This window comes from Frigoribacterium sp. RIT-PI-h (genome assembly GCF_001297205.1).
Classification (GTDB): Bacteria; Actinomycetota; Actinomycetes; order Actinomycetales; family Microbacteriaceae; genus Frigoribacterium.
Genome location: NZ_LHOZ01000065.1, coordinates 1 through 230,686, shown reverse-complemented (window position 1 = coordinate 230,686; position 230,686 = coordinate 1). Strand labels below are relative to the sequence as shown.

Here is a 230,686-nt window from a genome sequence, read left to right as displayed (position 1 = left end):
TCGGGAAGACACCTCGCGATTCTAGGTGGCGGCGTCTGGGAGGCCGGTCGTCGTCGGCCACTGCCCGGCCCCGGCGGGCCGAGGGCTCAGGGGCCGACCGCGGTGTAGGCCACGATGCCGCGACGGACGGCGTCGAGCGCCTGCCGTGCCGTCGGGCCGACCGGCAGGTCCCCCACGACCGACAGCTGGTCGAGCAGGTCGATCGTCTGTTTCGTCCAGCGCACGAAGTCGCCCGCTGCGAGGTCGGCGTCGTCGAGCACCGAGTCGAGGGCGGCACCTCGGGCCCAACGGTGCATCGCCAGGGCGAGACCCGGTGCCGGGGGCTGGCTGCCGGGCAGGCGGTGTTCGTGCTCGAGGTCGTCGAGCTCGGCCCAGAGCAGCTGGGTGGCGTCGAGGGCGGCACGGAACTCGCCCCGGGGCAGGAACCGCTCGGAGAGCTGGCCCTCGTCCCGCCGGGGCTCGTACACGAGCGTGGCGGCCATGGCGGCCATCGACGGCACGTCGAGCATGTTCCACAGGCCGAGGCGGAGGCGCCCGGCCGCGAGCAGGTCGCGATCGCCGTAGATGCGGCGCAACGTGCGGCCGGTCGGGGCGACGGTGACCTCGGCGTCCCGGGGAACGCGACCCGCGCCTCCGGCGTTCGTGCCCGTCGGGAGGAGGTAGCCGCGGTCGAGCAGCACGTCGGTGACGCGGTCGAAGACCTTGGCCACGGCGCCGGTCCGGCTGCGGATCTGCGCCGACAGCTGGTCGGTCTGCTTCTTGAGCTTGAACCAGCGCTCCGACCAGCGGGCGTGCTGCTCGCGATCGGGGCAGGCGTGGCACGGATGCTGCCGGACCTGCCGTCGGAGTTCGACGATGCGTCGTTGACGTTTGTCGCGTTCGGCCCGCGACTGCGAGTCGGCACGAGCCGCCCCTTGCTTCTCGAGGTCGCCCACCTCTCGACGCAGCATCGTGTACTCACCGAAGTCGCCCAGATGGCAGGCCATCGACGCGGCGTAGCCGTCGAGCGACTGCTGCTGCGACCGCACCTTGCGTGCCAGGTCGACGACCGAGCGGTCGGCCTGGAACTGGGCGAAGGAGGTCTCGAGCACCTCGCGGGTACGGGATCGACCGAACTGCTCGATGAGGTTCACGGCCATGTTGTACGTCGGCCGGAAGCTGCTGTTCATCGGGTAGGTGCGTCGCGAGGCCAGTGAGGCTACGGCCTGCGGGTCGAGGCCCTGCTGCCACTGGATCAGAGAGTGGCCCTCGACGTCGATGCCTCGACGACCGGCGCGACCGGTCAGCTGGGTGTACTCACCGGGCGTGATGGGCACCCGGGCCTCTCCGTTGAACTTCTCGAGCTTCTCGAGCACGACGGTGCGGGCGGGCATGTTGATGCCCAGCGCGAGCGTCTCGGTCGCGAACACGACCTTGACGAGCTTCTTCTGGAACAGCTCCTCGACGACCTCTTTGAACGCCGGCAGCAGGCCGGCGTGGTGGGCGGCCACGCCCCGTTCGAGCCCGTCGAGCCAGCGCCAGTAGCCGAGCACCGCGAGGTCTTCGTCGCGCAGGGTGCGGCAGCGGGCCTCGACGATCTCGCGGATCTCTCGACGCTGGTCGGCGGTCGTCAGGCGGATGCCCGACCTCAGCACCTGGGACACGGCCTGGTCGCAGCCCACTCGGCTGAAGACGAAGAAGATGGCGGGAAGCAGGTTCTGGTCGTCGAGCATCTCGACGATCTTCCAGCGGTCAAGGCGTCCGGGGCCACCCTGCGTGGGCGGGACGACGTGGCCCCGGGGACCCGTCCGTCCGGCGGAACGGGAGTCCCGCCGTCCGCCGCTGCGACCACCACGCCGCCCGAGCGAGGTGGCCCGGAGGAGTTCGGGGTTCACCCGGTTCGTCGCCGCCTGCCCCGAGGAGTCGAACAGGTCGAGGAACTTGCCCCCGACGAGGACGTGCTGGTCCAGGGGCACGGGGCGGTCCTCGGAGACGATGACCTCGGTGCTGCCGCGGACCGTCTGCAACCAGTCACCGAACTCTTCGGCGTTGGACACCGTCGCGCTGAGCGAGATGAGCCGGACGTCGAGGGGCAGGTGGATGATGACCTCTTCCCACACCGCGCCCCGGAACCGGTCGGCGAGGAAGTGGACCTCGTCGAGGACGACGTAGCGCAGGTCGGTCAACATCTCGGACCCTGCGTAGATCATGTTGCGGAGGACCTCTGTCGTCATCACGACGATGCGAGCCCGCGAATTCACGTTCGTGTCGCCGGTCAGCAGCCCGACCTCGGACGCGCCGTACTCGGCCACCAGCTCTTGGAACTTCTGGTTGCTCAGGGCCTTCATCGGGGCGGTGTAGAAGACCTTGGCCCGAGGGTCTTGCATGGCGAGGTGGATGGCGTACTCGGCCACCAGCGTCTTGCCGGCGCCCGTGGGAGCCGCGACGAGGACGCTGTCGCCTTCTTCGAGGGCGGCGCAGGCGGCGATCTGGAACGGGTCGAGGGTGAAGCCCAGGCGGGACCGGAAGGCCTGGAGCTTGGGGGTCTTCACGCGTGTCTTCGCCGCGGCGAAGCGCTCCGCCGGGCTGAGGTCGGGGCTCATCGGGTCACCCCGCCGCCAACTCGGCGTCGAGGTCCGCGGCGCGCTTGGCGGCCCGACGATCGTGCAGCCAGGCCACTCCGGCTGCGAGGAAGAACAGGATGATCATCGGGATCGCCAGCAGGAACATCGAGAAGATGTCGGCGGACGGCGTCGCGATGGCGGTGAACAAGACGATGACGAGGATGGCCACGCGCCATCCCTTGACGATCGCGGCAGCCGAGACGACGCCCACGAAGTTCAACAGCACGAGGAACACCGGCATAACGAAGGCGATGCCCACGGCGAGGACCAGCTTGAGGACGAAATCGTAGTAGACCTTCGACTCGATGATCGTGGCGTCCTGGGTGTCGACGAAGCCGGTCATGACCTCGACGATGTGGGGAAGGACGTACCAGCCCGCCAGGCAGCCGCCCAGGAAGAGGGGGATGGCGGTGCCGATAAAGCCGACCGCATAGAGCTTCTCTCTGCGCACGAGAGCCGGGACGATGAAGGCCCAGACCTGGTAGAGCCACACGGGGCTCGAGATGACGACGCCCACGGTGACCGCGATCTGCAGTTTGAGGTCGAACGCGCCGGTGATGTTCGAGTAGTTGAGGGTGGTCTCACCCGTCCGCGCCGCGGCGATGGCCTCGACCGGTGACCTCAGGGCGTCGAGGACGAAGGGCGCGAGGAACCAGCCGGCGACAGCGGCCAGGATGAGGGCCAGGGCGGAGATGAAGAGGCGCTTGCGCAACTCGAGCAGGTGCTGGCCGAGCGACATCTTGCCGTCGCGGCCACGACTGCGGCCGGTGCCCCTCCCCCGGGTGCTGTCGCCACGAGTCGTCGTCGTGGCCACGCGTCAGGACTTCGGCGGGACGTCGCGATTCGGCGACGGGTAGCCGTCGTCGGAGCGGCGAGCGGTCGACCCGTCGGTGTACCGGGCGGACGAGTCGTCGGAGCGACGGACCGGACGGTCGTCGAAGTCGTCGTCGACCGCCGACTCTTTCTTGTCGCTGTTGACCTCGTTCTTGAAGATGCGCATCGACTGCGCGATGCTCTTCGCGAGGGCGGGGAGCTTCGGCGCACCGAAGAGGAGCAGGACGATCGCCAGGATGATGATCAGGTGCCAGCCTGAGAGTGCGTTTCCGAACATGATGGGGTCTCCTTGCGGGGCAGGGTGACGATCAGTCTATCGTGCGGGGTCGTCCGCGACGGGCGCGGCGCAGACGATCCACAGCGCGGGTGGGGTCGGAGAGCCTAGGAGGCGCGGGGCGGGTCGGCGTCGTACCGCTCGATCGCCCGACGGGCCCAGTCCGCCACGGCCGAGCGCGCCGACTCGGGCGCGACGACCTCGGGGCGACCCGGCAGCCCCGCCACGAGACGGCAGAGCGTGCCGAGACGGTTGACGCGCAGTCGGAGTCGGACGCGGTCGTTCTCGAGGGGCTCGGGTTCGTCGGGGCCGTAGTCCGCGAGGAGTGGTGCCGCGGCCGCGTCGAGATCGATCACCACGACGAGGTCGTCCGGAGACCCCTCGAAGAGCGTCTCGGGGAGGGCGACGTCGTCGGCCCGGTGAGCGATGGGCGTCGAGGTGAGCGCCGGTGCGGCGATGCGGTCGAGTCGGAACGTGCGGGGGGCCTCGCGCAGGTGGTCCCAGGCCCTGAGGTACCAGTCGGCGTCGACCGATTCGACCCGAAGCGGGTCGACCCGGCGGCGTTCGGCGACGCCGCGGGTGCCGCGGTAGTCGAACTCGAGCTGGACGCCGGCTTCGACCGCCCGTCCGACGAGCCCCAGGACCTCGTTTGTCTCGGACTGGTCGACGGCGACCTGGCTCGGTTCGCTGGACGCCCCTCGGGAGAGCTTGCTCATCAGGGTGGCGATGGCCGCGCGATCGGCGTTCTCGGGCAACGACGACAGGTACTGCAACCCCGCGATGAGCGCGGCCGCTTCACGAGCCGAGAACCGGGGCGAATCGTCGATGGCGACGAGGTTGGTCAGCACGATGACGTCGTTCTGTTCGAAGTCGTCCCAGGCGATGTCGAAGAGGTCGCCGTGCTGGTACTGGGTGGTCTCGCCGGGGATGCCCGAGACGGCGATCAGTTCGACCGCACGGCGGATCTCGGTCACGCTCACGCCGAAGTGCGCAGCGGCCTCGGCCACGCTGACGCGTTCGTGGTCCATGAGCCAGGGGACGAGCGAGAGCAGGAAGGCCAGCTTGTCGGCGGCGTGGAGGGCACCTCGGGATTCAGCCACGGACGCCTCCGTCGACGGTGTCCGTGTGGGCGGCGAGGACGTTCGCGAGGCGGTGCCGTACGAGGAGGCGCAGGCTCTCGGGCTCGTCGACCGTCACCTCGGGTCCGAAGGAGGCCAGCTCGTCGGCGAGCAGGTGTTCGTCCGTCCAGTGGACGGTGAGGGTGACCGGATCGACACGCGTGGTGCCGCGACGTTTGCCGAGTCGGGTCTCGGCGTCGGACATCGGTTCGACGCGGAGGGTCGCGGTGCGGTCGCGCCAGACCTGCTCGAGGTCGGCCAGCGCACGGTCGGCCGTGGCGTCGTCGGGGCGCGTGAACGGGGTGGACGTCAGCTGGACGGGACCGACCACCCTGGACAGCAGGAACGTCTTGAGCGTCCCCGTGCCGACCTCGACTGCGGACACCAGCCACCGACCGTGGTGCTGGACCAAGGCGGCCGGGGCGACCTCGCGCCGACGGGCGGACTCGTCGCCGGGCTTGAGGTAGTCGAACCGGATGACGACGCCGCGGTCGAGCGCGGTGCGCAGCGGCTCGAACGCCGCGTCGCGAGAACGGAGTCGAGGGGCGTACTCGAGCTCGGGGACGCTCGCTGCGCCGCCCAGTGACCGGAGCTTGAGGAGGGCCCGTCGGGACTCGTGCGAGAGGGACCCCTCGCGCCAGACCATCGCGGCCAGGGTGAGGAGAGCGGTCTCTTCGGAGGAGAACGAGATGTCTTCGGGCAGTTCGTACGCCCCGCGCGGGATGCGGTAGCGCAGGGCCTGGTTGTTGCCCGCCGCCGAGGGGTCGTCGATCGTCTCGAGAGGGACGCCGAGTTCACGGATGTCGTCCTTGTCCCGCTCGAACTGCCGCTCGAGAGCGGCGTTGTCGCCGGCACGTGAGTACTTCTGGCGGTAGCCCTGGACGGTCGACAGGATCTCGGTCTTGCTCAGCCCGGAATCCGTCGCGAGCAGGGCCAGCACGAGGCTGAACAGGCGCTCTTCGACGGGGACGCGGGGGGTGCGGGCAGCGGGCACGGCGACCGGCTCAGCAGGGCCGCGTCATCGGATCGCCCCGAGCACGTCGAAGACGTAGACGTAGGCGGATCCGCCGCTCTCGGCGGACGCGGGGAGCACGACCATGACCTGCGAGCCGACCTGCTGCCCCACCAGGGCCGAGCGGATGTCGTCGGGGATCTGCTCGTCGCCGAGGTCGACCGGCGTCGCCGATCCGCCGTTCGTCCAGGTCGAACCGGCGACGGTGGACGGCTGGCTCCAGGTGACGGCCGTGAACTGCACCACGGCCGTGTCGTCGGCGGTCAGCGTCGTGCCGTGGCCCTTGCGGACGAGGTGCACGACCTCGTCCGCCGGTGCGTCGCCCGCGGGGATGGTGATGCCCGGTGCGCCGTCGGGGGCGGTGACGACGGCCGGGAGGCCGTTCGCGCCGAGCTGGAGGGCGCCGTCGGCCTTCGCGAGGAACGCCCGCTTGACGTCGACCACGGCGACGTAGGCGGCGTCGGGGTCGTCGTTCGGGGTCGCCGCGGCACCGTTGATCGATGCGGAGAGGTCGCTCGCCTTGACGGCGACCGCCACGCGCGAACCCACCGTGGAGCACTCGAGCGCGTCGACGAGCGGGGCGAGGGTCTGGCCGCCGACGGTCAACGGGACGTTCGTCGACCCGTCGTAGCCGCTGTCCTCGAGTTCTTGCCCTGTGGAGCCGTCGAAGAGGGTGTAGTCGATGACGACCGGGGTGCCGTCGACGAGTCGCTGGCCGTCGCCCTGGATGAGCGTCGAGACCTCGGTCTTCTTCGTCACGATGGGGGTCGGCACGTCGACGTCGGGCTTCGCACCGAAGTCACCGGTCGCCGTGACGACCGAGGCGGCGTCGCCCGTGGGGGGGCAGCCGGTCGAGCCGGGGCCGGCCGTGGTCGAGCAGGCCGTCATCGAGGCGAGCAGGCCGACCGTCACGACGAGGGCGGGGATCTTGCGCACGGGGACTCATTTCGTGGAGGCGACCGGGGGTCGAGTGGAGCTGCCGGTCGGGTCGTTCGGATGCGGGGACAGCTTAGCGGGGGCGATCAGGGCCCCCGATGACGCTCAGGCCGGTGCGGAATCGGTCGACGTGCCGTCGGTGGTGCCGGCCTCGACGGCTCCGGTCGCCGCGATGGCGGCGTCGGCCGCCGACCGGGCCTGGCGGGCGGTCTTGCGCAGCTTCTTGTCGCTGGCCGACCGATCGCCGAGGGCCCCGGGGGTCCAGGCCTCGACGTCGGCGTCGCTGTAGTCGGACTTCGAGGGGCGCCGTTTGAGCTGCGGAAGCACCGCGCCGGGTGCGAGGCGGCGTGCGGTGAGGAGGAATCCCGTGTGCCCGATCATGCGGTGGTCGGGGCGCACGGCGAGGCCTTCGACGTGCCAGCCGCGGACGAGGGTCTCGGACGCGTCGGGTTCGGTGAAGGACCCCGAGGCGCGCAGGGCCTCGGCCGTCCGCGAGAGCTGGGTGGCCGTGGCGACGTAGCAGATCACCAGGCCGCCCGGCTTGAGCGCGTCGGCCGTGACCTCGACGTTCTCCCACGGAGCGAGCATGTCGAGGACCACCCGGTCGACCGTCCCGTCGGGCATCGCCGCCGGGAGTTCGTCGGCCAGGTCGCCGACCGTGACCGACCAGTTCTCGGGCTCGGCGCCGAAGAAGCTCGCGACGTTGCCCTCGGCCACGTCGGCGAACTCCTGACGGCGCTCGAAGGACGCCAGGCGTCCCTCGGGGCCGACGGCGCGCAGCAGCCAGAGCGACAGCGCACCCGAACCCACGCCCGCTTCGACGACGGTCGCGCCGGGGAAGATGTCGGCGAACGCCACGATCTGTGCGGCGTCCTTCGGGTAGACGATGGCCGCGCCCCGGGGCATGGACATCACGAAGTCGCTCAGCAGCGGACGGAGCGCGAGGTACTCGTCGCCGGTCGTGCTCGGGACGACCGACCCGTCGGGCAGGCCGACGACGTCGTCGTGCGCGATCATGCCGCGGTGCGTGTGGAACACGGCACCCGGGGTCAGCACGATGGTGTTCATCTTGCCCTTGGGGCCCGTGAGCTGGACCTTGTCGCCTTCGACGAAGGGGCCGGACTGGCGGCGGAACGCGGTCATGCGGGGGTGCTGCTTTCGATCGGGTCGCACCCCGAGGGGCGCAGGAGGCGCGGCGTGGGCACCGGGGTCAGGAATCGGAGGTCGCCTGGTCGCGGACGGCGCGCCCGGCTCGGTGCAGCTCGCGGAGGTCGCCGACCGTCGTGCCGACGAGCGTGTCGCGTCGGATGTACGGGCCGTCGTCGGCGAGCGGCGCGTGGTGCTCGACGCCGATCGCGACGGTGCCGGCGGCCACGGCCGAGGCGAGGCCGGGCGTGCTGTCCTCGATGGCGATGCAGTCGGCGGGGTCGACGCCCAGCAGTGCGGCGCCCCGGAGGTAGGCCTCGGGGTGCGGCTTGGCGTGCTCGACGTCGTCGCCGGCGACGATCGCGTCGAAGGCCTCGAACTCGATGGCGTCGACCATGAACTGGGCCATGCGGCGGATCGACATGGTGACCAGGGCGGTCGGGACTCCCTCGCGGCGGAGCTCGGCGAGGAGCTCCCTCGCGCCGGGACGCCAGGGGATCTCGACCGCGGCACGCTCGAGGACCGCGGTGGTCAGGCGGTCGATGATCTCGTCCTCGGACAGGTCGACGCCGTGGGACTGCAGGACGCGCGCGGACTGCCACAGGCCGCTGCCGATCATGGCGTCGCCGTCCTCGCGGCTCCAGGTGCCGCCGAACGACTCGACCAGTTCGACCTGGCAGAGGAACCAGTACGGCTCGGTGTCGACGAGGGTTCCGTCCATGTCCCACAGGACGGCGGCAGGCAGGGTTTCGGTCACGGCGGACGAGTCTACCGGGCGTGACCGGCGTGGCCTCCCGGCCCGCGCCTCCTGGTGGCGGTCACGGTCTATCGTGGAGGGTCAAGCGCCGGACGCCCTTCCGGCACGGTGAGGACTCAGGTTGACGAACACGTCGGATTTCGCTGCGGGACGCCTGCTGGTGGTGGCCTTCGAAGGCTGGAACGACGCCGGTGAGGCCGCCAGCGGCGTCGCGCGCAGCCTGGTCGAGACGCTCTCGCTCGAACCGGTGGCCGAGCTCGACGGCGAACGGTACATCGACTACCAGTTCAACCGTCCGCAGGTGGGGCTCGACGACGACGGGGTGCGGACCCTCGTGTGGCCCCGCATCCAGCTGCACGCGGCGGCCGACGCCGCGACGGTCCTCCCCCGCGACCCCGCGTCGCCGGCCACCGAGGTGCTCGTGCTGCTGGGTGCCGAACCGTCACGCAGCTGGCGGGGCTTCGCCGCCGAGATCGTCGACCTGATCGACGTGCACGACGTCACGGGCGTGGTGTTCCTCGGGGCCATGCTCGCCGACGTCCCCCACACGCGGCCCATCTCGGTCTTCGTCAGCAGCGAGAACGAGGCCGTCCGCGACGAGTACACCCTCGAGCGCAGCACCTACGAGGGGCCGGTGGGCATCTTGTCGGTCCTCGCCGACGCCGTCGAGGCCGCCGGCGTGCCGACCCTGTCGATCTGGGCCTCGGTGCCGCACTACGTCCACAACGCGCCGTCGCCCAAGGCGACGCTCGCACTCATCGAGAAGCTCGACGAGCTCTCGGGCGTGACGATCCCCCGAGGTGAGCTCGCCGCCGAGTCGACGGCCTGGGAGTCCGGCATCGACGCCCTCGCGGCCGACGACGAGGACATGGCCGGCTACATCGAACAGCTCGAGCAGGCCCGCGACACGGTGGACAGCCCCGAGGCGAGCGGGGAGGCCATCGCGCAGGAGTTCGAACGGTACCTGCGGCGGCGCGACGGCAAAGGCGGGGACGGCCGACCGGACGACCCGCGGTATCCCCCGGTCCCCTGAACCACCATGCCGTGACCCCGTGGGGCGGGGCACGGTGGCCTGGCCTCGACGACCTCGCTCAGGTGGCGGGCTCACCCGGGACGGCGACGCCGTTCTCGTAGGCGAACACCACGGCCGCCGTCCGGTCACGGAGGCCGAGCTTGCCGAGCACGTTGGAGACGTGCGTCTTGACCGTGGCCTCGCCGAGGAACAGACGACGGGCTATCTCGGCGTTCGAGGCACCGGAGGCGAGCCGGTCGAGGACCTCGCGTTCACGTTCGGTGAGGGTCGCCAGGGCCGGACTGGGGACGACGACCCGTGACGCGGCCGGGTCGCCCACGGCGCGTTCGACGACGGCACGGGTGAGCTGGGGCGAGAGCAGGGCGTCGCCGCGGTGCACGACGGCGATCGCCTCGATGAGGTCTTCTGGTGTGGCCGTCTTGAGCAGGAAGCCGCTCGCCCCCGCCTGGAGGGCCCGGAAGACGTAGTCGTCTCGGCCGAAGGTCGTGAGGACGAGGACCGCCGGCCCGGCATCAGGAGACTGCGCGAGGATGCGGCGCGTCGCCTCGAGCCCGTCGAGGACGGGCATCTCGATGTCCATCACGACGACGTCGGGGCGGAGTCGCCGGACGAGGTCGACGGCCTCAAGCCCGTCGCAGGCCTCGCCCACGACGCGGACGTCGGGCGCGGTGTCGAGGATGATGCGGAAACCCGTGCGGACGAGGTCCTGGTCGTCGACGAGCAGGACGGTGACGGGATCGGTCGTGTCGGTCATGATCTCCCGGAGGGGTCGGTGGCGACGTGGTCGCGGGGGCGGGCGTCGGCGCAGGCGCTCACGGGCAGGACGGCGTGCACCCGGTAGCCCCCGCGCGGTCGGGGGCCGAGCCGGAGCTCACCGCCGTGCAGGTCGACCCGTTCGCGCATGCCCCGTTGGCCCAGTCCGGCGCCGGACGCGGCCAGGCCCTGTGGCAGGCCTGCCCCGGGGTAGGGCGTGGGGCCGGGACGGCCGTCGTCGACGACCTCGACCTCGATGGTGCGGTCTCCGTAGCGGAGCTGCACCTCGGCGAGCGAGGCGTTGCCGTGCTTGAGGGTGTTGGTGAGCGCCTCTTGGGTGATGCGGTAGAGCGTGACCCCGATGCTCTCGGGGACGTCGTGGGCGTCGCCGTGAACCGAGAACCGGACCTCGAGACCGAGGGCGCGCGTGTCGGCCATGAGTTCCGGCAGGGCCCGAGGCCCGCGGGGGCGGACCCGGCCGCGCCGTCGCGCGACCGCAGCACGGACGGCTGGCGGGCGGGCTCGTCGAGGGTCGTGCGCGCCGTGCCCTCGCCGGCCGAGCGGGCCCCCCGGGCGATCTCGGGCCGGTCGAGGGTCCGCCGGGCCGCGCCCGCCTGGATGCCGATCACGGCGACGTGGTGGGCGACCACGTCGTGCAACTCGCGGGCGAGGCGCGTTCGCTCCTCGTTGATGGCCCGGTCGGCGACGAGTTCGTGTGCGGCCCGCAGCTCGACGCCCGTGCGCTCGAGCGCGTGCAGCCTGGTGGCCGACACGCGGGCCGCTCGGCCGAAGGCGATGGCCGTGACGAGGACGATGCCGTTCGACACGAGCGTGTAGGCGATCGAGGCGAGGGTCACGGGGTCGGGGGTCTCGGCGTCGGACACGTAGACCGAGCGCAGCCACACCCCGAGCCAGACGAACATGATCGCGGTCACGACGACGCTGACGACGAGCGCACGGGCGCGTCGGGCGGCCCAGGCGTTCGCGGTGAAGATGGCCACGAACTCGACGATCGACGGCGTCAGCGTGTCGGGATAGCCCCTCAGCTGGGCGGCCAAGAACACGGCCGACACCACGACGAGGACGGCCACGGGCCGCTGTCGACGGAAGGCGAGCGGCGCGCAGAGGCCCACGAGCCACAGCACGCTCTCGACGATCGACGGTGAAGCCGCCCCGTCGGTGTCCGCGACGATGACGGCACTGAGCCACAGCGTGGCGAGGCCGAGCACGGCGGTGAGGGCCGCGATCCAGAGATCGACGCGCGTGTCTCGTCTGGTCAGTGGTCGGCGGGCGTCGCTCGGTGTCGCGGCCGGGGCCGGAGCGGTGATCGACGGTTCCACGCCGACCATCGTAGGGCAGACGTTCGTGCTGATTGAGGAACACTCATGCGTATGCATGGAGAACGGGGTGGACGACCTGTTTCTCGAAGGTCGTCCCGGGTGGTGGGGCACGTGCGTGCTCCCGGATGGGCTCAGGCGCGCAGGTCGATGCCCAGCAGCGCCTGGACGGCGTCGACGTCGACCTCGGACGGGGCCGCTTCCCGGGCCACGACGGCGTCGACGGCGTCGAGGGCAGACGGCGTGTCGAGGTCGTCCGCGAGGGAGGAACGCAGGGCGACGACCAAGGGGGTGGGGGCCGTGACCGGCACCGCGCCTCCTTCGCTCGTGGCCGCCCAGGCGAGCCAGCGGCCGAGGCGCTGCTCGGCGGCGACGAGGTCGGCGTCGAACCACTCCCGGTCGGAGCGGTAGTGGTGCGCCAGGAGGGCGAGCCGGACGGCGCGCGGGTCGTGGCCCGCGGCGACGAGCTCGCTGACCTTCACGAGGTTGCCGAGCGACTTGCTCATCTTCTCGCCCTGGTACGCGACCATGCCGGTGTGCGTGTGGTGCACGGCATAGGGGCGGCCGGTGAGGGCCGTGCCGTGCGCCGTGCTCATCTCGTGGTGCGGGAACACCAGGTCGCTGCCGCCGCCGTTGACCGTGATCGGCACGTCGAGGTGCTGTTGGGCGATGACCGTGCACTCGATGTGCCAGCCCGGGCGGCCCGCCCCCAGCGTGGTCGGCCAGGACGGCTCGTCGTCGCGGGCCGCGCGCCAGAGCAGCGGATCGAGCGGGTCGCGCTTCCCGGGGCGGTCGGGGTCCCCACCGCGCTCGGCGAAGAACCGGGCCATCGTCTCGGCGTCGTACCGGCTCTCGAGGCCCAGGTGCCAGTCGGTGTCGCGCTCGGCGGCCCGGACGTCGAAGTACAGGTCGTCGCCGACACAGGAGGCGTCGGTTGGCACGGGGTACGCGAGGCCCCGGTCGAGGAGGTGCGCCACGGCGTCGGCGACGTCGGTCACCACCTCGGTCACGGCGACGTAGTGCGTCGGCGGCACGACGGCCAGGTGCTGCATGTCGCTGCGGAAGAGGTCGGTCTGGCCGTCGGCGAGTTCGCGCCAGTCGACGCCCGTGGCCGTCGCCCGCTCGAGCAGCGGGTCGTCGACGTCGGTCGTGTTCTGCGCGTAGACCACCTCGACCCCGGCGTCGCGCCAGACGCGCAGCAGGGTGTCGAAGGCCAGGTAGGTCGACGCGTGACCCAGGTGGGTGGCGTCGTAGGGAGTGATGCCGCACACGTACAGGCCGGCCCGCGAACCGTCGACCTCGGTCGGGTGCACCGTGCCGGTCGACGTGTCGTGGAGCGCAGGGAGGTCGCCGAGGCCGGGGAGGCGCGGGACGACGGGTTCGGCCCAGGACCTCATGCGGCCACCACGCCCGTGCCGAGCAGGACGAGCAGGACGACGCCGAGCACGATGCGGTAGGCCACGAACGGGGCGAAGCTGCGGCGCGAGATGTAGTTCATGAAGAACGCGATGACGACGAAGCCGACGACGAAGGCGACGACCGTGGCGGCCAGGGTCTCGCCCAGCGAATAGGGCCCGGGGTCGCTGAAGCTCTGGACGAGTTCGTAGAGACCGCTGCCGAACACGGCGGGCACGGCCAGCAGGAACGAGAACCGCGCGGCGGCGGGCCGCGTGTAGCCGAGGGCGAGCGCCGTGGTCGTGGTGGCACCCGACCGCGAGACGCCGGGGAAGAGCGCCAGCACCTGGGCGACGCCGACGGCGATGCCGTGGCCGTAACGCATGTCCTCGAAGCGCTCGGTCTTCTTGCCGAATCGGTCGGCCAGGCCGAGCAGCACGCCGAACACAATCAACACGATCGCCACGATCCAGAGCGAGCGGAACACCGTGCGGATGTACTCCTGCGCGAAGTACCCCACGAGCACGATCGGGACGGTGCCGATGATCACGAGCCAGCCCATGCGGACGTCGGGGTCGGTCCGAGGGATCTTGCCGGTCACGCCCGCGAACCAGCGCGAGACGATGCGGGTGATGTCGCGCCGGAAGTAGATGACGACGGCGAGTTCCGTGCCGAGCTGCGTGATGGCGGTGAAGGTGGCGCCCGGGGCGAACTCGGCCGCCGCTCCGGGATCGCTGAAGAACAGTCCGACGAGCCGCAGGTGGGCGCTCGACGAGACGGGGAGGAACTCCGTGAGGCCCTGGACGAGGCCGAGCAGGAGTGCCTGGAGGAGATGCTCCACGCGGGTGACCCTTCTGGTGCGGGGGTTGCTAGTACGTCGACAACAAGTCCCGCAGGACGCGACTGCCAAAGGATAGTGCGTCGAGCGGCACCCGTTCGTCGACGCCGTGGAACATGGCCGGGAAGTCCATGCCCTCGTCGAGCCGGAGCGGGGCGAAGCCGTAGCCGGCGATGCCGAGGAGGCTGAGGGCCTTGTTGTCGGTGCCGCCCGAGAGGAGGTACGGCAGGACGGGTGCCCCCGGGTCGTGGCGGTCGAGGGTGGCGGTGATCGCGTCGACCAGCGGGCCCGAGAACGGCGTCTCGAGCCCGATGTCGGTGTGCATCGTCTCGATCTCGACGTCGTCGCCGATCAGCGACTGGACCTCGGCCAGCACGGCCTGTTCTTGCCCCGGCATGCATCGGATGTCGACCAGGGCCTCGGCCGTGTCGGGCACGACGTTGTGCTTGTAGCCGGCCGTCAGCATCGTGGGGTTGGTCGTCGTTCGCAGCGACCCGCGGATGAAGCCCTTGGCGGTGCCGGTGCGCAGGACCAGTTCGTCGGGGGCGACCTCGTGCACGTCGACGTCGAGGATGCGTGCCACCTCGCCCAGGAGAGCGGTCGTCGTGTCCGTCAACACGATCGGCCACTGCTGGCGGCCGAGGACGGCCACGGCCTCGGCCAGGCGCGTCACGGCGTTGGCCTCGATCATCTGGGAGCCGTGGCCGGCGGTGCCCCGGGCCGTGAGCTTGACCCAGATCAGGGCCTTCTCGCCCGTCTGCAGCAGGTACGAACGGCGTCCGTCGATGAAGGTCGAGTAGCCGCCGACCTCGCTGATCGCCTCGGTGGCGCCGTCGAACAACCCGGGGTGCTCCTTGACGAGGAAGTGCGAGCCGAGGACTCCCCCGGCCTCCTCGTCGGCGAGGAACCCCAGCACCAGGTCGCGGGCCGGTCGTCCGCCCGCCCGCAGGATGTCGCCCCCGGCCGTCAACATCATGGCGTCCATGTTCTTCATGTCGACGGCCCCGCGCCCCCAGAGCATGCCGTCCTGGACGACCCCGCCGAACGGATCGACCGACCAGTTCGCCGGGTCGGCCGGCACGACGTCGAGGTGGCCGTGCACCACCAGGCCGGGCTTCGCCGGCTCGGCTCCCTCGACCCGGGCGACCACGCTGACCCGGCCGGGTTCGGATTCGAACAGCTGCGGCTCGAGGCCGAGCTCGCGGAGGGCCGCCTCGACGTATTCGGCCGCGTCGGCTTCTCCGTTCGACCCCCCACCGCCGTAGTTCGACGTGTCGAACCGGATGGGGTCGCGGGCGATGCGGGCCGTCTCGTCGAGTTCGGACTCGGTCGGGCCGGTGCTCGTGGGGGTCGTCGTCATGCGTCCCACGCTACCTGCCGTGCCCCTCGCACCGACGGACGTGGCGGTGGGCACGAGGGCCCCCCGAGCCGTGCTAATCTTTCGTGTCGGCTTCGGTCGGCACCATCCAGTCCGGGTGGCGGAAATGGCAGACGCGCTAGCTTGAGGTGCTAGTGCCCGTATAGGGCGTGGGGGTTCAAGTCCCCCCTCGGACACTCGAGACATCCTCTTCGAAAGATGTTTCACCAGGTCTGTGTTGAGACAGATGCTTGTTCGCAAGCGACGGAAGGCCCGAACACCCCAGGTGTCCGGGCCTTCCTTGGTTTCCGGCCTCGCACCCTCCGGGAGCGTGTGCGTAGGGTCGTGACATGTCGCTTACGATGGCCGCCACGCGTGTCCTGCTGCGCTTCCGTACCCGCTCGACCGAGACCGAGGACTCCCTCGTCCGCTCCATCGCCCGTCAGGGCTCCGCGGCCCCGGTCTCGCGGGCGGTGCGCCGGGTCGCGACCGTCGAGGAGGCGCGGGTCGGCGAGGTCCGCGTCGTCACCCTCCGGCCGCGTCGGGCCCCGAGCGGCGGCCACGTCGTCTACCTCCACGGTGGCGCCTACGTCCACCCCGTCCTGACCATGCACTGGAATCTCCTCGCCCGACTCGTCCGCGCCTCCGGGGCCGTCGTGACGGTGCCGCTCTACGGGCTCGCCCCGGCCCACGACGTGGACGAGGCGCTGCCGCTGCTGGACGCCGTCCTCGAGGACGTGCGCCGCGCCTCCCCGTCCCGGGTCGTCGTGGCCGGTGACTCGGCGGGCGGGGCGCTCGCCCTCGTCGCGGCGATGCGGGAACGCGACGCCGGTCGGCCCGTGCCGGACGCCCTCGTGCTCTTCTCGCCGTGGGTGGACGCCCTGCTCGACTCCCCCGCGGTCCACGAGGTCGCACCGCTCGACCCCATGCTGGGGCGCGACGGCCTCGTCGCCGCGGGGCGGTGGTGGGCCGGTGACCGCGACCCGGCCTCGCCCGAGGTCAGCCCGGTGCGGGGTGATCTCTCGGGTCTGCCGCCCGTGTCCGCCTACGCCGGCGACCGCGACCTGCTCACGCCCGACGTGAAGCGGCTGGTCCGCGGCGTGACCGCTGCGGCTGGACGCGCCGAGCTGCGGCTGTACCGCGGGGCGCTCCCCGTCCTCGGCGGCGCGCCCTGGACCCCGGGGGCGCGGCGTGCGCGCCGTCACGCCGCCTCGGTCGTCCGCGGCGACGCGTCGATCGGGGGTCGGGCCGCGCCGCCCCGCGCGTAAGGCCGCGGGCGGCGCGGCCGCCGGTGCCCCGCCCCACGACGAGAGGGATCACACATGGAGTACGCACGACTGGGCACGAGCGGTCTGACCGTCTCGGCGGTGACCCTCGGCTGCATGAGCTACGGCGTGCCCGACCGAGGCACGCACGAGTGGAGCCTGCCCGAGGACGAGAGCCGCCCGTTCATTGCTCGAGCGCTCGAGCTCGGCATCACGACCTTCGACACCGCCGACGTCTACTCGGACGGCACCAGCGAGGAGATCGTCGGCCGGGCGCTGCGCGACTTCGCCACCCGCGAGGAGGGCGTGCTGGCGACCAAGGTGCACGGCCGCATGCGTCCCGGCCCGAACGGCGCCGGGCTCGGCCGTGGCCACGTGATGAGCGCGATTGACGACAGCCTGCGCCGACTCGGCACCGACTACGTCGACCTGTACCAGATCCACCGCTTCGACCCCGAGGTGCCGGTGGAGGAGACGATGGAGGCGCTGCACGACGTCGTCAAGGCCGGGAAGGCCCGCTACATCGGTGCCTCGAGCATGTGGGCATGGCAGTTCGCCACGATGCAGCACGCGGCCGACCTCGGCGGCTGGACGCGCTTCGTCTCGATGCAGGACCAGTACAGCCTGATCCAGCGAGAGGAAGAACGTGAGATGCACCCCTACTGCCTCGACCAGGGCGTGGGCGTGCTGCCCTGGTCGCCCCTGGCCCGCGGGAAGCTGACCCGCGACTGGGACGCCACCACGGCCCGGACCGAGACCGACCGCTTCGGTCAGACGCTCTACAAGCAACGCGAGGACGGCGACCGGGCCGTCGCGCAGGCCGTCGCCGACGTCGCGGAGGCGCGGGGCGTCTCGCGCGCGCAGGTCGCGTTGGCCTGGGTGCGGCAGCAGGACGCGGTCACGTCGCCCATCGTCGGCGCCACGAAGATGCAGCACCTCGACGACGCCGTGGCCTCGGTCGACCTGTGGCTCACCGACGACGAGCTGGACGCGCTCGAGTCGCCCTACGTGACGCGCGAGAACGAGGGGTTCTGACGGGATCGCTCCGCCCGGTCGACCGTGGCGGCGCCGGTCTAGGGTGAGCGGCACGGACGGCGAGGACGCCGGCCGACCTCGACGAAAGGCAGCACCCATGGGCAGCGACGTCAACAACCACGAGCACGACCGGTCGAGCACGGGCGGACCCACCTCCGGTGAGGACGGCTCGTACGTGGACGACGACCTCGAGGGCGGTGCCCGCACCCGCGGGCCGCACGACGGCGAGGCCGACGGCACCTACACCGAGGAGGCCGGCACGAGCGAGGGAGACGGCTCGTACGTCGACGCCCAGGTGCCGGACGAGCCCGCGGCGGACGGCGGACCCCACGACGGCGAGCCCGACGGGTCGTTCACGCAGAGCGACGTCGACGGCGGCCGCTGACCCCACCGTCCACCGGCGCCCGGCCCGGCCCCCCGCGGGTGCCGGGCCGTTCGGCGCGTGGCGTCCCGTCGACCGGCCCCGGGGGTACGGTCGTCTGAGGGAGGAACACATACATGACCAAGCGAATCGTAATTCTCGGCGGCGGTTCCGCCGGGCTCACCACTGCACTCGAACTGCAGAAGCGACACCCACCCCAGGCGGCGAGCATCACCCTCGTCGACCAGGCCCCGTACTTCACCTACCAGCCGTTCTTGCCCGAGGTCGCCGGTGGCCACATCGCCGCGCGCGACGTCACCGTGCCGCTGCGCAAGACGCTCAAGCGCACGAAGGTCGTCGAGGCGTCCGTCACCGGGCTCGACAGCGAGGCCAAGAAGGTCACCGTCACCAGTGCGGACGGCGAGTCGAGCGACATCGCCTACGACCAGCTGGTCGTCGCCCTCGGTGCGGTCACCCGCACCTTCCCGACCCCGGGACTCGCCGAGAACGGCGTCGGCTTCAAGAGCGTCGAAGAGGCGCAGTACGTGCGTGACCGCATCCTCGGCAACATCGCCGAGGCGGCCAGCGTCAAGGACCCCGCCGTCCGTCGCAAGCTCCTGACCGTCGTCTTCGTCGGTGGCGGCTACACCGGCGTCGAGGCCCTCGCCGAGCTGTCCGACGCCGCGAACTCGGCCGTCGACACGTTCCCGAACCTGTCGCGCGACGAACTGCGCTTCGTGCTGGTCGAGGCCCTCGACCGCGTCGCCCCCGAGGTCGGCCCCGAGCTCTCGAAGTGGACCCTCGGCCAGCTGCGCGGTCGCGGCATCGACATCCGCCTCAAGACGACGATGCCCTCGTGCATCGACGGCGACGTCGTGCTGAGCGATGGCGAGACCATCCCCGCGGGCACGATCGTCTGGACGGCCGGCGTCAAGCCGAACCCGGTCCTGGGCGACATGGGTCTGCCCCTCGGCCCCAAGGGGCACGTCAACGTCAGCGCGACGCTGCAGGTCCAGACCGAGGACGGCCAGAAGCTCGACGGCGTCTGGGCCCTCGGCGACGGCGCGCAGGTTCCCGACCTCCTGGCCGAGAAGCAGCCCGCGTACTACCCGCCGAACGCGCAGAACGCCGTGCGCCAGGCGGTCACCGTGGCCGACAACGTCATCGCCACCCTCTCGGGCGAGCCCGTCAAGGAGTACCGCCACGAGTCGCTCGGCACCGTGGCGAGCTACGGCATCGGCAAGGGCGCGGCGAGCATGTTCGGCCTGCAGCTCAAGAACGTGCCGGCCTGGATGGCCCACCGCGGCTACCACCTGTACGCGATGCCGACGCTCAACCGCAAGTTCCGCATCCTGTCCGGCTGGGTGACGAACTTCGTCGGCGGCCGCGACACGACTCCGCTGGTCGGCCTCGGCGACCCGCGCGCGGGCTTCCTCAAGGTCACCCCGAAGGTCGACGCGAAGAAGTAGACGCGACCGACCGTGTGAAGGAGGCGCGTCCCGGGTGACCGGGGCGCGCCTCCTTCGTCGTCGGTCCGGTCGGGTGCCCCGGGTCCGTCTCAGGCGGTGGTGAGGCGCCGCACGGCCTCGCGCACGATCTCGCGCTGCAGGGCGGGGTCGAGGACCACACCGGGGTGCGCCTCGCCGAGACCGGGCAGGTTCTGCCAGGCGCGGGCGAGTGACATGACGAGGGCGAAGATGTCGTCGCTGCTCCAGGACACCGTCACGGCCGGGTCGTCGCGCAGGCGGTCGAGCTGCGACAGGGCGGCGTCCTGGACAGCGCGCAGGGTGGGGACCGAGGCCTCCCAGTCGTGCTCGCCCTCGAGTCGGGCCCAGGCGATCAGCCGGCTGTGGTCGGGGTGGGCCTGCATGTGGTCGAAGACGGCGAGGGCGAACTCCTCGATGCTCACGGCGGGGCGCGAGGCCGCGTCACCCATCGTCTCGAAGGTGCCGTTCAGGACGGTCGTGAAGAGCGACCGCTTGTCGCCGAAGTTCGCGTAGAGGCGCTCCTTGCTGCAGCCGGCCTCGGCCGCGATGCGGTCCACACGCGACCCGGCCAGCCCGTGTCGCGAGAACTCCGCGGTGGCGGCCTCGAGGATGGCTCGACGGGTCTCGGCGGCATCGGTTCGCATCGGATCACCGTAGCCGACCCACGGACCAACCAACTAGTAGGTAGGGTGATCTGTCGTCCCCTCAGAGAAACAGGTACCGCAGTGACCACCGTCGCCCCCGCTCCCACCGAGACGCGCTCGTCGCGCCGCTGGTGGGTGCTCGTCATCGTCGCCCTCGCGCAACTCGTCGTCGTCCTCGACGGCACCATCGTCAACATCGCCCTGCCCGACGCCCAGGCCGACCTCGGCCTCAGCGACGAGAACCGTCAGTGGGTCGTCACGGCCTACGCGCTCGCCTTCGGCGCCCTGCTGCTGCTCGGCGGTCGCATCGCCGACTTCTGGGGCCGCAAGCGCACCTTCATCGTCGGCATGGTCGGCTTCGGGGCCGCCTCGGCGTTCGGCGGCCTCGTGCAAACCGGGGGCGAGCTGATCCTCGCCCGCGGGCTCCAGGGCGTGTTCGCCGCCTTGCTCGCCCCCGCGGCCCTCGCCGTGCTCACCACGACCTTCGCGTCGGGCCGTGACCGGAACACCGCCTTCGCCGTCTTCGGCGCCATCTCGGGCGCGGGTGCCGCTGTCGGACTCGTGCTCGGCGGGGTGCTGACCGAGTTCGTCAGCTGGCGCTGGTGCCTGCTCGTCAACGTGCCCATCGTGCTCGTCGCCATCGGCGCCGCCGCCTTCGTGGGGAGCGTGAGCCGGGCCGGGGGGCGCAACCGCCTCGACGTCGTCGGGACGATCGTCGTCGCCGCCGGCCTCGCGAGCCTCGTCTACGGCTTCACCCGGGCCGAGGACGGCTGGGGGTCGGCCCTCGTCATCGGGTTCATCGCCCTGGGGGCCGGCCTGCTCGCCCTCTTCGTCGTCGTCGAGCGGCGGAGCGACCACCCGCTGCTGCCGATGCGTGTCCTCGCCGACCGCGTCCGGGGCGGGGCCTTCCTGGTGCAGTTGATCGTCGGGAGCGTCATGATCGGCGCCCTGCTCTACCTGACCTTCCACCTGCAGATCGTGCTCGGCTTCGGTCCGCTCGAGGCGGGGCTCGCCAGCCTGCCGATGACGCTCGTCATCATGGTCTGCGCTCCCCTGCTGACCAAGCTGCTGCCGGTCGTCGGCCCTCGCCCGATGATGATCGTCGGGCCGCTCGTCGCCGGGGCGGGGCTGCTCTGGCTCGCCACGCAGATCACGGCCGACGGCTCGTACGCGGTGCGGGTGCTGCCCGCCCTGCTCGTCATGGGCGTCGGCCTCGCCGGGGTCTTCGTGCCCATGCAGAACCTGGCGCTCAGCCGGGTCGCGCCGCACGACGCCGGTGCCGCCAGCGCGACCTCGAACGCCATGATGCAGATCGGAGGATCGATCGGTCTCGCCGTGTTCACGAACCTCTACGCCGGGGCCGTCGCGTCCTCGACATCGACGGTGGGCGGGCCGCTCGGTGCGCTGGTGGACGGCTACTCGGTGGCGTTCCTGGCCGCCGCGATCGCCATGCTGCTCGCGGCGCCGATCTCGTTCTTCCTGATCCGCGGCCGCAAGGAGGACCTGCTGCCCACCGAGGCGCCCGTGCACCTCGGCTGATCAGGCGGGGGTCGGCGTGGCGGCGGGGGGCCGGGGCAGACGCACCGCCGCCCCGGCGGCCACCGCCAGCACGACGGCCGCCACGCCGAACGCCGCGGGGTACGAGGCCGGGTCGACCAGCAGCCGGGCGACGAGCGGCCGGGCGATCGCCCCGACGTCGGAGCACAGCGAGAAGACCGCGCCCGGACGACCGCCCCGGGCGCCCGCGGCATCGCCCACCAGCGCCGCCGGCGCGGTGCCCATGAACGCCGTCGCCACGCCGTAGACGCAGAGCAGGGCGCCGAGGGTCCAGACGTCCGGAGCGAGGGACACCGCGAACAGGGTCACGGCGGCCACCGCGAACGCACCGATCACGGCCGGTCGACGGCCGACCGTGTCGACGAAGCGCGCGGCCGGTGCCAGCGCGATGGTCTGGGCCACCGCCGACGCGGCGAAGAGCAGGCCCGTCCACGCCGTCGGTCCGCGCAGGACCTCGACCACGAGGACGGGGACGAGGGCGCTGCGCACCCCCAGTGAGGACCAACCCTGCGCGAAGTTGGCGACGCACGCGGTCCGGAACCGCACGTCTCGTAGCACGACCCCGAGGGGCACCGGAGGCGCGGTGACGGTCGTCGAGGAGTGCTGCGGTGCCCGGCGCAACAGCACGACGCCCACCAGGCCGGCCACGGCGAGCGTGCCCGCATAGAAGAAGAACGGCGCCGTCAAGGAGATCGGGGCGAGGAGTCCGCCGAGTGCCGGACCCGCCATGCCGCCGACGAGGAACCCGCCCTGGTAGAAGCCGACGGCCCGGGCCCGGAGCGACGGGTCGGTCGCGCCGAGCAGCAGCGTCATCGCCGCGATGCTGAACATGGCCGAGCCGATGCCGCCCGCACCCCGGAGCAGCAGCAGCTGCGGGTAGGTCTGGGCGAGCCCGGCGAGCCCGCTCGAGAGCGCCACGATGCCGATACCCACTGAGAGCACGACCCGCTCGCCCATCAGGTCGATGAGTCGTCCCACGAACGGGCTCGCCACGAGGCGCATGAGGGCGAAGGCCGAGAGGACGGCGCCCACCAGGGCGTGGTCGACGCCGAAGCTGCGGGCGTAGACCGGCAGGACGGGGACGACCACGCCGAAGCCGACCATGACGAAAAAGGCGATCACGCCGAGGACGTAGACGTCGCGGGTGAGACGGGGGCGGTCGACGTCGGCGACGCGGGGGCGGAACGGGAGCACCGACACAGGCTACGGGGCGTGGAGTGTGACGTCGTGTGTCAGCACGGACGACAGCACGAGCCCGGGTCGTGAGGATGGCCTCATGACTCGACGAATCCGGTTCAACGCCTTCGACATGAACTGCGTGGGGCACCAGTCCCCCGGTCTCTGGCGGCACCCCGACGACCGCTCGGCCGACTACACGAAGCTGAGCTACTGGACCTCCCTCGCGCGCCTCCTCGAGAAGGGCGTCTTCGACGGCCTCTTCATCGCCGACGTGCTGGGCACCTACGACGTCTACGGCGGCAACCACGACGCGGCCCTGCGCAACGGCACCCAGACACCGGTCGGCGACCCGGTCCTGCTCGTCTCGGCCATGGCCGCCGCGACCGAGCACCTCGGCTTCGGCATCACGGCCGGTACGGCCTACGAGCACCCCTACCCGTTCGCGCGGCGCATGTCCACGCTCGACCACCTGACCGAGGGGCGGGTCGGCTGGAACGTCGTCACCGGCTACCTGCCGAGCGCCGCCCGCAACATGGGGGCCGACGACCAGCTCGACCACGACACCCGCTACGACCAGGCGGACGAGTACCTCGAGGTCCTCTACAAGTTGTGGGAGGGGTCGTGGGAGGACGACGCCGTCGTGCGCGATCGTGAGTCGGGCGTCTTCACGGACCCGACGAAGGTCCACGAGATCGGCCACGACGGCACGTACTACAAGGTGCCCGGCATCCACATCGCCGAGCCCAGCCCACAACGCACGCCCGTGATCTACCAGGCCGGTGCCTCGCCGCGGGGCATCCGCTTCGCCGCCGGCAACGCCGAGTCGATCTTCGTGGCCGCCCCGACCAAGGAACGCCTGGCCGCGACGGTCGGGAAGATCCGGGACGCCCTCGAGGCCGCGGGTCGGGACCGGTACTCGGCGCGCATCTACACGTTGCTGACAATCATCACCGACGCCACCCCCGAGGCGGCCCGGGCCAAGCACGACGAGTACCGGCGTTACGCCTCGCACGAGGGAGCCTTGACGCTGATGTCGGGCTGGATGGGCGTCGACCTGTCGACCTACTCGCTCGACGACCCCGTGGGTGACGTCGAGAGCAACGCCATCCAGTCGGCACTCGCGAACTTCCAGGCGCAGGAGGGCGACACGGGCAAGGAGTGGACGATCCGCGACATCGCCGAAGCGGCGGGGATCGGCGGTCTCGGGCCCCGCATCGTCGGGTCCGGCGAGGAGATCGCGGACCAGTTGCAGGAGTGGGTCGACGAGACCGACGTGGACGGCTTCAACCTGGCCTACGCGATCACGCCCGGCACGTTCGAGGACGTCGTCGAGCACGTGATCCCCGTGCTCCAGGCCCGGGGCGTCTACCCCACCGAGTACGAACCGGGCACCCTGCGGCAGAAGCTGTTCGGGCGCGGGGACCGGCTGCCGGACGAGCACCACGGCGCGCGGTACAAGGTCTCGACCGGGTTGTCGGCGACCTGAGGGAGGACCTCGAGGCGAGAATCTGAGGATCGTTACAACGGCGTGCCGGTGGAAGCCGACACGCCGTCCTCATCTGCTCTTTTCGGGGCTCGTTCGGATAACGGTGGTCAGCTGCGGGGTCCCGTGGGGGGTGGTCGACGACATGACGCGGTGCCGGGGCCGTGGTTAGTGTGGACGCCGGTCGCCCTCCGAGGAGCGACCGTTCGGATCGATGGTCGTTGCCGGTGATGGGGAGATGGTCTGCGTGGCGTGGGATTTCGTGGTGGACCGGTGGAGCCAGATCTGGTTCGCCTCCTGGCAGCACCTGTCCCTCGTGGTGCAGTGCCTCGTCCTGGCCGTGCTCATCTCGGTCGGCCTCGCCGCCCTCGTGCACCGCAGCCCCAGGCTCTACGCCCTGGCGAACGGCGTCTCCGCCGTCGGGCTGACCCTCCCGTCGTTCGCGCTCGTCGGCCTCCTGATCCCCTTCGCGGGCTTCGGCGTCGCACCGTCGGTCATCGTCGTGACGTTCTTCGCCGCCCTGCCGATCCTGCGCAACGCCGTCGTCGGACTCCACGAGGTCGACGGCTCCATCGTCGAGTCGGCGCGGGGCATCGGCATGGGCCGGTTCCGCACCCTCGCGACCGTTCAGATGCCCCTCGCGTGGCCGATCATCCTCACGGGCATCCGCGTGAGCGCGCAGATGGTCATGGGCATCGCCGCGGTGGCGGCCTACGCGCTGGGGCCCGGCCTCGGCGGCTTCATCTTCTCGGGCCTGTCCCGACTCGGCGGGGCGAACGCGCTCGCCTCCGTGGTCACGGGCGTGGTGGGCGTCGTCCTGCTCGCCCTCGTCCTCGACCTCCTCCTCGTCGGCCTCGGCCGCCTGACCGTCTCGAGAGGCATCCGTGTCCAGAACTGACCCCACCCGCGCCTCCTCGTCCCCCTCGGACGAGGTCTCGGGTCGCAGCATCACCCTCGACCAGGTCACGAAGCGGTACCCCGGCCAGGCGAAGCCGGCCGTGGACGGCATCACCCTCGAGATCCCCGCCGGGAAGATCGTCATGCTCGTCGGGCCCTCGGGTTGCGGCAAGACCACGACGCTGAAGATGATCAACCGGCTGATCGAGCCCTCCGAGGGGCGCATCGTCCTGGGCGACGACGACGTCACCTCCATCGACGGCGACGAGCTGCGCCGTCGCATCGGCTACGTGATCCAGGCCGGCGGCCTGTTCCCGCACATGAGCGTCGCGGCGAACATCGCCATCGTGCCGAAGATGCTCGGCTGGTCGAAGGAGCGCATCGCGGCCCGCGTCGACGAGCTGCTCGAACTCGTGTCGCTCGATCCGGCCACGTACCGCGACCGGTACCCGCGCGAGCTCTCCGGCGGTCAGCAACAGCGCGTCGGAGTCGCTCGCGCACTCGCGGCCGACCCGCCCGTGCTGCTGATGGACGAGCCCTTCGGTGCCGTCGACCCGATCACCCGCCAGCGCCTGCAAGACGAGCTGATCAACATCCAGCACGAGCTGCAGAAGACCATCGTCATCGTCACCCACGACTTCGACGAGGCCGTCAAGCTGGGCGACTGGATCGTCATCTTCTCCGAGGGCGCGCACATCGTCCAGTACGACACCCCCGAACGCATCCTCGCCGAACCGGCGAACGAGTTCGTCGAGAACTTCATCGGGTCGGGCGCCGGCCTCAAGCAGCTGACGTTGACGCGCGTGCGCGACGTCGACCTCGCCGAGGCCGTCGTCGCCCGCTCGGGCGAATCCGCCGCCGACGTCCTCGCCCGGGTCGAGGCGGCCGGCCACGGTCACGCGGTCGTCGTCGACGATCGGGAACGACCCGTCGCGTGGCCCTCGCGCCGACAGCTCGGCCGTCTCGGCGTGCTGGGCTCGACACCCGACGCCGACCTGCCCGTCATCGGCAGCGGTGCCACGCTGAACGACGCACTCGACACCATGCTGGTCTCGAGTGCGGGTGCCGCGCTCGTCACGGGCCGACGCGACGCCTTCATCGGCGTCATCACGGTCGAGGTCGTGATGGAGGCCATCACCCGCGCGCGCGCGTCGGCGGCGGAGGCCCAGCACGACGCGCCGGTGGGTACCAACACGGGCTCCTTCGACGTCGTGCCGGGGGCCCCCGCGGACGACGAGGACGCGGCGTGACCGCCTCGGCCGCTCCGGCCTCGGTCGACGGGCGCTCGTCCGGTCGGCGCGGGCCCCGCCCGGCGTGGCTCGGACTGCTCGTGCAACCCGTGGCCGTGCTCGCCGTGTTCGCGGCGTTCGTCGTCTGGCTGACCACGGCCGACCTGACGACGGCCGAACGCACCACCCTCAACCCCTCCGACCTGCTGGCCTACACGGGCGAGCACCTCGCCCTGACGTTCGTGTCGGCGGCGATCGTGCTCGTGCTGGCCATCCCCCTCGGGGTGCTGCTCACCCGGCGCCCGTTCGTCCGCATCAGCGGCCCCGTGCTGGTCGTCGCGAACTTCGGGCAGGCCGCACCGGCCATCGGTCTGATCGTGCTGCTCGCGTTCTGGCTCGGCTTCACCTTCTGGGCGGCCGTCGTCGCGCTCGTGCTGTACGCGGTGCTGCCGGTGCTGCGCAACACCATGATCGGCCTCCAGAGCGTCGACGCCCGCCTCGTCGAAGCCGGTCGAGGCATGGGCATGAGCGCGTCGTCGGTCCTGCTCAAGGTCGAGCTTCCGCTGGCCGTCCCCGTGATGCTCTCGGGCATCCGCACGGCCCTCGTGCTGCTCGTCGGGTCGGCGGCCCTGGCCACGTTCATCGGCGCCGGCGGCCTGGGCCTTCTCATCACCACCGGGGTCAACCTCTTCCTGCCCCGGGTCCTCGTCTCCGGGGCTCTGCTCATCGCCCTGCTCGCCCTCATGATCGACTGGCTGGGTCGTGTCGTCGAGTACGTCGCCCGTCCGAAGGGACTCCGCGCATGACCACCTCCCGCCTCCCCCGCCAGCTGCGCCGCGCCTCCTCGTCCCTCGTTGTCGTCGCCGCGGCGACGGTCGCGCTGACCGGATGCGGCCTGCAACCGGCGACAGCGTTCGTGCCCGCGGTGGCACCAGGCTCGATCCGAGCCATCGAAGGGCTGCCCGACGACGCGGCCATCACCGTGACGGCGAAGAACTTCACCGAGCAGCTGATCCTCGGCAAGATCGCGGTGCTCGCCGCCCAGGCCGCGGGCTTCGAGGTGACCGACATGACGAACGTGCCGGGGTCGGTGGCGGTACGACAGCTGATGCTCGACGGCACGGCCGACATGACCTACGAGTACACCGGCACCGCCTGGCTGACCTACCTCGCCGAGGCCGAGGGCATCCCCGACCAGCAAGAGCAGTACGAGGCCGTCCGCGACGCGGACGCCGACAACGGACTGACCTGGCTCGAGCCGGCGCCCCTCAACAACACCTACGCCATGGCCGTCCGGGCGGAGGCCGTGCCCGAGCTGGGCGACATCACGTCGCTCTCGCAGATCGCCGACCTGCCCGTCGACCAGCGCACCTTCTGCGTCGAGGCCGAGTTCAACTCGCGGGCCGACGGCTTCGCCCCGATGCTCGCCGCCTACGGGCTCGAACTCGGGGCCGCGGACGGCGTGCCGACGAGCAACGTCAGCATCCTCGACACGGGCACGGTGTACACCGCGACCGACCGGGGCAGCTGCAACTTCGGCGAGGTGTTCACGACCGACGGTCGGATCGACTCTCTCGACCTCGACGTGCTAGAGGACGACCGTGGGTTCTTCCCCGCCTACAACGCGGCACCGGTGCTCTCGACGGCCACGCTCGAGGAGTACCCCCAGCTGGCCGAGGTGTACGACGAGATCTCGCCAGCCCTCACCGACACCGAGATGCGCCGCCTCAACCTGGCGGTCGACGTCGAGGGCGAGGAGCCGGCCGACGTGGCCTTTGACTGGATGGTCGAGCAGGGATTCGTCACCCGTCCGTGACACGCGGACGAGGGTGATTGTGACGGGTGATGCGCCCCTCGACCGATCGGTCGGGGGGCGTTCTCCGTCTGTACCCCATCGGTGACCGCCAGGACGGGGACGAGGCGAGATGAACGACACCTGTCGGGATGGTGAACGCCGTCCACGTGGGCGTGTCGGGCTTCGATCCGTGAGCGCGTACCGGTGCCTGACCAGGCATTTCGCCGAAACCGCGGTGGTCTCTGCGTCCTGCCCGCGAAGGGACACGCCGCGCCGGCGCGTTTCACGGCTCCTTGTCACCCCCGCACGGGTGACACGACAGGGGTCGGGAGTCACCCGTTCGGGTGTCGGCAACAGGGGGGACACGGCCGCCCCCGAACGGGGGGTCTTGATAGGCTCTTGTGTCGGGTGCCCCCCGAACTAGAGTCACAGCATCCTCCTGGTCGACCCGAAATCACCAGGAACCGAGAAACCCGACCCTCTCCCCGGGAGCATCTGCTCCCGCATCACCGCACCGACCCGAATCGTGCGCCGAGCAGACCCGCTGCCCGGCGCGCCCGCCGCCGCCCCGGCGGCCGCCCCGCCCCCCCGTGACGTCCGGGCCCGGGCGCGCCGCGGGGGGGGGCGAGCGACCCCGATTCGGGCCCGCCCGCCCGCCACCGCCCCGTCGTCACCACCGACGTGGGCGCGCCGTCTCCTACCCGAACCCGAGACCCGATGTCCAGCACGCAGAGCGAACTCCGCGCAGTCCTGGTCGGACCGTCGTCACCCCGACGGATCGACCCCCCGTTCGGCCCGACCGAGGCGGAGGGGCCCCCCGCCCCCCGGCCGCGACCCCCGCGCCGCGCCCGGCGCGGCGGGGGCCCGCCGCTACCGGCGCCGCCTCCGCCTCGTCGACACCGTCGTCCTGACCCTGAGCATCGTCGGTGCCGTCGCGGTCGACGCCGCGCGGGCCATCGCAGCCGGTCGGGGCTCGGACGCGACCACCCTCCTCGAGTCGGTCGGCTCGCCCGTGCTGCCCGTCGTCGTGGGGCTGGTCTGGACCCTCTGCCTGACGCTGCACCGCACCCGCGACCTCGCGGTCGTGGGCAGCGGCGTCGTCGAGTACAAGCGCCTCCTCACGGCCAGCGTCTGGGCCTTCGCCGTCGTAGCGATCGGGTTCGCGTCGGTCGGTCACATCGGCGGTGAGGGCTATTTCCTGGTGGCGTTGCCCGTCGGCGGGGCCGGCCTGGTCGTCGGGCGGTGGACGATGCGGCGCTGGCTCGAGCGCCAACGTGCGAAGGGGCACTACCTCTCGAGGGCGGTCATCGTGGGATCGCGCGACGACATCGCCGACGTCGTCCGTCGCATCGACAAGACGAGCGGTGCCGTGTACGACGTCGTCGGGGCCGCCGTCCCGGACGCCGACCCGCGGGGCATCGTCGTCGGGGGCCGTGTCGTCCCCGTGGTGGCCGACCTCGACGGGGTCCCCCGTGCCGTCTGGCGTCTGGGCGCCGAGAGCGTGATCGTCGCCGGCGAACCCGGTCGTGGCCGCGAGTACCTCCGCGACCTCGGATGGTCGCTCGAAGGACGCGCGACGGAGCTCGTCATCGCCTCGCGACTGACGAACGTCGCCGGGCCGCGCATCCACTACCGTCCGGTCGAGGGTCTTCCCCTGATGCACGTCGAGCTGCCGCAGTTCGACGGCCCGAGGCACGCCCTCAAGCGGCTGTCCGACCTGGTGCTGGCGTCCGCCGCCCTCGTCGTCCTCGCGCCGGTGTTCGCCGTGGTCGCCCTCGCGGTGCGTCTCGACGGCCCGGGCCCGGTGCTGTTCCGTCAGCGACGGGTCGGCCGGGACGGGCGCACCTTCGAGATGTTGAAGTTCCGGTCGATGGTGGTCGACGCCGAGAGCCGCCTCGCCGACCTGACGCAGGCCGACGAGGGCGCCGGCCTGCTCTTCAAGATGAAGTCCGACCCCCGGGTCACCCGCGTCGGCGGTGTCCTCCGCCGATGGTCGCTCGACGAGCTCCCCCAGCTGTGGAACATCGTCCGGGGGGAGATGGGCGTCGTCGGCCCCCGCCCGCCCCTCCCGCGCGAGGTCGAGGGGTACGAGGACCACGTCCACCGACGTCTCTACATCAAGCCCGGTCTCACCGGCATGTGGCAGGTGAACGGGCGCAGCGACCTCAGCTGGGAGGAGAGCGTCCGCCTCGACCTCTACTACGTCGAGAACTGGTCGCTGACGGTCGACTTCGTCATCATGTGGCGCACCGTCCGCGTGCTCTTCGAACACCGGGGAGCGTATTGAGCCCCTCCAGCAGCATCCGAGACCACCACGGGCCGTTCACGGGCCCGGACCACGCTCACGACGACAGGGGAGAGAGCATGTCCGTCGACATCAGGCACTACCGGGACCGCGAGTCCGCACCGGCGGCGACCGCCGCACCGGCCACGCGGGAGGACGCCCGCCCGGGCGTCGACCTGCCCGAACTCCCCCGCCGCCGGAGGGGATCGCGTCGCAGCCGGGTGCTGCTGGTGCACTCGTCCGATGAGATGTACGGCTCGGACCGGATCGTCCTCGAGGTGGTCGGCGAGCTCGCTGCCCGCGACGACCTCGACGTCACGGTCTGGCTGCCCTCCGACGTCGCGGTCGGGCCCCTGGGCCCGAGGCTGCGCGAGCTCGGGGCGCGCGTCGAGCGGACGCCCCTGCCGATCCTGCGCCGGACCCGGCTCGGGCCGCTCGGACTCGTCCGCCTGGCCCGCGACGCGGCTCGCACGGCGCTCCGCTTGTCGGGACGCCACTTCGACCTCGTCTACTGCGCGACGAGTGCCTGTCTCGTCGTCGCTCCCGTCGCCCGGGTCATGGGTGTCCGCCGCGTAGTGGGACACCTGCAGGAGCCCTGGAGCGACGGTGACCGTCGTGGCCTCCGTCCCATGGCCCGCGCCTGCACCTCGCTGGTCGCCGTGTCGCGCTCGGTGCTCGACTCGTCCGGCCTCTCGGAGGACTCGCGCGCCGTCGTGGTCCACAACGGCGTCTCGGACCGGTCGATCGCCGCGGTCGAGCGAGCCGAGGGTCGTGTGCCCCAGTACGTGGGGGCGAGCCGATGGACCGGCCACAAGGGCCACGCGACTCTGCTCACCGCCTGGAACGCGGCGGGCTGCCCCGGCCAGCTCGTCGTCCTGGGCGGCCCCCCGGCCGTCGGCTCCTCCGTCGACGTGCCCGGTCTCGTCGCGGCAATCGTCTCGCGGCCCGAGACGGTCACCGTCGTGGGAGAGGTCGACGACGCGTCGCCCTACCTGCGCGACGCCGACGCGGTCATCCTGCCGACCGACACCCTCGAGGGGTTCGGACTCGTGACGCTCGCGGCGTTCAGCCAGGGGCGTCCCGTCATCGCCAGCCGCTCCGGCGGTCCCGAGGAGGTCGTCGACGAGGGCCGCCCGGGCTGGCTCTTCGACCGTCGCGACGTCGACGGCCTGACGACGATCCTCGCCTCGATGGACGTCGCCACCCTGGCCGTCGCCGGGCGCAACGCCCGCGAGGCCTACCTGCAGCGGTTCACGCCGGAACGCATGCGCCGCCGCATCGGTGCCGTCGTCACGCGCGAACTGCACACGGCCGACGTCGACTCGCTGGCGGTGGCTTCGTGAGCGACACCACCACGACCGCCGAGGCGGCCTCGCCCGGCCCCGCCGTGCCCCGTGCCGTGCGGCCCGCCCTCGCCGCCCTCGCGTCGGCCCAGGAGCCGTCGACGGGTGCGCCCGCGTGCTCCCGCTTCGGCAACCGCCGCCTCGGTCGCTGGGCCGCCGCGGTGGCCTACACGCTGGGTGCGACGCCGAACCAGGTCACCGCATTGAGTGCCGCGTGCACCTTCGCGGGCATCGCCGTCCTCGCCCTCGCGCCGTCCGGCATCGGCACGGCCCTGGCCGTCGTCCTGCTCCTCGTCGTGGGATACGCGCTCGACTCGGCGGACGGGCAGGTCGCCCGCCTCCGCGGTGGCGGCAGCCCCGCCGGTGAATGGCTCGACCACGTCATCGACGCGACCAAGATCGCGGTGCTGCACCTGGCCGTCTTCGCGTCGTGGTTGCGTGAACCGGACGGTCGCGAGGCCCTGTTGGCCGCGCCGCTCGTTTACCAGGTCGTGGCGACGGTGGCCTTCTTCGCCATCGTCCTGACCGACCAGCTCCGCCGCGCCGAGGCGGCCCGGACCGGCGTCGCCGCGCCCGTGGGACGACGCACGGGATTGCTCTACTCCCTGGCGGTCGTCCCGACGGACTACGGCCTGATGTGCCTCGCGTTCGTCCTGTTGGCCTGGCCGCCCGCGTTCACCGTGGTCTACCTGGCCCTCCTCGTCGCCAACGCCGGCTATCTCGTCCTCGCCTTGCCGAAATGGTTCCGCGAGCTGAAGTCCGTGACGCCCCCGTCGATCGGGTCGAGGCCGTGAGTCGCGAGGGCACCCCGACCCGACGTGCCCTCGTCGGCGGTCTCGGTCGGGCCGTGTCACGCCACGCCGCGCTCGTCGGCGTGGCGGCCCTGCTCGGGGTGGCCGCCGGTGCCGGCGCGTCGCAGCTCGCTCCGGTGGGATGGCGCGCCGAGGCGACCGTCCTGGTCCGCGTCGAGTCCCCGGGATCGGGCCTGGCGGCCCGCGGGCAGTTCGCGCAGCAGCGTGTGTCGTCCTACGCCGAGCTGGGCACGAGCCCCGAGGTCCTCGGGCCGGTCGCGGCCGACCTCGGCGTCCCCGTCGACGAACTCGCCGAACGGGTCTCGGTGGTCAACCCGGGCGGCACCGCCGTCCTCCGCGTGCAGACGACGGCCGGCACGGCCGACGGGGCGGCCTCGTTGGCCGACGACGTCGCCGAGAGCCTCTCGGCGGTCGTGGACCGCGTCGAGTCGCAGGCCGGGTCGGACGGTCAGACCGTCGCACTCGACCTGACCTCCCCGGCGGCCGTGCCGTCGACGCCCGACGAACCGGGCCTCGCTCTGACGATCCTCTCGGGACTCCTGGCCGGCCTGGCGGTCGGTCTCGCGGGTGCGATCGTCCTGTCCCGTGCCCGACCGACGGTCGACACGGTCGAGGACGTCCGCCGGATCACGGGGCTTCCGGTCGTGGGACAGCTCCCGGGGGCCCTCCGACACGGCGACGATCCGGTCACCGGGGTCTCGTCCGCCCGGACCCGCACGGCCCTGCGCGAGGTCGTCCAGAACACGCGGGCACTGCGCGGTGGCGCGCTGCCCGCCACGCTCCTGTTGGCGCGGACGGATTCCGTCCGCGAGGCGGTAGGCGTCGACGGCGGCCTCGCGCGCGCCGTCGTCGAGCTCGGCGCCACCTGCGCCCTCGTCCAGTCCGACTTCGACACCCGCACCCTCTCGCGCCCGTCGACGGTGCCCGTCGGTGCCGTGCCCGAGGAGGTCGAGGCCGATCGGCACGGGTACGACCGCGTGCCGGTGCCCGACGGGGTCGTCGCGTCGTCCCGTCACCTGGTCCGCTCCGGGACCCACGCCTTCTTCGCCGCTCTTCGGGAGGACTACGACGTCTCCGTCGTCCAGGCCTCGAGCGACTCCCACCCGCTCGCGTTGCGCAGCGTGACCGAGGAGGTCGACGGCGTGCTGCTCGTCGTCCGCTCCGGCGTCACGACCGTGGAGTCCCTCCGGAGCCTGAGCGCCGAGCTGCTCAGCTTGGACGTCCGGCCCGTGGGCGTCGTGCTGACCGGCGTGCCTCCGTGGCGTCGGGTCCTGGTGCGCGCCACGTGGCTCGACGACGACGTCCGTCACCCCGTCGAGGAACCCGCGCCCTCGTTCAGCATCGCCGACCTGGTAGACCACGCGGGCGGGTCGCGTCCGCTCCAGGACCTCCCCCGCCTCCGACGTCGGCCCGGTGCCCTGTCGTGACCGCATCCGAGCAGCACCCCGACGAGAGGACCACACCCGTGGACGTCATCCCCACCCCCGCAACCGACCTCGCCCTCGACCCCGTCGAGGTCGGGAACGGACGAGGAGGCGCGGGCCGGGTCGGCTACGCGGCCGGTGCCTTCGACCTGTTCCACATCGGCCACCTGAACCTGCTGCGGCACGCGTCCGCGCAGTGCGACCACCTCATCGCCGGGGTCGTGTCCGACGAGATGCTCCAGGTCACGAAGGGGATCTCGCCCGTCGTCCCCCTCGCCGAACGACTCGAGATCGTCCGTCACATCGACGTCGTGGACGGCGTCCACGCCGAGACCGTGCCCGACAAGATGGACGTCTGGCGCGAGCTGCGCTTCGACGTGTTCTTCAAGGGCGACGACTGGCGGGGCACCGAGAAGGGCCTCCGACTCGAACGCGAGTTCGCCGCGGTCGGGGTCGAGGTCGTCTACTTCCCGTACACGATGAGCACGTCCAGCACGGTCCTCCGCCGGGCGCTCCGGGCCCTCTCCGGTGCACCGGGCCACGGCGCCGAACCGGTCACCGTCGGCGACTCCGTCCGGCTCCAGGGCTGACCGGTCCTCCCCAGCCCGGCACCGACCGTCGTCGACGGGTGCGGCTGGGGAGAACCACCCGAGCGTGGTGGCGGCCCGAGATGCTCGACCCATGACACTCACCTCGGTCCTCGACACCACCCTCGACCGCCCTCCTGCCGACGCGATCAGTGCCCGCGACGCGTCCGAACCGGCACGGGTCGCCGATCCGCACGCGCCCGTCCGCGACGTCGACGACCTCGTCCGGCACGTCGACGCCATCGTCCCGGTGGCGGTGCGTCGTCAGCTCTGGACGTTGTTCTTCGACGACGACGACGTCCCCCTGCCCCTCATGGTGCCGCTCGAGGGCATCCCCGAGGTGCCCGACACCTCCGCCCTGGACCACTACGGTGATGCCCTGGCAGCCGTCGCCACGGAGTTCGGCGCCGCGACCGTGGCGTTCGTCCTCGAGAGGGTCGGGGCCGCGTCGCCCCGTCCCTCGGACCGTCGGTGGGCCGAGGGGCTCCAGGCGCTCGGTCGAGGACGACCGTTCGAGGTCCGACCGGTGCTCCTGTGCGGCGACGACGGCGTGTCCCTGCTCGACGCGGGCAGCGGAACCGACGGCCACGCAGCCCGGGATGCCGTCCCTCAGGCGTCCTCGAGCCCCGTCCGCTTGGTCGACATCGTCCGCCTGCCCTGACCCCGCTCGCGGTCGACGAGTCGCCACCAGGCGGTCTCGGCGAGATCCGGGGACGTGTAGACGCCCAGCCGGGCCGGCTCGGCGTCGGTCGGACTCCACCGGCTCAACCGGTACCCGCCGCCGAAGCGCTCGACGACCGCCTCGGGTGCAGCCTCGGGGTCGGCACGCACGGTCCACCGGTCGGGGACGTTCTCGTCGAGCATCGGTCGATCGTACCCGGGTCAGGCGCGCTGGCCGAGGCGACCGCGCAGCACGTCGATGCGCTTCTGGATCTGCTCGGTGCTGGCCTGGGCGACCGACGGGCCCCCGCTGATGCGCCTGAGGTCGGCGTGGATCAGCCCGTGCGGCTCGTTCGAGTGACGCGACCAGATCGACACCAGCCGGCTGAGCTCCTGCCGCTGCTCTTTGATCGTCTGGTAGAGAGGTCGGGCCTCGTCGACCGGAGTCGTCGTGGGCAACCCGGTCTTCGGAGCCCGTCGGGCCTGGGTGGCCTGGCGTTGTCGCAGCAGGTCGCGCACCTGATCGGGCTCGAGCAGACCGGGGATCCCGATGAAGTCGAGTTCTTCGAGGCTGCCGATCTCGCCTCCGGTGCCGAACTCGCCACCGTCGTAGAGCACCCGGTCGAACGAGGCCTGCGAGTCGAGAGCCTCGAAGGGTTGCTGCTCGAGGAGGCTCGACGCCTTCTCGTCGCGGTTGGCCGCGGCCATCATGTCTTCTTCGGGCGCGAACAGCCCGTCGTCGGCGTCGGTGGGCCGGTCGAGCGCGTGGTCGCGTTGCAGTTCGAGCTGGTTGGCCAGGGCCATCAGGCTGGGCACGCTCGGCAGGAAGATCGACGCGGTCTCACCCCGCCGCCGGGCCCGGACGAACCGACCCACGACCTGGGCGAAGAAGAGCGGCGTCGAGGCCGAGGTGGCGTACACGCCGACGGCGAGGCGTGGGACGTCGACGCCCTCGGACACCATGCGGACGGCGACCATCCAGCGGCTGTCACCGTCGGAGAAGGCCTGGATGCGGTCGGAGGCGGCCTTCTCGTCGCTCAGGACGACGGTCGGGCGCTCGCCCGTGAGCTTCTGGAGCACGGCCGCGTACTGCCGAGCCGCGGTGTGGTCGGTGGCGATGACGAGACCGCCGGCGTCGGGAACGCCACGGCGCACCTCGGTGAGACGCTTGTCGGCCGCCGAGAGGACGGCAGGGATCCAGTCGCCCTGGGGCGACAGCGCCGTGCGCCAGGCCTGAGCCGTGATGTCCTTCGTCACGGCTTCGCCGAGGGACGCGCTCATCTCGTCGCCCATCCGGGTGCGCCAGCGCATCTGCCCGGCGTACGCCATGAAGAGGACGGGGCGCACGACGCCGTCGGCGAGGGCGCGACCGTAGCCGTAGGAGTAGTCGGCCCTCGAGGTGCGGATGCCGTGCTCGTCGGGGGCGTACTGCACGAACGGGATCGGCGCCGTGTCGGACCGGAACGGGGTGCCCGTCAACGAGAGGCGGCGGGTCGCGCCGGTGTAGGCCTCGCGGATGCCGTCGCCCCAGCTCAGTGCGTCGCCGCCGTGGTGCACCTCGTCGAGGATCACGAGGGTGCGACCGGCCGTCGTGATGGCCTTGTGCACCTCGGGCTTCATTCCGACCTGGGCGTAGGTGACGGCGATGCCGTGGTAGTGGCGCCCGAAGGTGCCGTCGGCGTTCTTGAACATCGGGTCGAGGCGGAGGTTGACCCGATCGGCGGCGTCCGCCCACTGGCGTTTGAGGTGCTCGGTGGGGGCGACGACGACGACGCGGTCGACCTCGCCGCGGGACAGGAGCTCGGTGGCGAGGCGGAGGGCGAAGGTCGTCTTGCCGGCGCCCGGAGTGGCCGCCGCGAGGAAGTCCCTCGGCATCGTCGAGAAGTAGAGCTCGAGGGCGTCGGCCTGCCAGGCGCGCAACTTGCTGGCGGTGCCCCAGGCGGCCCGCTCGGGGAACGCGGGCGAGAGGTGTTCGGCGGCCGAGTTGCCTGCCGAGACGCCGACGTCGAGCGGGTCGGACGACGTGCCGTCGAGGTGCTGCTCACCCCCGGCGGGGTCGGATGCGTTGGCGGTGCTCACTCGAACCGAGTTTACCCTCGACCGGCGTCGTCCACGGACGCGGCGCCCGCGTCCCGACCCGACGCGCCGGGCCGACGTCGCGAGGCGCCGAGCAGCGAGGCCGGCGTCAGCATGGCCGACCCGAACTTGGCCCTGAGGGCGTCCATGGTCGATTCCGCCTCGCGCCAGTCGGCGTCGTCGTCCCACAGGCCGAGCGAGTCGCCGCCCGTCCCCTCGCTGAGCTGTTCGACGCGCACGCCGACGAGCCGGATGCGTTCGTGCTGCTTGCCCGTGGCCTCGTACAGGGAGACGACCTCGTCGTAGATGCGGCGACCGAGGTCGGTCGGATCGGCGAGTGTGCGTGACCGTGTGATGGTCACGAAGTCGGTCGTCCTCAGCTTGAGCACGACCGTGCGGCCGCTCACGCCGGCGGCCCGCAGGCGGGTGCCGACCTTGTCACTCAGGCGGAGGAGTTCGCGACGGACGACGACCGGGTCGACGACGTCGGTGCCGAAGGTGTTCTCGTTGCCGACGCTCTTCTCGGCCGTCTCGGTGTGGACGCTGCGCGGGTCGCGGCCCCACGCCAGGTCGTGCAGCTTCGCGCCGGCCGCCGGCCCGACCGCGTGGACGAGCATGTCGAGGGGGGCGGCGGCGACGTCGCCGACCGTTCGCAGGCCCCGGTCGAGCAGCACCTGCCCGGTCTTGCCGCCCACGCCCCAGAGGGCGCTGATCGGCCGCGGGTGCAGGAAGGCCAGGGTGTGGCGGTGCGGCACGAGCAGGAGCCCGTCGGGCTTGGCGACGCTCGAGGCGAGCTTGGCGACGAACTTGGTGGACGCGGCACCGATGCTGCAGTGCAGGCCGGTCTCGGCGTGCACCCGTCGACGCAGCGCCGTGGCGATCTCGAACGGGGAGCCCATCAGGCGGATCGATCCGCTGACGTCGAGGAACGCCTCGTCGATGCCGAGGCGCTCGACCAGAGGCGTGACGTCGTCGAACATCGACATGACGCGCGAGGACCAGTGCTGGTACTTCTCGAAGTGCGGTTCGAGCACGATCGCCTGCGGGCAGCGACGCAACGCGATCGCCATGGGCATCGCCGAGTTGACCCCGTACTTTCTTGCCTCGTAGGTGGCGGCCGTGACGACCGACCGGTCGGAGCGGTGCCCGATGACCACGGGCCGGCCCCGCAACTCGGGGTGGTCGAGCAGTTCGACGGAGGCGAAGAAGGCGTCCATGTCGACATGGAAGATCGGCGCGGTCGCGTCATCGGTCGGCACCGTGGTGACGAGTCGCCCGCTGCCGTCTTGTTTGCTCACCGGAGCATCCTCACATGCGCCACCGACATCGACGTCGCCCGGGCCGCGGCGCCCTCGGTCGACCGGGAGAACGACCCCGTCAGGCCCCCGGTCCGAGCAGTGCCGCCGCGATCGTCGCGTGTGCCGAGTCGGTGCTCGACGGGTGGAAGCGTCCGGCGAGGACGTCGCGTTGCAGGCGCCCGAGCTCGGAGGACGACCGGTACGACGAACCCCCGGCGACGGTGACCGCCTGCTCGACCACCGCGCGGGCCGTCTCGGTGGCCCGCGTCTTCAGCCCGACCACGAGCCTCGGCCAGTCGGCTCCGTGGTCGACGAGCGCGTCGACGTCCCGGGCGACCTGGTCCACCTGGGGTTCGAGCCCGTCGACCGCCAGCCCGGCGTCGGCGACGCGCCACCGCACGACCGGGTCGAGCGCCCGGGCCGCTCCTCCGGCGCGCCGCGAGGTCGTCCCGAGTGCCGACTCGACGGCGAGCTCGAGGGCCCGGCGGGCGATGCCCCGGTACACGGCGGCGACGGTCGTCTCGAAGACGGCGAAGACGGCGAAGACGAACGGGTCGGCGCTCGGGCCCACGGGCAGTCGGCGGACGATGCGCGCAGCGGGTACCTCGACCGCGGTGAGTCGGGTCGTGTGGCTCTGTGTCGCGCGCATGCCGATCGTGTCCCAGTCCCCCAGCGAGGTGTGGCCCGGCTGGTCGCGGTGCACGAACCCGTGGACGAGGGTCGGCGCGTCCTGGTCGGAGTCGTCCCGTCCGAAGACGCCGAGGCGCGTCCAGACCGGCGAGAGCGAGGTGGAGACCTTCGTGCCGGTGAACCGGTAGCCGCCGTCACCCGTGGGGTCGGCCGAGGTCGTCGAGTCGGACAGGACGAGGTCGTTGCCGGGCTCGCTCACGCCGAAGGCGAAGACCTCGTCGTGCGCGGCGTCCTCCAGGACGAGGTCCAGCGAGTCGTCGCCCCGGGCCCGCAGTACGGCCGCGCACCCGGTCCAGACCAGGTGCATGTTGACCGCCAACGCCGTCGCCGGCGCCGCGGTCGCGAGGCGCGACTGCAGGGACGCGACCTGCTCGAGTCCGAGACCCGCGCCTCCTCGGTCGGTCGGGACGAAGGCCCGCAGGTAACCGCGCTCGCGCAGCTCGGCGAGGTCGTCGTGGGGGAACGTGTTCTCGTGGTCGTGGCCCGCGGCCCGCCCTCGGAAGCGTTCGAGCAGCCCGTCGGGCAGCAGCTCGTCGGGCGACCAGGAGGCGCGGGTCGGGTCGGACGCGGAGGCGGGCTTCGGTGCGGGCACGCGTCGAGAGGAGTTTGGTCGCATGAGTCAGCAACACCCGTGGTCCCGTTACGTCGCCCTCGGCGACTCGTTCACCGAGGGGATCGGCGACCCCGAGGAGCGCTCCCCCGGGGGCCACCGGGGGTGGGCCGACCGAGTCGCCGAGGTGCTCGGCGCCTCGACCGAGGACTTCGCCTACGCGAACCTGGCCGTCCGGGGCCGACTGCTGAAGCAGATCGACGACGAGCAGTCCGGGGCCGCGCTCGCCCTGCGACCGGACCTCATCTCGGTCTCGGCCGGGGGCAACGACATCATCCGCCCCGGCACCGACCCGGACGAGGTCGCCGCGCGCTTCGAGGGGCTGGTCGAACGGCTGCGGTCGGACGGTGCCACGGTCGTGGTCTTCACCGGCCCCGACATCGGCCTGACCCCCGTCCTCGGTCGCCTCCGCGGCAAGGTCGCGATCTACAACGAGCACGTCCACGCCATCGCGCTGCGGCACGACGCCGTGGTGGCGGACATGTGGGCGCTGCGTCAGCTCGTCGACCCACGGATGTGGGCACCCGACCGGCTGCACTTCAGTCCCCTCGGCCACCACACGATCGCCCGGATGGTCCTCCAGGCCCTCGCGGTCGAGAACGACCTCGCCCCCTACGAGCCCGAGCCGCTCGAGCGTCGACCGTGGCGCAGCGCCCGGGCCGACGACATGGGCTGGGCCCGCGAGTACCTCGTGCCCTGGGTCGTGCGCCGCATCCGGCACCAGTCGTCGGGCGACTTCGTCCAGGCCAAGCGGCCGGACGCCGTCACGATGGTCTATCGCGACGACGTCTGACCGGTCGGCGTCCGAGCCGGTCGCCGTCCGAGCCGTCGCCTCAGAGCACCTCGTCGGGATGCGTCAGCCGCCACCACGCCCCGGGCTCGCCGATGGTCGCGTCGAGCTCGAGGGGCACGACGTGCCGTTCTCCGTCGACGGTGAAGATGACGTCACCGACGCGGGTGCCGGCCGGGGCCGCCCCCACGTCGTCGGTCTCGACCGAGGCCGCGACGGTCTCGTCGCCCCAGACGAGCACGCTGGCGTCCTCCGCGGCGACCGCGCGGGCGGCGTCGCCCCAGGGCAGGTCGTAGTCGGCGAAGGCGTCGCCGCGGGTGGTCAGCGTGACGGTCCGGAAGCGGTCGGCGACGCTGGCGAGCAGGGCCTGCACGTCGCGGTCCAGCTGGTCGTGGTCCACTCCACCGAGCATGGCGCCCACGACCGTGACCTGCTGACCCCCGATCGTGTAGTCGGCCGCGAACAACAGGCAGGCCCCGGCCTCGTCGAGGGTGCCCGTCTTGATGCCGACGACGCCGGCCAGCCCGAGCAGTTCGTTGCTGTTGCTGATCTCACCGATGCCGGGCACGGTCGTCGTCGTCGTGCCGACCGTGCGGGCGACGTCGGGGTCGGCCAGGGCCAGCCGGCCGAGTTCGATCAGGTCGGTCGAGGTGCTCGTGTTCTGCGGTGACAGCCCGGTCGGCTCGACGAGCGTGGTCGAGGTGAGGCCGTGGTCGGCGAGCCAGGCCGCCGCGGCGTCGACGAACGCCTGGTCGCTGCCGAACGCCCACCGGGCCAGCACCTCGGCGTAGTTGTTCGCCGACTCGATCAGCATCACCTCGAGCACCTGGCGTTCGGTGAGGGCCTGACCGGCCGCCATCGGCGCCACCTTGCCATTCTGCGCCCGGTACGCGTCGACCAGGGCCGCCTCGGCCGGGCCGAAGGTCAGGGTCGGACCGTCGCCTCCGTCGGGCGGCTTCTCGTCGAGGACGACGAGGGCCGTGACGACCTTGCTGATGCTCGCGATGGGGCGGGGTCGTTCGTCGCCGCTCGTCGTCAGGCTGTCGTCCCAGCCGATCGCCTCGACCGCCGTCGCGCCGTACGCGGGGAAGGTCAGGTCGGGGCTCGCCTCGGCCGGCGCGGGGTAGGCGGCGACGTCCGCCGCGGCGGGCGCCAACGGGCCGAGCAGCGCGGGGGGGCCGTACCCGCCGACGGCGACGACCAGGGCGGGCAGCGTGATCACGCCCACGCGCCTCCGGACGACACCCGGGCGACGACGCCCGTCGACGCCGGTCACGCGACCGCCTCCGACCCGCCCGTCGGCACGCGCAGGGCCCAGAGGGCCACGGCCGAGGCGGCGGCCACGTTGAGGCTGTCGACACCGTGCAGCATCGGGATGGTGACGACGGTGTCGGCGGCCTGCAGGGCGGCACGGCTGAGCCCGTCGCCCTCGGTGCCGAGCAGCAGGGCGACGCGGTCCGGAGGCGCGGCCGCGTAGGCGTCGAGGGTCACCGCGTCGTCGCTCAGCGCGAGGGCGGCCACCTCGAACCCCGCGTCGCGCAGCAGCCCGGCACCGGCCGGCCACTCGGGGAGGCGCGTCCACGGCACCTGCAGGACGGTGCCCATGCTGACGCGGACGCTGCGACGGTACAGCGGGTCGGCGCAGCGCGGGGTGATCAGCACGGCGTCCGCCCCCAGGCCCGCGACGGCGCGGAAGATGGCGCCCACGTTCGTGTGGTCGACGATGTCCTCGAGCACGACGACGCGCCGGGCGCCGTCGAGCACCGACCCGACCGAGGGCAGCTCGGGACGGTGCATGGCGGCGAGGGCGCCACGGTGCAGGTGGTAGCCGGTGAGGGTCTCGAGCAGGGCCGCGTCGCCGACGAAGATCTCGCCCTCGTGGTCGGCCACGAGGGGCTCGATGTCGGGCAGCCAGCGGTCGGTCATCAGCACCGACCGGGGCACGTGGCCCGCCCGCAACGCCCGCTCGATGACCTTGGTCGACTCGGCGATGTAGAGCCCGCCCTCGGGCTCGGACACGCGTCGCAGGGCGACGTCGGTGAGCCGGTTGTAGTCGGCGAGGGCCTCGTGGTCGAGGTCGGTGATGCGGGTGACGTGCACGGTGCTCCACGGGGGACGGCCCCGGCGGACGGGCGACCGCTGGAATCGATTCGGAGGGGGACGCGTTTAGGCTAGCGTCACCGCACCCGAAGGAGCCCCACCCGTGTCGAACGACCCCGCGGTCCCCACCGACGAGCAGGCCCTCGAGGCGGCCGTCGAGGCCCTCCGCGGGCGCCGCGTCGCCGTGCTCACCGGGGCCGGGGTCAGCACCGACTCGGGCATCCCCGACTACCGGGGCGAGGGTGCTCCCCCGCGCAACCCGATGACATTCCAGCAGTTCCTCTCGAGTGAGGGCTACCGCAAGCGCTACTGGGCCGGCAGCCACCTCGGCTGGAAGTCCTTCCGCGCCGCCGGGCCGAACGAGGGGCACCGGGCGCTGGCCCGGCTCGAGGCCGCCGGCGTGACGAACGGCGTGATCACCCAGAACGTCGACAACCTGCACGTCCGCGCCGGGTCGCGCCGGGTGGTCGACCTGCACGGCACCGTCGACCGCGTGGTCTGCCTCACCTGCGGCCAGGCGTTCGCCCGCGACATGGTCGCGGCGCGCCTCGCGGCCGAGAACCCGTGGATCGACGAGCCCGACCAGGTGCGACTCGCCCCGGACGGCGACGTCGAGGTGCACGACATCGATGCGTTCGTCGTGCCGACCTGCACGGTCTGCGGTGGCCTGCTCAAGCCCGACGTCGTGTTCTTCGGCGAATTCGTGCCCACCGAGCGGTTCGCCGAGGCGCGGTCGATGGTCGTCGGTGCCGAGGCGCTGCTCGTCGCCGGCTCGTCGCTGGTCGTCAACAGCGGCATCCGCCTGCTCGACCAGGCGACGCGTCGCAAGCTGCCCGTGGTCGTCCTGAACCGGGGCGTCACCAAGGGTGACTCGCGGGCCACGGTTAAGCTGGACGCCGGCACGTCGGAGACCCTGGCGGCCCTGGCCGAGCACCTGGTCGCGTGACCCCCGGGGCCGTGCCCACCGGAGGAACGATGACGCTCTTGTACCTGGTCCGCCACGGCGAGACCGACTGGAACCGCGCCCGACGCATCCAGGGCTCCACCGACATCCCCCTGAACGACCTCGGTCGCTCGCAGGCCCGAGAGACCGGCGACCTCCTCGCCCGCCGCCGGTTCGACGCCGTCGTCGCCAGCCCTCTCTCGCGGGCGGCCGAGACCGGGTCGATCATCGCCGAGCGCCTGGGGCTGGCCGCGCCCGAGCTCGCCCCCGAGGTCGCCGAGCGCCGCTACGGCGATGCCGAGGGCCTGACCGGCGAGCAGGTCGAGGCACGGTTCCCCACGGGCACCCCGGTGCCCGGTCGCGAGAGCCGCGGGGCCCTCGTCGCACGGGTGCTGCCCGCCCTCGCCGCGATCGCCGCCCGGTACGGCGACGGCGCGTCCGTGGTCGTCGCGACGCACGGCGCGGTCATCCGGGCGGTGGTGAACCACGTCTCCCCCGACACCGACGCGCACCTCGGCGTGCCCATCCGCAACGGGTCGATCCACTCCTTCGAAGTCACCGGAGACACCCTGACCTTGCGTGAGTTCGACGACCCCATCGAGGTCGAGTCCGAACGCGCCGGCACCTACGCCTTCGAGTACCAGAACGCGCTCGAGCGCGACACGGCCGACCCGGCCTGAGTCCCCCGCCCGAGCGCCCTGCCCGTCAGCGTCCCGAGCGCCGGTGCCGGTGGCTACCCGCCGCGGCGACGTCGGCCAGCAGGCGCAGCAGCACGTCGGCCGAGTCAGCCCAGCTGAACCGGGCGGCCTGCTCGACCGACGCGGCCGAGCGCGCCTCCCACTCGCCCTCGAGCCGGCGGACGGCGGCGGCGATCGACGCGGGCGACGACGGGTCGACGTAGAGCGCCGCGTCACCACCGATCTCGCGGAAGATCGGTATGTCACTGACCACGGCCGGCGTGCCGAGCGCCATGCCCGCGACGAGCGGGATGCCGAACCCCTCGGCGCGCGAGGCCGTCACGACGGCGGTCGCACCGAGCAGGGTCTCGCGGTACTCGTCGTCGCTCGCCCCGTCGTGGAAGACCAGCGACCCGACCGGCGCCAGAGCCGTCAAGGAGGCGCGCTCGGCCTCGGACACCCGGCTCATCAGGTGCAGTCGGTACCCGTCGAGCAACGGCAGTGCCCTGACCAGCGCGGTCACGTTCTTGTACGGCATGAACGACCCCATGTAGACGAGGTCGCGCCGCGCGGGTGCGGTGCGCGGCTCGACCGCGTCGACCGGATCGACCGGATCGGCCGCGTTGTACACGACCGTCACGGGACGCCGGGTCAACCGGTGGCGACGCATCTCGTCCCGCGTCGTGCGGCTCACCGTGACGACCGCGTCGGCCCGGTTCAGCAGCACCCGCTGCGGCCACCAGGCCAGGTGGTACAGCCGCCACAGCAGCTTGATCGGCAGGGCGAACTCGGGCGGTGGCGTGCGGTTCGTGTAGTAGATCAGGTCGTGCAGCGTCAGCACGAGCGGGTACCGGCGCCCGGCCGAGCCCATGGTCTGCATGGGCGACCAGACGACGTCGGGGCGCAGCCGGTTCACCTGCCGGGCCACGAGGGGTTCGAGGACGCTGGTGGGCGCGCTGACGAGCACGTGCGGCTGGTCGGGCAGCTTGTCGAGCTGGCGTGGGTCGCTGACGAGCATCGTCACCTCGTGGCGCTCGGCCAGGGCCGACACGACGCCGGCGCTGAACCGGCTGATGCCGTCGTGGCGTCCGACGCGGACGTACCGGCAGTCGACGACGACCCTCATCGGACGAACGCCTCGATCGCGGCGGCGGCCTCGCGCGGCTTCTCGTAGTGGATCAGGTGGCCGACCCCGTCGATGACGTCGAGCGTCGCGTCGGGGAAGAGCGCCTGCAGCCGGTGCTGCGCCGGCAGGGCCGTGATGTCGTCGCGGTCGGCGGCGATCAGCAGGGTGGGCACGGTGACGCGGGCGGCGTACGTGCTCACGTCGCTCGAGACCGAGGCGCGGAACGCGTCGAGCACCACGCGACGGTCCGAGAACCGTGAGAAGAAGCTGTCGTGCTGGTCGTGGATCCACCGGCGCAGGGCCCGGTCGTGCGTCTTGACCATCGCGAGGCTCGTCATCCGCGTGACGGCGGCGTTCTGCAGCACCTGCTGCCCGGCGCGCTCCGGCAGGGCGGCGCCGGCCCAGTAGTAGAAGACGGCCAGGCGGGTCACCACGCCGCGCGGGCCCTGCAGGGCGGGGGCGGCGATCGGGTTGACCAGGATCAACCGGGAGGCGCGGAGTCCGTCGGCCACCGCGGCCGACGTGACGATCGAGCCGAACGAGTGCCCCAGCACCACGACGTCGTCACCGAGCGAGAGGGTCGCCACGAACGCGGTCAGCCAGCGCGCGTACGCCGCGACGCTGTGCTCTCCGTCCAACGGGGTCGACTCGCCGAAGCCCGGCAGGTCGGGCATGACCACCCGCACGTGGTCGAGGTGCGCCACGACGGGTTCGAGACCGTGGTGGTCGCCCCGGAAGCCGTGCACCGCGACGACGGTGACCCGCGCCTCCTGCCCCTCGGGTGGTTCGTACGTCCAGTAGCGGGTGAGGCTGCCGGCGACCTCGACGGCGTCGTCGCGCACCGGTCGGGCGTCGAGGCGGGCACGGTACGGCGACTTCACGCGCGGGGGTCGGACGATCACGCGCCCGAGTCTACGAGCGACGCGCTGGGCGGAGTGCGCGCCCCGGGGCGCGCGCCCGTAGGGTGGGCGGGTGAGCTTCACTGCCCCGATCCAGCAGCCCGGACTGACCCTCGACCCCAACTGGCACCGCCGGGCGGTGTTCTACGAGGTGATGGTGCGGTCGTTCGTCGACAGCAACGGTGACGGGGCGGGTGACCTGCAAGGTCTGCTCACCCGCCTGGACTACCTGCAGTGGCTCGGCGTCGACGCCCTCTGGCTGCCGCCGTTCTTCCAGTCGCCCCTGCGCGACGGCGGCTACGACATCCAGGACTACAAGGCGATCCTGCCCGAGTTCGGCACGCTCGACGAGTTCCGCGACCTCGTGACCAAGTCGCACGAGCGCAACATGCGCATCGTCATCGACATGGTGCTGAACCACACGAGCGACCAGCACGAGTGGTTCCAGCAGAGCCGCGAAGACCCCGAGGGTCCCTACGGCGACTTCTACGTCTGGCGCGACACCGACGAGGAGTACTCGAACATCCGGGTCATCTTCGTCGACACCGAAGAGTCCAACTGGACGTTCGACCCGGTTCGCCGCCAGTTCTTCTTCCACCGCTTCTTCTCGCACCAGCCCGACCTCAACTTCGAGAACCCCGCCGTCCAGGAGGCCGTGTTCGACGTCGTCCGTCACTGGCTGTCGATGGGCGTCGACGGCCTCCGACTCGACGCGATCCCCTACCTCTTCGAGACCGAAGAGGGAAACGGCGAGGGCGAGCCGGCCACGCACGACCTGATCAAGCGCCTGCGTGCGATGGTCGACGAAGAGTTCCCCGGACGCGTGCTCATCGCCGAGGCCAACCAGTGGCCGGCCGAGACAGCGGCGTTCTTCGGCACCGAGGACGAGCCCGAGTGCCACATGGCCTTCGACTTCCCGGTCATGCCCCGCATCTTCTACTCGCTCCGCGCCCAGAGCGCCGACGAGCTCAAGCGCATCCTCTCGGAGACCACCGAGGTGCCACCGGGGGCCGCCTGGGCGGTGTTCCTCCGCAACCACGACGAGCTCACCCTCGAGATGGTCAGCGAGGAGTACCGGCAGGCGATGTACGGCTGGTACGCCTACGACCCGCGCATGCGGTCCAACATCGGCATCCGCCGCCGTCTCGCCCCGCTGCTCGACAACTCGCGCGCCGAACTCGAACTCGTGCACGCTCTGCTGTTCTCGCTGCCCGGCAGCCCGTTCCTGTACTACGGCGACGAGATCGGGATGGGCGACAACATCTGGCTGCCGGACCGCGACTCGTCCCGCACGCCCATGCAGTGGACGCCCGACCGCAACGCCGGCTTCTCGACCGCCGACCCGGGCAAGCTCTTCCTGCCGGTCGTCCAGTCGCTCGTCTACAACTACAACCTGGTGAACGTCGAGAGCCAGCTGGCCCAGTCACGGTCGCTGCTGCACTGGGTGCGCAACGTCATCCACGTGCGCAAGGCCCACCCGACCTTCGGCCTCGGCACCCTCGAGGTGCTCGAGACCGACCAGGAGTCCGTCCTGTCGTTCGTCCGCTCGTACGAAGGGGCGGGGACGCAGTTCGGCGACTCGGCCGAGGACATCCTCTGCGTCTTCTCGTTCGGTCACAACCCGACCTCGGTCGACATCGTGGCCCCGCAGTTCGCCGGGCGCACGTTGTTCGACCTGTTCGGTGGAGCGCAGTTCCCCTCGTTCGACGACGAGGGAAAGGTGACGCTGACCCTCGGGACGCAGGCGTTCTTCTGGTTGCACGTCGGCGACGTGCCCGCCGCGGCGGCACCCGCTGTCGGTGGCGCCTCCTAAACTCGCAGGGTGACTGACACCGAGACGCCCGGCACCGCTCCCGACCTCGCGGCCGTGGGCGAGCCGCCGGCCGTCTGGTGGCAGGCCCTCGGCGTCTTCGACCTCGAGACCACCGGCATCGACGTCGAGACGGCCCGCATCGTGACCGCCCACGTCGGCCTGATCGACGCCACCGGGGCCACCGTCGCCCATGGCGAATGGTTGGCAGACCCCGGTGTCGAGATCCCCGAGCAGGCCAGTGCCGTGCACGGCATCTCCACCGAGCGGGCCCGCGCCGAGGGGCGTCCGGCCGCCGAGGTCGTGGCCGAGATCGTCGCGGCCATCCGGGCCGTCTTCGCTCGCGGCGTGCCGCTGGTCGTCTACAACGCGCCGTACGACCTCACCCTGCTCGACCGCGAGGCCCGCCGCCACGGCGTCGAGCCGTTGGGTGAGGTCGGCGAGATCGGTTGCGTCGTCGACCCCCTCGTCATCGACAAGGCCGTCGACACCTATCGCAAGGGCAAGCGCACCCTCGAGGTCGCCGCCGCGGTCTACGGCGTGTCGCTCGACGACGCGCACGACGCCGGGGCCGACGCGATCGCCGCGGGTCGCGTGGCCCAGGCGATGGCCAAGCGGTACCCCGACCGGCTCGACGTGCCCGTCACCGAGCTGCACGATCTCCAGGTCGGCTGGTGCTCGACCCAGGCCGAGAGCTTCCAGCAGTACATGCGCCGGGCGAAGGACCCCACCTTCACGGCGCACGGCGACTGGCCGCACCGCCCTCTCCCGTTCGCCTGAGCGGGGTCGCGCCCCGCGCCTCCTCGGGTCGCGCGGGCCTCTCGCGCTTTCCACGTGGCCTGACGTCGGGCACCCAGCCGAGGCGTGTCGCCCGGGTACGCGAAAGAGGCGGCCCACCGAAGTGGACCGCCTCTGACAGGGCTGCGGGCTGAGGCCTACTTGCCGAAGTTCTTGTAGCGCGAGTTGAACTTCTCGACGCGGCCGGCCGAGTCGAGGATGCGCTGCTTGCCCGTGTAGAACGGGTGCGACTCGGACGAGATCTCGACGTCGATGACCGGGTAGGTCTCACCGTCGAGCTCGATGGTCTTGTCGCTCGTCGTGGTGGAGCGCGTGAGGAACGTGGCGCCCGATGCGAGGTCCCGGAAGACGATCTGCTTGTACTCGGGGTGGATGTCGGTCTTCATGATTGTCCTAGGTCTAGCGAACGAGTGATGATGGTGAGTTCAGGAGGCACGCGCAGCGACGCTGCGGACCAGCTGTCAACGATACCAGACCGACAGCCCGGATCGTAGGAGGCGCGGGTCAGCCGGCTGCGCGGGCCGAGTACCGGCCCCCGTCGGACTCGACCCGCAGCTCGACGCCGAAGGTGGCGCCGAGGGTCTCGGCCGTGATGACCTCGTCGAGCGGACCGGCCGCGACGACGGAGCCGTGGTCGAGCAGCAGGGCGTGCGTGAAGCCCCGGGGGATCTCTTCGACGTGGTGGGTCACCATGACGATGGCCGGAGCGCCCTCGGACGAGGCGTAGCCCGACAGCATCTGCAGCAGCTCTTCGCGGGCGCCGAGGTCGAGGCTCGCGGCCGGCTCGTCGAGGAGCAGCAGCTCGGGGTCGGTCATGACCGAGCGGGCGATCTGGACGCGCTTCTGCTCGCCGTCGCTCAGCTCGCCGAACGTGCGGTCCGAGAGGTGGTCGAGCTTCCACTCGTCGAGAACGCGGTGCGCCCGACGGACGTCGACGCCCTCGTACTCTTCGTTCCAGCGACCGGTGACCGAGTAGGCGGCCGTCAGGACGACGTCGACGACCTTCTCTTTGGCGGGGATGCGACGGGCGATGGCCGTCGAGGCGAAGCCGATGCGCGGCCGCAGGTCGAACAGGTCGACCGAGCCGAGGTCGGAGCCGAGGATGCTTGCCTCGCCCGACGAGGGGTGACTCTGCGCGGCGGCCACCTGGAGCAGGCTGGTCTTGCCGGCACCGTTCGGCCCGAGCACGACCCAGCGCTCGTCGGAGTCGACCGTCCAGGTCAGCTTGTCGACGACGGCGGTGCCGCCTCGGACGATCGAGACATCGGTCAGCTGCAGGACGGTAGGCATGCTGCTCAGCCTAGTTGAGCAGGCCCTCGTAGATCCCCAAGGTCTGCTCGGCGATCCGTGACCACGAGAACTCTTCTTCGGCCCGCATGCGGCCGGCCCGCCCCATGAGGCGTGCGAGGGCCGGGTCGGAGACGACCTCGGTGAGCGTGGCCGCCAGGTCGGCGACGAAGCGGTCGGGGTCGACCGGGGTGCCGGTGCCGTCCTGCACCTGCTCGAGGGGCACGATGCGGCCGGTCAGGCCGTCCGCGACGACCTCGGGGATGCCACCCGTGTCGGACCCCACGACGGGCACGCCGCAGGCCATCGCCTCGAGGTTGACGATGCCCAGGGGCTCGTAGACCGAAGGGCAGACGAAGGTGGTGGCCTGGCTCAGCACGGCGCTGAGCTGGTGCCGGGGCAGCACGGTGTCGATCCAGACGACCCCGGTGCGCTCTTCCTGGAGCTCGCGGACCAGGCCCGTGACCTCGGCCATGATCTCGGGGGTGTCGGGCGCACCGGCGCAGAGCACGAGCTGCACGTCGGCGGGCAGCAGCTTCGCCGCGCGCAGCAGGTACGGGAGGCCCTTCTGACGGGTGATGCGACCGACGAAGACGACCGACGGGCGGTCGGGGTCGATGCCCAGGCCCCGGACCAGCTCGGCGTCGTCGACGCGTTGCCACCCCTCGAGGTCGATGCCGTTGTACACGACCTGGACCTTCGACTCGTCGATCGACGGGTAGGAGCGCAGGATGTCACGGCGCATGCCGTCGCTGACGGCGATCACGCGATCGGCGGTCTCGTAGGCCTGGCGCTCGATCCAGCTCGAGACGCGGTAGCCGCCACCGAGCTGTTCGGCCTTCCAGGGGCGCAGCGGTTCGAGGCTGTGGGCCGTCAGGACGTGAGGGACGCCGTGCAGCATCTGGGCCAGCTGGCCGGCCGCGTTCGCGTACCAGGTGTGGCTGTGGACGACGTCGGCTCCGGCGACGTCCTGGGCCATGGTGACATCCACACCGAGGGTGCGCAGGGTGGCGTTCGCCTGGTCGAGCTGGGGCAGGTCGGGGTACCCGGTCGTGTCGGGTTCGGGGTCGACCTCGCCGAACGCCCGCACCTGCACCTCGACGCCCTGACGCAGGGCCTTGACGAGTTCGACGACGTGGACGCCCGCGCCCCCGTAGACGTTGGGCGGGTATTCCTTGGTGATGACATCGACTCGCACGTGGTTCACCGTAGTCGTGCGACCGCGAATCGTGCCATTCTGGCCCCATGGCATCAAAGAAGATCTTCGGCATCGTCCTGGCTGGTGGCGAGGGCAAACGCCTGATGCCGCTGACCGCCGACCGCGCGAAACCCGCTGTCCCGTTCGGTGGCAACTACCGTCTCATCGACTTCGCCCTGTCGAACCTGATCAACTCGGGTCTGCGGCAGATCGTCGTGTTGACCCAGTACAAGTCGCACAGCCTCGACCGCCACGTCTCGCAGACCTGGAGCATCGAGGGCCTGCTCGGGGCGTACGTCGCCTCGGTCCCGGCCCAGCAGCGACTCGGCAAGCGCTGGTTCGCCGGCAGCGCCGACGCCATCCTGCAGAGCCTCAACCTGCTGCGTGACGAGAAACCCGACATCGTCGTGGTGGTGGGTGCCGACCACGTCTACCGCATGGACTTCTCCCAGATGATCGAGGCGCACATCGCCTCGGGTGCCGGGGTCACCGTGGCCGCCATCCGTCAGCCCATCTCCCTCGCCGACCAGTTCGGCGTCATCGAGGTCGACTCGGACGACCCGACGCGCATCGGCCGGTTCCTCGAGAAGCCCACGGACGCCACGGGCCTCCCGGACTCCCCCGACGAGATCCTCGCGTCCATGGGCAACTACGTGTTCGACGCGGACGTCCTGATCGACGCCGTCCTGCGCGACGGCGAGAAGCCCGACTCGAACCACGACATGGGCGGCGACATCGTGCCCGACTTCGTCTCCCGTGGCGACGCGGCCGTCTACGACCTCAACCGCAACGAGGTGCCCGGGTCGACCGAGCGCGATCGTTACTACTGGCGCGACGTCGGCACCATCGACTCGTTCTACGACGCGCACCGAGACCTGATCTCGGCCCTGCCGATCTTCAACCTCTACAACACCGACTGGCCGATCTTCAGCCAGCAGCTCAACTCGCCCCCCGCGAAGTTCGTCCGGGACGGCCACGGCAACCTCGGCACGACGATCGACTCGATCGTGTCGCTGGGTTCGCTGCTCTCGGGTGCGCACGTGGAACGCAGCGTCCTGGGTCCCTGGTGCACCCTCGACAGCGGTTCACGCGTCGTCGACTCGGTCGTCTTCGAGCGGGCGCACGTCGGCCCGAACGCCGTCGTCAACCGGGCGATCCTCGACAAGGACGTCGTCATCGCGGCCGGGGCCTCCGTCGGCGTCGATCCCGAGGCCGACCGGGCCCGCGGCTTCACCGTCACGCCGTCCGGCATCACGGTGGTCGGCAAGGGGGTCCGGGTCGACCAGTAGTCGTCCGGGGTCACACGAGAGGCGCGGTGCGCCGACGGCCCTAGGCTGTCGGCGTGCCGCGTTTCCTCATCGTCCTCGACGTCGACTCCACCCTGATCGAGGACGAGGTGATCGAGCTGCTGGCCGACGCCGCCGGTTCGCGAGATCGCGTCGAGGACGTCACGTCCCGGGCGATGGCGGGTGAGCTCGACTTCGCCGCGAGTCTCGCCGAGCGCGTCGCGACCCTCGAGGGGTTGCCCGAGTCCGTCTTCGCCGAGGTGCGTTCGCGCCTCACGCCGACCCGCGGCGTCCGTGACCTCCTCGACGTCGTCCACGCCGCGGGTGGCCTCGTCGGCGTCGTGTCGGGCGGGTTCCACGAGACCCTCGACCCGCTGGCCGACGACCTGGGTCTGGACTTCCGCCGGGCCAACCGTCTCGAGGTGCGGGACGGCCGGCTGACCGGACGGGTCTCCGGTCCGGTGATCGACGCGCACGCCAAGGCCGCCGCCCTGCGGCAATGGGCCGAGGAGGCGCGGGTCGGCCTCGCGCAGACCGTCGCCGTCGGTGACGGGGCCAACGATCTCGAGATGATGGCCGTCGCGGGACTCTCGGTCGCGTTCAACGCCAAGCCGCGGGTCCGTGAGCGAGCCGACGTGGTCGTCGGGACGAACGACCTGTCCCAGCTGCTGCCCCTGCTCGGACTGCGCGGCTGACCCGCGGCGGGAGGCGGGCGCCCCTCGAGGGGACGACCCGCGCCTCCTGCGTGGTCGGACCTAGTGGCCCATTCCGAGGCCGCCGTCGACCGGGATCACGGCCCCCGAGATGTAGGCGGCGTCGTCGCCCGCGAGCCACGTGATCGTCTTCGCGACCTCTGCCGTGGTGCCGTACCGGCCGGCGGGGGTGCTCTTCTTGTACTCCGCCTGCTGCGCCTCGGGCCGGACGGCGGGCATGTCGGTCTCGACGCAGCCGGGGGCCCCCACGTTGGCGGGGATGCCGCGGGCTCCGAGCTCGCGGGTCAGCGAGCGGGCGAAGCCGACCAGGCCCGCCTTCGAGGCGGCGTAGTTGGCCTGGCCCGGGCCGCCGTAGAGGCCGACGACGCTCGACACGAGGACGATGCGTCCGAAGCGGGCCTTGAGCATGCCCTTGGACGCCCGCTTGACGACGCGGAAGGCGCCGCCGAGGTTGGTGTCGACGACCGAGGTGAAGTCGTCCTCGGTCATGCGCATGAGCAGACCGTCCTTCGTGATGCCGGCGTTGGCGACGACGACCTCGACCGGCCCGAGCTCGGCCTCGACGGTGCTGAAGGCCGCGTCGATCGACGCGGCGTCGGTGACGTCGGCGACGACGGTGAGCGTGCCCTCGGGGCCCTGCCCGCTGCGGGCCGTGACGGCGACGCGGTGACCCTGGGCGACGAACTCTTCGGCGATGGCGAAGCCGATGCCTCGGTTGCCGCCGGTGACGAGGACGGTGCGGGGCGTGGTCATGGGTTGTCTCCTCGTGAGCGATCTCGACGGTGGCCGCGAGGTCGCGGCGCGGATCGGCGAACCTGTGATCGGCAGGCCGCTGACCAGCCTACTGTCGGACCCGGGTCTTAGGATCGAGGCGGTCCCCCGGGCGTCCCGCCCCCGAGATCCGTCCGGCACCCGTCCGTGGTGCGTCCGCCCTCTTCCCGACATCGAGGTGTGCCCCGTGAAGGCCTCGAACACGATCACGTCCCTTCCGCCCTCCCCCACCGACGACCGGCACTCCCGCATGGTCAAGTACCTGGTGGCGATGGGCATCAGGTTGGTCTGCATCGCCCTCTGCTTCGTCTTCCCTCTCGGCTGGTGGACCCTGTTGCCCGTCATCGGTGCCGTCGTCATCCCCTACATCGCCGTCGTCTTCGCGAACGTGGGCCACGAGGCGGGCGACGCGGTCGAGAGCCCGGGCGGCATCGAGCTCTACCGCGAGCCGCAGGCGCCGTTCCGGCCGACCGTGGTCGACGGCGACTCAGGTCCTGCCGGCCCCGCCGCCTCGTCCGACGACGTGCCCGGCGAGGCGGATCACGATCGGCGGAGCGCCTGATGCTCGGCCTCGATCCCGTCGGCGTGCAGTGCTCTCGCGCCTCCTGTCGAGCCGAGGCACGGCATAATGTGCACTGGCGCAATCCCAAGATCCACGGCATCGACCGGGTCAAGGTGTGGTCGGCATGCGACGAGCACGTCGACTTCCTGCGCGAGTTCCTCGAGGCACGTGACTTCCCGGTCGTCGTGACGGGGGTGTCAGAGGTCGTCGAACAGGTCGGAACGGAGGCGCGGTGACGAACATCCGCTTCGCCCTCTCGCGCAGATGGCTGGGCTACCTCGCCGTCGCCGTCGTCTTCGCGATCATCTGCGTGTTCCTCGCCCACTGGCAGTGGTCGCGGCACGACGAGAAGCTCGCGGTCGTGCGCCAGCTCGAGCAGACCTACGACGCCGACCCGGTCCCCCTGCAGCAGGCGTTGCCCGAGCTGTCGTCCTACGACGCCGCGCAAGAGTGGCAGCCGGTCGAGATGACCGGGCGCTACCTCGCCGACGACGAGTTGCTGGTGCGCAACCGCCCGCTCAACGGGCAGCCCGGCTTCGAGGTCCTCGTGCCGTTCCGCACGACGCAGGGCCAGATCTTCGTCGTCGACCGCGGCTGGGTGCCGACCGGCAACGCCCAGGACTCCCCCGACGTCGTGCCCGCGCCTCCGTCGGGCGACGTCACGGTGGTCGCACGCCTGAAACCGGGTGAACCGGCTCTGGGCGACCGGACGGGCGTTCCCGGGACGAACCAGATCGCGACCATCCAGCTCAGCGAGGTCGAGTCCCGCGTCGGGCAGCCCGTCTACTCGAGTGCCTACGGGCTCGTCGTCAGCGAGAGCCCCGCGCCAGCCACGGCACCCGTGCCGTCCTCGAAGCCCGAGATCGACACGGGCCTCAACCTGTCGTACTTCGTCCAGTGGTTGATGTTCGCGGTCGGAGCCTTCGGTTTCCTGTTCTACGTCTTCCGACAGGAGTACCGCAACCAGAACGCCGACGACGACGAACTCGTCGAGCGTGAGGCCGAACGGCAGCGTCGTCGCGACGCCCGGCCCCGCCATGACAACGACGTCGAGGACGAGATCCTCGACGGCGCGCGCCGCTGACCACGGCGCCGTACACCGCTGACCATGGCGCCGACCGGGGCTGCGGCTGCGGCTGCGGCTGCGGACCTGGTCAGGCCGGGGTGATCACGCCAAGTTGATCAAGTCGGAGTAGTCCGGGGTCCAGTGGTCCTCGGTGCCCTCGGGCATGATCAGCACTCGCTCGGGGTTCAGGGCCTCGACGGCGCCCTCGTCGTGGCTCACCAGGACGACGGCACCCTCGTAGTTGCTCAGGGCGTCGAGGATCTCGAGGCGGCTCGCGGGGTCGAGGTTGTTGGTGGGCTCGTCGAGCAGCAGGACGTTCGCCCCCGAGACGACGATCATCGCCAGAGCCAGCCGTGTCTTCTCGCCGCCGGACAGCACACCGGCCGGCTTGGCCGAGTCGTCGCCCGTGAAGAGGAACGAGCCCAACACTCGCCGCGCCTCCATCTCGGTGATGTTCGGCGAGGACGACACCATGTTCTCGAGCACGCTGCGCTTGACGTCGATCGTCTCGTGCTCCTGGGCGTAGTAGCCGACCCGCAGCCCGTGGCCCGGCTCGAGCTGCCCGGTGTCGGGCTCGTCGACCCCGGCGAGGATGCGCAACAGGGTGGTCTTGCCGGCACCGTTCAGGCCCAGGATGACGACCTTCGAGCCACGGTCGATGGCGAGGTCGACGGCGGTGAAGATCTCGAGCGAGCCGTAGCTCTTCGACAGGTTCGAGGCCATGAGGGGCGTCTTTCCGCACGCCACCGGCGTCGGGAAGCGCAGCTTGGCCACGCGGTCGACCGCGCGGACCTCGTCGAGGCCGGAGAGGAGCTTCTCGGCTCGTGCCACCATCTGGTGGGCCGCAGCGGCCTTCGACGCCTTCGCGCCGAACCGGGCCGCCTGCTTCTGCAGGGCCGAGGCCTGCTTCTCGGCGTTCGAGCGCTCCTTCTTGCGGCGCTCCTCGTCGGCAGCACGCTGCCGCTGGTAGTTGCGCCACCCCATGTTGTAGACGTCGATGGCCTGGCGGTTGGCGTCGAGGTAGAAGACGCGGTTGACGACTTCCTCGACGAGTTCGATGTCGTGGCTGATGACGATGACGCCGCCCTGGTAGGTCTTCAGGTACTCGCGGAGCCAGACGACCGAGTCGGCGTCGAGGTGGTTCGTGGGCTCGTCGAGGATCATCGTGTCGGCCGCCGAGAACAGGATGCGGGCCAGCTCGATGCGTCGGCGCTGACCACCCGACAACGTCGACAGGGGCTGGTCGAGGATGCGGTCCGGCAGGCTGAGGTTGCTAGCGATGGAGGCGGCCTCGGCCTCGGCTGCGTACCCGCCGAGGGCGTTGAACTGGTCGTCGAGGTCGCCGTAGCGTTTCATGGCGCGCGCGGCGACGTCAGGATCGGGGTCGCCCATGGCGAGGGTCGCTTCCTGGATGCCGAGCAGCAGCTGGCCGAGACCTCGGGCGTCGAGGATGCGCGTCCGGGCGAGGTCTTCGGGGTTGCCGCTGCGAGGGTCCTGCGGCAGGTAGCCGATCTCGCCGGAGCGCTCGATCTTGCCGCCCGTCGGGAGGGTCTCACCGGCGAGCGTCTTGGTCATGGTCGTCTTGCCGGCGCCGTTGCGGCCGACGAGGCCGATCTTGTCGCCCCGGTCGACCCGGAACGAGACGTCGGCCATGAGGAGGCGCGCGCCGACGCGGATCTCGAGATCGTGCACGGAGAGCACAGCAGATGTCCAATCGATTGGTGAGGAGTCCACAACGGGGCCCGGAAGGGGGCCGCCCATAGGATGGGGACGTCGTGTGGAGAGGGTCGCAGCACTGCGCTGCCGACCAGCCGCTCGGCCGATCAACCTACCCATTCTAGGAGTCCCCATGACGAACACTGCCGCATCGACCTCACGGCCGGTCCTCGCCGACCGTCTGGTGGCCCGGGGCGCCACCACCGACGTGGCCCTCGTCCTCGGTGGGGTCGCCGTCGTCTCGGCCCTCGCGCAGGTGCAGGTGCCGCTCTGGCCGGTGCCCGTCACCGGACAGACGCTCGGTGTGATGCTCGTCGGCGCCTCCCTCGGCGCCCGTCGCGGCGCGCTTTCCCTGGCCACCTACCTGGTGCTGGGCGTCGCCGGACTGCCGATCTTCGCCGAGTTCTCGGGCGGCCCCCTCAGCGTCTTCAAGCCGAGCTTCGGCTTCGTGATCGGCTTCGTCGTGGCGGCGGCCGTCATCGGCTGGCTGTCCGAGCGGGACTGGGACAAGAAGTGGTGGCGCTCGGCGGCCGCCTTCTTCCTGGCGAGCCTCATCCCCTTCGCCGTGGGCCTTCCCTATCTGGCGGTCGTGCTCGGTTCGTTGGGTCTGCCGAACGACCTTCCGAGTGTCCTCGCGGCCGGCCTGTACCCGTTCATCGTCGGCGGCATCGCCAAGTGGCTGATCGCGGCGGCGGCCCTGCCCCTCGCTTGGCGTGCGCTGAAGCACATCGGTGACTAGCGCCTCCTGCTCCCCGGCGTGATCGTCGAGGACGCATGACGAAGCCCCGCCCCTCTCGGAGGGGCGGGGCTTCGTCGTCGTGCCGACGGGCCGGATTCAGATGGAGAACCCGATGGCGCGCATCATGTCGCGACCGTCGTCAGTGATGCGATCGGGACCCCACGGCGGCATCCACACCCAGTTGATGCGGAAGGCGTCGACGACACCGTCGAGGGCGTTCGCGGTGTCTCCCTCGATGACATCCGTCAACGGGCAACCCGCACTCGTCAGCGTCATGCTGATGATGAGGGCGTTCTCGTGCTCTTCGTCCATCGCGAGGTCGTAGATGAGCCCCAGATCGACGATGTTGACGCCCAGCTCGGGGTCGACGACCTCTTTCAGTGCCTCGATGGTCTGATCGAACTTCTCGGGGCTGAGTGCGACGGCCACGGTCAGACCGCCGAGGTCGCAGCGGCCTCGGCGGCAGCCGTGACGTACCGGTCGTAGCCCTCGTTCTCGAGACGGTCGGCCAGCTCGGGGCCACCCTCGTCGGCGACGTGGCCGTCGACGAACACGTGGACGAAGTCGGGCTTGATGTAGCGCAGGATGCGCGTGTAGTGCGTGATGAGCAACAGACCGAGACCGGTGTTGGCCTTGGCACGGTTGACGCCCTCGGAGACGATCTTCAGCGCGTCGACGTCGAGACCGGAGTCGGTCTCGTCGAGGACGGCGAACTTCGGCTTGAGGAGCTCGAGCTGCATGATCTCGTGTCGCTTCTTCTCGCCACCCGAGAAGCCTTCGTTGACGTTGCGCTCGGCGAAGGCCGAGTCCATCTTGAGGGCGTTCATCGACTCGCGGAGGTCCTTGATCCAGCCGCGGATGGCCGGGGCCTCGCCGTCGAGGGCCGTCTTGGCCGTGCGGAGGAAGTTCGAGACCGTGACGCCGGGGATCTCGACGGGGTACTGCATGGCGAGGAAGAGCCCCGCCTTGGCGCGCTCGTCGACGCTCATCTCGAGCACCTCGCGACCGTCGAGCAGGATGGAGCCCCCGTCGACGTTGTAGCGGGGGTGGCCGGCGATCGTGTAGGCGAGGGTCGACTTGCCCGAGCCGTTGGGGCCCATGACGGCGTGGATCTCGCCCTCGTTGATGGTGAGGTCGACGCCCTTGAGGATGGGCTTGGGGCCGGCGTCGGTGTCGATGCTGACCTTGAGGTCGCGGATCTCGAGAGTGGACATGCGTTCTGTTCCTTTACTGTGCGGCGCCGGTGGAGGTCGAGGTGGTGTCGACGTACACCTCGCCGTCGATGACGGAGACCGAGAAGACCGGTACGGGTTCGTAGGCGGGCAGCGTGAGCGGCTTGCCGGTGGTGAGCTCGAACTTCGAGCCGTGGGCCCAGCACTCGAGGGTGTCGTCCTCGACGAAGCCCTCGGAGAGCGAGATGTCGCCGTGGGTGCAGGTGTCACCGATCGCGTGGATCGTGCCGGCACTGTCTTTCACGACCGCGATCGCGACACCGTCGACGACGACGCGGTGCGCCTGGGAGGGGCTGACGTCGTCGACGCCGCAGACCTTCGTCGCCATCAGGCGACCGTCTCGGTCGACGTCGCCTCGCCCGCGGCGAGTTCGGCCTCGATGGCGTCCACGAGGCGGGCCTGCAGGTCGGCGTCGCCGATCTTCTGGATGACCTCGACGAGGAAGCCGAGCACCACCAGGCGGCGTGCCTCGTGCTCGGAGATGCCACGCGACTGCAGGTAGAAGAGGTGCTCGTCGTCGAAGCGACCGGTCGCGCTGGCGTGACCGGCGCCCTCGATGTCACCGGTCTCGATCTCGAGGTTCGGGATCGAGTCGGCGCGCGTGCCCTCGCTCAGCACCAGGTTGCGGTTCTGCTCGTAGCTGTCGGTTCCGGGAGCCGTCCGTCCGATGAGAACGTCACCGATCCACACCGTCCGGGCACCGGCACCCTGGAGGGCACCCTTGTAGTTCACGCGGCTCCGCGTCTTGGGGGCGTCGTGGTTGACGTAGACCTGCTGCTCGAGGTGCTGGCCGGCGTCGGCGAAGTAGACGCCGTAGAGTTCGGCGTCGGCACCCTGCTCTGCCAGGTGGGCCGACGGGTTGACCCGGACGACCGATCCGCCGAGGCTGACGACGAAGTGCTTGAGCTGGGCGTCGCGACCGATGCGGGCGTGGTGGCTCGCGAGGTGCACCGCGTCGTCGTCCCACTCCTGCAGGGTGACGACGGTGAGGTGCGCACCCTCGTCGACGAGGATCTCGACGTTCTCGACCAGCTGCGCCGACCCGGTGTTGCGGAGGACGACCATGGCGTGGCTGTTCGCCTTGGCGTGGATCAGGGTGTGACCGGCCCGTGGCTCGCGATCGAGACCCGAGCGTCCGACGGTGATCGCCGACGGCTCGTCGCCCGTGAGCGTCACGGCCAGAACCTTCTCGGCACTCGACCACGCGTTCGCCGCCGCTTTGTCTTCGGGCGTTCCGGCCGTGCCGACCCGAGAGTCGCTGCGGTCGATCCATTCGACGGTGGCACCGGGCGTCTCTCGAGCCAGGTAGGCATAGGGCGAGCCGTCGAGGTCACCGTCGATCAACGGACGGAGGCGCGACACCGGGCTGAGCTTCCAGTCCACCTCGCGACCGGTCACGTCGGGGAACGCCGCGGGGTCGACCGAGGTGAACCGCTCGGAACGCGTCTGCACGGGCACGAGGCCCCAGCCGCCGTCGCTGTGGGCACCGGCGCCGTGCTGGACGCCCGGCGTGGGGGTGGACTCTGGTGTGGGGGTGGGTGCTGCGGCGGACATCTAGCCGACTGATCCTTCCATGCTCATCTCGATGAGCTTGTTGAGTTCGAGCGCGTACTCCATCGGGAGCTCGCGGGCGATGGGCTCGATGAAGCCACGGACGATCATGGCCATCGCTTCGTCTTCGGCCATGCCGCGCGACATGAGGTAGAAGAGCTGCTCTTCGCTGACCCGCGACACGGTTGCCTCGTGACCCAGTTGGACGTCGTCGACCCGGATGTCGATGGCGGGGTACGTGTCGGACCGGGAGATCGTGTCGACCAGCAGGGCGTCACAACGGACCGTGTTGGCCGCGTGGTGGGCCGCTTCGTCGACACGCACCTCGCCACGGTAACCCGCGCGACCGCCGCCTCGGGCGATCGACTTCGAGACGATCGAGGACGTCGTGTAGGGCGCCATGTGGATCATCTTCGCGCCGGCGTCCTGGTGCTGACCGGGGCCCGCGAAGGCGACGGACAGGGTCTCGCCCTTGGCGTGCTCGCCGACCAGGTAGATCGACGGGTACTTCATCGTCACCTTCGATCCGATGTTGCCGTCGATCCACTCCATGGTCGCGCCCTCGTGGGCGATCGCCCGCTTGGTGACCAGGTTGTACACGTTGTTGGACCAGTTCTGGATCGTCGTGTAGCGAACGCGGGCGTTCTTCTTCACGATGATCTCGACCACGGCCGAGTGCAGGGAGTCGGACTTGTAGATCGGAGCCGTGCAGCCCTCGATGTAGTGGACGTAGCTGCCCTCGTCGGCGATGATGAGCGTCCGCTCGAACTGACCCATGTTCTCGGTGTTGATGCGGAAGTACGCCTGCAGCGGGATCTCGACGTGGACGCCCTTCGGAACGTACACGAACGAGCCGCCCGACCAGACGGCCGTGTTCAACGCGGCGAACTTGTTGTCGCCGGCCGGGATGACGGTGCCGAAGTATTCCTGGAAGAGCTCGGGGTGCTCGCGCAGCGCCGTGTCGGTGTCCATGAAGATGACACCCTGCTGCTCGAGGTCCTCGCGGATCTGGTGGTAGACCACCTCGGACTCGTACTGGGCGGCGACGCCCGCCACGAGGCGGTTGCGCTCGGCCTCGGGGATGCCGAGCTTCTCGTAGGGGGTCTTGATGTCGTCCGGCAGCTCGTCCCAGGGGGTCGCCTGCTTCTCGGGCGAGCGCACGAAGTACTTGATGTTGTCGAAGTCGATGCCCGACAGGTCGGCGCCCCACGTCGGCATGGGCTTGCGCTCGAACAGCGTCAGGCCCTTGAGCCGGTTCTTGAGCATCCACTCGGGTTCGCTCTTCAGGTTCGAGATGTCGGTGACGACCTCGGGTGACACCCCTCGGCGCGCCGAGGCGCCCGCGGTGTCGGAGTCGGACCAGCCGAACTCGTACTGCCCCAGGCTCGCGAGCTCGGGTCGATCGATCAACACGTCTGACATGACTACCTCTTTCTCTGCCGGACCGAACACGGGTCGGCCGAACGGCATTCCCCGGGTGGTGGAGCGGCCCGGTTGCTCGCCCTGCGAGTCGAACACACCGGCTGTCGCCGCCTCGCCGGTCGACGCTCGACGTGATCGAGTCGTCAGGTGGCGTTGCTTAGACTGGTGGTGAAGGCCGTGCACCGCTTCTGCGGATCTCACGGTCTTCGGATGTCTCCGTCGACACCCTGCCGGGTCGTGTTCCTGAACCCGTTGATTCTACAGGGCCGACCGCCGAAAGTGACGAAAGGCAGCAAGTCGTGAGCAACGCACAGGTGGGCGCCACCGGAGTCCTGACCCGAGCCTGGTCGTGGCTCCCCACGACCGTCGATCGTCGGGTCCGTTTCATCGCCTGGGCGTCGTTCGTCTGTCAGGCGCTGCTGATCGGCACGGGAGGCGCGGCGCGGCTCACGGGATCGGGCCTCGGCTGCCCCACCTGGCCCCGCTGCACGGCCGACTCGTTCGTCAGCACGCCGGAGATGGGCATCCACGGCGTCATCGAGTTCGGCAACCGTCTGCTCACCTTCGTGCTCACCCTGGTGGTCATCCTCGCGTTCCTCTTCGTGCTGCGGATGCGCACGGTCCGTCGCGACTTCTTCTGGCTCACCCTCCTGCAGGGTCTGAGCATCCCCTTCCAGGCCGTGCTCGGGGGCATCACCGTCCTCACGGGCTTGAACCCCTACATCGTCGGAGCCCACTTCGTCGTCTCGATCGTCCTCGTCGCGCTGACCACCACGTTGCTCTGGCGGGTGTACCGCGGGCCCCGGGGGCACCACGCGGCGACTCCGCGGGGCTACGCGCGGCTCGTCCACGTGGCCGCGGCCGTCGTCGGCGTCACGGTGGTCGTCGGCGTCCTCACGACCGGCTCCGGCCCGCACGCCGGTGACGCGGCCACGCCCCGCAACGGTCTCGACCCGGCGATCATGGACCACGTCCACAGCTGGCCGGCCTACGCCACCCTCGCCCTCACCCTGGCCGTCGTCGTCTGGACGATCCGGGCAGGCCTCCCCCGACGGTTCCCCCTCGCCCTGCTCGGTGTCGAGCTCGTGCAGATCGCGGTCGGCATCACTCAGGCGCGCACCGGACTTCCGCCCCTGCTCGTCGGTGGACACATGGTGCTCGCAGCGCTGCTCGTGGCCGCGACGACCGCCGTCGTGCTCTCCCTGCGCAACGACCAGGCACCGGACGAGGTCGAGCCGATCGTCGAGGCGGCCGCCGTCCGCGCTTGATCGACGCGACCGTGGGGTCTAGTCGCGGCGCATGACGGTGTCGACGTCGTCCTGGTCGACGACGACGAATCCCGTGCGCTCGTAGAGCGACACGGCACGACTGCCGGTGAGCACGTCGAGGGTGATCGACCCCGTGGTGACCGAGCCGATCGCCTCGGCGAGCAGGGCGGTTCCGATGCCGCGACCTCGCGCCTCCTCGACCAGGTAGAAGTGACGGAGCCAGGTCGTGTCGCCGTCCGGGTGCAGCGCCATGCAGCCGAGGAGGCGCTGGTCGCCCTCGACGACCCGCGTCTCGTCGGCGGCGAACTCGCGCACGAAACGAGCACGGTGGCGGGGCGGGTTCCAGATGCCGAGACGCTCGAACTCGGGCCTCAGGACGACGAGCTTCAGATCGGTCAGTGGTCCGACGTCGTCCGGGCGCGCCGGACGGACCGTCCAGTCGGAGGGGCTCACGAGGCTAGAACGGGAGCAGGGGGTCGACGCCGACGGCGACGAACAGCAGCGTGAGGTACGTGATCGAGCTGTGGAAGACGCGCATCGGCCGGACCTCGGCGACGTGCTGGATGGCCCGGCTGTAGAGGCGGTGGGACTCCCAGACGAACCAGGCGCCGCTGGCGAGGGCCACGACCGTGTAGAGCACGCCCATGCCGGCGACGGGGACGAGGATCAACGAGCAGACCACGGTGGCCCAGGCGTAGAGGATGACCTGCAAGCCGACGATGGACCGGCCGCGCACCACGGCGAGCATCGGGACGTCGGCCGCGGCGTAGTCGTCGCGGTACTTCATCGACAACGGCCAGTAGTGCGGCGGCGTCCAGAGGAAGATCACCATGAAGAGGATGACGGCCGACCACGAGAGGTCGTTCGTGACGGCGGCCCAACCGATGAGCACGGGCATGCACCCGGCGATCCCGCCCCACACGATGTTCTGCGGCGTGCGGCGTTTGAGCCAGAGCGTGTAGACGACGACGTAGAAGAGGATGGCCCCGAGCGAGAGCGCCGCCGAGAGCAGGTTCACCGTCAGGGCGAGCCAGACGATCGACGCGACGCCGACCACGTACGAGAAGACCAGCGCCTCGCGGTCGCTGACGTCACCCGTGACAAGCGGCCGACCCTGGGTGCGCTTCATGATGCGGTCGATGTCGCGATCGATGTAGCAGTTGAAGGCCGAGGCCGAGCCGGCGCTCAGGGCGCCGCCGATCAGCGTCGCCGCGACGAGCCACAGGTTGGGGATGCCGCCCTGGGCCAAGAACATCGTCGGCGCCGTGGTGACGAGCAGGAGCTCCATCACGCGGGGCTTCGTGAGGGCGACGTACGCCCGAGCCTTGCGACGGAAGCCCCGGGGTGACGTGTCGGGGCGGATGTCTACGGCTGCGGTCATGAGTCCTCTAACGAGACGAACGGTTTGCCCGAGGAGTCTAGGCGATGAACGTCGACGCTGACGGCGAGCCCCCGGCCGGATGCGGACGGGCGGAGGGGGTTCGTCCCTATACTTGCAGGTGCTTGCCAGTCGCACGCCCTCTCGGTCCCGAGTCACCGGACGAACCGTCCCGATCCCCGCCCCCAGCGTGTGTGCGACCCAGCCGACGACGTCTCGGCAGGCGCACGTCAGCGCGGGAGCGAATCGACCCCGCGCAGTTCGCATCAAGAAGGGTCAACTTCCAGTGGCAGATCTGCAATGGGAATCCATTGACAACAAAGCAGTAGACACGGTCCGCGTCCTCGCGGCCGACGCGGTCGAGAAGGTCGGCAACGGCCACCCGGGCACCGCGATGAGCCTGGCGCCCGCCGCCTACCTGCTCTTCCAGAAGGTCATGCGTCGTGACCCGAGCGACAGCACCTGGATCGGTCGCGACCGCTTCATCCTGTCCGTCGGCCACAGCTCGCTGACGCAGTACATCCAGTTCTACCTGGGTGGCTACGGTCTCGAGCTCGACGATCTCGAGGCCCTCCGCACCTGGGGCTCGAAGACCCCTGGCCACCCCGAGTACGGCCACACCGACGGCATCGAGATCACGACCGGTCCGTTGGGTCAGGGCTTCGCCAGCTCGGTGGGCTTCGCCTACGCCGCCCGCTTCGAGCGTGGCCTGTTCGACCCCGACGCCGCGCCCGGCACGAGCCCGTTCGACCACTTCGTCTACGTCATCGCCGGTGACGGCGACATGCAAGAGGGCGTCACGAGCGAGGCCGCGTCGCTGGCCGGCCACCAGAAGCTCGGCAACCTCGTCGCCATCTACGACTCGAACCAGATCTCGATCGAGGACGACACCAACATCGCCTTCACCGAGGACGTCCACAAGCGCTTCGAGTCCTACGACTGGGACGTCCAGGTCGTCGACTGGAAGAAGACGGGTGAATACGTCGAGGACGTCGCCGAACTGCACGACGCCATCGAGAAGGCCAAGGCCGTCACCGACAAGCCCTCGCTGATCATCCTCAAGACGATCATCGGCTGGCCTTCGCCCAAGAAGCAGAACTCCGGCAAGATCCACGGCTCGGCACTGGGTGCCGACGAGGTCGCCGGCCTGAAGTCGGTCCTCGGCTTCGACCCCGAGAAGTCGTTCGACGTCGACCCCGCCGTCCTCGAGCACACCCGCAAGGCCGTCGAGCGCGGCCAGGCCCAGCACGCCGAATGGGACGAGAAGCTCGCCGCCTGGGCGTCGGCCAACCCTGACAAGAAGGTCATGCTCGACCGCATCCTCGCGAACGAGCTGCCCGAAGGCATCGAAGAGGCTCTCCCCGTCTTCGAGGCAGGCAAGGACGTCTCGACCCGCGCCGCATCGGGCAAGGTCATCAACGCCCTCGCCGGCGTCGTCCCCGAGCTCTGGGGCGGCTCGGCCGACCTGGCCGAGTCGAACCTCACGACGATCACGGGCTCGAAGTCGTTCGTGCCGACCGAGTGGTCGACCGACGAGTGGAGCGGCGACCCGTACGGTCGCGTGCTGCACTTCGGCATCCGCGAGCACGCGATGGGCGCCATCCTCAACGGCATCACGCTGCACGGCAACACGCGCCCGTTCGGTGGCACCTTCCTCATCTTCAGCGACTACATGCGCCCCGCGGTCCGTCTCGCGGCACTGATGAAGTCGCCCGCGATCTACGTCTGGACCCACGACTCCGTGGCCCTCGGCGAGGACGGGCCGACCCACCAGCCGATCGAGCAGCTCGCGTCGCTGCGGGCGATCCCCGACCTGGACGTCGTGCGTCCGGCCGACGCGAACGAGACGGCCTGGGCCTGGGCGACGATCCTGGAGCGCCACCACGGCCCCGCCGGCATCGCGCTCAGCCGCCAGAACCTGCCCGTCTTCGAGCGCGGTACCGGTGACGCCGAGGGCGACACCTTCGCGTCGGCGAAGAACGTCGCCAAGGGCGCCTACGTCCTGGCCGAGGCGCCGGGCGGCACGCCCGACGTGATCTTCGTCGCGACCGGCTCCGAGGTGCAGATCGCCGTCGAGGCCCGTGAGGTCCTGCGCGGCGAGGGCATCAACGCCCGCGTCGTCTCAGCTCCGAGCATCGAGTGGTTCGACGAGCAGAGCGACGAGTACAAAGAGGCCGTCCTGCCGGCCGCCGTCAAGGCCCGCGTCTCGATCGAGGCCGGTGTGGCCATGCCGTGGCGCGGCATCGTCGGCGACGCCGGTCGCAGCGTGTCGATCGAGCACTTCGGCGCCTCGGCCGACTACAAGACGCTGTTCAAGCAGTTCGGCATGACGACCGAAGCCGCCGTCGCCGCCGCCAAGGACTCGATCGCCGCTCTCTGAGCGTCGACAAAGGAAGAAGAAGAACATGACTGATTCGAACACCGCACAGCTCTCCGCCGCCGGCGTGAGCATCTGGCTCGACGACCTCTCGCGCGAGCGCATCAACGCGGGCGGCCTGCAGAAGCTGATCGCCGAGCGCAACGTCGTCGGCGTCACCACCAACCCCACGATCTTCGCCTCGGCTCTGGCCAAGGGCGAGGCCTACGACGACCAGGTCGCCCTGCTCGCCAAGACCGGTGTCAGCGTCACCGACGCCGTCTTCGAGATCACGACCGACGACGTCACCCGTGCCTGCGACATCTTCCGCGAGGTCTACGACACGACCGACGGCTTCGACGGCCGCGTGTCGATCGAGGTCGAGCCGGGTCTGGCGCACGACGCCCAGGGCACCATCGACCAGGCGGTCAAGCTGGCCGCCAAGGTCGGTCGCCCCAACGCCCTCATCAAGATCCCGGCTACCGTCGAGGGTCTCGAGGCCATCACCGCGGTCATCGCCCAGGGCATCAGCGTCAACGTGACGTTGATCTTCAGCCTCGAGCGCTACCGCGCCGTCATCAACGCGTACCTCACGGGCCTCGAGCAGGCCAAGGCCGCCGGCATCGACATCACCGAGATCCACTCGGTCGCCTCGTTCTTCGTCTCGCGTGTCGACACCGAGATCGACAAGCGCCTCGACGCCGTCGGAACGGACGAGGCCAAGGCACTCAAGGGCAAGGCCGGCGTGGCCAACGCCCAGCTCGCCTACGAGGTCTACCAGCAGGCCTTCGACACGGAGCGGGCCAAGGGCCTCCTCGCTGCCGGTGCCAACAAGCAGCGTCCCCTCTGGGCCTCGACCGGAGTCAAGGACCCCGCCGTCCTCGACACCACCTACGTGGTCGAGCTCGTCGCCCAGGACGTCGTCAACACGATGCCCGAGAAGACTCTCGAGGCGACCTTCGACCACGGTGAGATCCGTGGCGACACGATCAGCGCCTCCTACGCGTCGGCCAACGAGACCATGGACGCGATCGCCGCGCAGGGCGTCTCGTACGACGACGTGACCGAGACCCTCGAGAAAGAGGGCGTCGAGAAGTTCATCGTGTCGTGGAACGAACTGCTCGACACGGTCACGGCGGCCCTCGAGGCAGCCAAGCCCGCCGGGGAGTCCAAGTGACCATCACCATCGCTGCCAGCGGAGACGCGGCACAGGCGGTCGAGACGGTCGTCCCGCAGCTCGTGAGCGACCTCGTCGCTTCGGGCATCACGGCTCAGAACCCCACCCTGTGGGGCCCTGACGCCGAGGACGAGTCGGCCAAGCGTCTCGGTTGGACCGAGGCCGTCGTGGTCTCGACTCCGCTCCTCGACGAGATCGACTCGTTGCGCAACGAGCTCGCCGCCAAGGGCGTCGACCACGTCGTGCTCGCGGGCATGGGCGGTTCGTCGCTCGCGCCCGAGGTCATCACCCGCACCTACGGTGTCGAGCTCACCGTGCTCGACGCGACGGAGCCCGGTCAGGTCCTCACGGCCCTCGCCGACCGTCTCGAGCGCACCGTGCTGGTCGTGTCGTCGAAGTCGGGTTCGACCGTCGAGACGGCCAGCCAGCGCAAGACGTTCGAGAAGGCGTTCACCGACGCGGGCATCGACCCCGTCGAGCGCATCGTCGTGGTCACCGACCCGGGTTCGCCCCTCGACGGGCAGGCTCGTGAGGCCGGTTACCGCGTCTTCAACGCCGACCCCAACATCGGCGGGCGTTACTCGGCCCTCTCGGCGTTCGGCCTCGTGCCGTCCGGCCTGGCCGGTGCCGACATCCGCGAGCTGCTCGCCGAGGCCGACGCCGTCACGGTCGAGTTGGCGCAGGACCGTGCCGACAACCCCGGCCTCGTGCTGGGCGCCGTGCTGGCGGGCACCTCCCCGCTGCGTGACAAGATCGCGATCGTCGCCGACGGCACCCACATCGTCGGGTTCCCGGACTGGGCCGAACAGCTCATCGCCGAGTCGACCGGCAAGCAAGGTCGTGGACTGCTCCCCGTGGTGATCGGGACCTCCGCCCCCGAGATCACGGCGGGTCTGCACGACGTGCAGGTCGTCCGTCTCGTGGCGAACGCCGACGAGACCCGCGAGGTCGCGCCCGGCGAGGTCGAGATCTCGGGTTCGCTCGGCGGCCAGATCATGGTCTGGGAGTACGCCGTCGCGGTAGCCGGGCGTCTGCTCGACATCAACCCGTTCGACCAGCCGGACGTCGAGTCGGCGAAGATCGCGACGCGTGCGCTGCTCGACGACCGTCCCGAGCCCACTCCCCCGGCCTTCACGGCCGAGGGCGTCGAGGTACGCGAGGTCGGAGGCGTCGAACTGGGCGACACGCTCGAGTCGGCGGTGGCCGCGCTGCTCTCGCACCTGAGCGACGACGGCTACCTCTCGATCCAGGCGTACGTGGACCGCGTGGCGAACCCGCAGCTTGAAGAGATCCGTGACCTCCTCGCGGCTCGCACGCAGCGTCCCGTCACCTTCGGGTGGGGGCCGCGCTTCCTGCACTCGACGGGTCAGTACCACAAGGGGGGCCCCGCCAACGGTGTCTTCCTGCAGATCACGCAGGTGCCCGCGACCGATCTCGAGATCCCGGACAGCCCGTTCACGTTCGGGCAGCTCGTGCAGGCACAGGCCGCCGGTGACGCGAAGGTCCTGGCGGAGCACGGTCGTCCCGTACTCACGCTGACCGTGACCGACGTGGCGGCCGCACTGCCGGTCATCACCGCCGCACTCCGCTGAGCCGAAAGGGCCGGCGTCCTCACGGGCGCCGGCCCTTTCGTCTTGCCCCCGGGTGGTCTCCGCAGGTCTCGCCCGTCCTCGACCGGATCACCCCTCGAACCACAGAACGGAACCCCATGTCACCGGTGCCGATCACGCCGGAGTCCAACCCGCTGAGGTTGCCCTCCGACCGACGTCTCAACCGCATCGCCGGCCCGAGCGGCCTGATCATCTTCGGTGTGACGGGCGACCTCTCCCGCAAGAAGCTCATGCCCGCCGTCTACGACCTCGCCAACCGTGGCCTGTTGCCGCCCGGCTTCGCGCTCGTCGGTTTCGCCCGTCGTGAGTTCGAGGGCCAGGACTTCGAGCAGGTCGTCTACCAGGCCGTCAAGGACCACGCCCGCACGCCGTTCGACGAAGACGTCTGGCGTCAGCTCAAAGAGGGCTTCCGTTTCGTCCAGGGAGTCTTCGACGACGCCGACGCGTTCGCTCGGCTCAAGGACACCATCGAAGAACTCGATCGCGAGCGCGGCACGATGGGGAACCACGCGTTCTACCTCTCGATCCCGCCCAAGGCCTTCCCCATGGTCACCGAGCAACTCCGCAACTCCGGGCTCGCCGAGGAGAAGGACGGTGCGTGGCGTCGCGTCGTCATCGAGAAGCCCTTCGGCAGCGACCTCAAGACGGCCCGCGAACTCAACGCCGTCGTCGAGACGGTCTTCGAGCCCGACAGCGTGTTCCGCATCGACCACTACCTCGGCAAAGAGACGGTGCAGAACCTGCTCACGCTGCGGTTCGCGAACCAGATGTACGAACCCCTCTGGAACTCCAACTACGTCGACCACGTCCAGATCACCATGGCCGAGGACATCGGAGTGGGCGGCCGGGCCGGCTATTACGACGGCATCGGTGCCGCCCGCGACGTCATCCAGAACCACCTCCTCCAACTGCTCGCCCTGACGGCGATGGAAGAGCCGGTCACGTTCGCCGCACGCGATCTCCGGGCCGAGAAGGAGAAGATCCTCTCGGCCGTCCGCCTGCCCGCCGACCTCGCCACCGGCACTGCACGAGGCCAGTACGCCGGCGGGTGGCAGGGCGGCGAGAAGGTCCTCGGCTTCCTCGACGAAGAGGGCATGGACCCCGAGAGCACGACGGAGACCTTCGCCGCCATCAAGCTCGAGATCGCCACCCGACGCTGGGCGGGCGTGCCCTTCTACCTCCGCGCCGGGAAGCGTCTCGGGCGTCGCGTGACCGAGATCGCGGTCGTCTTCAAGCAGGTGCCCGAGAACATCTTCGGCACCCAGACGTCCCTGGGGCAGAACGCTCTCGTGATCCGGGTCCAGCCCGACGAGGGAGTCACCCTGCGGTTCGGGTCCAAGGTGCCCGGCATCGGCACGCAGGTCCGCGACGTCACCATGGACTTCGGCTACGGTCACGCCTTCACCGAGGCCAGCCCCGAAGCCTACGAACGTCTGATCCTCGACGTCCTCCTCGGCGATCCTCCCTTGTTCCCCCGGCACGAAGAGGTCGAGCTCTCGTGGAAGATCCTCGACCCGATCGAGGAGTTCTGGGCCACCCAGGGCCAGCCCGAACAGTACCGACCCGGCACGTGGGGCCCCGCCTCGGCCGATGAACTCATGGCCCGTGACGGCCGTACCTGGAGGCGTCCGTGATCGTCGACCTGCCCGACAGCACCATCAGCCGCGTCCAGAAGACGCTGGTCAAGATCAGGGAAGAAGGAGGCGCGGTCGCGTTGGGGCGCGTCCTCACCTTGATCATCTCCACGCGTCTCGGTGACGAGGAAGAAGCCATCGAGGCAGCGAACGACGCCTCCCGCGAGCACCCCATGAGGGTCATCGTCGTATCCACCTCGGCCGGCGTCGACGACGGCGAGGGACGACTCGACGCTCAGATCCGCGTGGGGGGCGACGCCGGTGCCAGCGAGGTCATCCTGCTCCGGGCCTACGGTGAGACCGCGAGCGACGAAGAGGGGCTCGTCACCGGGCTCCTGCTCCCCGACGCTCCCGTCGTGGCGTGGTGGCCCAAGACCGCTCCCCCCGTCGTCTCGGAGTCCCCACTGGGGCGCATCGCGCAACGGCGCATCACCGACGCCGCGAGTCAGTCCAACCCGCGCCAGTCGATCATCGACCTCGCTCGCAGCTACGCTCCCGGTGACACCGACTTCGCCTGGACCCGGCTCACCCTGTGGCGGGCACAGCTCGCCGCGGTGCTCGACCAGCCGCCCTACGAGTCGGTGACCGAGGTCGGTGTCTCCGGGGCGCCCGACTCCCCCTCGACGCTCCTCCTTGCCGCCTGGCTGCGTCTGCAGCTCCAGGTGCCCGTCGACGGAGAGTTGACGACCCGGGCGACCGGCTCGAGCGGCATCCACGGGGTCCAACTCGTCCGCGCCTCCGGGTCCATCGTCCTCGAACGTTCCCTCGACGACGTCGCGACACTGACCCAACCGGGCCAGCCCACTCACGACCTCGCGCTGCCACGCCGCTCGCTTCGCGACTGCCTGGCCGAGGAACTCCGTAGACTCGACCCCGACGACCTGTTCGGGAACGTCGTGAGACACGGGGTCGGCCAATTGAGCGAACCCGTCCAGAGCAACTAGAGCAGATAGAGAACCGTGACGAACGAACGCCGGGTGCTGGTCCACCCCGACAAAGAATCGCTGGGTGCGTCCGTGGCCGCCCGCTTCATCACCAAGATCATCGACGTGCTCGAAGAGCAGAACTATGCGTCGGTCGTCGTGAGCGGCGGGTCGGTGAGCACGCTCGTGCTGGCGGCCATCAACGCGTCACCGGCCCGCGACAGCGTCGACTGGTCCAAGGTCTCGATCTGGTGGGCCGACGAACGGTGGGTTCCCGCCGGAGACTCCGACCGCAACGACACACAGGCCGGCATCGACCTGCTCGACCACATCGGGTTGCTGCCCGAGAACGTCCACCGTTTCGGTGCTGTCGGCGACTACGCCGACGTCGAGGCAGCGGCCGTCGCTTACCGCGACGAGCTCCGCCAGCACGCACAGGCCGACGACGAGGCCCCCCGCTTCGACATCACGCTTCTCGGCGTCGGTCCCGACGGTCACGTGGCCTCGTTGTTCCCCGACAAGGCGCAGATCCGTCAGCTCGAGCCGACCGTGCTCACGATCGACGACTCCCCCAAGCCGCCGCCGGTGCGCCTGACGCTGAGCTTGCCGGTGATCAACAACTCGCAGCGCGTCTGGATGATCCTCGCCGGGGCCGAGAAGGCCTCGTCTCTGGGGCTCGCCCTCGCGGGTGCCGGTGCGGACCAGGTGCCGGTGGCCGGGGTCAAGGGGCGCAAGCGCACCGTCTTCTTCGTCGACCAGGACGCAGCCGCCGAGGTCCCCGAGAACCTGATCGCCTCCACGTACTGAGTCCCGGCCCGGACCGAGCGTTCGTGGCACGACGAAGGGCCCCGCAGCTGATGGCTGCGGGGCCCTTCGTCGTGGTCGGCGTCGAGACACCAGGAGGTGCGCTCGACTTGGCTCAGGCCTTGCCGCGTCGGACGCGCAACTGCTGAAGGGCCTCTTCGAGCAATTGCTCGGCCTCTTCTTCGGTCCGGCGCTCTTTCACGTACGCGAGGTGAGTCTTGTAGGGCTCGAGCTTGGCGACCGTCGGTGGGTTCGCCTTGTCGCGACCTGCCGGCAGCCCGCTCGAGGGCGAATCGACGGTCTCGGGGATCTCTTCGTCGGGCACGTTGGCCGCGAAGTGGCGTACGACCTCGTTGCCGAGGGCGTCCCAGTACGAGATGGTGATCCGCTCGGCGTGGAAGCCACGGTCTTGTTCGCCCATGGGGCCCGCGCCGACGCGCGAACCGCGGATTGCACTACCGCCCGAGGCCATCAGCTGACCGCCGCGAACTTGGTGATGAGGCCAAGGACCACGATGCAGGTGATCCAGACGAGACCCAGGAAGACCGTGATTCGGTTGAGGTTGCGCTCGGCGACGCCGGACGCCCCGAGGTTGCTCGTGACACCACCGCCGAACATGTCGGACAGACCGCCGCCGCGACCGCGGTGGAGCAGGATGAGGAGGGTCAGCAGGAGGCTCGTGATGCCGAGCAACACCTGCAGGATGACCTGGAGAATTTCCACGTGGGACCTTTCGATGCGGTGAGACCGCTGAACAGTATAACCGCGAGAGGCCGTCACCCCGGCAGCACGAGCCGGAAGGGCACCGACGGGCGGCGCCCCGATCGGCTCAGACGCCGACGTGCGCCTGGAAACGGACGATGCTGGCGAACTCCGACACGTCGAGGCTCGCCCCACCGACGAGGGCTCCGTCGACGTTGGGCTCACGCATGAAGGACGCGATGTTGGTGGACTTGACCGATCCGCCGTAGAGGACACGGGTCGCGGCGGCGGCGTCAGAACCGACGATGTCGACCAGGGCCACCCGCAGCGCGGCGCAGACCTGCTCGGCCTGCTCGGCCGTGGCCGCTTGCCCGGACCCGATCGCCCAGACGGGCTCGTAGGCCACGACGATCTCGGCGGACGCGGGCACCTGGGCGAGCGCCGCACGGAGTTGAGCCACCGGCACCGCGCTCGGTCCGTGCTGCTCGAGGTCGTCGGCCGTCTCGCCGACGCAGATCACGGGGACGAGGCCCGACCGATGAGCCGCAGCGACCTTCGTCGCCACGACCTCGTCGTCCTCGGCGTGGAGCGTCCGGCGCTCCGAGTGCCCGACCAGGACGTAGCGGACGTCGAGCTTGGCGAGGAACGGCCCCGAGACCTCGCCCGTGTAGGCACCGGAATCGTGGGCGGAGAGGTCCTGGGCTCCGAGCGCCAGCTCGAGCTTGTCGGCGTCGAGCAGGGTCTGCACGCTGCGGATGTCGGTGAACGGCGGGAACACCGCGGTCTCGACCGAGTCGAAGTCGTGCTTGGCGTCCTTGAGGGACCAGGCGAGCTTCTGGACGAACGCGATCGCCTGCAGGTGATCGAGGTTCATCTTCCAGTTGCCGGCGATGAGGGGGGTGCGCGTGGTCACCATCCGAGGACCTCCAGTCCGGGGAGTCGTTTGCCCTCGAGGAATTCGAGGCTGGCTCCACCACCGGTGGAGATGTGGCCGAACTGGTCGTCCGTGAAGCCCAGGGCACGAACGGCCGCGGCCGAGTCGCCACCGCCGACGACACCGAGACCCGAGACATGGGTGAGAGACTCGGCGACCGCCTTGGTGCCGTGTGCGAAGGCCGGGAATTCGAAGACTCCCATCGGTCCGTTCCAGAAGACCGTGGACGACGTCTGGACGGTCTCGGCGAAGCGGGCCGCCGTCTCGGGGCCGATGTCCAACCCGAGGGCATCCGCACCCAGAGGAGAGGACTCGATGCCGTCCGAGGCGACCACGGTGTGGTCGGCATCGGCGCTGAACGACGAAGCGACCACCACGTCGACGGGGAGGACGAGATTGACGCCCCGACGCGCGGCTTCGTCGACGTAGCCCCGGACCCGGTCGAGCTGGTCCTTCTCGAGCAGGCTCTTGCCGACGGGGAGCCCCTGGGCGGCGAGGAAGGTGAAGAGCATGCCGCCACCGATGAGCAGGTTGTCGACCCGCGGGAGCAGGTGCTCGATGACGCCGAGCTTGTCGGACACCTTCGAACCTCCGAGGACCACGGTGTAGGGCCGTGTGGGGTTCTCGGTCAGCTTGTCGAGGACCTCGAGCTCGCGGGAGATCAGCGTGCCGGCTGCGCTCGGGAGGAGCGCGGGGAGCTCGTACACGCTCGCCTGCTTGCGGTGCACGACGCCGAAGCCGTCGGAGACGAACACGTCGCCGAGTTCGGCCAGGCGACGGGCGAACTCCTGACGCTCCGACTCGTCCTTCGACGTCTCGGCAGCGTTGTAGCGGAGGTTCTCGAGCACCATGATCTGGCCGTCGGTCAGACCGGCCACCGCTGCGGTGGTCTCGTCGCCGACGGTGCTCGCCCCGAAGCCGACGCTCTTGCCGAGGAGTTCGCTGAGTCGTTGCGCGACCGGTCGCAGGCTGTACTCGGCCTTGGCCTCGCCGTCGGGGCGACCGAGGTGCGAGATGACGACGACCCTGGCCCCCTGGTTGATGAGTAGGTCGAGGGTCTCGAGGGAGGCACGGATGCGTCCGTCGTCGGTGATCTCGCCGTCCTTCAGCGGGACGTTGAGGTCGCATCGGACGATGACGCGCTTGCCCGACAAGGGACCGAGGGAATCGAGGGTTCGCAGGCTCATGGGTTCGTTTCGGGTTCGGAGGACGATGCCCCGGCCCGCGAGGGCCGGGGCACCGGGGTCGGACTAGAGGCGGTCGGCCCCGTACTTCGTCAGGGCGACGAGGCGGGTCGAGTAGCCCCCCTCGTTGTCGTACCACGAGGGGATCTTGACCAGGTTGCCGATGACCTTGGTGAGCCCCGAGTCGTAGATCGACGAGTGCGGGTCGGTCGTGATGTCGGTGGACACCAGCGGGTCTTCGGAGTAGGCGAGGATGCCCTTGAGCTCGCCCTCGGCTGCGGCCTTGTACGCGGCGTTAATCTGCTCGACCGTCACCGGGGTGCTGGTCTCGAGGGTCACGTCGGTGATCGAGCCGGTGGGGACGGGAACGCGCAGGGCGTAGCCGTCGAGCTTGCCGGCGAGCTCGGGGATCACGAGGCCGATGGCCTTGGCTGCACCGGTCGACGTCGGGACGATGTTGAGCGCGGCGGCACGGGCACGGCGGGGGTCCTTGTGCGGGCCGTCCTGCAGGTTCTGGTCGGCCGTGTACGCGTGGACCGTCGTCATGAGACCGCGCTCGACGCCGAAGTTGTCGAGGAACACCTTCATCAGGGGCGCGAGGCTGTTCGTCGTGCACGACGCGTTCGAGATGATGTGGTGGTTGGCGGGGTCGTAGATGCCCTCGTTCACGCCCAGCACGATGGTGGCGTCGTCACCGGTGGCGGGAGCCGAGATGAGGACCTTCTTCGCACCGGCGGTGATGTGCTTGCGTGCGTCTTCGGCCTTCGTGAAGAAACCGGTCGACTCGACGACGATGTCGACGCCCAGCTCGCCCCAGGGCAGGTTGGCGGGGTCGCGCTCGGCGAGCACCTTGATCGGCTTGCCGTCGACGACGATCGAGTCGCCGTCGAGCTCGACGGTGGCGTCGAGACGACCCGTGATCGAGTCGAACTTGAGGAGGTGTGCGAGGGCAGCGTTGTCGGTCAGGTCGTTGACGGCGACGATCTCGATGTCGGTTCCCTTGGCGAGCGCCGCGCGGAAGTAGTTACGGCCGATGCGACCGAAGCCGTTGATGCCGATCTTGACGGTCAATGAAACTCCTGATGATCAGGCGTCGTGGGGACGCGTGGAGGGTGTGGGCGACCAGGCCCGTGGCGACGCCCGAACTCTCGATGACCTCGGGTCGGACACCGCTTACGACAGTAGCAGTCGCCCTCTGGGATTCGCCGTCCCGTGACGTCATGGGACCCCCTCCGTCGACCTCAGTCGAGGTCGAGGTCGCTCGGGAGATTGGCGTCCGTACCCGGCAGGCCCAGGTCACTGGCTTTCTTGTCGGCCATGGCGAGCAGGCGGCGGATGCGTCCCGCCACGGCGTCCTTGGTCATCGGGGGGTCGGCATGGTGGCCGAGTTCGTCCAAGCTGGCGTCGCGGTGGGCCAGTCGCAGTTCGCCCGCGTACTTGAGGTGGTCGGGAATGTCGTCGCCGAGGAGCTCCATCGCCCGGTCGACCCGGGCGCAGGCGGCGACGGCGGCCTGGGCGGAACGTCGCAGGTTGGCGTCGTCGAAGTTGACGAGTCGGTTGGCGGTCGCGCGCACCTCCCGGCGCTGGCGCATCTCTTCCCAGTCGGTCACGCTCTTCTCGGCACCCATCACCTTGAGCATGGTGCCGATCGCCTCGCCGTCGCGGATGATCACGCGGTGCACGCCCCGGACCTCGCGGGCCTTCGCCGCGACGCCCAGTCGCCCGGCGGCCCCGACGAGCGCCATGGCGGTCTCGTTGCCGGGGCACACGACCTCGAGCGAGGCGGAACGACCGGGGTCGGTCAGGGAACCCTGGGCGAGGAAGGCACCGCGCCAGATCGCGGCGAGATCGTCACGCGAGCCGGTCGTGAGTCGGTTCGGCAAGCCACGCACCGGTCGTCGGCGGGCGTCCATGAGCCCGGTCTGACGGGCCAGCGTCTCGCCGGCCTCGTGGACCCGCACGAGGAACCCGGGGGTGCGTCGTGTGCCGGAGGGAGCCGTCATGGCGACGTCGCTCCGGGCCCCGTACAGCTCGGCCAGGTCTTTGCGGACCCGTCGGGCGATGAGGGCCGAGTCCAGTTCTGCCTCGACCGCGATGCGACCGGAGATGAGGTGCAGTCCCCCGGCGAAGCGGAGAACGGTGGCGAGCTCGGCGGCCCGGATCGTCGTCCTGCTCACCTCGACGCGGGCGAGTTCTTCTTTGACGTCGGCAGTCTGGGCCACTCCGGTTGTTCCTTTTCGTCAGGTCGACTTGTCGTCGGTACACGGGCGTGCTGAACGACCTCGGTGGGTCATTCTCGGCCAAGGTCGCGGTGTTTCACGCTGACCGCCACGCCGGGGAGTCCACGCAGACGCGCCGCCAGTTCACCCACGAGGGTGACCGATCGATGTTTGCCCCCGGTGCAGCCAATGGCGATCGTAGCGTGTCTCTTGTTCTCACGCTGATAGCCCGACAACACGGGGACGAGCGAGGCGGCGAAGGCGTCGACGAACTCTCGTGCCCCGTCCTGCTGCATGACGTACGTCGTGACCGGCTCGTCGAGCCCCGACTGCTGCCGGAGCGCGGGCACCCAGAACGGATTGGGGAGGAACCGCGCGTCACCCACCATGTCGGCGTCGGGGGGCAGGCCGTACTTGAACCCGAAGCTGAGGACGGTCACCTGCACCCCGGCGCGATCGGACTCGGCGAACTTCTCGGAGATCGTCGTGGCCAGCTGGTGGATGTTGAGTTCTGACGTGTCGATGATCACGTCGCTGGTCTCGCGGAGCTCTTCCATGCGCGCACGCTCGGCCAGGATGCCGTCCAGCAAGGTGCCGTCACCCTGCAGCGGGTGCGGCCGCCGGACCTGCTCGAAACGGCGGACCAACGCCGCGTCGGTCGCGTCGAGGAAGAGGACGCGCACCTTGCTGGGCATGCTCGCTCGGAGGGTCCGGACGGCCTCCTGTGCCTCGCTGAAGAGGCGACCCCCGCGGACGTCGACCACGGCGGCGATCTTGGGGAGCGAATCCCCCGCGCGCTCGGCCAGGTCGAGCAACGGTCGCAGCATCTGCGCGGGCAGGTTGTCGACCACGTACCAGTCGAGGTCCTCGAGGGCGTTGCCGACCGTCGACCGCCCGGCACCGGACATGCCCGTCACGATCAGGACCTCTTGTTGTTCGCTGACGTCGCTCATGTCGGTGGTGTCCTCCGGGTCGGCGGGCGGTGCATCGAGTCTAGGCGGGGCTCGTGGGGGGCACGGCGTCGTCGGCCGTCACGTCCTCGGCTCCGCGGAGCCGTTCGACGACGGCCGCGGCGAGGGTCGGTCCGATGCCGCGGATCGCCGAGATGTCGGCGACGTCTGCGTCTTTCAGCCGCTTGACCGAGCCGAAGTGCTTCAGGAGGACGGCCACCCGCGAGGGGCCCAACCCGGGGATCTCGGCCAGTTGCGTCGAGATGTCGCGTTTGCGTCGCTGCCGCTGGTGTGTGATCGCGAACCGGTGCGCCTCGTCCCTGATGCGCTGGATCAGGAACAACGCGTCGCTGTTGCGCGGCAGGATGACCGGGAAGTCGTCGTCGGGCAGCCAGATCTCCTCGAGCCGCTTGGCGATGCCGCACAGGGCGATGTCGGTGACGCCGGCATCGTCGAGAGCTCGTCGCGCCGCCGCCACCTGGGGCTGTCCGCCGTCGACGATGAGGAGGTTGGGGCGGTACGCGAACCGTTTGCGTTGCTCACCCACCTCTTCGACGGGGGCGAGTTCGTCGTCGAGGCGCGAGAGACGGCGGCTGAGGGTCTGGTAGATCGACTCGGTGTCATCAGTCGACTGAGGGATGTTGAAGCGCCGGTACTGGTCCTTCCGCGGCAGACCGTCCTCGAAGACCACCATCGAGGCGACGATGTTCGTGCCCGAGAGGTGGGAGACGTCGTAGCACTCCATGCGCAAGGGCGCGTCGCTCATGCCGAGGGCCTCCTGGATGTCGGCCAGGGCGGTCGACCGGGTGGCGAAGTCGGCGCTGCGACGGGTCTTGTAGAGCATGAGCGACTGCTGCGCGTTGAGGGTCGCCGTCTGCATCAGGTTCGCCTTCTCACCCCGCTGTGCCGTGTGGATCTGCACCCGCCCGCGCCCGCGGAGGGAACTCAGCACGCTCTCGAGGGCGTCGTTGTCGTCCGGCGTCTCGGTCACGACGATCTCGCGGGGAAGCTCGGCGCCGGCGGTGTAGATGCCCTGCAGGACCTGCTCGACGAGGTCGCCGGTCGAGATGTCGATCTCTTTGTCGACGACCCATCCGCGGGAACCACGGATGCGACCGCCCCTCACCGTGAAGAGCTGGACGGCGGCCGCCAGCTCGTCCTCGGCGAGGGCGTAGAGGTCGAGGTCGACGTTGTCGCGGAGGACGACCGCCGACTTGTCGAGCACGGCCTCGAGGGCCTGCACCTGGTCCCTGTAGGCCGCCGCGTCCTCGAAGCGCTGCTCGACGGCGGCCGTCTTCATGGACCGTTGCAGGTCGGCGATCACCTTCTTGTCGTAGCTGCCCATGAACCTGACGAACTCGTCGACGATGGCCCGGTGCTCGTCGATCGACACCTTGTGGGAGCAGGGCCCGCCGCAACGACCGATCTGCCCTGGGAAGCAGGGCTTGCCCGTCTGCATGGCCTTCTTGTAGCTGCTGTCGGAGCACGTGCGGATCGGGAAGACCTTGATCATCAGGTCGATGGTGTCGTGGACCGCCCAGATCTTCGGGTAAGGCCCGAAGTACTTCGCCCCCTTGATGCGCGGGTTCCGCGTGACCATCACCCGGGGCGCCTCGTCGGCCAGGGTGACGGCCATGAAGGGGTAGGTCTTGTCGTCGCGGAACTTGACGTTGAACGGAGGGTCGAACTCTTTGATCCACGTGTACTCGAGCTGCAGGGCCTCGATGTCGCTGCCCACGACGGTCCATTCGACCGACCTCGCCGTCAGGACCATCCGTCGGGTTCGTTCGTGCAAGGAAGGCAGCGGGGCGAAGTAGTTGCTCAGCCGGGCCCGGAGGTTCTTGGCCTTGCCGACGTACAAGACCCGGCCCCGCTCGTCACGCCAGCGGTAGACGCCGGGGTCGGTCGGGATCTCGCCCGCCTTCGGGCGCCAGGAGACGGTGTTGCTCATCGTGCTTCGACGGCCTCCCGACGTCGCGTCGGCGTGGCCTTCTTCTTCTGGACGCGCGGCACGGTGTGACCCGACTCGAGGATCTCCCTGAGGAAGACGCCCGTGTGGCTCTCGGGCACGGTGGCGAGGTGTTCGGGCGTGCCGGTGGCGATGACGGTACCGCCACCCGCGCCTCCTTCGGGGCCCATGTCGATCAGCCAGTCGGCGGACTTGATGACGTCGAGGTTGTGCTCGATCGTGATGACGGTGTTGCCCTTCTCGACGAGGCCGTTCAGCACGAGCAGGAGCTTGCGCACGTCCTCGAAGTGCAGACCCGTGGTCGGCTCGTCGAGAACGTAGACGCTGCGCCCGTTGGAGCGCTTCTGCAGCTCGGTCGCGAGCTTCACGCGCTGAGCCTCGCCACCGCTCAACGTGGTGGCGCTCTGGCCGAGTCGCACGTAGCCGAGGCCGACGTCGACCAGCGTCGACATGAACCGCGAGATCGCCGAGATGGGGGCGAAGAACTCGGCTGCTTCGCTGATCGGCATCTCGAGGACCTCGGAGATGTTCTTTCCCTTGTAGCGCACCGCCAGGGTGTCGCGGTTGTAGCGCGCACCACCGCACACCTCGCAGGCGACGTAGACGTCGGGCAGGAAGTTCATCTCGATCTTGATGGTGCCGTCACCCGCGCAGTTCTCGCAGCGACCGCCCTTGACGTTGAAGCTGAAGCGTCCCGGCAGGTAGCCGCGGGCCTTTGCATCGGTCGTCTCGGCGAAGAGGGTGCGGATGCGGTCGAAGACTCCCGTGTAGGTCGCGGGGTTCGAGCGCGGGGTGCGACCGATCGGTGCCTGGTCCACGTGGACGACCTTGTCGAGGGCGTCGAGCCCCGTGACACGCGTGTGCTTGCCGGGGATCTGACGGGCTCCGTTGAGCTGGTTCGCCAGGACCTTGTACAGGATGTCGTTCACGAGCGAGGACTTGCCCGAACCGCTGACACCCGTCACCGCGACGAAGGTGCCCAGAGGGAAATCGACGGTGACGTCGCGCAGGTTGTTGGCCTTGGCGCCCACGACCGACATCATGCGCTTCTTGTCGACGGGACGACGGCTGGTGGGCGTCTCGATCGAGCGCCGCCCGGCGAGGTAGTCACCCGTGTACGAGTCGGTGTTCGCGACGAGGTCCTCGTAGCTGCCCGAGTGCACGACCGTGCCGCCGTTGACGCCGGCACCCGGACCGATGTCGACGACCCAGTCAGCCGTCTTGATGGTGTCCTCGTCGTGCTCGACGACGATCAGCGTGTTGCCGAGGTTCTTGAGTTTGACCAGCGTGTCGATCAGTCGGCGGTTGTCCCGCTGGTGCAGGCCGATGCTCGGTTCGTCGAGGACGTAGAGCACCCCCGTCAGGCCCGAGCCGATCTGGGTCGCGAGGCGGATGCGCTGGGCCTCGCCACCCGAGAGGGACCCGGCGGCGCGGGCCAGCGAGAGGTACGTGAGACCCACCTCGAGCAGGAACTCGAGCCGGACCCGGATCTCACGAAGGACCTGGGCGGCGATGCGCGCCTCGCGGGTCGTGAGAGTGAGGCTGTTCATGAACTCGAAGGCGTCGGCGAGGCTGAGTTCGGACACGGTCGCGATGTCGTTCCCGTCGACCAGGACGGCGAGGACCTCGGGCTTGAGCCGCTTGCCCTTGCAGACGACGCACGGGATCTCACGGAGGTAGGACGCGTAACGCTGGCGCTGAGTGTCGGTCTCGGCCTCGGCGTACTTGCGCTCGATGTAGGGCATCACACCCTCGAAACCCGTCGAGTACGTCATCTCACGCCCGAAGCGGTTACGCCATTTGACCGTGACCTCGAAGTCGTTGCCCTGCAGGACGGCCTGCTGGACCTTCTCGGACAGGTCGTGCCACGGAGTCTTGAGGCTGAAGCCGAGATCGCCGGCCAGGCCCTCGAGGAGCTTCTGGAAGTAGTTGTAGAGGCCCTTGCCCGACTGGGTCCACGGGAGGATGACGCCGTCGGCGAGGCTCAGCTCGGGATCGCCCAGGAGCAGGTCGGAGTCGACCGACATCTTGGTGCCGAGACCCGAGCACTCGGGGCAGGCACCGAAGGGGGCGTTGAACGAGAACGTGCGGGGTTCGATCTCGGTGAGCTGGACCGGGTGGTTGTTCGGGCACGAGAGCTTCTCGGAGAACGTCCGGTACTTGCCGGCCGCGCCCTCGTCGGTGTCGACGAAGTCGATGGTGACCAGGCCGTCGGTCAGGCGGAGGGCGGTCTCGAGCGAGTCGGTCAGACGGGTCAGCGCCTGATCGGAGGCGACGAGGCGGTCGACCACGACCGAGATGTCGTGCTTGATCTGCTTCTTCAGCTTGGGCGGCGAACTGAGCTGGATCTGCTCACCGTCGACGATGGCCCGGGAGTACCCCGTGGACGCGAGCTCGGCGAACAGGTCGACGAACTCGCCCTTCTTCTGCGAGACCACGGGGCTCAGCACCTGGTAACGGGTGCCCGTCTCGAGGGTCATGAGCTGGTCGGCGATCTGCTGCACGCTCTGCTTGCTGATCTTCTCGCCGCAGACGGCGCAGTGCGGCACGCCGATCCGTGCCCATAGGAGGCGCATGTAGTCGTAGATCTCGGTGATCGTGCCGACCGTGGATCGCGGGTTGCGGTTCGTGGACTTCTGATCGATGGAGACGGCCGGGCTGAGGCCCTCGATGAAGTCGACGTCGGGCCGGTCGACCTGGCCCAGGAACTGCCGCGCGTAGGCGGACAGCGATTCGACGTACCGTCTCTGCCCTTCGGCGAAGATCGTGTCGAAGGCGAGGGACGACTTGCCGGAGCCGGACAACCCGGTGAAGACGACCAACGAGTCACGCGGGATCTCGAGGTCGACGTTGTTCAGGTTGTGCACGCGGGCACCCCGGACGCTCAGCGTGGAGGAACCTTCTACAGGTGAGATGGACACTCTTACCATTCTGTCGATGTGGACGACGCTCGTCGTCGTGGCGGGCAGGCCCGCGGGAGATGCAGCCGGCGGCGCAGGGTCAGGGGGCCGGGGACGAGATGACCGGTTGGACGCCCGTCAGGCCGGCCGACACCTGCCAGAGACGGGATGCGACCGACTCGTCGCGGGTATGACGTTTGGCGGGCACGCGAGCCGGGGCGCCGGTCAGCTGGAACCACCCGGCCGGACCCCAGTATTCCCCGCCGACGACGTCTTCGCCCACGAGGGCGTGGACGAGGGGCTCTGCTCCGACCTCTTTGCCCTGGGAGAACGTGTGCATCGTCGAGGTGAGGACGGCCGGAGGACGGTGGGGCTCGACGACGGGCGGGCGTGGGTCGCTGAGGGACTCCCACGAGAACCCGGGGTGGGCGACGACGCTCGAGATCGACGATCCGGCCGCCCGGAGTCGCCGATCGAGGTCGAACCCGAAGGTCATGACCGCGAGCTTGGATCGCGCGTAGGCGACGGCCCCCGAATAGCTCGAGACCATCATGGGATCGTCGAGGTCGAGTCGCACCCACCGGTGGCTGATGCTGCCGAGGTGCACGACTCGCGCCGTCCCGGCCGACTCGAGCGCCGGAAGGAGGTGCGAGACCAGCGCGAAGTGGCCGAGGTGGTTGGTGCCGAACTGGAGCTCGAAGCCGTCGGTCGTCGTCTGGCGACGACGCGAACCGACGACGCCTGCGTTGGCCAGCAGGCCGTCGACCGGCCCACCGGCGGCGATGGCGGACGCACCCGAGCGGACCGACGCGAGATCGGCGAGGTCGAGCGCGACGGTGTCGACGTCCGCCCCGGGCACGCGGCTGCGCAGGAGATCGGCGGCCCGGACGGCTCGCTCTGCGTCGCGGGCCGCGAGGACGACCTGATGACCGGCCGTGACGAGCCGCTCGGCGGAGTAGTAGCCGAGACCCGCGGTCGCACCCGTGACGACGACACGGCGACGATCACCGGGCATGGCCGGCCGCCTCCATCTGGCGCAGGTCTTTCTTCAGGTCGGCGACCTCGTCACGGAGTCGACCGGCCAATTCGAACTTGAGCTCGGCCGAGGCCTGCAGCATCTGCTCGTTGAGGTCCGCGATGATGGCTTCGAGACCGTTCGCCGCGCTGGCCGCCTTGCCCTCGCGGCGGAGGTTCGGCGTGGGGGCGCGCTTGCCGCCCTGGCGATCCGCGAGGAGGCGAGCGGTGTCGGCGCCCTCTCGGGCCAGGACCTCGGTGATGTCGGCGATCTTCTTCCGCAACGGCTGGGGATCGATGCCGCGCTCGAGGTTGTAGGCGACCTGCTTCTCGCGACGACGATCGGTTTCTTCGAGTGCTTGTTTCATCGAATCGGTCATCACGTCGGCGTACATGTGCACCTGACCCGACACGTTGCGGGCCGCACGACCGATGGTCTGGATGAGGGACGTCGACGAGCGGAGGAAGCCTTCTTTGTCGGCGTCGAGGATGGCGACGAGCGACACCTCGGGGAGGTCGAGGCCCTCCCGGAGCAGGTTGATGCCGACGAGCACGTCGTAGACCCCCTGGCGCAGTTCGGTCAGCAGCTCGACCCGTCGGAGCGTGTCGACGTCGGAGTGCAGATACCGCACCCGCACGCCGGCCTCGGTGAGGAAGTCGGTGAGCTCTTCGGCCATCTTCTTGGTCAAGGTGGTGACCAGGACGCGTTCGTCGATCTCGACCCGTGTGCGGATCTCTTCGAGCAGGTCGTCGATCTGGCCCGCGGACGGCTTGACCACGATCTCGGGATCGATGAGCCCGGTGGGTCGGATGATCTGCTCGACCACGCTGTCGGTGATCCCCAGCTCGTACTTGCCGGGTGTCGCCGAGAGGTAGACCTTCTGGCCGACCCGGTCGAGGAACTCCTCGAACTTGAGCGGCCTGTTGTCGAGGGCACTCGGCAGCCGGAAGCCGTGGTCGACGAGGGTGCGTTTGCGCGAGGCGTCGCCCTCGTACATGGCACCGATCTGGGGCACGGTCACGTGCGACTCGTCGATCACCACGAGCAGGTCGTCGGGGAAGTAGTCGAGCAGGCAGTGGGGCGCCTCGCCGGGCGATCGACCGTCGATGTGCGCCGAGTAGTTCTCGATGCCGTTGCAGAAGCCGATCTGTTCCATCATCTCGAGATCGAAGGTCGTACGCATGCGCAGACGTTGGGACTCGAGGAGCTTGCCCTGCTTGTCGAGCTCGTCGAGACGGGTGGCGAGTTCGTCCTTGATGGTCCCGATCGCCCGGTGCATGACGTCGGTACCCGCGACGTAGTGGGACCCCGGGAAGACCGACACCGCGTCCATGGTCTTGACGACGTCGCCCGTGAGCGGGTGGAGGGCGTACAGGGCCTCGACCTCGTCGCCGAACATCTCGATGCGTATGGCCAGTTCTTCGTACATGGGAATGATCTCGATGGTGTCACCCCGCACACGGAAGTTGCCACGCGAGAAGTCGATGTCGTTGCGCTGGTACTGCATCGAGACGAAGCGGCGGATCAGCGTCTCGCGATCGATCCGCATGCCGACCTGGAGGGCGATCATGGCTTCCATGTAGCCCTCGGGAGTGCCGAGACCGTAGATGCAGGACACCGTCGAGACGACGATGACGTCGCGCCGGCTCAGCAGGGAGTTCGTCGTCGAGTGCCGCAGGCGCTCGACCTCGGCGTTGACGGAGCTGTCCTTCTCGATGAAGGTGTCGGTCTGCGGGACGTAGGCCTCGGGCTGGTAGTAGTCGTAGTACGACACGAAGTACTCGACGGCGTTGTTCGGGAAGAGCGACCGGAACTCGTTCGCCAACTGGGCCGCGAGCGTCTTGTTGTGGGCCAGGACGAGCGTGGGGCGCTGCACCTGTTCGACGAGCCAGGCCGTGGTCGCCGACTTGCCCGTTCCGGTGGCGCCCAGCAGGACGACGTCGGTCTCGCCCGCGTTGATGCGCCCCGCCAACTCGGCGATGGCAGCCGGCTGGTCGCCGCTGGGTTCGAACTCACTGATGACTTCGAACGGGCGGACACTGCGGGTCGGTTCCATGGATTCCAGTTTACGAGGGACCACCGACACTCGCGTCCGGGGAGGCTGCCTGCTTCGCCGCTGACAGCGAACGCAGCCGGTCGTAGAGGTCGTCCGTCTGTTCCAGCGTGTGCTCGAGCGACCCGGACGAGTCGACGACGACGTCCGCGACGGCGAGCCGTGTCCGGTCGTCGGCCTGCGCGTCCACGCGGCGCCGCGCCTCCTCATCGCTCATCCCCCGCAGCTCGACGAGCCTCCGCAGGCGTACCTCACGGGGGGCGTGCACGACGACGACCACGTCGAAGCCGGCGGTCCCCCGCGACTCGACGAGGAGCGGCACGTCGTAGACCACGACGCGTTCCGGGTCGTCGGCGACGGCATCGGCCATGCGACGGGCCGAGAGAGCGTGCACGGCCGGGTGCGTGATCCCCTCGAGATCACGGCGAGCGGCAGGGTCGGCGAAGACGACGGTTCCGAGGGCGGCCCGGTCGAGGGAGCCGTCGGACCGCAGCACCTCGGACCCGAAGCGGGCGACCACGGCCTCGAGTCCCGCCGACCCGGGCTCGACCACCTCACGGGCGAGGGCGTCGGCGTCGACGTGCGCCGCCCCCCGTTCGGCGAGTCGACGGGCCACGACCGACTTGCCGGCGGCGATGCCACCGGTCAATCCACAGACGAACACGACGTCGAGACTACGCCGCGAACGCCGGAAGGCGGCTCCCCCGTGGGGGAACCGCCTTCTGGTCGAGACCGGAGGGACTCAGTTGTTGTTCGACAGCTTCTCGCGCAGAGCGGCGAGCGACTCGTCGTCGGCGAGGGTGCCGGCGCCCGAAGGGGACTCGGCCGAGAACGACGATCCCGTGGGAGCGTCGAACGACGTCGTCTCTTCGACGAGCGAGGCAGCGACCTGCTTCTTGTGGGCTTCCCAGCGCGCCTGGGCGGCAGCGTAGTCCTGCTCCCACTTCTCGCGCTGCGAGTCGAAGCCCTCGCGCCACTCGTTCGTCTCGGGGTCGAAGCCCTCGGGGTACTTGTAGTTGCCCTGGTCGTCGTACTCGGTGAGCATGCCGTAGAGCGCCGGGTCGAACTCGGTGCCCTCGGGGTCGACACCCTCGTTGGCCTGCTTGAGGCTCAGCGAGATGCGACGGCGGTCGAGGTCGATGTCGATGACCTTGACGAACACCTCGTCGCCGACGGCGACGACCTGCTCGGCCAGCTCGACGTGCTTCGCCGACAGCTCGGAGATGTGCACGAGACCCTCGATGCCGTCGGCCACGCGGACGAACGCACCGAAGGGGACGAGCTTGGTGACCTTGCCCGGAGCGACCTGGCCGATCGCGTGCGTACGGGCGAACACCTGCCACGGGTCTTCCTGGGTGGCCTTGAGCGAGAGCGACACGCGCTCACGGTCGAGGTCGACCTCGAGGATCTCGACGGTGACCTCCTGGCCCACCTCGACGACCTCGCTGGCGTGCTCGATGTGCTTCCAGCTGAGCTCGGAGACGTGCACGAGGCCGTCCACGCCGCCCAGGTCGACGAACGCACCGAAGTTGACGATCGACGAGACGACGCCCTTGCGGACCTGACCCTTGTGGAGGTTGTTCAGGAAGGTCGTACGGCTCTCGGACTGCGTCTGTTCGAGCAGGGCACGGCGCGACAGGACCACGTTGTTGCGGTTCTTGTCGAGCTCGAGGATCTTGGCCTCGATCTCTTGGCCCAGGTAGGGCGTGAGGTCGCGGACGCGACGCAGCTCGATGAGCGAGGCGGGGAGGAAGCCACGGAGGCCGATGTCGACGATGAGGCCACCCTTGACGACCTCGATGACCGTACCGGTGACGACGCCGTCGGCGTCCTTGATCTTCTCCACGTCGCCCCAGGCACGCTCGTACTGAGCGCGCTTCTTGGACAGGATCAGGCGGCCTTCTTTGTCTTCCTTCTGGAGGACGAGGGCTTCGACCGTGTCGCCGACCTCGACGACCTCGGTGGGGTCGACGTCGTGCTTGATCGAGAGTTCGCGCGAGGGGATGACACCCTCGGTCTTGTAGCCGACGTCGAGGAGGACCTCGTCGCGGTCGATCTTCACGACGGTGCCTTCGATGAGGTCGCCGTCGTTGAAGAACTTCAGGGTCTTCTCGACCGCGGCCAGGAAGTCATCAGCGGATCCGATGTCGTTGATGGCGACCTGCTTGGGTGCCTTGGTCGTTACGGTTGTCATGTAGTTAGTGCTCCAGTACGGGCATGAATCGGGCCGTGTTCGCCCCTCGAACGGTGTTCGGGAGGATGTGTCGAACGCGGCGTGCGGAAAGATCGACGCAGATAGCGCTCGATGATCTTAGCGCGGTGCCGCAGCTGTAGGCAACGGCGTGTCGGGCGCCGGGACGACTCACTCCAGCAGGGCCCGCCGCAGCGTGTCGAGCCCGACCCCTCCCAGCCGCAGGGCGTCCCGGTGGAAGGCCTTGACGTCGAACGCGTCGCCGTCACGCCGCGCGCGTTCGGCGCGGAGGTCCTCCCAGATGCGCTGACCGACCTTGTACGACGGCGCCTGTCCCGGCCAGCCGAGGTACCTGTCGACCTCGAAGCGCACGAACCCGGTGTCCATGTTGACGTTCTCGGACATGAAGCCGAATGCGTTCGACGCGTCCCAGGACCCGCCGCCGCCAGGGAAGGGCTTGCCCAGGTGGACGCCGATGTCGAGCACGACGCGCGCCGCGCGCATGCGTTGCCCGTCGAGCATGCCCAACCGGTCACCCGGGTCGCCGAGCCAGCCGAGCTCGTCCATCAACCGCTCCGCGTAGAGCGCCCAACCCTCGGCGTGCCCCGAGGTCCCCGCGAGCTGTCGACGCCAGGTGTTCAACGTGGCCCGGTTGTGGACCGCCTGGCCGAGTTGCAGGTGGTGGCCCGGGACGCCCTCGTGGAAGACCGTCGTCGTCTCACGCCAGGTGCCGAAGCGGGTGACGCCCTCGGGCACCGACCACCACATGCGACCGGGTCGCGAGAAGTCGTCACTGGGGCTCGTGTAGTAGATGCCGCCGTCCTTCGTCGGTGCGATGCGGCACTCCAGCCGGCGGACAGGCTCGGGGATGTCGAACTGGTCGCGCCCCAACTCGGCGACGGCCCGGTCGCTGAGCTCTTGCATCCAGGCGCGGAGGGCGTCGGTGCCCACGAGCTGGCGTGCGGGGTCGGCGTCGAGCAGCTCGATGGCCCGGGAGACCGACGCCCCGGGTTCGATCTGACGTGCGACGGCCTCTTGTTCACTCGTCATCCGGGCCAGCTCGTCGATCCCCCATTCGTAGGTCTCGTCGAGGTCGACCGTCGCTCCCAGGAACCGTCGCGAGTGCAGGGCGTAGGCGTCGCGTCCGACGGCGTCCACGGTGGTGGCGGCGGGGAGCAGCTCGTCGAGCAGGAACCGTCGCAGGTCGACGTAGGCCTCTGCGGCGGACGAGGCGCCCGACGCGAGGTCCCGAGCCAGCGCCGCGCCGGGTTCGCTGCCGTCGCCGAGCCGGGCTCCGCCGACGAACTCGGTGAAGAAGCCGTCGGCGGCACCGATGCGGGCGCACTGCTCGGCCACCTTCTCGACCTGGCGGCGGGCGGGGGTCACTCCCCCGGCGATGCCGGCACGCAACGTCTCGACGTACTGGTCGACGGCGGTCCGAACCCGACCGAGGCGGGACGCGACGTCGACCCAGTCTCCCTCGGACGTGGTCGGCATCAGGTCGAACACCTCGCGGATGCCCTGTGCCGGCGACGCGATGACGCTCAGGTCGCGCAGTTCGAGTCGCTGCTCGGCGTACTCGAGGTCGAGCTGGAGCTCGCTTGTCAGGTCGTCCCGGGTGACGCGGTCGACGTCGTCCACGGGGGCGGTGCTCCGCAGTTCGGCGAGAGCGGCCCGGACGGCCTCGACGCGGCGTGCGTGACCCTCGGGCGAGTAGTCGCCGTACTCGCCGGTGCGGCCCTCACGGCCGATCCAGGTCGCGGTGGTGGGGTCGAGTTCGCACAGGGTGTCCACCCAGCGTTCGGCAACCCCGTCGACGGGGGTCGGTGTGCGCGGGGTCGGCGTCGTCGCGGGATCGGTCATGCCGACGAGCCTAGTGACGCAGGAGGCGCGGTGCCGGAGGGCCCGCACCGCGCCTCCTCGGGTCCCACGACGAACGGGGCGCCCACCGACTCTCGTCGGCGGGCGCCCCGTCTCGGTGCTGGTACCTACTCTTTGTCGAGGTCGGTCGCGAGGAGCGCGACGAGCTCGTCGAGGGCGGCCTCGGCGTTGTCGCCCTCGGTCGCGACGACGACCTCTTCACCGTGGCCGATGCCCAACGAGAGCACGCCGAGGATGCTGGCGGCGTTGACGCTCTTGCCGGCCGCGGAGGTCAGCGTGACCTTGGCGCCGGTCTTGCCGGCGGCCTGGCTGAACAACGAGGCGGGACGGGCGTGCAGCCCGACGCTCGAGGCGATGGTGACGGAACGTTCTGGCATGTCTTCTCCTCTGGAGGGGGTGGGGGTCAGTCGTCGTCGTCGGTCGACGCGAGCAGCTCGTAGACCTCGGCGGTCGTGGTCGAGCCGCGCAGGGCAGCGGCCTTGTCGGGGTCCATCAGGATGCTGGCCAGCTGGCTGAGGATCGCGATGTGGCCGTTGCCCTTGGCGGCGATGCCGACCGTGACCGAGACCTCGTTGCCGTCCCAGTCGACCGGGACCGGGAACCGCAGGACGACGAGGGCGTCCTCTTTGACCGAGTCCTTGCCGGCGAGGGTGCCGTGCGGGATCGCCACACCCTCGCCGACGTAGGTGGACACCGAGTTCTCACGCTCGAACATCGCGTCGACGTACGACTCGTCGATCGCGCCCGCGTCGATGAGCGCCTGACCCGTCTTGCGGATGGCCTCGTCACGCGAGGCGGCGACCTCGTCGAGTCGGATGGACGACTCGGCGAGGAGCGCCGAGAGCTCGGGTGCCTGCTGGTCGGTCATCGTCAGACCTCGACCGTCGAGCCGTCCTGGATCGCCTTGACGACCTTGGCGACGTTGGGGTCTCCCATGAACAGCTGGAACGGCACGACGGGCACGTTCGGCACGACACCGCGGGCCCGCTCGGCCAGGTTGTTCTGGGTGACGACGACGTCGGCATCCGACGGGATCGACGCGACGGGCGAGTGCTCGACGGTGACACCGCTCTTCTTCAGCTGCTTCTTGAGCGTGGACGCCAGCATGACGCTGCTGCCCATGCCCGCGTCGCACGCGACGATGAGTTTCTTGATGCTGGAACCGTCGAGGGTTGCCATGACCTTCTCCTTGTGTGGTGGTGGTGCTGACTGGTGGTGCGGGCGGGCTAGGCGGTGGGTGCCGCGGTGCCCTTGCTGGTGGCCTTGTTGGCCGCGGTGGCGGCCTGGGCGTCGGCGAGAGCCTGCTCCTGCGCGGCGGCGTCCTCGGCACGGGCCTCGCGGTTCTCCTTGCGGCCGAAGCCCATCAGGAGGGACGAGACGACGAACGAGACGGCCGCCGAGAGCAGGATACCCAGGTAGATCGGGAGAAGGTCCCCGCGGGCGGCGACGAGCGTGTAGGCGATGATGCTGCCGGGCGAGGCGGGACCGACGAGGCCGACGTTGAAGAGCGCGAAGGTCGCGATGCCGGTCGCGCCACCGAGGACGGCGGCGACGAGCAGGATCGGCTTCATGAGCACGTACGGGAAGTAGATCTCGTGGATGCCGCCGAAGAAGTGGACGATGATCGCGGCCGGGGCCGAGGGGCGGATGGCGCGCGGACCGAAGAAGAGGTACGCGAGGAGGATGCCGAGGCCCGGGCCGGGGTTCGACTCGAGCATGAAGAGGATCGACTTGCCGGCCTCTTGCACCTGCGTGCCACCGAGCGGGGTCAGGATGCCCTGGTTGATGGCGTTGTTGAGGAACAGCACCTTGGCGGGCTCGATGATGATCGACGCCAGGGGCAGCAGGCCGCGGTCGACGAGGAACCCGACGGCGCCACCGAAGACGTTCGTGATCGCCGTGGTGACGGGGGCGAGGCCGAAGAAGGCCAGGACGCCCATGGCGCCACCGATGATGCCGAGCGAGAAGTTGTTGACGAGCATCTCGAAGCCGGACTTGATGCGGCCGTCGACGAGCTTGTCGAACTGCTTCAGGACCCAGGCGGCGAGCGGGCCGACGATCATCGCGCCGAGGAACTGCGGCACGTCGGTGGCGACGATGACGCCCATGACGGCGACGGCACCGATGACGGCACCGCGCTGACCGTGGACCATGCGACCACCCGTGTAGGCGATCAGGATCGGCAGGAGGTACTTGATGATCGGGCCGACGAGACCGGGCCACGGCGTGCCGTCCGACATCTCGCCGAATCCGCCGAGCTGGGGAACCGGCGTCCAACCGGTCTGGATGAAGAGGGCCGTGATGAGGCCCCAGGCGATGAAGGCGCCGATGTTCGGCATGATCATGCCGGCCAGGAAGCCACCGAAGCGCTGGACGCGCGCTCGGGCTCCCGTACCGGTGACGGTGGGGGTGAATTCGGACATGGTGAGGACTTCTCCTTGTTGCTCTCAGCGACGAGAGGGATGTGGGGTGGTGGAGGTGGTGTGGGGTGCTGTGGTGCGTCGGGGTGGTACGAAGGTGGCCGGTCGGACTCGCGTCATGCGATCACGACCCGGGGGCCGGCCTGCTCGACGTCGTCGGCCAGCTCGGCGTCAACGCCGGAGTCGGTGATGACGGTGTCGACGTCGGTGAGCGGCGCGACCTTGGCGAAGTCCTCGCGACCGAACTTGGTGTGGTCGGCGAGGACGACGGTGCGTCGCGACGCGGCGATGAGCGCGCGCTTGACCCGCGCCTCCGCCAGATCGGGGGTGCTGATTCCGCGCTCCACCGACACGCCGTTCGTGCCGATGAACGCGACGTCGGCGAAGACGTCGGCGATCTGCGCCCGCGTCCAGTCCCCCACGGCCGAGTACGTGCGGGTGCGGATGAGACCGCCGAGCAGGTGCAGCGTGACGTTCGGTCGGCTGATCAGGATGGTGGCGACGGCGAGGGAGTGCGTGACCACGGTCAGCTCGCGGTCGAGGGGCAGCAGTTCGGCGAGGCGGATGGTCGAGGTGCCGGCGTCGACGATGATGGAGCCGCCGTCGGGCAGTTCGTCGAGAGCTGCGCGGGCGATGCGCTCCTTCTCGGACGCGGCCGTCCCCTCGCGGTCGACCACGGGGGGCTCGATGCCGAGCCGCTCCATGGCGATGGCGCCCCCGTGCACGCGGCGCAGGACGCCCCGGCGCTCGAGGGCAGTCAAGTCACGGCGCACGGTCTCGGGCGCGACGGAGAGCTCTCGCGCGAGACCGGCGACCTCGACCCGGCCCCGGGACAGGGCGGTGTCGAGGATCTGCTGGTGACGCTCCGGTGCGTACATGGGAGACCTCGTCGTCGGACTGCACGGTCGCCTCGAGGGCTCACCGGTGGTGCGGAAGTGCGGAAGGAGTTCAACTGCTGTTGATCTGCGCTTATATAAGTCCGTTTGTGTGGCCCGGTCAAGTCTGTGCCGCGTGTCGTGTCCGTTTGTGCCCGGGTCCGAGGCGTTTCGCTGCCCGATGGGCAGAGAGATGCCCGATGAGTGGGCATCGGGTGCCCGAGCGAGGCATCCGGGCCCAGGTCTGTGCCTGCCAGGGACGAGGAGGCGCGGGTTCGGAACTGCAGAAGTATCCGACCCGGCGGCATCCGTCGCCGCTCGAGCGCGGGCCGGGCCCGGGCCCGCGCCCGCGCCCGGGTGAGCGTCGGCACGGGGCCTCCGAGTCGTGGGCTCAGTGGGCGGCTGCGTCCCAGCTCTCGCCGAGGCCCACGCTGACGTCGAGCGGCACGCGCAGGTCGGCAGCGCCGCTCATGCGACGGCGGACGATCTCGCGCACGTCGTCGACCTCGCCCGGTGCGACTTCGACGATGAGTTCGTCGTGCACCTGGAGCAGCACCCGCGAGCCCATCTCGCGCTCGTCGAGTTCGGATCGGACGCCGAGCATGGCGATCTTCATGATGTCGGCCGCCGAGCCCTGGATGGGCGCGTTCAACGCGGCCCGCTCGGCGTTCTCGCGCAGGACGCGGTTCGGGGACTTGAGGTCGGCGAAGGGGCGGCGACGACCGTAGATGGTCTCGGTGTAACCGTCTTCCCTTGCCTGCTCGACGACGTTGCGGAGGTACTCGCGCACGGCACCGAACCGGGCGAAGTAGTCGGTCATGAGCTGGCGGGCCTCGGCCGTCTCGACGCGCAGCTGCTTCGACAGGCCGAAGGCGCTGAGACCGTAGGCGAGGCCGTAGGACATGGCCTTGACCTTGGTGCGCATGGCAGGGGTGACGTCGGCGGGTTCCACCCCGAAGATGCGGGCACCGACGAAGCGGTGCAGGTCTTCGCCCTCGTTGAACGCCTGGATCAGCCCCTCGTCACCTGAGAGGTGCGCCATGATGCGCATCTCGATCTGCGAGTAGTCGGCCGTGAGGAGCGTCTCGTAGTCGGGGCCGTGCACGAACGCCGCGCGGATCTCGCGACCGACGGCGGCCTTGACCGGGATGTTCTGGAGGTTGGGGTCGACGGACGAGATGCGCCCGGTCGTCGTGCCCGTCTGGTCGTAGGTCGTGTGGATGCGGGAGTCGTCGGCTATCGACTTCTCGAGGGTCTCGATGATCTGGCGCAGCTTCGTCGCATCGCGGTGCTTCAACAACAGGTCGAGGAAGGGGTGAGGGTGCTTCTCCTGGAGATCGGCCAGGGAGGCGGCGTCGGTCGAGTAGCCCGTCTTGGTCGCCCGGGTCTTGGGCATCTCGAGTTGCTCGAAGAGCACCTCTTGGAGTTGCTTGGGCGAGCCGAGGTTGACCTCTCGTCCGATCTCGGCGAAGGCGGCCGACGCCAACTCGCCGGCCTGCTCGCCCAACCGCAGCGAGAGCGCCTTGAGCGTGTCGCGGTCGGCGGCGACACCCGTGAGCTCCATGTCGCCGAGCACCGGGACGAGCGGAAGCTCGATCTCGGTGAGCACCCGTCGTGAGCCTTCGTCGAGGGCTGTCACCAGCGACTCGGACAGTCGGAGGACGTACCAGGCCTCGGAGGCCACGTTGACGTCGTCGTCGGCCGACACGAGCTGGTTGGGGTCGCCGACGGGCAGGGTCTCGCCCAGCTGTTCGTAGACGAGGTCGGAGAGCGCGAAGGAGGTGCGGCCCGGGCGCAGCAGCCAGGCGGCGACCCGGGGGTCGCCGACGATGCCCGTCAAGGTCAGGCCTGCGCGGGAGAGGGCCTTGTAAGCCCGCTTAGCGTCGTGGACCACCTTGGGCGTGGCGTCGTCGAGCCAGGCCTCGAGCGCGACGTAGTCTCCGCGACCCGCGGCCCAGGGTACGTACGCCGACTCGTCGAGGGACGAGATGCCGAGCCCGACGATGCCGTCCGCGCCGTACTCGACCGTCAGGCCGACGGGCTTCTCGGGATCGGACGCGTGTTTCTTCAGCCAGAAGGCGAGTTCTTCGTCGATGAGGGTGCGGACGACCGGGAGGCCCTCGGGTGCCGCCGTCACGGCCGGCTCGCCCGAGTTGGCGGCAGACGGGTCGGTCGATTCCGACAGGGCCAGGACGCGCTCGAGCAGGGTGCGGAACTGCAGCTTGTCGAACAGCTCGCGGACGGCGGCCTCGTCGATGCCCCGGCGTTCGAGGTCGCCGGGGCCCACCGGGAGCTCGACGTCGGTGACGAGGCGGTTCAGTCGGCGGTTGCGGACGGCGTTCTCTTTCTGTTCGCGCAGCTTCTGCCCGACGACACCCTTGATCTCGTCTGCCCGCGCGAGGATCTCGTCGAGACCGCCGTAGAGGTTGATCCACTTGACGGCGGTCTTCTCCCCCACCTTGTCGATGCCGATGAGGTTGTCGCTCGTCTCGCCGACCAGTGCGGCGACCTCGGGGTACTGGTGGGGCTCGATGCCGTACCGCTCGAAGACCTTGTCGCGGTCGTATCGGGTGAGCTCGCTGACGCCTCGGGCCGAGGGGTAGAGGAGGGTGACGTCGTCGTTGACCATCTGGATGGCGTCGCGGTCGCCGGACACCACCAACACTCGGTACCCGTCGTCGCGACCGCGGGTGGCGAGCGTCGCGAGGATGTCGTCGGCCTCGAAGTCCTCTTTCGTGATGGTCGTGATGCCCATGGCGTGCAGCGCCTCTTGCAGGAGGGGGATCTGGCCGACGAACTCGGGAGGGGTCTCGGACCGGGTGCCCTTGTACTCGGGATATTCACGCGTGCGGAAGGAGAATCGCGAGATGTCGAACGCGACGGCCAGATGCGTCGGCTTCTCGGCCTTGAGCAGGCTGAGCAGCATCGAGATGAAGCCGTGGATGGCGTTGGTGTGTTGGCCTTCGCGGTTCACGAAACTGTCGACCGGGAGGGCGTAGAAGGCCCGGAAAGCGAGGGAATGGCCGTCGATGACCAGGAGGGTAGGCTTCGTGTCGTCCGTCACCACGTCAGCCTAGCGGGCACCCCCGACACCGTCGCCGGGCGCCTCGGTCCGATCACCCGGAGAACCATGAGCAGTCCGTCCGCCGTCCCGAACGACGCCGAGAGGACCGTCTCGTCGGAGGCGTCCCTGAGCGCCGCCGCCGTCGAGCTGTTCCGCCGTCGGGGTGTCGGCGCTCTCGCCGAGAAGATGGGCATCGTCATCGACGAGATGAGCGCCGAGCGGGCCGTGGGTCGGATGCCCGTGGAGGGGAACACGCAGCCGGTCGGCATCCTGCACGGTGGCGCGCACGTCGTCCTGGCCGAGACCCTCGGGTCGGTCGCGGCGAACGTCCACGCCGGGGCCGGCCGCGTCGCCATGGGCATCGAACTCAACGCCAGTCACAGTCGGTCGGCTGCGACCGGCTGGGTGACGGGCACTTGCACGGCCCTGCACCTCGGCTCCACCCTGACCACGCACCAGGTCGTCATGACCGACGACCGCGGCCGCCTCCTGTCGACGGTCCGCATCACCAACTACCTCACGGACGCCCGAGACTAGGCCGCCGACGCGAGAAGGCCCGCCCCGATCGTCGGGGCGGGCCTTCTGTCGTCGCGAACGACTACTTCTTGGCGCTGAGCTGTTCGATGATCGCCTGGGCCACGTCGTGCATCGTCAGACGGCGGTCCATGGAAGCCTTCTGGATCCACCGGAAGGCCTCGGGCTCGGTGAGCCCCATCTTCTCGTTCAGCAGGCCTTTCGCACGGTCGACGAGCTTGCGGGTCTCGAACCGTTCGACCAGGTCGGCGACCTCGGCCTCGAGCGTGATGATCTGCGCGTACCGCGAGAGGGCGATCTCGATCGCGGGCAGCAGATCGTTGGGCGTGAAGGGCTTCACGACGTATGCGAGAGCACCGGCCTCGCTCGCCCGCTCGACGAGCTCTTTCTGGCTGAACGCGGTCAACAGGACGACCGGCGCGATGTGCGCCTTCGAGAGCCGCTCGGCGGCGGAGATGCCGTCAAGCTGCGGCATCTTGACGTCCATGATGACGAGGTCGGGGCGCAGCTCGGTCGCGAGGGCGACGGCGGTCTCGCCGTCTCCGGCTTCGCCCACCACCTCGAAACCGTTGTCGCGGAGGATCTCGACGATGTCGAGGCGGATGAGGGACTCATCTTCGGCCACGACGACGCGACGGGGTGCTGCTGGGGTTGCTTCCTGGTCACTCACGACGTGAAGCCTACGGTATTGTCGACCTGGTTGTTGTGCGCCGGATTGGCGGAATGGCAGACGCGGAGCACTCAAAATGCTCTGTCCGTGAGGGCGTGTGGGTTCGAGTCCCACATCCGGCACCAGCCCCCCTAGGCGAACGAACGACAGCCTCGTCGTGGCCATGCCGACGAGATGTGGATCTCCTTGCCTCGTGCGGTCATCGGGCCGACACGCCGAGACGAGTTCTGCTCAGAGGGTGTGCCCGCGGGCCTCCGTGCACTACGCTGATGGAACTGGTTGTTGTGTTACGCATTTGTATCTCGCGACGTGCCGAAGGCCTCCTCTCACCGAGAGGGGTTCCGACGGTGGCGTCGTTCTCAGAGGGAGCGGACAAAAAGGCACCGCGACGAGCGATCTCGAAATCGAGATCGACAACTCTGATTGAAGGAAATAGAAAAATGGCAACAGGCACCGTTAAGTGGTTCAACTCCGAAAAGGGCTTCGGCTTCATCACCCCCGACGACGGAACCACTGACGTCTTCGCGCACTTCTCCGCGATCGCCGGCGACGGCTACCGCAACCTGGAAGAGAACCAGAAGGTCGAGTTCGACACGGCTCAGGGCAACAAGGGCCTCCAGGCCGAGAACATCCGCGTCATCTGACTCGGTGGCGTCCTCGTGACGCCGTCAGTCGGCGGGTTCGCCCGCCACTGAATCGAGAGCCCCGATCCGCTTCTGCGGATCGGGGCTTTCTCCGTCCTCGGCCCCGACCCGCGGGGCCCGACCGGCGGGCTCGTGCCCTCAGGGCAACGTGAAGCCGAGGAGGCGCGCCACCGGTTCGTAGTCCCGGCTCGCCGTCCGATAGGCGGTCTCCCACTCGGCGATCCGGGCTCCGGCCTCCCCGGGGTCCGTGAAGCGGTCGTCCTCGCCTCCACCGGCGACCAATGCCTCCCTCGCTTCGCGATATCGGCTGGTCAGGGTCGACCAGAGGACGAGTTCGTCCCCGGTCGAGTCCTCGGGAGCGGCACGGGCCACGTCCCAGGGAACCTCGCCCGCCGGCCGGCGCCCCCCCGGCGGGCGCGGGGCAGAGACCTCAGCCGCCGGGCCCGCCTCCCCCTCTCGGAAGATGGTCCGGGCACCGACGGCGAGCGCGGCCCCGAGGGCGCCCCGGGCGACGAAGATCAGCGCCGGAGCCCAGGGGCCGTCAACCCGCCACACGGTCGCGGCCACTCCCCCGAGGAACGAGCCGCCCACGAGCGCGCCGAGGGCCGCCCACCGGCCCGGACTCGCGCCTCCTCGGTCCGTCTCCTGGATCTCGGGACCGAGGCTGCGTCGAGTCTCGGCCACGCCGTGACCGCTCCACGACGGCACGACGTACAAGCGGGCCTCGAACTCGAAGCACGAGGGGTGTCGGGCGTCCACGGACATGCGGTGAGCGTACGCCCCGCGGACACGACGAAGCCGGGACGATCCGGTGGGATCGCCCCGGCTTCGCCAGGAATCTCGCGGTGTGTCAGGGCTGCGACGCGTACGCCGGGGCGGCCTCGCCGTGGGCGTCGCCCACACGGTGCACCCGGAGGTCGTTGGTCGAGCCCGCGATCCCGGGGGGGGACCCGGCGATCACGATGACCTTGTCGCCCGACTCGGCGAGGTCGTTGCCGAGCAGGATGTCGTCGACCTGCGCGAACATCGCGTCGGTGTGCGTGACGGTCTCGACCAGGTAGGACTGCACGCCCCAGCTGATCGCCATGCGGCGACGGATGGCCTCGTTGGGAGTGAAGGCCAGGATGGGGATCGAGTGGCGCAGACGCGACATGCGACGGACCGAGTCACCCGACTCGGTGAAGACGCAGAGGAACTTCGCCTGGACGAACTCGGCGACGTCGGCCGCGGCCAGAGTGATGGCGCCACCCTGGGTGCGAGGACGGGTACCCAGCGGGGGGATGCGCTCGAGACCGTGCTCTTCGGTGGAGGCGACGATGCGCGCCATGGTCTGCACCGTGATGACGGGGTACTCACCGACGCTCGTCTCGCCCGAGAGCATGACCGCGTCGGTGCCGTCGAGGACGGCGTTGGCGACGTCGGAGGTCTCGGCGCGCGTGGGGATCGGGCTCGAGATCATCGATTCGAGCATCTGCGTGGCAACGATGACCGGCTTGGCCATGCGACGAGACAGCTCGACCGCGTGCTTCTGCACGATGGGCACGGCCTCGAGGGGCAGCTCGACGCCGAGGTCGCCGCGGGCGACCATGATGCCGTCGAACGCGTCGATGATCGCCTCGAGGTTGTCGACGGCCTGGGGCTTCTCGATCTTCGCGTAGACGGGGACCTTGCGGCCCTCTTCTGCCATGATCTCGTGCACGCGCACGACGTCGTCCGCGTCCCGCACGAACGAGAGGGCGATCAGGTCGGCACCCAGCTGGAGGCCCCAGCGCAGGTCGGCCTCGTCTTTGTCGGAGAGGGCGGGGACGTTGACCGCCACGCCCGGGAGGTTGATGCCCTTGTTGTTCGAGACGGTGCCGGCGACGACGACCTCGGTCGTCACGACGGTGCCGTCGGTCTCGAGGACGCGGAGCTTGACGCGACCGTCGTCGATCAGGAGCGGGTCGCCCGCCTTGACGTCGTCGGGAAGCCCCTTGAACGTCGTGCCGCAGATCTCTCTAGAGCCCAGGATCTCGTCGGTGGTGATCTTGAAGACGTCGCCGACCTCGAGGTCGTGGGGGCCGTCTGCGAACTTGCCGAGACGGATCTTGGGGCCCTGCAGGTCGACGAGGACCGCGACGGCGCGGCCCGAGTCGGCGGACGCCTGGCGGACGTTCGCGTAGACGCCCTCGTGGACGTCGTAGCTGCCGTGGCTGAGGTTCATGCGGGCGACGTCGACGCCGGCGTCGATGATCGCCCGGATGTCGTCGTAGCTCGACGTCGCCGGCCCGAGGGTGGCGACGATCTTTGCGCGTCTCATGTGTTCCGTTCGTGTGGGGGGAAAGGGGGTGGGACGACTACAGCCCGACTCCCACCCTATTCCCGTCGGAAGGCCGGATCAGACCGAGATCGACCGATCGGTGGGCTTCACCGGGAAGGGCAGCACGGTCTCGCCCTCGAGGTAGGCGTCGACGGCCGAGGCCGTGGCCCGACCCTCGGCGATCGCCCAGACGATGAGCGACTGCCCGCGGCCGGCGTCACCGGTCACGAAGACGCCGGGCTCGCCGGTCTCGTACGTGGCACCGCGCTCGAGGGATCCGTGACCGTCGAAGGTGAGCCGCAGCTGCTCCTCGATCGTGTCGCGCTCGGGCCCGGTGAAACCGAGGGCGAGGAGGACGAGGTCGGCGGGGACCTCGCGTTCGGTGCCGGCCTTGGGGACCCGCCGCCCGTCGACGTACTCGGTCTCGGCGACGCGGATGGCCCGCACCTCTCCGACCTCGTTCGTCAGGAACTCGACCGTCGAGGCCAGGTAGACCCGCTCGCCGCCCTCTTCGTGGGCGCTGGACACCTCGAACAGCGTGGGGAACATCGGCCACGGCTGGGCCTCGGGGCGTTCTTCGGGCGGCTGTTGGCCGATCGCGAGGTTGGTCACCGAGAGAGCACCCTGACGGTGCGCGGTGCCGATGCAGTCCGCACCGGTGTCCCCGCCCCCCAGGACGACGACGTGCTTGCCCTCGGCCGTGATCTGGTCGGACACCGCGTCGCCCGCGCCGGCCTTGTTCTGCTGCACGAGGTAGTCCATGGCGAAGTGGATGCCGGACAGGTCGCGCCCCGGGATCGGCAGGTCGCGGGGAACCGTGGCCCCCGTCGCGACGACGACGGCGTCGTAGCGGGCCCGGAGGTCGTCCCAGGCGATGTCGCGGCCGATCTCGACCCGGGCGCGGAAGCGCGTGCCCTCGGCCTGCATCTGGGCGATGCGCTGCTCGAGTTGCTTCTTCTCCATCTTGAAGTCGGGGATGCCGTAGCGCAGCAGTCCGCCGATGCGGTCCTCGCGCTCGTACACGGCGACCGTGTGGCCCGCGCGGGTGAGCTGCTGGGCAGCCGCGAGTCCGGCGGGGCCCGAACCGACCACCGCGACGGTCTTGCCGGTCAGGCGCTCGGGCGGGTGCGGGGTGACCCAGCCGTTGGCGAAGGCCTGGTCGATGATCGAGACCTCGACCTGCTTGATCGTCACCGGGGGCTGGTTGATCCCCAGCACGCAGGAGGACTCGCACGGCGCGGGGCAGAGACGACCCGTGAACTCGGGGAAGTTGTTGGTCGCGTGCAATCGCTCGATGGCCTGACGGCCCTCGCCGCGCCACATGAGGTCGTTCCACTCGGGGATCAGGTTGCCCAGCGGGCAGCCCTGGTGGCAGAACGGAACACCACAGTCCATGCAGCGGCCCGCCTGACGACGCAGTTCACCGCTCTCTTGTTGCTCGTAGACCTCTTTCCAGTCCATGAGCCGGACCGACACGGGTCGGCGCTTGGGCAGCTCGCGGGACTGCGTCTTCAGGAAGCCTTTGGGGTCAGCCACCGGTCACCTCCAGGATTCTCTTCCATGTCTCGTCGCCATCGGGGTCGAGACCCTCGTCGACGGCCGTCTGCCGGGTGGCGAGGACGGCGGCGTAGTCGCGGGGCAGCACCTTGACGAACTCGGCCATGGTGGCGTCGAGGTCGTCGAGCATGCGCTGGGCCACGGGCGATCCGGTCTCGGTCAGGTGCCGCTGCAGCAGATCGGTGAGGATCTCGACGTCGGCGCTGCCGAGCGGGTGGAGTTCGAGTTCACCCGACGCGAGCGCCTCGGCGTTGACCCGTTCGGGCTTGAGCCGGTGCACGTAGGCCGTGCCTCCCGACATGCCCGCACCCAGGTTGCGGCCCGTGTCGCCCAGGATGACGGCGAGGCCGCCCGTCATGTACTCGAGCGCGTGGTCGCCCACGCCCTCGGCGACCGCGCTGGCCCCGGAGTTGCGGACCAGGAAGCGCTCCCCCACGATGCCGCGCAGGAACATGCTGCCCTGGGTGGCACCGTAGCCGATGACGTTGCCGGCGATGACGTTCTCCTCGGCGGCGAACGCGCTGCCGCGGGGCGGGCGCACGACGACGTTGCCGCCGGAGAGGCCCTTGCCCACGTAGTCGTTGCTGTCGCCCTCGAGTCGCAGCGTGATGCCGGAGGGCAGGAAGGCGCCGAGCGACTGACCGGCCGAACCGCTGAGGTTGATCTCGATGCTGCCGTCGGGCAGCCCGTGCTCGCCGTGTCGCAGGGTGACCTCGTGCCCGAGCATGGTGCCGACCGCGCGCTCGGTGTTGCGGATGGGCAGGGTGATCTCGACGTGTCCGCCGTTCTCGAGCACATCGGCGCTGCGCTCGATCAACTGGACGTCGAAGTGCTCGTCGAGGCCGTGGTCCTGCGTGGTGTGGTTGCGGCGGGGCTCGTCGTCGGCGAAGGTCGGCCCGACCAGCACCGGGGCGAGGTCGAGACCCGAGGCCTTCCAGTGGTCGACGGCGCGGTCGACGTCGAGGACGTCCGTCCGGCCGATGGCCTCGTCGAGGCTGCGGAACCCCAGGGCGGCCAGGTACTCACGCACCTCCTGGGCGAGGAACTCGAAGAAGTTGACGACGAACTCGGGCTTGCCCGAGAACCGGGCACGGAGCTCGGGGTTCTGCGTCGCCACGCCCACCGGGCAGGTGTCGAGGTGGCAGACCCTCATCATGATGCAGCCCTCGACGATGAGCGGCGCGGTCGCGAAGCCGAACTCCTCGCCGCCGAGCAGGGCGGCGATGAGGACGTCGCGACCGGTCTTCATCTGACCGTCGACCTGCACGACGACACGGTCGCGCATCCCGTTCAGCATCAGGGTCTGCTGGGTCTCGGCCAAGCCGATCTCCCAGGGCGTGCCCGCGTGCTTCAGCGAGTTCAGCGGACTGGCGCCGGTGCCCCCGTCGTGACCGGACACGAGCACGACGTCGGCCAGGGCCTTCGTGACCCCCGCCGCGACGGCACCGATGCCCGACTGGCTCACGAGCTTGACGTGGACGCGGGCCTTGGGGTTGGCACGCTTGACGTCGAAGATGAGCTGCTTCAGGTCTTCGATCGAGTAGATGTCGTGGTGCGGCGGCGGCGAGATGAGGCCCACGCCCGCCGTGGCGTGGCGGGGGCGCGCGGCCCCGGGGGAGACCTTGGTCGGCGGCAGCTGACCGCCCTCGCCGGGCTTGGCGCCCTGCGCCATCTTCAGCTGGATGTCGGTGGCGTGCGTCAGGTACATGCTCGTGACGCCGAACCGGCCGGAGGCCACCTGCTTGACGGCACTGCGGCGCTCGGGGTCGAGCAGACGGTCGACGTCCTCACCGCCCTCGCCGGTGTTGGACTTCCCGCCGAGGCGGTTCATCGCGATCGCGAGCGTTTCGTGGGCTTCTTGCGAGATCGAGCCGTAGCTCATCGCCCCTGTCGAGAACCGCTTGACGATCGCCTCGATGGGCTCGACCTCGTCGAGCGGTACGGGCGGCCGCACGCCGTGCTTGAGCCGGAACAGCCCGCGCAGCGTCATCAGCTGCTCGGCCTGGTCGTCGACCAGCTTGGTGTACTCACGGAAGATGTCGTAGCGGCGCGTGCGCGTGGCGTGCTGCAGCCGGAACACGGTGTCGGGGTTGAAGAGGTGACGAGGGCCCTCGCGGCGCCACTGGTACTCGCCGCCCGTGGCCAGCCGCTCGTGGGCGATGACGGAGCCGTCGCTGGGGTAGGCGCTCGTGTGACGCTGCTTGTTCTCGGCCGCGATGACGTCGATGCCGACGCCGCCGAGCATCGACGAGGTTCCGGTGAAGTAGGTGTCGACGAACTCCTGGCTGAGGCCCACGGCCTCGAACGCCTGTGCCGCGGCGTAGCTCGACACCGTCGAGATGCCCATCTTCGACATGATCTTCAGCACACCCTTGCCGAGCGCCTTGATGAGGTTGTGCACGGCGTCCTCGGGGCTCAACCCCGTGATCATGCCCGCGCGCACGAGGTTCTCGCAGGTCTCCATCGCGAGGTACGGGTTGACCGCGGACGCGCCGTAGCCGATCAGGGTGGCCACGTGGTGCACCTCGCGCACGTCGCCGGCCTCGACGATCAGGCCGACCTTCATGCGGTTCTCGGTGCGGATCAGGTGATGGTGAACCGCGGCGATCATGAGGAGCGACGGTACGGGGGCGAAGTCGGCGTTCGAGTCGCGGTCGGAGAGCACGATGAACTCGGCGCCGGCCTCGATGGCGTCGTCCACCTCGTTGCACATGGCGGCGATGCGCTTCTCGAGCGCCCGCGGACCCTTGTCCGCCCGGTAGAGCCCACGGATGGTCGACGTCTTGCGGGACCCGGGGCTCGGGTCGATGTGCTGGATCTTCGCGAGCTCGTCGTTGTCGATGACCGGGAAGTCCAGGATCACCTGACGGGCGTGCTCTGGAGTCGCGGCGAGCAGGTTCCGCTCGGGGCCGAGGCCCAGCTTGAGCGACGTGACCACCGACTCGCGGATCGAGTCGAGAGGCGGGTTCGTCACCTGGGCGAACTGCTGCGTGAAGTAGTCGAACAGGAGGCGCGGGCGCTCTGACAGGACGGCGATCGGCGTGTCGCTTCCCATGGCCCCCAGGGGCTCCGCACCGGTCTTCGCCATCGGGGTCAGCAGGATGCGGACCTCTTCTTCGGTGTACCCGAAGGTGCGCTGACGGCGGGTGACCGACGCGGGGGTGTGCACGATGTGCTCACGCTCGGGCAGCTCGGAGAGGTGGATGCGTCCCTCGGCGAGCCACTCGCCGTACGGCGCCGCCGTGGCGAGATCGCGCTTGATCTCGTCGTCCTCGATGATGCGCCCGGCCTCGGTGTCGACCAGGAACATCTTGCCGGGGCGGAGCCGACCCTTGCGGACCACCTTGGCGGGATCGACGTCGATGACGCCGATCTCGCTCGCGAGGACCACGAGGCCGTCGTCGGTGACGAGGTAGCGGCCCGGGCGCAGACCGTTCCGGTCGAGGGTGGCACCGACGTGCGTGCCGTCGGTGAACGTGATGGCCGCCGGGCCGTCCCACGCCTCCATGAGCATGGAGTGGTACTCGTAGAAGTCGCGCAGGGTGGGGTCGATGTCGACCTGGTTCTCCCACGCCTCGGGCACCATCATCATGACCGCGTGCGGCAGCGACCGGCCGGTCAGGCTGAGCAGTTCGACGACCTCGTCGAACGACGCCGAGTCGCTCGCCCCCGGGCTGACGATCGGGAGGATGGGCTTGAGGTCGCCGATCAGCTCGTTCTCGAGCTGGGACTGACGGGCGCGCATCCAGTTGCGGTTGCCCCGCACCGTGTTGATCTCGCCGTTGTGCGCGATCATGCGGAACGGTTGCGCCAGCGGCCAGGACGGGAACGTGTTCGTCGAGTAGCGAGAGTGCACGATGGCGAGCTTGGACGCGAAGCGCTCGTCGCTCAGGTCGGGGTAGAACGGCTCCAGCTGCAACGTGGTGACCATGCCCTTGTAGACCATGGTCCGGCTGCCCAGCGAGGTGAAGTAGGCCGAGAGTTTGCGCTCGGCACGCTTGCGAAGCCGGAACGCCTGGCGGTCCAGCGCGACTCCGGCGAGCGGGACGCCGTCGGCGTCGTGGTGCCTGCTGGCGAGGAAGAGCTGCTCGAAGGCGGGCATGGCGTTCCGCGCGAGAGTGCCCAGCTCTTCGGGTCGGACGGGGACCTCGCGCCAGCCGAGCACGTCGAGGTGCTCGAGGTCGGCGATGCGCTCGATGCCCGTCTTCAGCTCGGAGCGCTCCTGCTCGTCGAGAGGCAGGTAGGCGATGCCCACCGCGTACTGACCTGCCGGCGGCAGGTCGAAGTCGACCTCGTGGCGGAGGAACTCGTCCGGCACCTGGCAGAGGATGCCCGCACCGTCGCCGGTGCCGGCGTCGGAGCCGACGGCGCCTCGGTGCTCGAGGTTCCGAAGGGCGCGGAGGGCGGTGTCGACGATGTCGTGGCCAGGGGTTCCGCGGAGGGTCGCGACCATGGCGAGGCCGCAGGCGTCCTTCTCGTTGCGCGGGTCGTACAGGCCGCTGGCCTCCGGGACCGTGCTGAACTGCTGGTGTGCTGGCGTGAGAGCCATGGAATCCGTCCTCACGAAGAGATCCGACAGGGGGCGGGACGACGTCGGCCCGAGGTGCCTCACGGGGCCGCGGTCTGTGGGCGGCCCCGACTCGGCGGGAGAGGTCGGCTCGTGGCGACCGTGGGCGTGCACGCCGGCAGGAGGGGCCGACTGCGCTCGATCTTACGAGGCGCGGGTGCGTGCACAGAACCGTGTCGCGGGCGGATCGTTCGCACCGGGATGGGGTGGAGAGGATCGGGCGCCACGACGGTGGGGCGCCGGGCCCGCGGTCGTCGTGGAGTGGACGACCTAGGGACGCGGTGAGCGATCGGTGTTGTCGTCCGATGCGCCGACGGTGACCAACTCGGGTTCGTCGTTCTCCGTGTACGTGTCGTCGGAGTCTACAGCAGACGCCCGCTCGCTCGGTGCGCGACCGGGCACGTAGGGGCCGGGAACGGTGCCGGTGTGACGACGTGCGGCGACGACGAAGAGGACGATGCCGAGGACGACGGCGAAGAAGCTCATCCAGACGTTCGTCCGGATGCCGAAGAACAGGAGGCTGGGATCGGTGCGGATCGACTCGAACCAGGCGCGGCCGATGCCGTACCAGATCAGGTAGAAGGCGAGCGACCGACCCCACTGCATCGGGGCCTTCTTCTCGAGGAGCAACAGGATCGCGACCCCGGCGAGCATCCAGACGATCTCGTACAGGAACGTGGGGTGGAAGAGCGTGCCCTCGGGCAGGCCGGTCGGGTAGGCGGCGTTCGTCGACTCGATCTCGAGGCCCCAGGGCAGGTCGGTCGGCATGCCGAAGAGCTCGTGGTTGAACCAGTTGCCGAGGCGTCCGAAGGCCTGCGCGACGAGCAGTCCGGGGGCGAGGGCGTCGGCGAACACCGTGAACCGCAGACCGGTGAAGCGGCAGCCGAGCCAGACGCCCACGGCGCCCAACAGGAGAGCTCCGTAGATGGCGAGGCCGCCCTCCCACACGAACAGGACGTGGATGTACTGGTCGGGCGACGAGAAGTAGTCCGCCGGGTGGGTGATGACGTGGAAGAGGCGTCCCCCCGCGATGCCGAAGACCACGGCCCAGATGGCCACGTCGATGACGATGCCCTTCTCGGCCCCCTGCCGGTTGAGGCGGTGGTTCGTGATGACGACCGCCGCGACGATGCCGACGAGGATGCAGAGGGCGTAGGCGTGGATGCGCAGCGAGCCGGGCAGCGAAGCCCCGAAGGTCGAATTCAACCAGGCGGTGACGTCGAAGTACTGCCAGGCGGCCGACGGGCTCGGGATGCTCAGGGGAACGAACACGGGCGTGGTGCCTTTCGGAGGGGTGCGGGGCGTCGGTCACCCGACGGATGACGACTCTAGCGCCAGGGCGTCGGCCCCGAGAAGGTCAGGAAGCGGACGGGGCCGCGCCGGACGAGAGGCCGGCGGAGACCTCGGCGAGGCGTTCGACCCCGCCGTCGGCGAGGGCGCGCACGAAGGCCGAACCGATGATGGCGCCGTCGGCGTATTCGAGCACTTCTCGGACCTGCTGGGCGGTGGAGATGCCGAGGCCGACACAGGCGTTCTCGACGCCCACCTCGCGGAGTCGGGCGACGAGCGTGCTGGCCGCTGCGTCGACGTCGGTGCGGGCACCCGTGATGCCCATCGTCGAGACGGTGTAGACGAAGCCGCGACTGCTCGCGACGGCCTGTCGGAGGCGCGATTCGCTGGACGACGGAGCGGCCAGGAAGACGCGGTCGAGATCGGCGGCCAGGGCGGCGGACATCCATGCGTCGGCTTCGTCGGGGATCAGGTCGGGGGTGATGAGCCCGGCACCGCCCGCGGCCGCGAGATCGTCGGCGAAGCGCTGGACGCCGTACTGCTCGACCGGGTTCCAGTAGGTCATGGGGATGACGGGGGCGTCGACGCGCGAGGTGATCTCGCGGATCGCCGTGAAGACGTCGCGCACGCGGAACCCTTCGGCGAGGGACCGCTGCGTCGCAGCCTGGATCACCGGCCCGTCCATCACCGGGTCGGAGTACGGGATGCCCAGTTCGATGACGTCGATGCCGTTCTCGGCCATCGCCACCGCGGCGTCGATGCTCGTGTCGAGGTCGGGGAACCCGACGGGCAGGTACCCCACGACGGCACCGCTCCCGGCATCTCGCCGAGCCCGGATCGCGTCGCCGACCTTGCTGGCGCCCGGCGCGGTCACAGCTGCTGCGCCTTCTCGTCGAGGACGCCGAAGTACCGGCTCGCGGTCGAGACGTCCTTGTCGCCACGCCCGCTGAGAGAGACCAGGATCGTCCAGTCGGGGTGCTCGAGGCCGAGCTTGATCGTGCCCGCCAGGGCGTGTGCCGACTCGATGGCCGGCATGATGCCCTCGGTCTGCGAGAGCAGACGGAAAGCCTGCATGGCCTCGTCGTCGGTGATCGGCTGGTACTCGGCCCGACCCGACTCGGACAGCCAGGCGTGCTCCGGGCCGACGCTCGGGTAGTCGAGACCTGCCGAGATGGAGTGGCTCTCGAGGGTCTGACCGTCCTCGTCTTGCATGAGGTAGGACTTGGTGCCCTGCAGGTTGCCGATGCGGCCGAGCGTGATCGAGGCCGCGTGGCGGCCCGTCTCGACGCCGTCGCCGCCGGCCTCGAAGCCGAAGAGCCGGACCGAGGGATCGTCGAGGAACGCATGGAAGATGCCCATCGCGTTCGAGCCGCCGCCGACGCAGGCCGTGACGGCGTCGGGCAGCGCACCGGTCAGGTCGAGGACCTGCTGGCGGGCCTCTTCGCCGATGATCTTGTGGAAGTCGCGCACCATGGCGGGGAAGGGGTGCGGGCCGGCGACGGTGCCCAGCACGTAGTGCGTGGTGTCGACGCTGGCGACCCAGTCGCGCATGGCGTCGTTGATGGCGTCCTTGAGGGTGCGGGAGCCGGTCGTGACCGAGACCACCTCGGCCCCGAGCAGGCGCATCCGCGCGACGTTGAGCGCCTGGCGCTCGGTGTCGACCTGCCCCATGTAGACGACGCACTCCATGCCGAAGAGGGCGGCCGCGGTGGCCGTGGCGACGCCGTGTTGACCCGCACCGGTCTCGGCGATCAGACGGGTCTTGCCGAGTTTGCGGGCCAGCAGGGCCTGCCCGAGCACGTTGTTGATCTTGTGCGAGCCCGTGTGGTTGAGGTCTTCACGCTTCAGGATGATGCGGGCGCCGCCTGCGTGCTGGGCGAACCGCGGCACCTCGGTGATGATCGACGGCCGACCCGTGTAGGTGGCGTGCAGAGCCGTCAACTCGGCGGCGAACTCGGGGTCGACGGCTGCGGCCTTGTAGGCCGCGTCGAGCTCGTCGAGAGCGGCCACGAGGGACTCGGGCACGAAGCGCCCACCGAACGAACCGAAGTACGGGCCCGTCTCGTCGCGTAATGCCATGGTCAGACCTCCAGGAAGCGGGTGATGGCGTCGGCGGGGTCGCCGTGGGTCACGAGGGCCTCGCCCACGAGAACGACGTCGGCACCCGAGCGACGGTAGTGGGCGACGTCGTCGGGAGACGAGACGGCCGACTCGGCGACGCGGGTGACGCCCGACGGGATCGAGTCGGACAGGCGACCGAACAGGTCACGGTCTAGTTCGAAGGTCGTCAGGTCGCGCGCGTTGACGCCGAGGACGGTGGCGCCGGCATCGAGGCCTCGTGACACCTCGTCGGCGGAGTGCGCCTCGATCAGGGCCGTCATGCCGAGCTGCCGCACGAGGTCGTGCAACTCGACGAGACGGGGCTGCTCGAGCCCGGCCACGATCAGCAGGACGAGGTCGGCACCGGCCGCCCTGGCCTCGAAGACCTGGTACGCGTCGGCGATGAAGTCCTTGCGGAGGACGGGGACGTCGACGGCGGCGCGGACCGCTTCGAGATCGGCGAGGGAGCCCTTGAACTTGCGGCCCTCGGTGAGCACGCTGATCGCGCTCGCTCCCCCGGCCGCGTAGGAGACGGCCAATGACGCCGGGTCGGCGATGGTCGAGAGGTGGCCGCGAGACGGGCTCGCACGCTTGACCTCGGCGATGACCTTGACGCGGTCGGCCGGGGCGAGGGCGGCGCGGGCGTCGAGGGCGGGGTCGCGCGACAGAGCCGCCGCCTCGACGGCGGCGAACGGAAGGGACTCACGGCGTGCTGCGGCGTCGGCCACCGCACCCGCGTACAGGTCGTCGAGCACCTAGTTGTGGGCCTTCGGAACGTAGCGGTGGCCGCCCACTCCGTAACCGGCCTTCTTGAGCACCAGACCCACGATCAGTCCGACGACGACCAGGCCGGCGGAGGCCCAGACGATCCACGGGACGTCGAGGAAGAACGCCAGGGTGCCGATGGCGAAGCCGACCAGCATGATGACCACGGCGGTCCAGGCCGCGGGCGAGTTGCCGTGCCCGAGGTCGTCGGCCGTCTCGGTGTCGCGGCCCTTCGAGCCGGAGTCGACCTTCGCCGGGGCGTTCTTCAGGGGCGCGTCGCCACCGGAGGGGGTGCTCGTCGTGTTCGTGCTCACAGTGCTCCTTGGATCAGGTCGGTACGGGGGCCGAGTCTACCGGGTACGGCCCGGCTCGGTGGGGCTCGACCCGCCCTCGTCGGGGCGCGAGGGGGCGTCGGTCGGGTCGTCGCCGCCCGAGAGCGCGTCCCAGGCGGCCGCGGGATCGGCCGCAGGATCTGCTGCGACGAGTCGCGTCGCGGAGTACTTCCGGGTGGCCTGGGGCCAGGCGCCCGCGAGGAGCACGGTGGCGACGCCGAGGAGTGCGGCCAGCACGCCGGCCACGAGCCCGAGCCAGGGCCAGGCCGTCGGCTCGACCGACGAGACGATGCCCCGGATCGAGTCGGTGCCGTCGACGCCCGTGGCGGTCGTCACGGCGCTGCCCGACGCGCGCACGGGGTCGGCCAGGGCCGTCGCCGTCGTGACGACGACGCTGACTCCCAGCGCCACCTGCAGCACCCCCAGGACGACGCGGAACACCCGACCGGCGATCGTGAGCGCCCCGAAGAGTGCCAGGCTGGCCAGCGAGAGGGCGGACAACGGCGCACCGGCGACGTCGCCGGCGATGTCGAGGGGCAGGTCTCCACCCTGGGGTGACGCGACGACGACGTGGAACCAGTCCTGCGTCCAGGACAGCAGGGCGAGCCCCGCGAGCAGGATGCCTGCCGAGATCGTCATGAGCTTGAGGCGACGAGCGGGCATCAGCGGAGCCGTGTCATGGCGTTGGCGACCGCGACGGCACGCAAGGGGGCCGCGGCCTTGTTGCGCGCCTCCTGGTTCTCGGCGACCGGGTCGCTGTCGGCGACGAGTCCGGCGCCCGCCTGGACGCGGGCCACGCCGTCCTGCAGGAGGACGGTGCGGATCGCGATCGCGACGTCGGCAGAGCCGGCGAAGTCGAAGTAACCGACCACTCCCCCGTAGACGCCGCGCTGGGCCGGCTCGAGCTCGTCGATGATCTCGAGGGCCCGCGGCTTGGGGGCACCCGACAGCGTCCCGGCCGGGAAGGTGGCCCGGAACGCGTCGATGGCGTCCTTGCCGGGGGCCAGGTCGCCCTCGACGCTGGACACGAGGTGCATGATGTGGCTGAACCGTTCGACCTGCATGAACTCGGTGACCTCGACGGTGCCGGGCGTGCACACCTTGAGCAGGTCGTTGCGGGCCAAGTCGACCAGCATGAGGTGCTCGGCGCGTTCTTTCTCGTCCGAGGCGAGCTCGTCGGCGTAGCGCTGGTCCTCGTCGGGCGACCCGCCCCGGGGCTTCGACCCGGCGATGGGATGCGTGTAGGCCCGGCGGCCGTCGACCTTGACCAGCGCCTCGGGCGACGAGCCGACGATGGTGTACGGACGGCCCTGCACGTCGTCGAGCGTCACCAGGTACATGTACGGGCTGGGGTTGAGCGTCCGCAGCACCCGGTAGACGTCGAGCGGTTCGGCCGTGACCTCGTGGTCGAAGCGCTGGGAGATGACGACCTGGAAGACGTCGCCGTCGTGGATGAACTGCTTCGACCGCTGGATGGCGTGCGCGTACTCGTCGTCGGTCGAGCGTCGAGTGGGCGTGGCCTCGATGGTCAGGTCGACGTCGGACAGGAAGGCCTCGCTCGGGGCCGCGAGGCGGGACTGCAGGTCGTCGAGTCGCGACTGCGCGTCGGCCCACAGGTCGTCGGGGTCGTCGGTGCCGTCGTTCAACGCGGTCGCGACGAGCAGGACGGCACCCGTGCGGTGGTCGAGGGCCACGAGCTCGGAGACGAAGCTGAGCGCCTGAGAGGGCACCGTGAACTCGGCAGGCGGCCCGTCGGGCAGGTGCTCGAGCTCTCGTACGGCCTCCCAGCCGATGAAACCGACCAGGCCGCCGGTGAGGGGCGGCATCCCGTCGATGCGCGGGGTGGCCCACCGGTGGTGCAGGGCGGAGAGCACCTCGAGCGGGCGGCCCGTGGCGTCACCCAGGGCCCGCTCGCGGTCGATGCCGTAGTCGATCCACCGAGCTTCGCCGTGGTCGGCTGTGAGGACGCCGAAGGACGAGACGCCCACGAAGGACCACCGGGACCAGATGCCGCCCTGGGCCGCCGACTCGAGCAGGAAGCTGCCGGGCCGGCCGTCCGCCAGCTTGCGGTACACCCCGACCGGGGTCTCGCCGTCGGCGAAGAGGTCGCGCACGACCGGGACGACCCGGTGGCCGGCCAGCCGCGCGTCGAACTGGGCCCGGGTCGTCGAGGTGCGGATCGGGGCGTCAGCCACGGAGGCCTCCGGTGGGGTCGGTGTCGCCGGACGGCAGGGACGAGGAGGCGGTGGCCGGCTCGAGCGGGTCGACCTCGAAACAGGAATGGGAACCCGTGTGACAGGCCGCACCGATCTGCTCGACGGTGACGAGCAGCACGTCGTCGTCGCAGTCGAGGGCGGCGGCGCGGACGAACTGGGCGTGACCGGACGTGTCGCCCTTCCGCCAGTACTCCTGACGAGACCGGGACCAGAAGGTGACGCGCCCCTCGGTGAGCGTGCGGCGGAGCGCCTCGGCGTCCATCCAACCCATCATGAGCACGTCCTTCGTGCCCTCCTGCTGGATGATGGCGGGCAGCAGGCCCGACGCGTCGAACCGGGCACGGGCGACGACGGGCTCGACCGTCTCACGCGTCAGCTGGTCGGTCATGGTGTGCTCCTCGGTGCGATGCGGTGGTGCGGTGCGGTGCGGTGTCGCGTGGTCGGGTGCGGTTTCCGAGGAATGACGGCCCGCTTCAGCGGACGATCGCCCCGGATCGAGCCAGCTCGTCCTTGACCTGGCCGACGGTGAGTTCGCCGTTGTGGAAGACCGAGGCCGCGAGCGCGGCGTCGGCCCCCGCCTCGATGGCGGGGGCGAAGTGCTCGGGCCGACCCGCGCCTCCGGACGCGATGACCGGCACCCGACTGAGGTCGCGCATGGCACGGACGAGTTCGAGGTCGAAGCCCTGTTTGGTGCCGTCGGCGTCGATCGAGTTGACGAGCAATTCGCCCGCCCCGCGTTCGATGGCCTCACGGGCCCAGGTGAGCGCGTCGAGGGTCGTCTCGGTGCGGCCGCCGTGGGTCGTGACGACGAAGCCCGACGGGGTGCCGGTGGACCGCTTGACGTCGAGCGAGAGGACGACCGCCTGTGCTCCGAACCGGTCGGCGATCTCGCCGATGAGGTCGGGTCGGGCGATGGCGGCGCTGTTCACGCCGATCTTGTCCGCCCCGGCCGCCTGCAGCCGCGCGACGTCGTCTGTGGTGCGAACGCCGCCACCGACCGTCAACGGGATGAAGACCTGCTCGGCGGTCGCCCGGACGACGTCGTAGGTGGTCGACCGTTCGTCGACCGTGGCCGTGACGTCGAGGAAGGTGATCTCGTCGGCACCCTGCTCGTAGTAGGTGCGGGCCAGCTCGACCGGGTCGCCCGCGTCTCGCAGGTCGAGGAAGTTGACGCCCTTGACCACGCGGCCTGCGGCCACGTCGAGGCACGGGATGACGCGGACGGCGAGGGACGCGTCCGCAGCGACCGCGCCGGTGGCGACCGCGTCGTCGGCGGGCACGGCTACAGCCTCGCGGCGTGGATCGGGCTGACCAGGATGGCCCGGGCACCGAGGTCGTAGAGGGCGTCCATGACCTGGTTCGTGTCGGACCGCGGGACCATCACACGGACGGCGGCCCAGTCGCGATCGTGCAGCGGGGAGACGGTCGGCGACTCCATGCCGCCGGCCACGGCGGTCGCGGCGTCGAGCTTGGCGACCGGGACGTCGTAGTCCATCAGGACGTACTGCCGGGCGACGAGCACGCCCTGCAGGCGACGGTGGAGGACCGCGAGGCCGTCGACCTCGGCATCGGACGAGATGAGGACGGCGGTCGACTCGAGGATGACCGGCCCGAAGATCTCGAGCCCCGCCGCACGCAGGGTGGCGCCGGTCGAGACGACGTCGGCCACGGCGTCGGCGACGCCCAGCTGCACCGCGCTCTCGACGGCGCCGTCGAGCGGTACGAGCGTCGCCGTGACTCCGTGACTCTCGAGGAACGAGCCGACGAGGCCGGCGTAGCTGGTGGCGACCCGGGTGCCCTGGAGCTGGCGGAGATCGGCGAAACGGCCGGGAGGGCCCGCGAAGCGGAAGGTCGAGCCACCGAAGTCGAGGGGGGCGACCTCGTGGGCCGGCGAGTGCGAGTCGAGCAGCAGGTCGCGGCCCGTGATGCCGACGTCGAGGGCACCCGACCCCACGTAGGTCGCGATGTCGCGCGGACGGAGGTAGAAGAACTCGACGCCGTTGCGCGGGTCTTCGACGTGGAGGGTCTTGGGGTCTCGGCGACCGGTGTAGCCGGCCTCGGCGAGCATGGCGGAGGCGGTCTCGCTGAGCGATCCCTTGTTGGGCACTGCGACGCGGAGCATGGGGTTCTCTGTCTGCTGGGGTGCCGCGCGAGCGGCGTGACGAACGGGGGTGACGGAGGCCGACTCAGAGATGTCGGTAGACGTCGGCCGGGGTGATGCCCTTGGCGATCATCATGACCTGCAGGTGGTAGAGCAGCTGGGAGATCTCTTCGGCGGTCGCGACGTCACCCTCGTACTCGGCGGCCATCCAGACCTCGGCGGCCTCTTCGACGATCTTCTTGCCGATCTGGTGCACGCCGGCGTCGAGTTCGGCCACGGTGCCCGACCCCTCGGGCCGGTCGCGGGCCTTGTCGCTGAGCTCGAGGTACAGGTCGTCGAAGGATTTCACGACGTCAAGGCTACCGTCGCGGCGGCCGCCCGGAGTGCAGCGATGTTGTCGACGGGCGACCCGCCGTAGACGGCGGACCCGGCGACCACCGTGTCGGCACCGTTCTCGACGGCGGTGACGATCGTCTCGGTCGTGATGCCGCCGTCGACCTCGAGCCAGACGTCGAGCCCGGAGGCGCGCACGGCGTCGCGGGCGCGCGCCAGCTTGGTCATCGTCTCGGACATGAAGGACTGCCCACCGAAGCCCGGCTCGACGGTCATGACGAGGATCATGTCGTACGCGTCGAGGGTCTGGAGATAGGGCTCGAGGTCGGTGCCCGGCTTGACCGCGACGGAGGCACGTGCCCCGTTGCTGCGGATGGCGCGCGCCGTCGACACGGGGTCGGTCGCGGCCTCGGCGGAGAAGGTCACCGAGAAGGCACCCGTCTCGGCGTAGCGAGGCGCCCAGTGGTCGGCGTCGTCGATCATGAGGTGCAGGTCGAGCGGCACCGGGCTGACCTCGCCGAGACGCTGCACGACGGGCAGACCGAGGGTGAGGTTGGGCACGAAGTGGCCGTCCATGACGTCGACGTGCACGAGGTCGGCGGTCGAGATGCGCTGCAGGTCGCGTTCGAGGTTGGCGAAGTCGGCCGAGAGGATGCTGGGGCTGATGCGGATCGACACGGGACGAGCCTACCGTCCGGCGCGTTTCTCGATCAGGGCCACGAACATGGCGTCGGTGCCGTGACGGTGCGGCCAGAGCTGGACGAACGGTGCCGACGCGAGGTCGACGGACCGTCCGGCGATGCGCTCGACGCCCGCCGTCGCGTCGAGCAGCACGAGGTCGTCGTCACGGCCCCGGAGCCCCGCCTCGACGACGCCGCGGGTCTCGGCCGTGTGTGGCGAGCAGGTCACGTAAGCCAGGACTCCCCCGGGTGCGAGAGCGTCCAGTGCGCTGGCGAACAGGCGCGTCTGCAGGGCCGTGAGCTGTCCGACGTCGGCCGGCTGCTTGCGCCACCGGGCCTCGGGCCGTCGCCGCAGGGCCCCGAGACCGGTGCAGGGCGCGTCGAGCAGGATGCGGTCGAAGCCCCCGGGCTGTTCCGCCCCGAACCGGGTGGCGTCACCCTCGAGCACCTCGACGTCGCCGGGGACGGCCTCGAGGGCCTGTCGGACGAGACCGGCCCGGGCCGGGACGAGCTCGTTGGCGACGAGGTGGGCGCCTGCCCGAGCGGCCTCGGCGCCCAGCAGGGCGGCCTTGCCGCCGGGGCCCGCACACATGTCGAGCCAGCGTTCTCCGGGCCCGGCGGGCCGGTGACGGCTGAGCAGCAGTGCCGCGAGTTGTGATCCTTCGTCCTGCACGCGGGCGCGCCCCTCGCGGACGGCCGTCAGTTGCGCCGGGTCTCCCCCACCGCTCGTCGCGGCGAGCGGCGGGAGACGGCCGCCCGGGGCGCCGAGCTCGGAGACCTCGGCGAGCCCGGGCAGGGCGACGAGACTGACCTTCGGAGCGTCGTTGTCGGCCGACAGCAGGGCGACGAGTTCGTCCTCACGGCCCTCGGCGGCCAGCGAGCGGCGGAACGCGCGCACGACCCACGCGGGGTGCGACCACTCCGCCGCCAGACGGTCGTCGTCACCGGTCGTGCCGGCCAGGACGCGCTCGCGCCACTCGTCGGGCGTCGACCGCGAGATGGTGCGGAGCACCCCGTTCACGAAGCCCGTACCCGACCGGCTGCCCACCTGACGCGCGAGCTCGACGCTCTCGTCGACGGCTGCATGGACCGCCACCCGCGTCGAGAGCAGCTGGTGCGTGCCGAGTCTCAGGACGTCGAGGAGCGCCGGGTCGATCGCGTCGGTGCCTCGGCGGGCGGCCAGCGCGATCACGCGGTCGTAGTAGCCCCGGAGGCGCAGGGTGCCGTAGGTGAGTTCGGTCGCGAGCCCCGCGTCCTGTGCTCCTAGACGGGCCCGGACGATGCGTTGCGGCAGCAGGAGGTTCGCGTAGGCGTCGTCCTGCTCGACGGCCCGGAGGACGTCGAGGGCGACCTGGCGGGCGGGCTGGACTCGGCTCATGAGGCGCTCTTCGTGTCGGTGTCGGTGTCGGCCCGGGCGGCCGCGGTGGACGGGGTCACGCGGCGGTCGACCCCGCCGGGCAGCCCTCGCCACCAGTCGGCTGCCGACATCTCTTTCTTGCCCGCCGGTTGCACCCGGACGAGCTCGACGGGCGAGGAGGCGGTGCCCAGCAGCACACGGCGGCCCCGGGACTCGAGGCGACCGGCCTCGAGAGGGGGCTCGTCGACCGACGTCACCCGCGCCTCCGTGATCTTGAGGACCGTGCCGTCGAGGTCGACGCGGGCACCGGGCTCGGGCGTCACACCGCGGAAACGGTCGATCAGCTCGGCCGCCGGACGCGAGACGTCGAGGACGCCGTCGGCGAGGGTCAGCTTGGGGGCGAGCGTGACCTCGCCGGTCTGGGCCCTCGACACGGCCGTGCCGTCGGCGAGGCGGGCGACGACGTCGACCAGCAGGGCGGACCCGGACCGTGCGAGTTCGGCGAGGAGCACCCCCGCGGCCTCGGTGCCGTCGCGGCGGCGTTCGCGGGGGCCGTAGACGTCCCCCGCGGCGAGTTCGGGGACGGGCTGGACACCGCCGCGCCCGACCCGGCGCCGCCCGCCATGAGCGACCGCTGGACGGGGGCCGCACCGCGCCAGGCGGGCAGCAGGGAGAAGTGCAGGTTGACCCAGCCGAGGCGGGGCGCACCGAGCAGGGGCTCACGCAGCAGGGCACCGTAGGCCACGACGACGCCGAGGGCGGGATCGAGCGCCGAGAGCGCGGCCGGGACCGCGGGTGTGATGCGTCGGGCCTTCACGACGCGGAGACCGGGGCGGTCGGCCGCGACGGCGACGGGCGTGGGGGTCAGGACGCGTCGGCGTCCCTGGGGGGTGTCGTCGCGGGTCAGCACGGCGACGACCTCGTGAGGGCCGTCGGCGAGGGCGGTGAGCGAGGGCACGGCAGCGGCGGGGCTGCCGGCGAAGACGAGGCGCATGGGGTTCCTGGCGGGTCAGTCGGCGAACGGCTCGACGTCGTCGAACCGCACTCTGAGTGTAGGGACGGCGCGTGCGCGCTTCTGACCGAGCGCCTTGCGCCGGTCCGTCGCCGCACGGATGACCTGGGAGCGGAGGGCCTGGGCCACGTCGTGACCCCGCGAGTAGTCGAAGCGGACGATCGCACGGACCCCGGCGGACTCGACGTCCACCGGGCCGAGGGTCTCGGAACGGACTTCGTCGGGCAGGTCGTCGAGTGCCCGCGCGACGGTGTCGACCGTGCCGGTCACGGTGGCCACGCGGACGGCCGGCGGGAAGCGCAGGACGCGGCGATCGGCGAGCTCGGCGGAGACGAACCGGGCGAGCTCCCCCGTGGCCAGGGCGGCGGCGATGGCGCCGCCCACCCCGACCAGCACGACCGGGGCCCGTCGTGCCGCCAGGGCCGTGGCGTTGGCCCACCAGCGGAGGCAGTCCTCGGCGACGCGGAGGCTCTCGCGCGCGAGCATGCGTTCGCCGTCGAGCAGCAGGACGGCCCGGTAGCCACCCGGGGCGACCGGCTCGGCCCCGCGGGTCGCGACGACGATGGCCGGGTCGGCGTCGACGTGGGTCAGGGCCCGGGTGCCGTCCGAGACGATGATGCGGACCCCGGGGAACGCCTTGCCGAGCTCGTCGGCCGTCCGCGAGGCACCGGTGCCGACGGCCCGCATGCGCGTGCCCTCACAGGTGCGGCAGTGCCACGAGACGGCCAGGGCGCCGCACCAGCCGCAGGCCGGGGTCACCCCGCGTTCGCGCTGCTGGAGGGGGCCGTTGCAGCGCAGGCAGCGCGCCGTGTCGCCGCAGTCGACGCAGGCCAGACGAGGCGAGTAGCCCGGAGAGGCGACCTGGATCAGCACGGGCCCGTGCTCGGCCGCGGCCCGCGCCCCGGCATAGGCCGGCGAGGGGAGGCGAGCCTGCGCCGCGAAGCCGTCCGGGGCCGCCGGACGCACGGGCGGCACGACCCGGGGCTGGTAGCGCGGGTCGGGACGCACCTCGGCCAGGAAGCCGAGCGCGACGAGGCGCTGGACGGCGGTGCTGCGCGAGTGGCCGAGGAACACCAGGGCCGTGTCTTGCTGCGCCTGTCGGAGCAGGGCGGTGTCGCGGGCGTGCACGTAGGGGGCGAGCGGCTCGCCGAAGGACGGGTCGCCGTCGTCGAACACCACGACGACCCCGAGCCTGGCCGAGGGCGCGAGCAGGACGGACCTGTTGCCGACGACGACCACGGGCTCGTCGCCCCGGGCACGGAGCAGCGCGCGGTACCGGTCGGCGTTGGACTGCCGTGAGTCGAGCCGCACGACGCGGGCGGGCGGGAGGACGGCCGTGAGGGCCTGGAGGACGTGCTCTTCGTCGCGGTAGTCGGGGACCGCGACCACGGCGTTCGCGCCTGCGGCGACAGCGACCGCGGCGAGTTGGGCGGCCGTCAGCGCCCAGTGACCCACCCAGGCTCCGTCGGGCAACTCGACCAGCAGGGGCACGGCGTCGACCGCCGCGCGACCACGGGCAGCGACGAGTCCGGCGAGGTCGGTCGAGCGGTAGCCCACGACGACCGGGACGGGATCGTCGTCCCGGACGGGCGGCGCGGCGTCCGCGGGTGTGGGCGCGGCGTCCGCGGGTGACGGCGTCGGGTCGGCGGGTTCCGGTGTCGGCGAGGACGGGCTCTCGGCGGCCGCCAGGTACGCCTTCTCCACTCGGACCTGACGCGGAGGGACCGCGAGCCGCACGACGTCGCTGGCCGACCCGCCGGCCCGGTCGGCCACGGCACGCGCCAGGCGCCACACCTCGGGTGCCAGGACCGACACGGTCGACACGACGTCCTCGATCTCGGACAGGTCACCACCGTGCTCGGACGACGACGCGACCTCGACGACGAATCCGTCGGCGATGCGTCCGGCCGAGCGGAGGGGGAACTTGACGCGGATGCCCGGGGCGACCTGGTCGCGCAGCCGCTCGGGCGCGGCGTAGTCGAACAACCGGTCGGGCGGCGGCAGGGGCGATTCGCCCAGCGCCCGGACGACGCGCGGGCCGCCCTCGGCGAGGGCCGCGGGGGCCGCCGCCACGGTCAGAGCCCGGCGGCGGCCCGGAGGGCGTCGACGCGGTCGAGCGCCTCCCAGGTGAAGTCGGGCAGGTCGCGACCGAAGTGGCCGTAGGTCGACGTCGCCGAGTAGATCGGCCGGAGCAGGTCGAGGTCGCGGATGATCGCCGCCGGGCGGAGGTCGAACACCGTCTCGATGGCGGCCGTGATGACGTCGTCGCCGACGTGCCCCGTGCCGAAGGTCTCGACGTAGAGACCGACGGGTGCGGCCCGCCCGATCGCGTAGGCCACCTGGAGTTCGAGCCGGTCGGCGAGACCGGCGGCGACGGCGTTCTTGGCCACCCAGCGCATGGCGTACGCGGCGGAGCGGTCGACCTTCGAGGGGTCCTTGCCCGAGAACGCGCCCCCGCCGTGACGGCTCGCGCCGCCATAGGTGTCGACGATGATCTTGCGGCCGGTGAGGCCGGCGTCGCCCTGTGGGCCCCCGATCTCGAACCTGCCGGTCGGGTTGATGATGAACCGCGTGTCGGCGGACGAGAGCCCGGCCTCGCCGAGGACGGGGCGGATGACGTGCTCGATGACGTCGGACTCGAGCTGTTCGCTCGAGACCGCGGGTGAGTGCTGCGTCGACAGGACGACCGTGTCGACCGTCTTGGGTACGACACCGTCGTAACCGACCGTCACCTGGGTCTTGCCGTCGGGCCGGAGGTAGTCGAGGGTGCCCGACTTGCGCACGGCCGCGAGACGCTCGGCCAGCCGGTGGGCGAGCCAGACCGGGAGAGGCATGAACTGGGGCGTCTCGTTGGTGGCGTAGCCGAACATGATGCCTTGGTCGCCCGCCCCCTGACGGTTGAGCAGATCGTCATCGCCGCCACGCGCCTCCAGGGCGGTGTCGACGCCCTGGGCGATGTCGGGAGACTGCGATCCGATCGAGACCTCGACGCCGCAGGTGCGACCGTCGAAGCTCACGGCGGACGAGTCGTAGCCGATGCCCACGATGAGGTCGCGCACGATCGTCGGGATGTCGACGTAGCCCTTGGTCGTGACCTCGCCGGCGACGTGCACGAGCCCCGTGGTGACCATTGTCTCGACCGCGACCCTGCTGGCGGGGTCGACCGCGAGCAGCGCGTCGAGGATGCCGTCCGAGATCTGGTCGCAGATCTTGTCGGGGTGGCCCTCGGTGACCGACTCGGACGTGAACAGTCGCAGGGAGGTCGATGCCGTCGTGGCGGGGTCGGTCGTCGTGTCGGTCAGGCTCACGGTGTTCCTCTGGGTGTCGATCGGGGTGCGGACGCGATGAGGCCCCGCGGGATGGACTCCCGGGGGCCTCGTCAGATGATAGGACCGACCACCGTCAGAGAGGCTGGTCGTGTCGTCGAGCTACTCGGCCGGAGCCGCGAGCGGCTTCACCTCGAGCTTGTCCTCGTTGATCTCGTGCATGGCGACCGACAGGGGCTTGTCGTCGATCGAGCTGTCGACGAGGGGGCCGACGTTGTCGAAGAGGCTGCCCTCGTGCAGGTCGGCGTAGTAGTCGTTGATCTGACGCGCGCGCTTGGAGGCGAAGATGACGAGTGCGTACTTCGACTCGACCTTCGACAGCAGCTCGTCGATGGGGGGATCGATGATGCCCTGGTTCTTGTCGGCCATTGGTTGCTCCTCGTGTCGATGGGGGTCGGTGCCGCCACCGCTCGGGACGAGCGTGGGCACCAAGATCGGGGCGCGGGTCACGCGCGGGTACGGCCCGGTTCGGGCGCAGTCATCAATTCTACGACCTCGCGGGCCGCTTCGGCCACGTCGTGGTTCACGACACGCGCGTCGAACTCGTCCTGGGCGGCCAGCTCGACCTTCGCGGTCTCGAGTCGGCGCTGCTGTTCGGCGGCGTCCTCGGTGCCTCGACCGATGAGTCGACGGACTAGTTCGTCCCAGGTCGGGGGCAGGAGGAAGACGAGCACGGCCTCGGGCATCGCGGCCCGGACGAGACGGGCGCCCTGCAGGTCGATCTCGAGCAGCACGCTGCGACCCTCGTTCAACGCGGCGTCCAGCGGGGGGCGGGGCGTGCCGTAGCGGTAGGAGTTGTGGACCGTGGCGTACTCGAGCAGTTCGCGGTCGCGGATCATGCGGTCGAACTCGGCGTCGTCCACGAAGTAGTAATGGACCCCGTCGACCTCGCCGGGTCGCGGGGCACGGGTCGTCGCGGACACGCTGAGGTGCACGTCGGGGTAGTTCTCGCGGATGTACGTCGAGACGGTGCCCTTGCCCACGGCCGTGGGACCGGCCAGGACGACCAGCCGGGACCGGAGGCGTCCCTTGGCCTCGCGGACGGCGAGCCAGTCGCCGAGGATGCGGCGTTGCCTGACCCCGAGCCCGCCGACCCGTTTCGACTCGGCGATGCCGAGTTCGGTCATGATGCGGGCGACGCGGGTCGGGCCGATCCCCGGGATGCTGGTGAGCAGCTCGCGGACCCTGAGCGACCCCTCGGGGCTCGTGGGTTCACCGGCCCAGGCGGCCTCGGCGACGTCGAGGGCGCTCCGGGTCCGCGAGGCGACGGCGTTCTTGACGGCGGCGCGCCCACGTCGTGCGGCCACCGCGGCGCGGGCCGCCGCGGCCCGGGCGTCGGGGGGCGGGGTCAGACGAGGCACGAACGCACCTCGTCGGCGTCACGACGGACCGCGTCGGCGAACCCCGCCGGACCCGCCGAGAGGAGGGCACGGGAGGCGGAGACCAGCACGGCGCCGGCGGCAGGGCCGAAGAGTCGAGGGAGGTCGGCATAGGACGCGCCCTGGTGGCCGAACCCCGGGGCGAGCACCGGCGTCGTCGTCAGCCGCGTGGTGTCGATGCCGTAGTCGTCGAGGTCGACGGTCGCGCCGAGCACGAGGCCGACGCTGCCGAACGGGGCGTCGCCCGCCGTCTGGTTGTCATGGAGCACGTCGTCGACGATACCGCTCGCGACGGTGCCCTCCGCGCCGTGGGCGTCGGTCCGCACGGCCGTCTGGGTCGCCAGCGCCTCGACGTTGGACGTCGCGGCCAACACGAACACACCTGCGCCGACGGCCCGTGCCCGCGTCACCAGCCCGGTCATGGAATCGAAGCCGAGATAGGGCGAGACGGTCAGGGCGTCGACCCGCAACGCCGACGACTCGTCGAACCACGCGTCACCGTAGCCGTCCATCGTCGAGCCGATGTCGCCCCGCTTGGCGTCACCGATCTGCAGCAGGCCCCGCTCGCGACCGGCCTCGAGGACGTCCTCGAGGGCTGCGAACCCCGCGGAGCCCCAGCGTTCGAAGAACGCGACCTGCGGCTTGACGATCGATGCCGAGCCGACCAGGCCGTCGACGACGCGCAGGCCGAACTCACGCACGCCCGAGGCGTCGGACGAGAGACCCCACTGGTCCAGGAGGTAGGGGTGGGGGTCGATGCCGACGCAGAGCGGACCGGTCGCGGCGAACGCCGCCGCGAGCCGGTCGCCGAACGACGAGCTCACCGTCGGGCCGCCCGGGCGAGACCGTAGTCCTGCAGGCTCGTGACCTCGAGGTCGCTCTGCACGGCCTCGATCGAGGCGACGGCCGCTCCGAGCTGCGCGATGGTCGTGAAGAGGGCCTTGTCGGCCGCCACGGTCGCCGCGCGGATCTCGTACCCGTCGGCTCGGGCGCTCGACCCGCTCGGGGTGTTGATCACGATGTCGACCTCGTCGGCGTTGATCAGGTCGACGACCGAGTGGCCCCCGGCGCTGAACTTGTCGACGGTGTCGGCGTGGATGCCGTTGCGCACGAGGACGGTGGCCGTCCCCTCGGTCGCGAGGATGCGGAACCCGAGTTGCTGGAGGCGCAGGACCGGCAACACGATCGCCCGCTTGTCGCGGTCCGCGACGCTGACGAAGACGGTGCCCGACGTCGGGAGCCCACCGTAGGCGGCCGTCTGGCTCTTCGCGAACGCCCGGGGGAAGTCGCGGTCGATGCCCATGACCTCGCCGGTCGAGCGCATCTCGGGGCTGAGGACGCTGTCGACGACCTGCCCCTCTTTCGTTCGGAACCGCTTGAAGGGCAGCACGGCCTCCTTCACCGAGATCGGCGAGTCGAGGGGGACGTCCGAGCCGTCCTGCTCGGGCAGCAGACCGCTTTCCACGAGGTCGCGCACGCTGTGCCCCACCATGATCAGCGAGGCCGCCTTGGCCAGCGGGATGCCGAGCGCCTTCGAGACGAACGGCACCGTCCGGCTCGCCCGGGGGTTGGCCTCGATGACGTAGAGCACGCCGGCCGCGATCGCGAACTGCACGTTGAGCAGACCGGACACGCCGATGCCCTTCGCGATGGCGAGGGTCGCGTCGCGGACGCGGTCGATCTCGCCCTTCCCGAGCGTGACGGGCGGCAGGGTGCAGCTCGAGTCGCCGGAGTGGATGCCGGCCTCCTCGATGTGCTCCATGATGCCGCCGACGTAGAGCTCGGTGCCGTCGTAGAGCGCGTCGACGTCGATCTCGACGGCGTCGTCCAGGAAGCGGTCGACCAGCAAGGGCGCGTCGGGGCCGATGATGGCCTGGTCCGCGACCCGTTCGAAGTAGTCGGCGAGCGAGGGGCTGTCGTAGACGATCTCCATGCCGCGTCCGCCGAGCACGTACGACGGTCGCACCAGCACCGGGTAGCCGATCTCTTCGGCGACGGCGACCGCGCTGTCGTAGTCGGTCGCCGTGCCGTTGCGCGGTGCGAGCAGGCCGGCGGCGTCGAGGATGCCCTGGAAGAGGCCCCGTTCTTCGGCCGAGTCGATCGCGTCGGGTGTCGTGCCGAGGATGGGCACGCCGGCCGCTTCGAGTCCCTTCGACAGGCCGAGAGCCGTCTGGCCGCCGAGCTGCACGACGACACCGACGAGCTCGCCGCTGGCGCTCTCGGCGTGGACGACCTCGAGGACGTCCTCGAGGGTGAGCGGCTCGAAGTACAACCGGTCGCTCGTGTCGTAGTCGGTCGAGACCGTCTCGGGGTTGCAGTTGATCATGATCGTCTCTAAGCCGGCGTCGCTCAGGGCGAAGCTCGCGTGGACGCACGAGTAGTCGAACTCGACGCCCTGCCCGATGCGGTTCGGACCCGAGCCGAGGATGATCACCTTGCGGCGGTCGCTGGCCACGACCTCGGTCTCGGTGTCGTAGCTCGAGTAGTGGTACGGCGTCAGGGCGGGGAACTCCCCCGCGCAGGTGTCGACGGTCTTGAAGACGGGGCGCACGTCGAGGGCGTGGCGGTGATCGCGCACCTGCTGCTCGGAGAGCTCGCGCAACTGGCCGATCTGGTCGTCGCTGAAGCCGTGGTCCTTGGCGAGCACGAGGGTGTCCGCGTCGAGCTCGGCGGCCGAGGCGACCTGCTCGGCGATCTCGTTGATCAAGACGATCTGGTCGATGAACCAGGGGTCGATCTTCGTGGCGTCGAAGACCTGCTCGGCGGTGGCACCGGCCCGCAGGGCCTGCTGCACGGTGACGATGCGGCCGTCGGTGGGCGTCGACGACAACGCGAGCAGCGCCTCCTGGTCTCCGGGCTCTCCCTGCCAGTGGAAGCTCGACCCGCGCTTCTCGAGCGACCGGAGCGACTTCTGCAGCGCCTGGGTGAAGTTGCGGCCGAGGGCCATCGCCTCGCCCACGCTCTTCATCGTCGTGGTGAGCGTCGTGTCGGCCGCCGGGAACTTCTCGAACGCGAACCGGGGCACCTTGACGACGACGTAGTCGAGCGTCGGTTCGAAGGAGGCGGGGGTCACCTTCGTGATGTCGTTCGGGATCTCGTCGAGGCGGTATCCGAGGGCCAGCTTGGCCGCGATCTTGGCGATCGGGAAGCCGGTCGCCTTGGACGCGAGGGCGCTGGAGCGCGACACGCGGGGGTTCATCTCGATGACGATGACGCGGCCGTCCGCCGGGTCCACCGCGAACTGGATGTTGCAGCCACCGGTGTCGACCCCGACACGGCGGATGATGTCGATGCTGATGTCGCGCAGGTTCTGGTACTCGCGGTCGGTCAGGGTCAACGCCGGCGCGACGGTGATCGAGTCACCGGTGTGGACGCCCACCGGGTCGACGTTCTCGATCGAGCAGACCACGACCGTGTTGTCGGCCGTGTCGCGCATCATCTCGAGCTCGTACTCTTTCCAGCCGAGGATGCTCTCCTCGAGCAGGACCTCGGTGGTGGGGCTCTGGTGGAGGCCGTCCGTGACCATGCGGATCAGCTCGTCGCGGGTGTAAGCGAAGCCCGACCCGAGCCCGCCCATGGTGAACGAGGGACGGATGACCAGGGGGTACCCGAGGTCTTCGGCGTACTCCACGGCCTGGTCGACGGTCGTGGCGATGTACGACTTGGCGACGTCGGCACCCGACTCGAGCACGAGCTTCTTGAAGAGCTGGCGGTCCTCGCCCTTCTGGATGGCCTCGACCTTGGCGCCGATCAACTCGACGCCGTGCTTGGCGAGGATGCCCTCCTCGTCGAGGGCGATGGCGGCGTTGAGGGCCGTCTGCCCGCCGAGGGTCGGCAGGATCGCGTCGGGGCGCTCCTTCACGATGATGGCCTCGAGCACCTCGGACGTGATGGGCTCGATGTACGTCGCGTCGGCGAAGTCGGGGTCGGTCATGATCGTGGCCGGGTTCGGGTTCACGAGGATGACCCGGACTCCCTCTTCGCGCAGCACGCGGCAGGCCTGGGTGCCCGAGTAGTCGAACTCGGCCGCCTGGCCGATGACGATCGGCCCGGAGCCGATCACGAGGACGGAGTTGATGTCGTCACGCTTGGGCATCAGTTGCTGCTTTCGATGTCGGAGCCGAAGTCGACGGCCTGGCCGTTCGTGCGGGCGACGACCGCCTCACGGAAGCGGTCGAAGAGGTGGTTGCTGTCGTGGGGGCCCGCGGCGGCCTCGGGGTGGTATTGCACCGAGAACGCGGGGATGTCGAGGGCGCGGAGGCCCTCGACGACCTGGTCGTTCAGGCTGTAGTGGCTCACCTCCACCCGGCCGAAGCCGGCCGGCGAGTCGAGGACGCCGTCGATCGGCGCGTCGACCGCGAACCCGTGGTTCTGGCTGGTGATCTCGACCTTGTTCGTGGTCTTGTCGAGCACCGGCTGGTTGATGCCGCGGTGGCCGAAGGGCAGCTTGTACGTGCCGAAGCCCAGTGCCCGGCCGAACAGCTGGTTGCCGAAGCAGATGCCGAAGTACGGCAGACCGTCGCGGAGGGCGCCCTGGAGCAGCTCGACCTGCGAATCGCTCGCCGCCGGGTCACCGGGGCCGTTCGAGTAGAAGAGGGCGTCGGGGGCGAGGGTGCGGAGCTCGTCGATGGTCGTGGACTCCGGCAGCACGTGGACCTCGAAGCCGCGCTGCGCGAGGTAGCGCAGCGTCGAGGTCTTCACGCCCAGGTCGAGGACGGCGACGGATCCGATGCGGTCGCCCTCGGCCTGCAGCACGTACGGCTCGACCGTCGACACCCGACTCGAGAGGTTGAGGCCGCGCATGTCGGACCCGGCGGTGACGAGGGCGAGCTGCTCGTCGGGGTCGAGCCCGGCGTCGGGCCCGCTGAAGACCCCGCCCTTCATCGAGCCCACCTCGCGCAGACGGCGGGTCACGGCGCGGGTGTCGATGCCGCGGATGCCGACGATGCCGTCGGCGACGAGCTGGTCGTCGAGGCTGCCCTGCGCGCGGTGGTTCGAGACCACGCGGCTCGCGTCCCGGACGACGTACCCGGCGACCCAGATGCGGCGCGACTCGGGGTCGGTGTCGTTCACGCCCGTGTTGCCGATGTGCGGGGCGGTCATGACGACGATCTGACCGGCGTACGAGGGGTCGGTGAGGGTCTCTTGGTAGCCGGTCATGCCGGTCGCGAAGACGACCTCGCCGAGGGTGCGTCCGACGGCGCCGTAGGCGCGACCCGTGTACCGGGTGCCGTCGGCGAGGACCAGCACGGCCCTGTCGGTGGTGGAGGCGTCAGTCAATGGTCTTCTCCTTGGTGGTGCCGGCCCCGGGGGCCGTGGGGACGAGGGTGCGGATCGCCGCGACGACGGGGGTCGGGTCGTCGGTGAAGCGCAGGTAGGTGTCGAGGTCGACGTCGCCGAGGCGCCAGCCGACGAGCACGAGCCCGTCGCGCTCGACGACGCGGTCGATGGTCCAGGTCGCGCGGTCGACGCCCCGCATCGAGGAGGCGCGGATCAGCACGGCGGGTTCGCCCGCGATCTCGAGGCGCACGCCCTCGGCGTGGACGGACACGACCGCCCGACCGCGGAACCCGAGGCCGTGGACGACGACGCGGTCGAGCGGGTCGCCGCCTCGTGACGTCGCGACGTAGAGGGCGTCGACCGCCACGACGGGGTCCGACAGGTCGTCGGGCGCCCGGTCGGGTGCGGGGATGTCGGACTGACGGCGCCCGCGTGCCCGCCAGGACCGGGCCATCAGGCCGATCAGCAGCCCGACGCCGACGAGGATCAGGGCAGCGATGATCCACTGGCTCATCGGGCCGGCGTCCCCTCGGTGGCGGCGAGGGCGGCGGCGCTGTCGACGAGTCGAGCCGAACGGGCGACGACCTCGCTGTCGACGACGTGGCCGTCGACCACGGTCGCGTATCCCTGGTGGAAGGTCGCCCGCACCTGACCGGGCAGGACGCGACCGAGGTAGGGCGAGTTGCGGCTCTTGCCCGCGAGGTGCTCGGTCGAGAACGTACGGGTCACCCCACGATCGTAGAGCGTGAGTTCGGCGGGCTCGCCCACGGCGAGGGGGCGCCCGTGCCCGGCCACCTGGCCGAGGGCGGCCGGGGTGATCGACATCACCCGGGCCACGTCGGCCCAGCCGATCAGACCCGTGTCCACCATGGTGTGGTGCACGACCGAGAGGGCGGATTCGAGACCGACCATGCCGTTGGCGGCGGCGTCCCACTCGCAGCACTTCGCCTCGGAGGTGTGCGGGGCGTGGTCGGTGGCCACGATGTCGATCGTGCCGTCGGCCAGGGCGGCACGCAGCGCGTCCACGTCTTCCGAGCGTCGCAGCGGTGGATTGACCTTGTACCGCGAGTCGTAGCCCGACACGAGGTCCTCGGTCAGCAGCAGGTGGTGCGGAGTGACCTCGGCCGTGACCTCGATGCCGCGCGACTTGGCCCAGCGGATGACCTCGACGCTGCCCGCGGTCGAGACGTGGCAGACGTGCAGTCGGGCGCCGACGTGGTCGGCGAGCAGCACGTCGCGGGCGATGATCGCCTCTTCGGCGACCGCGGGCCAGCCGCCCAGGCCGAGCTCGGCCGACAGGGCGCCCTCGTTCATCTGGGCACCCTCGGTGAGCCGGGGCTCTTGGGCGTGCTGGGCGAGGACTCCCCCGAAGCCCTTGATGTACTCGAGGGCCCGACGCATCAGCAGCGGGTCCGCCACGCAGGACCCGTCGTCGGAGAAGACCCGGACGGCGGCACGGGAGCGGGCCATGGCGCCGATCTCGGAGAGGTGGGTGCCCTTCAACCCCTGGCTGACGGCACCGATCGGTCGGACGGTCACGAAGCCGGCGCGCTCCCCCAACGCCTGCACCTGTTCGACGACCCCCGCGGGGTCGGCCACGGGCGACGAGTTCGCCATGGCGTTGACGGCGGTGTACCCGCCGGCGGCCGCTGCGCGCGACCCGGTCAGGACGGTCTCGCTGCCCTCGCCGCCGGGCTCGCGCAGGTGGGTGTGCAGGTCGACGAGGCCGGGCAGCAGGAGCAGGCCGTCGGCGTCGGTGATCATCGCGCCGGCGGCGGTCAGACCGGTGCCGAGCTCGACGACGACGCCGTCGCGGACGACGACGTCCGTCCGGCTGCCGTCGACGGTCTCGGCGCCCCGGATGAGGTGGGTGGTGGTCACGATGCGTCCTCTCGGTCGCCGGCGAGGGTGAGGTAGAGCACGGCCATGCGGACGGCCACGCCGTTGGTGACCTGCTCGCGGACGGTCGAGCGCGGCGAGTCGGCGGCCTCGTCGCTGATCTCGAGGCCGCGGTTCATCGGGCCGGGGTGCATGACGAGCGTCGACTCGGGCAGCGACCGGAACCGCATCGCGCCCAGGCCCCAGGACCGGGCGTACTCGCGTGGGTTGGGGAAGAACGCGTCGTTCATGCGCTCCTGCTGGATGCGGAGCATCATGACGACGTCCGGTCGCACCTCGGCCAGGGCCTCGTCGAGGTCGTAGCGGACGTCGACGCCGAAGCGGCTGACGTCCACCGGGATCAACGTGGGAGGCGCGACCACCGTCACGTGGGCGCCGAGCGTCCGCAACAGCCACGCGTTGGATCGGGCGACCCGGGAGTGCAGGATGTCGCCGACGATCATCACCTCGACACCGTCGAGATCGCGCCCTCGGCTTGCCGACCCGTGGACGCGACGACGGATCGTGAAGGCGTCGAGCAACGCCTGCGTGGGGTGCTCGTGGGTGCCGTCACCCGCGTTGACGATGCCGGCGTCGACCCAGCCGCTGTCGGCGAGCACGCGTGGGGCACCGCTCGACGGATGGCGGATCACGATGCCGTCCGCCCCCATGGCGGCGAGGGTCTGGGCCGTGTCCTTCAGGGACTCGCCCTTCGAGACGCTCGATCCCTTCGCCGCGAAGTTGATGACGTCCGCACTGAGACGCTTGGCGGCGGCCTCGAACGAGATGCGCGTGCGGGTGCTGTCCTCGTAGAACAGGTTGACGACCGTGATGCCGCGGAGCGTCGGGAGCTTGCGCACCTCGCGGGTGGCGACGTCGGCCATGTCCTCCGCCACGTCGAGGACGCGGATCGACTCGTCGCGCGAGAGATCGGCGGTGCTGAGCAGGTGCCTCATCGGTTCGCCCCCGGGGTGGCGACGGGCGCCGGGTCGGAACCCGCGCCTCCTGCGGTCGTGCCGTCGTCGATGGCGACGAGCTCGTCGTCGTCGACGCCGTGCAGTCGCACGAAGATGCGCTCGACGGTCGAGGTGGGCAGGTTCTTGCCCACGAAGTCCGCGCGGATCGGGAGCTCTCGATGCCCGCGATCGACGAGGACGGCGAGGCGGACCGCCCGGGGCCGACCGATCGAGCTCAGGGCGTCCAGCGCGGCACGGATGGTCCGGCCCGAGTAGAGGACGTCGTCGACGAGGACGACGGTCTTGCCGTCGATGCCACCGGAGGGCACCGAGGTGGGGCGGGGCGACCGGGTGGGCTGGCGCCGGAGATCGTCGCGGTACATCGTCACGTCGACCGACCCGACGGGCACGGTGCTGCCCGAGATGGACGAGAGGGTCGCGGCGAGACGGTCGGCGAGCACGACGCCGCGCGGGGGGATGCCCAGGACGACCAGGTCGGCGGCGCCCTTGTTGGACTCGAGGATCTCGTGCGAGATGCGCGTGAGGGCACGCGTGATGTCAGCCTGACTCAGCACGGTACGGGTGCTCAATCGGACCTCCTTCCCCGCCTCTCGGGACGGAATTTAAAGGATGTCGGTGTGGGTGGATCGAGCCTATCGGTTCGTCGTACGGCCGACGAGTCGACCGGTGACGATCGGTCGGTGGTGATCTGTCGTCGACCGTCAGTCGGCGGTCGCGATGCGGCCGAGCAGTCCGTTGACGAACGAGGCCGAGTCGTCGGTGCTGAGAGTCTGGGCGAGTTCGACGGCCTCGCTGATGGCCACGGCGTCGGGGATCTCGTCGTTGTGGCGGAGCTCCCAGATGCCGATGCGGATGATTCCGCGGTCGAGGGTAGGCATGCGCGCGAGGGACCAACCCTGCGAGTACGTCTCGATCAGTTCGTCGATCTCGTCGCGGTGGTCGATGACACCCTGGACGATGTCGCGAGCGTAACCCCAGCTCGACCCGCGCTCGGGCTGGTCGAGTGCCCGTTGGGTCTCGGTGACCAGAGCGTCCGTCATGCTGATCTGACGGATGTCGGCGACGTACAAGACGTCGAGGGCGCGTTTCCGCGCCTTGGTGCGTGCGCTCACCGACTAGTCGTTGACGCGGCCGAGGTAGCCGCCGTCGCGCGTGTCGACCTTGACCTTGGTGCCGGTCTCGAGGAACAGCGGCACCTGGATCTCGTAGCCGGTCTCGACGGTGGCGGGCTTCGTGCCGCCGGTCGACCGGTCGCCCTGGAGGCCGGGCTCGGTGTAGGTGACCTCGAGGATGACCGAGGCGGGCAGCTCGATGTACAGCGGGTCGCCGTCGTGCAGGGCCATCTGCACGTTCTGGTTCTCGAGCATGAAATTCTTCGCGTCGCCGACGATCGTGGCGGGCACGTTGATCTGGTCGTAGTCGCTCGTGTCCATGAACACGTAGCCGTCGGCTTCGGCGTAGAGGTACGTGTACTCGCGACGGTCGACGTTGGCGAAGTCGATCTTGGTGCCGGCGTTGAACGTCTTGTCGACGACCTTGCCCGACATCACGTTCTTCATCTTCGTGCGGACGAACGCTCCACCCTTGCCCGGCTTGACGTGCTGGAACTCGATGACGTTCCAGAGTTGACCGTCGAGGTTGAGGACGGCACCGTTCTTGATGTCGTTGGTAGTCGCCATGCGCGGATGATCCGTTCGGGGTGGTGGGAGGTCGGCCGGAATCGGCCATCGTCGAGTGTAGCGGACGCCCTGACGGGTCGGAGGGCTACGAACCGATCTCTTGGTAGGCCGCGAACAGCAGGCTCTGGTCGGGCCCCTGCAGCACGGTCGGCCGGCCGATCTCGTCGAGGACGATGAAGCGCAACAGGCCCGCGCGGGCCTTCTTGTCACGCTGCATCGTCGCAAGAAGGGTGTTCCAACGCCCCAGGGGGTACGAGACCGGCAGGGTCAGCGACTCGAGGATGCGCCGGTGACGGTCGACCGCCTCGTCGGACAAGCGTCCGGTCAGACGGGCCAGCTCGGCGGCGAAGACCATGCCCACCGAGACCGCGGCCCCGTGGCGCCACTGGTAGCGCTCGGCGTGCTCGACGGCGTGGCCGAGGGTGTGGCCGTAGTTCAGGATCTCGCGGAGACCCTGCTCGGTGAGGTCTTCGCCGACGACGCGGGCCTTGAGCCCGCTCGCCAGCTCGACGACCCGACGGAACTCGGGCGTCGCGGGGTCGGTCGCCCGGTCGCCGTCGGCCTCGACGACGTCGAGGATCTCGGGTTCGGCGATGACCCCGCCCTTCACGCCCGCGGCGAAGCCGGCGAGGATCTCGTTCTACGACAAGGTGGCGGGGTGGTCGGGGCCGGCCGGCACCGCCACAGGCGGGGGGGAGACACCGACGAGGGGCTCGCCCCCGGCGGGGGGGTCGCCGGTCTGGCCGCCGCCGCCGCGGCGACGCGCCCGAGCACGCTGGTCGGCATCTGGACGAGCGGGACGCCCCGGAGCCAGGTGCCCGCGACGAAGCCGGCCAGGTCGGTGATGGCCCCGCCGCCGAGACCGATGACGGCGTCGGTGCGGGTGAAGTCGGCCTGGCCCAGCACCTGCCAGCAGAAGGCGGCGACCTCGACGCGCTTGGCGTCCTCGGCGTCGGGCACCTCGGCGATGAGAGCCTCGTAGCCGGCCGCCACCAAGGAGTCGCGCACCTCGCCCGCCTTGCGGCCCAGCGTGGGCGCGTGGACGATCAGCACCTTCTTCGTCTGCGGGTGCAGGACGCCCGGCAGGTGGCCGGTGAGTCCCCGACCGATCAGCACGTCGTAGGGGGCGTCTCCCTCGACGTGGATGGTCGTGGTGTCGGTCGCGTCGGTCATGCGGTGCCTCTCTCGGAGTCGAGCCAGGTCTCGATGTCGTCGACGACGGTCGAGACGGGCCGGTGGGACGTGTCGAACACGACGGACGCCAGTGCTCGGTAGACGGGATCGCGCTCGGCGGCGATGGCGCGCCAGGCCTCGATGCCCCCTCGCTGCAGCAGTGGCCGGGCACTGCCGGCCAACCGCGATTCGACGGCCTCGGCCGTCACGGTGAGCAGGACGACGGGGAACCCTGACAAGGAGGCGCGGGTGCGGTCGTCGAGGACGGCTCCCCCACCCAGCGACACCACCCCGTCACCGGCCAGGGCCTCGACCACGGCCTCGTGTTCGAGCGCCCGGAAGTGTGCCTCGCCGTGACGTTCGAACAGCTCGGCGATGGGCCCGTGCCGTCGGACGACGAGGCGGTCGCTGTCGACGAACGGGACGTCGAGGCGGCGCGAGAGCTTCTTGCCGATGCTCGTCTTGCCCGCCCCCATGGGGCCGATCAGGACGACCGGCCGCGTGGTCGTCACTCGGCGGCGGACGCCGGCTGAGTCCGCAGGTTCTCGGGGATGGCGTCGAGGTAGCCCCGCAGGTTGCGAGCCGTCTCGCCCAGCGAGTCGCCGCCGAACTTCTCGAGGATCGAGTTCGCCAGGACGAGGGCGACCATCGACTCGGCGACGACGCCGGCGGCCGGGACCGCACAGACGTCGGAACGCTGGTGGTGCGCCTTGCTCTCTTCGCCGCTCGTGACGTCGACCGTGGCCAGTGCCCGCGGAACGGTCGCGATCGGCTTCATGCCGGCACGCACGCGGAGGACGGTGCCCGTGCTCATGCCCCCTTCGGTCCCCCCGGCGCGATCGGTGTCGCGTGAGATGACCCCGCCCGTGCGGTGGAGCTCGTCGTGGGCGACCGACCCGCGCCTGCGGGTCGTCTCGAAGCCGTCCCCGACCTCGACGCCCTTGATCGCCTGGATGCCCATCAACGCGGCGGCCAGCTGCGAGTCGAGACGACGGTCCCACTGGACGTGCGAGCCGAGCCCCGGCGGCACGCCGTAGGCGAGCACCTCGACGACGCCCCCGAGGGTGTCGCCGTCTTTCTTGGCGGCCTCGACCTCGTCGACCATGAGGGCGCTGGTCGCCTGGTCGAAGCAGCGCAGCGGATCGTCGTCGAGACGGTCGACGTCCGACGGGACGGGCACCGGGCTGCCGTCGGGCACGCGCACGGGGCCGATGGACAGGGTGTGGCTGACGAGCTCGATGCCGAGCTCGGCGAGGAAGGACCGAGCGACGGCACCGAGGGCGACGCGGGCCGCCGTCTCGCGTGCGCTCGCACGCTCGAGGATCGGCCGGGCCTCGTCGAAGTCGTACTTCTGCATGCCGACGAGGTCGGCGTGGCCGGGTCGGGGTCGCGTGAGTGGCGCGCTTCGACCCCGTGAGGCGTCGCTCACGTCGACGGGCTCGGGGCTCATCACCTCGACCCACTTCGGCCACTCGGTGTTGCCGATGCGCAGGGCGACGGGGCTGCCCATCGTCAGGCCGTGGCGGACGCCGCCCGAGATGTTCAGCTCGTCCTGCTCGAACTTCATGCGGGAGCCGCGACCGTAGCCCAGCTTGCGGCGGGCGAGGTCGGCACGGATCGCGTCGAGCGACACCGGCACGCCGGCCGGCAGCCCCTCGAGGACGGCGACGAGCTCGGGCCCGTGAGATTCTCCAGCGGTCAACCAACGAAGCATGGTGTCGATCTTCCCACAGAGAGAGGGGCCGACCGACCGTGTGACGGTCGGTCGGCCCCTCAGGACGGGCGTGAGTGTTCGACGGCCGACCGTCGGTCGGTCACTGGTACTCGGGGTGCTCGCGCATCCAGGCCTGCCATTGCTTCACCGCGGCCTGGTGCTCGGCGTACGTGGTCGAGAAGGCCGTCTCGCCCGTGTCGAGGTTGACCGTGACGAAGAACAGCCAGGTACCGTCGGCCGGTTTCAGGGCGGCGTTCAGGGCGAGGTCGCCCGGGTTCGAGATCGGTCCGACCGGCAGTCCCTCGTGGACGTAGGTGTTGTAGGCGTTGTTCGCGTCGCCGCGTTCTTCGTCGGTCGTCGTGACCCGGTGGGTGTTCCCCGTTCCGTAGGCGACCGTGGCGTCCGACTGCAGGAGCATGCCCTGGTCGAGACGGTTCTGGAAGACCCGCGCGACCTTGGGATAGTCGTCGGCGAGACCGGCTTCTTTCTGGATCAGCGACGCGAAGACGATCGTCTTCTGGTAGTCGGCGGGCTGCGCACCGGCGGACTGCAGGTGCTGGGTCATGGTCGTCACCATGTCTTGGAGGTAGTCGTGGGCCGTCTTGCCCGGGTCGAGCTCGTAGGTCGCCGGGAAGAGCCAACCCTCGAGGCTCGTGGCCTCGGCGGGCAGACCGAACGTCGTGTAGTCCGCGGCGGCGGCCTGGACGTCGGCGATCGGGATCGACGTCGCGGAGGCGAGGAGCTCGTAGACGTCCGCCGCCACGGTTCCCTCGGGGATGACGACCTTGTTGGTGATGCGGTTCGCACTGTCCTGGAGCGCGTCGAGGGCCGACTGGGCGCTCATCTGCTGTTGCAGGGTGTAGGTGCCCGGCTGGAAGGTCATCGACGGGTCGGACAGCAGGAGCGAGTAGGCCGACTCGTAGCTCTGCGTGACGCCGGCGTCCGCCAGGTTCTGCGCGATGTCGGAGCCGACCTGGCCCGAGACGATGGCGAAGTCGACGGGCGTGCCGTTGCCGCTGCCGGCGTAGTCGGCCGGCTCGTCGTCACCCGTGAACTTGGCGATCAGCGGCTGGACCTGCCCCCAGGCGGCGGCGACGCCGGCGGTGCCCCCGGCCAGGACGAGCACGAGGATCGAGGCGAGGACGATCGGGCCCTTCTTCGACCGTCGTTCGCGCGGTTCCCGCGTCGCGCGCGCGCGTGCGCGATCGCCGTCGCCGTCGGAGGGCGGAACGACGACGGGCTCGGCCCGTCGTTCGCGCTCCCGCTGTTCACGGCGGGACAGAGCGGGGACCTCGACGTGCGTGCTGCGCCGGAGGGGTGCGCCGTCGCCGTCATCCTGCAGGTGGTCGACCGACTCGCCTCGGCGGCGTCCGGAGCTGTCGGCAGGGCGGTCGTTCTGGGGTTGGGACGCGAAGATGTCGTCCCAATCGGGTTCGTCGGCCACGAATCACTGTCTTTCGTCGGTGGCGGGGGCGGCCACGGCGCCGCCCGTCTCTCGGGTCACCTCGGCCGCCCGCCCGGGCGGCGGACCGCGCGAGCGCTCGAGGTCGAGCGCGTGCTGGACGATGATAACAGCGGCCACTTGGTCGATCACGGACCGTTGTCTCTTGCCCTTCCGGCCCGAGGCCCGGAGGGCACCCTGGGCGCTGACCGTCGAGAGACGCTCGTCGACGAGACGGACGGGCACCGTGACGGCCTGCGCGATGGCCGCCGCGAAGTCCCGCGCGTCCTGCGTCGACGCCGTGTCGCGACCCGAGAGGGCGATGGGCAGGCCGCCGACCACCTCGAGCGCATCGAGTTCGGCGACCAGGTCGCGGACGGCACCGACGTCGGCCACACCGTCGGCGGAACGCGCGAGCGTCTCGACCGGGGTGGCGAGCAGACCGTCGGGGTCGGTGCGAGCGACTCCGACCCGGGCCTTGCCCACGTCGATGCCGACGCGGACGCCTCGGCGCACGGCCGTCCTCAGGCCCCGAGTTCGGCGACGATGCCGGCCAGCGCGGTGGGAATCGCCGAGACGTCGGATCCGCCGCCCTGTGCGAGGTCGTCCTTGCCGCCGCCGCCGCCACCGAGGGCCGAGGCGGCACCCTTGGCGAGACGGCCGGCCTTGACTCCGGCCCGGCGCGCGCCGTCGGTGGTGGCCACGATCACGGCGGGCTTGCCCCCGGCGTCTGCTGCCAGGGCGACGACCGCCGCGCGGCGGCGGCGGGGCGGTCGCGCCCCGACGGGGCGCGCGGCCGCAGGGCGTCGGTCGAGCCGGGCGACCCGACCGATTCGGCGGCGCCGGTGAGGTCGCCGATCGAGGTCGCCGTCCCGGCCAACGCCGGGACGCGTGTGGCGAGGCGGGGGGGGCCGACCGCGGCGGCCTTCTCTCGGCCGCGCGGAGGCTCGTGACGAGGTCACCGACGCGGTCGGCCAGCTGATCGCGCGGGGTCTTGAGCGACGAGGTCAGTTGGGACACGAGGGCACGCTCGGCGGCGAACTCACGGAACGCGTCCATGCCGACGAGCGACTCCACGCGCCGGTTGGTCGACCCCACCGAGGTCTCGCTGACGAGGTTGATGAGGCCGACCTGCGAGCTGGTCGAGACGTGGGTGCCCGCGCAGAGCTCGCGGGACCAGGGACCACCGATGTCGACCATGCGGACGGTCTCGCCGTACTTCTCGCCGAACAGTGCCATGGCACCCAGGGCGCGGGCGTCGTCGAGGGGCATCTCGCGGGTGACGACGTGCAGGTCGTCGCGGATCGCGTTGTTGGCGATCTCCTCGATCTCGGACCGCGTCTGCGGGCTCAGTGCCTGGTTCCAGTTGAAGTCGAGCCGCATGTAGCCGGCCTTGTTGTAGGACCCGGCCTGGTGCGCCTCGGGGCCGAGCACTTCTCGGAGGGCGGCGTGGATCAGGTGCGTCGCGGAGTGCGCCTGTGTCGCGCCCCGGCGGTAGGCGGGGTCGACCACGCTGGTCGCCGTGTCGCCGACCCCCACCTCGCCGGAGGTGACCTGGACGCGGTGGCTGATGAGACCCTTGACCGGCTTCTGCACGTCGAGGACCTCGAGGTCGAAGCCCACGCCGACGATGCGGCCCGAGTCGGCCTCCTGGCCGCCGGACTCGGCGTACAGCGAGGTCTCGGCGAGGATCACCTCGGCGATGTCGCCCGCCACGGCGCGGTCGACGTCGGCCCCGTCGACGATCAGGCCGAGCACGCGGGTCTCGGTGTCGAGCTCGTCGTAGCCCGTGAAGACCGTCTCGCCCTGGGCGCGGAACGCGCTGTAGACGCTCAGGTCGGCCAGGGCCACCTTCCGAGACTTGGCGTCGGCCTTCGCCCGGGCGCGTTGCTCGGACATCAGCCGGTCGAACGCCTCGCGGTCGCCCGTCAGGCCGCTCTCTTCCGCGATCTCGAGGGTGAGGTCGATCGGGACCCCGAAGGTGTCGTGCAACAGGAATGCCGTGTCGCCCTGCAGCTGCGGGGTCGTGCCCGCCGAGGCGCGCTGCTTCGTGTCGTCGACGGCGATGTCGAGGATGTTCGTGCCGGCGGCCAGGGTGCGGAGGAAGGTCTCCTCCTCGGCGTAGGCCAGCCGCGAGATGCGTTCGTAGTCGGTCTCGACCTCGGGGTAGGCGGCCTTCATCGCGTCGCGGGACTCCGGGAAGAGCGCGGGGAAGGTGGGGTCGTCGACGCCGAGCAGACGCATCGAACGCACCGTGCGTCGCAGGAGACGGCGGAGGATGTAGCCGCGGCCCTCGTTGGACGGGCGCACCCCGTCGGACATCAGCATGAGCGAGCTGCGGACGTGGTCGGCGATGACCCGCATGCGGACGTCGTCGTCGTGGACCGCGCCGTAGCGCCGCCCCGACAGCTCGGCGGCCTTGTCGAGGACCGGGCGCACCTGGTCGATCTCGTACATGTTGTCGACGCCCTGCTTGAGGAAGGCGACGCGTTCGAGACCCATGCCGGTGTCGATGTTCTTGTTCGGCAGCTCGCGCACGATGTCGAAGTCGACCTTCGAGCGGACGTTCTCGATCTGGTACTGCATGAACACGAGGTTCCAGATCTCGACGTAGCGGTCGTCGTCGGTCGCCGGACCACCGTCGGCCCCGTAGGCGGGACCACGGTCGAAGAAGATCTCGGAGCACGGCCCCGCAGGCCCGGGCTGACCGGTGTGCCAGTAGTTGGAGTCCTTGCCGAGGCGCTGGATGCGCTCGTCGGGCAGGCCGGCGACCTTCTTCCAGAGGGCGATGGCCTCGTCGTCCTCTTCGTACACCGTCACCCACAGGTCGTCGGGCGAGAACGCGAGGCCACCGTCGGCCTCGCTCGAGGTCAAGAGCTCCCAGGCGTAGCCGATCGCTTCTTCTTTGAAGTAGTCGCCGAACGAGAAGTTGCCGTTCATCTGGAAGAACGTGCCGTGTCTCGGCGTCTTGCCGACCTCTTCGATGTCGTTGGTGCGGATGCACTTCTGGACGCTCGTGGCGCGGGGGTACGGCGTGGGGACGAGCCCGGTGAGGTACGGGATGAACGGGACCATGCCCGCGACCGTGAAGAGGAGGCTCGGGTCGTCACTGACCAGGGACGCGGACGGGACGACGGTGTGGCCCCGATCGCCGAAGTAGTCGAGCCAACGGCGGCGGATTTCGGCGGTCTGCATGGTTCTCCCGAGGGTGGGTTGGTCGAGTGTCAGGACGAGGGGGCGCGGCAGGGCGCTCAGGACTCGTCGCGGTCGGTGCGCAGTTCGGCCTCACGGGCCTTGTAGCCGTCGACCACGGCGGCGCGGAACGACTTCACGTTGCCGTCGAGGCCGCCGAAGAACTGCTGACCCCGAGGTGTCTTGTTGAACTGGTGGGCGACGGCGAAGCCGCCGACGACACCGACGGCGAGCAGGAACAGGCTCTTCACGGGGACTCCTCTTGGGGCTGGTGCCGCGACGTGCGAGCGCGACGACACATCAGCTTACCCGGCCCCGGGAACGCGAAAGGAGCGGGCCACGACCGTGGCCCGCTCCTGACGGGGTGACGAGTTCTAGCGCGCGGCGTAGTACTCGACGACGAGCTGGACCTCGCAGGTCACCGGGACCTCGACGCGCTTCGGGCGGCGCACGAGGCGGGCCTGCAGCTTGTCGATCTCGACCTCGAGGTAGCCGGGCACCTTGGGCAGCAGGTCGACGTGACCGCCGGCCGCGGCGACCTGGAAGGGCTCGGTCTTCTCGCTGCGCTCTTTCACGTGGATCATCTGACCCGGCTTGACGCGGAACGAGGGGCGGTCGACGAGCTTGCCGTCGACGAGGATGTGACGGTGCACGACCATCTGACGGGCCTGAGCCGTCGTGCGGGCGAAGCCGGCACGCAGGACGAGGGCGTCGAGACGGGTCTCGAGGAGCTCGACCAGGTTCTCACCGGTCAGGCCCGAGGCCTTGCGCGCCTCGTTGAAGACGATCTTGAGCTGGGCCTCGCGGATGCCGTACTGGGCGCGCAGGCGCTGCTTCTCACGCAGGCGGACGGCGTAGTCGCTGTCGGTCTTGCGCTTGGTGCGACCGTGCTCACCGGGCGCGTAGGGGCGCTTCTCGAGGTAGCGAGCGGCCTTCGGGGTCAGCGCGATGCCGAGGGCACGCGAGAGACGGGTCTTGCTGCGGGTACGTGACTTGGTGGACACTTGTTCCTTTTTCTTGTCGGTGGTTCGTCAGGGACCGCCCCAGCGCGCGAGCGCCGAGCGGCGTAACAAGAGGGGTGAGTGCCGCGGTGGCGACCGGCTACAGGTCGTCGCACCTTGATCGGGTCGTCGTCAGCAGCCGCGCGTCGACGCCCGAGAACAGGCAACCACCCGAGCATACAGGAGCCCGGGCGCGGATGCGAGCAGCGGGTCGATCGTGCCGTCAGTACCCCCGCGTGATGCGGCGCAGCTTCTCGAGGCGCGCCGCCACGTCGCGCTCGTTGCCGTTGGCGGTGGGGTCGTAGTACTCGTGTCCGACGAGTTCGTCCGGGAGGTACTGCTGCTCGACCACGCCGAACTCGGAGTCGTGGGCGTAACGGTAGCCCTTCCCGTGGCCGAGGCGCCTGGCCCCGGGGTAATGGGCGTCGCGCAGGTGTTTGGGCACGCGGCCCGCCTTGCCGGCCCGGACGTCGGCGATGGCGGCGTCGAGCGCGGAGTAGGACCGGTTCGACTTGGGCGCGGTCGCCAGGTAGACGACGGCCTCGGCCATGGGGATCCGGCCCTCGGGCATGCCGATCATCTGCACGGCGGTCGCGGCCGAGACCGCCACGGTCAGCGCGTTCGGGTCCGCCATGCCGATGTCCTCGCCCGCCGACACGATGATCCGTCGGCAGATGAAGCGCGGGTCCTCGCCCGCCTCGATCATCCGGGCGAGGTAGTGGAGCGCCGCGTCGACGTCGGACCCCCGGATCGACTTGATGAAGGCGCTGATGACGTCGTAGTGCTCGTCCCCGTTCCGGTCGTACCGCAGCAGGGCCCGGTCGACCGACTGGGCGACGATCTCGGACGTGATCGCGGGGCGGTCGTCGTCGGGATCGGTCTCGTCGTACTCGGCGTCGGGGTCGAAGTCGGCGTCGGCCGCGTCGTCGGGCGAGGAGGACGGCACCGCCTCGGCCTCGAGCTTCGTGGCCCACGCCGACTGGGCGGATGCCTCGAGCGCCGTGAGCGCACGGCGTGCATCGCCCGAGGCCAGCCGGACGATCGTGGCCAGGGCCTCGTCGTCGAGCCGGACGGCTCCGTCGAGACCGCGGGGGTCGACGACCGCTCGTTGCACCAGCTGGGCCAGGTCGTCGTCGCTGAGCTGTTCGAGCGTCAGCAGCAGCGAGCGGGACAGCAACGGCGTGATGACCGAGAACGAGGGGTTCTCGGTCGTGGCGGCGATGAGGATGACCCAACCGTTCTCGACGCCCGGCAGCAGAGCGTCTTGCTGCGCCTTCGTGAAGCGATGGATCTCGTCGAGGAACAGCACCGTCGTCGTGCCGTACAGGTCTCGGTTCGACAGCGCCTTCTCCATCACCTGTCGGACGTCCTTGACGCCCGCGGTCACGGCGGACAGCTCGATGAACTGTCGCCCCGAGCTGCGTGCGATGGCTTGCGCGAGAGTGGTCTTGCCCGTCCCCGGCGGACCCCAGAGGATGACGGAGACCGCACCTTGGTCGGCACCCGTGTCGGACGCCAGGGTGACCAGAGGTGACCCGGGCCGCAGCAGGTGCCGTTGGCCGGCGACCTCGTCGAGGGTGGTGGGACGCATGCGGACCGCGAGAGGGGTCGAGCTCTGCGGGAGCGGGCTCATGGTGACCCATGCTAGACCGGCCCTCCGATACAGTGCAGGCTGGACATCACCGAGCTGGAGGACCCGTGGCACCGAGCAAGAACCCGGACCGTGAGAACAGAGACCGGCTCCGCAGGTACACCGCTCGTCAGCAGGTGCACGCCACGCAGGTCGCCCGGCGTCGTCGGGACAACGTCCTCGCCGTGACCGCCGTCGTGGTCGTGGTCGGACTGGCGGCCGTGTCGCAGGTCTTCTGGTCGACGAGTGGCCCCGGTGCCCCCGTGGCGACTCCTTCGGACGTCCCCAGCGCCTCCTCGACGCCCGCCGCGGGCGCGAACGTCGGCGACGTGCCCAACGAGTCGATCGCCGAGGGCCGCACCTGGACCGGCGGGCTGACGCTCAACGACGGCGTCGACCTCGGGATCGAACTGGACGGGGCGAAGGCCCCCCAGGCGGCCAGCGTCGTCATCGATCTGATCCAGAAGGGTTTCTACACGGGCACGACCTGCCACCGCATGAGCGATGCCGCGACGGCGAAGTTCATCCAGTGCGGCTCGGCCAACGGCGACGGGACGGGTGACGCCGGCTTCACGTTCGGCCCGCTCGAGAACGTCCCCCCGGACGGCGTGTACCCGACCGGGACGATCGCCATGGCTCGCAGCACCGACCCGTACTCGCAGTCGACGCAGTTCTTCATCACCTACGGCGACACGACCCTCGACGGCTCGACGGGCGGCTACACCGTGGTCGGACAGGTCACGAGCGGACTCGACCAGCTCGAGGCCCAGATCGCGGACGCGGGCCTCACGCCCGGCTCGAGCGAGCCCGACGGTGCCCCCGTCGGGGCGGCCACGATCACACGAGCCACCATCGAGTAGTCCGCCGCGGCCCGCCGTGCAATAGGCTGGGCACCCATCGCGGCGGCCTGTCCTGGTTCCGCGACGAGCACTTTCAGCAAGGGATAAAAGTGGCTACTGACGATCAGGCACCCTGGGGCCGCGTCGACGACGACGGCACGGTCTACGTCCGCGAGGGCGACGGCGAACGCGCCGTGGGGCAGTACCCGGACGCGACGCCTGCCGAGGCTCTCGCGTACTACGAGCGCAAGTTCACCGAACTCGCCGGGCAGGTGACGTTGCTCGAGCAGCGGATCAAGCGCGGCGCATCGGCGGGCGACGTCGTCAAGACCGTCACCCACCTGCGTGAGCAACTCGTCGAACCGAGCGCGGTCGGTGACCTCGAGGCCCTCCGTGCTCGTGTCTCGGCACTCGACTCGACGGTCGACGAGCTCACGCAGCAGCAGAGCGCCGAGGCGCAGAAGGCCCTGACCGAAGCGGTCGCCTACCGCACCGCCCTCGTCGCCGAGGCCGAGACCCTCGCCGCCCAGGACCCCGCCCGCGTGCAGTGGAAGCAGGTGACGGCCAGCATCGACGACATCTTCGCCCGCTGGCAGAAGCACCAGCAGGACGGTCCCCGCATCCCGAAGGGCGAGGGCAACGACCTCTGGAAGCGCTTCCGTGCCGCGCGCACGACGATCGACCAGCACCGCAAGGCCTTCTACGCCGACCTCGACGCCACGCACCGTGACGCCCGTCAGCGCAAACAGGCCCTCGTCGAGTCGGCCGAGGCCCTCGCGCCGAAGGGCGTGGACGGCATCCCCGCCTACCGGGGGCTGCTCGACGACTGGAAGCGCGCCGGTCGCGCCGGCAAGAAGTACGACGACGCCCTGTGGGCGAAGTTCAAGCGGGCAGGCGACGTGCTCTACGCCGCCAAGTCCGAGGTCGTCGCCCAGGACGCTGCCGAATACGAAGGCAACCTCGAGCTGAAGCTCGAGTTGCTCACCGAGGCCGAGAAGATCCTGACGGTCACGGATCGGGTCCCGGCCCGAGAGGCCCTCACCTCGATCCAGCTGCGGTGGGACGAGATCGGTCGCGTACCCCGTGAGCAGGTCCGGGTCGTCGAGGACCGCCTCCGCAAGGTCGAATCCCACGTGCGCCAGCTCGACGAGCAGTTCTGGGAGAAGAACAACCCCGAGCGTCAGGCACGGTCCCAGGGGCTCGCGAGCCAGCTGCACGATGCCATCGGCAAGCTCGAGGACGAGCTCGCGACGGCCGAGGCGAGCGGCGACGCGCGTCGGGTGAAAGAGGCTCGTGAAGCCCTCGACGCCCGGAAGGTCTGGCTCGACGCCATCGGTTGACCGCCACGGGCCCGTCGCCCACCGTCGTCATGAACCGTCCGATTCTCCACAGGGAGGGTCGGGCGGTTCGTCGTCTCGGGCGGGGTCGGCCAGGGTGGGCACATGCCTGTGCGACTCCCCCTGGTCCTGACGGACGACGACCTGCCCGAAACCGAACTCCGGGCGGCAGCGCTGGACGGCCAGGTCTACGCCGTCGGTGATTCGTGGCGCAGCATCGCCGAGATCGACGACCACGTCGGTCGAGCCATCGCGGTGGGGTCCGCCCTCGGGGCCGGAGTCGTCGCCGCCGAGCGGACGGCCGCCTGGGTCTGGGGCGCGCGAGGGCCGGCGCCACTCCCCCACTCCGGTCTGGTGGTGTCGCCGGCCAGAGTGAAACATCGAGGCCGGGGGTCGGTGATCCGACAGGTCGTCATCGACGACGACGAGATCGTCACCGCCCGCGGTGTGGCGGCCGCGACCCCGGCCCGGACCGGGGGCGCCCGGGCCCGCCGCGACAACTGGACGCCACAGGACGAGACGGCCGCAGGGGACGTGTCGACTCAGCAGGGCGTCACATCCGCCGAGGCGGTGGCCGTCCTCGATCGCCGCGGGCGGCTCCCCCCCCGAGCGCGGGCAGTCCACCGCCTCGTCCACGTCTGTGCGGGCGATGCTCCCACTCAGGTGGGTGTCGAATCGCCTCGAGACGACGCACATCCGCCCCGTCGGGCGGCGGCGATCGGGATTCAGCCGGCGCTGACCCGGTAGACGTCGTACACGGCGTCGATGCGTCGGACCGCGTTCAGGACGCGGTCGAGGTGCGTGGTGTCACCCATCTCGAACACGAACCGACTGAGAGCGAGCCGTTCGGTCGAGGTGGAGACCGTCGCGGAGAGGATGTTCACGTGGTGCTCCGAGAGCACGCGTGTGACGTCCGAGAGCAATCCGCTGCGATCGAGGGCCTCGATCTGGATCTGCACCATGAACACGCTCTTCGACGACGGGGCCCACTCGACCTCGATCATCCGCTCGGGCTCTTTCAGCAGCCCCTGGACGTTGTGGCAGTTGGCCTGGTGGACGCTGACGCCCTGACCCCGGGTCACGAAGCCGACGATCTGGTCGCCGGGCACCGGCGTACAGCACTTGGCGAGCTTCACCAGAATGTCGGGCGCCCCACGGACCAGCACGCCCGAGTCGCTGTTGCGCAGGGGTCGTGCCCGACCCTGACTGGGGAACTCGAACTCGCCCTCGTCGACCTCGGTCTGCGTGTGGACCGCCGCGAGGATCTTCTCGATGACGGACTGGGTGGAGATGTGGCCCTCGCCGACGGCGGCGTAGAGGCTCGACACGTCGTCGTATCGCATGGTGGCGGCGACTTCGGCGATGCTGTCCTGCGTCATCAGCTTCTGGAGCGGCAGGTTCTGCTTCCGCATGGCCCGGGCGATGGCGTCCTTGCCCTGCTCCATGGCCTCGTCGCGGCGCTCTTTCGTGAACCACTGACGGATCTTGTTCCGGGCGCGGGGGCTCTTGACGAAGGCGAGCCAGTCCTGACTCGGCCCCGAGTCGGGGTTCTTGGAGGTGAAGACCTCGACGACGTCACCGCTCGACAGGACGCTCTCGAGCGGCACGAGTCGTCCGTTGACCTTCGCGCCCATGGTGCGGTGGCCGACCTCCGTGTGCACGGCGTAGGCGAAGTCGACCGGGGTGGCACCCGACGGAAGGCCGATCACCTTGCCCTGGGGCGTGAAGACGTAGACCTCTTTGGCGCCGATCTCGAACCGGAGGCTGTCGAGGAACTCGCTGGGATCGGCGGTCTCGGCCTGCCAGTCCGAGATGTGTGCGAGCCAGGCCATGTCGGTCTCGGTCTTGGCGCCGCCCTGGTCGTCACGCCCACCGTTCATGCGCTGCTTGTACTTCCAGTGGGCGGCCACGCCGAACTCGGCCCGCTGGTGCATCTCGTGGGTCCGGATCTGGATCTCGACGGGTCGCCCCTTGGGGCCGATCACGGTCGTGTGCAACGACTGGTACAGGTTGAACTTCGGCGTCGCGATGTAGTCCTTGAAACGGCCAGGGATGGGGTTCCACCGGGCATGGATCGACCCCAGCACGGCGTAGCAGTCGCGGAGCGAGTTGACGAGGATGCGGATGCCGACGAGGTCGTAGATCTCGTCGAACTCGCGACCCCGGACGATCATCTTCTGGTAGATCGAGTAATACTGCTTGGGTCGACCCATGACGTCGCCCCTGATCTTCGTCGACTTGAGGTCGGATTTGACAGCGTTGATGACGTTCTGGACGAACTGCTCGCGCTGCGGCGTGCGCTGCTTCACCAGGTTGTCGATCTCGACGTAGAGCTTGGGGTGGAGAACGGCGAACGAGAGGTCCTCGAGCTCCCACTTGATGGTCTGGATGCCGAGTCGGTGGGCCAGGGGGGCGTAGATCTCGAGGGTCTCGGTGGCCTTGCGGGTGGCCGACGCCGACTCGACGAAGCCCCAGGTGCGCGCGTTGTGGAGCCTGTCGGCCAACTTGATGACGAGCACCCGGATGTCTTTCGACATGGCGACGACCATCTTGCGGACGGTCTCGGCCTGCGCGCTGTCGCCGTATTTGAGCTTGTCGAGTTTGGTGACCCCGTCGACCAGCATCGCGATCTCGTCACCGAAGTCGCGCTGCAGCATGGCCAGCGTGTAGTCGGTGTCCTCGACGGTGTCGTGGAGGAGCGCGGCCGCGATGGTCTTGGAACCGATGCCCAGATCGGCGAGGATCTGTGCCACCGCGACCGGGTGGGTGATGTAGGGCTCGCCGCTCTTGCGGAGCTGACCCGTGTGGGCCTTCTCGGCGACGGAGTACGCCCGCTCGATGAGGACGACGTCGGCCTTGGGATGGTGCATGCGCACCGTCTTGATCAACCGGTCGACGGCGCCCGCCGGCTGGCTCCGTGAGAAGAGACGGGGCAGGAGCGTCCGCAACGAGGCCGTGTTCTGACCACCGGGCACCTCGGACGGTGCGGAGTTGTTCCGTGTCGTGATCTCGGTCACGGCAGCACCTCGTTCTCTCGGGTCGGAGTGACACCACCGGCCGTCAGGGCCGGTCGGGGACTCCGTGCGGTCAAGGGTACCCGCCGGCAGTCAGTCGGCCGACGACACGGGGTGTTCGTCCCCGGCCACGACCACACCGCCGGCGTCACGCCAGGCGAGCATCCCCCCGACGACGTTCCGGGCGTCCACACCGATGCCGCGGAGGGCATCCGTCGCACGGGCCGAGCGCATGCCCGAGTGGCAGACGACGAGGACGGGGCGATCGGTGGGGACCTCGTCGACCCGATCGTTCAGCTCGGAGAGCGGGATCAGCGTCGCGCCGGGCGCGTGCGCTTCGTCCCACTCGTGCTGCTCTCGGACGTCGAGCAGGTACTCGCCCGCGGTCAGGGCCTCGATGGCCGCGTCGGCCCCGATCTCGGGTCGACGGTCGCCGCCGCTCATGCGCCCACCGTCTCGTCGACGGTGAGCGGTTCGGTCTTCTGTGCCTCGAGCTTCCGGGCGTCGCGTTTGGCGATGTCGGGCTCACGCAGGCGCAGGGTGGCGTAGAGCGGCGAGGCGATGAAGATCGTCGAATAGGTACCGACCAGGATGCCGATGAACAGGGCCAGAGAGATGTCGCGGAGGGTGCCGGCTCCGAGGACGAATGCGCCGATGAAGAGGATGGCCGCGACGGGGAGGAGCGCCACCACCGACGTGTTGATCGACCGGACGAGCGTCTGGTTGACCGCCAGGTTCACCGATTGCCCGAACGTGCGTCGTGAACCCTCGCCGTCGTCGGTCGTGTTCTCCCGGATCTTGTCGAACACCACCACGGTGTCGTAGAGCGAGTAGCCGAGGATCGTCAGGAAGCCGATGACCGCAGCCGGAGTGACCTCGAAGCCGACGATGCCGTAGATGCCCGCGGTCAGGACGAGGTCGTGAAGCAGGGCGGCCATGGCCGCCAGCGACATCTTCCAGGTGCGGAAGTAGAGGGTCATGCCGATCGCGGCGAGGATCAGGAAGATCACGAGCCCCTTGATCGCCTGGCTCGTGATGTCGGCACCCCATGAGGCACCGATGAAGGACGAGGTGACCCGGTCGTCGGGGACGTCGTACGCCGTGGCCAAGGCTGCCGCCACGTCGTTCGTCTGGGCGGCCTCGAGCTGCGAGGTCTGCACGCGGATCGTGTCGGTGCCCACCTGGGTGACCCGGGGGTTCGACCCCGGCGCGACCTCGTCCACGGTCGCCGAGGCGACGTCCTGGTCGAGCTCCGCCGGCTGAGCGATCTGGAACTCCGAACCGCCCGTGAACTCGATGCCGAAGTGGAAGCCTCCACGGAGGAACGGGACGGTGACCGAGATGAGGATGACGAGGGCCGCGATCCAGTACCAGCGGCGGCGGTGACCGACGATGTCGTACGACCGAGCACCGGTGTAGAGGTCGTTGCCGAATTTCGAAAAACTGGCCATCAGGAGTCCTTCTTCCCTTCACCGGCGGTCGACGTGTCGACGCGCTCGGTGTTCTTCTCGGCGGCTTTCCGCTCGGCGATGGTCTGACGCTTGACGGCTTCGCGGCCGCCCGCTCCCTTGCGGCCGGCGACGGCCGGGGTGCGGAACTGCGCCCGCCCACGGTAGACGGCGCCGAGGGCACGGGGGTCGAGCCCGCTGAACGAGTGCCCCTCACCGAAGAACCGCGTCCGGGCGATCAGTTGGAGCATGGGGTGCGTGAACAGCGAGACGACGATGAGGTCGATCACCGTGGTGATGCCCAGGGTGAGCGCGAAGCCCTTGACGTTGCCGACGGCGAGGATGAAGAGCGTGATGGCCGCCAGGAAGTTGACCGTGTCGGAGGCGACGATGGTGCGGATGGCGCGCTTCCAGCCCGATTCGACGGCGCTCTCGAGAATGCGGCCGTCGCGCAGTTCGTCGCGGATGCGTTCGAAGTAGACGATGAAGGAGTCGGCCGTGATGCCGATCGCCACGATCAGACCTGTCACCCCTGCGAGCGAGAGACGGTACCCCTCGCGCCAGGACAGGATGGCGATCACGAGGTAGGTGAGGACAGCGGCGATGACGAGCGACAGCACCGTCACGAAGGCGAGGGCCCGGTACTGGATGAGCGAGTAGATGACGACCAGGATCAGACCGATGAGCCCGGCGATGAGACCGCTGACCAGCTGGGTCTGCCCCAGGGTCGCGGTGATCGTCTCGTTGCTCTGGACCGAGAAGCTCAACGGCAGGGCGCCGAACTTCAGCTGGTCGGCGAGGGTCTTCGAGGAGTCCTGCGTGAACTGGCCCGTGATCTGGGCCCGGCCGTCGGTGATGGCGGCGTTGGCGGAGGGAGCGGTGATGACCTGGTTGTCGAGGGTCACGGCGAACTGGTTCTGCGGCGCCTGCAATGAGACGAGGCGCGAGGTGACCTCGGAGAACCGGTCGGTGCCCTGACCGTCGAACTCGAGGTTGACCGCCCAGGTGTTCGTCGAGTTGCCCTGCGAGTCGGCGGCGAGACCGTTCGTGGCGTCGCTGATGTCCGAGCCCTGCACCTCGACCGGACCGAGGATGTACTTGGCCGTGCCGTCGGTGGAGCAGGTCACGAGCGGCTCGTCGTCACGGGCGGTGGCCAGGTCGTTCTCGGCCGCGCAGTCGTAGTTCTGGTAGAGGTCGGCGAGCTGAGGAGTGATCCAGGACAGGTCGGACGCGTTCGTCGGGGACGCCGTCGGCGTGCTCTCGAGGTCGGGGTTGGGGGTGTAAGGCGTGGCGGTCGGGCTGGCCGTGGCACCGTCGCCTTCTCCGCCGACCGCGGCGTTCGACACGGCCTCGGTGTAGAGCACGGGGCGGAAGGTCAGCTTGGCCGACGCCTCGATGCGCTCGAGGGTCGCGTTGTCGGGTCGCCCCGGGATGGAGACGACGATGTTCTGCGTGCCCTGCTTGGTGATCTCGGATTCCGAGACGCCGGCCGAGTCGATGCGCTGCCGGATGATCGTGACCGCCTGGTCGAGTTGCTGGGACGACACCGTCTCGCCGCTCTGGAGTTGGGCCGCGAGGGTGATCTGCGTCCCGCCTTGCAGGTCGAGGGCGAGCTCGGGCACCCAGCTGGCCCCGTCCCACCAGCCGTCACGACCGGAGTCGTTGAGGAACGTGGCCGTGCCGTTCAGGGCCGTGAGGCCGGCGATGATGACCAACAACCAGGTCAGGGATCGTATTGCTTTCTTCACCGGCGTCGAGCGTGCCACGGAGGAACTCTGCTTTCTCATGGGAGCGCGCGCCCACCCGGAGCGCGCGCCGTGGATCGGGCCCGACCGCGCCAGGCGGTCGGGACGGTCGTCAGGTCAGGCCTTGTTGTCGGTGTCTTTGGTGACGGTCGAGTCCACCGGTGCGGACGTGGCGCGCTCACCGAACTCGGGCGCGTCGCCGATGACGCGGTCGTGCTCGGTGCTGCCCTTGGTCAGCGAGTCGGCGTCGTCGGTGACGGGCTCGTCGATGACCGGCTCGACGACACGACCCAGGGTCTGACGGTGGACCTTCAGGACCGTGCCGGGCGAGACCTCGACCTCGGCCACGTTGTTCTCGTCGTCGATGGAGACGACGGTGCCGTAAACGCCGAACGACAGCATGACCTCGACGCCGGGGACCAGCTTGTTCTGCAGTTCGGCCTGCTGACGGTCGCGCTTCTTCTTGTTGCGGAACATGAAGAACACGAGGACCACCAGGAGGAGGACCATGATGAGGGTTGCGGGATCCATGCGGAACTCCCTTTCGCTGTTGGGGGTGTGGGCCGAGCGGGACTCGCTTCAGCGAGCGACGGCCTCGGACCTGGAGGAATTATAGGTCATCGCCGAAGAGCGCCCCTGAGGCGTGCGCCAGACCGAAGTGCCGCCAGGCCTCGGGAGTCGCGATGCGGCCCCGAGGCGTGCGGGTGAGCAGGCCGACGCGGACCAGGAACGGCTCGACGACGGACTCGATCGTGTCGGCCTCTTCGCCCACCGAGACCGCGAGCGTGTTCAGGCCGACGGGCCCGCCGCCGAAACGGGTCAACACCGTCTGGACGACCTCGCGGTCGAGGCGGTCGAGCCCGAGCGAATCGACGTCGTAGAGGTCGAGTGCCTCGCGCACGGTCGTCAGGTCGGCGTCCCGCCCGTGGACGAGCGCGTAATCGCGCACGCGCCGGAGCAGGCGGTTCGCGATGCGGGGCGTGCCGCGGCAGCGGCCGGCGATCTCGGCCAGGGCGGCACTGTCGATGACGATGTCGAGCAGCGAAGCCGCCCGACGGAGGACCTCGGTCAGTTCGGCCTCGTCGTAGAACTCGAGGTGCGCCGTGAAGCCGAATCGGTCGCGCAGGGGGTTCGGCAGCAGTCCGCTGCGGGTGGTCGCGCCGACGAGCGTGAAGGGCGACAGCTCGAGCGGGATGCTGGTCGCGCCCGCTCCCTTGCCCACCATGATGTCGATGCGGTAGTCCTCCATCGCGAGGTACAGCATCTCTTCGGCCGGCCGCGCCATGCGGTGGATCTCGTCGATGAAGAGCACCTCGCCCGGCACGAGTGCGGAGAGGACGGCGGCCAGGTCGCCCGCGTGCTGGATCGCCGGACCCGACGACATGCGCAACGGCCGTGACCCCTCGTGGGCCACGATCATGGCCAGGGTCGTCTTGCCGAGCCCGGGCGGCCCCGCGAGGAGGATGTGGTCGGGGGTGCGGCCCTGCATCGTCGCAGCCTTGAGCAGCAGCTCGAGCTGGCCCCGCACCTTGGTCTGGCCGACGAACTCGCCGAGCGAGGTGGGCCGCAGCGCCCCCTCGAAGGCCAACTCGGCCTCGGATTCGAGCGTGGGGCGGGTCAGGTCGTCGTCGCTCACGAGCGGGCCCCGGCGGATTTCTGCGGACCCAGGTGGCCGAGCGACGCACGCAGCAGCTGCGGCACGGCGACCGCGACGGCATCACCCCGGTCGGCCACGACGGCGTCGATGGCGGCCTGGGCCTCGCGCTCGGACCAGCCGAGCCCGACCAATGCGACGAGCACGTCGGCGGCGGTCGTGGACGCGGCCGTGACGGTCGGTGCACTCGGTGCCACGTCGAGCTTGCCGGCCAACGACAGGACGATCAGTTTGGCCGTCTTGGGGCCGATGCCCGAGACGCGGCGGAAGGCTGCGTCGTCGTCGTCCGCCACGGCGGTGGCGACCTGATGGGGCGTGAGAGTCGACAGGACGCCCTGGGCCGACTTCGGCCCGACTCCGGTGACGCTGCGCAGCAGGTCGAAGACCTCGAGTTCTTCACGCTCGGCGAACCCGAAGAGCGAGAGGTCGTCCTCGCGGACTATCAACGCCGTGTGCACGAGCGCCTGTTCTCCGACGCGAACCGTCAACGCGAGGTGTGGCGTGACCGACACCCGGAGGCCCACCCCGCCGACCTCGACCACGACCGACGTGCCGGACGCGGACAGGACGGTACCGCGGACACTCGAGATCATGCCCCCAGCCTAGGAGTGCGCACCGACTTCTCGGCGTCGCGCCACGCTCGCTGGGCCGGTGTGAGCGACCCCGAGGAGGCGCGGGCCGCGACGGGCGCGCCCCGCCAGGCATGGCAGATGGCCAGGGCCAGGGCGTCTGCGGCGTCCGCCGGTCGGGGCGCCTCGGCGAGCCCGAGCAACCGGGCGACCATCGTGCCGACCTGCTTCTTGTCGGCCGACCCGTACCCGGTCACGGCCGCCTTGACCTCGGACGGTGTGTGCAGCGTGACGGGGATGTCGCGCTCGGCCGCGGCACGAAGGGCGAGACCGCTGACCTGCGCGACGCCCATGACGCTGCGGACGTTCTGCTGGGCGAAGACCCGCTCGATCGCCACGGCGTCCGGTCGGTGTTCGTCGATGAGTGCGTCGAGACCACGACCGAGGGCGAGGAGACGCAGTTCGAGGGCGAGGTCGGGGGCCGTGCGGATGACCTGCACGTCGACGAGGGTCGCGCGTCGCTGGGCGTCGACCTCGACGACCCCCACCCCGCACCGGGTGAGCCCGGGGTCGATGCCGAGCACCCGGAGCGTCACCGCGGCGACCTATTCTTCGTCGTCGAGCGCGGCCTGCACGTCGGCGGGGACGTCGTGGTTCGCGTAGACGTTCTGCACGTCGTCGTCGTCGTCGAGGGCATCGATGAGCCGGAAGACCTTGCGGGCCGTCTCGAGGTCGACCTCGATCTTGAGCCCGGGGACGAATTCGATGTCGGCCGAGTCGTAGTCGATGCCGGCGTCCTGCAGGGCCGAGCGGGCCGGGACGAGGTCGGAGGCCTCGGTCACGATCTCGAAGCCCTCACCGCGGTCGGTGACCTCTTCGGCCCCGGCGTCGAGGACGGCCGTGAGGACGTCGTCCTCGGTGAGGTCGCCAGTCTTCATGACGGCGATGACGCCCTTGCGGCTGAAGTTGTAGGCCACGCTGCCGGGGTCGGCCATGGTGCCAGCGTTGCGGGACATCACGGTGCGGACGTTGGCGGCCGCGCGGTTCTTGTTGTCGGTGAGGCACTCGATCAACAGGGCGACGCCGTTCGGGCCGTAGCCCTCGTACATGATGGTCTGGTAGTCGACGCTCTCGCCGCTGAGACCGGCGCCGCGCTTGATGGCGCGGTCGATGTTGTCGTTGGGGACCGAGGTCTTCTTGGCCTTCTGGACGGCGTCGACCAGCGTGGGGTTGCCGGACATGTCGGCACCGCCCTGCTTGGCCGCGACCTCGATGTTCTTGATGAGCTTGGCGAACGACTTGGCACGGCGGCTGTCGATGACGGCCTTCTTGTGCTTGGTCGTTGCCCACTTGGAATGCCCGGACACGGTGCTCCTTCAGATGCTGACGTGGATCGCGACGAGTCTACCGCGACGCCCGCGCACGGGCCTTGTCGAGGAACCGCGCGTGGAACCGGAGGTCGTCGGTGACCTCGGGGTGGAACGAGGTGCCCATCAGAGGGCCCTGCTCGACGGCGACGACCCGGCCGTCCTCGAGGACGCCGATGGCCGTCGCGGCCGGCCCGACCTCGTCGACCACCGGGGCCCGGATGAACACCGCGTGCACCGGCGGACCGTCGAGCACGGGGACGTCGACGTCGGTCTCGAACGATTCGGTCTGCGAGCCGAAGGCGTTGCGCCGCACCGAGACGTCCAGGCCGCCGAGGCTCCGCTGCCCCGGGATGCCGTCGACGATGCGGTCGGCGAGCATGATGAGCCCGGCACACGTGCCGTAGACAGGTAACCCTGACCCGATGGCTCGTCGGAGGGTTTCGTCGAGGTCGAACATGCGCGACAGCTTGTCCATGACACTGGACTCGCCACCTGGGATGACCAGGCCGTCGATGTCGTCGAGTTCGGACGCACGGCGGACGGGGACGGTCTCGGCCCCCAACGAGGTGAGGACGGTCAGGTGCTCACGGAAGTCGCCCTGCAGGGCCAGGACCCCGACGCGAGGTGTTGGTTCGGTGGTCACCGACGATCGACCCCGGGGGTCACCAGCCGCGCTCGGCGAGGCGGTGGGGCGCGGGGAGGTCGGGCACGTTGATGCCCACCATGGCCTCGCCGAGACCGCGTGAGGCGTCGGCCACGACCTGGGGGTCGTCGAAGAAGGTCGTGGCCTTGACGATGGCCTTGGCGCGATCGGCCGGGTTGCCCGACTTGAAGATGCCCGAACCGACGAAGACGCCGTCGGCACCGAGCTGCATCATGAGCGCCGCGTCCGCAGGCGTGGCGACTCCCCCGGCGGTGAAGAGGACGACGGGCAGCTTGCCGGTCTCGGCGATCTCCCTCACGAGCTCGAAGGGCGCCTGCAGCTCTTTCGCGGCGACGTAGAGCTCGTCGGCCTTGAGGCCCTGCAGCTGGGCGATCTCTTTCGAGATCGTGCGGATGTGCTTGGTGGCCTCGGACACGTCACCCGTGCCGGCCTCGCCCTTGGAACGGATCATGGCCGCGCCCTCGGTGATGCGGCGCAGCGCCTCGCCCAGGTTGGTGGCCCCGCAGACGAACGGGACGGTGAAGTTCCACTTGTCGATGTGGTTGACGTAGTCGGCCGGGCTGAGGACCTCGGACTCGTCGATGTAGTCGACGCCGAGCGTCTGCAGGATCTGCGCCTCGACGAAGTGGCCGATGCGGGCCTTGGCCATGACGGGGATCGACACGGCGGCGACGATCTCGTCGATCATGTCGGGGTCGCTCATGCGGGCGACCCCACCCTGCGAGCGGATGTCGGCGGGGACGCGCTCGAGGGCCATGACGGCGACGGCCCCGGCGTCTTCGGCGATCTTCGCCTGCTCGACGTTGACGACGTCCATGATGACGCCGCCCTTGAGCATCTCGGCGAGGCCGCGCTTGACGCGGCTGGAACCGGTGGTGGAGGACTGGCTGGAGGCAGGGGTCGTGTCGCTCATGATGGCCCCCATCTTAGGCCCGATCAGCGGACGGGTGACGCCGCCGGGACAGGACCGGCGCCTCCGGTCGGCCAGGCCTCGGCGACCGCGACGCGGACGTCGCCGAGCAACTGCGTGACGGCCTTCGTCTGCGCGATGATCGGGAAGAAGTTCGAGTCGCCGCCGTAGCGTGGCACCACGTGCTGGTGCAGGTGGGCGGCGATGCCGGCTCCGCCGACCTGTCCCTGGTTCATGCCGATGTTGAAACCCTGCGCGTGCGACACCAGGGTGAGGACCCGCATGGCGGTCTGGGTCAGCGACGCGATCTCGGCCACCTCGTCGGTGGTCGCGAGATCGTAGGTCGAGACGTGCCGGTACGGGCAGACCAACAGGTGGCCGGGGTTGTAGGGGTACAGGTTGAGCAACACGTAGGCGTGTTCGCCCCGCGCCACGATGAGGGCCTCGTCGTCGGACCTCGACGGCGCACGGCAGAACGGGCAGGAGTCGTCGTGGGCGTCCTGGCCCGCCTCGACGTAGACGGCGCGGTGGGGCGTCCAGAGTCGCTGGAAGGCGTCCGGGACCGCGGCGAAGTCGGAGGAGGACTCGGCCGTGGTCCCGTCGGCGCCCACGTTCAGACCTGTGCCTTGGTCTCGATGGCCGCGACGATCTTCGCGATCGCCTCGTCGAGCGGCACGCCGTTCTCCTGCGAGCCGTCGCGGTAGCGGAAGCTCACGGCACCGGCCGCACGGTCGTCCTCGCCGGCGATCAGCTGGAACGGCACCTTGGCCTTGGTGTGCGTGCGGATCTTCTTCGGCATGCGGTCGTCGCTGTGGTCGACCTGGGCCCGGACGCCGACCTCGCGGAGGCGTGCCACGACCTCGTCGAGGTAGTCGCCGTACTCGTCGGCGACGGGGATCGCCACGACCTGGACGGGTGCCAGCCAGACCGGGAACGCACCCGCGTAGTGCTCGGTGAGCACGCCGAAGAAGCGCTCGATCGAGCCGAACAGCGCACGGTGGATCATCACCGGTCGCTGACGCGACCCGTCGGCCGCCGTGTACTCGAGGTCGAAGCGCTCGGGCAGGTTGAAGTCGAGCTGGACCGTCGACATCTGCCAGGTGCGCCCGATCGCGTCGCGCGCCTGGACCGAGATCTTCGGCCCGTAGAACGCCGCCCCGGCCGGGTCGGGCACGAGTTCGAGGCCGGTCTCTTCCGCGACCTGTCGCAGGGTCGCCGTCGCCTCGTCCCAGGTGGCGTCGTCGCCCACGTACTTCTCGGGGTCCTTCGTGGAGAGCTCGAGGTAGAAGTCGTCGAGGCCGTAGTCGCGCAGCAGGCTGAGGACGAAGTCGAGCGTGCCCTTGAGCTCGGCCGCCATGTCGTCCCGGGTGGTGAAGATGTGCGCGTCGTCCTGGGTCATGCCGCGCACGCGGGTGAGGCCGTGGATGACGCCCGACTTCTCGTTGCGGTACACCGTCCCGAACTCGAACAGGCGCTGCGGCAGGTCGCGGTACGACTTGGCCGACGAGCGGTACGCCAGGATGTGCATCGGGCAGTTCATCGGCTTGAGGTAGTAGTCCGCGCCCTGACGGGTGATCTCGCCCTCGTCGTTGCGAGCCTCGTCGAGATGCATCGCCGGGAACATGCCGTCCTTGTACCAACCCAGGTGGCCCGAGGTCTCGAACAGGGCGGCCTTGGTGATGTGCGGGGTGTAGACGAACTCGTAGCCGGCCTTCTCGTGGCGCTCGCGCGAGTAGTCCTCCATCTGGCGACGGATGATGCCGCCCTTGGGGTGGAAGATCGCGAGGCCCGAGCCGATCTCGTCGGGGAACGAGAAGAGGTCGAGCTCGGCGCCGAGCTTGCGGTGGTCGCGCTTGGCGGCTTCCTCGAGCCGGGCCTGGTAGGCGCGCAGGTCGTCCTTGGTGGGCCAGGCCGTGCCGTAGATCCGCTGCAGTTGGGGGTTCTTCTCGGACCCGCGCCAGTAGGCGGCCGCGACGCGCATCAGCTTCGTGGCGTTGCCGAGGAGGCGCGTGCTGGGCACGTGGGGACCGCGGCAGAGGTCGAACCACACGACGTCGCCGGTCTTCGGGTCGAGGTTGTCGTAGATCGTGAGTTCGGCCCCGCCGACCTCGACCGACTCCCCGTCGGCGCCGAGCTCGTCGGCCGACCCGCCCTTGAGCCCGATCAGCTCGAGCTTGAACGGCTCGTGGGCGAGCAGTTCACGGGCCTCGTCGTCGCTGACGACGCGGCGACGGAAGCGCTGGCCCTGGCGGATGATGCGCTCCATGCCCTTCTCGATCGCTTTGAGGTCGTCGGGGGTGAAGGGCTCGGCCACGTCGAAGTCGTAGTAGAAGCCGTCGGTGACGGGCGGCCCGATGCCGAGCTTCGCCTCGGGGTTGATCTGCTGCACGGCCTGGGCCATGACGTGCGCCGCCGAGTGCCGCAGGATCGCCAGGCCGTCGGGCGAGTCGATCGTGACCGGCTCGGCGACGTCGCCCGGCTGCAGCTCGGTCGCCAGGTCGCGCAGCTCGCCGGCCACGCGGACGGCCACGACCGCCTTGTCGGTGAACAGGTCGAAGCCGGTCGTCGTCTCGGTGGCCTCGACGGCCGAGAGGCCGGACGGGGCTGGGGAGGCGGTCGGGTCGAGGTCGGTCTGGTCGGACACGGCGGTGGTTCCTATCGTCGAGGGGCGGTGACCACTTTAGCCGTCGGCGAAGCGCCGCCCGGCCGGGGCCACCCCGACGGACGGCGCGGCCGCGGACGGGTCAGGCGGCGCGCAGCTCGGTCGAACAGGCCTCGGCCGCGACCCAGGCGAGCATGCCGCACTTCACCCTCATGACGAACTTCGAGACCCCGTGGAACACGACGGCGTCGCCGAGGACCTCGTCGTCGGGCTCACCGGCGCCCCGGGACCGCATCATCTCGCGGAACTCCGCGACGAGCGCGTCGAGCTCGGCCAGCGTGCGACCCGGGGCCAGCTGCGCCAGCACCGAGGCCGAGGCCATCGAGATGCTGCAGCCCGCGCCCTGCCAGCGCAGGTCGGCGATGCGGTCGGTGCCGGGCTCGAGGGTGACGCGGACGGTGATCTCGTCACCGCAGGTCGGGTTCCGTTCGTGGTGCTGCGCGTCGGCCCCGGGCAGCTCGCCGTCGCCGTGCCGAGCCTTGGCGTGATCGAGGATGACCTGCTGGTACAGGCCGTCGAGGGCGGCGCTCACCGCGCCTCCTCGGCCTTCTCGTCGGAGGCCGTGTGGCTCGCGACGCCGAAGTAGTCGCGGACCTCGGCGACACCGGCGACCAACCGGTCGACCTCGTCGCTCGACGAGTACAGGTAGGTGCTGGCCCGCGTCGTGGCCGTCACCCCGAGACGCCGGTGCAGCGGTTGGGCGCAGTGGTGGCCGACGCGCACGGCGATGCCCCGGGCGTCGAGGAACTGGCCGACGTCGTGGGCGTGCACCCCGTCGACGACGAAGCTGGCGAGTCCCGACCGGGGCACCCCGGCCGGCGGTCCCACGACGGTGACGCCGTCGATCGCGTCGAGACCGCGGACGAGCAGGTCGGCGAGGGCCTCTTCGTGCTCGCGCACGCGGTCCATGCCGACGGCGTCGAGGTAGCGCACGGCCTCGGCGAGGGCCACGGCCTGCGACACGGGCTGCGTGCCGGCCTCGAAGCGCTGCGGGGCGCGGAGGTAGTCCGCGCCCTCCATCGTGACCGTCGTGATCATCGAGCCGCCGGTGCGGAACGGCGGCAGGGCGTTCAACAGCTCGGCCCGACCGTAGAGCACGCCGATGCCCGTGGGCCCCAGCATCTTGTGACCCGAGAAGGCGGCGAAGTCGACGTCGAGGCCGTGCAGGTCGACGGGACGGTGCGGCGCCGACTGGCAGGCGTCGAGGACGACGAGGGCACCGACGGCGTGCGCCAGCGCCACGAGTTCGGCGACGGGCGCGACGAAGCCGGTGACGTTCGAGACGTGGGCGAAGGCGAGGAGGCGCGTGCGGGGTCCGATCACGGACGCCGCGTCGGCGACCGTCCAGGTGCCGTCGTCCCGGACGGGCACGAACCGCAGCGTGGCGCCCGTCGTCGCGGCGAGTTCCTGCCACGGGACGAGGTTCGCGTGGTGCTCGGCCTCGGTGACGACGATCTCGTCACCGGGCGCGAGGGCGAAGCGTCGCGCGGTCTCACCGCCCCGGCCGTGCGTGGCGTTCGCGACGCCGTACGCCACGAGGTTGAGCGCGTCGGTCGCGTTGGAGGTCCAGACGATCTCGTCGACGTCGGCACCGACGAAGCGGGCGACCGTCTCGCGCGCCTCTTCGTAGGCCTCGGTCGACAGGGCGGCGAGCGTGTGCGCGCCCCGGTGAACGGCCGAGTTGGTCGTCTCGAGGAAGCGGCGCTCGGCGTCGAGCACGGCGGTCGGTCGCTGTGCGGTCGCCCCCGAGTCGAGGTAGGCGAGCGGCTCGCCGTTGACGTCCTGCCGCAGCAGCGGGAAGTCGGCGCGCAGACGGCGGGCGTCGTCGTCGGACAGCCCCGGACGGGCGGTGGATGGTGCGGAGGAGGTGGTGGTCACGATGTCCCTTCCCGTCGATCGTAGCGAGGCACCCCGAAGGGGCCGGCGTCGGCCGACACAGGACGCAACGGTGGCCGACCGCCCGGTGTTCCCGACCGCCCGGTGTTCCCGAGCCGGCGGCTGTGACGCCCCGTGTCGCGCACGTCGCCCCCGGCGGGGGTCGAGGGCCAGAGTGGTGGCGACGAACGGAGCACCCCATGACGACCACCCCCGGCCGCATCGAGACCACCCACGCGGGAAGCCTGCCGCGCACGCCCGAGTTGATCGCCGCGAACGACGCGCGCGCCCTCGGCGAGGACGGCTTCACCCTCGAACGCACCCCCGAGTTCGATGCCCTGCTGACCGACGCCGTCGTCGATCTCGTCCGGCGCCAGGACGATCTCGGCATCACGATCGTCGGCGACGGCGAGTACGGCAAGGCGATGACGAGCGCCGTCGACTACGGCGCCTGGTGGTCGTACTCGTTCCAACGCGTGAGCGGGCTCTCGCTGACCGGGTCGGACATCTTCAGCCAGCCGGCCGTGCGGTCCTCCCCCGGCGACGTGCGGCTGACGTCGTTCCCCGACCGCCGCGACTGGCAGACGTTCCACGACGCGTACACCGACCCGACCTCGGGCATCGGCACGGGCTCGGGCGCCACGCCGTTCCCGAGCACGACGGGCCCGTTGGCGTACGTCGGCCAGGCCGCCATCGCCTCGGACATCACCAACCTGAAGGCCGGCCTCGAGGCGAGCGGTTCGCCCTCGGGCTTCGTCACCTCGCTGTCACCGGGCAGCGGAGCCCGCATCGCGAACGACTTCTACGCCACCGAGGAGGAGCACATCTGGGCCTGGGCCGAGGTGCTGCGCGAGGAGTACACCGCGATCGTCGAGGCCGGCCTGACCGTGCAGATCGACGACCCCTCGATCGCCGAGAACTGGGACCAGATCAACCCCGAGCCGAGCGTCGAGGACTACCGTGCCTTCACGCGCATCCGGGTCGAGGCGCTCAACCACGCCCTCCGCGGCCTGCCGCCCGAGCAGGTGCGGTTCCACCTCTGTTGGGGCTCGTGGCACGGCCCGCACACGACCGACGTCGAGTTCCGCCACATCGTCGACCTCATGCTCGAGATCGACGCGGGCTCGTACTCGTTCGAGGCGGCCAACGTCCGCCACGACCACGAGTGGAAGCTCTGGCGCGACGTCGAGCTGCCCGCGGGCAAGAAGATCGTGCCGGGCGTCGTCAGCCACGCCACGAACGTGGTCGAGCACCCCGAGCTCGTGGCGGACCGCATCGAACGGTTCGCGTCGCTGGTCGGCCCCGAGAACGTCGTCGCGTCGACCGACTGCGGCCTGGGTGGTCGCATCCACCCGCAGATCGCCGTGGCCAAGCTGGCCTCGCTCGGCGAGGGCGCGCGCATCGCGTCGCACCGCCTGTTCGGCTGATCGCACGCCGGAGAGACGACCCGCGCCTCCTGGTCCGGTGGACGAGGAGGCGCGGGTCGACTCGCGAGCGGACGCCCGTCAGTCGTCGAGCGGTTTGAGCACCCGCCGCAGGAACTGCTGCGTGCGCGCCTCGCGCGGGCGGGACAGCACGTCGGCAGGACGTCCCCGCTCGACGACGACACCGGCGTCCATGAAGATCAGCTCGTCGGCCACCCGGCGGGCGAACTCGAGCTCGTGGGTGACGACGATCATCGTCCAGCCCTCGTCGGCGAGTTCTTTCACGACGGTGAGCACGTCACCGACCAGTTCGGGGTCGAGGGCCGAGGTCGGCTCGTCGAAGAGCAGCAGTTCGGGCCGCAGCGCGAGTGCTCGCACGATGCCGACGCGCTGCTGCTGGCCGCCCGAGAGCTCGGACGGGTAGGCGTCGGCCTTCTCGGCGAGGCCCACCCGCGCGAGGAGCGCCTCGGCCTCGGCCCGCGCCTCCTTCGGATCGCGTCCCTGGACGCGCACCGGGCCCTCGACGACGTTCTGCAGCACCGTGAGGTGCGGGAACAGGTTGAAGTGCTGGAAGACCATCGACGACCGGTCGCGCAGGGCGAGCAGGTCGCGCTTGCCGACCTTGGCCCCGAAGTCGATCGACCGACCGTCGGAGAGCGTGACGACTCCCCCGTCGGGCACCTCGAGGCTGTTGAGCGACCGCAGCACGGTCGTCTTGCCCGACCCCGAGGGGCCGATGATCGCGACGACGCGTCCACGCCGCACCTCGAGGTCGATGCCGCGCAGCACCTCGTTCGCGCCGAACGCCTTGTGCAGGCCGCGGACGGTCAGCACGGGGGCGCCGGTCGCGCCGGAGGGCCGGGGCGGGGTGACGTCAGCGGGCAACGTGGCGGTCCAATCTCCTCTCGAGGGCGTCTTGCCCGAACGACAGGATCAGGCAGATCACCCAGTAGACCAGGGCGGCCTCGAGGTAGATGAGCAGGAACTGGTTCGAGACCGTCGCGATCTGCTGCGCCTGACGGAAGAGCTCGACGACGAGGATGACGCTCGCCAACGAGGTGTCCTTGACCAGGCTGATGAAGGTGTTCGACAGCGGCGGCACCGAGACGCGGGCCGCCTGCGGCAGGCTGACCCGCCGCAGGGCGAGCCCCCGCGACATGCCGATCGTGTGGGCGGCCTCCCATTGCCCCTGGGGCACCGAGAGGATCGCGGCCCGGATGACCTCGGCGGCGTACCCGCCGACGTTCAGCGAGAACGCGATGATCGCGCTCGGCCAGGGATCGAGTCTCACGCCGATCGACGGCAGGCCGTAGAAGACGACGAACAGCTGCACCAGCAGGGGCGTGCCCCGGATGATCGAGATGTACACCCGGGCGATGCCCGCGAGCACGGCCTTGCCCGACAGGCGCATGAGCGCGATGACGACGGCGATGACCAGGCCGATCGCCATCGAGGCGAAGGCGAGCGGGATCGACGCCACGAGCGCCCCCGACACGATCGGCCAGAGCGACCGCAGGAAGAGGTCGAGGGAGGACTGCACGCCTACTCGCTGACGTCCTGGCCGAAGTACTTCTCGCTGATGGTCGCCAGCGTGCCGTCGGCCTTCAGCTCGGCGAGGGCGTCGTCGATCGCCGTCACGAGGTCGTCGCTGCCCTTGGTGGTGACCAGGGCCGAGCGCGACACGTCGTCGGTGGTCGCCGCGATCTTGATGCCGGCGGCCTGGTCCGGGTTGGTCTTGACGTAGTCGAGGAAGGTCAGCTCGTCGTTGACCGTCGCGTCGATGCGGCCCTGCTCGAGGAGTGCGACCGACTGGGCCCAGCCCTCGACGACCTGCACGTCGGCGCCCGCGTCCTTGGCGATCGTGTAGAAGTTGCTCGACTGCGACTGGGCCGTCGTCTTGCCCGCCAGGTCGGCGAGCGAGGTGATGTCGGTGTTGTCGGCGGGCGTGATCACGACACCGCGGCTGACCGTGTAGGGCGTCGAGAAGTCGTACGTCGCCTCGCGCTCGTCCGTGATCGAGATCTGGTTCGCGACGAGGTCGAAGCGGCCGGCGGTGAGCCCGGCGAGCAGGGCGTCGAACTGCGTCTCTTCGAAGGTCGGCGTGACGCCGAGCTTCTCGGCGACGGCCGTGGCGACGTCGACGTCGTAGCCGGTCAGCGCGCCGGCCCCGCCCTCGTGGTAGGTGAAGGGCTGGTAGGTGCCCTCGGTGCCGATGACGATCTCGCCGGCCGCCTGGATGTCGGACAGGCTCTTCGCCGCGCTCGTGTCGGCGGTCGCGCTGCCGGTGGACTGGACGACCCCGTCGGTGGAGGCGGGCGCGCAGGCGGCCAGGGCCACGGCGGCGGCGGCGATGACGCCGACGGAGGCGAGGCGACGGACGGTGCGGACGGCGGGGATCTTCACGAGGGTTCCTTTGCTGCGGCTCGGGGGTCGGACGAGCCTCCCGACACTAACGCCGCGGGGGCGGGCGTGATTCCCGATGACTTCGCGTGACGTGACGGCCCCGGTCCGGCGTCGCCACGCGCCCGTCAGCGCCGGGCGATCGCCTCCGCGACCGAAGGGGCGCCGTCGAGACGCACGTGCCGGTGGGCCACGTCGTCGGCCGAGACGGCGACGGTGCTGAGCGACAGCGAGTGGAAGAGGTGCCCGTCGACGAGGTCGGCCCGCACGAGCGCGTCGTCGTCGCCCGTCGGCAGGGCGCTGCTCTCGCGCAGCAGGTCGAGCCACGGCGTCCAGCTGCCCTCGCCCTCGGCCGCCGTCGGCAGCGGACCGGTCGGAGGCGCGACGTCGCGGAATCGAGGCAGCCAGCGGTCGACACGGGGCACGGACCGGTCGTCGGGGGCGGCGTGCGTCAGCAGGTGCACGCCGGGGGCGAGGCGGGCCGTCTCGGTGGCGGCACCGTCCCATACGGAGTGCACCGCGCCTCCTGCGTCCGCGGTGAGCAGGTTGAAGGTGCGGGTCGTCTGCGGCCCGTCGGGCAGGACGCCGTCGGCGGCCGCCCTCAGAGGCAGGGCACCGCGGGTGGTCCATCCGCCGGGCGGCGGTACGGGCGCCTCGTGACGGTTCAGCACGACGCTCGCGCGACTCGGCCCCCGGGCGGTCGCCAACCACGCGCCGCCCGCCTCGCGGTCGTGCACCCCGGACACCCGCTCGCCGAGGTCGGGCCACCAGGGGCCCGGCTCGTCCCAGGGGCGGTCGGGCGACTCGTCACGGAGTCCCAGGAAGACGACGGGCCAGGGCGCGCCCGGCTGGACGGCGACGACGACGGTGCACATGGGGTCCTCACGGTGGGGGCTCGTCGGGTCGGGGCCGACGCTCGGCCGCGGGATGCGGCATCGTGGGGGGCAACGCTACCGACCCGGCACCGGGTCGGCCGACCGACGCATCGATCGACGAGGCCCACCGTGACGCACGACCACCCCCGCTCCTCCCCCGCCGACGCCCCGCGTCGCCTGTCCGTCGTCGTCGGCGTCTCGGGCGGCATCGCGGCGTACAAGGCCGTCGGGGTCGTCCGCGGCCTCGTGCTTCGTGGACACGACGTGCACGTCGCCCCGACCGAGGCCGCACTGCGCTTCGTCGGGGCGCCGACCTGGGAGGCCACGAGCCGCAACCCCGTGCACACGTCCGTCTTCGACGACGTCGCCGAGGTGCGGCACGTGGCCCTGGGGCAACGGGCCGACCTGATCGGCGTGGCGCCGGCGACCGCGCACACCCTGGCGAAGATCGCGCACGGGCGGTCCGACGCCCTCCTCGGCACGACCATCCTCGCGAGCACCGCACCGCTCGTCGTCGCACCCGCCATGCACACCGAGATGTGGCTGAACCCGGCCACGGTCGCGAACGTCGACCTGCTGAGGTCGCGCGGGGTCACCGTCGTCGGGCCCGACGACGGGCCGCTGACCGGGGGCGACGTGGGGCCCGGCCGGCTCAGCGAGCCCGACGAGATCGTCGCCGCGGCCCTCGCCCGCGTGACCGGCCCGGCCGGCCTCGACGCCTCTCGCGCCTCCGTCCCCCGTGCCCGGCACGAGGACGCGCGGGCTCAGGAGGCGCGGGTCGGCGACCTGGACGGCCTGCGGCTGGTCGTCTCGGCCGGTGGCACCCGCGAGCCCCTCGATCCGGTCCGGTTCGTCGGCAACCGGTCGAGCGGCACCCAGGGAGCGGCGCTCGCCCTCGGCGCGGCCCGACGCGGGGCCCGCGTCACCGTGGTGGCCGCCGCGCTCGACGGAGCCGTGCGGCAGACGCTCGACACCGACGCCGGGGTCGACCTCGTCGAGGTCGGCACCGCGCTCGAGCTCGAGGCCGCGATGGCCGAGCACGCCCCCGCGGCGGACGTCGTCATCATGGCGGCCGCGGTCGCCGACTACCGGCCCCTCTCGGTGGCGGACGGCAAGATCCGCAAGGACGACTCGGGCGACGAACTGGTCGTCCGCCTCGTCCGGACCCCGGACGTCCTGGCCGGACTCGTCGTCCGTCGTCCCGTGGGGCAGGTGGTCGTCGGCTTCGCGGCCGAGACGGCGGCCGACCGCGACGAACTGCTGTCGCTCGGGCGCGCCAAGCAGCGACGGAAGGGGGCGGACCTCCTCGTGCTCAACTCCGTGGGGTGGACGACCGGTTTCGGCAGCGACGACACGGCTGTCGTCGTGATCGACGCCGACGGTGACGTGGTGTCCGAGGCCGAGGGATCGAAGGCCACCGTGGCGGAGACCGTGCTCGACGCGGTCGCCTCACGTCTCGCGAAGAGTCGCGGGTCGGGTGGCGGCACCGCTCCGACGCTCCCCGACGCCTCGACGGGAGCCGGCGCATGAGCCCGCGCGAGCAGGCCGACCCCCGCCTCGGCACGACCGTCGGCGGTCGCCACCGTCTCGACGCGATCGTCGGGCGCGGAGGCATGGGGGCCGTCTACCGGGCGAACGACCTCGAGCTCGGCCGGGACGTCGCCGTCAAGCTCTTCTCGTCGGACGGGCACGACGTGCACGACCTCAGCCGACAGGTCAGCGAGGTGCGCCTCCTCGCCTCTCTGAACCACCCGGGACTCGTGACGCTCTACGACGCCCGCGTCGAGGGCGACGGCCACGACGCCGACGCCTACCTCGTGCTGGAGTACGTCGCCGGCCCGGCCCTGCAGACCGTGCGCGCCGCCGGGCCGCTGTCGCACGCCGAGGCCGCGGCGCTGCTCGGCGACGGCGCGGACGGCCTGGCGGCGGTCCACCGCGCCGGCGTCGTCCATCGGGACGTCAAGCCCGCGAACATCCTGCTCGCGGCGCCGCACCCCGAGGGCGACCCCCGCCGGGCCAAGCTCGCAGACTTCGGCATCGCCTCCCTGATCGACTCGACGCGGGTGCCGGCCACGGGCGCCCTGATGGGCACCGCCGCCTTCGTCAGCCCGGAGCAGGCCGAGGGGCGACCGCCGGCCCCCGCGTCCGACGTCTACTCACTCGGACTGGTCCTGGTCGAGGCACTGACCGGGCAGCGCGTCTTCACGGGTTCGGTCGTCGAGTCGGTCATGGCCCGTCTGACCCGCGACCCCGAGATCCCGGCCTCGATCGGTTCGGGGTGGGCGGAGCTGCTGACGCGCATGACCTCGCGCGCACCGGAGGACCGTCCCGCCGCCGCCGAGGTGGCACGGGCCGCCCGCACGTTGGCCGTCGAGGGTGCCGGGTCGACCGATGCCGTCACGCGGGTCATGGCCGCTCCCGACGTGCCGACGGCCGCCCTGCCCGGCGGTGACACGCCCACTCGCGTCCTGCCCCGGGACGACGCTCGCACGCAGGTGCTCGGAGCCGGGGCGGCGTCCGGGGCGGATGCCGCGGACCTCGTCGCCGACGTCGAGCCCGACGACGGAACTCGGAAGCGCCGGCGCTGGCCCCTCGTGCTGGCGGCGGTCGTCGTCGCCGCGTTGCTGGCGGTGGGCATCGGCTGGGCCGCCACGCGCGACGGCGACGTCGTCGGTCCGACCGAGAGCGCGAGCCCGAGTGTCGACACGGAACCGTCGACGACGCCCTCCGAGTCGTCGGACGACGAGTCGTCGTCGCCGTCGGAGGACTCCACCGACGAGTCACCGGCGGATCCGACGCCCTCGGACGAGGTCAGCCCGTCCGAGGAGGCGCCGGTCGAGCCGACGACGCAGCCCACGGTCGACCCCGTGACGCCCCCGACGGTCGAGGTCCCGGGTGTCGACGTCCCGGGTGGGAACAGCGGGCCCGGCAACAGCGGGAACGGCAACGGGAACAGCGGGCCCGGCACCAGCGGGAAGGGGAACGGCCGCGGCAACGGAATCGGTCTCGGGACCGGCACCCCCTAGAGAGAAGCCGCGAGATGTCATGACGTGCCGCTCACCTCTCGGGGCGAGCGGCACGTCGTGACTTCTGGGCAGGACGTGAGCGTGGGAGCCCTGACATGACGAAAGCCCCGGCCGAGGCCGGGGCTTTCTGTGTGTGAGCGATACTGGGATCGAACCAGCGACCTCTTCCGTGTCAGGGAAGCGCGCTACCGCTGCGCCAATCGCTCATGTCTCAACGATGCGAGAGTGACCCCTCGAACCGCACTATTCAATTGCAACATCGATTCTAGACCTAGGTCTGGATCGAATGGAGGTGGAGACGGGATTTGAACCCGCGTGAACGGCTTTGCAGGCCGGTGCCTCGCCTCTCGGCCACTCCACCATACGAGTAGCCCCCAGAGGGAGGCCACCAGTCGGTGGACCACCCTCTGGTGAGCATTACACTCGAGCGGATGACGAGATTCGAACTCGCGACCCTCACCTTGGCAAGGTGATGCGCTACCGCTGCGCCACATCCGCATTTCGCTTTGCATTTCTGCGTGCAAAAGAACAATACCCACACCCTGGGGCAGAAACCAAATCGAGGGAAGTTCGTGTCTTGACCGGTCGTGGGGCAGCTCACGACGGGGGCCTCGCCGACGGACCGAATGGCGTTCGAGCCCCGCGATGCACTAGCATCGTCGAGTCCCACACGGGCGATTGGCGCAGTTGGTAGCGCGCTTCCTTCACACGGAAGAGGTCATCGGTTCGAGCCCGGTATCGCCCACGACCATCACCGAAAGGCCCTGCATCCGCAGGGCCTTTCGTCGTTCCCGGACCGAGATCCCCGGCCCGGCGCCGCCGTCGAGGCATCGACGTCGCTCGCTCCCGAGACGTGGCATCCTCACCCCATGACCGACTCCCCCGCCTCCCGTGCGCCCACGACCCACCCGACGACCGTCCCCGACGCCGACTGGTGGCGCCAGGCCGTCGTCTACCAGGTGTATCCGCGCAGCTTCGCCGATGCGAACGGCGACGGGATCGGCGACCTGCCCGGCGTGACCTCACGGGTGCCGTACCTGCAGCGGCTCGGGGTCGACGCCGTCTGGCTGAGCCCGTTCTATCCGTCCCCGCTCGCCGACGGCGGCTACGACGTCGCCGACTACCGTGCCGCCGACCCCCGCCTGGGCACCCTCGACGACTTCGACGAGATGGTCGCCGCCCTCCACGCGGCCGGGCTGAAAGTCGTCGTCGACATCGTCCCCAACCACACCTCGAGCGACCACGAGTGGTTCCGCGAGGCCGTCGCGTCCCAACCCGGCAGCGCCGCCCGGGCCCGTTACGTCTTCCGGGACGGCCTCGGCGACGGCGGTGCCACTCCTCCGTCCACTTGGGTGTCGAACTTCGGCGGAGGCGCGTGGACCCGTCTGACGCGCCCCGACGGCACACCCGAGCAGTGGTACCTGCACCTCTTCGCCCCCGAGCAGCCCGACCTCGACTGGAGCAACCCCGAGGTCCGCGCCGACTTCGAGCGGACGTTGCGGTTCTGGTCGGACCGTGGCGTCGACGGCTTCCGGGTCGACGTCGCCCACGGGCTCGCGAAGGACCTCACCGAACCTCTCCGCGACGCCGCGGAACGAGAGGTCCTGCCGGTCGACGGCAGCGACCCGCTCTACGACCGCGACGAGGTGCACGCGATCTTCGAAGGCTGGCGCCGTGTCCTCGACGAGTACGACCCGCCCCGCAGCGCGGTGGCCGAGGCCTGGGTGCAGCCGGAGCGCGTCCCGCTCTACGCCCGCCCCACCGAGCTCGGGCAGGCCTTCAGCTTCGCCCTCACCCGGGCCGACTTCGACGCCGACCAGTACCGCGCGATCATCGCGTCGACCCTCGAGCAGGCGGCGGTGAGCGGGGCGACGAGCACCTGGGTGCTCTCGAACCACGACGTCGTCCGTCACGCCACGCGCTACGGCCTGCCGAAGGGGCAGGACCTCGACGCCTTCGTGCTGAGCGACGGACGACGCCCGACCCTGAACCCCGACGCGGGACTCCGACGGGCTCGTGCGGCGACGTTGCTGATGCTCGCCCTGCCGGGCTCGGCCTACGTCTACCAAGGCGAGGAGCTCGGCCTGTTCGAGGTGGCCGACCTGCGCCCCGACCAGTTGCAGGACCCGGTCTGGACGCGCACGGGCCACCGGCGCAAGGGCCGTGACGGCAGCCGGGTGCCGCTGCCCTGGGACACGAGCGAGCCCGCCCTGGGTTTCGGCGACCACGCCCCGCACCTGCCGCAGCCCGAGTGGTTCGAGGACCTCGCCGTCTCGGTGCAGGACGACGAGGACGAGTCCACGCTGTCGATCTACCGGCGCGCCCTGGCGCTCCGTCGTGAGTTGCAGCGGGGTGAGGAGCTCGCCTGGATCGACGACGCGTCGGACGAGGTCGTCCACGTCGCCCGTCACGACGGCTGGCACGCGCTGACGAACTTCGGCGGCGGCCCGGTGGACCTGCCCTCCGGCGCTCGTGTGCTCGCGTCCAGCGAGCCGCTGCAGGACACGCTCGCCGGCGTCACCGAGGTGCCGGGCGAGACCACGGTCTGGTTCTCCCTGGTCTGAGGGCGACCAGGAGGGGCGAAGGGCCCGGTCGCACGACGCGGTGACCGCAGGAGGCGCGGTGCGAGGGGTCTCGCACCGCGCCTCCTGCGCTCTGCCGCGGTCCACGGGGCCGGCACGTGGAACGGCCCCGGCCAGAGGACCGGGGCCGTTCGTCGGGCGTGGTGGGTCAGGCGCGCCCGTTCTCGAGGACGTAGCCCTCTTCGCCGTGCAGGGCGAGGTCGATGCCGGCCACCTCGTCCTCGTTCTTGACACGGAAGCCGATCGTCTTCTCGATCACGAAGCCGATGACGAAGGCCAGGACGAACGAGTAGAGCATGACGGCGACGGCCGAGAGGGCCTGGATGCCGAGCTGCGTGAAGGTGTGCGAGAAGATCAGGCCGGTGTCGTTGGCGAAGATGCCGAGGTACAGCGTCCCGATGAGGCCACCGACGAGGTGGATGCCCACGACGTCGAGGGAGTCGTCGAAGCCGAGCTTGAACTTGAGGTCGATGGCCAGGGCGCAGACGGCACCCGCGACGACGCCGAGGACGACGGCCCACCCCGGGGTGAGGGCGGCGCAGGCCGGGGTGATGGCGACGAGACCGGCGACGGCACCCGAGGCGGCACCGACCGAGGTGGCTTTGCCGTCCTTCAGCTTCTCGACGACGAGCCAGCCGAGCACGGCGGCGGCGGGAGCGGCGATGGTGTTGAGGAACGCCAGGGCGGCGACGCCGTCGGCGGCGAGCTCGGAGCCCGCGTTGAAGCCGAACCAGCCGAACCAGAGCAGACCGGCACCCAGCAGGACGAAGGGCGGGTTGTGGGGCTTGTCGGCACCTTTGGCGAAGCCGACGCGCTTGCCGAGGACGAGCGCCAGGGCGAGGGCTGCGGCACCGGCGTTGATGTGGACGGCCGTGCCGCCGGCGAAGTCGATGACGCCCATGGCGGCGATCCAGCCACCGACCGTGTTGCCGTCGGCGTCCTTGGTGAAGTTGAAGACCCAGCTGGCGACCGGGAAGTAGACGACCGTGGCCCAGACGCCCGCGAAGATCATCCACGCGCCGAACTTGGCGCGGTCGGCGATGGCACCGGAGATGAGGGCGACCGTGATAATCGCGAAGGTGGCCTGGAACGCGGCGAAGGCGATCGTCGGGTAGGCGCCGGTGGGGTCGAGGCTGTCCTCGAAGGCGGCACCGAGGCCGAGGTTCGCGACGTCGAGGCCGAACAAGCCCTGGACGCCCACGAAGCTCTCGCTGCCACCGGGGATGGAGGTCGGGTTGCCGAAGGCGATCGCGTAGCCGAAGAGCACCCAGAGGACGCCGATGAGGCCCATCGCACCAAAGCTCAGCATCATCATGCTGATGACGCTCTTGGCCTTGACGAGGCCGCCGTAGAAGAAGGCCAGGCCGGGGGTCATGAGCAGCACGAGTGCTGCACAGATCAACATGAAGGCGGTGTTGCCTTGGTCCATGGGTGGGTCACCTCTCGAGTTTCTGAGCCAGGGAGGCACCGACGTCGAGGTCGACCGCGCGGGTTCGCGGGCTGTGGTGACGAACGCTCTCGTCCGGTGCGCCCCCAGTGTCGCGGGGCGAGGTTTCCAGCCGTGTGCGGGATTGTTTCCCCGATGTAACACGATTCGGGCGCAGGTAAACAACGTGTTTCGGCTCACCCCGTACCGGGTGGGGATGTCCTCAGAGCGAGGTGAGCGCCACCAGGCGCGAGACGGCCCGCAGGTACTTCTTGCGGTAGCCGCCGGCCAACATCTCGTCCGAGAAGACCTGGTCGAGGGGCGTGCCCGACGCGACGACCCGGATCTGCGCGTCGTAGAGACGGTCGACGAAGGCCACGAGTCGCAACGCGTCGACCTGGCTGGTGAGGACGTGGACGTCACGCAGCCCCACCGCGTCGAGGTCGTCGACGAGCTTGACGTACTTGCTGGGGTGGACCGTCGCGAGGTGCGCGACGACGCCGTCGAAGTCGTCGAGCGACACGGTGCCGCCGAGGGACGCCGCCGCCGCGTCGACGTCGTCGACCACGTGTGCCCGGGCCTCGACCTCTCGACGCCGGTAGTCGTTCCCGTCGATGCGCAGGGTGAGGAACTTGTCGCTCAGCCCCTGGATCTCGCGGAGGAAGTCCGCCGCGGCGAACCGGCCCTCGCCGAGGGCGTTGGGCGGCGTGTTCGAGGTGGCGGCGATGCGGGTGCCGTCGTCGGCCAGGTCGCCGAGCAGCCGGGTCATCATCATCGTGTCGCCCGGGTCGTCGAGCTCGAACTCGTCGATGCACACCAGGGCGGCGCCCTTGAGCTGCGCGGCGGCACCGGCGTAGCCGACGGCGCCGACCAGCGCGGTGTACTCGATGAACGTGCCGAAGTAACGCCGTCCGGGCGTGCGGTTCCAGAGGGCGGCGAGCAGGTGGGTCTTGCCCACGCCGAACCCGCCGTCGAGGTAGAGGCCGGGACGCACGGCCGGGGCGGCCGGCTTCTTGCGGAACAGGCCCCTCCGCGGGGCGTCGGCACCCGCGCCTCCGAACGCCGTCACGGCGGCGACCGCCTCGGCCTGCGAGGCGAAGTCCGGGTCGGGTCGGTAGTTCTCGAGCGAGGCCTCGGCGAACTGACGAGGAGGCACGAGTTGCGTCACGATCTCGGCCCCCGTGATCGTCGGCGTGCGGTCGGTCAACGAGACGAGGGTGCTGACGGATTCGGGGGGCATGGGCGCGGCCTCGCAACGGTGTGGGCGGGGATCTGTGTCAGAGTCGTACGGTTCCCGGGCGACGGTCACGCGGCATGCGTAACCTCGACGGGGCCGACCAGAGGCGATCCTACGCCGCCGGGCGTCACCCGTCGCCCGACGTCGGCTCCATCCCGACACCCGCACAAGGAGACACCATGGCCGTCGAGCACGACACGTCCGCCCGCTTCGGCGAGTACGCCCACCCCGAGCGTCTCGTCAGCACCGAGTGGTTGCAGCAGCACCTCGGCACCCCCGGGCTCGTCGTCGTCGAGTCCGACGAGGACGTCCTGTTGTACGAGACCGGCCACATCGCCGGGGCCGTCAAGATCGACTGGCACCTCGACCTCAACGACCCCGTGCAGCGCGACTACGTCGACGGCGAGGGCTTCGCCGCGTTGATGGCCCGCAGCGGCATCTCGCGCGACAGCACCGTCGTCATCTACGGCGACAAGAACAACTGGTGGGCCGCCTACGCGCTCTGGGTGTTCTCGCTGTTCGGGCACGAGGACGTCCGCCTGCTCGACGGCGGGCGGGCGAAGTGGGAGGCCGAGGGCCGCGACTACACGACCGACGCCCCCACGGTCGAAGCCACCGACTACCCCGTCGTCGAGCGAGACGACAGCGTCATCCGCGCCTACAAGGACGACGTGCTGGCCCACCTCGGCAAGCCCCTGATCGACGTGCGCTCCCCCGAGGAGTTCTCGGGTCAGCGCACCACGGCTCCGGCCTACCCCGACGAGGGGGCCCTCCGCGCCGGTCACATCCCGAGCGCGCAGAACGTGCCGTGGGGCAAGGCCGCGGCCGACGACGGCACCTTCCGGCCGCTCGCCGAGCTCGACGCCATCTATCGCGACGGCGCGGGCCTCTCCGACGGCGACCAGGTCGTCGCCTACTGCCGCATCGGCGAGCGGTCGAGCCACACCTGGTTCGTGCTCAAGCACCTCATGGGCTTCGAGGACGTGCGCAACTACGACGGCTCCTGGACCGAGTGGGGCAGCGCCGTCCGCGTGCCGATCGTGCAGGGCACCGAGCCCGGCGAGGTGCCGGCCCGGTGACCGACGTCGCCCTGCCCGAGCCGCTCGTCGAGATCCGCGAGGAGTTCCTCGCCCTGGACGTGCGGAACCGTCTGCAGCTGCTGCTCGAGTTCTCGAACGAGCTGCCCGAACTGCCGGCCCGGTACGCCGACCACCCCGACCTGCTCGAGCGGGTGGTCGAGTGCCAGTCCCCCGTGTTCCTGTTCGTCGAGGTGACCGACGGTCGGGTACACCTGCACGCGACGGCACCGCGCGAAGCACCCACGACCCGTGGCTTCGCGTCGATCCTCGCCCAAGGGCTCGACGGGCTCACCGTCGCCCAGGTCCTCGACGACGTCCCCGACGACTACCCGCAGACGATCGGTCTGACCGAGGCGGTGAGCCCGTTGCGGATCCGTGGCATGACCGCCCTGCTCGGTCGCGCCAAGCGCCAGATCCGCGATCGGACCGCCGGCGCGTGACGCTCCGGGTGCTGCACGCCCTCGAGCGTCCAGGCGACGTCGGGCTGGAGCTCGACATCGACGAGGACTCGACCCCTGCCCGGATCCGCGAGCTGTACGCCCCACCCCGCGAGACCTGGCTACGACTCAACCTGATCGCCGCGGTCAGTGGTGACGCCGCGGGCTCCGACGGCACCTCCGAGACGCTGAGCAACGCCACCGACCGCACGATCCTGGCGGCCATCCGCTCGCTGGCCGACGGCGTCCTCGTGGGTGCGGCCAGCGTGCGGGCCGAGGGCTACCGGGTGCCGAAGTCCTCACGACTCGTCGTCGTCACGTCGTCGGGCGACCTCTCGGGCCATCGCATGGACCCGTCGGAGGCCGGTCGGGTCGTCGTCGTGTGCCCCGGATCCGCCCGGGACCGGGTCCGTGAGACCCTCGGCGACGAGATCTGGGCGGTCGCCACCGTGCTGACCGCACCGGACGCCGACGGACGGTTGGAGCCCGCCGCGATCCTGCGTTGCCTGCGCGAGCAGCGCCTCCGTTCGCTCGTCTGCGAGGGCGGCCCCTCGCTCGCCGGTCAGTTCCTGCGGGACGGCCTGGTCGACGAGCTGTGCCTGTCGACCTCGCCCGTCGTGATCGGCAGCGGCCTGCCCGTCTTCGGTCGCGAACGCTTCGACCCCGCGTCGCTCGTGCTCGGTCAGTTGCTGGTCGACGAGCAGAGCACGCTCTACGCGCGGTGGTCGGTCGACGGCGGCCCCGCGAGTCGGTGACGACCGACCCACCCGGTGATCGCCCCCTCGAAGCGCTCGGGGTCGAGGTTCCAGAGCTTCGTGTGCCGCGCGACCTCGAACACCTCGAAGGTCACGAGGTCGGGCCGTGCCTCGGCCAACGCGTGTGACGCGGTGGACGGCACGAAACCGTCGTCGTCGCTGTGCAGCAACAGCACCGGCAGGTCGAGCTCTCCGGCCCGCGAGACGAGGTCGAGCCGGTCGAAGTCGATCGGCTCGGCGCTGCCGGCCAACCGACAGAGCAGGGGCGAGCCCAGGAGGCGCAGCACCAGACCCTGGACGACCTGCGGCACCCGCATGGCCGCCCCCTGGTCGGCGAGGGTCGTCCTCCAGTCGACGACGGGCGACTCGAGCACGAGTCCCGAGACGACGCCGCGCAGGGAGGAGCGCGTGGCTGCCTGCAGCACGAGCGCTCCGCCCATGGACCATCCCATCAACACGACGGACGTCGCACCGTGGTCGAGGGCGAACCGGATCGCCGCCTCGACGTCGCGCCATTCGGAGTCGCCCAGGGCGTAGCGTCCGTCCGGCGATCGGGGTGCCTCGCCGTCGTTGCGGTACGACACGAGGAGCGAGGTCAGGCCCTCTCGGTGGAAGACCGGAGCCGCCCGGATCGTCTCGGCGCGGGTCACCCCACGACCGTGCACCCCGATCATCCACGGGCCCTCGAGGCCGCCCGCGGCGGGGACGAGCCAGGCGGGGGCCTGACCGACCTCCGTGGCGATCGCGACCTCCTCCGCGGGGAGGCCCGCGTCCCGGGGTGTCGGGAACAGCCAGCCACCGATGCGGCCCCGGTGGGCCCGGTCGAGACCGGGCCCGTCGACGCCCTCGACGCGACGCTCGACGGACCGGCCGTCGTCGCGGACGACGTCGCCCACGCGGGCGTGGCCTCGACCCCGGGCGTACCAGAAGCTGTAGCGACCGGGGAGGCGCGTGTCGGGCGTCGAACGGAGGGTGATCGTCCCGGCGACGGGGTCGTAGGCGTCGACTCGCACGTCGTCTCGCCGCCTGCGGGCCGGCGTGACGATCTTGCGGGCGATGGCGACGATCCCCGACGCGAGGGCGGCGGACGACGCGAGCACGGTGCCCCCGACCGTGATCGAGACGACGGCGAGCGGGCCGATGCCCCGTCGGTCGGTGGATGCGGGGCGGTTCACGGGCGACTCCTCGTGGGGCGTGAGGTGGGGTCGAGGGTGACCTGTGGATCTGCTGAGCCGGGCGCGGCGTGCCGCGGGGGTCGCCCTCGGGATCGACCCTAGTCTTCCAGGGTGTCCGAGATCCCCCCGACGCCGACCCGGCCGCCCGCCTTCGCCGCGGCCGTCGAGTCCGTCCACCGTGCCGCCGCGCGGGACGCCCTCGCCGTGACCGAGATCCCCGCCCCGAACGGCCTCGCCCCCCACGCGCTGGCCCTCGCGGGGGACGTCGTCGGCGCGTCCGGCCGTCCAGACCCCGACCTCGGCACGGGCCGCTTCGTGCTGCTCTACGACGATGACGAACCCGAGGCATGGGGCGGACCGTTCCGGGTCGTGAGTTTCGCGCAGGCGCCCCTCGAGACCGAGATCGCGCTCGACCCGTTCGTGGCCGACGTGGCGTGGTCCTGGCTCGTCGACAGCCTCGACGCCCGCGGAGCCTCCTACGACCAGGCATCGGGTACCGCGACCAAGATCCTCTCGACCGGCTACGGTGAGCTGGCCAGCCACGGCGACGGGGCCCAGCTCGAGCTCCGGGCGTCCTGGAGCCCCACCACCACCGACCTGGCCCCGCACATCGAGGCCTGGAGCGAGTTGATCTGCACGCTCGCCGGCCTGCCCCCGACCGTCGAAGGAGTCACGCTCCTCGCCTCGCGGCGGGTCGGACGAGACTGAACCACCGGAACAGAACAGCGCCCCCGGAGAGAACAGCGGAGACATGACCACAGCGACACCAGACGAGTCAGCACCAGACGAGTCGGCACCCGACGGCTCCGCGACGCGCGGCTCACGACCCCGGGTCACCGTCCGACCCGTCGTCGAGACCGCGGACTCGCTGCACGGCGAGGTCACGGTCATCGACGATCGGCAGGGCTACCTGGCCGCCGTCGAGGCGATCCGCGCCGGGACCGGGCCGGTCTCGATCGACGCCGAACGCGCCTCCGGCTATCGCTACTCGCAGCGGGCCTACCTCATCCAGGTGTTCCGACGCGGCTCGGGGGTGTTCCTGCTCGATCCGCCCGCCATCGGCTCCTTCGCCGAACTGCAGGACGTGATCGGCGACGAGGAATGGGTGCTGCACGCCGCCAGCCAGGACCTGGCGTGCCTGCGCGAGGTCGGCCTCGACCCGAGCCGCATCTTCGACACCGAACTGGGCGCACGCCTCGCCGGCCTGCCGAAGGTCGGGCTCGGTGCCGTCGTCGAGCAGCTGCTGGGCATCCACCTCGCGAAGGAGCACAGTGCCGCCGACTGGTCCACGAGGCCGTTGCCGCAGAGTTGGCTCGTCTACGCGGCGCTCGACGTCGAGCTGCTCGTCGACCTGCGCGACGCCATGGAGGCGGTGCTCGCGGACGCGGGCAAGCTCGACATCGCGCGTCAGGAGTTCGAGGCCACCCTGCGCCGCGAGGCCAAGCCGGCGAAGGTCGACCCGTGGCGCCGACTGACCGGGCTGCACAGCGTCCGCGGATCCCGCTCGCTCGCCGTGGCTCGGGAGCTCTGGCAGGCACGCGACGACTACGCCCGAGAGATCGACACGGCACCGGGTCGTCTCGTCCCGGACTCCTCTCTCGTGGCCGCCACCAAAGCAATGCCCACCGACAAACGGTCACTGGCCGGCATCAAGGAGTTCGTCGGTCGCGCCAGTCGCAGTGAGCTCGACCGTTGGTTCGCGGCGATCGAACGGGGCCGCGAGACGACGGACCTGCCCTCTCCCCGAGGGCCGGCGAGCGACCCCCCCCCCCCGCCGCGATCGTGGGCGGACAAGAACCCGCTGGCCGACGCGCGCTACAAGGCGGTCCGCCCCAAGGTCACCGAGATCGCCGAGGGGCTCGACCTGCCCGTCGAGAACCTGCTGACGCCCGAGACCCTGCGGCGGCTCGCCTGGGACCCGCCCATCCCCTTCGACGCACCGACCATCGCGGCCGCGTTGGTGGAGCTGGGTGCCCGGGCCTGGCAGGTCGAGGCCGTCGCCGAGGCGGTCGCCGAGGCCTTTGTCGACGCCCACCAAGAGCCTGAGGCGACGGGCGACAGCGCTTCGTAGGATTGCTCGAACGATTCTCGGCCCCTCGGTGTCGTCCCTAAGATCGGGATCAGATCCTGACACTGGAGGCAATGTGGCCGAGAGCAACGATGTCGTGTTCGTCGACGGGGTACGCACCCCGTTCGGGCGGGCCGGCGACAAAGGCATGTACTGGCAGACCCGCGCCGACGACCTGGTCGTCAAGGCGATGAAGGGTCTACTCGAACGCAATCCGTCCCTCCCGCCCGAACGCATCGACGACGTCGCCATCGCCGCGACGACGCAACAGGGCGACCAGGGCCTCACCCTGGGGCGCACGACGGCGCTGCTCGCAGGGCTCCCCCAGTCCGTGCCCGGGTACGCCATCGACCGCATGTGCGCCGGTGCCATGACCAGTGTGACGAGCGTCGCCGGCGGCATCGCCTTCGGTGCCTACGACGTCGCCCTCGCCGGCGGGGTGGAGCACATGGGTCGGCACCCGATGGGGTTCGCCGCCGACCCGAACCCCCGGTTCGTCGCCGAGAAGCTCGTCAGCGGCGAGGCACTCAACATGGGCAACACCGCAGAGCGCATCCACGACCGGTTCCCCCAGCTGACCAAGGAGCGGTCCGACCGCTACGCCCTGCGATCGCAACAGAAACTCGCGGCCGCCTACGACGCCGGCCAGATCCAGCCCGACCTCGTCCCGGTGGCGATCAAGACGGATCAGGGCTGGGGGTTGGCCACGCGCGACGAGGCACCCCGTCCCGAGACCACGATGGAGGGTCTGGCCGGGCTTCGTACCCCCTTCCGGCCGCACGGTCGCGTCACCGCCGGCAACTCGTCCGGTCTCAACGACGGTGCGACGGTGAGCCTGATGGCGTCCGGTGCCGCGGCGAAAGAGCTCGGACTCACCCCCAAGATGCGCCTGGTCAGCTTCGCCTTCGCCGGCGTCGAGCCCGAGGTCATGGGCATCGGCCCCGTTCCGTCCACCGAGAAGGCGCTCCGGAAGGCCGGGCTCTCGATCGACGACATCGGCCTCTTCGAGCTGAACGAGGCGTTCGCGGTGCAGGTCCTCTCCCTGCTCGACCACTTCGGCATCGACGACGACGATCCGCGCGTGAATCCCTGGGGTGGCGCCATCGCCGTGGGCCATCCCCTCGCGTCCTCGGGCGTCCGGCTCATGATCCAGCTCGCCCGCCAGTTCGAGCAGCACCCCGAGGTGCGCTACGGCCTCACGGCCATGTGCATCGGCCTCGGCCAGGGCGGCAGCGTCATCTGGGAGAACCCCCACTACTCGCGGAAGGCGGCGCGCGCATGAGCTCGGCGACCGAACAACTGACCGAGCTGTCGGCCGATGAGGTCGTCACGCACTCCTACGTCCGCGACGTCCCGTTGCCCTCCGGCGGCGTCCTCGCCCTCATCACCCTCGACAACGGTCGTGACCACACCCGGCCGAGCACGCTGGGGCCGGCGACGCTGCACGAGTTCGGGGCGGCCCTCGACGCCGTCCGCACCCGCGCCTCCTCGGGTGAGATCGCGGCGATCGCCGTCACCGGCAAGCCCTACTTCCTGGCGGCGGGCGCCGACCTCAGCAAGGTCAGCGCCATCCCCAGCCGCGACGTCGCCCGCGAACTCGCCAGGCTCGGGCACGCGGTCCTCGGCAAGCTGCACGACGCCGCGGTGCCCACCTTCGTCTTCGTGAACGGCCTCGCCCTCGGGGGCGGCGTCGAGATCGGCCTGCACGCCGACTACCGGACGGTCGACTCGTCGGCGGCGGCCATCGCCCTGCCCGAGGTCTTCCTCGGCATCATCCCCGGCTGGGGAGGCGCCTGGCTGCTGCCGAACCTGATCGGCATCGAGAACGCGCTCAAGGTCGTCATCGAGAACCCCCTGAAGAACAACCGCACGCTGAAGCCCGCCCAGGCGCTCGAACTCGGCATCGTCGACGTGATGTTCGGCCCCGCGACCTTCCTCGAGGACAGCATCCGGTGGGCCGACGGAGTGCTGACCGGCCGCGTCACCGTCAAGCGACCGAACGTCCCGGGCAAGCTCGAACGTGCGGTCAAGTGGGACGTCGCGATCTCGGTCGCGCGCAAGTCACTCGAGTCGAAGATCGGCACGGTCGCGAAGTCGCCCTATGCCGCACTCGACCTGCTCAAGGCCGCGAAGAACACCGACCGGGCGACCGGCTTCGCGGCGGAGGACGAAGCACTGGCCGACCTCGTGGCGGGCGACCAGTTCCACGCGAGCATGTACGCCTTCGACCTCGTCCAGAAGCGCGCCAAGAAGCCCGCCGGAGCCCCCTCCCCCGACCTCGCCCGGAAGATCGGCAAGGTGGGCGTCGTGGGTGCCGGACTCATGGCGAGCCAGTTCGCCTTGCTCTTCGTGCGGCGCCTGCGCGTCCCGGTCGTCATCACCGACCTCGACCAGGCCCGGGTCGACACGGCGCTCGCCCGCATCAGAGGAGAGATCGACGAGTTGCAGGGCAAGGGGCGCATCTCGCGCGATGAGTCCAACCGCCTGAAGGCGCTCATCACGGGCACGACCGACCTGGCCGACTTCGCCGACGCCGACTGGGTCATCGAAGCCGTCTTCGAAGAGCTGTCGGTCAAACAAGAGGTCTTCGCGAACGTCGAGGCCGTCGTCTCGGACACCGCGGTGCTGGCGACCAACACCTCGTCGCTGAGCGTCGAGCAGATCGGGGCGCGCCTCGCGCATCCCGAGCGCCTGGTCGGGTTCCACTTCTTCAATCCGGTCGCGGTCATGCCTCTCGTCGAGGTCGTCAAGACCCCGGCGACGGACGACGAGACGCTCAGCACGGCGATGGTGACGGCGAAGGCTCTTCGGAAGAACGCCGTCATCACGGCCGACACCCCTGGTTTTGTCGTCAACCGCATCCTGGCCAAGGTGCTGGGCGAGGCCATGCACGCCGTCGAGACGGGGACGCCGTTCGAGGTGGTGGATCGAGCGACCGCCCCGTTCGGCCTGCCGATGACGCCGTTCGAGTTGCTCGAGTTGGTGGGACTGACCGTCGGGGCGCACGTGCTCGACACCCACCACGCCGCGTTCCCCGACCGGTTCTTCGCCAGTGAGGGACTGCACCGTCTGGCCGAGCACGGCACCATCTTCGAGCGGGACTCGAAGGGCCGTCGCAAGGGGTTCGACAAGAAGGCCGTCGCCCTCGCCGCCGGGCCGGGCACGGCACTCACCGACGACGAGCTGCGCATCCGCATCGAGGACGGCCTCGCCGACGAGGTCGGTCGCATGCTCGACGACCACGTGGTCGCCGCCGCCGAGGACATCGATCTCTGCCTGATCCTGGGAGCCGGGTACCCGTTCCAGATGGGCGGGGTCACGCCGTACCTCGATCGCGTCGGGGCCTCACGGCGCGTGCGCGGTCGCGACTTCCACGAGCCGGCCATCCGCGGCGTCGAGTAGCCCACCGACGTCGAACGCCCCGTCTCGGACGAGACGGGGCGTTCGACGTCGATCGTTGTGGTGTGCCACCGCACCGGGACTCAGTCGTGTCGGGCGTCCTCGTGCCTCGTCGCGGCGGCGGTCTCGTCCAAAGGCCTCGCGACGGGGATGCGACTGCCGAGCACCTGGGCCACGACGTCGCGGGCGATGTGCTGCGGGGTGAGGCCGGCCTCCTCGAGGATCTCGGCCCGGGACCCGTGCTCGAGGAACTCGTCGGGCAGGCCCAGCTCGGTCACGGCCGTGTCGACGCCTGCGCCACGGAGATCCTGCCGCACCCGGGTGCCGATCCCGCCGACCCGGACTCCGTCCTCGATCGTGATGACGAGTCGGTGGGTCGCCGCGAGTTCGATGATGCTCCCCGGCACGGGGACGACCCATCGCGGGTCGACGACCGTGGCGCCGATGCCCTGGGCCTCCAGGCGTTCGGCGACCTCGAGCCCGATCCCGGCCATCGGGCCGACGCAGACGATGAGGACGTCGTCGTGGCCCGCACGACGCAGCACCTCGACACCGTCCTCGAGACGTTCGACGGCCTCGTGTTCGACGCCGACGGCTCCCTTGGAGAACCGGATGACGGTGGGAGCGTCGTCGACCGCGACGGCCTCCCGGAGTTCTTCGCGGAGGCGCGTCGCATCTCGGGGTGCGGCCAACCGGATGTGCGGCACGATCTGCAACAGCGCGAGGTCCCACATGCCGTGGTGGCTCGGACCGTCCGGCCCGGTGACGCCGGCCCGGTCGAGGACGAAGGTGACGCCCGCCCGGTGGAGGGCGACATCCATCAACACCTGGTCGAAGGCACGATTGACGAAGGTCGCGTACAGGGCGACGACGGGGTGGAGGCCGCCGAACGCCAGACCCGCAGCGCTCGTCACCGCGTGCTGTTCGGCGATCCCGACGTCGAAGACGCGCTTCGGGAACCGCTCGGCCAGTTTGTGCAGGCCCACGGGGCGCAGCATCGCGGCCGTGATGCCGACGACCTTCGCGTCGTGCTCGGCGATGTGGACGATCTCGTCGGCGAACACGGACGTCCACGACGGCGAGGTGGCCGTCTCGAGGGGCTCGCCCGTCTCGGGGTCGATCTGCCCGACCGCGTGGAACTGGTCGGCCACGTCGGCGCGCGCGGGATCGAACCCGCGGCCCTTCTCGGTGATCGCGTGCACGATCACGGGGGCACCGTAGTTCTTCGCCTGGAGGAGGGCTTCTTCCATGGCCACCTGGTCGTGACCGTCGACCGGCCCGATGTACTTGATGTCGAGGTTCGAGTAGAGCGCCTCGTTGTTGGTGAACCGGCTCAAGAAACCGTGCAGTCCACCCCGGACACCGCGGTAGACGGCGCGACCCGGGTGTCCGAGTCGGTCGAAGACGGCCCGGCTGCCGACGTGGAGCTCGCGGTAGGCCTGGCGGGTGCGGACGGTGTTGAGGAAACGGGCCATTCCCCCGATGGTCGGGGCGTACGACCGGCCGTTGTCGTTCACGACGATGGTGAGTCGACGGTCGTTGTCGTCGCTGATGTTGTTCAGGGCTTCCCACGTCATGCCCCCGGTCAACGCGCCGTCGCCCACGACGGCGACGACGTGCCGGTCGTCGCGGCCGGTGAGCTGGAACGCTCGAGAGATGCCGTCCGCCCACGAGAGCGAACTCGAGGCGTGCGAGCTCTCGACGATGTCGTGCTCGGACTCGGAGCGCTGCGGGTAACCGGCGAGGCCGCCCCGGAGGCGGAGGCCGGAGAAGTCCTGCCGACCGGTGAGGAGCTTGTGGACGTACGACTGGTGGCCGGTGTCGAAGACGAAGGCGTCGTGCGGCGAGTGGAAGACCCGGTGCATGGCCAACGTCAGCTCGACGACGCCCAGGTTCGGCCCGAGGTGGCCCCCGGTCTTCGACACCTCGGTCACGAGGAACCGGCGGATGTCGGCGGCCAGTTCGACCATCTGTTCGTTCGTCAGGCGGTCGAGGTCACGAGGCCCCGTGATCGTCTGCAACAGGCTCATGCTGGCCTTCCCTTTCGGCCCTCTCGGGCATCCCGCCAGTCTAGGCACGCGACCGGCGAGAACGCCGTACGACCCCCGGACGATGCGGGTGATCGTCCGGAGGTCTGGTCGGTGCGGGGTCTGTCGATCAGACCAGGCTGCGCAGGACGTACTGCAGGATGCCGCCGTTGCGGTAGTAGTCCGCCTCGCCGGGGGTGTCGATGCGCACGACGGCGTCGAACTCGACCGGCTGCTTGCCCTCGGGCGAGTGGGCGGTCGGAGTGGCGGTCACGTGGACCGTCTTCGGCGTCGTGCCCTCGTTCAGCTGCTCGATCCCGGCGATGTCGATCTGCTCGGTGCCGTCGAGTCCGAGCGACTCCCAGCTCTCGCCCTGAGGGAACTGCAGGGGGACCACGCCCATGCCGATGAGGTTCGACCGGTGGATGCGTTCGAAGCTCTCGGTGATGACCGCCTTGACCCCGAGCAGGCTCGTGCCCTTCGCGGCCCAGTCCCGGGAGGATCCCGAGCCGTACTCCTTGCCGCCGAGGATGACCAGGGGCGTCCCTTGCTCTTGGTAGCGAGCGCTGGCGTCGTAGATGAACGACTGCGGGCCCTCGGCCTGCGTGAAGTCACGGGTGTAACCACCCTCGACGCCGTCCAGCAGCTGGTTCTTGAGGCGGATGTTCGCGAAGGTGCCACGGATCATGACCTCGTGGTTGCCGCGACGGGACCCGTACGAGTTGAAGTCCTTGCGGTCGACGCCGTGCTCGTCGAGGTAGTGGCCTGCCGGGCTGTCCACCTTGATCGACCCGGCCGGGCTGATGTGGTCGGTCGTGACCGAGTCGCCGAGCTTCGCCAGGACACGGGCGCCCCGGATGTCGGTGACCGGGGTGGTCTCGATCGTCATGCCCTCGAAGTACGGGGGCTTGCGGACGTAGGTGGACTCGGAGTCCCACTCGAAGGTGGCGCCGGTGGGTGTCGGCAAGGAACGCCAGCGCTCGTCACCGTCGAACACCCCCGCGTACTCGTGGGTGAACATGCCGGTGTCGATCGAGGAGTCGATCGTCTGCTGCACCTCGGCGGCGTCGGGCCAGATGTCCCGCAGGTAGACGTCGGTTCCGTCGTCGGCCGTCCCCAGGGCGTCGTTCTCGAAGTCGAAGTTCATCGACCCGGCCAGGGCGTACGCGATGACCAGGGGCGGGCTGGCCAGATAGTTCATCTTCACGTCGGGGTTGATGCGACCCTCGAAGTTGCGGTTGCCGGACAGGACGGCCGTGACGGCCAGGTCGTTGTCTTGCACCGCCGTCGAGATCTCGTCGAGCAGGGGGCCGGAGTTGCCGATGCAGGTCGTGCAGCCGTAGCCGACCGTGTAGAAGCCGAGATCTTCGAGGTAGGCGGTCAGGCCGGCCTTCTCGTAGTAGTCGGTGACGACCTTGGACCCGGGCGCGAGGGTGGTCTTGACCCACGGCTTGGCCTTGAGGCCCTTCTTGCTGGCGTTGCGGGCGAGGAGGCCCGCGGCGAGCATGACGGACGGGTTCGACGTGTTCGTGCACGACGTGATGGCAGCGATGGCGACCGCGCCGTGGTCGAGGGTGAACGTCGAGCCGTCACCGAGGGCGACCGAGGTCGGCTTGGACACCTTGGCCGGAGCATGCGACGTGTGCGAGATCGAGTGCGGCTGCGCCTCGTCGTCGTCCTCGGCGGTGAAGCCGATCGGGTCCGAGGCGGGGAACGTGCCCTCGACCGCGGCGTCGACGTGCGAGTGGTCCGTGCTGGCGTAGTTCTCGAGGTCGACCTCGAACTGCGACTTGGCCGCGGTGAGCTCGATGCGGTCCTGCGGGCGCTTGGGCCCGGCGATGGAGGGGACGACCGTCGCGAGGTCGAGTTCGAGGTACTCGCTGAAGACGGGCTCCGTCGACGGGTCGTGCCAGAGACCCTGCAGCTTGGCGTACTGCTCGACGAGGTCGATCTGCTCGTCCGAGCGTCCGGTCAGACGCAGGTAATCGAGCGTCACGTCGTCGATCGGGAAGATCGCCGCCGTCGAACCGAACTCGGGGCTCATGTTGCCGATGGTGGCGCGGTTGGCCAAGGGGACCTCGGCCACGCCTTCGCCGTAGAACTCGACGAACTTGCCGACCACGCCGTGACGACGCAGTTGCTGCGTGATGGTGAGCACCACGTCGGTGGCCGTCACGCCGGTCGGGATCGAACCGGAGAGCTTGAAGCCCACGACCTTGGGGATCAGCATCGACACGGGCTGACCGAGCATGGCGGCCTCGGCTTCGATGCCGCCGACGCCCCAGCCGAGCACGCCCAGGCCGTTGACCATCGTCGTGTGGGAGTCGGTGCCCACGAGGGTGTCGGGGTAGGCCTGCAGCACCCCGCCGACCTCACGGCTGTAGGTGACGCGCGCGAGGTACTCGATGTTGACCTGGTGGACGATGCCCGTGCCCGGCGGCACGACCTTGAAGTCGTCGAAGGCCGTCTGCCCCCAGCGGAGGAACTGGTACCGCTCGCCGTTGCGCTCGTACTCGATCTCGACGTTGCGCTCGAGCGCGTTCTCGGAGCCGAAGAGGTCCGCGATGACCGAATGGTCGATGACGAGTTCAGCCGGTGCCAGCGGGTTGATCTTGGTGGGGTCTCCACCGAGCTCGGCGACGGCCTCGCGCATGGTGGCGAGGTCGACGATGCAGGGCACCCCCGTGAAGTCCTGCATGACGACGCGCGCCGGCGTGAACTGGATCTCGGTGTCGGGCTCGGCGGTGGGCTGCCACGAGCCGAGTGCCCGGATCTGGTCGCCCGTGACGTTCGCACCGTCTTCGGTGCGGAGCAGGTTCTCGAGCAGGACCTTGAGGCTGAACGGAAGCGTCGAAGAACCCTCGACCGCGTCGATGCGGTAGACCTCGTAGTCGGTGGACCCGACCGTGAGGGTGTTCTTCGAGCCAAAACTGTTGATTGCAGACACGTGCCGTCTCCCTTGCTGACTACGCCCTCATCTTGGCCGGTGCGCGCGACGCCCACCAGCGAGGTCAGCCTAAGTCCGCGGGGTGTCCCCGGGGCCGATCCCAGCGATTTGTCTCGATGTCGAGACAAAACATAGCACCAGGAGGCGCGGGTCAGTCCGAGGGGCCCCGCGCGTCGTCCGCGGCCTCGCGTCCGCTGTAGACCGTCCGGACGAGCAGCCAGGTCACCCAGAGCAGCCCTGCGTAGAGGGGAACGCCCATCACGAGTTTGAGCGTGCCGAGCAGGGCCACGTCACCGGCCAGCCAGAGGGGTGCCTGGACGGCGAGACGTGCGGCGAAGAGCCCGGCCCACAACCACGTGGCCAGGACGAGGACGCGCCGTTTCGCCCGATCGGCCCGCCAGCCCGTGCCGTCGTTCGTGAGGAGTCCCACCACGATGCCGATGAGGGGCCAACGCACGGCGATGCTGACCAGCATGGCGGCGAGCGAAGCGGCGTTGATCAGCAGCCCGGGGACGAAGTTGTTCTCGGCCCGGCCGGAGAGCAACGCGATCCCTGCGGAGAGGGCGATGCCGAAGACGCCGGCGAGTGCCTGGGCGACCGGGCCACGCTGGACGGCTCGGGCGACGACGAACGCCACGGCCAGGACCAACGGGATGAGGACCGACGGCACGACGTCGCGGGTGATCGTGTACACGACCACGAAGCCGAGGCCGGGGACGATGGACTCGACGAGCCCGCGCACCCCACCGATCGCCGTCAGGAGCGCTGCCGCCGTGGGCACCTCGCCGGGTGCGACCTGGCCGATGCCGGCTCGCCGCGCGGCGGCCTGCAACTGAGCCGCGAGCGACACCCGGGGGTCGTCGAGCGGCGACGGATCAGCCGGGTCGGGCCGTTCGTCGGACGCGGACACGTCGGGTCAGACGACCGAGGGCGTGGTGCCCGGGGCGTCGGTCGGGCCGGCCTTCGGCATGGCCAGAGGGATCAGCTCGCGCGGAGGCATGGGGGTCGTTCCGCGGACCACGACGATGCTGCGGAAGAGCTCTTCGATCTTCTCGGCAGCCTCGCCCTCGTGGGCCGCGTCGCCCGCGATGACGCCGCGGAGGAACCATCGGGGACCGTCGACGCCGATGAAACGGGCTCGCCTGATGGTTCCGGGGTCGCCACCCATGACCGGGATCTCGGCGCGGACCTCGGGACCGAACGGCCCCTCGACCTCGGCCGTCGTACCGCCCTGCTTCTCGATCTGCTCGCTGATCTGCCCCCGGATCTCGTTCCAGAGGCCCGTCGTGCGCGGCGCGGCGAACGGCTGCACCTGCAGCGTCGACTTGGCGAAGTCGAGGCCGACGGCGACGACCCGCTTGCTTCCCTCTTCGACCTCGAGTCGGAGGTGGAGCCCCTCTCGGGGCAGGATCTTGACGCCACCGAGGTCGACGTAAGGACGGACGGGGTTGGCCTCGGTCTCGTCCAGAGGGCCGACGTCGGCACGGTCCTCGGGTGCCGACTTCGAGTCGTCGAACACCTCGACCTCGGCGTCGTCGAGGGACTCGATGTCGACCTCGACGTCGTCGACGTCCGCCGACTCGACGTCGATCTCGACTGCGGCCAGTTCTTGCTCGCGGCGTTTGGACTTCCTCACGCGGTGCCTCCTGGGTTGTGTGCGTATCCGGTGGAGCCGTGCCCGTCGGCCCCTCGTACGCTCTCGGGGAGCGCGGCGACGGGGACGAAGGTCGCGCGGACGACCGGCATGATGACGAGTTGGGCGATCTTGTCGCCGACGGCGACGTGGTGCTCGGTCTCGAGGTCCGTGTTCAGCAGCGAGACCTTGATCTCGCCGCGGTAGCCGGCGTCGACGGTGCCCGGAGCGTTCACGACGGTGATGCCGTGCATGGCGGCCAGTCCGCTGCGGGGCATGACGAACGCGGCGAAACCCTCGGGCAGCGCGATGGAGACGCCCGTGCCGACGAGGGCGCGGTGCCCGGGACGCAACACCAGGTCTTGTGTCGAGAGCAGGTCGGCGCCGGCGTCGCCCGGGTGGGAGTACACGGGCACCGAGGTCGCCTCGGCGGCGATGAGGACGTCGAGGGTCTGGGGCACGTGTCGAGGGTAGTGCAGAAGTCTGGTCGAATGGACGTCATGAACCCCTACCGTGAGCGCCTGCTCCCGCCGCTCTCCGTCTTCATCGCCTGCGCGCTGCTCGTCCCTGCCACCCTGCTGGTCTTCCTGCCGATCAACTCGACCGTGGGCGTGGTGATGTCCGTCGTGTTCTACGTGGCCGCCATCGTCGTGCTCGTCCTGACCTCGCCCGTGCTGACGATCGACGACGAGGGCTTCACGGCGGGTCGTGCCCGTCTGTACGCCCACGAGATCGGCGAGGCCGAGGGGTTCACCGGCGCCGACGCGACACGAGAAAGAGGGCCCCGGCTCGACGCGCGAGCCTGGACCCTCTTCAGAGGCTGGGTGCGACCGGTCGTCAAGATCTCGTTGACGGACCTCGACGACCCGGCACCCTATTGGTTGGTGTCGACCCGTCGTCCTGACGAGGTCGTCCGGCGGTTGGAGGCGCTCAGGCGGCGCACTCCCGGCAGATAGCGCCCAGCTTGGTCTCGTGGTCGAGCTGCGAGCGGTGCTTCACCAGGAAGCACTCGACGCAGGTGAACTCGTCGACCTGCGGGGGGAGGACGACGACGTCGAGGTCGAGGTCCGAGAGGTCCTGTCCGGCGAGCTCGAACGAGCCCGGGTTGTCGGCGTCGTCGTCGACGACGCCGGTCATCTTGTCGGGGACCCTCTCTTTGAGCCCCTCGATCGACTCCGAGCCGTCGTCGTCGTTCTTGCGAGGTGCGTCGTAGTCGGTGGCCATGCCCATCCAGTTCTTCGGTCGTTCGTGTGCCCGATTCGGCGGGTGCAGTTTGCATCACTCGTTGTCGAATAGCAAACCCGTTCCCACGGCCTTTCAGCCGCCTCGGAAGAACTGACGGCACGCCCGTCGTATTCCCGCGAGAACGGGTGGCGACGTGCGATTCTTGGCACCGGATCACGACGGTGAAAGGCGTGGAAAATGCAGGATCTCAGGGTCATCGGCGTCCAGAGCGGAGCTCTGCTCGTCTCCACCGACGCCGGTGGCGAGTACCGCCTTCCCGTCACCCACACCCTCCACTCCCAACTCCGGGCGGCCAACCCGGGTGACGCGCCGGTCGAGCGGAAGGCACCGCCGCGCGAGATCCAGGCCCTGGTCAGGGCGGGGAAGACACCACAGCAGGTCGCCGACCTGACCGGCGCCGACCTCGACTACGTGCACCGGTTCGAGGGTCCGGTCCTGGCCGAGCGCTCCTTCGTCCTCGAGAGCGCACGGGCCGTCACGGTCTCCGTCGCCGACGACGCGGCCTCCGGCGTGCAGGCGACGACCTTCGGAGCCGTCATCGACGAGCGACTCGACGGTGCCGAGACCTCACAGCGCGAGTGGAGCGCCTACAAGGACGCGGAGCACGGCTGGGTGGTCCACGTGGCCTTCGTCACGCACGAGGTCGAGCGCGATGCGACGTGGCGCTTCGACCCGAAGAAGTCGGTGCTGGCCCCCCTCGGCGGCGACGCCCACCGACTCTCCCAGCACGGCGAGGAGGCCGGTCCGCTCGTCCCGCGTCTGCGAGCCGTGTCCCGCGAGCCACGTCACGACGACACCTCGGGGCGTTTCGACAGCGGTGCCTTCCTGGTCGACCAGGTCGACGAGGTCGAACTCCCGGCCGAGACCGCGACCGACCGGTTGCGTCCCGGCGTCCGGGGCGCCGCCTCCTTCGCTGCCGCCAACCGAGCGCCGGACGACGCGAGCGGGCACGACCAGACCGCCGACCTGCTCGAGGCCCTGCGTCGTCGTCGCGGAGAACGCGAGGCCGCCCGGTTCTCGGACGACGACGGGCGCTCGGACCACCCGGTCACCGGCTCGATCCGCGTGATCGACGTCCCCCTGGACGACTTCGACCTGCCCGAGGGGGCCACCAAGCCCACGCCCGTGCTGACCGACTCGTCGCACCACGGCGACGCGCGCACGACCGACGTACCGGTCCAACCCACGGGCATCCGGGGCAGCCGCGGGAGGGCCGGCCGTCGCGAGATGCCCAGCGCGGCTCCGGCGGCGAAGAAGACGCGCGGGCGCACCTCGATGCCGAGCTGGGACGAGATCGTCTTCGGAGCGCGCTCGGACGACGATCCCGCCTGACCCCTCTGCCCGGGGTCTGCGACCGTCACCGCCGGTAGGCGCCGAACGTCCGCAGGGGAACCATGGTCTCGTCGTCGGACCACGACCCGTGATGACCGACCATCGTGCCGGGTTCACCGCCGCGATCTCGTCCGTCGTAGTAGGCGACGCCCCGGCGTGCGGCGGCGAGCACGCCGCCCATGCGCGGGAGCACCGCGGGGTCGACGGCCCCGAACCAACCGGCCTCGACCGCCTCGGCCCGGGTCAGGACCCAGGCCCGATCTCCTTCGGCCGCTCGCCAGGCGTCGAGCAGCGCGCTCCGTCGGGATTCGTCCGCGTCGGGTTCGAGGTGCAGCTGCAGGCAGCGAGGCTCCCCCGCCACGTGTCTCACCCCGTCGACCAGGGCCGGCGTCACCCCGAAGACGATGCGTCGCCGTTCGGCGACGTCGACGATCCCGTGGTCGGCCGTCACGATCACCCCGACGTCGGGTGCGACCGTGGACTCGAGCCTGCGCACCTCGGCGTCGACGCCCTCGAGGGCGTCGATCCACTCGTCGGACTCCCATCCGGCACGGTGGGCGATCATGTCGAGTTCGGGGACGTAGAGGTAGACCAAGGAGGCGCGGGTCGAATCGACGAGCCTCGCCGCGGTCTCGAAGCGGTCGCCCACGCTCTCCGCCACGTCGTAGGTGGCGCCCCGGAGGATGGCCTCGGTCAGGCCTGACGATCGGTAGCGCTTGGGGCCCACGGCGTGGGACTCCACGTCGGGGGACGTCTCGAACAGGGTGGGACGGCGCTGCCACACGTCGGGTCGCATGCGCTCGTCCCAGCCCGAGAGCTGCTTGACCACACGATCGTTCTCGGGGTCGAGGGCGGAGTAGCCGACGAGGCCGTGCTCGCCGGGGAGCGCCCCGGTCGTCAGCGTCGTGAGCGCCGCCGCGGTGGTCGTGGGCCACCCGGACCACAGGCTGCCCTTCACGCCCGACAACGTCCGGGCGTGGCCTCGGCGGGCTCCGAGGGCGGCCTGGCCGAGGCCGTCCACCAGGACGACGACGGCGGCCCGCGCGGCGGGCAGGCGGAGCGCGTTCACCTCACCCCGGAGGGACGCGAGACACGAGGGCACCACGTCGGCCAGGCTCACGGCCCCCCGGGGGCGCGCCGGTACGATGGAGGACACCGGCCCCAGTCTGGCACAGCGACGATCGGGTGCCCCGTCCACCCCGATCCGTGAGAAGTGCATGACCACCACCGAGAACACGAGCAGCCCCGACCACGGCGAACGCATCGAGGACATCGACGTCTCGCTCGAGATGCAGGGGTCGTTCCTCGAGTACGCGTACTCGGTCATCTACTCACGGGCGCTCCCCGACGCCCGGGACGGCCTCAAGCCGGTCCAGCGCCGCATCCTCTACCAGATGTCCGAGATGGGCCTGCGGCCCGACCGCGGCCACGTGAAGAGCGCGCGCGTCGTCGGCGAGGTCATGGGCAAGCTCCACCCGCACGGCGACACCGCGATCTACGACGCCATGGTGCGTCAGGCGCAGCCCTTCACCATGCGCGTGCCGCTCATCGACGGGCACGGCAACTTCGGCTCGCTCGACGACGGGCCCGCCGCACCGCGATACACCGAGGCCCGTCTCGCCGAGGCGTCGCTGGCCATGACACAGGGACTCGGCGAGGACGTCGTCGACTTCGTCCCCAACTACGACAACCAGTTGATGCAGCCCGAGGTGCTTCCCGCGGCCTTCCCCAACCTGCTGGTGAACGGTGCGAGCGGCATCGCGGTGGGAATGGCGACGAACATGGCGCCCCACAACCTCGTCGAGGTCGTCGGCGCCGCGAGACACCTGATCGACCACCCCGACGCGAGCCTCGACGACCTGATGGCGTTCGTGCCCGGGCCCGACCTGCCCACCGGCGGCACGATCGCCGGGCTCGCCGGGGTCCGCGACGCCTACGCGACGGGTCGGGGCAGCTTCAAGACCCGGGCGCGGGTCGGCGTCGAGAGCATCACCGCACGGAAGAACGGTCTCGTGGTCACCGAGCTGCCCTACCTGGTGGGGCCCGAGAAGGTGATCGAGAAGATCAAGGACGGGGTGCAGGCGAAGAAGCTGACCGGCATCACGGACGTCACCGACCTCACCGACCACAAGCACGGTCTCCGTCTCGTGATCGGGATCAAGACGGGGTTCAGCCCCGAGGCCGTCCTCGAGCAGCTCTACCGGTACACGCCGCTCGAGGACGGCTTCAGCATCAACAACGTCGCCCTGGTCGACGGGCAACCGCGCACGCTCGGGCTGAGGGAGATGCTCGAGGTCTACGTCGCCCACCGCCTGTCGGTCGTGACGCGTCGCAGCCGCTACCGGCTGGCCAAGAAAGAGGATCGCCTCCACCTCGTCGAGGGCCTGCTCATCGCCATCGTCGACATCGACGAGGTCATCCAGGTGATCCGGACGAGCGACGACACGGCCGCCGCCCGCGCTCGACTGCGCGAGGTGTTCGACCTCAGCGAGATCCAGGCCGAGTACATCCTCGATCTGCAGTTGCGCCGACTGACCAGGTTCAGTCGCATCGAACTCGAGGCCGAACGTGACGAACTGCTCGCGGCCATCGCCGACCTCAAGGACCTGCTGGCCGACCCCGCGCGTCTCCGCGCCCTCGTCTCGAGCGAGCTCGGTGAGATCGCGGAGCAGTTCGGCACCCCGCGGCGGACCCTCCTCACCGAGGCCAAGCCGAGCGTCGCCACGACGGGTCGCGGCAGCAGGTCCACCCCCGTCCTCGAAATCGCCGACACCCCGACCCGGGTGTTCCTCTCGACGACGGGCCGCGTCCTGCGCGTGGACCACCTCGACCCCGACTCCGCAGCCCCCACTCCCCCGGCCCGGCGCACGAAGCACGATGCGGTCCTGTCGTCCATCGACACGACCACGCGGACCGAGATCGGAGCCGTGACGAACCTCGGGCGTCTCGTCCGCCTCACCCCCGTCGACCTCCCGTCGGTGCCCCCCACGTCGGTCCAGCTCGGTGCTGGCGTCCCGATCAGGGACTACATCGGCTTGGTCGACAAGAAAGAACGTGTGCTCGGGCTCGTCTCGCTCACCGCCGATCGGAGCATCGCGCTGGGCACGGCCCGGGGTGTCGTCAAACGAGTCGCGACCGGCCAGTACCCCGCCCGACCCGACTTCCCGGTCATCAGTCTGAAGAAGGGCGATCAGGTGGTCGGCGTCGCCCAGGGGGTCGACGAGGACGAGCTCGTCTTCGTCACCTCCGCCGCGCAGCTGCTCCGGTTCACCGCCTCGGCGGTCCGACCGCAGGGGCCCGCCGGCGGTGGGGTGGCCGGAATCAACCTCCCGGACGACGCGAGCGTCATCTTCTTCGGCGCCGTGCCCGCGGGTCACGAGGCCGTCGTCGCGACGGTGTCGTCGAGCAGCTCGACGATCGCCGGCACCGACCCCGGACGTGCCAAGCTCAGCGCCTTCGACGAGTACCCGGGCAAGGGGCGCGCCACGGGCGGTGTCCGATCCCACTCGCTGCTCAAGGGCGAGGACGCCCTGTCGCTGGCCTGGGTCGGACCGGCCCCCGCGCAGGCGGTCGGCCCGGACGGCTCCGTCCGGAGCCTGCCGACCGAGCTGTCACGCCGCGACGGGTCGGGCACGCCCCTCGACGCACCCGTCGGATCCGTCGGGGCCTCGGTGGCCCACATCACCGACTCGGCCACGGGCCTCGAGGCCGGCGCCGAACCCGGCGAGTGACGCGTCGGACGACCGACCGAGGCGGCACCGCACCTCGAAGTCGAGAGGCGGCGCCGTCCTCGTCGGCCACGAGTCGTTCGGGGCTCAGACGTCGATGCGGTCGCGGCTGAGACCGGCTCCGTCGATGATGAACTCCTTGCGAGGGGCGACGTCGTTGCCCATCAACAACTCGAAGACCCGTGCGGCGTTCTCGGCGTCGTCGACCTTGACGCGCCTCAGCATGCGGTTCTGACGTTCCATCGTCGTGGTCCGGAGTTGTTCGGCATCCATCTCGCCGAGACCCTTGTACCGCTGGATGGGGTCCTGGAATTTCTTGTTGGTGCGTTTGAGCCCCGCGAGGACGCCGTGCAGCTCTTTCTCGGAGTACGTGTAGATCGTCTCGTTGGGCTTGCTGCCGGGGTGCATCACGACCACTCGATGCAGTGGTGGAACGGCCGCGAAGACGCGACCGGCCTCGATCATCGGTCGCATGTACCGGAAGAACAGCGTGAGCAGCAGCGTCCGGATGTGGGCACCGTCCACGTCGGCGTCGCTCATGATGATCACCTTGCCGTAGCGGGCCGCTTCGAGATCGAAGGACCGTCCGGACCCGGCCCCCAGCACCTGGATGATGGAGGCGCACTCGAGGTTGGACAGCATGTCGCTGACCGAGGCCTTCTGGACGTTGAGGATCTTGCCCCGGATGGGTAGGAGTGCCTGGAACTCGCTGTTGCGGGCGACCTTGGCCGTGCCCAGTGCGGAGTCACCTTCGACGATGAACAGCTCGCTGTTGGCCACGTCGTTCGACCGGCAGTCGACGAGCTTGGCCGGGAGGGTCGAGTTCTCGAGGGCGTTCTTGCGACGCTGGGTCTCTTTGTGCGCCCGGGCGGCGATGCGGGTCTTCATCTCGGCGACGACCTTGTCGAGCACGAGGGCGGTCTGGGCCTTGTCTTCACGGCGGGTCGAGGTGAACAGCTTGCCGAACTCGGTGGCGACGACGTTGGCCACGATGGCCCGCACGGCGGGTGTGCCCAGGATCTCTTTCGTCTGGCCCTCGAACTGCGGCTCGGGCAGGCGCACGGTGAGAACGGCGGTCAGACCGGCGAGGACGTCGTCCTTTTCGATCTTGTCGGTACCCACCTTGAGGCGGCGGGCGTTGGCCTCGACCTGCTGCCGCACGAACTTCAGGAGGCCGGCCTCGAAGCCGGTCTGGTGCGATCCGCCCTTCGGCGTGGCGATGATGTTCACGTAGCTGCGGAAGACGGTCTCGTATCCCCCGCCCCAGCGCAGCGCGATGTCGACGTCGCACTGGCGCTCGAGTTCGGTCGCGATCATGGCACCGCCGTCCGTGAGCACCGGCACCGTCTCGGTGTAGGTGCCCGACCCGGTCAGGCGCCACGTGTCGGTCACCGCCGTGTCGGGCGCCAGGAACTCGACGTACTCGCTGATGCCCCCGTCGAAACGGAAGGTGCTCTCGAGGGGGAAGCCGCCGTCGGTGAGCGAGCCGGCACGCTCGTCGCGCAGCGTGAGCGTGAGCCCGGGGATGAGGAAGGCCGTCTGCCGGGCCCTGGCCGAGAGCTCGTCGGTCTGGAACGAGGCCCCCCGGGTGAAGATCTGCCGATCGGCCCAGTACCGCACCCGGGTGCCGGTGACACCGCGCTTGGTCTTGCCGACCTCGCGGAGCACGCTGCCCGAGACGAACGGGGTGAACGGCGAATCGGGGGTGGGCTCGCCCTCGTCGTCGAACGTGCCGGGTTCGCCGCGGCGGAACGACATGGCGTACGTCTTGCCGCCCCGGTCGACCTCGACGTCGAGCCGCTCGGACAGGGCGTTGACGACCGAGGCACCGACGCCGTGGAGCCCACCCGACGACGTGTACGAGCCGCCGCCGAACTTTCCACCGGCGTGCAGCTTCGTGAACACGACCTCGACGCCGCTGAGGCCCGTCTTGGGTTCGATGTCGACGGGCACGCCGCGCCCACCGTCGCGGACCTCGACGCTGTCGTCCGAGTGCAGCACGACGTCGATCGTGTCGCCGTGCCCCCCGAGGGCCTCGTCGACCGAGTTGTCGATGATCTCCCAGAGGCAGTGCATGAGGCCGCGCGAGTCGGTCGACCCGATGTACATGCCGGGGCGTTTGCGCACGGCCTCGAGGCCTTCGAGAACCGAGAGGTGCCGGGCCGAGTAGTCGGAGGCGGGTGCGGACGAGGTGGGGGGCATGGTTCTCCTGAAGGGCCCGCCGTCATCTCTCGACGACGGGAATGCGGGGAGGCGGTGGCCGCGTTACAGCCTACCGAGGGCCGCCGACACGGCAGTCCCGACACTCGACGGCCCGGTCCCCGCTACGCGATGAGCGAAATCCGGGGCCGATGTCACGCGATACGGACGTCGGCGTGTTTTGATGAGTGTCTCACCCACCGCACCACCGTCAGGAGGAGCATCACATGACTCAGATGGCCACCGACCAGACCGCCGTCGACGAGCTCGGCTCCCGTTACCAGTTGAGCGCTGCGGACCGCTGCGACAGCTGCGGAGCCCAGGCCTACATCCGCGCGACCATGGCCACCGGCGAACTGCTCTTCTGCGCCCACCACGGCGCGAAGTTCAAAGAGAAGCTGCAGCCCACCGCCATCGAATGGCTCGACGAGAGCTCCAAGCTCCTCGCGCACTGAGACACGGCGCCGCCCCGGTCCACAGCCCGGGTCGGCAGCACGACGAAGGCCCCGCATCCGATCGATGCGGGGCCTTCGTCATGTCGCCGTGCGGACGTCGTCACATGGCCTTGAACGAGCGTTCGAGGTTGTCGGCGATCACTTTCTGCGACGCGGCGGCGTACTCGTCGAGCTTGGCGTGCCCGGCGCCCGCCGAGTAGGAGATCATGCGGCGGCTCAGCGCGACTCGCAGGACCCGGTCGGTCAGAGCGGGGTTGAGAGGGAGGACCGGTCCCTTGAGCTGGGTGCCGAACGACACGCCCCGGCGCACACCCTCGCGGCCGTCGCCGTTCCCACCACCGTGGACGACGGAACCGAAAGGCTCGGCGTCCGTCCCGAGTTCGAGGTGGGCGGCATGGTCCTCGAAGCCGAAGAGGGTGATCTCGTCACCCTGGTAGTCGGTCGTCACCTGCAGGTAGTTCGTCCGACGAGGAGCCCCACGGCGGACCACGGCGTCGAAGAAGCCGACTCCCTCGACCGACTCGCCGTCGACGCCCTCGACTCCGCGGCTCAGGAGCTCGAGACCGCCTCCCACCGCCACCACCGGGACGCCGGAGGCGGCGAACGACTCCAGTGCCGGCGCGAGGCGACGAGCGTCGGCGGCGACGGCTCGGACCCCGGACAAAGGACCGTGCCCCACCACGACCACGTCGGCCACGGTCGGCACGTCGTCACCCACCCGGTACTCGAGGACGGTGCTGTCGACCCCGGCCCGGCGCGCGCGCACCGCGAGCGTGGTCACGTTGCCCCGATCACCGCTCACACCGAGCTCTTCCGGATAGAGGTGGACGATTCGGAGGACGTCGTCGCTCACGCGGTCTTCTCCAGGTCGGGGTGGCCGAGGATGCGGCGGGCCAGCATCATCTGCTCGTAGTTCGTCACGAAGTGCTTCGTGTTGTCGCTCGGGGACGGGAGTGCCCGCATCAGGCGGATGGCCTTCGAGATGTCCTCTTCGATCACGTGGACGGGGATGCCCTCGTGCTCGAGCCGCAAGGCCAACTGCCAGGCCTTCGCACCCGCGAGGACGTCGACGTGGTCGAGGTGCGAGAAGTCGATGTCGTAGATCCACGAGATGTCGGGCGTGCCCTCGTCGATCGCCAACATGACCTGCTCGACGCCTTGCGGGAGTGCGTCGAGGTTCATCTGGAGGCTCGCCGCGTTCTTGAACATGATGAACTCGGCCTCGTCGGCGCCGAGGGACATGCGCTCACCGCGACCGTAGGCCGGCTTCATGCTCTCGAAGGCCCGCTGGACGGCAGTCGGGTCGACCGGGTGCCCCAGGACGATCGAGGCCGTCTGGAGGGCCGCCGCGGCGTCCACGGCGTAGTGCAGACCGCGCGCCGGCAGCCGGACGTCGATCGGGGTGCCGGAGACGGTGATGGTGGCGCCCGTGCCCGTGAGAGCGGTCACCTCGGTTTCGGCGGTCAGCGAGGTGTCGGCCTCACGGCTGAAGTCGTTGGCGTTCTGGAGGCCGTTGGGTGACGCGGAGACGACCTCGGGTGAGGCACCGAAACGGGTCACCGTCTGGCGACCGACGGCCTTGTACGGGCCCAGGTGCTGGTCGTCGCGGTTCGTCACGACCGCGGCGGTGGCCACGGCAGCCGTGTCGGTCATCATCGTGCCGACCCGCTCGGTCTCGAAGAACCGGTACAGCTGGTCGACCTGCACGTTCAGCATGAGCACCGTCGAGGGGTGCAGGGACTTCGTCAACTCGACTGCGAACGCCTCGTCGACCTCGATCACGCCGATGTCGTCGCGGACACGACCGAACGGCGTCACCTCGCGGAGGAAGGCCGACGCGATGCCCTGAGGCAGGTTGGCACCCGTCGGGTTCGTGAACACCTTGAGCCCGTGGGCCCGGAGCGTCTCGGTCAGCATCATCGTCGTCGTCGACTTGCCGTTCGATCCGAGCACGAACACGACGCCGCGCTCGAACTGCGACGAGACGTGCGTGAGGAAATCGGGCGCGAGCTTCAGGACGGTCTGCCCCGGGTACGCGGACCCGCCGCCCCGCAACCGGGCGACCGCCCGGACGAGTCGGCCGGCCAGCACGGGGACCAGGTAACGCACGGGCCTACTCGAGGTAGTCGCGGAGCGACTGCGAACGCGACGGGTGGCGGAGCTTCGCCATCGTCTTGGACTCGATCTGGCGGATGCGCTCGCGCGTCACGCCGAACGTGTCACCGATCTGGTCGAGGGTCTTCGGCATGCCGTCGCCCAGGCCGAAGCGCATGCGGATGACGCCGGCTTCACGCTCGGACAGGCTGTCGAGCAGCGACTCGAGCTGCTTCTGCAGCATCGTGAACCCGACGGCGTCGGCGGGCACCACGGCCTCGGTGTCCTCGATGAGGTCTCCGAACTCGCTGTCGCCGTCTTCACCCAGAGGCGTGTGGAGCGAGATGGGCTCGCGACCGTACTTCTGGACCTCGACGACCTTCTCGGGCGTCATGTCCAGTTCACGGGAGAGCTCTTCGGGCGTGGGCTCGCGTCCCAGGTCTTGCAGCATCTGGCGCTGGACGCGGGCGAGCTTGTTGATGACCTCGACCATGTGCACCGGGATGCGGATCGTGCGGGCCTGGTCGGCCATGGCACGCGTGATGGCCTGACGGATCCACCAGGTGGCGTACGTGGAGAACTTGAAGCCCTTGGTGTAGTCGAACTTCTCGACGGCGCGGATCAGACCCAGGTTGCCCTCTTGGATCAAGTCGAGGAACTGCATGCCACGGCCGGTGTAGCGCTTGGCCAGGCTGACCACGAGTCGGAGGTTGGCACCGAGCAGGTGGCTCTTGGCCCGTTGACCGTCGCGGGACACCCAGCGCAGCTCACGCTCGAGCTCGCGGCTCAGGCCGGTGCTGTTGGCGAGCTTGTCGTCCGCGAACAGGCCCGCCTCGATGCGCATGGCGAGCTCGACCTCTTCGGCCGCGTTCAGCAAGGCGACCTTGCCGATCTGCTTCAGGTAGTCCTTGACGGGGTCGGCCGTCGCGCCGGTGATGGTCGTCGAGTAGACGGGCATCTCGTCGTCGTCGTCCTGCGAGATGACGAGCGCACCGGTCGGCAGGATCTCGGGGGCGGGCTTCGTGCCCTCGCCGTCGGCGTCGTCGGCGGCAGCCGGGTCGACGACGGCCTCGGCGTCGACCTCGTCGTCGGCGGATTCGGCCGCGGCGGCCTTCTTGGCGGCTGCGGTCTTGGCCGGAGCCTTCGTCGCCGCCTTCTTGGCGGGAGCCCGCTTGGCCGGAGCCTTCTTGGCGGCGGGAGCCGTGGTCTCGGGCTCGACGGACGTGTCGTCGGTCACGGCCTCGTCGGGGGCCGCGGTCGCTTTGCTGCGTGTAGCCATGCGAACACCTTTCAGTTCTCGGTACGTTCCGGACCGGACGCGATCGTCGCGTTCACGTGCGCCGGTGAGGACGTCGACCGGCACTGGGCGTCGGCCGAATTCGGGCAGTACTAGGACCCATGTCAAGTCCTCGATCGAAAGCGCGTCGACTGCGTCGACTCGTGAACTCGATCGATGGACATGAACGGGTCCGTATCCCATTATTGCACGTCCGACCGGTGTCGGACGACACAGGGGACGTCAGGCGTCCGGCCCCCGTCGGGGCCGGTTGCGCGCGGCCTGCCATCTCCTGTTCAGGGCAACCCAGAGCGGCGCCACCTCTATTCCTTCCTCGAGGCGCAGGCCCCGACGGGTGCGACGGCGCTCGACGAGCAAGGCCACCACGCCGCCTCCGACCACCACGTACTGGACGAGCAGCGCGATGCGGAACGACTCGAAGGCGAAGAGGTCGCTCGGTTGCCCCGAGGCGATGCGGGCCGCGGCGAGTCGGTCGAGGACGACGCCGATGAGGAACATCATGACGAAGCTCGCCAGGAAGCCGCCCACGTTGACCACGCCGTTGGCGACGCCGAGACTCCGTAGCGGGTTGAACGTCCGCGCGAAGTCGAAGCCGATCAGGGAGCCCGGCCCGCCCACGCCCAGCACGACGACGAGCACGTAGGCGAGCCAGTGCGGGGGCGTCCCGGGCCACGCCAGCAACGTCGTCCAGACGACGGCGAGCACCGTGACGATCCCGAGGACGAGGTTGGAACGTCGCATCGGGTACCGGGCGACCAGCACCCCGAGGACGGGCCCCGCGACGACGCCCGACAGCACGAGCAGCGAGAGCATGCCGGAGGCCTCCCCGGTCGAGAAGCCGAGACCGCCGACCAGCAGCGGAACGCCCCACAGGAGGCTGAAGACCGTGCCCGACGACTGCGTCACGAAGTGCGACCAGAACCCGAGCCGGGTCCCCGGACGACGGACGCTCTGCCCCAGCTGTCGGCCCGCGTCGGCCCAGCTGACGACCGCCTCGGAGCGGACGCGTCCGGTCGGCGACTCCTTCACGACCAGGAGCACGACCACGGCGGCGACGACCGAGAGGGATGCCGCGCTGAGGAAGGCCGGGCCCCACCCCGCCCCGTGCAGGACGATCGACAGGGGCACGGCCGACAGCACCTGGCCGAGCTGTCCGACGTTGCCGGTCCACTGGGACACCTGCGGCAGGATCGGGCCCCGGAACCACGAGGGCAGCAGGCGGATCACCGAGATGAAGGTCATCGCGTCGCCGGCGCCGACGAGAACCCGGCCCACGACGGCCACGCCGATGGTCGGCGGCGAGAGCGCCACGACGAGCTGGCCCGCGGCCAGCAGGACGGCTCCGGCGACGATGAGCCTCTTGGGTCCCACCCGGTCGAGCAGGACGCCCACCGGGATCTGCAGCCCCGCGTAGACGACGAGCTGGACGACGGCCAGGGTCGACAGGGTGGAGGCCGAGACGCCGAAGAGGTGCTGCGCCTCGACGCCGGAGACGCCGAGCGACGACCGCTGCAGGACGGCGACGACGTAGGCGAAGACGGCGGCTCCCCAGACGAGCCAGGCACGTGCGGAGTTCACCCCGCGACCCTAGCCGACCGGGGGCTGGCCGCCGGCCCGCGCCTCCTGCGCTCCCGGATCGGAACGGACCCGGAGGCGCGGTGCCGGTCAGGAGCGGTCGTCGCCCTCGCCGTCCACCCGCCGCGTGGCGAGGAACTTCTCGAGTTCGGCGGCCAGGGCGTCCGCCGAGGGCACCTGGCCGTCCTGGTCGGTCAGCGGCGAGGGCAGCGGGTTGCCCTGCATGTAGGTGTCGTGACGCTCCTCGAGCGTGGCGACCAACCGGGAGAGCTCGTGGTTGCCGGCGACCTGCTCGTCCACCTTGACCATGAAGTCGCGACCCTCTTCGCGGAGGCGGTCGGTCGGGAAGATCAGCCCCGTCGCGGCACTGATGCTCGAGAGCGCCGCCACGGCCGCGTCGGGGAACTCGGTGTCGGCCAGGTAGTGCGGCACGAGCAGGACGAAGCCCGCCGTGGGGTGACCCGTCTCGCCGAGGCGGTGCTCGACCAGGTGCAACGCGTTGGCGGGCGCCTGGGTGACGGGTTTCCACACGGACATCGCCTCGACCAGGTCGGAGCGGTTGCCGCTGACCGTCACCCCGATCGGACGGGTGTGGGGCACGGGCATGGGGATGGAGTGCACCCAGGTCGTGGTCGAGACCCGGTAGCGCTCGACGAGTTGCACGACGGCCGCGGTGAAGCGCTGCCACTGGAAATCGGGTTCGAACCCCGCCAGGAGGAGGAAGCGTTGACCGAGGTCGTCGCGGACGAGGTACAGCGACAGGGTCGAGGGCTCGATCTCGGAGATGTGGTCCTGGTCGAAGGTGAAGGTCGGGCGACGGGCCCGGTAGTCGAGGAGCTCGTCGGCGTCGAAGGTCGCCACGAGGGTGTGGTCGAGGGTGTCGAGGACGTACTCCGCCAGCTGGCTCACCGCCGAGCCCGCGTCGGCGAACCCGGTCAGGCCGGCGACGAGCGGCAGGCCTTCGGGTACGTCGTCGGCGTCGGGGGTGATGTCGTAGAGAGCTGCGGGGTCGTGCATGGTCACCATGCTAGGCACCGGGCGTCGACGGGAGGGCCCCGTGACCACGTGCCGAGAGCGAACACCTCGGTCGATACGATGGGGCGATGACCGTCGCCACGCTCTCCGTCCTGCCGTCCGATCCGACCGCCGCCGAGGCCGACGTCCTCGTCGTCGGCGTCGTCAAGGGGGCCGACGGCCCCGAGCCGACCCTCGAGGTCCCGGGGCTCGCCGAGACGTTCGCCGCCCTGGGTGTGTCCGGCGCCCGGGACGAACTCGTCAAGGTCCCCGGGCACGGCGTCACCGCCTCTGTCGTGGCCCTCGTCGGCCTGGGCGACTCGGTCTCGGCCGAGAGCCTCCGCTACGCCGCGGGCTCTGCGATCCGTCAGCTCACGGCCGTCGACCGGGTCGTCCTGGCCCTGCCCGTGGCCGACGACGCCGAAGCCCTCGCCGCCCTCGAGGGTGCCGCGATCGCCTCGTACGAGTTCGACACGTTCCGCCACTCGTCGGCCTCCGACACGCGTCGACACGCGCGCGACATCGCCCTGGCCACGTCGACGGACGTGCCCGACCCGGTCCTGGAGCGTGCTGCCGTGGTGGCCGAAGCGGTGCACACCGTGCGAGACCTGGCCACGACTCCTCCTCAGCAGATGTACCCCCAGGCGCTCGCCGACTTCGCCGTCGCGCATGCCTCGGACGACGCCCTCTCGGTCACGGTCCTCGACGAGGACGGTCTCCGCGACGGCGGGTACGGAGGCATCCTCGGCGTCGGCCAGGGGTCGAGTCGCGGACCCCGGCTGGTCAAGGTCGAGTACTCCCCCGCCGGAGCGGCGAAGCACCTGGCCCTGGTGGGCAAGGGCATCACGTACGACACGGGCGGGCTGTCGCTGAAGCCCGCCGCGAGCATGCTCGGCATGAAGGACGACATGACCGGGGCCGCGACGGTCCTCGCCGTGACGGTGGCCGTGGCGAAGCTCCGGTTGCCCGTGCGGCTGACCGCGTGGCTCTGCATCGCCGAGAACATGCCGAGCGGCACGGCGATCCGACCTGACGACGTCCTCACGATCAAGGGCGGCACCACCGTCGAGGTGACGAACACCGACGCCGAGGGCCGACTGGTCATGGCGGACGGCCTGGTCGCGGCGAGCGACGAGCAGCCCGACGCCTTCGTCGACGTGGCCACCCTCACGGGCGCCCAGGTCGTCGCCCTGGGCATGCGCTACGTCGGGGTCATGGGCAACGACGACCTCGCGTCCGAGATCGTGTCGCTCGCCGACACGACGGGCGAGACGTTCTGGCGCATGCCGCTGGCCGCCGAGCTGCGCGCGCGCCTGAACTCCGACGTGGCCGACCTGGTGAACGCGACCCCGGGAAACACGGCGGCCGGCATGCTGCTGGCCGGCGTGTTCCTCAACGAGTTCGTCGGATCGCGTGAGGGCACGTCGACACCGATCCCCTGGGCGCACCTCGACATCGCGGGGCCGTCGAACAACAAGGGCGGCGGCTACGGCTACACGGCCAAGGGCTCGACGGGCGTGACCGTCCGCACCCTGATCGAGCTGGCCGACAAGTTTTCCGCTGCGTAGTAGGGTCGTAGGGGCGGGAGAAACCCGCTGAGATCGGGCCCCCGAGGGCATCCGCCGACGTGCGTCACGACGACGCCGCCGAACGGTGCGGTCGGTTCGGGGCCGGGCGTCGTCGCCCCCGCGACGGCCCCGCCTCGGCGTCGGGGTACCGCGGACGCACGAGGGAGTTGCTGGGTGTCGGAACAGAATTTTGACCTGGTGGTGCTCGGCGGCGGGAGCGGCGGATACGCTGCGGCGCTGCGAGCGAGCGAGTTGGGCTTGAGCGTCGCACTCGTCGAGAAGGACAAGGTCGGGGGCACCTGCCTCCACCGCGGCTGCATCCCCACCAAAGCGCTGCTGCACTCGGCCGAGGTGGCCGACGTCTCGCGCGAATCCGCCAAGTACGGCGTCAACACCGACTTCCACGGCATCGACATCGCCGCCGTGACCTCGTACCGCGAGGGCATCGTGGCCAGCAAGTACAAGGGCCTCCAGGGACTCGTCAAGGCCCGGGGCATCACGACGGTCGAGGGCGAGGGCAAGCTGACCTCGCCGTCCACCGTCCAGGTCGGCGAGACGACGCTGAAGGCCAAGAACGTCGTGCTCGCCACCGGGTCGTACTCGCGTAGCCTCCCCGGTCTCGAGATCGGCGGCAAGGTCATCACGAGCGAGCACGCCCTCGCGCTCGACCACGTTCCGAACAAGGTCGTCATCCTCGGCGGCGGTGTCATCGGTGTCGAGTTCGCCAGCGTCTGGAAGAGCTTCGGCGTCGACGTGACCATCGTCGAGGCCCTGCCCCACCTCGTCCCCAACGAGGAGGAATCGATCTCGAAGCAGTTCGAGCGTGCCTTCCGCAAGCGGGGCATCGCCTTCTCGTTGGGCATCCGGTTCCAGGGCGTCGAGCAGAACGACGACGGCGTCGTCGTCACCCTCGAGGACGGCAAGACGTTCGAGGCCGACCTCATGCTCGTCGCGGTCGGCCGTGGCCCCTCGACCGCCGGTCTCGGCTACGAAGAGGTCGGCATCACGATGGACCGCGGTTTCGTCCTGACGAACGAACGCCTCGCGACCAACGTCCCCGGCGTCTACGCCCTCGGCGACATCGTGCCCGGCCTCCAGCTCGCCCACCGCAGCTTCCAGCACGGCATCTTCGTCGCCGAAGAGATCGCGGGCCTCAAGCCGCAGGTGATCTCCGACGTGAACATCCCCAAGGTCACCTACTCCGACCCCGAGGTCGCATCGGTCGGCCTGACCGAGGTCAAGGCCGCCGACCAGTACGGCGCCGACAAGGTCACCAGCTACGACTACAACCTCGCGGGCAACGGCAAGAGCCACATCATCGGCACGAGCGGCTCGGTCAAGGTCGTCCGCGTGGTCGACGGCCCCGTCGTCGGCGTGCACATGATCGGCGCCCGCGTCGGAGAGCTGATCGGCGAGGCACAGCTCGCCGTCAACTGGGAGGCCTACCCGGAAGACGTCGCCCCCCTGATTCACGCGCACCCCACCCAGAACGAAGCCCTCGGAGAAGCCATGCTGGCCCTCGCGGGCAAGCCGCTCCACGCGATGTAGATCCAGAGCACCATAGCTCCTGCGAAGCAGGGGCCCGCATCACCACCACAGCAATCACAGACACACAAATGTCGTCAAAGGAGCCCCACAGATGAGCGAATCCGTCAACCTCCCGGCACTCGGTGAGAGTGTCACCGAGGGTACGGTCACCCGCTGGTTGAAGAACGTCGGTGACCGCGTCGAGGTCGACGAGCCGCTGCTCGAGGTCTCGACCGACAAGGTCGACACCGAGATCCCTTCGCCCGTCGCCGGTGTGATCGAAGAGATCCTCGTCGCCGAGGACGAGACCGTCGAGGTCGGCACCGCCCTGGTCCGCATCGGAGACGGCGGCGCCTCCGAGGCCCCCGCGGACGAGCCCGAGGCCGCCGCAGAGCCCGGGCAGGCTCCCGGGGCCCCCGCCGAAGCAGAGGCCGAAGAGCCGGAGGTCGCCTCGTCCGCCGCTCCCGCCCCCGGCGAGGACTCCGCAGCCAGCGCACCCGAGCCCGCCCCCGCGGTGGACCCGGCTCCCGCGGCACAGCAGGACGCCGCGGGCCAGCAGCCCGCCGCAGCGCAGCCCGAGGCCTCCCGGCCCAGCAGCGAGCAGCCGGCCCCCTCGGCACCGACCCCGTCGCCTGCCACGGGCTCGTCCGAGACGTCGGCACCCGCCACCCCGGCCCCGAGCAGCGGTGCGCCCGTCGGCTACGTCACCCCGCTCGTCCGCAAGCTGGCGAACGAGAAGGGCGTCGACATCTCGACCCTGACGGGTAGTGGTGTCGGAGGTCGCATCCGCAAGGAAGACGTCCTCGCCGCCGCCGAGGCCGCCGCGTCCTCGACCACCTCGGCACCGGCCTCCACCGGTCCTGCTCCGATCGAGGTCTCGCCGCTGCGGGGCACGACCGTCCCGATGTCGCGCCTCCGCAAGGTCGTCGCCGAGCGCGCGGTCCAGTCGATGCAGGCCATGGCCCAGCTCACCAGCGTGGTCGAGGTCGACGTCACCAAGGTCGCGGCGTTCCGTGACGCGAACAAGGGTGCCTTCCTCGAGAAGACCGGCAACAAGCTCTCCTTCCTGCCCTTCTTCACCCTGGCGGCCGCCGAGGCACTCAAGGCGCACCCCAAGCTGAACGCGACCGTCGACGGCGACTCGATCGTCTACCCCGACCACGAGCACGTGGCCATGGCGGTCGACACCGAGCGCGGTCTGCTGACGCCGGTGATCAAGAACGCCTCCGACCTCGACCTCGCGGGCATCGCCGGTCAGATCGCCGATCTCGCACAGCGCACGCGGGACAACAAGCTGAAGCCCGACGAGCTGGCCGGTGGTACCTTCACCGTCACGAACACGGGTTCGCGCGGCGCACTGTTCGACACCCCGGTGGTCTTCCTGCCGCAGGTGGCCATCCTCGGCACCGGCATCGTCGTCAAGCGACCGGTGGTCATCAAGGCCGACGGATCGGAGTCCATCGCGATCCGGTCGATGGTCTACCTGGCCCTGTCGTACGACCACCGCATCGTCGACGGTGCGGACGCCGCGCGCTTCCTCGTCGCCGTCAAGGAGCGTCTCGAGGGCGGGGACTTCTCGTCCAAGCTCGGCATCTGACACCCGTCGGGTGAGGCCGACCCTCACCGATCGACGAACACGTCGCGAAGCCGCCAACCGGCCTCGGTCCTCATCACGAGGACCGAGGCCGGTTCGCCGTGAGGGCCCGTCGCCTCGAGCATGACGGTCCCGCCGCTTCGTGACTCCCCGCCCGTCAACTCGAGCAGGACCGTCGCCGCGCCGGCCAGCGAGGGGTCGTCGAGCACGGCCGCGTCCCGGAGCGCGATCGGGGAGCCCGGTTGGTCGACGGCGTCGAGACAGCTGGGGGTCACGTCCCGCAGGCACTCCAGTCGCGACGCCAGGAGCACCTCCGCGGCCGCGGTGGCATCGTCACCGACCACGAGCGCCTCGACCTCGTCGGGAGCCCCGGTTCCGCCCGTCCGAGCACGTGTGGTCGTGGTGGTCCCCGGGGAGTCCCCACCGGGACTCCCCGACGTCGATGCCTCGGCCCCGGCCGAGGCTGAGGCTGCACCCACCCCGTCGGCGGATCCGTCATGGCGTGTCGTAGTGGCCGGGCCGAGGACGACCGCCGCACCGGCGACGACGACGGCACCGGCTGCGAGCAGTCGATACCGCCTTCGGACGGCCCCGAGGGCGGGGATCACCTGTCGCGGTCGCAGGTCCCGCACACCGGCGATCACACGGTCGAGCGCCTCCGATTCGGGCAGGAGCGCGAGCCAGCCCCGCATGACCGGCTCGTCCTCGGGGGCCGACACGAGGGGGCCTCCCCCGAGACCGTCGTCGACGCCCTCGACCAAGTCGTCGACGCTCGAGAGCGGAACGGCGTCGCCGAGGTCGAAGACCGACTCGACGAGTGACTCGAAGCTCGTCGCGTCCAGGGTCGGCGTCGAGTCCCGCGACGCCGGTCGCGCCGCCCGCTCGACGACGGCCCGGGCGAACTGCGCCGCCACCGGCAACGACGCGCGCTCGGCGTCCGGCCCGGCGGCCGCTTGCTGCACGCCCACCAGCACGGGGGCCCCACGGGCGTCGATCTCGACGTCGTCGACGTCGAGAGCACCGATGGCCGTCCCCCGACGGGCCAGGTGCTGGACCGCATCCAGCACGGGCACGACGAGGGTGATGGCCTCCCCCGGCTCGGGACGCCCCCGGGCGGTGAGCCACGAGGCGAGCGGGTCGCCGCCGAGGTCCTCGAAGACGAGCACGAGCTCGCCCGACGCACTCGTCAGCACGTCGACCAGGGACGCGACGTGCGGGTGGCCCGCACGCGCGAGGGCACCCGCCGCGGCGCGGGGGGGGCGTCCTGCCGGGCCCGACCCGCGCCTCCTGAGCACGACGCGTGACCCGCCGGGTGCTTCGGCGAGGATGCGCTCCACCCCGCCGTCGAGGCGCCGGGAGAGCACGCGGTAAGGGCCGATCGACTCGCTCGTCATGAAGCGATGGTGTCGTCCCGTGGCCGGCGGCGTCGTGCCGCCGCCGACCGCTGTCGACCGTCGACGGATCGGAGTCCCTGGGGAGGACTCGTCGGGACCGCTTACCCCGTATCCTGGTCCACATGGCTCGTCGCACGTCCCCCGAGAACACGTCCCCGAAACCGCCGAAAGAACCCGGCCGTCTCAAGCAGATGTGGCAGGGCTTCCAGATGACCCGCCGCGTCGACAAGACGGCGCTGCCGATGATGCTGCTGGCGTTCTTCGTGCCCGTGCTGCTCGGTGTGGTTGCCGCGCTGCTGCTCACGGGCGGCAACGTGCTCGCCCTCGTGCTCTACATCGTCGTCGGCGTCATGCTCGGGTTCCTGCTGCTGCTGATCGTGCTGGGCCGGAAGGCCGAGCGCGCAGCGTACTCGCAGATCGAGGGGCAGCCCGGTGCCGTCGGTGCCGTCATGAAGAGCGGCCTGCGTCGTGCGTGGCGCGCCGCCGAGATGCCCGTGGCCGTCCAGGGTCGCAGCCAGGCTGCGGTGTACCGCGCGGTCGGCAAGCCGGGTGTGGTGCTCGTCGCCGAGGGCGGCGCCGGTCAGACGCGCCGACTCGTCGACGAAGAGCGTCGCAAGGTCACCCGCATCCTCCCGAACGTCCCGGTCCACGTCCTCAACGTCGGCCCCGACGCCGACTCCGTGCCCCTGCACAAGCTCGCAGGACGCATGAACAAGCTCAAGTCGTCGATCAACCGCAACGAGGTGCTCGCCGTCAGCAACCGCCTCCAGTCCCTCGGTCAGAACGGCCTGCCCATCCCCAAGGGCGTCGACCCCTTCAAGGTGCGGTCGGGTCGTCCGCGCTGACCCCGGCGACATCCGCCTCGACGTGACGTGACGACGGCGCCCCTCCGACCAGGAGGGGCGCCGTCGCGCGTTCGTCGGGTCGGCGGGGCGCCTCAGACGCGGACGAGGATCGTCCCGGCGACGCGATCGTGCAGGCCCCGCTGGTCGAGGTCCCAGACGACGGCCGGGATGACGAGCACGAGCAGCACCGACCGCAGGACGGGCCGTCCGACGCCGATGCGGCCGCCGGCCATCGGCACGAGACGCATGCCCAGGGCCAGGTGCCCGAGCGAGCCGCCGAACAGCACGAGGAAGAGCATCTGCATGAGCAGGAACACCCCGGTGATGGCGAGGCCCTCGCCACCGAAGAAGAGCGCGGCCCCCGCGTAGGCGATCGCCCGGTCGAGGGCGAGCCCGGCGACGCGCCGCCCGAGTCGGGCCACGGAGCGGGGCCCCTTCTCGGGCAGCCCGAGCCGCTCGCCCGGCCAGCGCTGCGCTCCGTCGTCGGGGCCGCCCACGGAGGCGGGACGGGAAGGAGGCGCGGTGCGATCGGGCATGCTCCGAGCCTACCGAGGGGCCGAGCCGTAACATGCCGGAAACATGAGGGACACCGCAGCGAAACGGCCCCTCCGTAGCCTCGTCGGAGGCTGCGTCCCGCATCCGATCCGTTCCAAGCCCATTGGAGAGACATCTAGATGTTCACTGATTCTTCCGAGGTGCTGAAGTTCATCAAGGACACCGACGTCAAGTTCCTTGACATCCGCTTCCCCGATCTCCCCGGTGTCCAGCAGCCCTTCAACATCCCCGCCTCCACGGTCGACGAGGAGTTCTTCTCCGTCGGACAGCTCTTCGACGGGTCCTCCATCCGGGGCTTCGCCTCCATCCACGAGTCGGACATGCAGCTCATCCCCGACGTCACGACCGGGTACGTCGACCCGTTCCGCGTCGAGCGCACGCTCGTCCTCGTCTTCGACATCTTCAACCCGCGCAACGGCGAGCTCTACAGCCGTGACCCGCGTCAGGTCGCCAAGAAGGCCGAGAAGTACCTCGCGTCGACCGGCATCGCCGACACCGCGTTCTTCGCCCCCGAGGCCGAGTTCTACATCTTCGACGACGTCCGCTACGAGGTGAAGCAGAACGCCAGCTTCTACAGCGTCGACTCCGAAGAGGGCGCCTGGAACACCGGCCGCGTCGAAGAGGGCGGCAACCTCGCCAACAAGACGGCCTACAAGGGTGGCTACTTCCCGGTCAGCCCGGTCGACAAGACGGCCGACCTGCGGGACGACATCAGCCTCAAGCTGATCGACTCGGGCCTCGAGCTCGAGCGCGCGCACCACGAGGTGGGCACCGGCGGCCAGCAGGAGATCAACTACAAGTTCGACACCATGGTCCACGCCGCGGACGACATCCTGAAGTTCAAGTACATCGTCAAGAACACGGCCGAGCAGTGGGGCAAGGTCGCGACCTTCATGCCCAAGCCGCTCTTCGGCGACAACGGCTCGGGCATGCACACCCACCAGTCGCTCTGGAACGACGGCAAGCCACTGTTCTACGACGAGAACGGCTACGGCGGGCTCTCCGACCTCGCCCGCTGGTACATCGGCGGCCTGCTCAAGCACGCCCCCGCGGTGCTCGCCTTCACGAACCCGTCCATCAACTCGTACCACCGTCTGATCCCCGGCTTCGAGGCTCCCGTGAACCTGGTCTACTCGGCCGGCAACCGCTCGGCGGCCATCCGCATCCCGATCACGGGCACGAACCCGAAGGCCAAGCGCATCGAGTTCCGCGTCCCCGACGCCGCCTCGAACCCGTACCTGGCGTTCGCCGCGCAGCTGATGGCCGGCCTCGACGGCATCCAGAACCGCATCGAGCCGCACGAGCCGGTCGACAAGGACCTGTACGAGCTGCCCCCGGAAGAAGCGAAGAACATCCCCCAGGTGCCCGCGTCGCTCGAAGGTGCGCTCGACGCGCTCGAGGCCGACCACGAGTTCCTGACCAAGGGCAACGTCTTCACCGAGGACCTCATCGAGACCTGGATCGCGTACAAGCGCGAGAAAGAGATCCTGCCCATGGCGCAGCGTCCCCACCCCTTCGAGTTCGAGCTGTACTTCGGCGTCTGATCCGATCGGCATCACGAGAGGCCCGCATCCCCGAGGGGGGGCGGGCCTCTCGCGTCGCGGGTGCGGGCCTCTCGCGTCGGAGGCGCCGGCGTCCCCGGGGACGCGCGCCGCGCCCCCTCGCGGCCACCGAAGACCAGGAGGCGCGGGTGCCGGACGCAGGACGGGCCGCCTCCCTCGGGAGGCGGCCCGTCAGCCCGTGCCCGACGATCCGGTCAGGCGGGTACGGCGGTCGGCGTCAGCGCGCGGCGCTGAGCCGGGGTGCGACGGCCGCCCAACGGACGGACCTCCCACCCGGCGGCCGACCAGACCTCGGCGTCGAGCACGTTGCGTGCGTCGATCACCACGGGGTTGGCGGCGAGCTCGGCGAGTCCGGCCGCATCCGCCCCGACGAACTCGGGCCACTCGGTGAGCAACAGCACCGCGTCGGCGTCCGTCACGGCCTCGGCGGCCGAGTCGGCGAACGACAGCGTCGGGAAGCTGCGCTGGGCCGTCTGCGTGGCCTCGGGATCGACCACGAGCACCTGGGCGCCGCGCAGGTGCAGGGCCGCCGCGACGTTCAGGGCCGGCGAGTCGCGGACGTCGTCGGTGTGCGGCTTGAACGCCGCACCGAGCACCGCGATGCGCCGGTTGAGCACCGAACCGCCGCACGCGTCGATCGCCTGGTCGATGACCCGTTGGCGCCGCGCCCTGTTGCTCTCGTCGACCTGTTGCATGAGCCCGACGACGCGGTGGGCGGAGAGCTCGTTGGCCCGGAACATCAGGGCGCGGATGTCCTTGGGCAGGCAGCCGCCGCCGAAACCGAGGCCGGCGTTGAGGAACTTGCGTCCGATGCGGTCGTCGAAACCGAGGGCGTCGGCGAGGGTCGACACGTTGGCGCCGGCCGCCTCGCACAACTCGCTGATCGCGTTGATGAACGAGATCTTCGTGGCGAGGAACGCGTTGGCGCTGACCTTGACCAGCTCGGCCGTCGGGAGGTCGCACGAGATGACGGGGGTTCCCGTGGCGATGGGCATCGCGGAGACCTCGCGCATCAGGGCCTCGGCGCGGACGTCGGTCCCGCCGAAGACGATGCGGTCGGGACGCAGGGTGTCCTCGACGGCGTGGCCCTCGCGGAGGAACTCGGGGTTCCAGACGAGGGCGGCCGAGACCCCGGGGGGGGCCCCCCCCCCCCCCATCTCGCGCAGGGGCGCCCCCGCTCCGACCGGGCCGGCCGGCTTGCCGCCGATCAGGCCGTCGCGGCTCAGGGCGGCGGCGCCGTGCGGGTCGCCTCCTCGACGTACGAGAGGTTGGCGGGGTGGCTCCCCCGGCGCTGCGGCGTGCCGACGCAGACGAAGTGCACGTCCGACAGGGCGACGGCCTCGGCGAGGTCGGTCGTGAAGGTGAGCCGGCCCGAGCCGACGTGCTTCAGGATGAGCTCGGGCAGGCCGGGCTCGAAGAACGGCACGCGCCCCTCGGCCAGGGCCTCGACCTTGGCGGGGTCGGTGTCGACCCCGATCACGTCGAAGCCCATCTCGGCCATGGCCGCGGCGTGCGTGGCGCCGAGGTAGCCGGTGCCGATGACGCTGATGCGGGGCTTCACCGAGGCGACGTCGGCTGACGTCTCGGTGGCGGCGGACTGGGGGGGGATGGCGTCTTTCTTCATGATGCGCTCCTGGGGATGAGGAAGAGGCGGGAGAAGGGGAAGGGGATGTGGGTCGTCACGGCGACGGCTGCAGGTCGTAACCGACGTCGCGACGCGTGATCCCCGCCGTGAAGGCGGCGAGGCTGTCGGACCGTGACGTGAGACGCCAGTCGTTGGTCGACCGCACCCCGTCGACGACCGTGGTGGCCACGAGGTCGAAGTACGAGAAGCCGATGATGTCGGCGTTCGCCGGGTCGGCCAGCGCGTCGAAGAGCGAGTTGAACCACTGCGCCTTCTCGCTCGTGGCCGTGGGGTCCGACGAGCCACCGGTCTCGCTCGCACCGATCTCGGCGAGCAGGATGTTCTTGCCCGGTGCGATGGCCCGGAGCTGCTTCAGCGTGGCTCCGAAGGTGCTGTCGAACGTCGGCTTCGACTTGTCGTCGTACGGCGGGCGGTAGTAGCCCGACATGCCGACGATGTCGACGTAGTCTGCGCCCGGGTAGAGGCTCGCGAGGAAGGCCTGCGTCGTGTGGTCGCTGCCGCCGCTCTTGCCGGTGGCGAGGCGGTCGATGCGCGTGGGCGCCCAGATCCAGGCCACGAGGTCGTTAGCCCCCTGCCGCTCGAACAGGTCGTGGACGTGCTGCCAGGCCTTCACGTAGTCCCCGGGCCCGTTGCCGTTGACGGCGCCCTTGCTGTTGCCGTAGTCCGTGCTCCAGGGGTACCAGGTGCCGTTCATCTCGTGGTCGAACCGCAGTGCCAGCGGCATGCCGTTCGCGACGATGTCGTCGGCGTAGGTCGTCAGGTACGAGTCGAAGCTGCCGTCGATGATCTTCGTCAGACTGTAGTCGGGCTGTTCGGGCTCGTTGTTGCCGGCCTTGATCGGCTGCGACTCCCACGTCAGCACGGGCAGCTTGCCCCGCGACCAGGACGACCGGACGGCGTCGGCGCGGAACTCCTGGTCGAATCCCTGGAAGTAGCCGACCATGTTCGCCTCCGAACCGACCGCCGCCTCCTGCGCGTCGTAGGTCGCCCAGTTGAACGGCGCCTGATCCGTGAAGAGTCCGAAGTAGCGCGACTCGGGGTCGACGATCGAGGCGAGGGAGGGCGTCTCGATCGTGACGGGGCCCGTGGCGCCCCCACCGTTCGAACCGTTCGAGCCGGTGCCTCCCGACCCGGAGCCGCCGGACGCACCGTTCCCCCCGCCTCGTCCACCGGCCGCGGTGCCTGCCGCGCCCGAACTCGACCCCTGGCCCGCGTCCGCGGCGGACTGCGCCTGGGCCAGGGCCGACTCCGCGGAGGCGAGCTTCGCCTGCGCTGCGGTCAGCTGCCCTTCGGACGTCCAGGCCTGCTGCTGCACGTCGGCCAGGGCCGCCTTGCTCTCGGCGAGCTGCTTCTTCGCGGAGACCAGTTGGTCGAGCAGCGCGGACCGGTCGGCCTTGAGCGACGAGACGTTGATCGACGGGTCGACGCCCGTGACCTCGGTGACGGCGCTGCGGACGATGTTGTCCGACGGTGAGACCCAGATGAGCCAGGAGATCATGGCGAGCAGCACCACCACGGCGGTGGCGCCGAGCGCGGTGCGCCGGGCGTTGCCGTGGGAGGTCGCCCACCAGGCTCCCGACTGCATGTGGACGGGGGTGACGAAGTCCTGCGTCGAGTCAGACAATGAAGAAGACCTCCAGGGCGATGATGGCGGCGCCGATCAGGTACGGGAATCCGGCTTTGGGGTTGAGGCGGCGACGAGGAGGCGCGGTGGCGGTGGTCACGGCCGCCACCGGTGCCGGAGCGGTCGCCCCCTCGGCCTCGGCGGCCAGGGCCGCCTTGCGGCTCTTGACGAGGACCGCTCCTTGTTCGTCGGTCTCGTCGGTCGCCGAGCCGAAGTCGAAGAGCGTGTCGACGCCGGGGTCGACGCCGTCGCGGAACTGCCGTTCGAGGGCGTCGATGGGGGCCTCCTCGGCCACCTCGTCGAGCGCACCCTGCATCTCGTCGTTCGCCGCGCCTCCTGCGTACGCCCCGGCCCGGGTGCCCCAGCCGCTGGCGTGACCCATGCGGAAGAACCCGATGACCCGGATGGGCATGAGGAAGAACGTCGACACGATGATGAACACCGGGAGGCGGAAGAAGTCCGAGGGCTTCTCGGCCAGGTGGCGCATCTGACGGATCGACATGCTGAGGACCGACGAGACCACCATCAAGACGACGATGCTGATGAGGCCCGTCTGCACGCCGTACTCCTCGAGGATGCCCCGGTACAGGTTCACGCCCTGGCCGGTGATCCCTCGGTAGATCCAGCCGCCGATGACGCCCATGAGCATGAAGGGCAGCACGATGTCCATCGCGAAGAAGAACGCGAGCAGCGGGGCGTGCCCGACCATCCACGGCATCATGCGGAGGGTGTTGTACTGGCTGCCGCGAGCCCACCGGAGCTGCTGCTTGTAGAGCTTCTTCACCTGCAACGGGGCGTCCGTGTAGACCAGGCTGGTGTGCTGGTACACGGTGCGGTAGCCCTCCTTGAGCGTGAGGTTCGTCAGGGTGCGGTCGTCACTGACCTCGAGGAACACGCCCATGAACTTCTCCGTCATGAACTTGTCCATCACCCGCACGAGGATCTCGCGGCGGAAGGCGATCGTGCGGCCCGGCAGGCAGCCGATCTGCCCCAGCACGCTCTGTGCCGGCATCGAGTAGAGGGCGCGCGAGTTCTCGAGCCAGTCGGCCCAGCGTGTGATCCAGCTGCGCTCGGGCTCGAGGATGCGCTGGCGGGTGGTGACGCCCCCGACGTTCTCCTGGGCGAACGGACGGAGCAGCTCGGAGAGGGTGCCCGGCGTCCAGACCGTGTCGGAGTCGACGAGGACGGTGATGTCGCCGCGACTCAGCTCGGTGCCGATCATGACGGCGTTGCGCTTTCCGGGGATCGGCGTGTGCACCCAGCGGACGAGCGGCCCGAACTCCTCGCAGACCGCCGCGAGCTCGGGGTTGGGCTTGCCGTTGATCACGACGATGATCTCGCCGGGGCCCTGTTCGACCATGCGGCCGATGACGTCCCGGAAGAGGTCGAGCGGTTCGTCCACGACGGGGACGACGGCGCTGGTGGTCCCGCGGAAGTCGCCCGTGAAGGGACGGTAACGACGGGAGAGCAGGACCTTGATGATCCAGAGCACCCAGATGAGGGCGCTGTAGGCGGCGAAGAGGTAGATCTCGGGGTATCCGCCCGCCATGGAACGGATCTGCAGGATGAAGGTCAACACGATGGCCACCTGAGGTGTGAGAAGGGATCGGCTTCCGCAACGCTGGGGAATTGGTCTATCGGGTTGAGGGAATTCTGAGTCACACGCGGGCGGCTCACAACCACCCCCCGACCGCGGGTGGCGGGATGGCCAGGTCGGGGTACGTCGAGTCCGGCAAGGTGCTGTCGACAGAAGTGCTGACACGCGCGCGTCACCGAGGCTGCCGAACCGTCCGGTTCGGAGTGGTTGTCGGCTGGCCACGAATCCGCGATCGAGGGTTCGTGGAAAGTCCCGATCACAAGCCTCGATTTAATGCATGGACCGTGTGTTGCCCAATGGGCAATGATCGCCGACGGTGCTGTCAGCCCTGCTCATCCCCCACACATGGGTCATCTCCCCGAAACGCGACGGACATGTGGCGAGGGGTACAGACGGGCGATTCGGGGTACACGGAAAGAAGGTGACATCGGTCCGCGAGGATCGCGGGGTCGCGATGCACCCCGGGCGTGTCGCACGGCCCAGGGACGGTCAGCCGAGTGGTTCGGGGGCCTCGTCGATGCCGTAGAACTCACGCTCGAAGACGGCGCGCGAGCGGCGGGTGGCGGCGAGGTAGTCCTCTTCGAGGGTGGTCGCGGAGCCCGGGGGGTACTCCATCAAGCGAGCGATGCCCTCGAGTTGACGTCGGTCTCGCGGCAGCACGTCCTGCGTCCGGGAGGTCCAGAGGGTGACCGCCGACCGCGCCCTCGACGCCATGATCCAGGCCTCGTGCAGCCGCCGGGCGTCGTCGTCGGCGACCAGGCCCGCGTCCACGGCCGCGGCGAGGGCGTCGAGCGTCGACGGCGTTCGCAGGCCGGGTACGTCGACCCCGTGCTGGAGCTGGAGCAGTTGGACGAACCACTCGACGTCGCTGAGTGACCCGCGCCCGAGTTTCAGATGGCGCGAGGGCTCGGCCCCCTTCGGCAGGCGCTCGGACTCGACCCGGGCCTTGATGCGCTTCACCTCGCGGACCTGCTGCTCGGTCAGCTCGGCGGGGTACCGGACCGAGTCGGCGACGACCATGAAGTCGTCGAGGAGGGCCTGGTCGCCGGCCACGGGCCGCGCCCGCAGCAACGACTGGGCCTCCCAGGTGAGCGACCAGCGCGCGTAGTAGGCACGATACGAGGACAACGAGCGCACCACAGGCCCGTTCTTCCCCTCGGGACGCAAGCCGGTGTCGAGGTCGAACGGCACGAGAGCGTCCGACGTGAGACGACTCATCTCGGCGGCCACCGTGAGGGCGCGACGGTGCGCTGTCTCGTCGCCCTCTGGAGCCCGGTAGACGTAGAGCACGTCGGCGTCCGAGCCGAACCCGTGCTCTTCTCCCCCGTACCGCCCCATGGCGATCACGGCGAACTCGAGGTCGCCGGCGTCCCGGCGGGCCAGGGCCAACGCCCCCGTCACCGACGCCGTCGTGACCGCGGTCAGGCCCCGGGCGAGGGTGTCGATGTCGAGGATGCCCAGGATGCCGCCTACGGCGAGCCGCAGGATCTCGCGGCGTCGCGCCTGACGCAGGACGGTCGCCGCCGCGTCGGGCGAGCGATGTCGCGCGAGGGTGGCGGCCGTCTCGTCGAGGAGGCTCGAGAGGGGCCGGGCCCGGAGCTCGGCGTCGTTCTCGAGCCAGGCCGCGGCCTCGGGGATGCGCTCGAGGAGGTCGGCCGCATAGGTGGACGACGACAGGACGGTCGTCAGGCGGTGGGCGGCCCCCGACGAGTCGCGGAGCATGCGGAGGAACCAGTACGACTCGCCCAGGCCGTCGCTCAGGCGCCGGAAGGCGAGCAGGCCGAGGTCGGGGTCGGTGCCGTCGGCGAACCACTGCAGCATCGCGGGCAGCAGGTGGCGTTGGATGCTCGCCCGACGCGAGACACCGGCCGTCAGGGCCGCGATGTGACCGAGCGCACCCTTCGGGTCGGCGAGGCCGATGGCCGCGAGCCGTGCCGTCGCCTGGTCGGAACTGAGAGCGAGGTCCTCTTCGGGACGGGCCGCGACGGCGGAGAGGAGCGGACGGTAGAACAGGCGCACGTGCAACGTGCGGACCCGGCGCTTGACCCCCTGCCACAGGTCGACGAGCTGTGCCGCGCCCGGCGCGAGGCCGGTGCCGCGGGCGAGCACCCGGAGCGCGTTCTCGTCGGTCGGCATGAGGCGCGTGCGCCGCAGCCGCGTCAGCTGGATGCGGTGCTCGAGCAGGCGCAGCACGCGGTAGTCGCGGTCGAACTCGGCGGCCTCGGCCCGGCCGACGTACCCCCGCGCGGCCAGGGCCCCGGGCGCGTCGAGCGTCGAGCGCTGGTGCGCCCGTTCGTCGGCCTGCCCGTGGACCAGCTGCAGCAGCTGGATGGTGAACTCGATGTCGCGCAGCCCGCCGGGGCCGAGCTTGAGCTGCCGGTCGACCTCGCCGGCGGGGATCAGGGCCGTGACCCGTTCCCGCATGGCCTGGACCGGCTCGACGAAGTTCTCGCGCGAAGCGGCCGACCAGACGAACGGGGCGACGGCGGCGACGTAGCGCTCGCCGAGGGCGACGTCGCCGGCCAGGGGCCGCGCCTTCAGCAGGGCCTGGAACTCCCACCCCTTCGCCCAGCGCTCGTAGTAGGCGACATGCGACTCGAGCGTCCGGACCAGGGCGCCGTCCTTGCCCTCGGGGCGGAGGTTCGCGTCGACCTCCCAGAGGTCGGGTTCGACGGCCAGGTCGGAGATCGCCCGCGCGGCGTGCATCGCGAGACGGCTGCCGATCTCGACGGCCCGCCCGTTCTCGAGCCCGTCGACCCCCTCGGCGACGTAGACCACGTCGACGTCGCTGAGGTAGTTCAGCTCACGGGCCCCGGCCTTGCCCATGCCGATGACGGCCAGACGGGTGCGATCGACGTCGGCGGCGGGGAACGGGACCTCGCGTCGGGCCACGTCGACGGCGCTGTCGAGGGCGGCGCCCGCGAGGTCGGCGAGAGCCGCCGCCACCCGGGGCAGGACCTCGACGGGGTCGTCGGCCTCGAGGTCGTACGACGCCAGCTGCAGCAGGTGGCGTCGGTACCGGACCCGCAGCGCGACGCGGGCCTCGTCGCAGGTCAGCCCGGTCGCCGACCGACGGACGTCGTCGCGGTACGTCGCTGCCGACGGTGGTTCGTCCAGGGGCTCGAGCAGGACGGTCGCCTCGGCGGGGCGGCGCGCGCCGAAGCGGCGGGCCCCTCGGCGCGCCGCGGCCCCCCGGGGGGCGCGGGCCGGCCTCGCCGTCGAGCAACGCGGCCACGCCGGCACGATCCCGCTCGACCGACCGCTCGAGGTGCACCAGGGCCGCGTCCGGGTCGGCCACCGTGGCGAACCACGGGACGAGGTCGCGCACCTGGGGCACTTCGGCGACGAGGCGGTCGAGCCGGTCGCGCCCCGCACCGAGGTCGGAGAACCCGAGCCGCGCCAGCTCGGAGAGACCGGTCGCGGATCGGGGCATGAGGGCGGGGCGGCCGGTCGGCTAGAGGATCTCGAGGTTCGAGCGCAGCTCGAACGGCGTGACCTGTGCCCGGTACTCTTTCCACTCTTGCCGCTTGTTGAGCAGCACGTAGTTGAAGACCTGCTCACCCAGCGTCTCGGCGACGAGTTCGCTGTTCTCCATGATCGACAGGGCGTGGTCGAGGCTGGCGGGCAGCTGACGGTAACCCAGGGCGCGACGCTCGGCGTCGCTCAGGCCCCAAACGTTGTCCTCTGCCTCGGCCGGCAGTTCGTAGCCCTCTTCGATGCCCTTGAGGCCCGCCGCCAGCATCAGCGAGAAGGCCAGGTACGGGTTCGCGGCGGAGTCGATGGCGCGGTACTCGACGCGGCTCGAGTTGCCCTTGTTGGGCTTGTAGAGCGGGACGCGCACGAGCGCCGAGCGGTTGTTGTGACCCCAGGTCACGAAGCTCGGTGCCTCGTCGCCGCCCCAGAGACGCTTGTAGCTGTTGACGAACTGGTTCGTCACGGCCGTGATCTCGGGGGCGTGCTTGAGCAGGCCTGCGATGAACTGACGACCGATCGTCGAGAGCTGGTACTCGGCCCCCGCCTCGTAGAAGGCATTGGAGTCACCTTCGAAGAGCGACATGTGCGTGTGCATGCCCGAGCCGGGGTGCTGGCTGAACGGCTTCGGCATGAACGAGGCGAAGACGCCCTGCTCGATGGCGACCTCTTTGATGACCGTGCGGAAGGTCATGATGTTGTCGGCCGTCGTCAACGCGTCGGCGTAACGCAGGTCGATCTCGTTCTGACCGGGCCCCGCCTCGTGGTGGCTGAACTCGACCGAGATGCCCAGGTCTTCGAGCATGCGGACCGAGCGGCGACGGAAGTCGTGGGCGGTGCCGCCGGGGACGTTGTCGAAGTAGCCGGCCGAGTCGACCGGCTGGGGGCCGTCGGCGCCGAGCTGGGCGCTCTTCAGCAGGTAGAACTCGACCTCGGGGTGCGTGTAGAAGGTGAAGCCGCGCTCGCCGGCCCGGGCCAGGGTGCGCTTCAGGACGTTGCGCGGATCGGCCACGGCAGGTTGGCCGTCGGGGGGCGTGATGTCGCAGAACATGCGGGCGGGCGGATCGATCTCGCCCCGCCAGGGCAGGATCTGGAAGGGCGTCGGGTCGGGCTGGGCGAGCACGTCGGCCTCGTACGAGCGGGTCAGGCCCTCGATGGCCGAGCCGTCGAAGCCGATGCCCTCGGCGAACGCGCCCTCGACCTCGGCCGGAGCGATGGCGACGGACTTGAGGGTGCCGATCACGTCGGTGAACCAGAGGCGGATGAACTTGATGCCGCGCTCTTCGATCGTGCGGAGGACGAAGTCCCTCTGTTTGTCCATGCCACGGCCTTTCTGCTCCGCCACTACGGTAGTGGACATGCCCCGACTCCGCTTGGCGCTCGCGCAGACCAACCCCGTCGTCGGCGACCTCGCCGGCAACTCCGCCCAGATCGTCGAGGCGGCCCGTCGGGCCCGCGCCGCCGGTGCCGACCTGCTCGCCGCGGGCGAGATGAGCGTCACGGGCTATCCGATCGAGGACCTCGCCAGCCGGCCGAGTTTCTTGCAGGCCAGCCAACACGCCGTCGAGGTCCTGGCCGAGACCCTCCAGGCCGAGGGCCTGGGTGACCTGCCCGTCGTGGTCGGCCATGCCGACGGCCCCTTCGAGCCCCGCCTGCTGGGCACGAGCAACGCCCCCACGGCCATCGCGAAGAACTGCGCGAGCGTCCTGCAGGGCGGGCGTGTCGTGACGACCACCGCCAAGTACCACCTGCCGAACTACTCGGTCTTCGACGAGTACCGCGTGTTCATCCCCGGTGACGAGCTGCTCGTCGTCCGGGTGGCCGGCGTCGACGTCGCCCTCGTGATCTGTGAGGACCTCTGGCGCGACGGCGGCCCGGTGGAGCGCGTGCTGCACGCCGACGCGGGTCTGCTCCTCGTGATCAACGCGAGCCCGTTCGTCCGCGACAAGGACGAGGTGCGCCTCCCGCTCGTCACGCGCCGGGCCGTCGAGAACGACACCCTGGTGGCCTACGTCAACATCGTCGGCGGTCAGGACGACCTGGTCTTCGACGGCGACAGCGTGGTGGTCGACGGCAACGGGACGATCCTGGCCCGGGCCCCGCAGTTCGACGAGCACCTGCTGGTCGTCGACCTCGACCCCGAGCCGGCCACGGACACCGAGCTGCCCGAGGGCATCCGCCGCGTAGAACTCGAGGCGGCGACCGAGGCGACCGGCGACGGTGCCGGGGGCCACGGGTCCGACACGGGCCGCGCCTCCTCGTCCGCGGTCGAACGCGACGTCGCCGAACTGCCCGACGACCGGCAGCAGCTCTGGAACGCCCTGGTGCTCGGCACCCGCGACTACGTGCGGAAGAACGGGTTCCGCAGCGTGATCCTCGGCCTCTCGGGTGGCATCGACTCGGCCGTGTGCGCGGCGATCGCCGCCGACGCCATCGGGGCCGACGCCGTGTACGGCGTCTCGATGCCCAGTCAGTGGTCGAGCGAGCACAGCCGCAGCGACGCCGACGACGTCGCCGAGCGGATCGGCGTCCGGTACTCGACCGAGCCGATCGCCGACCTCGTCGCGCCGTTCGAGGAGCAGTTGCACCTCACGGGCCTCGCCGCGGAGAACGTGCAGGCCCGCGCCCGGGCGCTCGTGCTGATGGGCCTGTCGAACCTGCACGGCCACCTCGTGCTGACCACGGGCAACAAGACCGAGCTGGCCGTGGGCTACTCGACGATCTACGGCGACTCGGTCGGCGGGTTCGCACCGATCAAGGACGTCCCCAAGACGATGGTCTGGGAGCTCGCCCGGTGGCGCAACACCCACGCCGAGTCGATCGGCGAGACCGCGCCGATTCCCGAGAACTCGATCACGAAGCCGCCGTCCGCCGAGCTGCGGCCGGACCAGAAAGACGAGGACTCGTTGCCGCCGTACGAGGTGCTCGACGGCATCCTCGAGGGCTACATCACGAACGCGCTGGGGGCGGCGGACGTCGTCGCGCTCGGCTACGACGCCGACACGGTGGCCGAGATCACGAAGCTGGTCGACCGGTCCGAGTGGAAGCGCCGCCAGGGGGCGATCGGCCCCAAGATCTCGGGCATGGCCTTCGGCCGCGACCGCCGCCTGCCGATCACCTACCGACCGACGACGGTCTGACGCCCGGGCGTCCCGTCGGCGGTCCGCCGACGGGACGCTCGATCCGCTCAGTCGTTCGCGGCCTCTTCGGCGTCGAGGGCGGCGTTGCGGGCCTTGATCGTCTCGATCGCCCGGGCCGCCTCGTCGCGTGTGGCGTAGGGCCCGGCCCGGTCGACGGCCGGCGAGACCTTGCCCTCTTCGACCTCGTGCGTCTTCGTGTTGAACCAGAACTCGGCCATGGTGTCGTCCTCTCGGTGCGGCTGTGGAGAACGCGAGCCCGTCGCGCTCCCCCTAAGCTTGATCGTATGCCCCGGGACTCCCACGGATTCTTGACCCCGGGCCGGATCTCAGCGCAGCGTCCGGTCCCCCCGTCGATCGCCCGACCCGAGTACGTCGGCAAGGCCGCCCCCGCCGAGTACACCGACGGCGACGTGTACGACGCCGAGACCGTCGAGCTCATCCGCGAGAGCGGCCGCATCGCCTCGCAGGCCATCGACGCGGTCGAGGCCGCCCTCCGCCCCGGCGTGACCACCGACGAGCTCGACCGCATCGCCCACGAGTTCGTCGTCGCGCACGACGCCTACCCCTCGACCCTCGGGTACCGCGGCTACCCCAAGTCGGTCTGCACCTCGGTGAACGAGGTCATCTGCCACGGCATCCCCGACGACACCGTCCTCGTCGACGGCGACCTGATCAACATCGACATCACCGCCTACAAGAACGGCGTGCACGGCGACCTCAACCGAACCTTCGTCGTCGGCGAGGCCGCCCCCGAGACCGTCGAGCTGGTCGACCGCACCCGCGAGGCGCTGCGCCGCGGCATCAAGGCCGTCGCCCCGGGCCGCCAGGTCAACGTGATCGGTCGGGCCATCGAGTCGTACGCCAAGCGCTTCGGCCTCGGTGTCGTGCGCGACTACACCGGCCACGGTGTCGGTCGCGCCTTCCACTCGGGCCTGATCATCCCCCACTACGACGCCCCGCAGTACGACGACGTCATCGAGGTCGGCATGGTGTTCACCATCGAGCCCATGTTGACCCTCGGCGGCATCGACGCCGACGTCTGGGACGACGACTGGACCGTCTCCACCCGCGACAAGAGCCTCACGGCCCAGTTCGAGCACACCCTGGTCGTCACCGAACGCGGTGCCGACATCCTCACGCTCTCCTGAGAAAGGACCACCCATGGCACGCACCGCAGTGGGAATCGACATCGGCGGCACAGGCATCAAGGGGGCGATCGTCGACCTCGACAGCGGCGAGCTCCTCTCGGACCGCATCAAGAAGAGCACCCCCGAGGGCGGCGAGCCGGACGCCATCGTCGCGGTCGTCCAGCAGATCGTCGACGAACTGGGCCTCGACGACGCCTCGGTGCCGGTCGGCGTCTGCTTCCCGGCCGCCATCATGGACGGCAAGACCCTCTCGGCCGCCAACGTGTCGAAGAAGTGGATCGGCTTCGAGGCCGAGAAGCTCTTCGAGACCACGCTCGGCCGGGGCATCCACTTCGTCAACGACGCCGACGCCGCGGGCTACGCCGAGACGCGTTTCGGGGCTGCTAAGGACGTCAAGGGTCTCGTCATCATGACGACGCTCGGCACGGGCATCGGCACCGCCCTCATCAACGACGGCGTGCTCATCGTCAACGCCGAGCTCGGGCACCTCGAGATCGGTGGCAAGGACTACGAGACCAAGGCCTCCTTCGCGGCGAAGGAGCGCGACGACCTCAGCTGGAAGCACTGGGCGAAGCGCCTGCAGAAGTACTACTCGCACCTCGAGGCCCTGCTCTACCCGCGCCTGATCATCGTCGGCGGCGGCGTGTCGAAGCACCACGACGAGTTCCTGCCGCTGCTCGACCTGCGGGCCGAGATCGTCCCCGCCAAGTTGCGCAACAACGCCGGCATCATGGGTGCCGCCGCCCTGGCCGCCGAATCGAACCCGGCGTTCTGAGGCGAGGCACGACCGACGCGAGAAGACCCCGGGTCAGGAGGCGCGCCTCCTGACCCGGGGTCTCTCTCGTATGAGGCGAATGGGCCGACTGGTACGCCGGGTTCTGTCCCGGTGCCGAAGCACCATGGACGGCCATCTCTCTCGGAACTACGTTGCCGCAGCTCTCCAGCGGTCTACCCGGGGACTCGGCGAGCAGCCTCGACGTCCCCTCTTTGACCTTGCTCCGGGCGAGGTTTACATAGCCGGCCGGTCACCCGAGCCGCTGGTGGTCTCTTACACCGCCGTTTCACCCTTACCCCGTGTCGCACCCGAGGGTGCGACCCGTGGCGGTCTGCTCTCTGTTGCACTTTCTCGCGGGTTGCCCCGGGTGGGTGTTACCCACCGCCCTGCTCTGTGGAGCCCGGACGTTCCTCGGCGGCGGGTTCGCACCCGCCGACGCGACCGTCTTGTCGACCCATTCGCGACACCGAGCCTAGCGGCGCGGCGCCCGCCCGTGGTGCCGTGGGGCCAGCGGGGCACCGGCTGGGGGCAGATGCCCGACTCGTAGGTGCGGACGAGGACGGCGTTGCTGTCGGGGCAGAGCACGACGTCGTCCTCGGCCGCGGCGCGCACGGCCGCCCGGTCGCTGCCGGCAGGGCCACGCCACTGGCGCTCGACCCACCGCCGCGCGGCGGGGACGCCCCCACGCCGTAACGGTCGCGCTGACGTTCGTAGAGGGCCAGCAGGTCGGCGGGCACCGTCGCCGCGATCGTCTCGCGGTTGGCGACGACCTCGGCCCGCTCGGCCTCGAGCTCGGCGAGCTTGGCGTCGCGTCCGGTCTCGGCGTCGACGCGGCGGGGGTCGAGCTGGTCGAGCTCGCCCTGCGTCACCGCGGCGACGGCGCCCAGGCTCTCGACGCGCTCCATCACCTCGAGCTCGAGGTCTTCCAGGTCGGAGCGACGCTTGGCGAGGGCGGCGAGCTCACCCTCGAGGGCGGCGCCGGCCTTCGTCGACGACGACGACGCGATGCGCTGGTCGTCACGGGCGACGCGCGCCTCGACGACGGCGACGTCGGACTCGAGGCGCTTGAGCTCGCTCTGCGCGTCCTCCCATGCGCCCTGCTCGGTCGCGAGGCGGCTGCGCAGGCGCGAGCCGTCGCCCTCGAGCGACGCGAGGACGGCGATCTCGGGCAGGTTGGCGCCCTTGTGCGCGATCTGGCGCAGCGCGGTGTCGAGTTGCTGCAGGTCGAGCAGCAGGGCCTGGTGCTCGTAGCTGGCTTTCATCAGGGGCATGGGGACTCTTCTCGGGGTCGGGGGG

198 protein-coding genes, 6 tRNA genes, 1 other RNA gene and 6 pseudogenes (1 of these 211 cut by a window edge) are annotated in these 230,686 nt (G+C 70.3%); 66 read left to right on the top strand and 145 right to left on the bottom strand.

Annotated features, from left to right (window positions below):
* The 9 genes from lnt to AEQ27_RS07980 all read right to left on the bottom strand — a co-directional run.
* Window positions 1–12 carry the 5' portion of an apolipoprotein N-acyltransferase gene (lnt, locus tag AEQ27_RS08020; protein ID WP_054146147.1) on the bottom strand. The gene continues 1,617 nt to the left of window position 1, outside the view, so the window shows 12 of its 1,629 coding nt (coding positions 1–12); it begins with the start codon at window positions 10–12; the stop codon falls past the left edge of the window.
* A gap of 74 nt (window positions 13–86) precedes the next feature.
* Entirely contained in the window at window positions 87–2,582 is a 2,496-nt protein-coding gene (locus AEQ27_RS08015; RefSeq protein WP_054146146.1) for an RNA helicase, read from the bottom strand.
* Between the two features lie 4 nt (window positions 2,583–2,586).
* Entirely contained in the window at window positions 2,587–3,342 is a 756-nt protein-coding gene (tatC, locus tag AEQ27_RS08010; protein ID WP_054146197.1) for a twin-arginine translocase subunit TatC, read from the bottom strand.
* 78 nt (window positions 3,343–3,420) lie between these two features.
* On the bottom strand, window positions 3,421–3,714 hold the full coding sequence (tatA, locus tag AEQ27_RS08005) for a twin-arginine translocase TatA/TatE family subunit (protein ID WP_054146145.1): 294 nt from the start codon (window positions 3,712–3,714) through the stop codon (window positions 3,421–3,423).
* A 104-nt stretch (window positions 3,715–3,818) separates the two neighbouring features.
* A complete protein-coding gene (locus AEQ27_RS08000) occupies window positions 3,819–4,811 on the bottom strand; it encodes a YafY family protein (protein ID WP_054146144.1) in 993 nt (330 codons plus the stop codon).
* Window positions 4,804–5,823 carry a YafY family protein gene (locus AEQ27_RS07995; protein WP_054146143.1) on the bottom strand — a complete coding sequence of 340 codons (1,020 nt, stop codon included), beginning with the start codon at window positions 5,821–5,823 and terminating at the stop codon, window positions 4,804–4,806. The genes AEQ27_RS08000 and AEQ27_RS07995 overlap by 8 nt, the downstream gene beginning before the upstream one ends.
* A gap of 24 nt (window positions 5,824–5,847) precedes the next feature.
* Entirely contained in the window at window positions 5,848–6,777 is a 930-nt protein-coding gene (locus tag AEQ27_RS07990; protein WP_054146142.1) for a hypothetical protein, read from the bottom strand.
* 105 nt (window positions 6,778–6,882) lie between these two features.
* Window positions 6,883–7,920 carry a tRNA (adenine-N1)-methyltransferase gene (locus tag AEQ27_RS07985; RefSeq protein ID WP_054146141.1) on the bottom strand — a complete coding sequence of 346 codons (1,038 nt, stop codon included), beginning with the start codon at window positions 7,918–7,920 and terminating at the stop codon, window positions 6,883–6,885.
* Between the two features lie 67 nt (window positions 7,921–7,987).
* A complete protein-coding gene (locus tag AEQ27_RS07980; RefSeq protein ID WP_235451018.1) occupies window positions 7,988–8,680 on the bottom strand; it encodes an HAD family phosphatase in 693 nt (230 codons plus the stop codon).
* 121 nt (window positions 8,681–8,801) lie between these two features.
* Between AEQ27_RS07980 and AEQ27_RS07975 the strand changes: the two genes are divergently transcribed.
* The gene (locus AEQ27_RS07975) at window positions 8,802–9,713 is read left to right on the top strand and encodes a proteasome assembly chaperone family protein (RefSeq protein ID WP_054146139.1); all 912 of its coding nucleotides are present in this window, start codon (window positions 8,802–8,804) and stop codon (window positions 9,711–9,713) included.
* Between the two features lie 58 nt (window positions 9,714–9,771).
* On the opposite strand, the gene AEQ27_RS07970 is transcribed toward AEQ27_RS07975, so the two are convergent.
* The 6 genes and pseudogenes from AEQ27_RS07970 to AEQ27_RS07950 all read right to left on the bottom strand — a co-directional run bounded on the left by AEQ27_RS07970 (window position 9,772) and on the right by AEQ27_RS07950 (window position 15,396).
* Window positions 9,772–10,467, bottom strand: coding sequence for a response regulator transcription factor (locus AEQ27_RS07970; protein ID WP_054146138.1), 696 nt, complete (start codon window positions 10,465–10,467; stop codon window positions 9,772–9,774).
* Entirely contained in the window at window positions 10,464–10,904 is a 441-nt protein-coding gene (locus AEQ27_RS18735; RefSeq protein ID WP_152970231.1) for an ATP-binding protein, read from the bottom strand. Before AEQ27_RS18735 ends, AEQ27_RS07970 begins: the two co-directional genes overlap by 4 nt.
* A gap of 95 nt (window positions 10,905–10,999) precedes the next feature.
* Window positions 11,000–11,389 (bottom strand): annotated as a pseudogene (locus AEQ27_RS18730) (histidine kinase); the annotation flags it as partial.
* A 548-nt stretch (window positions 11,390–11,937) separates the two neighbouring features.
* Window positions 11,938–13,200 (bottom strand): cysteine--1-D-myo-inosityl 2-amino-2-deoxy-alpha-D-glucopyranoside ligase, encoded by a 1,263-nt coding sequence (mshC, locus tag AEQ27_RS07960; RefSeq protein WP_054146136.1) that lies wholly within the window; start codon window positions 13,198–13,200, stop codon window positions 11,938–11,940.
* Entirely contained in the window at window positions 13,197–14,039 is an 843-nt protein-coding gene (locus tag AEQ27_RS07955) for an undecaprenyl-diphosphate phosphatase (protein WP_054146135.1), read from the bottom strand. Before AEQ27_RS07955 ends, mshC begins: the two co-directional genes overlap by 4 nt.
* 28 nt (window positions 14,040–14,067) lie before the next feature.
* A complete protein-coding gene (locus AEQ27_RS07950) occupies window positions 14,068–15,396 on the bottom strand; it encodes a M20/M25/M40 family metallo-hydrolase (protein WP_054146134.1) in 1,329 nt (442 codons plus the stop codon).
* 109 nt (window positions 15,397–15,505) lie between these two features.
* Here AEQ27_RS07950 and AEQ27_RS07945 point away from each other — a divergent pair.
* The 5 genes from AEQ27_RS07945 to AEQ27_RS07925 all read left to right on the top strand — a co-directional run bounded on the left by AEQ27_RS07945 (window position 15,506) and on the right by AEQ27_RS07925 (window position 19,523).
* Window positions 15,506–15,590: transfer RNA gene (locus AEQ27_RS07945), tRNA-Leu, on the top strand.
* Window positions 15,591–15,743: 153 nt separating this feature from the next.
* On the top strand, window positions 15,744–16,661 hold the full coding sequence (locus tag AEQ27_RS07940; protein ID WP_082383339.1) for an alpha/beta hydrolase fold domain-containing protein: 918 nt from the start codon (window positions 15,744–15,746) through the stop codon (window positions 16,659–16,661).
* 54 nt (window positions 16,662–16,715) lie between these two features.
* Window positions 16,716–17,693, top strand: coding sequence for an aldo/keto reductase (locus AEQ27_RS07935; protein ID WP_054146132.1), 978 nt, complete (start codon window positions 16,716–16,718; stop codon window positions 17,691–17,693).
* A gap of 97 nt (window positions 17,694–17,790) precedes the next feature.
* The gene (locus AEQ27_RS07930) at window positions 17,791–18,078 is read left to right on the top strand and encodes a hypothetical protein (RefSeq protein WP_054146131.1); all 288 of its coding nucleotides are present in this window, start codon (window positions 17,791–17,793) and stop codon (window positions 18,076–18,078) included.
* Window positions 18,079–18,191: 113 nt separating this feature from the next.
* Window positions 18,192–19,523, top strand: a complete 1,332-nt coding sequence (locus AEQ27_RS07925) for an NAD(P)/FAD-dependent oxidoreductase (RefSeq protein WP_054146130.1) — start codon at window positions 18,192–18,194, stop codon at window positions 19,521–19,523.
* An 89-nt stretch (window positions 19,524–19,612) separates the two neighbouring features.
* Here the strand turns inward: AEQ27_RS07925 and AEQ27_RS07920 are convergent, their stop codons facing one another.
* The gene (locus tag AEQ27_RS07920) at window positions 19,613–20,185 is read right to left on the bottom strand and encodes a TetR family transcriptional regulator (protein WP_054146129.1); all 573 of its coding nucleotides are present in this window, start codon (window positions 20,183–20,185) and stop codon (window positions 19,613–19,615) included.
* Window positions 20,186–20,266: 81 nt separating this feature from the next.
* Between AEQ27_RS07920 and AEQ27_RS07915 the strand changes: the two genes are divergently transcribed.
* Window positions 20,267–21,724: an MFS transporter gene (locus AEQ27_RS07915; protein WP_054146128.1), complete on the top strand. Its 1,458-nt coding sequence runs from the start codon at window positions 20,267–20,269 to the stop codon at window positions 21,722–21,724.
* Here AEQ27_RS07915 and AEQ27_RS07910 read toward each other — a convergent pair whose 3' ends face one another.
* Complete coding sequence (locus AEQ27_RS07910) at window positions 21,725–22,936, bottom strand: MFS transporter (protein WP_235451017.1); 1,212 nt, start codon at window positions 22,934–22,936, stop codon at window positions 21,725–21,727.
* 82 nt (window positions 22,937–23,018) lie between these two features.
* Between AEQ27_RS07910 and AEQ27_RS07905 the strand changes: the two genes are divergently transcribed.
* The 11 genes from AEQ27_RS07905 (at window position 23,019) to AEQ27_RS07855 (ending at window position 35,436) form a co-directional block, all read left to right on the top strand.
* On the top strand, window positions 23,019–24,407 hold the full coding sequence (locus tag AEQ27_RS07905; protein ID WP_054146126.1) for an LLM class flavin-dependent oxidoreductase: 1,389 nt from the start codon (window positions 23,019–23,021) through the stop codon (window positions 24,405–24,407).
* A 244-nt stretch (window positions 24,408–24,651) separates the two neighbouring features.
* A complete protein-coding gene (locus AEQ27_RS07900; RefSeq protein WP_235451016.1) occupies window positions 24,652–25,302 on the top strand; it encodes an ABC transporter permease in 651 nt (216 codons plus the stop codon).
* A complete protein-coding gene (locus tag AEQ27_RS07895) occupies window positions 25,289–26,551 on the top strand; it encodes an ATP-binding cassette domain-containing protein (RefSeq protein WP_054146124.1) in 1,263 nt (420 codons plus the stop codon). Before AEQ27_RS07900 ends, AEQ27_RS07895 begins: the two co-directional genes overlap by 14 nt.
* A gap of 74 nt (window positions 26,552–26,625) precedes the next feature.
* On the top strand, window positions 26,626–27,336 hold the full coding sequence (locus AEQ27_RS07890) for an ABC transporter permease (RefSeq protein WP_054146196.1): 711 nt from the start codon (window positions 26,626–26,628) through the stop codon (window positions 27,334–27,336).
* Window positions 27,333–28,346 (top strand): glycine betaine ABC transporter substrate-binding protein, encoded by a 1,014-nt coding sequence (locus AEQ27_RS07885; RefSeq protein WP_054146123.1) that lies wholly within the window; start codon window positions 27,333–27,335, stop codon window positions 28,344–28,346. Before AEQ27_RS07890 ends, AEQ27_RS07885 begins: the two co-directional genes overlap by 4 nt.
* Before the next feature lie 505 nt (window positions 28,347–28,851).
* Window positions 28,852–30,612 (top strand): sugar transferase, encoded by a 1,761-nt coding sequence (locus AEQ27_RS07880; protein WP_054146122.1) that lies wholly within the window; start codon window positions 28,852–28,854, stop codon window positions 30,610–30,612.
* A gap of 77 nt (window positions 30,613–30,689) precedes the next feature.
* The gene (locus AEQ27_RS07875; protein ID WP_054146121.1) at window positions 30,690–31,952 is read left to right on the top strand and encodes a glycosyltransferase family 4 protein; all 1,263 of its coding nucleotides are present in this window, start codon (window positions 30,690–30,692) and stop codon (window positions 31,950–31,952) included.
* Window positions 31,949–32,746, top strand: a complete 798-nt coding sequence (locus AEQ27_RS07870; protein WP_235451015.1) for a CDP-alcohol phosphatidyltransferase family protein — start codon at window positions 31,949–31,951, stop codon at window positions 32,744–32,746. Before AEQ27_RS07875 ends, AEQ27_RS07870 begins: the two co-directional genes overlap by 4 nt.
* On the top strand, window positions 32,743–34,191 hold the full coding sequence (locus AEQ27_RS07865; RefSeq protein WP_054146120.1) for a hypothetical protein: 1,449 nt from the start codon (window positions 32,743–32,745) through the stop codon (window positions 34,189–34,191). The genes AEQ27_RS07870 and AEQ27_RS07865 overlap by 4 nt, the downstream gene beginning before the upstream one ends.
* Window positions 34,188–34,778 carry an adenylyltransferase/cytidyltransferase family protein gene (locus AEQ27_RS07860; RefSeq protein WP_255349755.1) on the top strand — a complete coding sequence of 197 codons (591 nt, stop codon included), beginning with the start codon at window positions 34,188–34,190 and terminating at the stop codon, window positions 34,776–34,778. Before AEQ27_RS07865 ends, AEQ27_RS07860 begins: the two co-directional genes overlap by 4 nt.
* 91 nt (window positions 34,779–34,869) lie before the next feature.
* The gene (locus AEQ27_RS07855; protein ID WP_054146119.1) at window positions 34,870–35,436 is read left to right on the top strand and encodes a hypothetical protein; all 567 of its coding nucleotides are present in this window, start codon (window positions 34,870–34,872) and stop codon (window positions 35,434–35,436) included.
* Here AEQ27_RS07855 and AEQ27_RS07850 read toward each other — a convergent pair.
* The 4 genes from AEQ27_RS07850 to AEQ27_RS07835 form a co-directional block, all read right to left on the bottom strand.
* Window positions 35,385–35,639 carry a hypothetical protein gene (locus AEQ27_RS07850; RefSeq protein WP_054146118.1) on the bottom strand — a complete coding sequence of 85 codons (255 nt, stop codon included), beginning with the start codon at window positions 35,637–35,639 and terminating at the stop codon, window positions 35,385–35,387. The two genes, AEQ27_RS07855 and AEQ27_RS07850, sit on opposite strands and share 52 nt — an antisense overlap.
* 18 nt (window positions 35,640–35,657) lie before the next feature.
* Window positions 35,658–37,514 carry a DEAD/DEAH box helicase gene (locus AEQ27_RS07845; RefSeq protein ID WP_054146117.1) on the bottom strand — a complete coding sequence of 619 codons (1,857 nt, stop codon included), beginning with the start codon at window positions 37,512–37,514 and terminating at the stop codon, window positions 35,658–35,660.
* An 11-nt stretch (window positions 37,515–37,525) separates the two neighbouring features.
* Window positions 37,526–38,809, bottom strand: a complete 1,284-nt coding sequence (gene dinB, locus AEQ27_RS07840) for a DNA polymerase IV (RefSeq protein WP_054146116.1) — start codon at window positions 38,807–38,809, stop codon at window positions 37,526–37,528.
* Between the two features lie 79 nt (window positions 38,810–38,888).
* Window positions 38,889–40,091 carry an acyl-CoA dehydrogenase family protein gene (locus AEQ27_RS07835; protein WP_054146115.1) on the bottom strand — a complete coding sequence of 401 codons (1,203 nt, stop codon included), beginning with the start codon at window positions 40,089–40,091 and terminating at the stop codon, window positions 38,889–38,891.
* A 22-nt stretch (window positions 40,092–40,113) separates the two neighbouring features.
* Between AEQ27_RS07835 and AEQ27_RS07830 the strand changes: the two genes are divergently transcribed.
* Window positions 40,114–40,902, top strand: coding sequence for an SGNH/GDSL hydrolase family protein (locus tag AEQ27_RS07830; protein ID WP_054146114.1), 789 nt, complete (start codon window positions 40,114–40,116; stop codon window positions 40,900–40,902).
* Window positions 40,903–40,942: 40 nt separating this feature from the next.
* On the opposite strand, the gene AEQ27_RS07825 is transcribed toward AEQ27_RS07830, so the two are convergent.
* Both AEQ27_RS07825 and AEQ27_RS07820 read right to left on the bottom strand, forming a co-directional pair.
* Window positions 40,943–42,175 carry a D-alanyl-D-alanine carboxypeptidase family protein gene (locus AEQ27_RS07825; RefSeq protein ID WP_161805506.1) on the bottom strand — a complete coding sequence of 411 codons (1,233 nt, stop codon included), beginning with the start codon at window positions 42,173–42,175 and terminating at the stop codon, window positions 40,943–40,945.
* A complete protein-coding gene (locus AEQ27_RS07820; RefSeq protein ID WP_054146112.1) occupies window positions 42,172–42,999 on the bottom strand; it encodes an RNA methyltransferase in 828 nt (275 codons plus the stop codon). Before AEQ27_RS07820 ends, AEQ27_RS07825 begins: the two co-directional genes overlap by 4 nt.
* A 103-nt stretch (window positions 43,000–43,102) precedes the next feature.
* On the opposite strand from AEQ27_RS07820, the gene AEQ27_RS07815 reads away from it, so the two are divergent.
* Window positions 43,103–43,945, top strand: coding sequence for an NAD-dependent protein deacetylase (locus tag AEQ27_RS07815; RefSeq protein ID WP_054146111.1), 843 nt, complete (start codon window positions 43,103–43,105; stop codon window positions 43,943–43,945).
* 29 nt (window positions 43,946–43,974) lie between these two features.
* The gene (locus AEQ27_RS07810; RefSeq protein WP_054146110.1) at window positions 43,975–44,622 is read left to right on the top strand and encodes a histidine phosphatase family protein; all 648 of its coding nucleotides are present in this window, start codon (window positions 43,975–43,977) and stop codon (window positions 44,620–44,622) included.
* Window positions 44,623–44,647: 25 nt separating this feature from the next.
* Here the strand turns inward: AEQ27_RS07810 and AEQ27_RS07805 are convergent, their stop codons facing one another.
* Together AEQ27_RS07805 and AEQ27_RS07800 are read right to left on the bottom strand one after the other, a co-directional pair.
* Window positions 44,648–45,745 (bottom strand): glycosyltransferase family 1 protein, encoded by a 1,098-nt coding sequence (locus AEQ27_RS07805; protein ID WP_054146109.1) that lies wholly within the window; start codon window positions 45,743–45,745, stop codon window positions 44,648–44,650.
* Window positions 45,742–46,647, bottom strand: a complete 906-nt coding sequence (locus AEQ27_RS07800; RefSeq protein ID WP_235451014.1) for an alpha/beta fold hydrolase — start codon at window positions 46,645–46,647, stop codon at window positions 45,742–45,744. The genes AEQ27_RS07805 and AEQ27_RS07800 overlap by 4 nt, the downstream gene beginning before the upstream one ends.
* A gap of 70 nt (window positions 46,648–46,717) precedes the next feature.
* On the opposite strand from AEQ27_RS07800, the gene treS reads away from it, so the two are divergent.
* Window positions 46,718–48,457 (top strand): maltose alpha-D-glucosyltransferase, encoded by a 1,740-nt coding sequence (gene treS / locus AEQ27_RS07795; protein WP_054146108.1) that lies wholly within the window; start codon window positions 46,718–46,720, stop codon window positions 48,455–48,457.
* Between the two features lie 54 nt (window positions 48,458–48,511).
* Window positions 48,512–49,234: a 3'-5' exonuclease gene (locus AEQ27_RS07790; RefSeq protein ID WP_054146192.1), complete on the top strand. Its 723-nt coding sequence runs from the start codon at window positions 48,512–48,514 to the stop codon at window positions 49,232–49,234.
* A 155-nt stretch (window positions 49,235–49,389) separates the two neighbouring features.
* Here the strand turns inward: AEQ27_RS07790 and AEQ27_RS07785 are convergent, their stop codons facing one another.
* From AEQ27_RS07785 to glgA, 3 genes are all read right to left on the bottom strand, one after another.
* Window positions 49,390–49,638: a type B 50S ribosomal protein L31 gene (locus AEQ27_RS07785; protein ID WP_043594989.1), complete on the bottom strand. Its 249-nt coding sequence runs from the start codon at window positions 49,636–49,638 to the stop codon at window positions 49,390–49,392.
* 118 nt (window positions 49,639–49,756) lie between these two features.
* Window positions 49,757–50,542, bottom strand: coding sequence for an ABC transporter ATP-binding protein (locus AEQ27_RS07780; RefSeq protein ID WP_054146107.1), 786 nt, complete (start codon window positions 50,540–50,542; stop codon window positions 49,757–49,759).
* A 10-nt stretch (window positions 50,543–50,552) separates the two neighbouring features.
* Entirely contained in the window at window positions 50,553–51,737 is a 1,185-nt protein-coding gene (glgA, locus tag AEQ27_RS07775; protein ID WP_054146191.1) for a glycogen synthase, read from the bottom strand.
* A gap of 47 nt (window positions 51,738–51,784) precedes the next feature.
* Here glgA and AEQ27_RS07770 point away from each other — a divergent pair, with 47 nt between their 5' ends.
* Together AEQ27_RS07770 and serB are read left to right on the top strand one after the other, a co-directional pair.
* Window positions 51,785–53,026: a glucose-1-phosphate adenylyltransferase gene (locus tag AEQ27_RS07770; RefSeq protein ID WP_054146106.1), complete on the top strand. Its 1,242-nt coding sequence runs from the start codon at window positions 51,785–51,787 to the stop codon at window positions 53,024–53,026.
* 53 nt (window positions 53,027–53,079) lie between these two features.
* Window positions 53,080–53,718 (top strand): phosphoserine phosphatase SerB, encoded by a 639-nt coding sequence (gene serB, locus AEQ27_RS07765; RefSeq protein ID WP_054146105.1) that lies wholly within the window; start codon window positions 53,080–53,082, stop codon window positions 53,716–53,718.
* A 60-nt stretch (window positions 53,719–53,778) separates the two neighbouring features.
* On the opposite strand, the gene fabG is transcribed toward serB, so the two are convergent.
* Complete coding sequence (fabG, locus tag AEQ27_RS07760; protein ID WP_054146104.1) at window positions 53,779–54,489, bottom strand: 3-oxoacyl-ACP reductase FabG; 711 nt, start codon at window positions 54,487–54,489, stop codon at window positions 53,779–53,781.
* Between the two features lie 205 nt (window positions 54,490–54,694).
* Here fabG and AEQ27_RS18300 point away from each other — a divergent pair, with 205 nt between their 5' ends.
* From AEQ27_RS18300 to AEQ27_RS07745, 3 genes are read left to right on the top strand one after another with little or no spacing between them, the layout of a single operon-like run.
* Window positions 54,695–55,069, top strand: a complete 375-nt coding sequence (locus AEQ27_RS18300) for a DUF3099 domain-containing protein (RefSeq protein WP_054146103.1) — start codon at window positions 54,695–54,697, stop codon at window positions 55,067–55,069.
* A complete protein-coding gene (locus tag AEQ27_RS07750) occupies window positions 55,069–55,305 on the top strand; it encodes a hypothetical protein (protein ID WP_043594994.1) in 237 nt (78 codons plus the stop codon). The genes AEQ27_RS18300 and AEQ27_RS07750 overlap by 1 nt, the downstream gene beginning before the upstream one ends.
* Window positions 55,302–56,153, top strand: a complete 852-nt coding sequence (locus AEQ27_RS07745; protein WP_054146102.1) for an SURF1 family protein — start codon at window positions 55,302–55,304, stop codon at window positions 56,151–56,153. Before AEQ27_RS07750 ends, AEQ27_RS07745 begins: the two co-directional genes overlap by 4 nt.
* 84 nt (window positions 56,154–56,237) lie before the next feature.
* Here the strand turns inward: AEQ27_RS07745 and AEQ27_RS07740 are convergent, their stop codons facing one another.
* Window positions 56,238–57,836: an ABC-F family ATP-binding cassette domain-containing protein gene (locus AEQ27_RS07740; protein ID WP_054146101.1), complete on the bottom strand. Its 1,599-nt coding sequence runs from the start codon at window positions 57,834–57,836 to the stop codon at window positions 56,238–56,240.
* Window positions 57,837–57,984: 148 nt separating this feature from the next.
* Here AEQ27_RS07740 and AEQ27_RS07735 point away from each other — a divergent pair, with 148 nt between their 5' ends.
* Entirely contained in the window at window positions 57,985–58,590 is a 606-nt protein-coding gene (locus tag AEQ27_RS07735; RefSeq protein ID WP_054146100.1) for a biotin transporter BioY, read from the top strand.
* Between the two features lie 96 nt (window positions 58,591–58,686).
* Here the strand turns inward: AEQ27_RS07735 and AEQ27_RS07730 are convergent, their stop codons facing one another.
* The 5 genes from AEQ27_RS07730 to sufB are packed head-to-tail and all read right to left on the bottom strand — an operon-like array spanning window position 58,687 to window position 62,795.
* Window positions 58,687–59,019 carry a metal-sulfur cluster assembly factor gene (locus tag AEQ27_RS07730; RefSeq protein WP_043594998.1) on the bottom strand — a complete coding sequence of 111 codons (333 nt, stop codon included), beginning with the start codon at window positions 59,017–59,019 and terminating at the stop codon, window positions 58,687–58,689.
* Between the two features lie 2 nt (window positions 59,020–59,021).
* Window positions 59,022–59,804: a Fe-S cluster assembly ATPase SufC gene (gene sufC / locus AEQ27_RS07725; RefSeq protein ID WP_054146099.1), complete on the bottom strand. Its 783-nt coding sequence runs from the start codon at window positions 59,802–59,804 to the stop codon at window positions 59,022–59,024.
* A gap of 13 nt (window positions 59,805–59,817) precedes the next feature.
* The gene (locus tag AEQ27_RS07720) at window positions 59,818–60,150 is read right to left on the bottom strand and encodes a non-heme iron oxygenase ferredoxin subunit (protein ID WP_082059966.1); all 333 of its coding nucleotides are present in this window, start codon (window positions 60,148–60,150) and stop codon (window positions 59,818–59,820) included.
* Window positions 60,150–61,376 carry a Fe-S cluster assembly protein SufD gene (gene sufD, locus AEQ27_RS07715; RefSeq protein ID WP_054146098.1) on the bottom strand — a complete coding sequence of 409 codons (1,227 nt, stop codon included), beginning with the start codon at window positions 61,374–61,376 and terminating at the stop codon, window positions 60,150–60,152. Before sufD ends, AEQ27_RS07720 begins: the two co-directional genes overlap by 1 nt.
* Window positions 61,377–62,795, bottom strand: a complete 1,419-nt coding sequence (sufB, locus tag AEQ27_RS07710) for a Fe-S cluster assembly protein SufB (RefSeq protein ID WP_054146190.1) — start codon at window positions 62,793–62,795, stop codon at window positions 61,377–61,379. It lies immediately after the preceding gene.
* Between the two features lie 299 nt (window positions 62,796–63,094).
* Between sufB and AEQ27_RS07705 the strand changes: the two genes are divergently transcribed.
* Entirely contained in the window at window positions 63,095–64,063 is a 969-nt protein-coding gene (locus tag AEQ27_RS07705) for a heme A synthase (protein ID WP_235451013.1), read from the top strand.
* Window positions 64,064–64,081: 18 nt separating this feature from the next.
* Here AEQ27_RS07705 and AEQ27_RS07700 read toward each other — a convergent pair whose 3' ends face one another.
* Window positions 64,082–64,516 carry a GNAT family N-acetyltransferase gene (locus AEQ27_RS07700; protein ID WP_054146097.1) on the bottom strand — a complete coding sequence of 145 codons (435 nt, stop codon included), beginning with the start codon at window positions 64,514–64,516 and terminating at the stop codon, window positions 64,082–64,084.
* A gap of 4 nt (window positions 64,517–64,520) precedes the next feature.
* Window positions 64,521–65,444, bottom strand: coding sequence for a heme o synthase (locus tag AEQ27_RS07695; RefSeq protein WP_054146096.1), 924 nt, complete (start codon window positions 65,442–65,444; stop codon window positions 64,521–64,523).
* A gap of 283 nt (window positions 65,445–65,727) precedes the next feature.
* Between AEQ27_RS07695 and tkt the strand changes: the two genes are divergently transcribed.
* The 6 genes from tkt (at window position 65,728) to pgl (ending at window position 73,948) form a co-directional block, all read left to right on the top strand.
* Window positions 65,728–67,821 carry a transketolase gene (tkt, locus tag AEQ27_RS07690; RefSeq protein ID WP_054146095.1) on the top strand — a complete coding sequence of 698 codons (2,094 nt, stop codon included), beginning with the start codon at window positions 65,728–65,730 and terminating at the stop codon, window positions 67,819–67,821.
* A 25-nt stretch (window positions 67,822–67,846) separates the two neighbouring features.
* Entirely contained in the window at window positions 67,847–68,974 is a 1,128-nt protein-coding gene (gene tal, locus AEQ27_RS07685) for a transaldolase (RefSeq protein ID WP_054146094.1), read from the top strand.
* The gene (locus AEQ27_RS07680) at window positions 68,971–70,566 is read left to right on the top strand and encodes a glucose-6-phosphate isomerase (RefSeq protein WP_054146093.1); all 1,596 of its coding nucleotides are present in this window, start codon (window positions 68,971–68,973) and stop codon (window positions 70,564–70,566) included. The genes tal and AEQ27_RS07680 overlap by 4 nt, the downstream gene beginning before the upstream one ends.
* Before the next feature lie 116 nt (window positions 70,567–70,682).
* Window positions 70,683–72,218, top strand: coding sequence for a glucose-6-phosphate dehydrogenase (gene zwf / locus AEQ27_RS07675; protein WP_054146092.1), 1,536 nt, complete (start codon window positions 70,683–70,685; stop codon window positions 72,216–72,218).
* Window positions 72,215–73,162, top strand: coding sequence for a glucose-6-phosphate dehydrogenase assembly protein OpcA (locus AEQ27_RS07670; RefSeq protein WP_054146091.1), 948 nt, complete (start codon window positions 72,215–72,217; stop codon window positions 73,160–73,162). The genes zwf and AEQ27_RS07670 overlap by 4 nt, the downstream gene beginning before the upstream one ends.
* Window positions 73,163–73,177: 15 nt before the next feature.
* Window positions 73,178–73,948 (top strand): 6-phosphogluconolactonase, encoded by a 771-nt coding sequence (gene pgl / locus AEQ27_RS07665; RefSeq protein ID WP_054146090.1) that lies wholly within the window; start codon window positions 73,178–73,180, stop codon window positions 73,946–73,948.
* 112 nt (window positions 73,949–74,060) lie between these two features.
* Here the strand turns inward: pgl and AEQ27_RS07660 are convergent, their stop codons facing one another.
* From AEQ27_RS07660 to polA, 20 genes are all read right to left on the bottom strand, one after another.
* Entirely contained in the window at window positions 74,061–74,417 is a 357-nt protein-coding gene (locus AEQ27_RS07660) for an RNA polymerase-binding protein RbpA (RefSeq protein WP_043595011.1), read from the bottom strand.
* Window positions 74,417–74,668 (bottom strand): preprotein translocase subunit SecG, encoded by a 252-nt coding sequence (gene secG / locus AEQ27_RS07655; RefSeq protein WP_043595012.1) that lies wholly within the window; start codon window positions 74,666–74,668, stop codon window positions 74,417–74,419. Before secG ends, AEQ27_RS07660 begins: the two co-directional genes overlap by 1 nt.
* A 106-nt stretch (window positions 74,669–74,774) precedes the next feature.
* Complete coding sequence (tpiA, locus tag AEQ27_RS07650) at window positions 74,775–75,563, bottom strand: triose-phosphate isomerase (protein WP_054146089.1); 789 nt, start codon at window positions 75,561–75,563, stop codon at window positions 74,775–74,777.
* Window positions 75,557–76,768 (bottom strand): phosphoglycerate kinase, encoded by a 1,212-nt coding sequence (gene pgk, locus AEQ27_RS07645; protein WP_054146088.1) that lies wholly within the window; start codon window positions 76,766–76,768, stop codon window positions 75,557–75,559. Before pgk ends, tpiA begins: the two co-directional genes overlap by 7 nt.
* 63 nt (window positions 76,769–76,831) lie before the next feature.
* Entirely contained in the window at window positions 76,832–77,836 is a 1,005-nt protein-coding gene (gene gap / locus AEQ27_RS07640; RefSeq protein ID WP_054146087.1) for a type I glyceraldehyde-3-phosphate dehydrogenase, read from the bottom strand.
* Window positions 77,837–78,006: 170 nt separating this feature from the next.
* Window positions 78,007–78,987: a DNA-binding protein WhiA gene (gene whiA, locus AEQ27_RS07635; protein ID WP_054146086.1), complete on the bottom strand. Its 981-nt coding sequence runs from the start codon at window positions 78,985–78,987 to the stop codon at window positions 78,007–78,009.
* A 68-nt stretch (window positions 78,988–79,055) separates the two neighbouring features.
* Window positions 79,056–79,937, bottom strand: a complete 882-nt coding sequence (rapZ, locus tag AEQ27_RS07630; RefSeq protein WP_054146085.1) for an RNase adapter RapZ — start codon at window positions 79,935–79,937, stop codon at window positions 79,056–79,058.
* A 40-nt stretch (window positions 79,938–79,977) separates the two neighbouring features.
* On the bottom strand, window positions 79,978–81,885 hold the full coding sequence (uvrC, locus tag AEQ27_RS07625; RefSeq protein ID WP_054146084.1) for an excinuclease ABC subunit UvrC: 1,908 nt from the start codon (window positions 81,883–81,885) through the stop codon (window positions 79,978–79,980).
* Window positions 81,882–84,833 (bottom strand): excinuclease ABC subunit UvrA, encoded by a 2,952-nt coding sequence (gene uvrA / locus AEQ27_RS07620; RefSeq protein WP_152970229.1) that lies wholly within the window; start codon window positions 84,831–84,833, stop codon window positions 81,882–81,884. Before uvrA ends, uvrC begins: the two co-directional genes overlap by 4 nt.
* A gap of 70 nt (window positions 84,834–84,903) precedes the next feature.
* On the bottom strand, window positions 84,904–85,818 hold the full coding sequence (locus tag AEQ27_RS07615; RefSeq protein WP_054146083.1) for an SDR family NAD(P)-dependent oxidoreductase: 915 nt from the start codon (window positions 85,816–85,818) through the stop codon (window positions 84,904–84,906).
* Complete coding sequence (gene uvrB, locus AEQ27_RS07610) at window positions 85,808–87,874, bottom strand: excinuclease ABC subunit UvrB (RefSeq protein WP_043592809.1); 2,067 nt, start codon at window positions 87,872–87,874, stop codon at window positions 85,808–85,810. The genes AEQ27_RS07615 and uvrB overlap by 11 nt, the downstream gene beginning before the upstream one ends.
* Window positions 87,875–87,884: 10 nt before the next feature.
* Window positions 87,885–88,535: a dephospho-CoA kinase gene (gene coaE, locus AEQ27_RS07605; RefSeq protein WP_054146082.1), complete on the bottom strand. Its 651-nt coding sequence runs from the start codon at window positions 88,533–88,535 to the stop codon at window positions 87,885–87,887.
* A gap of 78 nt (window positions 88,536–88,613) precedes the next feature.
* Window positions 88,614–90,065: a 30S ribosomal protein S1 gene (rpsA, locus tag AEQ27_RS07600; RefSeq protein WP_054146081.1), complete on the bottom strand. Its 1,452-nt coding sequence runs from the start codon at window positions 90,063–90,065 to the stop codon at window positions 88,614–88,616.
* Window positions 90,066–90,233: 168 nt separating this feature from the next.
* The gene (locus tag AEQ27_RS07595; RefSeq protein WP_054146080.1) at window positions 90,234–91,925 is read right to left on the bottom strand and encodes a DUF885 domain-containing protein; all 1,692 of its coding nucleotides are present in this window, start codon (window positions 91,923–91,925) and stop codon (window positions 90,234–90,236) included.
* Window positions 91,926–92,050: 125 nt separating this feature from the next.
* A complete protein-coding gene (locus AEQ27_RS07590) occupies window positions 92,051–92,320 on the bottom strand; it encodes an HPr family phosphocarrier protein (RefSeq protein ID WP_043592801.1) in 270 nt (89 codons plus the stop codon).
* A gap of 26 nt (window positions 92,321–92,346) precedes the next feature.
* Window positions 92,347–92,811 (bottom strand): PTS sugar transporter subunit IIA, encoded by a 465-nt coding sequence (locus AEQ27_RS18295; RefSeq protein WP_054146079.1) that lies wholly within the window; start codon window positions 92,809–92,811, stop codon window positions 92,347–92,349.
* A 2-nt stretch (window positions 92,812–92,813) separates the two neighbouring features.
* Window positions 92,814–93,122: a PTS lactose transporter subunit IIB gene (locus tag AEQ27_RS18290; RefSeq protein ID WP_054146078.1), complete on the bottom strand. Its 309-nt coding sequence runs from the start codon at window positions 93,120–93,122 to the stop codon at window positions 92,814–92,816.
* 47 nt (window positions 93,123–93,169) lie between these two features.
* On the bottom strand, window positions 93,170–94,366 hold the full coding sequence (locus AEQ27_RS18285) for a PTS mannitol transporter subunit IICB (protein ID WP_054146077.1): 1,197 nt from the start codon (window positions 94,364–94,366) through the stop codon (window positions 93,170–93,172).
* Window positions 94,367–94,479: 113 nt separating this feature from the next.
* Window positions 94,480–95,241 (bottom strand): DeoR/GlpR family DNA-binding transcription regulator, encoded by a 762-nt coding sequence (locus AEQ27_RS07570; RefSeq protein WP_054146076.1) that lies wholly within the window; start codon window positions 95,239–95,241, stop codon window positions 94,480–94,482.
* Window positions 95,242–95,629: 388 nt separating this feature from the next.
* Window positions 95,630–98,302 carry a DNA polymerase I gene (polA, locus tag AEQ27_RS07565; protein WP_054146188.1) on the bottom strand — a complete coding sequence of 891 codons (2,673 nt, stop codon included), beginning with the start codon at window positions 98,300–98,302 and terminating at the stop codon, window positions 95,630–95,632.
* Window positions 98,303–98,488: 186 nt separating this feature from the next.
* Between polA and AEQ27_RS07560 the strand changes: the two genes are divergently transcribed.
* The gene (locus tag AEQ27_RS07560) at window positions 98,489–98,839 is read left to right on the top strand and encodes a PaaI family thioesterase (RefSeq protein ID WP_235451023.1); all 351 of its coding nucleotides are present in this window, start codon (window positions 98,489–98,491) and stop codon (window positions 98,837–98,839) included.
* 61 nt (window positions 98,840–98,900) lie between these two features.
* Here AEQ27_RS07560 and AEQ27_RS07555 read toward each other — a convergent pair whose 3' ends face one another.
* Window positions 98,901–99,506 carry an ANTAR domain-containing response regulator gene (locus tag AEQ27_RS07555; protein WP_043592796.1) on the bottom strand — a complete coding sequence of 202 codons (606 nt, stop codon included), beginning with the start codon at window positions 99,504–99,506 and terminating at the stop codon, window positions 98,901–98,903.
* A gap of 39 nt (window positions 99,507–99,545) precedes the next feature.
* Here AEQ27_RS07555 and AEQ27_RS07550 point away from each other — a divergent pair.
* Together AEQ27_RS07550 and AEQ27_RS17750 are read left to right on the top strand one after the other, a co-directional pair.
* Window positions 99,546–99,631: transfer RNA gene (locus AEQ27_RS07550), tRNA-Leu, on the top strand.
* 315 nt (window positions 99,632–99,946) lie between these two features.
* A complete protein-coding gene (locus AEQ27_RS17750; protein WP_043592793.1) occupies window positions 99,947–100,150 on the top strand; it encodes a cold-shock protein in 204 nt (67 codons plus the stop codon).
* A gap of 138 nt (window positions 100,151–100,288) precedes the next feature.
* Here the strand turns inward: AEQ27_RS17750 and AEQ27_RS07540 are convergent, their stop codons facing one another.
* The 40 genes and pseudogenes from AEQ27_RS07540 to AEQ27_RS07345 all read right to left on the bottom strand — a co-directional run bounded on the left by AEQ27_RS07540 (window position 100,289) and on the right by AEQ27_RS07345 (window position 145,432).
* Window positions 100,289–100,915, bottom strand: a complete 627-nt coding sequence (locus tag AEQ27_RS07540; protein WP_054146075.1) for a hypothetical protein — start codon at window positions 100,913–100,915, stop codon at window positions 100,289–100,291.
* Between the two features lie 85 nt (window positions 100,916–101,000).
* The gene (gene pyk, locus AEQ27_RS07535) at window positions 101,001–102,449 is read right to left on the bottom strand and encodes a pyruvate kinase (RefSeq protein WP_054146074.1); all 1,449 of its coding nucleotides are present in this window, start codon (window positions 102,447–102,449) and stop codon (window positions 101,001–101,003) included.
* A 78-nt stretch (window positions 102,450–102,527) separates the two neighbouring features.
* Window positions 102,528–103,985, bottom strand: coding sequence for a glutamate synthase subunit beta (locus AEQ27_RS07530; RefSeq protein ID WP_054146073.1), 1,458 nt, complete (start codon window positions 103,983–103,985; stop codon window positions 102,528–102,530).
* Window positions 103,978–108,555 (bottom strand): glutamate synthase large subunit, encoded by a 4,578-nt coding sequence (gltB, locus tag AEQ27_RS07525; RefSeq protein ID WP_054146072.1) that lies wholly within the window; start codon window positions 108,553–108,555, stop codon window positions 103,978–103,980. The genes AEQ27_RS07530 and gltB overlap by 8 nt, the downstream gene beginning before the upstream one ends.
* A gap of 288 nt (window positions 108,556–108,843) precedes the next feature.
* Window positions 108,844–109,845, bottom strand: coding sequence for a prolipoprotein diacylglyceryl transferase (gene lgt / locus AEQ27_RS07520; protein ID WP_054146071.1), 1,002 nt, complete (start codon window positions 109,843–109,845; stop codon window positions 108,844–108,846).
* 85 nt (window positions 109,846–109,930) lie between these two features.
* Complete coding sequence (gene trpA, locus AEQ27_RS07515; RefSeq protein ID WP_054146070.1) at window positions 109,931–110,737, bottom strand: tryptophan synthase subunit alpha; 807 nt, start codon at window positions 110,735–110,737, stop codon at window positions 109,931–109,933.
* A complete protein-coding gene (gene trpB, locus AEQ27_RS07510) occupies window positions 110,734–111,942 on the bottom strand; it encodes a tryptophan synthase subunit beta (RefSeq protein WP_054146069.1) in 1,209 nt (402 codons plus the stop codon). The genes trpA and trpB overlap by 4 nt, the downstream gene beginning before the upstream one ends.
* A 2-nt stretch (window positions 111,943–111,944) precedes the next feature.
* On the bottom strand, window positions 111,945–112,718 hold the full coding sequence (trpC, locus tag AEQ27_RS07505; protein WP_054146068.1) for an indole-3-glycerol phosphate synthase TrpC: 774 nt from the start codon (window positions 112,716–112,718) through the stop codon (window positions 111,945–111,947).
* Complete coding sequence (locus AEQ27_RS07500; RefSeq protein WP_054146186.1) at window positions 112,719–112,997, bottom strand: DUF6704 family protein; 279 nt, start codon at window positions 112,995–112,997, stop codon at window positions 112,719–112,721.
* A gap of 81 nt (window positions 112,998–113,078) precedes the next feature.
* Window positions 113,079–113,699: a Trp biosynthesis-associated membrane protein gene (locus AEQ27_RS07495; protein WP_161805505.1), complete on the bottom strand. Its 621-nt coding sequence runs from the start codon at window positions 113,697–113,699 to the stop codon at window positions 113,079–113,081.
* 23 nt (window positions 113,700–113,722) lie between these two features.
* The gene (locus tag AEQ27_RS07490; RefSeq protein ID WP_369813608.1) at window positions 113,723–115,255 is read right to left on the bottom strand and encodes an anthranilate synthase component I; all 1,533 of its coding nucleotides are present in this window, start codon (window positions 115,253–115,255) and stop codon (window positions 113,723–113,725) included.
* Window positions 115,248–115,664 (bottom strand): phosphoribosyl-AMP cyclohydrolase, encoded by a 417-nt coding sequence (gene hisI, locus AEQ27_RS07485; protein WP_054146066.1) that lies wholly within the window; start codon window positions 115,662–115,664, stop codon window positions 115,248–115,250. Before hisI ends, AEQ27_RS07490 begins: the two co-directional genes overlap by 8 nt.
* An 85-nt stretch (window positions 115,665–115,749) precedes the next feature.
* A complete protein-coding gene (gene hisF / locus AEQ27_RS07480; protein WP_054146065.1) occupies window positions 115,750–116,556 on the bottom strand; it encodes an imidazole glycerol phosphate synthase subunit HisF in 807 nt (268 codons plus the stop codon).
* A gap of 2 nt (window positions 116,557–116,558) precedes the next feature.
* Window positions 116,559–117,398 carry an ATP phosphoribosyltransferase gene (gene hisG, locus AEQ27_RS07475; protein WP_054146064.1) on the bottom strand — a complete coding sequence of 280 codons (840 nt, stop codon included), beginning with the start codon at window positions 117,396–117,398 and terminating at the stop codon, window positions 116,559–116,561.
* A gap of 64 nt (window positions 117,399–117,462) precedes the next feature.
* A complete protein-coding gene (locus tag AEQ27_RS07470) occupies window positions 117,463–117,726 on the bottom strand; it encodes a phosphoribosyl-ATP diphosphatase (RefSeq protein ID WP_043592769.1) in 264 nt (87 codons plus the stop codon).
* Entirely contained in the window at window positions 117,723–118,388 is a 666-nt protein-coding gene (gene rpe, locus AEQ27_RS07465; protein ID WP_054146063.1) for a ribulose-phosphate 3-epimerase, read from the bottom strand. Before rpe ends, AEQ27_RS07470 begins: the two co-directional genes overlap by 4 nt.
* A gap of 9 nt (window positions 118,389–118,397) precedes the next feature.
* The gene (locus AEQ27_RS07460) at window positions 118,398–119,768 is read right to left on the bottom strand and encodes an RsmB/NOP family class I SAM-dependent RNA methyltransferase (protein WP_054146062.1); all 1,371 of its coding nucleotides are present in this window, start codon (window positions 119,766–119,768) and stop codon (window positions 118,398–118,400) included.
* Window positions 119,765–120,741, bottom strand: a pseudogene (locus AEQ27_RS07455) (methionyl-tRNA formyltransferase). The gene AEQ27_RS07460 and the pseudogene AEQ27_RS07455 overlap by 4 nt, the downstream one beginning before the upstream one ends.
* A 15-nt stretch (window positions 120,742–120,756) precedes the next feature.
* The gene (locus tag AEQ27_RS07450; RefSeq protein ID WP_054146061.1) at window positions 120,757–122,832 is read right to left on the bottom strand and encodes a hypothetical protein; all 2,076 of its coding nucleotides are present in this window, start codon (window positions 122,830–122,832) and stop codon (window positions 120,757–120,759) included.
* A gap of 2 nt (window positions 122,833–122,834) precedes the next feature.
* Entirely contained in the window at window positions 122,835–124,061 is a 1,227-nt protein-coding gene (gene metK, locus AEQ27_RS07445) for a methionine adenosyltransferase (protein WP_054146184.1), read from the bottom strand.
* A 126-nt stretch (window positions 124,062–124,187) separates the two neighbouring features.
* A complete protein-coding gene (gene rpoZ / locus AEQ27_RS07440; RefSeq protein ID WP_043592764.1) occupies window positions 124,188–124,454 on the bottom strand; it encodes a DNA-directed RNA polymerase subunit omega in 267 nt (88 codons plus the stop codon).
* A 77-nt stretch (window positions 124,455–124,531) separates the two neighbouring features.
* On the bottom strand, window positions 124,532–125,446 hold the full coding sequence (gene gmk, locus AEQ27_RS07435) for a guanylate kinase (RefSeq protein ID WP_054146060.1): 915 nt from the start codon (window positions 125,444–125,446) through the stop codon (window positions 124,532–124,534).
* Window positions 125,434–126,288, bottom strand: a complete 855-nt coding sequence (gene pyrF, locus AEQ27_RS07430; RefSeq protein ID WP_054146059.1) for an orotidine-5'-phosphate decarboxylase — start codon at window positions 126,286–126,288, stop codon at window positions 125,434–125,436. Before pyrF ends, gmk begins: the two co-directional genes overlap by 13 nt.
* Window positions 126,285–129,560, bottom strand: coding sequence for a carbamoyl-phosphate synthase large subunit (gene carB / locus AEQ27_RS07425; protein ID WP_054146058.1), 3,276 nt, complete (start codon window positions 129,558–129,560; stop codon window positions 126,285–126,287). Before carB ends, pyrF begins: the two co-directional genes overlap by 4 nt.
* Window positions 129,560–130,744 carry a glutamine-hydrolyzing carbamoyl-phosphate synthase small subunit gene (gene carA / locus AEQ27_RS07420; RefSeq protein ID WP_054146057.1) on the bottom strand — a complete coding sequence of 395 codons (1,185 nt, stop codon included), beginning with the start codon at window positions 130,742–130,744 and terminating at the stop codon, window positions 129,560–129,562. Before carA ends, carB begins: the two co-directional genes overlap by 1 nt.
* Entirely contained in the window at window positions 130,737–131,258 is a 522-nt protein-coding gene (locus AEQ27_RS07415) for a hypothetical protein (RefSeq protein WP_054146056.1), read from the bottom strand. The genes carA and AEQ27_RS07415 overlap by 8 nt, the downstream gene beginning before the upstream one ends.
* Complete coding sequence (locus AEQ27_RS07410; protein WP_054146055.1) at window positions 131,255–132,625, bottom strand: dihydroorotase; 1,371 nt, start codon at window positions 132,623–132,625, stop codon at window positions 131,255–131,257. Before AEQ27_RS07410 ends, AEQ27_RS07415 begins: the two co-directional genes overlap by 4 nt.
* Window positions 132,622–133,578, bottom strand: a complete 957-nt coding sequence (locus AEQ27_RS07405; RefSeq protein WP_054146054.1) for an aspartate carbamoyltransferase catalytic subunit — start codon at window positions 133,576–133,578, stop codon at window positions 132,622–132,624. The genes AEQ27_RS07410 and AEQ27_RS07405 overlap by 4 nt, the downstream gene beginning before the upstream one ends.
* Window positions 133,575–134,168, bottom strand: a complete 594-nt coding sequence (gene pyrR / locus AEQ27_RS07400; protein ID WP_082383331.1) for a bifunctional pyr operon transcriptional regulator/uracil phosphoribosyltransferase PyrR — start codon at window positions 134,166–134,168, stop codon at window positions 133,575–133,577. Before pyrR ends, AEQ27_RS07405 begins: the two co-directional genes overlap by 4 nt.
* Window positions 134,169–134,300: 132 nt before the next feature.
* Entirely contained in the window at window positions 134,301–134,711 is a 411-nt protein-coding gene (nusB, locus tag AEQ27_RS07395; RefSeq protein WP_054146053.1) for a transcription antitermination factor NusB, read from the bottom strand.
* A 3-nt stretch (window positions 134,712–134,714) separates the two neighbouring features.
* Complete coding sequence (efp, locus tag AEQ27_RS07390) at window positions 134,715–135,278, bottom strand: elongation factor P (protein WP_043592746.1); 564 nt, start codon at window positions 135,276–135,278, stop codon at window positions 134,715–134,717.
* 85 nt (window positions 135,279–135,363) lie between these two features.
* Window positions 135,364–136,451: pseudogene (locus tag AEQ27_RS07385) on the bottom strand (3-dehydroquinate synthase).
* Window positions 136,448–136,927: a shikimate kinase gene (locus tag AEQ27_RS07380; protein WP_054146183.1), complete on the bottom strand. Its 480-nt coding sequence runs from the start codon at window positions 136,925–136,927 to the stop codon at window positions 136,448–136,450. Before AEQ27_RS07380 ends, AEQ27_RS07385 begins: the two are co-directional and overlap by 4 nt.
* Window positions 136,928–136,959: 32 nt before the next feature.
* Window positions 136,960–138,165 carry a chorismate synthase gene (gene aroC, locus AEQ27_RS07375; RefSeq protein WP_054146052.1) on the bottom strand — a complete coding sequence of 402 codons (1,206 nt, stop codon included), beginning with the start codon at window positions 138,163–138,165 and terminating at the stop codon, window positions 136,960–136,962.
* Window positions 138,166–138,265: 100 nt separating this feature from the next.
* Window positions 138,266–139,609, bottom strand: a complete 1,344-nt coding sequence (gene mltG, locus AEQ27_RS07370; RefSeq protein WP_152970227.1) for an endolytic transglycosylase MltG — start codon at window positions 139,607–139,609, stop codon at window positions 138,266–138,268.
* Between the two features lie 3 nt (window positions 139,610–139,612).
* Window positions 139,613–140,092 carry a Holliday junction resolvase RuvX gene (gene ruvX, locus AEQ27_RS07365; protein ID WP_235451022.1) on the bottom strand — a complete coding sequence of 160 codons (480 nt, stop codon included), beginning with the start codon at window positions 140,090–140,092 and terminating at the stop codon, window positions 139,613–139,615.
* Between the two features lie 38 nt (window positions 140,093–140,130).
* A pseudogene (gene alaS / locus AEQ27_RS07360) lies at window positions 140,131–142,801 on the bottom strand (alanine--tRNA ligase).
* A gap of 56 nt (window positions 142,802–142,857) precedes the next feature.
* Window positions 142,858–143,049 carry a hypothetical protein gene (locus AEQ27_RS07355; protein ID WP_054146050.1) on the bottom strand — a complete coding sequence of 64 codons (192 nt, stop codon included), beginning with the start codon at window positions 143,047–143,049 and terminating at the stop codon, window positions 142,858–142,860.
* A 123-nt stretch (window positions 143,050–143,172) separates the two neighbouring features.
* Window positions 143,173–143,802, bottom strand: a complete 630-nt coding sequence (gene rpsD / locus AEQ27_RS07350) for a 30S ribosomal protein S4 (protein WP_043592736.1) — start codon at window positions 143,800–143,802, stop codon at window positions 143,173–143,175.
* A 220-nt stretch (window positions 143,803–144,022) separates the two neighbouring features.
* Window positions 144,023–145,432 carry a replication-associated recombination protein A gene (locus tag AEQ27_RS07345; protein WP_082383329.1) on the bottom strand — a complete coding sequence of 470 codons (1,410 nt, stop codon included), beginning with the start codon at window positions 145,430–145,432 and terminating at the stop codon, window positions 144,023–144,025.
* Between the two features lie 65 nt (window positions 145,433–145,497).
* Here AEQ27_RS07345 and AEQ27_RS07340 point away from each other — a divergent pair, with 65 nt between their 5' ends.
* From AEQ27_RS07340 to AEQ27_RS07330, 3 genes are all read left to right on the top strand, one after another.
* Complete coding sequence (locus AEQ27_RS07340; RefSeq protein ID WP_082383328.1) at window positions 145,498–146,289, top strand: peptidylprolyl isomerase; 792 nt, start codon at window positions 145,498–145,500, stop codon at window positions 146,287–146,289.
* Between the two features lie 89 nt (window positions 146,290–146,378).
* Window positions 146,379–147,608, top strand: coding sequence for a DUF349 domain-containing protein (locus AEQ27_RS07335; protein ID WP_054146047.1), 1,230 nt, complete (start codon window positions 146,379–146,381; stop codon window positions 147,606–147,608).
* A 102-nt stretch (window positions 147,609–147,710) separates the two neighbouring features.
* Window positions 147,711–148,352, top strand: a complete 642-nt coding sequence (locus tag AEQ27_RS07330; protein ID WP_054146046.1) for a hypothetical protein — start codon at window positions 147,711–147,713, stop codon at window positions 148,350–148,352.
* On the opposite strand, the gene AEQ27_RS07325 is transcribed toward AEQ27_RS07330, so the two are convergent.
* The 15 genes from AEQ27_RS07325 to AEQ27_RS07255 all read right to left on the bottom strand — a co-directional run bounded on the left by AEQ27_RS07325 (window position 148,331) and on the right by AEQ27_RS07255 (window position 163,522).
* Entirely contained in the window at window positions 148,331–150,475 is a 2,145-nt protein-coding gene (locus AEQ27_RS07325; RefSeq protein WP_235451021.1) for a bifunctional (p)ppGpp synthetase/guanosine-3',5'-bis(diphosphate) 3'-pyrophosphohydrolase, read from the bottom strand. The two genes, AEQ27_RS07330 and AEQ27_RS07325, sit on opposite strands and share 22 nt — an antisense overlap.
* Before the next feature lie 237 nt (window positions 150,476–150,712).
* Window positions 150,713–151,063, bottom strand: a complete 351-nt coding sequence (locus AEQ27_RS07320; protein WP_082383327.1) for a rhodanese-like domain-containing protein — start codon at window positions 151,061–151,063, stop codon at window positions 150,713–150,715.
* On the bottom strand, window positions 151,060–152,070 hold the full coding sequence (gene secF / locus AEQ27_RS07315; protein ID WP_054146045.1) for a protein translocase subunit SecF: 1,011 nt from the start codon (window positions 152,068–152,070) through the stop codon (window positions 151,060–151,062). Before secF ends, AEQ27_RS07320 begins: the two co-directional genes overlap by 4 nt.
* A complete protein-coding gene (gene secD / locus AEQ27_RS07310) occupies window positions 152,070–153,833 on the bottom strand; it encodes a protein translocase subunit SecD (protein ID WP_054146044.1) in 1,764 nt (587 codons plus the stop codon). The genes secF and secD overlap by 1 nt, the downstream gene beginning before the upstream one ends.
* 96 nt (window positions 153,834–153,929) lie before the next feature.
* Window positions 153,930–154,343: a preprotein translocase subunit YajC gene (gene yajC / locus AEQ27_RS07305; protein WP_054146043.1), complete on the bottom strand. Its 414-nt coding sequence runs from the start codon at window positions 154,341–154,343 to the stop codon at window positions 153,930–153,932.
* Between the two features lie 79 nt (window positions 154,344–154,422).
* Window positions 154,423–155,448 carry a Holliday junction branch migration DNA helicase RuvB gene (gene ruvB / locus AEQ27_RS07300; protein WP_054146042.1) on the bottom strand — a complete coding sequence of 342 codons (1,026 nt, stop codon included), beginning with the start codon at window positions 155,446–155,448 and terminating at the stop codon, window positions 154,423–154,425.
* Entirely contained in the window at window positions 155,445–156,059 is a 615-nt protein-coding gene (ruvA, locus tag AEQ27_RS07295; RefSeq protein WP_054146041.1) for a Holliday junction branch migration protein RuvA, read from the bottom strand. Before ruvA ends, ruvB begins: the two co-directional genes overlap by 4 nt.
* Window positions 156,056–156,631: a crossover junction endodeoxyribonuclease RuvC gene (gene ruvC, locus AEQ27_RS07290; protein WP_054146040.1), complete on the bottom strand. Its 576-nt coding sequence runs from the start codon at window positions 156,629–156,631 to the stop codon at window positions 156,056–156,058. Before ruvC ends, ruvA begins: the two co-directional genes overlap by 4 nt.
* Before the next feature lie 9 nt (window positions 156,632–156,640).
* Window positions 156,641–157,402: a YebC/PmpR family DNA-binding transcriptional regulator gene (locus tag AEQ27_RS07285; protein WP_054146039.1), complete on the bottom strand. Its 762-nt coding sequence runs from the start codon at window positions 157,400–157,402 to the stop codon at window positions 156,641–156,643.
* 37 nt (window positions 157,403–157,439) lie between these two features.
* Window positions 157,440–158,048, bottom strand: coding sequence for a pyridoxal 5'-phosphate synthase glutaminase subunit PdxT (gene pdxT / locus AEQ27_RS07280; protein WP_054146038.1), 609 nt, complete (start codon window positions 158,046–158,048; stop codon window positions 157,440–157,442).
* A 19-nt stretch (window positions 158,049–158,067) separates the two neighbouring features.
* Window positions 158,068–158,982, bottom strand: coding sequence for a pyridoxal 5'-phosphate synthase lyase subunit PdxS (gene pdxS, locus AEQ27_RS07275; protein WP_054146179.1), 915 nt, complete (start codon window positions 158,980–158,982; stop codon window positions 158,068–158,070).
* A 23-nt stretch (window positions 158,983–159,005) separates the two neighbouring features.
* On the bottom strand, window positions 159,006–159,590 hold the full coding sequence (locus AEQ27_RS07270) for an HIT domain-containing protein (RefSeq protein ID WP_054146037.1): 585 nt from the start codon (window positions 159,588–159,590) through the stop codon (window positions 159,006–159,008).
* A gap of 2 nt (window positions 159,591–159,592) precedes the next feature.
* Window positions 159,593–161,530 carry a threonine--tRNA ligase gene (thrS, locus tag AEQ27_RS07265; protein ID WP_235451020.1) on the bottom strand — a complete coding sequence of 646 codons (1,938 nt, stop codon included), beginning with the start codon at window positions 161,528–161,530 and terminating at the stop codon, window positions 159,593–159,595.
* A 193-nt stretch (window positions 161,531–161,723) separates the two neighbouring features.
* Entirely contained in the window at window positions 161,724–162,173 is a 450-nt protein-coding gene (gene sufU, locus AEQ27_RS07260) for a Fe-S cluster assembly sulfur transfer protein SufU (RefSeq protein WP_054146035.1), read from the bottom strand.
* Window positions 162,170–163,522: an aminotransferase class V-fold PLP-dependent enzyme gene (locus AEQ27_RS07255; protein WP_369813611.1), complete on the bottom strand. Its 1,353-nt coding sequence runs from the start codon at window positions 163,520–163,522 to the stop codon at window positions 162,170–162,172. The genes sufU and AEQ27_RS07255 overlap by 4 nt, the downstream gene beginning before the upstream one ends.
* A gap of 194 nt (window positions 163,523–163,716) precedes the next feature.
* Between AEQ27_RS07255 and AEQ27_RS07250 the strand changes: the two genes are divergently transcribed.
* Window positions 163,717–164,943, top strand: a complete 1,227-nt coding sequence (locus AEQ27_RS07250) for a cobalamin-independent methionine synthase II family protein (protein WP_054146034.1) — start codon at window positions 163,717–163,719, stop codon at window positions 164,941–164,943.
* Between the two features lie 78 nt (window positions 164,944–165,021).
* Here AEQ27_RS07250 and AEQ27_RS07245 read toward each other — a convergent pair whose 3' ends face one another.
* The 4 genes from AEQ27_RS07245 to AEQ27_RS07230 all read right to left on the bottom strand — a co-directional run bounded on the left by AEQ27_RS07245 (window position 165,022) and on the right by AEQ27_RS07230 (window position 168,215).
* On the bottom strand, window positions 165,022–165,825 hold the full coding sequence (locus AEQ27_RS07245; RefSeq protein ID WP_054146033.1) for an amino acid ABC transporter ATP-binding protein: 804 nt from the start codon (window positions 165,823–165,825) through the stop codon (window positions 165,022–165,024).
* Entirely contained in the window at window positions 165,815–166,480 is a 666-nt protein-coding gene (locus tag AEQ27_RS07240) for an amino acid ABC transporter permease (protein ID WP_054146032.1), read from the bottom strand. The genes AEQ27_RS07245 and AEQ27_RS07240 overlap by 11 nt, the downstream gene beginning before the upstream one ends.
* A gap of 2 nt (window positions 166,481–166,482) precedes the next feature.
* The gene (locus AEQ27_RS07235) at window positions 166,483–167,337 is read right to left on the bottom strand and encodes an amino acid ABC transporter substrate-binding protein (RefSeq protein WP_054146177.1); all 855 of its coding nucleotides are present in this window, start codon (window positions 167,335–167,337) and stop codon (window positions 166,483–166,485) included.
* Window positions 167,338–167,468: 131 nt separating this feature from the next.
* On the bottom strand, window positions 167,469–168,215 hold the full coding sequence (locus AEQ27_RS07230) for an NRDE family protein (RefSeq protein WP_054146031.1): 747 nt from the start codon (window positions 168,213–168,215) through the stop codon (window positions 167,469–167,471).
* Between the two features lie 177 nt (window positions 168,216–168,392).
* Between AEQ27_RS07230 and AEQ27_RS07225 the strand changes: the two genes are divergently transcribed.
* Together AEQ27_RS07225 and AEQ27_RS07220 are read left to right on the top strand one after the other, a co-directional pair.
* Window positions 168,393–169,745 carry a phosphopantothenate--cysteine ligase family flavoprotein gene (locus AEQ27_RS07225; protein ID WP_082383345.1) on the top strand — a complete coding sequence of 451 codons (1,353 nt, stop codon included), beginning with the start codon at window positions 168,393–168,395 and terminating at the stop codon, window positions 169,743–169,745.
* Window positions 169,742–171,241, top strand: a complete 1,500-nt coding sequence (locus AEQ27_RS07220) for a serine/threonine-protein kinase (protein WP_054146030.1) — start codon at window positions 169,742–169,744, stop codon at window positions 171,239–171,241. Before AEQ27_RS07225 ends, AEQ27_RS07220 begins: the two co-directional genes overlap by 4 nt.
* 134 nt (window positions 171,242–171,375) lie before the next feature.
* Here the strand turns inward: AEQ27_RS07220 and AEQ27_RS07215 are convergent.
* The 3 genes from AEQ27_RS07215 to AEQ27_RS07205 form a co-directional block, all read right to left on the bottom strand.
* Window positions 171,376–171,447, bottom strand: a tRNA-Val gene (locus AEQ27_RS07215).
* Between the two features lie 81 nt (window positions 171,448–171,528).
* A tRNA-Cys gene (locus tag AEQ27_RS07210) sits at window positions 171,529–171,602 on the bottom strand.
* Between the two features lie 65 nt (window positions 171,603–171,667).
* Window positions 171,668–171,739: transfer RNA gene (locus tag AEQ27_RS07205), tRNA-Gly, on the bottom strand.
* 174 nt (window positions 171,740–171,913) lie between these two features.
* Here AEQ27_RS07205 and AEQ27_RS07200 point away from each other — a divergent pair.
* Together AEQ27_RS07200 and AEQ27_RS07195 are read left to right on the top strand one after the other, a co-directional pair.
* Window positions 171,914–171,986 (top strand) — tRNA-Val (locus AEQ27_RS07200).
* A 124-nt stretch (window positions 171,987–172,110) separates the two neighbouring features.
* Entirely contained in the window at window positions 172,111–173,805 is a 1,695-nt protein-coding gene (locus tag AEQ27_RS07195) for an alpha-amylase family glycosyl hydrolase (RefSeq protein ID WP_054146029.1), read from the top strand.
* A 166-nt stretch (window positions 173,806–173,971) separates the two neighbouring features.
* Here the strand turns inward: AEQ27_RS07195 and AEQ27_RS07190 are convergent, their stop codons facing one another.
* Together AEQ27_RS07190 and zapE are read right to left on the bottom strand one after the other, a co-directional pair.
* Entirely contained in the window at window positions 173,972–175,252 is a 1,281-nt protein-coding gene (locus AEQ27_RS07190) for an ammonium transporter (protein ID WP_054146028.1), read from the bottom strand.
* Between the two features lie 220 nt (window positions 175,253–175,472).
* The gene (gene zapE, locus AEQ27_RS07185; RefSeq protein WP_054146027.1) at window positions 175,473–176,489 is read right to left on the bottom strand and encodes a cell division protein ZapE; all 1,017 of its coding nucleotides are present in this window, start codon (window positions 176,487–176,489) and stop codon (window positions 175,473–175,475) included.
* 176 nt (window positions 176,490–176,665) lie between these two features.
* Here zapE and AEQ27_RS07180 point away from each other — a divergent pair, with 176 nt between their 5' ends.
* The 3 genes from AEQ27_RS07180 to AEQ27_RS07170 are packed head-to-tail and all read left to right on the top strand — an operon-like array spanning window position 176,666 to window position 178,757.
* Entirely contained in the window at window positions 176,666–177,565 is a 900-nt protein-coding gene (locus AEQ27_RS07180) for a sulfurtransferase (protein WP_054146026.1), read from the top strand.
* Window positions 177,562–178,005, top strand: coding sequence for a SufE family protein (locus AEQ27_RS07175; protein ID WP_054146025.1), 444 nt, complete (start codon window positions 177,562–177,564; stop codon window positions 178,003–178,005). The genes AEQ27_RS07180 and AEQ27_RS07175 overlap by 4 nt, the downstream gene beginning before the upstream one ends.
* The gene (locus tag AEQ27_RS07170) at window positions 178,002–178,757 is read left to right on the top strand and encodes a dihydrofolate reductase family protein (RefSeq protein ID WP_054146024.1); all 756 of its coding nucleotides are present in this window, start codon (window positions 178,002–178,004) and stop codon (window positions 178,755–178,757) included. Before AEQ27_RS07175 ends, AEQ27_RS07170 begins: the two co-directional genes overlap by 4 nt.
* On the opposite strand, the gene AEQ27_RS07165 is transcribed toward AEQ27_RS07170, so the two are convergent.
* Window positions 178,715–179,932, bottom strand: a complete 1,218-nt coding sequence (locus tag AEQ27_RS07165; protein WP_235451011.1) for a S9 family peptidase — start codon at window positions 179,930–179,932, stop codon at window positions 178,715–178,717. The two genes, AEQ27_RS07170 and AEQ27_RS07165, sit on opposite strands and share 43 nt — an antisense overlap.
* Window positions 179,933–180,043: 111 nt before the next feature.
* Here AEQ27_RS07165 and AEQ27_RS07160 point away from each other — a divergent pair, with 111 nt between their 5' ends.
* The 4 genes from AEQ27_RS07160 to AEQ27_RS07145 all read left to right on the top strand — a co-directional run bounded on the left by AEQ27_RS07160 (window position 180,044) and on the right by AEQ27_RS07145 (window position 185,402).
* Window positions 180,044–180,640, top strand: coding sequence for a DUF3000 domain-containing protein (locus AEQ27_RS07160; RefSeq protein WP_054146023.1), 597 nt, complete (start codon window positions 180,044–180,046; stop codon window positions 180,638–180,640).
* 43 nt (window positions 180,641–180,683) lie between these two features.
* Window positions 180,684–182,003: an HRDC domain-containing protein gene (locus tag AEQ27_RS07155; RefSeq protein WP_082383326.1), complete on the top strand. Its 1,320-nt coding sequence runs from the start codon at window positions 180,684–180,686 to the stop codon at window positions 182,001–182,003.
* Between the two features lie 73 nt (window positions 182,004–182,076).
* Complete coding sequence (locus tag AEQ27_RS07150; RefSeq protein ID WP_054146022.1) at window positions 182,077–183,282, top strand: thiolase family protein; 1,206 nt, start codon at window positions 182,077–182,079, stop codon at window positions 183,280–183,282.
* On the top strand, window positions 183,279–185,402 hold the full coding sequence (locus AEQ27_RS07145; RefSeq protein ID WP_054146021.1) for a 3-hydroxyacyl-CoA dehydrogenase NAD-binding domain-containing protein: 2,124 nt from the start codon (window positions 183,279–183,281) through the stop codon (window positions 185,400–185,402). The genes AEQ27_RS07150 and AEQ27_RS07145 overlap by 4 nt, the downstream gene beginning before the upstream one ends.
* 80 nt (window positions 185,403–185,482) lie before the next feature.
* Here AEQ27_RS07145 and dxs read toward each other — a convergent pair whose 3' ends face one another.
* The 5 genes from dxs to dut all read right to left on the bottom strand — a co-directional run bounded on the left by dxs (window position 185,483) and on the right by dut (window position 192,467).
* Window positions 185,483–187,429 (bottom strand): 1-deoxy-D-xylulose-5-phosphate synthase, encoded by a 1,947-nt coding sequence (dxs, locus tag AEQ27_RS07140; RefSeq protein ID WP_054146020.1) that lies wholly within the window; start codon window positions 187,427–187,429, stop codon window positions 185,483–185,485.
* Window positions 187,430–187,556: 127 nt separating this feature from the next.
* A complete protein-coding gene (acnA, locus tag AEQ27_RS07135) occupies window positions 187,557–190,373 on the bottom strand; it encodes an aconitate hydratase AcnA (RefSeq protein WP_054146019.1) in 2,817 nt (938 codons plus the stop codon).
* Window positions 190,374–190,524: 151 nt separating this feature from the next.
* Window positions 190,525–191,283: a DUF3159 domain-containing protein gene (locus AEQ27_RS07130; RefSeq protein ID WP_054146018.1), complete on the bottom strand. Its 759-nt coding sequence runs from the start codon at window positions 191,281–191,283 to the stop codon at window positions 190,525–190,527.
* Between the two features lie 6 nt (window positions 191,284–191,289).
* Window positions 191,290–191,922, bottom strand: a complete 633-nt coding sequence (locus tag AEQ27_RS07125) for a DUF3710 domain-containing protein (RefSeq protein ID WP_200908336.1) — start codon at window positions 191,920–191,922, stop codon at window positions 191,290–191,292.
* An 83-nt stretch (window positions 191,923–192,005) separates the two neighbouring features.
* Complete coding sequence (gene dut / locus AEQ27_RS07120) at window positions 192,006–192,467, bottom strand: dUTP diphosphatase (protein WP_054146017.1); 462 nt, start codon at window positions 192,465–192,467, stop codon at window positions 192,006–192,008.
* 39 nt (window positions 192,468–192,506) lie between these two features.
* Between dut and AEQ27_RS07115 the strand changes: the two genes are divergently transcribed.
* Window positions 192,507–192,962 (top strand): DUF3093 domain-containing protein, encoded by a 456-nt coding sequence (locus AEQ27_RS07115; protein WP_054146173.1) that lies wholly within the window; start codon window positions 192,507–192,509, stop codon window positions 192,960–192,962.
* Here the strand turns inward: AEQ27_RS07115 and AEQ27_RS07110 are convergent.
* Window positions 192,937–193,230 (bottom strand): DUF4193 domain-containing protein, encoded by a 294-nt coding sequence (locus AEQ27_RS07110; protein WP_043592858.1) that lies wholly within the window; start codon window positions 193,228–193,230, stop codon window positions 192,937–192,939. The two genes, AEQ27_RS07115 and AEQ27_RS07110, sit on opposite strands and share 26 nt — an antisense overlap.
* A gap of 198 nt (window positions 193,231–193,428) precedes the next feature.
* On the opposite strand from AEQ27_RS07110, the gene sepH reads away from it, so the two are divergent.
* Window positions 193,429–194,583 carry a septation protein SepH gene (gene sepH / locus AEQ27_RS07105; RefSeq protein ID WP_054146016.1) on the top strand — a complete coding sequence of 385 codons (1,155 nt, stop codon included), beginning with the start codon at window positions 193,429–193,431 and terminating at the stop codon, window positions 194,581–194,583.
* Window positions 194,584–194,608: 25 nt separating this feature from the next.
* Here sepH and AEQ27_RS07100 read toward each other — a convergent pair whose 3' ends face one another.
* Window positions 194,609–195,739 carry an alkaline phosphatase family protein gene (locus AEQ27_RS07100; protein ID WP_054146172.1) on the bottom strand — a complete coding sequence of 377 codons (1,131 nt, stop codon included), beginning with the start codon at window positions 195,737–195,739 and terminating at the stop codon, window positions 194,609–194,611.
* 61 nt (window positions 195,740–195,800) lie between these two features.
* Here AEQ27_RS07100 and AEQ27_RS07095 point away from each other — a divergent pair, with 61 nt between their 5' ends.
* Window positions 195,801–198,314: a DNA topoisomerase (ATP-hydrolyzing) subunit A gene (locus tag AEQ27_RS07095; protein WP_054146015.1), complete on the top strand. Its 2,514-nt coding sequence runs from the start codon at window positions 195,801–195,803 to the stop codon at window positions 198,312–198,314.
* 84 nt (window positions 198,315–198,398) lie between these two features.
* On the opposite strand, the gene AEQ27_RS07090 is transcribed toward AEQ27_RS07095, so the two are convergent.
* The gene (locus AEQ27_RS07090) at window positions 198,399–200,513 is read right to left on the bottom strand and encodes a type IIA DNA topoisomerase subunit B (RefSeq protein WP_054146014.1); all 2,115 of its coding nucleotides are present in this window, start codon (window positions 200,511–200,513) and stop codon (window positions 198,399–198,401) included.
* Window positions 200,514–200,737: 224 nt separating this feature from the next.
* Here AEQ27_RS07090 and AEQ27_RS07085 point away from each other — a divergent pair, with 224 nt between their 5' ends.
* Complete coding sequence (locus AEQ27_RS07085) at window positions 200,738–200,965, top strand: hypothetical protein (protein WP_043592677.1); 228 nt, start codon at window positions 200,738–200,740, stop codon at window positions 200,963–200,965.
* 100 nt (window positions 200,966–201,065) lie between these two features.
* Here AEQ27_RS07085 and AEQ27_RS07080 read toward each other — a convergent pair whose 3' ends face one another.
* The 5 genes from AEQ27_RS07080 to AEQ27_RS07060 all read right to left on the bottom strand — a co-directional run bounded on the left by AEQ27_RS07080 (window position 201,066) and on the right by AEQ27_RS07060 (window position 206,948).
* Window positions 201,066–201,818 (bottom strand): hypothetical protein, encoded by a 753-nt coding sequence (locus AEQ27_RS07080; RefSeq protein WP_054146013.1) that lies wholly within the window; start codon window positions 201,816–201,818, stop codon window positions 201,066–201,068.
* Entirely contained in the window at window positions 201,815–203,074 is a 1,260-nt protein-coding gene (locus AEQ27_RS07075; protein WP_054146012.1) for a MurT ligase domain-containing protein, read from the bottom strand. The genes AEQ27_RS07080 and AEQ27_RS07075 overlap by 4 nt, the downstream gene beginning before the upstream one ends.
* Window positions 203,075–203,078: 4 nt before the next feature.
* Window positions 203,079–204,338 carry an RNA polymerase sigma factor gene (locus tag AEQ27_RS07070; RefSeq protein WP_054146171.1) on the bottom strand — a complete coding sequence of 420 codons (1,260 nt, stop codon included), beginning with the start codon at window positions 204,336–204,338 and terminating at the stop codon, window positions 203,079–203,081.
* Window positions 204,339–204,578: 240 nt separating this feature from the next.
* Complete coding sequence (locus AEQ27_RS07065; RefSeq protein ID WP_054146011.1) at window positions 204,579–205,934, bottom strand: nitrate/nitrite transporter; 1,356 nt, start codon at window positions 205,932–205,934, stop codon at window positions 204,579–204,581.
* An 87-nt stretch (window positions 205,935–206,021) separates the two neighbouring features.
* Window positions 206,022–206,948 carry a proteasome assembly chaperone family protein gene (locus AEQ27_RS07060; protein ID WP_054146170.1) on the bottom strand — a complete coding sequence of 309 codons (927 nt, stop codon included), beginning with the start codon at window positions 206,946–206,948 and terminating at the stop codon, window positions 206,022–206,024.
* A gap of 86 nt (window positions 206,949–207,034) precedes the next feature.
* Between AEQ27_RS07060 and AEQ27_RS07055 the strand changes: the two genes are divergently transcribed.
* From AEQ27_RS07055 to sucB, 3 genes are all read left to right on the top strand, one after another.
* A complete protein-coding gene (locus tag AEQ27_RS07055) occupies window positions 207,035–208,513 on the top strand; it encodes a leucyl aminopeptidase (RefSeq protein WP_054146010.1) in 1,479 nt (492 codons plus the stop codon).
* A 174-nt stretch (window positions 208,514–208,687) separates the two neighbouring features.
* Complete coding sequence (gene lpdA, locus AEQ27_RS07050; RefSeq protein ID WP_054146009.1) at window positions 208,688–210,061, top strand: dihydrolipoyl dehydrogenase; 1,374 nt, start codon at window positions 208,688–208,690, stop codon at window positions 210,059–210,061.
* A 91-nt stretch (window positions 210,062–210,152) separates the two neighbouring features.
* Entirely contained in the window at window positions 210,153–211,637 is a 1,485-nt protein-coding gene (sucB, locus tag AEQ27_RS07045; protein WP_054146008.1) for a 2-oxoglutarate dehydrogenase, E2 component, dihydrolipoamide succinyltransferase, read from the top strand.
* Between the two features lie 23 nt (window positions 211,638–211,660).
* On the opposite strand, the gene AEQ27_RS07040 is transcribed toward sucB, so the two are convergent.
* Complete coding sequence (locus AEQ27_RS07040) at window positions 211,661–213,028, bottom strand: hypothetical protein (RefSeq protein ID WP_054146007.1); 1,368 nt, start codon at window positions 213,026–213,028, stop codon at window positions 211,661–211,663.
* Between the two features lie 122 nt (window positions 213,029–213,150).
* Here AEQ27_RS07040 and AEQ27_RS07035 point away from each other — a divergent pair, with 122 nt between their 5' ends.
* Window positions 213,151–213,873 (top strand): DUF4191 domain-containing protein, encoded by a 723-nt coding sequence (locus AEQ27_RS07035; RefSeq protein WP_054146006.1) that lies wholly within the window; start codon window positions 213,151–213,153, stop codon window positions 213,871–213,873.
* A gap of 92 nt (window positions 213,874–213,965) precedes the next feature.
* Here AEQ27_RS07035 and AEQ27_RS07030 read toward each other — a convergent pair whose 3' ends face one another.
* Window positions 213,966–214,409 carry an RDD family protein gene (locus AEQ27_RS07030; protein ID WP_054146005.1) on the bottom strand — a complete coding sequence of 148 codons (444 nt, stop codon included), beginning with the start codon at window positions 214,407–214,409 and terminating at the stop codon, window positions 213,966–213,968.
* Between the two features lie 138 nt (window positions 214,410–214,547).
* Here AEQ27_RS07030 and glnA point away from each other — a divergent pair, with 138 nt between their 5' ends.
* The gene (glnA, locus tag AEQ27_RS07025; protein WP_054146004.1) at window positions 214,548–215,972 is read left to right on the top strand and encodes a type I glutamate--ammonia ligase; all 1,425 of its coding nucleotides are present in this window, start codon (window positions 214,548–214,550) and stop codon (window positions 215,970–215,972) included.
* Window positions 215,973–216,184: 212 nt separating this feature from the next.
* Here glnA and AEQ27_RS07020 read toward each other — a convergent pair.
* The 5 genes and pseudogenes from AEQ27_RS07020 to AEQ27_RS07000 form a co-directional block, all read right to left on the bottom strand.
* Window positions 216,185–217,491, bottom strand: a pseudogene (locus AEQ27_RS07020) (UDP-glucose/GDP-mannose dehydrogenase family protein).
* A gap of 178 nt (window positions 217,492–217,669) precedes the next feature.
* The gene (locus AEQ27_RS07015) at window positions 217,670–219,259 is read right to left on the bottom strand and encodes a glycoside hydrolase family 26 protein (protein ID WP_152970226.1); all 1,590 of its coding nucleotides are present in this window, start codon (window positions 219,257–219,259) and stop codon (window positions 217,670–217,672) included.
* Complete coding sequence (locus AEQ27_RS07010) at window positions 219,252–220,838, bottom strand: glycosyltransferase (protein ID WP_152970225.1); 1,587 nt, start codon at window positions 220,836–220,838, stop codon at window positions 219,252–219,254. Before AEQ27_RS07010 ends, AEQ27_RS07015 begins: the two co-directional genes overlap by 8 nt.
* A 507-nt stretch (window positions 220,839–221,345) precedes the next feature.
* Window positions 221,346–224,289 (bottom strand): annotated as a pseudogene (locus AEQ27_RS07005) (bifunctional [glutamine synthetase] adenylyltransferase/[glutamine synthetase]-adenylyl-L-tyrosine phosphorylase).
* Window positions 224,290–224,310: 21 nt separating this feature from the next.
* Window positions 224,311–225,648, bottom strand: a complete 1,338-nt coding sequence (locus tag AEQ27_RS07000; protein WP_054146002.1) for a glutamine synthetase family protein — start codon at window positions 225,646–225,648, stop codon at window positions 224,311–224,313.
* A 37-nt stretch (window positions 225,649–225,685) separates the two neighbouring features.
* On the opposite strand from AEQ27_RS07000, the gene AEQ27_RS06995 reads away from it, so the two are divergent.
* Window positions 225,686–227,467, top strand: a complete 1,782-nt coding sequence (locus tag AEQ27_RS06995; RefSeq protein WP_054146168.1) for an NAD+ synthase — start codon at window positions 225,686–225,688, stop codon at window positions 227,465–227,467.
* A 47-nt stretch (window positions 227,468–227,514) separates the two neighbouring features.
* On the opposite strand, the gene AEQ27_RS17160 is transcribed toward AEQ27_RS06995, so the two are convergent.
* The gene (locus AEQ27_RS17160) at window positions 227,515–227,685 is read right to left on the bottom strand and encodes an SPOR domain-containing protein (RefSeq protein ID WP_123570143.1); all 171 of its coding nucleotides are present in this window, start codon (window positions 227,683–227,685) and stop codon (window positions 227,515–227,517) included.
* Between the two features lie 66 nt (window positions 227,686–227,751).
* On the opposite strand from AEQ27_RS17160, the gene map reads away from it, so the two are divergent.
* Both map and ppgK read left to right on the top strand, forming a co-directional pair.
* Entirely contained in the window at window positions 227,752–228,615 is an 864-nt protein-coding gene (map, locus tag AEQ27_RS06990) for a type I methionyl aminopeptidase (RefSeq protein WP_054146001.1), read from the top strand.
* A gap of 13 nt (window positions 228,616–228,628) precedes the next feature.
* Window positions 228,629–229,390, top strand: coding sequence for a polyphosphate--glucose phosphotransferase (gene ppgK, locus AEQ27_RS06985; RefSeq protein ID WP_054146000.1), 762 nt, complete (start codon window positions 228,629–228,631; stop codon window positions 229,388–229,390).
* A gap of 76 nt (window positions 229,391–229,466) precedes the next feature.
* Here the strand turns inward: ppgK and rnpB are convergent.
* An RNA gene (gene rnpB / locus AEQ27_RS08195) (RNase P RNA component class A) lies at window positions 229,467–229,847 on the bottom strand.
* Between the last annotated feature and the right edge of the window lie 839 nt (window positions 229,848–230,686).

Coding starts and splice junctions, on each gene's coding strand:
- uvrB (WP_043592809.1), bottom strand. CDS start 87,874: ATGGAACCGACCCGCAGTGTCCGCCCGTTCGAAGTCATCAGTGAGTTC.
- yajC (WP_054146043.1), bottom strand. CDS start 154,343: ATGGATCCCGCAACCCTCATCATGGTCCTCCTCCTGGTGGTCCTCGTG.
- AEQ27_RS07190 (WP_054146028.1), bottom strand. CDS start 175,252: ATGGACCAAGGCAACACCGCCTTCATGTTGATCTGTGCAGCACTCGTG.
- AEQ27_RS07320 (WP_082383327.1), bottom strand. CDS start 151,063: ATGAGCGGCGGCGACCGTCGACCCGAGATCGGGGCCGACGCGGCCATC.
- AEQ27_RS07345 (WP_082383329.1), bottom strand. CDS start 145,432: ATGAGCCCGCTCCCGCAGAGCTCGACCCCTCTCGCGGTCCGCATGCGT.
- glnA (WP_054146004.1), top strand. CDS start 214,548: ATGTTCACTGATTCTTCCGAGGTGCTGAAGTTCATCAAGGACACCGAC.
- AEQ27_RS07970 (WP_054146138.1), bottom strand. CDS start 10,467: ATGACCGACACGACCGATCCCGTCACCGTCCTGCTCGTCGACGACCAG.
- rpsA (WP_054146081.1), bottom strand. CDS start 90,065: ATGACAACCGTAACGACCAAGGCACCCAAGCAGGTCGCCATCAACGAC.
- AEQ27_RS07805 (WP_054146109.1), bottom strand. CDS start 45,745: ATGAGGGTCGTCGTCGACTGCCGGTACGTCCGCGTCGGACGCCACGAC.
- AEQ27_RS17750 (WP_043592793.1), top strand. CDS start 99,947: ATGGCAACAGGCACCGTTAAGTGGTTCAACTCCGAAAAGGGCTTCGGC.
- map (WP_054146001.1), top strand. CDS start 227,752: ATGCCCCGGGACTCCCACGGATTCTTGACCCCGGGCCGGATCTCAGCG.
- AEQ27_RS08015 (WP_054146146.1), bottom strand. CDS start 2,582: ATGAGCCCCGACCTCAGCCCGGCGGAGCGCTTCGCCGCGGCGAAGACA.
- AEQ27_RS07560 (WP_235451023.1), top strand. CDS start 98,489: ATGGGCATCGTCATCGACGAGATGAGCGCCGAGCGGGCCGTGGGTCGG.
- zwf (WP_054146092.1), top strand. CDS start 70,683: ATGTCACCGGTGCCGATCACGCCGGAGTCCAACCCGCTGAGGTTGCCC.
- AEQ27_RS07070 (WP_054146171.1), bottom strand. CDS start 204,338: ATGGCTACACGCAGCAAAGCGACCGCGGCCCCCGACGAGGCCGTGACC.
- AEQ27_RS07830 (WP_054146114.1), top strand. CDS start 40,114: ATGAGTCAGCAACACCCGTGGTCCCGTTACGTCGCCCTCGGCGACTCG.
- sucB (WP_054146008.1), top strand. CDS start 210,153: ATGAGCGAATCCGTCAACCTCCCGGCACTCGGTGAGAGTGTCACCGAG.
- AEQ27_RS07925 (WP_054146130.1), top strand. CDS start 18,192: ATGACCAAGCGAATCGTAATTCTCGGCGGCGGTTCCGCCGGGCTCACC.
- AEQ27_RS07195 (WP_054146029.1), top strand. CDS start 172,111: ATGACCGACTCCCCCGCCTCCCGTGCGCCCACGACCCACCCGACGACC.
- dxs (WP_054146020.1), bottom strand. CDS start 187,429: ATGAGCCTGTTGCAGACGATCACGGGGCCTCGTGACCTCGACCGCCTG.
- AEQ27_RS07380 (WP_054146183.1), bottom strand. CDS start 136,927: ATGGGGGCGGGCAAGACGAGCATCGGCAAGAAGCTCTCGCGCCGCCTC.
- AEQ27_RS07770 (WP_054146106.1), top strand. CDS start 51,785: ATGGCATCAAAGAAGATCTTCGGCATCGTCCTGGCTGGTGGCGAGGGC.
- AEQ27_RS07935 (WP_054146132.1), top strand. CDS start 16,716: ATGGAGTACGCACGACTGGGCACGAGCGGTCTGACCGTCTCGGCGGTG.
- AEQ27_RS07495 (WP_161805505.1), bottom strand. CDS start 113,699: ATGACGATCTCGGCAGGCATCCTGCTCGCGGGGCTCGCCCTGCTGTCC.
- AEQ27_RS07230 (WP_054146031.1), bottom strand. CDS start 168,215: ATGTGCACCGTCGTCGTCGCCGTCCAGCCGGGCGCGCCCTGGCCCGTC.
- AEQ27_RS07090 (WP_054146014.1), bottom strand. CDS start 200,513: ATGCCCCCCACCTCGTCCGCACCCGCCTCCGACTACTCGGCCCGGCAC.
- carB (WP_054146058.1), bottom strand. CDS start 129,560: ATGCCCAAGCGTGACGACATCAACTCCGTCCTCGTGATCGGCTCCGGG.
- AEQ27_RS07330 (WP_054146046.1), top strand. CDS start 147,711: ATGCCTGTGCGACTCCCCCTGGTCCTGACGGACGACGACCTGCCCGAA.
- AEQ27_RS07040 (WP_054146007.1), bottom strand. CDS start 213,028: ATGACGAGCGAGTCGATCGGCCCTTACCGCGTGCTCTCCCGGCGCCTC.
- AEQ27_RS07660 (WP_043595011.1), bottom strand. CDS start 74,417: ATGGCCTCGGGCGGTAGTGCAATCCGCGGTTCGCGCGTCGGCGCGGGC.
- AEQ27_RS07810 (WP_054146110.1), top strand. CDS start 43,975: ATGACGCTCTTGTACCTGGTCCGCCACGGCGAGACCGACTGGAACCGC.
- AEQ27_RS18295 (WP_054146079.1), bottom strand. CDS start 92,811: ATGACCGACCAGCAGGCACCCGAGCTCTCGGCGCTCCTCGCCGAGTCG.
- tpiA (WP_054146089.1), bottom strand. CDS start 75,563: ATGGTGACCACGCGCACCCCCCTCATCGCCGGCAACTGGAAGATGAAC.
- pdxS (WP_054146179.1), bottom strand. CDS start 158,982: ATGAGCGACACGACCCCTGCCTCCAGCCAGTCCTCCACCACCGGTTCC.
- AEQ27_RS07220 (WP_054146030.1), top strand. CDS start 169,742: ATGAGCCCGCGCGAGCAGGCCGACCCCCGCCTCGGCACGACCGTCGGC.
- sufC (WP_054146099.1), bottom strand. CDS start 59,804: ATGTCCACTCTCGAGATCCGCGACCTCAAGGTCAGCATCGACACCGAC.
- AEQ27_RS07405 (WP_054146054.1), bottom strand. CDS start 133,578: ATGAGGCACCTGCTCAGCACCGCCGATCTCTCGCGCGACGAGTCGATC.
- AEQ27_RS07570 (WP_054146076.1), bottom strand. CDS start 95,241: ATGTACGCACCGGAGCGTCACCAGCAGATCCTCGACACCGCCCTGTCC.
- AEQ27_RS07735 (WP_054146100.1), top strand. CDS start 57,985: ATGACGAACACTGCCGCATCGACCTCACGGCCGGTCCTCGCCGACCGT.
- AEQ27_RS07145 (WP_054146021.1), top strand. CDS start 183,279: ATGAGCTCGGCGACCGAACAACTGACCGAGCTGTCGGCCGATGAGGTC.
- zapE (WP_054146027.1), bottom strand. CDS start 176,489: ATGCCCCCCGAATCCGTCAGCACCCTCGTCTCGTTGACCGACCGCACG.
- sufD (WP_054146098.1), bottom strand. CDS start 61,376: ATGTCCGCCGCAGCACCCACCCCCACACCAGAGTCCACCCCCACGCCG.
- tatA (WP_054146145.1), bottom strand. CDS start 3,714: ATGTTCGGAAACGCACTCTCAGGCTGGCACCTGATCATCATCCTGGCG.
- gltB (WP_054146072.1), bottom strand. CDS start 108,555: ATGGCTCTCACGCCAGCACACCAGCAGTTCAGCACGGTCCCGGAGGCC.
- pgk (WP_054146088.1), bottom strand. CDS start 76,768: ATGAGCCTGCGAACCCTCGATTCCCTCGGTCCCTTGTCGGGCAAGCGC.
- AEQ27_RS07615 (WP_054146083.1), bottom strand. CDS start 85,818: ATGCCCGGTGATCGTCGCCGTGTCGTCGTCACGGGTGCGACCGCGGGT.
- AEQ27_RS07115 (WP_054146173.1), top strand. CDS start 192,507: ATGAACCCCTACCGTGAGCGCCTGCTCCCGCCGCTCTCCGTCTTCATC.
- pyk (WP_054146074.1), bottom strand. CDS start 102,449: ATGAGACGCGCAAAGATCGTCGCCACCCTCGGGCCGGCGACGTCGAGC.
- AEQ27_RS17160 (WP_123570143.1), bottom strand. CDS start 227,685: ATGGCCGAGTTCTGGTTCAACACGAAGACGCACGAGGTCGAAGAGGGC.
- AEQ27_RS07060 (WP_054146170.1), bottom strand. CDS start 206,948: ATGCACGACCCCGCAGCTCTCTACGACATCACCCCCGACGCCGACGAC.
- hisG (WP_054146064.1), bottom strand. CDS start 117,398: ATGCTCCGCGTCGCAGTGCCCAACAAGGGATCGCTCAGCGAGACCGCC.
- AEQ27_RS07985 (WP_054146141.1), bottom strand. CDS start 7,920: ATGACCGCGTTCCGCCGCCAGTCCGGCCCCTTCGTCGAAGGCGACAAG.
- AEQ27_RS07785 (WP_043594989.1), bottom strand. CDS start 49,638: ATGAAGACCGACATCCACCCCGAGTACAAGCAGATCGTCTTCCGGGAC.
- uvrC (WP_054146084.1), bottom strand. CDS start 81,885: ATGAGCAACACCGTCTCCTGGCGCCCGAAGGCGGGCGAGATCCCGACC.
- sufB (WP_054146190.1), bottom strand. CDS start 62,795: ATGTCAGACGTGTTGATCGATCGACCCGAGCTCGCGAGCCTGGGGCAG.
- AEQ27_RS07460 (WP_054146062.1), bottom strand. CDS start 119,768: ATGAGCCGAGTCCAGCCCGCCCGCCAGGTCGCCCTCGACGTCCTCCGG.
- AEQ27_RS07250 (WP_054146034.1), top strand. CDS start 163,717: ATGACGACCACCCCCGGCCGCATCGAGACCACCCACGCGGGAAGCCTG.
- uvrA (WP_152970229.1), bottom strand. CDS start 84,833: ATGGTAAGAGTGTCCATCTCACCTGTAGAAGGTTCCTCCACGCTGAGC.
- rpoZ (WP_043592764.1), bottom strand. CDS start 124,454: ATGGCCGACAAGAACCAGGGCATCATCGATCCCCCCATCGACGAGCTG.
- AEQ27_RS07155 (WP_082383326.1), top strand. CDS start 180,684: ATGACCACAGCGACACCAGACGAGTCAGCACCAGACGAGTCGGCACCC.
- AEQ27_RS07720 (WP_082059966.1), bottom strand. CDS start 60,150: ATGGCGACGAAGGTCTGCGGCGTCGACGACGTCAGCCCCTCCCAGGCG.
- rapZ (WP_054146085.1), bottom strand. CDS start 79,937: ATGAGCGACGTCAGCGAACAACAAGAGGTCCTGATCGTGACGGGCATG.
- AEQ27_RS07875 (WP_054146121.1), top strand. CDS start 30,690: ATGTCCGTCGACATCAGGCACTACCGGGACCGCGAGTCCGCACCGGCG.
- AEQ27_RS07325 (WP_235451021.1), bottom strand. CDS start 150,475: ATGCACCATCCCAAGGCCGACGTCGTCCTCATCGAGCGGGCGTACTCC.
- AEQ27_RS07950 (WP_054146134.1), bottom strand. CDS start 15,396: ATGACGACGACCCCCACGAGCACCGGCCCGACCGAGTCCGAACTCGAC.
- AEQ27_RS07930 (WP_054146131.1), top strand. CDS start 17,791: ATGGGCAGCGACGTCAACAACCACGAGCACGACCGGTCGAGCACGGGC.
- AEQ27_RS07055 (WP_054146010.1), top strand. CDS start 207,035: ATGACCGTCGCCACGCTCTCCGTCCTGCCGTCCGATCCGACCGCCGCC.
- AEQ27_RS18290 (WP_054146078.1), bottom strand. CDS start 93,122: ATGGCAACCCTCGACGGTTCCAGCATCAAGAAACTCATCGTCGCGTGC.
- AEQ27_RS07750 (WP_043594994.1), top strand. CDS start 55,069: ATGCTCGGCCTCGATCCCGTCGGCGTGCAGTGCTCTCGCGCCTCCTGT.
- AEQ27_RS07590 (WP_043592801.1), bottom strand. CDS start 92,320: ATGCCAGAACGTTCCGTCACCATCGCCTCGAGCGTCGGGCTGCACGCC.
- AEQ27_RS07695 (WP_054146096.1), bottom strand. CDS start 65,444: ATGACCGCAGCCGTAGACATCCGCCCCGACACGTCACCCCGGGGCTTC.
- AEQ27_RS07595 (WP_054146080.1), bottom strand. CDS start 91,925: ATGACCGATCCCGCGACGACGCCGACCCCGCGCACACCGACCCCCGTC.
- AEQ27_RS07905 (WP_054146126.1), top strand. CDS start 23,019: ATGACTCGACGAATCCGGTTCAACGCCTTCGACATGAACTGCGTGGGG.
- hisI (WP_054146066.1), bottom strand. CDS start 115,664: ATGACCGACCAGCTGACGCGTGAGACGGTCGAGCCCGTCGTCGCCCGT.
- AEQ27_RS07780 (WP_054146107.1), bottom strand. CDS start 50,542: ATGCCTACCGTCCTGCAGCTGACCGATGTCTCGATCGTCCGAGGCGGC.
- fabG (WP_054146104.1), bottom strand. CDS start 54,489: ATGACCACGCCCCGCACCGTCCTCGTCACCGGCGGCAACCGAGGCATC.
- ppgK (WP_054146000.1), top strand. CDS start 228,629: ATGGCACGCACCGCAGTGGGAATCGACATCGGCGGCACAGGCATCAAG.
- aroC (WP_054146052.1), bottom strand. CDS start 138,165: ATGCTTCGTTGGTTGACCGCTGGAGAATCTCACGGGCCCGAGCTCGTC.
- AEQ27_RS07095 (WP_054146015.1), top strand. CDS start 195,801: ATGACCACCACCGAGAACACGAGCAGCCCCGACCACGGCGAACGCATC.
- AEQ27_RS07540 (WP_054146075.1), bottom strand. CDS start 100,915: ATGTCCGTGGACGCCCGACACCCCTCGTGCTTCGAGTTCGAGGCCCGC.
- secF (WP_054146045.1), bottom strand. CDS start 152,070: ATGGCCAGTTTTTCGAAATTCGGCAACGACCTCTACACCGGTGCTCGG.
- AEQ27_RS07850 (WP_054146118.1), bottom strand. CDS start 35,639: ATGCTCGACGAGAACGTCCCCGACCGGTGGACCGTGCGTGCCGACCCC.
- AEQ27_RS07085 (WP_043592677.1), top strand. CDS start 200,738: ATGACTCAGATGGCCACCGACCAGACCGCCGTCGACGAGCTCGGCTCC.
- tal (WP_054146094.1), top strand. CDS start 67,847: ATGACTGATTCGAACACCGCACAGCTCTCCGCCGCCGGCGTGAGCATC.
- AEQ27_RS07885 (WP_054146123.1), top strand. CDS start 27,333: ATGACCACCTCCCGCCTCCCCCGCCAGCTGCGCCGCGCCTCCTCGTCC.
- trpB (WP_054146069.1), bottom strand. CDS start 111,942: ATGGCATTACGCGACGAGACGGGCCCGTACTTCGGTTCGTTCGGTGGG.
- AEQ27_RS06995 (WP_054146168.1), top strand. CDS start 225,686: ATGCCCCGACTCCGCTTGGCGCTCGCGCAGACCAACCCCGTCGTCGGC.
- AEQ27_RS07110 (WP_043592858.1), bottom strand. CDS start 193,230: ATGGCCACCGACTACGACGCACCTCGCAAGAACGACGACGACGGCTCG.
- AEQ27_RS07000 (WP_054146002.1), bottom strand. CDS start 225,648: ATGGACAAACAGAGGGACTTCGTCCTCCGCACGATCGAAGAGCGCGGC.
- tatC (WP_054146197.1), bottom strand. CDS start 3,342: ATGTCGCTCGGCCAGCACCTGCTCGAGTTGCGCAAGCGCCTCTTCATC.
- mshC (WP_054146136.1), bottom strand. CDS start 13,200: ATGAGGTCCTGGGCCGAACCCGTCGTCCCGCGCCTCCCCGGCCTCGGC.
- AEQ27_RS07855 (WP_054146119.1), top strand. CDS start 34,870: ATGACACTCACCTCGGTCCTCGACACCACCCTCGACCGCCCTCCTGCC.
- ruvA (WP_054146041.1), bottom strand. CDS start 156,059: ATGATCTCGAGTGTCCGCGGTACCGTCCTGTCCGCGTCCGGCACGTCG.
- sepH (WP_054146016.1), top strand. CDS start 193,429: ATGCAGGATCTCAGGGTCATCGGCGTCCAGAGCGGAGCTCTGCTCGTC.
- AEQ27_RS07030 (WP_054146005.1), bottom strand. CDS start 214,409: ATGCCCGATCGCACCGCGCCTCCTTCCCGTCCCGCCTCCGTGGGCGGC.
- AEQ27_RS18735 (WP_152970231.1), bottom strand. CDS start 10,904: ATGGCCGACACGCGCGCCCTCGGTCTCGAGGTCCGGTTCTCGGTTCAC.
- AEQ27_RS18285 (WP_054146077.1), bottom strand. CDS start 94,366: ATGTCCGAATTCACCCCCACCGTCACCGGTACGGGAGCCCGAGCGCGC.
- efp (WP_043592746.1), bottom strand. CDS start 135,278: ATGGCGACTACCAACGACATCAAGAACGGTGCCGTCCTCAACCTCGAC.
- AEQ27_RS07920 (WP_054146129.1), bottom strand. CDS start 20,185: ATGCGAACCGATGCCGCCGAGACCCGTCGAGCCATCCTCGAGGCCGCC.
- AEQ27_RS07940 (WP_082383339.1), top strand. CDS start 15,744: ATGTCGCTTACGATGGCCGCCACGCGTGTCCTGCTGCGCTTCCGTACC.
- AEQ27_RS07180 (WP_054146026.1), top strand. CDS start 176,666: ATGGCCGTCGAGCACGACACGTCCGCCCGCTTCGGCGAGTACGCCCAC.
- AEQ27_RS07415 (WP_054146056.1), bottom strand. CDS start 131,258: ATGAGCCAGTGGATCATCGCTGCCCTGATCCTCGTCGGCGTCGGGCTG.
- AEQ27_RS07035 (WP_054146006.1), top strand. CDS start 213,151: ATGGCTCGTCGCACGTCCCCCGAGAACACGTCCCCGAAACCGCCGAAA.